General features: G+C 62.0%; 210 protein-coding genes and 1 riboswitch (2 of these 211 running past the window's edge). Of the genes, 105 read left to right on the top strand and 105 right to left on the bottom strand.

The window, feature by feature from the left end; genetic code table 11:
• The 6 genes from FHX11_RS11705 to ugpC (FHX11_RS11730) all read left to right on the top strand — a co-directional run.
• Positions 1–492 carry the 3' portion of a LacI family DNA-binding transcriptional regulator gene (locus tag FHX11_RS11705; protein ID WP_184358200.1) on the top strand. It extends 507 nt beyond the left edge of the window, so only the last 492 of its 999 coding nucleotides appear in the window; its start codon lies beyond the left edge, outside the window; the stop codon is at positions 490–492.
• Positions 493–560: 68 nt separating this feature from the next.
• Complete coding sequence (locus tag FHX11_RS11710; RefSeq protein ID WP_184357793.1) at positions 561–1799, top strand: sugar ABC transporter substrate-binding protein; 1239 nt, start codon at positions 561–563, stop codon at positions 1797–1799.
• Between the two features lie 69 nt (positions 1800–1868).
• Positions 1869–2783, top strand: a complete 915-nt coding sequence (locus FHX11_RS11715; protein WP_184357794.1) for a sugar ABC transporter permease — start codon at positions 1869–1871, stop codon at positions 2781–2783.
• Positions 2780–3643 carry a carbohydrate ABC transporter permease gene (locus FHX11_RS11720; protein ID WP_184357795.1) on the top strand — a complete coding sequence of 288 codons (864 nt, stop codon included), beginning with the start codon at positions 2780–2782 and terminating at the stop codon, positions 3641–3643. Before FHX11_RS11715 ends, FHX11_RS11720 begins: the two co-directional genes overlap by 4 nt.
• A 26-nt stretch (positions 3644–3669) precedes the next feature.
• Entirely contained in the window at positions 3670–5634 is a 1965-nt protein-coding gene (locus FHX11_RS11725) for a glycoside hydrolase family 127 protein (protein WP_184357796.1), read from the top strand.
• A gap of 1 nt (position 5635) precedes the next feature.
• A complete protein-coding gene (gene ugpC, locus FHX11_RS11730) occupies positions 5636–6709 on the top strand; it encodes a sn-glycerol-3-phosphate ABC transporter ATP-binding protein UgpC (protein ID WP_184357797.1) in 1074 nt (357 codons plus the stop codon).
• Between the two features lie 128 nt (positions 6710–6837).
• Here the strand turns inward: ugpC (FHX11_RS11730) and FHX11_RS11735 are convergent, their stop codons facing one another.
• The 6 genes from FHX11_RS11735 to FHX11_RS11760 all read right to left on the bottom strand — a co-directional run bounded on the left by FHX11_RS11735 (position 6838) and on the right by FHX11_RS11760 (position 10867).
• Positions 6838–7161: a type II toxin-antitoxin system RelE/ParE family toxin gene (locus FHX11_RS11735; RefSeq protein WP_184357798.1), complete on the bottom strand. Its 324-nt coding sequence runs from the start codon at positions 7159–7161 to the stop codon at positions 6838–6840.
• Positions 7158–7442 carry a type II toxin-antitoxin system ParD family antitoxin gene (locus FHX11_RS11740; protein ID WP_184357799.1) on the bottom strand — a complete coding sequence of 95 codons (285 nt, stop codon included), beginning with the start codon at positions 7440–7442 and terminating at the stop codon, positions 7158–7160. Before FHX11_RS11740 ends, FHX11_RS11735 begins: the two co-directional genes overlap by 4 nt.
• Before the next feature lie 79 nt (positions 7443–7521).
• Positions 7522–9321, bottom strand: coding sequence for an adenine deaminase C-terminal domain-containing protein (locus FHX11_RS11745; RefSeq protein WP_184357800.1), 1800 nt, complete (start codon positions 9319–9321; stop codon positions 7522–7524).
• Between the two features lie 18 nt (positions 9322–9339).
• On the bottom strand, positions 9340–9972 hold the full coding sequence (locus FHX11_RS11750) for a glutathione S-transferase family protein (protein WP_184357801.1): 633 nt from the start codon (positions 9970–9972) through the stop codon (positions 9340–9342).
• Positions 9972–10634 carry a Rieske (2Fe-2S) protein gene (locus FHX11_RS11755; RefSeq protein WP_184357802.1) on the bottom strand — a complete coding sequence of 221 codons (663 nt, stop codon included), beginning with the start codon at positions 10632–10634 and terminating at the stop codon, positions 9972–9974. Before FHX11_RS11755 ends, FHX11_RS11750 begins: the two co-directional genes overlap by 1 nt.
• Positions 10631–10867 (bottom strand): hypothetical protein, encoded by a 237-nt coding sequence (locus tag FHX11_RS11760; RefSeq protein ID WP_246780964.1) that lies wholly within the window; start codon positions 10865–10867, stop codon positions 10631–10633. Before FHX11_RS11760 ends, FHX11_RS11755 begins: the two co-directional genes overlap by 4 nt.
• 248 nt (positions 10868–11115) lie before the next feature.
• Here FHX11_RS11760 and FHX11_RS11765 point away from each other — a divergent pair, with 248 nt between their 5' ends.
• The 6 genes from FHX11_RS11765 to guaD all read left to right on the top strand — a co-directional run bounded on the left by FHX11_RS11765 (position 11116) and on the right by guaD (position 18163).
• A complete protein-coding gene (locus FHX11_RS11765) occupies positions 11116–12237 on the top strand; it encodes a BMP family ABC transporter substrate-binding protein (protein WP_184357803.1) in 1122 nt (373 codons plus the stop codon).
• A 79-nt stretch (positions 12238–12316) separates the two neighbouring features.
• Positions 12317–13891, top strand: a complete 1575-nt coding sequence (locus FHX11_RS11770; RefSeq protein ID WP_184357804.1) for an ABC transporter ATP-binding protein — start codon at positions 12317–12319, stop codon at positions 13889–13891.
• A 1-nt stretch (position 13892) separates the two neighbouring features.
• Complete coding sequence (locus tag FHX11_RS11775; RefSeq protein WP_184357805.1) at positions 13893–14936, top strand: ABC transporter permease; 1044 nt, start codon at positions 13893–13895, stop codon at positions 14934–14936.
• A gap of 13 nt (positions 14937–14949) precedes the next feature.
• Positions 14950–15885 (top strand): ABC transporter permease, encoded by a 936-nt coding sequence (locus tag FHX11_RS11780; RefSeq protein WP_184357806.1) that lies wholly within the window; start codon positions 14950–14952, stop codon positions 15883–15885.
• A gap of 33 nt (positions 15886–15918) precedes the next feature.
• Positions 15919–16791, top strand: a complete 873-nt coding sequence (locus tag FHX11_RS11785; RefSeq protein WP_184357807.1) for an aromatic ring-hydroxylating dioxygenase subunit alpha — start codon at positions 15919–15921, stop codon at positions 16789–16791.
• 13 nt (positions 16792–16804) lie between these two features.
• On the top strand, positions 16805–18163 hold the full coding sequence (gene guaD, locus FHX11_RS11790) for a guanine deaminase (RefSeq protein WP_184357808.1): 1359 nt from the start codon (positions 16805–16807) through the stop codon (positions 18161–18163).
• An 11-nt stretch (positions 18164–18174) separates the two neighbouring features.
• Here guaD and FHX11_RS11795 read toward each other — a convergent pair whose 3' ends face one another.
• The 13 genes from FHX11_RS11795 to murA all read right to left on the bottom strand — a co-directional run bounded on the left by FHX11_RS11795 (position 18175) and on the right by murA (position 33564).
• Entirely contained in the window at positions 18175–20445 is a 2271-nt protein-coding gene (locus FHX11_RS11795; RefSeq protein ID WP_184357809.1) for an FdhF/YdeP family oxidoreductase, read from the bottom strand.
• Between the two features lie 140 nt (positions 20446–20585).
• Positions 20586–21536 carry a lytic transglycosylase domain-containing protein gene (locus FHX11_RS11800; protein ID WP_184357810.1) on the bottom strand — a complete coding sequence of 317 codons (951 nt, stop codon included), beginning with the start codon at positions 21534–21536 and terminating at the stop codon, positions 20586–20588.
• A gap of 105 nt (positions 21537–21641) precedes the next feature.
• Positions 21642–22757 (bottom strand): anhydro-N-acetylmuramic acid kinase, encoded by a 1116-nt coding sequence (locus FHX11_RS11805; RefSeq protein WP_184357811.1) that lies wholly within the window; start codon positions 22755–22757, stop codon positions 21642–21644.
• 10 nt (positions 22758–22767) lie between these two features.
• Positions 22768–23787, bottom strand: coding sequence for a serine hydrolase (locus FHX11_RS11810; protein ID WP_184357812.1), 1020 nt, complete (start codon positions 23785–23787; stop codon positions 22768–22770).
• A gap of 21 nt (positions 23788–23808) precedes the next feature.
• Positions 23809–25551, bottom strand: coding sequence for an ABC transporter ATP-binding protein (locus FHX11_RS11815; protein ID WP_184357813.1), 1743 nt, complete (start codon positions 25549–25551; stop codon positions 23809–23811).
• Positions 25548–26387: an ABC transporter permease gene (locus FHX11_RS11820; protein ID WP_184357814.1), complete on the bottom strand. Its 840-nt coding sequence runs from the start codon at positions 26385–26387 to the stop codon at positions 25548–25550. Before FHX11_RS11820 ends, FHX11_RS11815 begins: the two co-directional genes overlap by 4 nt.
• Positions 26387–27346, bottom strand: coding sequence for an ABC transporter permease (locus FHX11_RS11825; RefSeq protein ID WP_184357815.1), 960 nt, complete (start codon positions 27344–27346; stop codon positions 26387–26389). The genes FHX11_RS11820 and FHX11_RS11825 overlap by 1 nt, the downstream gene beginning before the upstream one ends.
• 27 nt (positions 27347–27373) lie before the next feature.
• Positions 27374–28894 carry an ABC transporter substrate-binding protein gene (locus FHX11_RS11830; RefSeq protein WP_184357816.1) on the bottom strand — a complete coding sequence of 507 codons (1521 nt, stop codon included), beginning with the start codon at positions 28892–28894 and terminating at the stop codon, positions 27374–27376.
• 75 nt (positions 28895–28969) lie between these two features.
• On the bottom strand, positions 28970–29893 hold the full coding sequence (gene murQ / locus FHX11_RS11835; protein WP_184357817.1) for an N-acetylmuramic acid 6-phosphate etherase: 924 nt from the start codon (positions 29891–29893) through the stop codon (positions 28970–28972).
• Positions 29894–30280: 387 nt separating this feature from the next.
• Entirely contained in the window at positions 30281–30619 is a 339-nt protein-coding gene (locus FHX11_RS11840) for a gamma-glutamylcyclotransferase family protein (protein WP_184357818.1), read from the bottom strand.
• Complete coding sequence (locus FHX11_RS11845) at positions 30609–31319, bottom strand: alpha/beta fold hydrolase (RefSeq protein WP_184357819.1); 711 nt, start codon at positions 31317–31319, stop codon at positions 30609–30611. Before FHX11_RS11845 ends, FHX11_RS11840 begins: the two co-directional genes overlap by 11 nt.
• Before the next feature lie 101 nt (positions 31320–31420).
• Positions 31421–32311, bottom strand: a complete 891-nt coding sequence (locus FHX11_RS11850; protein WP_184357820.1) for an N-acetylglucosamine kinase — start codon at positions 32309–32311, stop codon at positions 31421–31423.
• The gene (gene murA, locus FHX11_RS11855; RefSeq protein ID WP_184357821.1) at positions 32308–33564 is read right to left on the bottom strand and encodes a UDP-N-acetylglucosamine 1-carboxyvinyltransferase; all 1257 of its coding nucleotides are present in this window, start codon (positions 33562–33564) and stop codon (positions 32308–32310) included. Before murA ends, FHX11_RS11850 begins: the two co-directional genes overlap by 4 nt.
• A 179-nt stretch (positions 33565–33743) precedes the next feature.
• On the opposite strand from murA, the gene FHX11_RS11860 reads away from it, so the two are divergent.
• Together FHX11_RS11860 and FHX11_RS11865 are read left to right on the top strand one after the other, a co-directional pair.
• Positions 33744–34604, top strand: a complete 861-nt coding sequence (locus FHX11_RS11860) for a MurR/RpiR family transcriptional regulator (protein WP_184357822.1) — start codon at positions 33744–33746, stop codon at positions 34602–34604.
• Between the two features lie 121 nt (positions 34605–34725).
• Positions 34726–35502: an SDR family oxidoreductase gene (locus FHX11_RS11865; RefSeq protein ID WP_184357823.1), complete on the top strand. Its 777-nt coding sequence runs from the start codon at positions 34726–34728 to the stop codon at positions 35500–35502.
• 14 nt (positions 35503–35516) lie between these two features.
• Here FHX11_RS11865 and nadC read toward each other — a convergent pair whose 3' ends face one another.
• The 5 genes from nadC to FHX11_RS11890 form a co-directional block, all read right to left on the bottom strand.
• Positions 35517–36374, bottom strand: coding sequence for a carboxylating nicotinate-nucleotide diphosphorylase (nadC, locus tag FHX11_RS11870; protein WP_184357824.1), 858 nt, complete (start codon positions 36372–36374; stop codon positions 35517–35519).
• A gap of 1 nt (position 36375) precedes the next feature.
• Positions 36376–37917: an L-aspartate oxidase gene (locus FHX11_RS11875; protein ID WP_184357825.1), complete on the bottom strand. Its 1542-nt coding sequence runs from the start codon at positions 37915–37917 to the stop codon at positions 36376–36378.
• Positions 37914–38885, bottom strand: coding sequence for a quinolinate synthase NadA (gene nadA / locus FHX11_RS11880; RefSeq protein ID WP_184357826.1), 972 nt, complete (start codon positions 38883–38885; stop codon positions 37914–37916). The genes FHX11_RS11875 and nadA overlap by 4 nt, the downstream gene beginning before the upstream one ends.
• 70 nt (positions 38886–38955) lie before the next feature.
• On the bottom strand, positions 38956–39858 hold the full coding sequence (locus tag FHX11_RS11885; RefSeq protein WP_184357827.1) for a hypothetical protein: 903 nt from the start codon (positions 39856–39858) through the stop codon (positions 38956–38958).
• 101 nt (positions 39859–39959) lie between these two features.
• Entirely contained in the window at positions 39960–40652 is a 693-nt protein-coding gene (locus tag FHX11_RS11890; RefSeq protein WP_184357828.1) for a GntR family transcriptional regulator, read from the bottom strand.
• 128 nt (positions 40653–40780) lie between these two features.
• On the opposite strand from FHX11_RS11890, the gene FHX11_RS11895 reads away from it, so the two are divergent.
• Genes FHX11_RS11895 through FHX11_RS11915 form a run of 5 tightly spaced genes read left to right on the top strand, consistent with a single transcriptional unit; the run spans position 40781 to position 46057 of the window.
• The gene (locus FHX11_RS11895; protein WP_184357829.1) at positions 40781–41785 is read left to right on the top strand and encodes an ABC transporter substrate-binding protein; all 1005 of its coding nucleotides are present in this window, start codon (positions 40781–40783) and stop codon (positions 41783–41785) included.
• Between the two features lie 53 nt (positions 41786–41838).
• Positions 41839–42654 (top strand): ABC transporter ATP-binding protein, encoded by an 816-nt coding sequence (locus FHX11_RS11900; protein WP_184357830.1) that lies wholly within the window; start codon positions 41839–41841, stop codon positions 42652–42654.
• A 3-nt stretch (positions 42655–42657) separates the two neighbouring features.
• Positions 42658–43521, top strand: a complete 864-nt coding sequence (locus FHX11_RS11905; protein WP_184357831.1) for an ABC transporter permease — start codon at positions 42658–42660, stop codon at positions 43519–43521.
• Between the two features lie 55 nt (positions 43522–43576).
• Positions 43577–45313 carry an L-arabinonate dehydratase gene (gene araD / locus FHX11_RS11910; RefSeq protein WP_184357832.1) on the top strand — a complete coding sequence of 579 codons (1737 nt, stop codon included), beginning with the start codon at positions 43577–43579 and terminating at the stop codon, positions 45311–45313.
• A gap of 18 nt (positions 45314–45331) precedes the next feature.
• Entirely contained in the window at positions 45332–46057 is a 726-nt protein-coding gene (locus FHX11_RS11915; protein WP_184357833.1) for a ribonuclease activity regulator RraA, read from the top strand.
• Positions 46058–46117: 60 nt separating this feature from the next.
• Here the strand turns inward: FHX11_RS11915 and FHX11_RS11920 are convergent, their stop codons facing one another.
• Together FHX11_RS11920 and recX are read right to left on the bottom strand one after the other, a co-directional pair.
• Positions 46118–46720, bottom strand: coding sequence for a DUF922 domain-containing protein (locus FHX11_RS11920; RefSeq protein WP_348649700.1), 603 nt, complete (start codon positions 46718–46720; stop codon positions 46118–46120).
• Positions 46721–46745: 25 nt separating this feature from the next.
• Positions 46746–47288 (bottom strand): recombination regulator RecX, encoded by a 543-nt coding sequence (gene recX, locus FHX11_RS11925; RefSeq protein ID WP_184357835.1) that lies wholly within the window; start codon positions 47286–47288, stop codon positions 46746–46748.
• A gap of 448 nt (positions 47289–47736) precedes the next feature.
• Here recX and FHX11_RS11930 point away from each other — a divergent pair, with 448 nt between their 5' ends.
• Together FHX11_RS11930 and FHX11_RS11935 are read left to right on the top strand one after the other, a co-directional pair.
• Positions 47737–48768: an aldo/keto reductase gene (locus FHX11_RS11930; RefSeq protein WP_184357836.1), complete on the top strand. Its 1032-nt coding sequence runs from the start codon at positions 47737–47739 to the stop codon at positions 48766–48768.
• 172 nt (positions 48769–48940) lie between these two features.
• A complete protein-coding gene (locus FHX11_RS11935) occupies positions 48941–49729 on the top strand; it encodes a gamma-glutamyl-gamma-aminobutyrate hydrolase family protein (RefSeq protein WP_184357837.1) in 789 nt (262 codons plus the stop codon).
• 44 nt (positions 49730–49773) lie between these two features.
• Here the strand turns inward: FHX11_RS11935 and FHX11_RS11940 are convergent, their stop codons facing one another.
• The gene (locus FHX11_RS11940; RefSeq protein ID WP_184357838.1) at positions 49774–50811 is read right to left on the bottom strand and encodes an aldo/keto reductase; all 1038 of its coding nucleotides are present in this window, start codon (positions 50809–50811) and stop codon (positions 49774–49776) included.
• A gap of 94 nt (positions 50812–50905) precedes the next feature.
• Here FHX11_RS11940 and FHX11_RS11945 point away from each other — a divergent pair, with 94 nt between their 5' ends.
• Entirely contained in the window at positions 50906–51808 is a 903-nt protein-coding gene (locus FHX11_RS11945) for a LysR family transcriptional regulator (protein WP_184357839.1), read from the top strand.
• 74 nt (positions 51809–51882) lie between these two features.
• On the opposite strand, the gene FHX11_RS11950 is transcribed toward FHX11_RS11945, so the two are convergent.
• The 4 genes from FHX11_RS11950 to msuE all read right to left on the bottom strand — a co-directional run bounded on the left by FHX11_RS11950 (position 51883) and on the right by msuE (position 54234).
• Positions 51883–52542, bottom strand: a complete 660-nt coding sequence (locus FHX11_RS11950) for a peroxiredoxin (protein WP_184357840.1) — start codon at positions 52540–52542, stop codon at positions 51883–51885.
• 113 nt (positions 52543–52655) lie between these two features.
• Complete coding sequence (locus FHX11_RS11955; RefSeq protein ID WP_184357841.1) at positions 52656–53240, bottom strand: alpha/beta hydrolase; 585 nt, start codon at positions 53238–53240, stop codon at positions 52656–52658.
• A gap of 200 nt (positions 53241–53440) precedes the next feature.
• On the bottom strand, positions 53441–53611 hold the full coding sequence (locus FHX11_RS11960; RefSeq protein WP_246780965.1) for a hypothetical protein: 171 nt from the start codon (positions 53609–53611) through the stop codon (positions 53441–53443).
• Positions 53612–53673: 62 nt separating this feature from the next.
• On the bottom strand, positions 53674–54234 hold the full coding sequence (gene msuE, locus FHX11_RS11965) for an FMN reductase (RefSeq protein WP_184357843.1): 561 nt from the start codon (positions 54232–54234) through the stop codon (positions 53674–53676).
• Between the two features lie 318 nt (positions 54235–54552).
• On the opposite strand from msuE, the gene FHX11_RS11970 reads away from it, so the two are divergent.
• Positions 54553–55980: a family 16 glycosylhydrolase gene (locus FHX11_RS11970; RefSeq protein ID WP_184357844.1), complete on the top strand. Its 1428-nt coding sequence runs from the start codon at positions 54553–54555 to the stop codon at positions 55978–55980.
• A gap of 30 nt (positions 55981–56010) precedes the next feature.
• On the opposite strand, the gene FHX11_RS11975 is transcribed toward FHX11_RS11970, so the two are convergent.
• The 5 genes from FHX11_RS11975 to minC form a co-directional block, all read right to left on the bottom strand.
• Positions 56011–57321, bottom strand: coding sequence for an HlyD family type I secretion periplasmic adaptor subunit (locus FHX11_RS11975; RefSeq protein WP_184357845.1), 1311 nt, complete (start codon positions 57319–57321; stop codon positions 56011–56013).
• A complete protein-coding gene (locus FHX11_RS11980) occupies positions 57318–59063 on the bottom strand; it encodes a type I secretion system permease/ATPase (protein WP_184357846.1) in 1746 nt (581 codons plus the stop codon). The genes FHX11_RS11975 and FHX11_RS11980 overlap by 4 nt, the downstream gene beginning before the upstream one ends.
• 420 nt (positions 59064–59483) lie before the next feature.
• Positions 59484–59744 (bottom strand): cell division topological specificity factor MinE, encoded by a 261-nt coding sequence (gene minE, locus FHX11_RS11985; protein ID WP_184357847.1) that lies wholly within the window; start codon positions 59742–59744, stop codon positions 59484–59486.
• Complete coding sequence (minD, locus tag FHX11_RS11990) at positions 59741–60556, bottom strand: septum site-determining protein MinD (protein WP_184357848.1); 816 nt, start codon at positions 60554–60556, stop codon at positions 59741–59743. The genes minE and minD overlap by 4 nt, the downstream gene beginning before the upstream one ends.
• A 31-nt stretch (positions 60557–60587) precedes the next feature.
• A complete protein-coding gene (gene minC, locus FHX11_RS11995) occupies positions 60588–61313 on the bottom strand; it encodes a septum site-determining protein MinC (RefSeq protein ID WP_184357849.1) in 726 nt (241 codons plus the stop codon).
• A 251-nt stretch (positions 61314–61564) separates the two neighbouring features.
• Between minC and FHX11_RS12000 the strand changes: the two genes are divergently transcribed.
• Positions 61565–62374, top strand: a complete 810-nt coding sequence (locus FHX11_RS12000) for a mechanosensitive ion channel domain-containing protein (protein WP_184357850.1) — start codon at positions 61565–61567, stop codon at positions 62372–62374.
• Between the two features lie 104 nt (positions 62375–62478).
• Positions 62479–63279 (top strand): arginine deiminase family protein, encoded by an 801-nt coding sequence (locus FHX11_RS12005; RefSeq protein ID WP_184357851.1) that lies wholly within the window; start codon positions 62479–62481, stop codon positions 63277–63279.
• 22 nt (positions 63280–63301) lie between these two features.
• Here FHX11_RS12005 and FHX11_RS12010 read toward each other — a convergent pair whose 3' ends face one another.
• Together FHX11_RS12010 and FHX11_RS12015 are read right to left on the bottom strand one after the other, a co-directional pair.
• A complete protein-coding gene (locus tag FHX11_RS12010) occupies positions 63302–64249 on the bottom strand; it encodes an asparaginase (RefSeq protein WP_184357852.1) in 948 nt (315 codons plus the stop codon).
• Positions 64246–65721: an amino acid permease gene (locus FHX11_RS12015; protein WP_184357853.1), complete on the bottom strand. Its 1476-nt coding sequence runs from the start codon at positions 65719–65721 to the stop codon at positions 64246–64248. The genes FHX11_RS12010 and FHX11_RS12015 overlap by 4 nt, the downstream gene beginning before the upstream one ends.
• A gap of 297 nt (positions 65722–66018) precedes the next feature.
• Here FHX11_RS12015 and FHX11_RS12020 point away from each other — a divergent pair, with 297 nt between their 5' ends.
• Complete coding sequence (locus FHX11_RS12020; RefSeq protein ID WP_184357854.1) at positions 66019–67440, top strand: aspartate ammonia-lyase; 1422 nt, start codon at positions 66019–66021, stop codon at positions 67438–67440.
• Here the strand turns inward: FHX11_RS12020 and FHX11_RS12025 are convergent.
• The 4 genes from FHX11_RS12025 to FHX11_RS12040 form a co-directional block, all read right to left on the bottom strand.
• The gene (locus FHX11_RS12025) at positions 67409–68125 is read right to left on the bottom strand and encodes a FadR/GntR family transcriptional regulator (RefSeq protein WP_184357855.1); all 717 of its coding nucleotides are present in this window, start codon (positions 68123–68125) and stop codon (positions 67409–67411) included. The genes FHX11_RS12020 and FHX11_RS12025 overlap by 32 nt on opposite strands.
• Before the next feature lie 159 nt (positions 68126–68284).
• Complete coding sequence (locus FHX11_RS12030; protein ID WP_184357856.1) at positions 68285–68689, bottom strand: type II toxin-antitoxin system VapC family toxin; 405 nt, start codon at positions 68687–68689, stop codon at positions 68285–68287.
• On the bottom strand, positions 68686–68952 hold the full coding sequence (locus FHX11_RS12035; RefSeq protein WP_184357857.1) for an antitoxin: 267 nt from the start codon (positions 68950–68952) through the stop codon (positions 68686–68688). Before FHX11_RS12035 ends, FHX11_RS12030 begins: the two co-directional genes overlap by 4 nt.
• 142 nt (positions 68953–69094) lie before the next feature.
• Positions 69095–69952: a DUF1989 domain-containing protein gene (locus tag FHX11_RS12040; RefSeq protein WP_184357858.1), complete on the bottom strand. Its 858-nt coding sequence runs from the start codon at positions 69950–69952 to the stop codon at positions 69095–69097.
• Between the two features lie 147 nt (positions 69953–70099).
• On the opposite strand from FHX11_RS12040, the gene FHX11_RS12045 reads away from it, so the two are divergent.
• Entirely contained in the window at positions 70100–70978 is an 879-nt protein-coding gene (locus tag FHX11_RS12045; protein ID WP_184357859.1) for a LysR family transcriptional regulator, read from the top strand.
• An 11-nt stretch (positions 70979–70989) separates the two neighbouring features.
• Here FHX11_RS12045 and FHX11_RS12050 read toward each other — a convergent pair whose 3' ends face one another.
• Positions 70990–71922, bottom strand: a complete 933-nt coding sequence (locus FHX11_RS12050; protein ID WP_184357860.1) for a LysR family transcriptional regulator — start codon at positions 71920–71922, stop codon at positions 70990–70992.
• A gap of 120 nt (positions 71923–72042) precedes the next feature.
• Between FHX11_RS12050 and FHX11_RS12055 the strand changes: the two genes are divergently transcribed.
• Genes FHX11_RS12055 through FHX11_RS12065 form a run of 3 tightly spaced genes read left to right on the top strand, consistent with a single transcriptional unit; the run spans position 72043 to position 73950 of the window.
• Positions 72043–72936: an MBL fold metallo-hydrolase gene (locus tag FHX11_RS12055; RefSeq protein ID WP_184357861.1), complete on the top strand. Its 894-nt coding sequence runs from the start codon at positions 72043–72045 to the stop codon at positions 72934–72936.
• 45 nt (positions 72937–72981) lie between these two features.
• Positions 72982–73593 (top strand): NAD(P)-dependent oxidoreductase, encoded by a 612-nt coding sequence (locus tag FHX11_RS12060; protein WP_184357862.1) that lies wholly within the window; start codon positions 72982–72984, stop codon positions 73591–73593.
• 33 nt (positions 73594–73626) lie between these two features.
• Positions 73627–73950, top strand: coding sequence for a MoaF N-terminal domain-containing protein (locus FHX11_RS12065; RefSeq protein ID WP_184357863.1), 324 nt, complete (start codon positions 73627–73629; stop codon positions 73948–73950).
• Between the two features lie 10 nt (positions 73951–73960).
• On the opposite strand, the gene FHX11_RS12070 is transcribed toward FHX11_RS12065, so the two are convergent.
• From FHX11_RS12070 to FHX11_RS12095, 6 genes are all read right to left on the bottom strand, one after another.
• Positions 73961–75457: an amidase family protein gene (locus FHX11_RS12070; RefSeq protein WP_184357864.1), complete on the bottom strand. Its 1497-nt coding sequence runs from the start codon at positions 75455–75457 to the stop codon at positions 73961–73963.
• Positions 75458–75494: 37 nt separating this feature from the next.
• A complete protein-coding gene (locus tag FHX11_RS12075) occupies positions 75495–76880 on the bottom strand; it encodes a M20 family metallopeptidase (protein ID WP_184357865.1) in 1386 nt (461 codons plus the stop codon).
• Positions 76881–76884: 4 nt separating this feature from the next.
• A complete protein-coding gene (locus tag FHX11_RS12080) occupies positions 76885–78540 on the bottom strand; it encodes an ABC transporter ATP-binding protein (RefSeq protein WP_184357866.1) in 1656 nt (551 codons plus the stop codon).
• Positions 78540–79439 carry an ABC transporter permease gene (locus FHX11_RS12085; RefSeq protein ID WP_184357867.1) on the bottom strand — a complete coding sequence of 300 codons (900 nt, stop codon included), beginning with the start codon at positions 79437–79439 and terminating at the stop codon, positions 78540–78542. Before FHX11_RS12085 ends, FHX11_RS12080 begins: the two co-directional genes overlap by 1 nt.
• A gap of 1 nt (position 79440) precedes the next feature.
• Positions 79441–80358, bottom strand: coding sequence for an ABC transporter permease (locus tag FHX11_RS12090; RefSeq protein WP_184357868.1), 918 nt, complete (start codon positions 80356–80358; stop codon positions 79441–79443).
• Positions 80359–80462: 104 nt separating this feature from the next.
• Positions 80463–81974 carry an ABC transporter substrate-binding protein gene (locus FHX11_RS12095; RefSeq protein ID WP_184357869.1) on the bottom strand — a complete coding sequence of 504 codons (1512 nt, stop codon included), beginning with the start codon at positions 81972–81974 and terminating at the stop codon, positions 80463–80465.
• Between the two features lie 172 nt (positions 81975–82146).
• On the opposite strand from FHX11_RS12095, the gene FHX11_RS12100 reads away from it, so the two are divergent.
• Positions 82147–82827 carry a GntR family transcriptional regulator gene (locus tag FHX11_RS12100; RefSeq protein WP_184357870.1) on the top strand — a complete coding sequence of 227 codons (681 nt, stop codon included), beginning with the start codon at positions 82147–82149 and terminating at the stop codon, positions 82825–82827.
• Between the two features lie 17 nt (positions 82828–82844).
• Here the strand turns inward: FHX11_RS12100 and FHX11_RS12105 are convergent, their stop codons facing one another.
• Together FHX11_RS12105 and FHX11_RS12110 are read right to left on the bottom strand one after the other, a co-directional pair.
• A complete protein-coding gene (locus FHX11_RS12105; protein ID WP_184358202.1) occupies positions 82845–85163 on the bottom strand; it encodes a transketolase in 2319 nt (772 codons plus the stop codon).
• Positions 85164–85360: 197 nt separating this feature from the next.
• Positions 85361–86374 carry a 1-aminocyclopropane-1-carboxylate deaminase gene (locus tag FHX11_RS12110; protein WP_184357871.1) on the bottom strand — a complete coding sequence of 338 codons (1014 nt, stop codon included), beginning with the start codon at positions 86372–86374 and terminating at the stop codon, positions 85361–85363.
• A gap of 159 nt (positions 86375–86533) precedes the next feature.
• Between FHX11_RS12110 and FHX11_RS12115 the strand changes: the two genes are divergently transcribed.
• Positions 86534–86998, top strand: a complete 465-nt coding sequence (locus FHX11_RS12115; protein WP_184357872.1) for an Lrp/AsnC ligand binding domain-containing protein — start codon at positions 86534–86536, stop codon at positions 86996–86998.
• 57 nt (positions 86999–87055) lie between these two features.
• Here the strand turns inward: FHX11_RS12115 and FHX11_RS12120 are convergent, their stop codons facing one another.
• The 3 genes from FHX11_RS12120 to FHX11_RS12130 form a co-directional block, all read right to left on the bottom strand.
• Positions 87056–88405: an SLC13 family permease gene (locus FHX11_RS12120; RefSeq protein ID WP_184357873.1), complete on the bottom strand. Its 1350-nt coding sequence runs from the start codon at positions 88403–88405 to the stop codon at positions 87056–87058.
• Between the two features lie 109 nt (positions 88406–88514).
• Positions 88515–90035: a malonyl-CoA synthase gene (locus FHX11_RS12125; RefSeq protein ID WP_184357874.1), complete on the bottom strand. Its 1521-nt coding sequence runs from the start codon at positions 90033–90035 to the stop codon at positions 88515–88517.
• Positions 90036–90055: 20 nt separating this feature from the next.
• Positions 90056–91447, bottom strand: a complete 1392-nt coding sequence (locus FHX11_RS12130; RefSeq protein WP_184357875.1) for a malonyl-CoA decarboxylase — start codon at positions 91445–91447, stop codon at positions 90056–90058.
• 169 nt (positions 91448–91616) lie between these two features.
• Here FHX11_RS12130 and FHX11_RS12135 point away from each other — a divergent pair, with 169 nt between their 5' ends.
• The gene (locus FHX11_RS12135) at positions 91617–92267 is read left to right on the top strand and encodes a GntR family transcriptional regulator (RefSeq protein WP_184357876.1); all 651 of its coding nucleotides are present in this window, start codon (positions 91617–91619) and stop codon (positions 92265–92267) included.
• A 146-nt stretch (positions 92268–92413) separates the two neighbouring features.
• On the top strand, positions 92414–93436 hold the full coding sequence (locus FHX11_RS12140) for an LLM class flavin-dependent oxidoreductase (RefSeq protein WP_184357877.1): 1023 nt from the start codon (positions 92414–92416) through the stop codon (positions 93434–93436).
• Positions 93437–93451: 15 nt separating this feature from the next.
• Here the strand turns inward: FHX11_RS12140 and FHX11_RS12145 are convergent, their stop codons facing one another.
• The 6 genes from FHX11_RS12145 to FHX11_RS12170 form a co-directional block, all read right to left on the bottom strand.
• The gene (locus FHX11_RS12145) at positions 93452–94237 is read right to left on the bottom strand and encodes a class I SAM-dependent methyltransferase (RefSeq protein WP_184357878.1); all 786 of its coding nucleotides are present in this window, start codon (positions 94235–94237) and stop codon (positions 93452–93454) included.
• A 2-nt stretch (positions 94238–94239) separates the two neighbouring features.
• On the bottom strand, positions 94240–95067 hold the full coding sequence (locus FHX11_RS12150) for an ABC transporter ATP-binding protein (protein ID WP_184357879.1): 828 nt from the start codon (positions 95065–95067) through the stop codon (positions 94240–94242).
• Entirely contained in the window at positions 95064–96092 is a 1029-nt protein-coding gene (locus tag FHX11_RS12155) for an iron ABC transporter permease (RefSeq protein WP_184357880.1), read from the bottom strand. The genes FHX11_RS12150 and FHX11_RS12155 overlap by 4 nt, the downstream gene beginning before the upstream one ends.
• Positions 96089–97075, bottom strand: a complete 987-nt coding sequence (locus tag FHX11_RS12160; protein WP_246780986.1) for an ABC transporter substrate-binding protein — start codon at positions 97073–97075, stop codon at positions 96089–96091. Before FHX11_RS12160 ends, FHX11_RS12155 begins: the two co-directional genes overlap by 4 nt.
• Before the next feature lie 230 nt (positions 97076–97305).
• Positions 97306–97541, bottom strand: a riboswitch (cobalamin riboswitch).
• A 212-nt stretch (positions 97542–97753) separates the two neighbouring features.
• On the bottom strand, positions 97754–99175 hold the full coding sequence (locus tag FHX11_RS12165) for an FAD-binding oxidoreductase (protein WP_184357882.1): 1422 nt from the start codon (positions 99173–99175) through the stop codon (positions 97754–97756).
• 10 nt (positions 99176–99185) lie between these two features.
• Positions 99186–100583 carry a VOC family protein gene (locus FHX11_RS12170; RefSeq protein ID WP_348649701.1) on the bottom strand — a complete coding sequence of 466 codons (1398 nt, stop codon included), beginning with the start codon at positions 100581–100583 and terminating at the stop codon, positions 99186–99188.
• 101 nt (positions 100584–100684) lie between these two features.
• Between FHX11_RS12170 and FHX11_RS12175 the strand changes: the two genes are divergently transcribed.
• Together FHX11_RS12175 and FHX11_RS12180 are read left to right on the top strand one after the other, a co-directional pair.
• Positions 100685–101596 (top strand): LysR family transcriptional regulator, encoded by a 912-nt coding sequence (locus tag FHX11_RS12175; protein WP_184357884.1) that lies wholly within the window; start codon positions 100685–100687, stop codon positions 101594–101596.
• Positions 101597–101852: 256 nt separating this feature from the next.
• Complete coding sequence (locus FHX11_RS12180; RefSeq protein ID WP_184357885.1) at positions 101853–106370, top strand: molybdopterin cofactor-binding domain-containing protein; 4518 nt, start codon at positions 101853–101855, stop codon at positions 106368–106370.
• Between the two features lie 47 nt (positions 106371–106417).
• On the opposite strand, the gene FHX11_RS12185 is transcribed toward FHX11_RS12180, so the two are convergent.
• The gene (locus FHX11_RS12185; protein ID WP_184357886.1) at positions 106418–107347 is read right to left on the bottom strand and encodes a LysR family transcriptional regulator; all 930 of its coding nucleotides are present in this window, start codon (positions 107345–107347) and stop codon (positions 106418–106420) included.
• Positions 107335–107625 carry a hypothetical protein gene (locus FHX11_RS12190; protein WP_184358218.1) on the bottom strand — a complete coding sequence of 97 codons (291 nt, stop codon included), beginning with the start codon at positions 107623–107625 and terminating at the stop codon, positions 107335–107337. The genes FHX11_RS12185 and FHX11_RS12190 overlap by 13 nt, the downstream gene beginning before the upstream one ends.
• Here FHX11_RS12190 and FHX11_RS12195 point away from each other — a divergent pair.
• Genes FHX11_RS12195 through FHX11_RS12215 form a run of 5 tightly spaced genes read left to right on the top strand, consistent with a single transcriptional unit; the run spans position 107624 to position 112027 of the window.
• Positions 107624–108358 carry an ABC transporter ATP-binding protein gene (locus FHX11_RS12195; protein WP_246780967.1) on the top strand — a complete coding sequence of 245 codons (735 nt, stop codon included), beginning with the start codon at positions 107624–107626 and terminating at the stop codon, positions 108356–108358. The two genes, FHX11_RS12190 and FHX11_RS12195, sit on opposite strands and share 2 nt — an antisense overlap.
• Positions 108348–109160 carry an ABC transporter permease gene (locus tag FHX11_RS12200; RefSeq protein WP_184357888.1) on the top strand — a complete coding sequence of 271 codons (813 nt, stop codon included), beginning with the start codon at positions 108348–108350 and terminating at the stop codon, positions 109158–109160. The genes FHX11_RS12195 and FHX11_RS12200 overlap by 11 nt, the downstream gene beginning before the upstream one ends.
• A 31-nt stretch (positions 109161–109191) precedes the next feature.
• Positions 109192–110166: an ABC transporter substrate-binding protein gene (locus tag FHX11_RS12205; RefSeq protein WP_184357889.1), complete on the top strand. Its 975-nt coding sequence runs from the start codon at positions 109192–109194 to the stop codon at positions 110164–110166.
• A gap of 23 nt (positions 110167–110189) precedes the next feature.
• Positions 110190–111023 carry a nucleoside phosphorylase gene (locus tag FHX11_RS12210; RefSeq protein ID WP_184357890.1) on the top strand — a complete coding sequence of 278 codons (834 nt, stop codon included), beginning with the start codon at positions 110190–110192 and terminating at the stop codon, positions 111021–111023.
• 5 nt (positions 111024–111028) lie between these two features.
• On the top strand, positions 111029–112027 hold the full coding sequence (locus tag FHX11_RS12215; RefSeq protein ID WP_184357891.1) for a nucleoside hydrolase: 999 nt from the start codon (positions 111029–111031) through the stop codon (positions 112025–112027).
• A gap of 9 nt (positions 112028–112036) precedes the next feature.
• On the opposite strand, the gene pdxA is transcribed toward FHX11_RS12215, so the two are convergent.
• From pdxA to FHX11_RS12235, 4 genes are all read right to left on the bottom strand, one after another.
• Positions 112037–113026 (bottom strand): 4-hydroxythreonine-4-phosphate dehydrogenase PdxA, encoded by a 990-nt coding sequence (gene pdxA, locus FHX11_RS12220; protein ID WP_184357892.1) that lies wholly within the window; start codon positions 113024–113026, stop codon positions 112037–112039.
• Positions 113027–113156: 130 nt separating this feature from the next.
• Positions 113157–114290, bottom strand: coding sequence for an iron-containing alcohol dehydrogenase (locus tag FHX11_RS12225; protein ID WP_184357893.1), 1134 nt, complete (start codon positions 114288–114290; stop codon positions 113157–113159).
• A 122-nt stretch (positions 114291–114412) separates the two neighbouring features.
• Positions 114413–115603: an exo-alpha-sialidase gene (locus FHX11_RS12230; protein ID WP_184357894.1), complete on the bottom strand. Its 1191-nt coding sequence runs from the start codon at positions 115601–115603 to the stop codon at positions 114413–114415.
• Between the two features lie 10 nt (positions 115604–115613).
• The gene (locus FHX11_RS12235) at positions 115614–116519 is read right to left on the bottom strand and encodes a dihydrodipicolinate synthase family protein (RefSeq protein WP_184357895.1); all 906 of its coding nucleotides are present in this window, start codon (positions 116517–116519) and stop codon (positions 115614–115616) included.
• A 291-nt stretch (positions 116520–116810) separates the two neighbouring features.
• On the opposite strand from FHX11_RS12235, the gene FHX11_RS12240 reads away from it, so the two are divergent.
• From FHX11_RS12240 to FHX11_RS12275, 8 genes are all read left to right on the top strand, one after another.
• The gene (locus tag FHX11_RS12240; protein WP_184357896.1) at positions 116811–118451 is read left to right on the top strand and encodes an ABC transporter substrate-binding protein; all 1641 of its coding nucleotides are present in this window, start codon (positions 116811–116813) and stop codon (positions 118449–118451) included.
• 46 nt (positions 118452–118497) lie between these two features.
• Positions 118498–119454: an ABC transporter permease gene (locus FHX11_RS12245; RefSeq protein WP_184357897.1), complete on the top strand. Its 957-nt coding sequence runs from the start codon at positions 118498–118500 to the stop codon at positions 119452–119454.
• Positions 119455–119457: 3 nt separating this feature from the next.
• Entirely contained in the window at positions 119458–120417 is a 960-nt protein-coding gene (locus FHX11_RS12250; RefSeq protein ID WP_184357898.1) for an ABC transporter permease, read from the top strand.
• Positions 120414–121424: an ABC transporter ATP-binding protein gene (locus FHX11_RS12255; RefSeq protein WP_184357899.1), complete on the top strand. Its 1011-nt coding sequence runs from the start codon at positions 120414–120416 to the stop codon at positions 121422–121424. The genes FHX11_RS12250 and FHX11_RS12255 overlap by 4 nt, the downstream gene beginning before the upstream one ends.
• Entirely contained in the window at positions 121424–122416 is a 993-nt protein-coding gene (locus tag FHX11_RS12260) for an oligopeptide/dipeptide ABC transporter ATP-binding protein (protein WP_184357900.1), read from the top strand. The genes FHX11_RS12255 and FHX11_RS12260 overlap by 1 nt, the downstream gene beginning before the upstream one ends.
• Positions 122413–123474, top strand: a complete 1062-nt coding sequence (locus FHX11_RS12265; protein ID WP_184357901.1) for a four-carbon acid sugar kinase family protein — start codon at positions 122413–122415, stop codon at positions 123472–123474. Before FHX11_RS12260 ends, FHX11_RS12265 begins: the two co-directional genes overlap by 4 nt.
• Before the next feature lie 25 nt (positions 123475–123499).
• A complete protein-coding gene (locus FHX11_RS12270; protein ID WP_184357902.1) occupies positions 123500–124264 on the top strand; it encodes a FadR/GntR family transcriptional regulator in 765 nt (254 codons plus the stop codon).
• Positions 124265–124429: 165 nt separating this feature from the next.
• Positions 124430–125155 (top strand): GntR family transcriptional regulator, encoded by a 726-nt coding sequence (locus FHX11_RS12275; RefSeq protein ID WP_184357903.1) that lies wholly within the window; start codon positions 124430–124432, stop codon positions 125153–125155.
• 32 nt (positions 125156–125187) lie between these two features.
• On the opposite strand, the gene FHX11_RS12280 is transcribed toward FHX11_RS12275, so the two are convergent.
• Complete coding sequence (locus FHX11_RS12280) at positions 125188–125652, bottom strand: hypothetical protein (protein ID WP_184357904.1); 465 nt, start codon at positions 125650–125652, stop codon at positions 125188–125190.
• A 251-nt stretch (positions 125653–125903) separates the two neighbouring features.
• Here FHX11_RS12280 and FHX11_RS12285 point away from each other — a divergent pair, with 251 nt between their 5' ends.
• Together FHX11_RS12285 and FHX11_RS12290 are read left to right on the top strand one after the other, a co-directional pair.
• Positions 125904–126503, top strand: a complete 600-nt coding sequence (locus FHX11_RS12285; RefSeq protein ID WP_184357905.1) for a TetR family transcriptional regulator — start codon at positions 125904–125906, stop codon at positions 126501–126503.
• Between the two features lie 282 nt (positions 126504–126785).
• Positions 126786–127880, top strand: a complete 1095-nt coding sequence (locus FHX11_RS12290; RefSeq protein ID WP_184357906.1) for a porin — start codon at positions 126786–126788, stop codon at positions 127878–127880.
• A gap of 101 nt (positions 127881–127981) precedes the next feature.
• On the opposite strand, the gene FHX11_RS12295 is transcribed toward FHX11_RS12290, so the two are convergent.
• Together FHX11_RS12295 and FHX11_RS12300 are read right to left on the bottom strand one after the other, a co-directional pair.
• Positions 127982–128485, bottom strand: a complete 504-nt coding sequence (locus tag FHX11_RS12295) for an Rrf2 family transcriptional regulator (RefSeq protein WP_184357907.1) — start codon at positions 128483–128485, stop codon at positions 127982–127984.
• Positions 128486–128706: 221 nt separating this feature from the next.
• Entirely contained in the window at positions 128707–129729 is a 1023-nt protein-coding gene (locus FHX11_RS12300; protein WP_184358203.1) for a LacI family DNA-binding transcriptional regulator, read from the bottom strand.
• A gap of 94 nt (positions 129730–129823) precedes the next feature.
• Between FHX11_RS12300 and FHX11_RS12305 the strand changes: the two genes are divergently transcribed.
• Positions 129824–131017 carry a phytanoyl-CoA dioxygenase family protein gene (locus tag FHX11_RS12305; protein ID WP_184357908.1) on the top strand — a complete coding sequence of 398 codons (1194 nt, stop codon included), beginning with the start codon at positions 129824–129826 and terminating at the stop codon, positions 131015–131017.
• A gap of 95 nt (positions 131018–131112) precedes the next feature.
• On the top strand, positions 131113–131934 hold the full coding sequence (locus tag FHX11_RS12310) for an SDR family oxidoreductase (protein WP_184357909.1): 822 nt from the start codon (positions 131113–131115) through the stop codon (positions 131932–131934).
• 93 nt (positions 131935–132027) lie between these two features.
• On the opposite strand, the gene lysA is transcribed toward FHX11_RS12310, so the two are convergent.
• From lysA to FHX11_RS12330, 4 genes are all read right to left on the bottom strand, one after another.
• A complete protein-coding gene (lysA, locus tag FHX11_RS12315; RefSeq protein WP_184357910.1) occupies positions 132028–133272 on the bottom strand; it encodes a diaminopimelate decarboxylase in 1245 nt (414 codons plus the stop codon).
• A gap of 103 nt (positions 133273–133375) precedes the next feature.
• Positions 133376–134557 (bottom strand): PLP-dependent transferase, encoded by a 1182-nt coding sequence (locus FHX11_RS12320; protein ID WP_184357911.1) that lies wholly within the window; start codon positions 134555–134557, stop codon positions 133376–133378.
• 15 nt (positions 134558–134572) lie between these two features.
• Positions 134573–135940 (bottom strand): MATE family efflux transporter, encoded by a 1368-nt coding sequence (locus FHX11_RS12325; protein ID WP_184357912.1) that lies wholly within the window; start codon positions 135938–135940, stop codon positions 134573–134575.
• The gene (locus FHX11_RS12330; protein ID WP_184357913.1) at positions 135937–137085 is read right to left on the bottom strand and encodes a GNAT family N-acetyltransferase; all 1149 of its coding nucleotides are present in this window, start codon (positions 137083–137085) and stop codon (positions 135937–135939) included. The genes FHX11_RS12325 and FHX11_RS12330 overlap by 4 nt, the downstream gene beginning before the upstream one ends.
• A gap of 385 nt (positions 137086–137470) precedes the next feature.
• On the opposite strand from FHX11_RS12330, the gene FHX11_RS12335 reads away from it, so the two are divergent.
• The 8 genes from FHX11_RS12335 (at position 137471) to FHX11_RS12370 (ending at position 148840) form a co-directional block, all read left to right on the top strand.
• Entirely contained in the window at positions 137471–141400 is a 3930-nt protein-coding gene (locus FHX11_RS12335) for an amino acid adenylation domain-containing protein (protein ID WP_246780968.1), read from the top strand.
• Between the two features lie 33 nt (positions 141401–141433).
• On the top strand, positions 141434–142753 hold the full coding sequence (locus FHX11_RS12340; protein WP_184357915.1) for a lysine N(6)-hydroxylase/L-ornithine N(5)-oxygenase family protein: 1320 nt from the start codon (positions 141434–141436) through the stop codon (positions 142751–142753).
• Between the two features lie 443 nt (positions 142754–143196).
• Entirely contained in the window at positions 143197–143787 is a 591-nt protein-coding gene (locus FHX11_RS12345) for a sigma-70 family RNA polymerase sigma factor (RefSeq protein ID WP_184357916.1), read from the top strand.
• Positions 143788–143849: 62 nt separating this feature from the next.
• Positions 143850–144323 (top strand): GNAT family N-acetyltransferase, encoded by a 474-nt coding sequence (locus tag FHX11_RS12350; protein WP_184357917.1) that lies wholly within the window; start codon positions 143850–143852, stop codon positions 144321–144323.
• Positions 144324–144352: 29 nt separating this feature from the next.
• The gene (locus FHX11_RS12355; RefSeq protein ID WP_184357918.1) at positions 144353–145165 is read left to right on the top strand and encodes an ATP-binding cassette domain-containing protein; all 813 of its coding nucleotides are present in this window, start codon (positions 144353–144355) and stop codon (positions 145163–145165) included.
• Positions 145155–146063 (top strand): iron-siderophore ABC transporter substrate-binding protein, encoded by a 909-nt coding sequence (locus FHX11_RS12360; RefSeq protein ID WP_184357919.1) that lies wholly within the window; start codon positions 145155–145157, stop codon positions 146061–146063. Before FHX11_RS12355 ends, FHX11_RS12360 begins: the two co-directional genes overlap by 11 nt.
• Positions 146063–148048 (top strand): Fe(3+)-hydroxamate ABC transporter permease FhuB, encoded by a 1986-nt coding sequence (gene fhuB / locus FHX11_RS12365; RefSeq protein ID WP_184357920.1) that lies wholly within the window; start codon positions 146063–146065, stop codon positions 148046–148048. The genes FHX11_RS12360 and fhuB overlap by 1 nt, the downstream gene beginning before the upstream one ends.
• A gap of 66 nt (positions 148049–148114) precedes the next feature.
• Positions 148115–148840 carry a beta-ketoacyl-ACP reductase gene (locus FHX11_RS12370; RefSeq protein WP_184357921.1) on the top strand — a complete coding sequence of 242 codons (726 nt, stop codon included), beginning with the start codon at positions 148115–148117 and terminating at the stop codon, positions 148838–148840.
• A gap of 97 nt (positions 148841–148937) precedes the next feature.
• Here FHX11_RS12370 and FHX11_RS12375 read toward each other — a convergent pair whose 3' ends face one another.
• The gene (locus tag FHX11_RS12375; RefSeq protein ID WP_348649702.1) at positions 148938–151061 is read right to left on the bottom strand and encodes a TonB-dependent siderophore receptor; all 2124 of its coding nucleotides are present in this window, start codon (positions 151059–151061) and stop codon (positions 148938–148940) included.
• Between the two features lie 376 nt (positions 151062–151437).
• Between FHX11_RS12375 and FHX11_RS12380 the strand changes: the two genes are divergently transcribed.
• Both FHX11_RS12380 and FHX11_RS12385 read left to right on the top strand, forming a co-directional pair.
• Positions 151438–152334 (top strand): alpha/beta hydrolase-fold protein, encoded by an 897-nt coding sequence (locus FHX11_RS12380; protein ID WP_184357923.1) that lies wholly within the window; start codon positions 151438–151440, stop codon positions 152332–152334.
• 361 nt (positions 152335–152695) lie between these two features.
• On the top strand, positions 152696–153661 hold the full coding sequence (locus FHX11_RS12385) for a hypothetical protein (protein ID WP_184357924.1): 966 nt from the start codon (positions 152696–152698) through the stop codon (positions 153659–153661).
• A gap of 78 nt (positions 153662–153739) precedes the next feature.
• On the opposite strand, the gene FHX11_RS12390 is transcribed toward FHX11_RS12385, so the two are convergent.
• Positions 153740–154444 carry an SDR family oxidoreductase gene (locus FHX11_RS12390; protein WP_184357925.1) on the bottom strand — a complete coding sequence of 235 codons (705 nt, stop codon included), beginning with the start codon at positions 154442–154444 and terminating at the stop codon, positions 153740–153742.
• Between the two features lie 129 nt (positions 154445–154573).
• Here FHX11_RS12390 and gcvA point away from each other — a divergent pair, with 129 nt between their 5' ends.
• The gene (gene gcvA / locus FHX11_RS12395) at positions 154574–155461 is read left to right on the top strand and encodes a transcriptional regulator GcvA (RefSeq protein ID WP_184357926.1); all 888 of its coding nucleotides are present in this window, start codon (positions 154574–154576) and stop codon (positions 155459–155461) included.
• Between the two features lie 15 nt (positions 155462–155476).
• Here gcvA and FHX11_RS12400 read toward each other — a convergent pair whose 3' ends face one another.
• The 5 genes from FHX11_RS12400 to FHX11_RS12420 all read right to left on the bottom strand — a co-directional run bounded on the left by FHX11_RS12400 (position 155477) and on the right by FHX11_RS12420 (position 161521).
• Entirely contained in the window at positions 155477–156376 is a 900-nt protein-coding gene (locus FHX11_RS12400; RefSeq protein WP_184357927.1) for a carbohydrate ABC transporter permease, read from the bottom strand.
• 16 nt (positions 156377–156392) lie between these two features.
• The gene (locus FHX11_RS12405; RefSeq protein WP_184357928.1) at positions 156393–157325 is read right to left on the bottom strand and encodes a sugar ABC transporter permease; all 933 of its coding nucleotides are present in this window, start codon (positions 157323–157325) and stop codon (positions 156393–156395) included.
• 69 nt (positions 157326–157394) lie between these two features.
• Positions 157395–158708 (bottom strand): ABC transporter substrate-binding protein, encoded by a 1314-nt coding sequence (locus FHX11_RS12410; protein WP_184357929.1) that lies wholly within the window; start codon positions 158706–158708, stop codon positions 157395–157397.
• A 148-nt stretch (positions 158709–158856) separates the two neighbouring features.
• Entirely contained in the window at positions 158857–159924 is a 1068-nt protein-coding gene (gene ugpC, locus FHX11_RS12415) for a sn-glycerol-3-phosphate ABC transporter ATP-binding protein UgpC (RefSeq protein WP_184357930.1), read from the bottom strand.
• Between the two features lie 583 nt (positions 159925–160507).
• Positions 160508–161521: a DUF2891 domain-containing protein gene (locus FHX11_RS12420; RefSeq protein ID WP_184357931.1), complete on the bottom strand. Its 1014-nt coding sequence runs from the start codon at positions 161519–161521 to the stop codon at positions 160508–160510.
• 179 nt (positions 161522–161700) lie between these two features.
• Here FHX11_RS12420 and FHX11_RS12425 point away from each other — a divergent pair, with 179 nt between their 5' ends.
• Together FHX11_RS12425 and FHX11_RS12430 are read left to right on the top strand one after the other, a co-directional pair.
• Positions 161701–162636: a cyclase family protein gene (locus tag FHX11_RS12425; protein WP_184357932.1), complete on the top strand. Its 936-nt coding sequence runs from the start codon at positions 161701–161703 to the stop codon at positions 162634–162636.
• Positions 162637–162885: 249 nt separating this feature from the next.
• Entirely contained in the window at positions 162886–164391 is a 1506-nt protein-coding gene (locus tag FHX11_RS12430; RefSeq protein ID WP_246780969.1) for an alginate lyase family protein, read from the top strand.
• A 57-nt stretch (positions 164392–164448) separates the two neighbouring features.
• On the opposite strand, the gene FHX11_RS12435 is transcribed toward FHX11_RS12430, so the two are convergent.
• Positions 164449–165537 carry a D-alanine--D-alanine ligase family protein gene (locus FHX11_RS12435; RefSeq protein ID WP_184357933.1) on the bottom strand — a complete coding sequence of 363 codons (1089 nt, stop codon included), beginning with the start codon at positions 165535–165537 and terminating at the stop codon, positions 164449–164451.
• A gap of 548 nt (positions 165538–166085) precedes the next feature.
• On the opposite strand from FHX11_RS12435, the gene FHX11_RS12440 reads away from it, so the two are divergent.
• Together FHX11_RS12440 and rpsU are read left to right on the top strand one after the other, a co-directional pair.
• Complete coding sequence (locus tag FHX11_RS12440; protein WP_184357934.1) at positions 166086–166238, top strand: hypothetical protein; 153 nt, start codon at positions 166086–166088, stop codon at positions 166236–166238.
• 41 nt (positions 166239–166279) lie between these two features.
• Positions 166280–166516 carry a 30S ribosomal protein S21 gene (gene rpsU, locus FHX11_RS12445; RefSeq protein WP_184357935.1) on the top strand — a complete coding sequence of 79 codons (237 nt, stop codon included), beginning with the start codon at positions 166280–166282 and terminating at the stop codon, positions 166514–166516.
• 65 nt (positions 166517–166581) lie between these two features.
• On the opposite strand, the gene FHX11_RS12450 is transcribed toward rpsU, so the two are convergent.
• Positions 166582–167223, bottom strand: a complete 642-nt coding sequence (locus FHX11_RS12450) for a hypothetical protein (RefSeq protein ID WP_184357936.1) — start codon at positions 167221–167223, stop codon at positions 166582–166584.
• Positions 167224–167652: 429 nt separating this feature from the next.
• Between FHX11_RS12450 and FHX11_RS12455 the strand changes: the two genes are divergently transcribed.
• The gene (locus FHX11_RS12455) at positions 167653–168777 is read left to right on the top strand and encodes a PAS domain S-box protein (RefSeq protein WP_246780971.1); all 1125 of its coding nucleotides are present in this window, start codon (positions 167653–167655) and stop codon (positions 168775–168777) included.
• 31 nt (positions 168778–168808) lie between these two features.
• On the opposite strand, the gene pqqE is transcribed toward FHX11_RS12455, so the two are convergent.
• From pqqE to htpG, 8 genes are all read right to left on the bottom strand, one after another.
• Positions 168809–169930, bottom strand: a complete 1122-nt coding sequence (gene pqqE, locus FHX11_RS12460) for a pyrroloquinoline quinone biosynthesis protein PqqE (protein WP_184357937.1) — start codon at positions 169928–169930, stop codon at positions 168809–168811.
• Positions 169927–170226, bottom strand: a complete 300-nt coding sequence (gene pqqD, locus FHX11_RS12465; protein WP_184357938.1) for a pyrroloquinoline quinone biosynthesis peptide chaperone PqqD — start codon at positions 170224–170226, stop codon at positions 169927–169929. Before pqqD ends, pqqE begins: the two co-directional genes overlap by 4 nt.
• Positions 170223–170981, bottom strand: coding sequence for a pyrroloquinoline-quinone synthase PqqC (gene pqqC, locus FHX11_RS12470; protein ID WP_184357939.1), 759 nt, complete (start codon positions 170979–170981; stop codon positions 170223–170225). Before pqqC ends, pqqD begins: the two co-directional genes overlap by 4 nt.
• The gene (gene pqqB / locus FHX11_RS12475) at positions 170962–171870 is read right to left on the bottom strand and encodes a pyrroloquinoline quinone biosynthesis protein PqqB (protein WP_184357940.1); all 909 of its coding nucleotides are present in this window, start codon (positions 171868–171870) and stop codon (positions 170962–170964) included. Before pqqB ends, pqqC begins: the two co-directional genes overlap by 20 nt.
• Positions 171871–171895: 25 nt before the next feature.
• A complete protein-coding gene (gene pqqA / locus FHX11_RS12480; RefSeq protein WP_007692844.1) occupies positions 171896–171991 on the bottom strand; it encodes a pyrroloquinoline quinone precursor peptide PqqA in 96 nt (31 codons plus the stop codon).
• Between the two features lie 195 nt (positions 171992–172186).
• Complete coding sequence (locus FHX11_RS12485; RefSeq protein WP_184357941.1) at positions 172187–172438, bottom strand: hypothetical protein; 252 nt, start codon at positions 172436–172438, stop codon at positions 172187–172189.
• A complete protein-coding gene (locus FHX11_RS12490) occupies positions 172410–172769 on the bottom strand; it encodes a hypothetical protein (RefSeq protein WP_184358219.1) in 360 nt (119 codons plus the stop codon). Before FHX11_RS12490 ends, FHX11_RS12485 begins: the two co-directional genes overlap by 29 nt.
• Positions 172770–172804: 35 nt before the next feature.
• Positions 172805–174697 (bottom strand): molecular chaperone HtpG, encoded by a 1893-nt coding sequence (gene htpG, locus FHX11_RS12495; RefSeq protein WP_184357942.1) that lies wholly within the window; start codon positions 174695–174697, stop codon positions 172805–172807.
• Positions 174698–174972: 275 nt separating this feature from the next.
• On the opposite strand from htpG, the gene FHX11_RS12500 reads away from it, so the two are divergent.
• The 6 genes from FHX11_RS12500 to FHX11_RS12525 all read left to right on the top strand — a co-directional run bounded on the left by FHX11_RS12500 (position 174973) and on the right by FHX11_RS12525 (position 185297).
• Positions 174973–175647 (top strand): ATP-dependent Clp protease proteolytic subunit, encoded by a 675-nt coding sequence (locus FHX11_RS12500; protein ID WP_184357943.1) that lies wholly within the window; start codon positions 174973–174975, stop codon positions 175645–175647.
• Positions 175648–176372: 725 nt separating this feature from the next.
• A complete protein-coding gene (locus FHX11_RS12505) occupies positions 176373–182609 on the top strand; it encodes a putative Ig domain-containing protein (RefSeq protein WP_184357944.1) in 6237 nt (2078 codons plus the stop codon).
• A 443-nt stretch (positions 182610–183052) separates the two neighbouring features.
• Positions 183053–183583 carry a tail fiber protein gene (locus tag FHX11_RS12510; RefSeq protein ID WP_184357945.1) on the top strand — a complete coding sequence of 177 codons (531 nt, stop codon included), beginning with the start codon at positions 183053–183055 and terminating at the stop codon, positions 183581–183583.
• Positions 183584–183619: 36 nt separating this feature from the next.
• On the top strand, positions 183620–184150 hold the full coding sequence (locus FHX11_RS12515; RefSeq protein WP_184357946.1) for a tail fiber protein: 531 nt from the start codon (positions 183620–183622) through the stop codon (positions 184148–184150).
• Between the two features lie 29 nt (positions 184151–184179).
• Positions 184180–184713, top strand: coding sequence for a tail fiber protein (locus FHX11_RS12520; RefSeq protein ID WP_184357947.1), 534 nt, complete (start codon positions 184180–184182; stop codon positions 184711–184713).
• The gene (locus FHX11_RS12525; RefSeq protein ID WP_184357948.1) at positions 184713–185297 is read left to right on the top strand and encodes an N-acetyltransferase; all 585 of its coding nucleotides are present in this window, start codon (positions 184713–184715) and stop codon (positions 185295–185297) included. Before FHX11_RS12520 ends, FHX11_RS12525 begins: the two co-directional genes overlap by 1 nt.
• Here the strand turns inward: FHX11_RS12525 and FHX11_RS12530 are convergent.
• The gene (locus FHX11_RS12530; protein ID WP_184357949.1) at positions 185290–185583 is read right to left on the bottom strand and encodes a hypothetical protein; all 294 of its coding nucleotides are present in this window, start codon (positions 185581–185583) and stop codon (positions 185290–185292) included. The two genes, FHX11_RS12525 and FHX11_RS12530, sit on opposite strands and share 8 nt — an antisense overlap.
• A 47-nt stretch (positions 185584–185630) precedes the next feature.
• Positions 185631–185849, bottom strand: a complete 219-nt coding sequence (locus FHX11_RS12535; protein WP_184357950.1) for a hypothetical protein — start codon at positions 185847–185849, stop codon at positions 185631–185633.
• A 9-nt stretch (positions 185850–185858) separates the two neighbouring features.
• Here FHX11_RS12535 and FHX11_RS12540 point away from each other — a divergent pair, with 9 nt between their 5' ends.
• From FHX11_RS12540 to FHX11_RS12565, 6 genes are all read left to right on the top strand, one after another.
• Positions 185859–186446, top strand: coding sequence for an ANTAR domain-containing response regulator (locus FHX11_RS12540; protein WP_184357951.1), 588 nt, complete (start codon positions 185859–185861; stop codon positions 186444–186446).
• A 40-nt stretch (positions 186447–186486) separates the two neighbouring features.
• The gene (locus FHX11_RS12545) at positions 186487–187767 is read left to right on the top strand and encodes a CmpA/NrtA family ABC transporter substrate-binding protein (protein WP_184357952.1); all 1281 of its coding nucleotides are present in this window, start codon (positions 186487–186489) and stop codon (positions 187765–187767) included.
• A gap of 366 nt (positions 187768–188133) precedes the next feature.
• On the top strand, positions 188134–189432 hold the full coding sequence (locus tag FHX11_RS12550; RefSeq protein ID WP_184357953.1) for a CmpA/NrtA family ABC transporter substrate-binding protein: 1299 nt from the start codon (positions 188134–188136) through the stop codon (positions 189430–189432).
• A gap of 65 nt (positions 189433–189497) precedes the next feature.
• Complete coding sequence (gene ntrB, locus FHX11_RS12555; RefSeq protein WP_184357954.1) at positions 189498–190391, top strand: nitrate ABC transporter permease; 894 nt, start codon at positions 189498–189500, stop codon at positions 190389–190391.
• Between the two features lie 10 nt (positions 190392–190401).
• Positions 190402–191199: an ABC transporter ATP-binding protein gene (locus tag FHX11_RS12560; RefSeq protein ID WP_184357955.1), complete on the top strand. Its 798-nt coding sequence runs from the start codon at positions 190402–190404 to the stop codon at positions 191197–191199.
• 123 nt (positions 191200–191322) lie between these two features.
• Entirely contained in the window at positions 191323–191496 is a 174-nt protein-coding gene (locus tag FHX11_RS12565; RefSeq protein WP_184357956.1) for a hypothetical protein, read from the top strand.
• A gap of 168 nt (positions 191497–191664) precedes the next feature.
• Here FHX11_RS12565 and FHX11_RS12570 read toward each other — a convergent pair whose 3' ends face one another.
• Positions 191665–192498 carry an alpha/beta hydrolase gene (locus tag FHX11_RS12570; protein ID WP_210292442.1) on the bottom strand — a complete coding sequence of 278 codons (834 nt, stop codon included), beginning with the start codon at positions 192496–192498 and terminating at the stop codon, positions 191665–191667.
• 287 nt (positions 192499–192785) lie between these two features.
• Between FHX11_RS12570 and FHX11_RS12575 the strand changes: the two genes are divergently transcribed.
• Positions 192786–193217 (top strand): MarR family transcriptional regulator, encoded by a 432-nt coding sequence (locus FHX11_RS12575; protein ID WP_184357958.1) that lies wholly within the window; start codon positions 192786–192788, stop codon positions 193215–193217.
• Positions 193218–193256: 39 nt separating this feature from the next.
• Here FHX11_RS12575 and FHX11_RS12580 read toward each other — a convergent pair whose 3' ends face one another.
• On the bottom strand, positions 193257–194222 hold the full coding sequence (locus tag FHX11_RS12580) for an alpha/beta hydrolase (RefSeq protein WP_246780972.1): 966 nt from the start codon (positions 194220–194222) through the stop codon (positions 193257–193259).
• Positions 194223–194416: 194 nt separating this feature from the next.
• Entirely contained in the window at positions 194417–195100 is a 684-nt protein-coding gene (locus tag FHX11_RS12585; protein ID WP_184357960.1) for a DJ-1/PfpI family protein, read from the bottom strand.
• Positions 195101–195185: 85 nt separating this feature from the next.
• Here FHX11_RS12585 and FHX11_RS12590 point away from each other — a divergent pair, with 85 nt between their 5' ends.
• Positions 195186–196136: a helix-turn-helix domain-containing protein gene (locus FHX11_RS12590; RefSeq protein WP_184357961.1), complete on the top strand. Its 951-nt coding sequence runs from the start codon at positions 195186–195188 to the stop codon at positions 196134–196136.
• A gap of 183 nt (positions 196137–196319) precedes the next feature.
• Complete coding sequence (locus FHX11_RS12595; RefSeq protein ID WP_184357962.1) at positions 196320–196757, top strand: hypothetical protein; 438 nt, start codon at positions 196320–196322, stop codon at positions 196755–196757.
• A 107-nt stretch (positions 196758–196864) separates the two neighbouring features.
• Here FHX11_RS12595 and FHX11_RS12600 read toward each other — a convergent pair whose 3' ends face one another.
• The 7 genes from FHX11_RS12600 to FHX11_RS12630 form a co-directional block, all read right to left on the bottom strand.
• Positions 196865–198526, bottom strand: a complete 1662-nt coding sequence (locus FHX11_RS12600; RefSeq protein WP_184357963.1) for an FAD-binding dehydrogenase — start codon at positions 198524–198526, stop codon at positions 196865–196867.
• Between the two features lie 30 nt (positions 198527–198556).
• A complete protein-coding gene (locus FHX11_RS12605; RefSeq protein ID WP_184357964.1) occupies positions 198557–198841 on the bottom strand; it encodes a hypothetical protein in 285 nt (94 codons plus the stop codon).
• Positions 198842–198862: 21 nt separating this feature from the next.
• On the bottom strand, positions 198863–199609 hold the full coding sequence (locus tag FHX11_RS12610) for an ATP-binding cassette domain-containing protein (RefSeq protein WP_184357965.1): 747 nt from the start codon (positions 199607–199609) through the stop codon (positions 198863–198865).
• Positions 199602–200666, bottom strand: coding sequence for a ribose ABC transporter (locus tag FHX11_RS12615; RefSeq protein ID WP_184357966.1), 1065 nt, complete (start codon positions 200664–200666; stop codon positions 199602–199604). The genes FHX11_RS12610 and FHX11_RS12615 overlap by 8 nt, the downstream gene beginning before the upstream one ends.
• Positions 200667–200773: 107 nt before the next feature.
• Positions 200774–201763 carry an ABC transporter substrate-binding protein gene (locus FHX11_RS12620; RefSeq protein ID WP_184357967.1) on the bottom strand — a complete coding sequence of 330 codons (990 nt, stop codon included), beginning with the start codon at positions 201761–201763 and terminating at the stop codon, positions 200774–200776.
• A gap of 232 nt (positions 201764–201995) precedes the next feature.
• Entirely contained in the window at positions 201996–203408 is a 1413-nt protein-coding gene (locus FHX11_RS12625; RefSeq protein ID WP_184357968.1) for an ROK family protein, read from the bottom strand.
• Positions 203401–204342, bottom strand: coding sequence for a tagatose-bisphosphate aldolase (locus FHX11_RS12630; RefSeq protein WP_184357969.1), 942 nt, complete (start codon positions 204340–204342; stop codon positions 203401–203403). Before FHX11_RS12630 ends, FHX11_RS12625 begins: the two co-directional genes overlap by 8 nt.
• A gap of 265 nt (positions 204343–204607) precedes the next feature.
• On the opposite strand from FHX11_RS12630, the gene FHX11_RS12635 reads away from it, so the two are divergent.
• The 3 genes from FHX11_RS12635 to FHX11_RS12645 all read left to right on the top strand — a co-directional run bounded on the left by FHX11_RS12635 (position 204608) and on the right by FHX11_RS12645 (position 207498).
• Entirely contained in the window at positions 204608–205483 is an 876-nt protein-coding gene (locus tag FHX11_RS12635; RefSeq protein ID WP_246780973.1) for a sugar-binding domain-containing protein, read from the top strand.
• 10 nt (positions 205484–205493) lie between these two features.
• The gene (locus FHX11_RS12640) at positions 205494–206165 is read left to right on the top strand and encodes an HAD-IA family hydrolase (protein ID WP_184357971.1); all 672 of its coding nucleotides are present in this window, start codon (positions 205494–205496) and stop codon (positions 206163–206165) included.
• A 298-nt stretch (positions 206166–206463) separates the two neighbouring features.
• Positions 206464–207498 carry a LacI family DNA-binding transcriptional regulator gene (locus tag FHX11_RS12645; protein ID WP_184357972.1) on the top strand — a complete coding sequence of 345 codons (1035 nt, stop codon included), beginning with the start codon at positions 206464–206466 and terminating at the stop codon, positions 207496–207498.
• 15 nt (positions 207499–207513) lie between these two features.
• On the opposite strand, the gene FHX11_RS12650 is transcribed toward FHX11_RS12645, so the two are convergent.
• Together FHX11_RS12650 and FHX11_RS12655 are read right to left on the bottom strand one after the other, a co-directional pair.
• Entirely contained in the window at positions 207514–208467 is a 954-nt protein-coding gene (locus FHX11_RS12650) for an alpha/beta hydrolase (protein ID WP_184357973.1), read from the bottom strand.
• Between the two features lie 19 nt (positions 208468–208486).
• Entirely contained in the window at positions 208487–209635 is a 1149-nt protein-coding gene (locus FHX11_RS12655) for a Gfo/Idh/MocA family oxidoreductase (protein WP_184357974.1), read from the bottom strand.
• A gap of 175 nt (positions 209636–209810) precedes the next feature.
• Here FHX11_RS12655 and FHX11_RS12660 point away from each other — a divergent pair, with 175 nt between their 5' ends.
• The 18 genes from FHX11_RS12660 to FHX11_RS12745 all read left to right on the top strand — a co-directional run bounded on the left by FHX11_RS12660 (position 209811) and on the right by FHX11_RS12745 (position 228932).
• Positions 209811–211145 (top strand): ABC transporter substrate-binding protein, encoded by a 1335-nt coding sequence (locus FHX11_RS12660; RefSeq protein WP_184357975.1) that lies wholly within the window; start codon positions 209811–209813, stop codon positions 211143–211145.
• A gap of 1 nt (position 211146) precedes the next feature.
• Positions 211147–212079 carry a sugar ABC transporter permease gene (locus FHX11_RS12665; RefSeq protein WP_184357976.1) on the top strand — a complete coding sequence of 311 codons (933 nt, stop codon included), beginning with the start codon at positions 211147–211149 and terminating at the stop codon, positions 212077–212079.
• Positions 212076–212912, top strand: coding sequence for a carbohydrate ABC transporter permease (locus tag FHX11_RS12670; RefSeq protein WP_184357977.1), 837 nt, complete (start codon positions 212076–212078; stop codon positions 212910–212912). The genes FHX11_RS12665 and FHX11_RS12670 overlap by 4 nt, the downstream gene beginning before the upstream one ends.
• A gap of 5 nt (positions 212913–212917) precedes the next feature.
• Entirely contained in the window at positions 212918–213736 is an 819-nt protein-coding gene (locus FHX11_RS12675) for a sugar phosphate isomerase/epimerase (RefSeq protein ID WP_184357978.1), read from the top strand.
• A 10-nt stretch (positions 213737–213746) separates the two neighbouring features.
• Complete coding sequence (locus FHX11_RS12680; RefSeq protein WP_184357979.1) at positions 213747–214823, top strand: Gfo/Idh/MocA family oxidoreductase; 1077 nt, start codon at positions 213747–213749, stop codon at positions 214821–214823.
• Complete coding sequence (locus tag FHX11_RS12685) at positions 214823–215641, top strand: sugar phosphate isomerase/epimerase (protein ID WP_184357980.1); 819 nt, start codon at positions 214823–214825, stop codon at positions 215639–215641. The genes FHX11_RS12680 and FHX11_RS12685 overlap by 1 nt, the downstream gene beginning before the upstream one ends.
• Positions 215641–216471 (top strand): alpha/beta hydrolase, encoded by an 831-nt coding sequence (locus FHX11_RS12690; RefSeq protein WP_184357981.1) that lies wholly within the window; start codon positions 215641–215643, stop codon positions 216469–216471. The genes FHX11_RS12685 and FHX11_RS12690 overlap by 1 nt, the downstream gene beginning before the upstream one ends.
• Positions 216468–217193, top strand: a complete 726-nt coding sequence (locus FHX11_RS12695) for a ribulose-phosphate 3-epimerase (RefSeq protein ID WP_184357982.1) — start codon at positions 216468–216470, stop codon at positions 217191–217193. The genes FHX11_RS12690 and FHX11_RS12695 overlap by 4 nt, the downstream gene beginning before the upstream one ends.
• Complete coding sequence (locus FHX11_RS12700) at positions 217190–218227, top strand: ROK family protein (RefSeq protein WP_184357983.1); 1038 nt, start codon at positions 217190–217192, stop codon at positions 218225–218227. Before FHX11_RS12695 ends, FHX11_RS12700 begins: the two co-directional genes overlap by 4 nt.
• Positions 218220–219305, top strand: a complete 1086-nt coding sequence (ugpC, locus tag FHX11_RS12705) for a sn-glycerol-3-phosphate ABC transporter ATP-binding protein UgpC (protein WP_184357984.1) — start codon at positions 218220–218222, stop codon at positions 219303–219305. The genes FHX11_RS12700 and ugpC (FHX11_RS12705) overlap by 8 nt, the downstream gene beginning before the upstream one ends.
• A gap of 118 nt (positions 219306–219423) precedes the next feature.
• Positions 219424–221070, top strand: a complete 1647-nt coding sequence (locus FHX11_RS12710) for an ABC transporter ATP-binding protein (protein WP_184357985.1) — start codon at positions 219424–219426, stop codon at positions 221068–221070.
• Positions 221071–221355: 285 nt separating this feature from the next.
• The gene (locus FHX11_RS12715; RefSeq protein WP_184357986.1) at positions 221356–221838 is read left to right on the top strand and encodes a MarR family transcriptional regulator; all 483 of its coding nucleotides are present in this window, start codon (positions 221356–221358) and stop codon (positions 221836–221838) included.
• Positions 221839–221869: 31 nt separating this feature from the next.
• Positions 221870–222568: an SDR family NAD(P)-dependent oxidoreductase gene (locus tag FHX11_RS12720; protein ID WP_184358206.1), complete on the top strand. Its 699-nt coding sequence runs from the start codon at positions 221870–221872 to the stop codon at positions 222566–222568.
• A 2-nt stretch (positions 222569–222570) separates the two neighbouring features.
• Positions 222571–223902 carry an FAD-binding oxidoreductase gene (locus FHX11_RS12725; RefSeq protein ID WP_184357987.1) on the top strand — a complete coding sequence of 444 codons (1332 nt, stop codon included), beginning with the start codon at positions 222571–222573 and terminating at the stop codon, positions 223900–223902.
• Positions 223903–223980: 78 nt separating this feature from the next.
• A complete protein-coding gene (locus FHX11_RS12730) occupies positions 223981–225654 on the top strand; it encodes a peptide ABC transporter substrate-binding protein (protein WP_184357988.1) in 1674 nt (557 codons plus the stop codon).
• 81 nt (positions 225655–225735) lie between these two features.
• Positions 225736–226686 carry an ABC transporter permease gene (locus FHX11_RS12735; RefSeq protein WP_184357989.1) on the top strand — a complete coding sequence of 317 codons (951 nt, stop codon included), beginning with the start codon at positions 225736–225738 and terminating at the stop codon, positions 226684–226686.
• 10 nt (positions 226687–226696) lie between these two features.
• A complete protein-coding gene (locus FHX11_RS12740) occupies positions 226697–227596 on the top strand; it encodes an ABC transporter permease (protein WP_184357990.1) in 900 nt (299 codons plus the stop codon).
• Positions 227597–227609: 13 nt separating this feature from the next.
• Positions 227610–228932: an FAD-binding oxidoreductase gene (locus FHX11_RS12745; RefSeq protein WP_184357991.1), complete on the top strand. Its 1323-nt coding sequence runs from the start codon at positions 227610–227612 to the stop codon at positions 228930–228932.
• Positions 228933–228980: 48 nt separating this feature from the next.
• On the opposite strand, the gene FHX11_RS12750 is transcribed toward FHX11_RS12745, so the two are convergent.
• A protein-coding gene (locus FHX11_RS12750) for an FGGY-family carbohydrate kinase (RefSeq protein ID WP_184357992.1) crosses the window boundary here: on the bottom strand, positions 228981–230072 show its 3' portion. The gene runs 540 nt beyond the window's last position; the window shows 1092 of its 1632 coding nt (coding positions 541–1632); the start codon falls outside the window, past its right edge — the gene reads right to left on this strand; the stop codon is at positions 228981–228983.

The following is a 230072-nucleotide window of genomic DNA, read 5'->3' on the forward strand; positions in this document are numbered from 1 at the left end:
CAGGGGGCGACGCTCGCCGTCGAGCGGCTGATCGGCCTCGGGCGGCAACGCATCGCGCATATCACCGGCCCGGACAGCTTCGTCTCGGTGCGCGAGCGCGCCAGAGCCTATCGGGATCTCGCCGGCGATGCATTGCCGGTGATGTACGGCGAATGGTCGGAGGCTTGGGGGCATGAGGCCGTCGCCAAGCTATGGAACATGCCCGGATCGAAGCCGGACGGCATCTTCTGCGGCAACGATCAGATCGCGCGCGCGGTCGTGGATGCCTTGCGCGAGCGCGGCGTGCGGGTGCCGGAGGATGTCTCCGTGGTTGGTTTCGACAATTGGGAGATTGTCGCTGCTCAAACCCGGCCGCCGTTGACGACGGTCGACATGAACCTCAAGGCGCTCGGACGGGAAGCCGGGCTGACGGTTCTGGCGCTGGCCGAAGGACGCGTCGTCGAGCCGGGGATCAGGACATTGCCGTGCGAACTGATCGTGCGGCAATCGTGAGGGAGAAACCTCGAGAATTGATTGGTTGAGGAAAAGGGGCGCAAGCAAGGCCCCGTGGGAGGAGAAACATGATGAAGCGACTTCTGGCCGCGACAGGCCTCATATCCCTGTGCCTGATGTCCGGCGCGTCTGCCGCCGAAAACATCTCGATGTGGGTGCGCACCGGCATCGGCGATGCCTTCAAAAAGGTCGTCGAGGCCTATAATGCCGGTCACGACGACAAGGTCACCCTCACCGAGGTGCCCTTCTCCGAACTCGTGCAGAAATACGCAACCGCGATCGCCGGCGGCCAGGCGCCCGACGCCTTGTCGATGGACCTGATCTACACCCCGGCCTTTGCCGCCGCCGGTCAGCTCGAAGATCTGACGGACTGGGCGAAATCCCTGCCCTATTTCAACTCGCTCTCACCGTCGCATGTAAAGCTCGGCACGTATCAGGACCATATCTATGGCCTGCCGCTCTCCGTCGAGACGTCGGTCTTCGCCTGGAACAAGGACCTTTACAAGAAAGCCGGCCTCGATCCCGACAAGGCGCCGACGACCTGGGATGAGATCGAGAAGAATGCCGAAAAGATCCGCGCGCTCGGCGGCGATACCTACGGCTTCTATTTTTCCGGTGGCGGCTGCGGCGGCTGCATGATCTTCACCTTCACCCCGCTCACCTGGGGCGCCGGAGCCGACATTCTTTCGGCCGACGGCAAGAAAGCGACGCTGGATACGCCGCAGATGCGCAAGGCGGTCGATATCTATCGCAGCATGGTCAAGAAGGATCTGGTCCCGGCGGGCGCCGCCAGCGACACCGGCGCCAATTTCCTCAGCATCAGCAACGGCAAGATCGGCCAGCAGAGCATCGGCGCCTTCTCGATCGGCACGCTGATCACGCAATATCCCGATATCCATTTCGGCGTCACCCTGATCCCCGGCGTCGACGGCAAGCCATCCTCCTTCGCCGGCGGCGACAATTTCGTCATCTCCAAGGGCACGAAGAAGCTCGAGGCGGTGAAGAAGTTCCTCGAATATACCTATTCGCTCGACGGTCAGAAGATCATGGCGAAGTATGGCAGCCTGCCGACGCGCGGCGATATCGCCGATCAGGTGCTCCAGGGTCTCGATCCGCGCATGCAGGTGGGCCTGAAGGCCATCGCGGTCGCCAAGACGCCCTACACGCTGCAGTTCAACGATCTGATCAACAGCGCCAACGGCCCCTGGGCGGGCTTCACCAACGCCGCAATCTTCGGCGACGATGTCGATGGCGCCTTTGCCAATGCCCAATCGGAAATGCAGTCGATCATCGACAACGCCCAATAGCGGCAGGCGCGTAGCAACCGGGAGGCGTCATGCCTCCCGGCCCTCCCCTTGGTGTATCAGGAGCATTCCATGGCTGGTCCCGGAGCTGCTGGAACGGTGCGGCGTCGCAAGCGACGGCGTGCCGGCTGGCACGGATTTCTCTACATCGCGCCTGCCATGGCGCTCGTCATCGTCTTTTTCGTATTGCCGGTCGTCTTCACCGGCTGGATGAGCCTGCACAACTGGCCGCTGCTCGGCAATCCCCGCTGGATCGGCTTCGGCAATTATACGCGCATGATGTCCGACGTCCGTTTCCTGTCGGCGCTGCGCTTCACAGCCTATTATACCGTCATCGTCACCATCGCGATTTTCGCCGTTGCCTTTCCGCTGGCCTTCTATGTCGAAAAGCAGCGGCGTCTCGTCGGCTTCTATCGCACCATCATCTTTCTGCCCGTCGTGGTCGGCCTGGCAACGGCTTCGCTGCTCTGGGTCTGGCTTGCCAATGTCGACAGCGGCTTTTTCGCTCCAGCGGCACTCGCTCTCGGCCTTGTCGACAAAAGACCGAACCTGCTTGCCGATTTCGACATGGCCTTCGCCACGATCATCGTCATGGTGGTCTGGAAGATCGCCGGCTTCACGATGATCATCCTGCTGACCGGCCTGCAGGCCATTCCCTCCGAACTGACGGAAGCCGCCCGCATCGATGGCGCCAGGCGCTGGCAGCGTTTCCGTTTCCTGACGCTGCCGCTGATGCGTCGCACGATCGCCCTTGCCCTGATCATCTCGATCACCGGCTCCGTGCTTGCCTTCGACCAGTTCTACATCATGACCAGTGGCGGCCCACAAAACCGGATGATCTCGGTGGTCTATTATATCTTCAACCAGTCCTTCGTTTCCTTCAATCTCGGCTATGGCGCGGCGCTGTCGATCGCCCTGCTCGTCATTCTCGTGCTGATCAGCATCGTCCAGCTCTGGCTGCTGCGCGTCGGGGAGGATCGCCCATGAGCGCGGCAAAAGAGCGCCGCGCGCGGCGTAAATTATTGGATGGCATCGGCTATCACAGTACCGGCGTCATTATCGTCATCGTCTTCTTCGCGCCCTTCGCGATCGCCTTGCTGTCCTCGTTCCGGCACGGCACGGAGGCGAGCCTGCCGCCATTGCCGCCCTGGCCGACCACCGGCTTCAGCTTCGACGCCTACCGCTCCCTCGATGGCTTCGGCGCCGGCGTCTTGCAGCACACGCTGAACTCGCTCTTCGTCTCGGTCGCGACCGTCATCCTGACGGTCATGGTCAGCCTGCTCGCCGGCTACGGCTTCTCGCGCTACCAGTTTCCATTCAAGGGCGTCTTCTTCATCCTGATCATCGCCACGCTGATGATCCCATTCCAGTCGATCCTGACGCCGCTCTTCATCATCCTGGCGAAGCTCGGCCTCAACAACTCGCTGATCGGACTGACGCTGGTCTATGTGACGCTTCAGCTCCCCTTCTCGGTCTTCATGATGCGCAATGCCTTCGACGCCGTGCCGAAGGAGATCGAGGAGGCGGCGCGCATCGACGGTGCCCGTGATCTGAAACTCTTGTTCCGTGTGCTGCTGCCGCTGGTCTTGCCGGGCGTGGCGACCGTCGCGATCTTTGCCTTCCTCAATGCCTGGAACGAGTTCCTGGCAGCACTGGTGCTGCTCTCCAGCAATGAGAAATTCACCCTGCCGGTGCTGATGATCGCCGTCAGGACCGGGCGGCTCGGCGCCGTCAACTGGGGCGCCGTTCAGGCCGGCATCACCGTGATGACCATCCCCTGCGTCATCGTTTTCCTGCTTCTGCAACGCTACTACATGCGCGGGCTCATGGCCGGCGCGGTTAAATGAACATTCCAACAAAACGGATCAACACCATGTCAGATAAGAATAATCGCCAGTTCCGCCCGCTGCCCGTTCCGAATGTCGAGCTGGCCGGTCTCTTCGGTGCCCGTCAGGACGCGATCTGCAACTCAACGGCGGCCACTCTGCTCGATCGCTGCGTCGAGGCCGGCATGCTGCAGGCGATCGATGTCAGCCAGCCAAGCCCCGGCATCGTCATTCCCCCGAAGAGCATGAGCCCCACCATGCCGGCGACGGAACAAAAGGCGATGGTGTCCACGCAGATGTTCTGGGACAGCGATCTCGGCAAGTCGATCGAAACCATCGCCTATTCACTTTATCGCCGCCCGAATCCCGCCTTGGAGGCGCGCGCGGACGCCATCATCGATATGTATGAAAAACTCCAGCAGGAGGATGGGTACCTGAACGCCTGGTTCCAGCGTGTACGACCGGATCGCCGTTGGACCAATCTACGCGATCACCACGAACTCTATTGTGCCGGGCATCTGATCGAGGGTGCGGTCGCGTATTACCAAGCGACAGGCAAACGCAAGCTACTGGATATTATGAGTCGCTTCGCCGACTACATGCTTACTGTCTTTGGGCACGGCGAAGGCCAGCTCCGCGGCTATTGCGGTCACGAAGAGGTGGAGCTGGCGCTCGTCAAGCTCGCCCGCGTCACCGGCGAGAGAAAGTATCTCGATCTCGCGAAATACTTTATCGATGAGCGTGGCACGCAGCCGCATTATTTCGACAACGAGGCCCGTCGCGATGGCCGGGATCCGAAGAATTTTCTATTCGGCACCTATGAATACAATCAGGCGCATCAGCCGGTCCGCGACCAGACGAAGGTCGTGGGACATGCGGTGCGCGCCATGTATCTCTATTCCGGCATGGCGGATATCGCGACCGAATACAATGACGACAGCCTGACCTCGGCTCTGGAAACGCTCTGGGACGATCTCACCACCAAGCAGATGTATGTCACCGGCGGCATCGGCCCGGCCGCCTCCAACGAGGGTTTCACCGACTATTACGACCTGCCGAATGAAAGCGCCTATGCCGAAACCTGCGCTTCCGTCGGCCTGGTTTTCTGGGCGAACCGCATGCTGGGGCGCGGCCCCAACCGGCGCTACGCAGACATCATGGAACAGGCGCTCTATAACGGCGCCATGGCTGGCCTTTCGCTCGACGGCAAGACGTTCTTCTACGAAAATCCTCTTGAGAGCAGTGGTAAGCATCATCGCTGGACCTGGCATCATTGCCCATGCTGCCCGCCCAACATCGCCCGCCTGCTCGCCTCGATCGGCTCCTACATGTATGCTGCTGCGGACGCGGAGATCGCCGTTCATCTCTATGGCGAAAGCAAAGCCCGTATTCCGCTTGCCTCCGGCGTCACCGTCAAGCTCACACAGCAGACGCGCTATCCATGGGACGGCGCCATCCATTTCGAGGTCAATCCGGATCGCAGCGCCAGCTTCGCGTTGTCGCTGCGCATTCCCGAATGGGCCGAGGGCGCAACACTTGCCGTCAACGGAGCACCGGTCGACCTTTCCGCCGTCACCATCGACGGCTACGCCCGTATCGAGCGGGAATGGAACAGCGGCGACAAGGTGGATCTGACCATTCCCCTCATCCCGCGCACCTTGTTCGCCAACCCGAAGGTGCGTCAGGATGCCGGACGCGCGGCGCTGTTGCGCGGGCCGCTGGTCTATTGCGTCGAGACCACCGACAATGGTGCCGATCTCAACGGCATTTCGCTCGCCGGCGACCCGGCATCGGCAAAGACGGCGGAGATTGCAGCGCTCGAAGACGCGGTCGCTCTCGACGTGGCGGTGACGCGCGACGAGGCGGATTGGGGGTCGGATCTTTACCGAACGACACCGCCGAAGAGCCGCCCCGCCACCGCGCGTTTCGTGCCCTATCATCTCTGGGACAATCGCGAGCCGGGCGAGATGCTGGTCTGGCTCCGTGCCGATCAGCTGCGGCGCGGAGCCTGACATGGCAAAAAACGGCATGAGGCTTAGCGGCGTCCGCAAGAGCTATGGCGCGCTCGACGTCATTCACGGCGTCGACCTGGAGGTCGAGGAAGGTGCCTTCGTCGTCTTCGTCGGCCCCTCCGGCTGCGGCAAGTCCACCCTGCTCCGGATGATCGCCGGGCTGGAGGAAGTCACCGACGGCGAGATCGCCATCAAGGGCCGCGATGTCACCGATCTCGACCCATCCGAGCGCGGCATCGCCATGGTCTTTCAGTCCTATGCGCTCTATCCGCATATGAGCGTGCGCGACAATCTCGGTTTCGGGCTGAAAATGGCCCGCACCGATGCGTCCGAGATCGAGGCTCGCGTCAAGGCGGCGTCCGCGATCCTCAAGATCGACCATCTGCTGGACCGCCGGCCGGGTCAGCTTTCCGGCGGCCAGCGCCAGCGCGTCGCCATCGGCCGGGCGATCGTGCGCAAGCCCGAGGTCTTCCTGTTCGACGAACCGCTCTCCAATCTGGATGCGGAGCTGCGCGTCTCCATGCGCATCGAGATAGCCCGGCTGCATCGCGAACTCGGCAACACGATGATCTATGTCACGCATGACCAGACCGAAGCCATGACGCTTGCCGACAAGATCGTCGTGCTCAAGGACGGCAGGATCGAGCAGGCGGGCAGCCCGCGCGAGGTCTATGAGGACCCCGCCAACAGCTTCGTCGCCGGCTTTATCGGTTCGCCGCGCATGAACATGATCGAGGCGGAATGGTCCGCGGATGGTGTTGCGAAGGTCGGCGACGGCCTGATCAAGGTCGATCTCGCGCAGGACAAGCTCGCCCCTGGCGACAAGGTGATATTGGGCATGCGCCCGGAGCATCTGATTGTCGTAGCCGGCGAAGATGACGCGCTGCGCGCGACGGTGGATGTCAGCGAATATCTTGGCGGCACGCGCTATCTCTATTGCCAGACGCAGGACGGCCAGACGCTGATCGCCGAATATCGGGAGGAAGCGGATATCCAGCGCGGCGATACGCTCTATCTGCGCTGCCCGCCCGAGCGGCGGCGCTATTTCGACAGGGAGGGAAACCGGCTACGGTGATGCGCCGGGGGTCTGTCATGACTGGGGCAAAATGACACCCTAAGTGTTGGCCAAAGCCCTGGCGTCGATTCCATTCCCAGCCGGAGCGGAACCCTTCATAGCCTTCACGATAGGAGCGAGGTCCGCACTTAGGTGTCGTGCTCGCCAAGAAGATAACCTTCGTAGTCCTGGCCGCCGTAGTAGATGCCGATGACGCTGACCATCAGGTTGGTGCGATCGACGGCGAAGGCGATTGCGACGCGTCGGCGGAAGCCAAGCACGCGCAGGCCGGGCAGCAAGTCGTCGCGCATGGCGCCACGTTCGGGGAAGGTTGCCAGCGCGTCGCAATACGCCACGATGTCATCGACATAGCGCTCGGCGGTTTCCGGCGAGTTTGCCTCGGCAATGTAGGCTTCGATGGCGTCGAGCTGATCAAACGCCTCAGGTGCATATTGGACGGTATAGCGGTTCACGATGTAGCGGTTTTTCTGCCGCCGCGTTTGACGGTCAGCTTCGCGCGCAGCTGCTCTGAACTAAGCGCTCGGCTCGGGTCGGCTTTAAGAGCGGCGGCGGCCGGAATCACCTCGTCGCGCAGCCAGGCATCTACGGCCTTGTCACGGGCGGCGAGTGTGCGCAGGCCGTCGCGGAACACCTCGCTTTCGGTGGCGTACTCACCGGCGGCGACCTTGGCCCTGACCATTTCAGCCATTTCGTTGGGTAGGGTAATACTGAATTGCTGAGTGGAACGGCGCATGATGGGAGCTCCTTTGTAGGATTAAATCCTACAACAATCGACCATGAGGCTCAAGAGCGCGGCAGCTCCGGCGCTGCTATCAAACCGGCTCAAACAACGGCGCGATCATCATCTCCGGCACCAGCACCAGCCCCTTGTCGGTGATGCGGATTTCGGGGATGACGGAGAGCGGGATGAGGTTGAAGCCCATATAGGGGATGGTGCAGCCGGCCTTTTCCCATTCGATCTTCAGCGCCTTCACCTCCTCGGCAACCTCGTGCACGCGCTTGTCGGAGAGCAGCCCAGCGATCGGCAAGGGCACCATCGCCGTCACCTTGCCGTCGATGACCACGCAGACGCCGCCCTGCTTCGCCTCGATCGCATCGAGCGCGATCTGCATATCCGCCTCGTTGGTGCCGGCGACGATGATGTTGTGGCTGTCGTGGCCGACGGAAGAGGCCACGGCCCCCGTCTTCAGCCCGAAACTGTTCAAAAGACCATGCGCGACATTGCCTGACGATTTGCCGTGACGCTCGACCACCGTGACGAAGCACAGGCCGTGACGATCGAAATGCGTCTGCCAGTCATTGGCCGGTTCGAGTTCGACGGTGACATGGCCAAGCATGATGCCCGGCAATTCGGTCTTGATCGTATGGGCGATGACCGGCCCGACCGGCAGCTCCGGGGTCAGTTTCAGGTTCTTTGGCAGCTTCACCGTATGGTATGCCGCATCCGGATAGCGATAGGGATTGGAGAGTGCTGCGTCGAGAACCGGCGTGATCTTGCGGTTGTCGACCACCAGTTCGCCGCCATACCAGGTGCTTACCGGCTTCAGATCGTCGGTCAGCAGCACGAGATCGGCGCGGCGCCCGCCGCCGAGACCGCCGATTTCGTTTTCCATGCCGAAGCGCGTGGCCCCGTGCAGCGAGCCCATGGCCCAGGCCTGCTCCGGCGTCATGCCGGCGACTATGGCCTGGCGCGTGACCCAGTCGAGGCCGAACAGCAGGAGATCGTCGGCGTCGCGGTCGTCGGTGCACACCGCAATGCGCTTATGGGACGCGCCGAGTTCGGTGATCGTCTTGATCGCATGCGGCAGGCTGTGCCAGGCCGTCGTCGGCGGACCGCCGCGCAGAAAGAGCCAGATACCGGCCTCCAGCAGGTCGTCGGCGATCTCACGGTCGATCGCCTCATGCGTGTCGGTCACGCCGGATGCGGCATAGGCCGCCACGAATTCCCGGCCGTAGACATGACCCGAGACCGGGCGCCCGCGCTCCAAGGCCGCCGCCAGGATAGCATGGCTGCGCTCGTCGCCCATCGCCACTTGTACGAAATCCATCTTCTCGCCGAGTGCCGCGGCCTCCGGCCATTTGTCGAACAGATCGGCGATCTTTTTCGGCGTCAAATCACCGCCGGCGGTCTCGAGTTCCGGCGATGTCGCGGGCACCGTGCTCGGCACGGTCAGGAAGATGGACAGCGGCGCATGGCGGGCGTCCTCCAGCATCGCCTCGATGCCGGCGACATCCATGACGTTGCCGATCTCGTGACTGTCGCAGAAGATCGTCGTCGTGCCGTTCAGAAGGGCCGCCTCGGCATAGGCGCAGGCGGTCACCATGCTGGATTCGATATGGATATGCGGATCGACGAGACCGGGCGCGATAATACCGCCCCTGGCGTCATAAAGCTTGGCGCCGCCGCTCCTGTAACTACCGGCCGGCTTCACCGCGGCGATGCGGCCGCCGGAAACCCAGACTTCCTTGTCGGCAAGAATCCGCTCGGAATAGGTCGAGAGCACGCGCGCGCCCTGGATGACCAGATCGGGCTCCCGTCTGGCGGAGGCGACATCGGCAAGCAAGCGTGTCATGGTCGAAAGCGGCTTGACGGAAAAACGTGTGAGCGTCATCGGGTATCCACCTCAAAATCAATGATAATCGGGAATGCCGGGCATGGTGCGGAAGCCCTCGATCGCACGGAAACGCCGCAGCCAGCGGCGCAAGGCCGGATAGTCGTCATGATCGACGCCATAATCCCGGCTGAGCGCGAAGGAAGGAAACAGCGTCAGATCGGCCAGTGTCGGGCCGTCGCCAACGAACCACTCCAGCCCGTCGAAATGACGCAGCGTCATGTGATCGTCCATGATGCGGAAAGCCATACGGGCGCCGGCACGCAAGGCGGCCTCGTCGCCTGATGTAGCAAAGAGCGATTGCAGGCGGGCGGCAACTGCCGGAGCAAGCGCGGTTGCGGAAAAATGCAGCCACATGGTCGTCAGGCCGAAGCTTGCCGCCTGTTCCGGCAGCCAGCGCCGCGCCGGGTCATAGGTCCTGGCCAGATAGGCGAGGATAGGTTCGCTGCCGCTCAACACGAGATCGCCATCGCTGAGCACCGGCATGCTGCCGAGCGGATTGAGCGCCAGCATGGCCGGCTTGGTCTCCTCCCGGCCGGGAAACATGTCGACGGCAATGAGCTTGTGGGAAAGCCCGAGCATGGAAAGCAGCAGGCGAACACGATAGCTCCCCTCGTCCATCTCGTAATTGTAGAGCGTGATTTCCCCCATCACGCGACCTCCGCCATCTGCTCGAGGTCGAACCGCAACCGTGCAGCCCATTGCGCATATTGTTTCCGCTTGCCGCCGCCATCGCTCACAGATTGGACGAGCAGAACGATATGAATAGCTGTTTTTGCTGTAGAAATTTCCTGAACGGCGAGCAGTAATTGATCCTCGCCAAGCGCCAGCAGACCGAGATTCCCGTTGAGATCGCCCATGCCGATCGTCTTCAGCGCGGCAATGACATCGCCTGCACCGCATTCGACATAAAGGCTGCGCACCGGAGCTACATCCGCTGCCGCGTTGATATCCGGCAGGGAGGCTTCCGTGCTGGCCGTCGCCCAGACAATTCCATATTTCTCTTCGGCGGAGCAGGTCGGCACCTTGATGGTCTGCGGCACCTCCAGCGTCGGATGCGCGGGGATGTAGCGGCATTGCCCGGCGGTATCGTACTGCCAGCCATGATAGAGACAGGCGATATGATCTCCCCGAACGAAGCCGAAACTCATGCGCATGCCGCGATGCGGACAGCGGTCCTCCCAGACATGCGCCTTGCCGCTATTGTCGCGCCAGACGACGATTTCCTTGCCATCGACAACGGCGCCCGCCGATGTTCCCGGCTCGATCGATGCCGACAGCGCGACCGGCACCCATCCCGCTTCCAATGTCATAGAGTACTCCGCTCGATATCCAGAATGATGCAATCATAGGGGCCAAGGCTGCAAGCCATTTCAAAGGCGTCGACCAGATCCCCCTGCCCCTTGACGGCAAGCGTCGCCGACAGCGCGTCACAGGACTCCAGCTCGATTGCCAGGTCCAGTCGACGGGCGCGATGCTGCGCGAACTCGATGAAACTGTCGCATACCATTTGCCCTCGAAAGATAAACCGCGCCGTTTCGGTCATCTCCCGGAATGTCCATCCGCCCTAGCCATGCCGCTCCTTGCGCATTAAAAATGCGCACAATGCATAAAAAACATACATGCTTTAGTTTTAGGCATTCTAGGCTGGCTGCCCTTGAAAATTCAAGAGGCTTCCGGAAATGAGAACAGCCGCACACAGCAAAGCATGCCGAACGAGACGGATGCAATTGGCATAATTGTTGCGTCGATTTTCGCCGGGCGCCGTTCGCGCGCAAACCAGAAGAGGGCTTCATGATCGACTTGCGTTCGCTTTCCCGTCGCGGATTTCTAAACATGAGCGCCGCCGGCGCAGCCGCATTGGTACTGCCTGCCGGCCTTGCTGGTCAGGCGCGTGCGGCATCATCCTTTCCGGCGATCAAGGAAGAGGATGCCGTGGTCGGCTTCGGTCATGTCGGCCCGATCTCGGACGAAGGCTGGACCTGGGCGCATCACCAGGGTCTGCTCGCCGTCAAGGCGGCCTATCCGAAGCTGAAGAAAATCCTCGAAGTTGAAAACATCCCCTATTCCGCCGACGCGACGCGTACCTATCGCCAGTTCGTCAGCGAAGGCGCCAACATCATCTTCGACACCTCGTCGAATGGCGACTTCCTGCACGCGGTCGTCAAGCAGGCTCCCGAGGTCGCCTTCCTCGAATGCGGCGGCCTTGTCGATATGGACAATCTCGGCTGGTATTATCTGGCGCACTGGTATCCGACCTATGTCATCGGCGTCGCCGCCGGTCATCTGTCGAAGACGGGCAAGCTCGGCTATGTCGCCTCCTTCCCGGTCTCGTCGGTCTTTGCCTCCACCAATGCCTTCCTGATGGGCGCCCGTTCGGTCAATCCGAATGCGACGCTGCAGACCATCGCCATCAATTCCTGGTTCGACCCGCAGGCCGCCACCCAGGCTGGCACGGCGCTTATCGACAATGGCTGCGACTTCCTGTTCGGCATCATGGACGAGGCCGGTTATCTGCAAGTCGCCGAAAAGCGCGGCGTCTGGGCCGCCATGTGGAACACCGACGTCCGCCGCTATGGCCCGAACTCCTATGTCTCCTCGGTCCTGATCGACTTCGGCAAATATTATGTCGATCAGGTCGGCAAGCGCCTCGCCGGCACCTGGGCGCCGAGCGACACGCTCTTTGCCATGGGCGCCGGCGTCGATCGCGACAAGTGGGGCGAAAAGGTTCCCGCCGATGTCGCCGCCGCTGCCGATGCGGTGCGCGACAAGATCATCGGCGGCTGGTCGCCCTTCGTCGGCGAGATCAAGGATTCGACCGGCAAGGTTCGCGTTGCCGCCGGCCAGGCGATGACCGACAACGATCTCTACCATTGGGATTGGTCGGTCGAAGGCGTCACCGGCCTGAGCGCCTGATCGATATCCACGCCATACATCGGAACCCGGCCGGCCTCTCGGCCGGGTTCACCGATCATGCTATTCTGGTGCCTTGCCGATGACTGAAACCGAGCCCTCCTTCTTTTCGCCTCCAGGCACGCCGCCGCTGGTGCAGCTCAAGGGCATCGCCAAATATTTCCCCGGCGTGGTTGCCAACCAGGACGTCGATCTCGAGGTGATGCCGGGAGAGATCCATGCGCTGCTCGGGGAGAATGGCGCCGGCAAGTCGACGCTGATGAATATCCTGACCGGGATCTATCAGCCCGACGCCGGCGAGATCATCATCGACGGCTATGCAAAACAATTTGCCACGCCGATGCAGGCGATCGCAGCCGGCATCGGCATGGTGCATCAGCATTTCAAGCTGGTGCAGGCTTTTACTGTTGCCGAAAACATTCATCTGGGCTGGTCGGACACCCCACGCCGAGCCTCCGCCCAGGTGCTGGAGGCGCGCACGGCGGCGTTGGCAGAGAAATTCAACCTCCAGACCCGCCCAGGCGCGCGCGTCAGCGATCTTTCGACCGGCGAGCAGCAGCGCGTCGAAATCCTGCGTGTTCTGGCCAGGCAGGCGCGGGTGCTGATCCTGGACGAGCCGACCGCCGTGCTGACGCCGGCTGAAGCACGCGAGCTCTTCAAGGCGCTGCGCGATTTCGTGGCGCAAGGACATGCCGTCATCTTTATCAGCCACAAACTCGATGAGGTGCTGGAGATTTCCGACCGTATCAGCATCCTGCGCGGCGGGCGCAAGATCGCCACGGAGAAGACGGCCGACTGCAATCCGCGCATGCTCGCCAAGCTGATGGTCGGGCGCGACATCGTGCTCGCCGACATGCGGCAGCGAGCGGCGGGCGCGGCACCGATCTCCCCCGCACCGGTCCTGCGTCTCGATCATGTTTCCGCGCTCAACGATGCCGGGGCCGAGGCCCTGCATGACATCTCGCTGCAGGTACATGCCGGCGAGATCCTCGGCATTGCCGGCGTGGCGGGCAATGGCCAGCGCGAACTCAGCCAGGTACTGGCGGGCATGCGCCCGGTCAGCGGCGGACGCATCTTCGTCGACGGCGCGCCCGTCGAGCGCAGCAACGCGGCGGCTTTCGTCGAGCTCGGAGTCGGTCACATTCCGGAGGACCGGCTTCACAGTGGCCTGGCGCCGGCGCTCAGCGTCACCGTCAATACCGTGATGCGCGAATACAAGAAGCCACCGGTTTCGACGGGCGGCCTGTATCGCCCCAGTGCGGCAACCACGCTCGCCAAGGACATCGCCGCTGTCGCCGACGTCACTATTCCTGATTTCGGCATGCCCATCCGCAATCTTTCGGGAGGCAACCAGCAGCGCCTCGTCGCACGCCGCGAAATGCGCATTGCCCACAAGGTCCTGATTGCCGCTTATCCAAGCCGCGGGCTCGATGTCGGTGCCATCAATACGATGCTGCGCTATATCGTTGAACTGCGCGATGCCGGCGCCGGTATTGTCCTCATTTCCGAAGAGCTGGAAGAACTGCTCAATCTCTCGGACCGCATTGCCGTCCTCTATGAAGGCCGGATCATGGGAACACTCGACAATGACAAGATCGACATCGATCAGATCGGCCTGCTGATGGGCGGCCGGGCTCAAGCGCGTGAGGTCGCCTGACATGGCCGCATCCTGGCGTTTCCAGCGCATGCCTTCGGCTTCCCCCGCCAATGCTCTCGCGGCGCGGCTTTCGGCCATTGTGCTGGCCTTGCTCATCGCCGGCGCGGTTCTGGCCTTCACCGGTGCCAATCCCATCGCGCTTGCCTTAGAGGTGATCCAGTCGAGCTTCGGCTCCAGCTTCGGCCTGCAGGATCTCGGCGTGCTCCTCATTCCCCTGATCCTGACCGGGCTGTCGGTCGCCGTCGGCCAGCAGATCGGCGTCTGGAATATCGGCGCAGAGGGGCAGTTCTATGCCGGCGCCTTCGCCGCCGCGACAATCGGCCTCTTCGTGCCGGGACCGCCGGTCGTCATTCTGCCGCTGATGTTCTTCGCCGGTCTCATCGGCGGCGCGATCTGGATACTCATCCCGACACTTGCCCGCGCCTATGCGAACGTCAGCGAACTCATCACGACGCTGCTGCTCAACTTCGTCGCCGTCCTCCTCGTCTTTTACGTGTCGACCGGCGCCTGGCGCGACCGCATGGCGAATTCCGCTACCCGGAGATTGTCGGCGGAAATTCCCGAATTGTGGGGTTCGGTCCATTGGGGCTTTGCGATCGCCATTCTGGCAGCCCTGATCGTCGCCGCGGTCCTGGCTTTCTCGCGCTGGGGCTATGAGGTGCGCCTAGTCGGCTCCAATCCGTCGGCCGCCCACTATGCCGGCATGCCGGCCCGGCGCCATCTCATCACCGTCATGCTGCTCTCCGGCGCGATTGCCGGCCTTGCCGGCATGCTGGAAATCGCCGGCACGGTGCATCGCTTGCAGGGCGGGATCTCCAACAATTACGGCTATCTCGGCATCATGGTCGCTGTCCTTGCCCGCAATTCCGCCATCGGCGTCATCTTTTCCGCGGCGCTGATGGCCTTCATCCTCAATTCCGGCATCATCCTGCAGACCCAGGGCCTGACGACATCGGCGGTGCTGGCGATCACCGGCCTCATCCTCTTCCTGACGGCGATCGGTGACGAACTCGCCCATTACCGCATCGCCCGCGACAAGGCTTGAAGGAGACGACACCATGGAGCTTCTGACAGGCCTGCTCACCACCGCCTTTCTCGCCGGCGGCGTTCTGGCGCTCGCGGCCCTCGGCGAAGTGCTGGCGGAGCGCGTCGGCGTCGTCAATCTCGGCGTCGAAGGGCTGATGGCCATGGGAGCGCTGACGGCGATCGCGGCAACGGCCTCCGTCCCTTCGCCCGTTTTCGGCTTCACGGCCGCCCTTCTGGTCGGCACCGTCTTCGGCATGATCTTCGCCGTCGCCACCGTTCTGCTGCGCGCCAACCAGGTGCTGTGCGGCCTGGCGCTGACGCTGATGGGCAACGGCCTCGCCTCCAGCATCGGCCGCGCCTATTCCGGCATGCCGGCGCGCGCCACTTTCGCCGGGGTGGAGATCCCGCTGTTGAGCGAGATTCCCATTCTCGGCAGGGCCTTCTTCTCGCAGAACATTCTGGTCTACCTCATCTATATCATCCTGCCGGTAACCTTGAGCTATATCATGTTCCGCACCCGCCACGGCCTCAACCTGCGCGCGGTCGGCGAAAACCCGGCCGCGGCGGACGCCGCCGGCATTCCGGTCAATCTCATCCGCTTTGCCTATGTCACGGCCGGATCGGCGCTGGCAGCCGGCGCCGGCGCTTACCTGACGCTTGCCTTTGTGCCCTCCTGGTCCGACGGCGTGGTGGCGGGGCGCGGCTGGATTGCGGTGGCGCTGGTGATCTTCGCCGGCTACCGGCCAATCCCCGCCGTGCTGTCGGGCCTGCTGTTCGGCCTCATCACCGCCATCGGCTTCGTCGGCCAGGCGCGAGGATGGCCGATCGCTCCGGCCTTCCTCTCCATGCTGCCCTATCTCGGCACCATGGCCTTCATCATCGTGCCAGTGCTAGCCTGGCAGCGGATGCGCCGCATCATGGCCGCACCGGCCTCAATCGGCCTCCCCTATTATCGCGATGTCCGCTAGAGTGCGTTACCGGACAAGGAAAAGGAGCGTCGCATGAGCCCATGTTCCGACAACGTATGTTCCGACAAGGCAGCTCTCGATCAATGGTATCCGCTCGACACGGAAAGCGAGATCCCCACAGGCACCTCGGCCAACCGTCTTCTCGGCACGGATCTGACGATCATACGAGGCAGCGACGGCACGCTGACCGTCAAGGCCGAAGGCCGGGGCGAGCCATTGCCGCTGATCAAGCGCTTCGGCCTCGTCTGGACGACGCTCGGCGCGCCGCCCGGCGGCCTCTTCGAGCTGCCGGAAGCCGATGAGCCGGATCGGCGCGTCGTCAATTGCGGCTCGGTGACGGTGCGCGCTTCAGGGCTGCGTATCGTCGAAAACTTCCTCGACCTCGCGCATTTCCCCTTCGTCCATACCGATATCCTCGGTGCCGAGCCGCATACCGAGGTGACGCAGTACAATGTCGAGATCCGCCGCGAGGTGGATGAAGTCTGGGCGACCAATTGCCAGTTCTTCCAGCCACAGGCGGCCCTTTCGGCCAGCGAAGGCATCATGACCGATTACATCTATCGGGTCATGACGCCGTTCACGACGCTGCTCTACAAAACCTGCCCGAACGCGGCCAACCGCTGGGATGTCATCTGCCTGTTCGTACAGCCGCTCGATCCCGACCGCTGCCGCGCCCATCCCGTGATGTTCCTGATCGATGACGTATCGACGACGACGGAACTGGTGCATTTCCAGCAGCTCATTTTCCTGCAGGACCGCATCATTCTGGAGAACCAGCGCCCCGTGCTGCTACCACTGGAGCCGCGCGCGGAAATTCCGACGCGGGCCGATGCCACCTCGATCGCCTATCGTCGCTGGCTGAAGGAAAAGGGCATCACCTACGGCACGACGATCATGGCCGCCTGAAGAGAGAATACAGATGGATTTACGCGGCAAGACGCTGAACGCGTCGGGATTTCATACGCCCGAACGTGGGACGATCGATGCTCTGGACGACGTGCTGATCGAAATCGATGCGGACGGCGCCATCGCCGCCCTTCATCGTCACGGCGATCCGAATTACCGCAGCATCCGGGACGCCCGCGAAGCGTCGGGTGAACTCGTGACGCTGCCGGCCGGCTCCTACATCCTGCCGGGCTTCGTCGACTTGCATGTGCACGCACCGCAATATCCGCAGCTCGGCGACGCGCTCGACGTGCCGCTGGAAGTCTGGCTGCAGAAATACACTTTTCCGCTGGAAGCGCGCTATCGGGATATCGCCTTTGCGCGGCATGTCTACGGCCTGCTGGTCGAAGACCTCATCGCCAACGGCACGACCACGGCCCTCTACTTCGCCACCATCCATCAGGATGCGACACGGGTGCTGGTGGATATCTGCCTGGAAAAGGGCCAGCGCGCCCTGATCGGCAAGGTGGCGATGGACAATGCCGACGAGTGCCCGGATTATTATCGCGATCGGTCGGCTCAGGAGGCTCTCGACGATACGAGAGCCTTGATCGACTATGTGCGCGGCCATCCGGACAATCGCGAAGCACGCGTGCTGCCCGTCGTCACCCCGCGTTTCATTCCGTCCTGCACCGACGCCACGCTGGAAGGGCTCGGAGAGATCGCCCGGGAATGCGGCTGCCATGTACAGACCCATTGTTCGGAGAGCGATTGGGCGCATGGCTATGTCCTTGCCCGGCATGGCATGACGGATACGGACAGCCTCGATCGCTTCGGCCTGCTTGGCCGAAAGACCGTGCTGGCGCATGCGAACTTCCTGACGGCAAAGGACATGGAGACCGTCCAGGCACGCGAGGCGGCGGTTGCCCATTGCCCGCTGTCGAACGCCTATTTCGCCAATGCCGTCTTTCCGCTGCGCGCCGCGCTGGAAAAAGGACTGCACGTCGGTCTCGGCACAGATATTTCCGGCGGCCCGAGTGCCTCGATGCTCGAAAATGCCCGTGGCGCGATCCTCGTCTCGCGGATGCTGCAAAGCGGCGTCGATCCGGCCTTGGCGCCTGCCGCCCGTTCCGGCTCAGGGGCAGCCCAGATCGATTTTCGCGATGCCTTCTACATCGCCACATCGGGAGGCGGTCTGGCGCTCGACCTGCCCGTCGGGCAATTCACGCCAAGCTATCAGTTCGACGCCGTGCTCATCGACGCCACGGCCGAGAAAGGCACCGTCCGGCTGTTCGACGATCGCGACGAGGGCGAAGGCATCCTGCAGAAAATCATCTATACCGCATCGAAACCGAATATCGCGGCCACCTGGATCGGCGGCCGCAAGGTCTAAGCCGCAAGAAGCTAGGCCACCTTGCTGATGCGCACCGGCAGCGACTTGTAGGACGGCGTGCCGCTCTGCTTGTCCTGATAATCGATCGGGATCAGGCAATTTGCCTCCGGATAGTAGGCGGCGACCGAGCCCTGCGCGATATCATAGGAAATCGCCGTCAATTTCAGCCGTCGTTTTGCGCCGGAAGGCAAAGCCGTCTCGACCTCCACGAGGTCTCCATGCTCCAGCCCGTTCGCGGACAGGTCGCCATCGTTCATGAACAGCACGTCGCGCCGCCCGAAGACGCCGCGGTAGCGATCATCGAGGCCGTAGATCGTCGTGTTGTACTGGTCGTGGCTGCGGATGGTCGCGAGCTTCAGCACGCCGGCATCGGCGAGCGCGGCATCCTCGTTGAGGCCTGGAAACAGCAGGAACTCCGCCTTGCCCGACGGCGTCTTCCACACGCGCTCGGTCGGTCCGATCGGCAGGCGGAAACCGCCGGGCACCCGGATACGCTCGTTATAGCGCTCGAAATCGGGGAAGACGATTTCGATCTTGTCGCGGATGCGGTCATAGTCTTCCACCAGATGCATCCATTCGACCTTGCTGTCGGGCAAGGTCGCCTGCGCCATGGCAGCCACGATCGCTGGCTCCGATCGTAACTGATCGGAAGCCGGCTTCAGCTTGCCGCGTGAGGCGTGGACCATCGACATCGAGTCCTCGATCGTCACCGATTGCGGACCTGTTGCCTGAACGTCCTCTTCCGTGCGCCCCAACACCGGCAGGATGATGGATTCCTTGCCGACCAGCAGGTTGGAGCGGTTGAGTTTGGTATTCATGTGAACGGCGAGATCGAGCTTGCGCATGGCTTCAGCGCAAAGATCGGGATCGGGAAGCGCGATGGCGAGATTGCCGCCGAGGCTCAGCAGCACCTTCGAGCGCCCCTCCGCCATCGCCTGCATGCCGGCCACAGCGTCATGCCCATGGTGGGCCGGCGGCTTGAAGCCGAAGGCGCGCTCGATGCCGGCCAGCAATGCAGCATTTGGCTTTTCGGTGATCCCGACCGTACGGTCGCCCTGAACGTTCGAGTGGCCGCGCAACGGGCAGATACCCGCACCGGGCTTGCCGAAATTGCCGCGCAACAGCAGGAGATTGGCGATCTGCTGCACGTTGTAGGTGCCCATGGCATGCTGGGTGATGCCCATGCCATAGGGGATGATCGTCGCGTTGGATTTGACATAGGCCGCGGCAACCCGTTCGAGATCGGCGCGCGTCAGGCCGGATACGCGCTCGATATCGGCCCATTCCGTCTGCTTGAGATCGGCGGCGAAGGCATCGAAGCCGTTGGTGTGCTCGGCGATGAAAGCATGGTCGATCGCATCCGGCGATATCTCCGCCAGCGCCAGGACCGCTTTCATGATGCCCTTGAGGGCTGCCGCGTCCCCGCCGATCTTGACCTGATAATAGGAGGACGCGATCCGTGTCGAACTGAAGGTGCCCATCTCGATCGGACTCTGCGGATCGGCGAAGCGCTCGAGCGCCCGCTCCTTCAGCGGATTGAAGACGATAATCGGCACGCCGCGCTTGGAACACTCATGCAGCGTCCCCATCATGCGCGGATGATTGGTGCCGGGATTGTGGCCCATGGAGATGATCAGGTCGCAATGATCGAAATCGTCGAGCGATACCGTGCCCTTGCCGATGCCGATCGAATTCGGCAGGCCGGTGCTGGTCGCCTCGTGGCACATGTTGGAGCAATCGGGGAAATTGTTGGTGCCGTACTCGCGCGCGTAGAGCTGGAACAGGAAGGCCGCTTCGTTGGAGGCGCGGCCGGAGGTGTAGAACTCCACCATATCCGGGTCCGGCATGCTGCGCATGACTTCACCGATGCGGGCAAAGGCGGCATCCCATTCGATCGGCTGGTAGGTGTCGGTGGCGCGGTCATAGGCCAGCGGATGCGTGAGGCGGCCGGCATTTTCCAGCTCGTAGTCGCTCCACTGAAGTAGCTCGGTTACGGTATGCCCGGCAAAGAATTCCGGCGTCACGCGCTTGTTCGTCGCCTCCCAGGTCACGGCCTTCGCGCCGTTTTCGCAGAACTGGAAGGTGGACGTATGCTCCTTGTCCGGCCAGGCACAGCCAGGGCAATCGAAACCGGTGGGCTTGTTAGTGCGCAGCAGCAGCATCGGCGCTTCGGTGACATCCATCTGCTCGCGAACCGCCTTGGCGGTGGCCTTCAGCGCGCCCCAGCCACCAGCGGGGCTGTTATAGGGACGGATGCCCGGGACTTGACGTTTCTGCGCCATTGCACGCTCCTTTGGTTGCCTGCCAGGACTCCCTCCCCGAGACTGGTCGATAGACGAATATTCTCAGGACGTTGGCGAGTAAAGAGCAATAAATGGATGTCCCGTCGACATCCCCGAATGGAGGCTCGGACGGTGGAAGATCAGTTCTTGAAAACCAGGCAGCTTCCGCCTTGTTGACGGATTTGGGCGCAAACCTGTTCCGCCTCGGCCCGCGTTTCCCGGCCGATGCGGGCGGCGTAGCGGATGCGGAAACCGAAGCTGCCGTTGCGCTGGCGCACGATCAGGGGCTTTTCCTTGTTGAGCGGCGCCGAAAGCTTGCCGATATCCTCCGAAAACAGGCGGCGGGCGGCAGCGGGCTGGAAATGCTCGGCAAGCTGCACGCCCCAGGGTGCCCAGGGACGCTCCTGCTGCAATGCGACCTGCTTCAGCCGGCGAGTCCCGGCAAGCGCCAGGCAGGCTTCCAGGAATGGTTTGCCTTTGTCGAGTTTGGGCGCGGCGATATCTGGCGGATCGTCCTTCCATTGCTCGACCGTATAGGCAGTGATCGCCGTCACATAGCTGCGCGTTTCATAGGGGAGGCTGCCGGAGTTGAGGAAATTCGCCAACCCGTTTTCGCCGGCATTGTAGGCGGCGGCCGCAAAGCCGAGATTGCCGAAACGGTCGCGCAATTCATCGAGATACGTGGCTGCCTTGCTCAAGGCTTCCAGCAGGTCGTAGCTGTCGCGAACACCGCGCAGCCGTGCCGTTCCCGGCATGAATTGCGCTATGCCCTGCGCGCCCTTCGGGCTGACGGCGTCGGGCCGAAAGGTGCTTTCGCGCCAGATCAGTCTCGCCAGATAGTCGGGCGGCAAGCGGTTGGCATGCGCGAAATACTCGATCGCCTGACAGAGATCGCGGTTGTAGCTGTCTTTGCGAATGCACAGCGTTTCGCCACTGTCGGTGGTCAATGGTCCCGATAGGCAGGATGGCGGCGCGCCACTCCATTCAGGTTGCGCGCTTGCGGGACAAACAGCCGATGTCAGGAAGCCGATGGCCACGGCATGTCCGATGATCTTGCCGGCCAATCGCGACCGAAACTGTCCAGCTGCCATGCGCGCGCAATCCGTGGATGCCATCAAATCGCTAGGTCAACGATCTCATAGCATCCTTGCGCAACGAGGAAAACCTGAAAGGCTGGAGCGGCGAACCGAGGTATCCTATCCAGCCAGGCGGCCACCGCACATCGGCGCCGGTACGCCCGTCGTGCCGGGGAAGCTGATCGGCAATCCCCTCAGTACGCGCACGGCCAGGAACGCAAAACATTCCGCCTCGACGGCATCGCCGCGCCAGCCGAGCGTTTCCGCGGAAATCGGCTCCGCACCCGCGCGCGTCCGCAGCATCGCCATGATCGTCGGATTGCGGCGGCCGCCGCCGCTGACCACCAGCTTCGTGGGGCGGCGCGGCAGCAGATCCAGCGCCTTGCCGACGGCGGACGCCGTAAAGGCCGAAAGCGTTGCCGCGCCATCTTCGGGGCCAAGACCATCGGCCATGGAGGCGCCGAAGTCGAAACGATCCAGCGATTTCGGATAGGGAGCGCTGAGATATGGGTGCTGCAGCAGCTTCGCGAGCCTTGCCTCATCCACCGTACCTGCTTGGCCGAGCGTGCCGTCCCTGTCCATTTCGCCAAGGCCGTGGGCTTTGACGAAATCATTGAGCGGTGCATTGGCCGGTCCGGTATCGAAGGCGACGAAATTGCCTTCGCCGTCCGACCAGGTGATATTGGCGACGCCGCCGAGGTTGAGGATAGCGGTGTCATCGCCGGTGCCCGCGCTGCGCAGCAAAGCGGTATGATAGGCCGCCGCCAGCGGCGCGCCCTGCCCCCCTGCCCTGACATCGGCGGAACGGAAATCATAGGCAACCTTCGTGCCGAGGATGGAATGCATCAGCTCGCCATCGCCGAGCTGGCGCGTATCGCCGAGACGACCCTTCTGCGGGGCACGATGCAGCACGGTCTGGCCGTGGAAGCCGACCGCGCCGATATCGGCCATAGTCAGGCCAAAGCTCTCGACCAGCTCCTTGACCGCAGCCGACTGGGCGCGCGTCAGTGCCTCCTCGGCCTCCTTGAAGATGGCCGGCTCCGGCCCGTTGAAATTCCAGACCCTCGCCTGCGCCAAGGTCTCCTCCAGCAGCCGCCTGATCCAGTCCGGATAGGGCGCCAGCGCATAGGGACCGAATTCCGCGATCCGCTCGCCGTCCGTCTTGATCAACGCGACATCGATATTGCCGTCGAGAACGGTCCCCGTCATCAGACCGACTGCCCAGATTGGTTCCATGATCAAGATCCTAAGCTTTGTTGACGAGATCGCCGACGCTCTGTCGGAGCGAAACGATCCCGCTGTCGAAATGGCGTGTCGGATGAATGCGGTTGGTGAGCAGGGTCCAGGCCCTGCCTCTGTCAAAATCGATCCAGAGGCCGGTGCCGGTAAAGCCGGTATGGCCGATCGTACCCGGCGAACACAGCCTGCCGCCGGACCAGTCGTCATAAGGACGTTCCCAGCCATGGGTGCGCGTCGCCGACAAGGACGTGCGCATCAGGGCGATGGAGCGTTCGGCAGCACCCGTCCCGTTCAATAGTCCCTCGGCGAAATCGAGGATCGAGGACACCGTACCGAACAGGCCGGCATGGCCGGCGCCCGCAAGTGCCGAGCAATTGTCGTCATGCACTTCGCCCGAGAGAACACGATGGCGCCAGGTGCAGTCTTCCGTGGCGGCGGCCCGATCCGGCGCGGCGGAGAAGGCAAAACCCGGTCCGGCATCCATGTCGCGGATCGTCTGCCCGGTCAGGCGCTCCAGCGCGAACCCAAGCAGTATGAAATTGATGTCGGAATAGACAGGCGGTCCGGCTCGCCATTCGCGCTGCAGGATGAAGGCGCGCAGCAGATCGGGGCTCTGGCCATAGGTATAGAGCGGCTCGACGGCGGGAAAGGGCGTCTGATGGCCGAGGCACTGGCGGAAAGTCACCTTCCGCTCCCAGGCCGAGGCATCATATTGGCGCAGATCCGGCAGCAGCGAGGTCAGCGGCGCGTCGAGATCGATCGTGCCGGCCTCCGCCAGGGCCAGGATGCGTGGCGTCGTGAAGATGACCTTGGTCAGCGACGCCAGATCGAACCATATGTCGGTCAGCATCGGCCTCGAAACCGGAGCCTTTTGCGCCGAGCCGAGCGCGCGGACCATGCGGCCGCCGTCGAGATCGACGATGCCGAGCACGCCACCCGGAATACGCCCGGCCGCAACGGCGGCTTCGACAGGCGCGAATGCCCGGTCGAAACGCCGTGCCAAGTCGGTATCCGCCACTGGCGTCATATCCTCTCCCGCCCTTCTTTCTCAGGCTTCCGCCTGAGCCATGTGATCCGCAGCAAACCGGCGCCATTCGGGTGCGACCGGTTCGAAACCGAGCGGGCGCACCAAGGAGGGAAGCTGGCGCGTATCCAGCGCAAAATTCTCCCGCCGGCGCTCGACCGTCGGAACGGCCGAGATCAGCCGCTTCGTATAGGAATGCTTCGGCTCCGACAGCACCGAAGCGGCATCGCCGATCTCGACGATCTGACCGGCATAGATCACGGCGATCCTGTGCGCAATCCGCTCGACCACCGCCATGTCATGCGAGATGAACAGATAGGCAAGACGATATTCGCGCTGCAATTCGATCAACAGATCCAGAACCTGCGCCTGCACCGAGACATCAAGCGCCGAGACGGCTTCGTCGAGCACCAGAACGGACGGGTTCAGCATCAGCGCCCGCGCAATGCATAGCCGCTGGCGCTGGCCGCCGGAAAATTCATGCGGATAGCGCTCGAGACTGTTTTCGGGCAGGCCGACGCGCTTCAGCAACATGACCATCCTGTCGCGTATCTCCCTGGTAGCGCGGCCACCAGCAGCGATGACGGGCTCGGCCAGAATACTGTCCACTCGCAGCCGGGGATTGAGCGAGGCATAGGGGTTCTGGAACACCATCTGCACCGTCTTTGCCCGATCCGCGAGCCTTGCGCCCTGCGCCTGGAACGTTCCGCGCGTCGACTTGACCAGCCCCAGAATGGCGCGCGCCGTGGTGGATTTGCCGGAACCGCTTTCGCCGACGATCGCCAGCGTTTCGCCCGGCATCAGATCGAAATCGACACCCTCGACCGCATGCACGGCGCCAGCCGCGCGATGAAAGAAACTGCCCGAGACTGGAAAACGAACCGTCAGCCCTTCGACCTTCAACGCCGGCGCAGGCTCAGCCACCTCGTTCCGGCTGAAATCCGATCTGGCCGCGCGGCCCGCCGAAAAATGCGGGACGGCGTGAAGGAGATGCTGCGTGTAGGGATGAGCGGGTCTGTCCAGGATCTGGTTCAGCTCTCCCCGCTCGACCGCCTGTCCCGCCTGCATCACCATGACCTTGTCGGCAATGCCGGCAACGAGGCCGATATCGTGGGTGATGAAGATCATCGCCATGCCGGTCTCGCGCTTCAATTCGGCCAGCAGGGCCATGATCTGCGCCTGCACCGTCACATCCAGCGCCGTGGTCGGCTCGTCGGCGATCAGCAGGCGCGGATTGCAGGCGAGCGCGGTCGCGATCATCACCCGCTGCAGCATGCCGCCGGAGAGCTGGTTCGGGCAATATCTCAGCCGTCGCGCGGCATCGGGGATGCGGACGCGGTCGAGTGCATCCTTGGCCGCCGCCCTCGCCTGTCTACCGGTCAAGCCACGATGCAGGCGGAAGGACTCTTCGATCTGCGTGCCGATGGTCAGCACCGGATTGAGCGATGTCATCGGCTCCTGGAAGATCATGCCAATCTCGGCGCCACGGATTTTCGTCAGCGCCGCTTCGCTCGCCGTCGTCAGGTCGAGAACGCTGTTGTCGGCGCGCTTCAGCCTGATCGAGCCTTCGACAATGCGGCCGCCGCCGAAATCGACGAGGCGATTGATCGACAAGGCCGTGACCGATTTCCCCGAACCGCTCTCGCCGACGATCGCCAGCGTCTCGCCGGCGGCAAGATCGAAACTCACGCCGCGGACGATCCTGTTGGCGCGCGGATCGCGCCCGAAACCCACATGCAGATCGGAAACGGACAGCAGCGGGCTCATAAGGTCGCCCTCCGCATCTTGGGGTCGAGAATATCGCGCAAGGCATCGCCGAGCAGGTTGAAGCCGAGAATACTGATCATGATGGTGACGGCGGGGAAGATCAGCAGCCAGGGCGCCGTTTCCATCAGGTTGCGGCTGTCGCTCAGCATCAATCCGAGCGAAGACGCCGGCGGCTGCGTGCCGAGGCCGAGGAAGCTCAACCCGGCCTCCGTCAGAAGCGACCATGCCAGCGCCAGCGTGATCTGTACCGTCAGCGGTGCAACGAGATTAAGCAGCAGATGCCGCGTCAGGATATAGCGCTTGCTGCTGCCGAAGGTGCGGGCGGCATCGACGAAATCGCGCGCCTTCAGCGACAGCGCCGGCCCCCGCACGACGCGGGTGAAGATCGGCGTATAGACGATGGCGATGGCGGCGACACTGGTCCATGTCCCGGGGCCGACGATGGCGATGATCAGCAGTGCGAGAAGGATGGCCGGGAATGCCAGCAGCACATCCATCATCCGCATGATCACCCCATCCCAGCGCTTTCCGAACCAGGCGGCAGTCAAGCCCAGCACGGTGCCGATCAGGCTTGCGAGCGCGACGGAGAGGAAAGCGACGGTGAAGGATTCGCCAATCCCGTTCATGAGCCGGCTTGCCACGTCACGGCCGAAGAGGTCGGTCCCCATCCAATAGACGGCGTTCGGCGCATGCAGGCGGTCGATCCTGTTCTGCGTCAGCGGATCATGCGGCGTCAGGCCCAGCATGCCGAGAATGGCGAGGACCAGATAGACGAGAACGATGGCGCCGCCGATCCGGCCGCTCGTGTGCCCGAAAATAGCCCTGACGATGCGCATCAACCCTCTCCCAGGCGGACGCGCGGATCGAGCGCGACATAGGCGAGATCGACGAGGAGGTTGACGATCATGAAGTTGAGGGCGATGAACAGCACACTGCCCTGCACCAGCGCATAATCCCTTTGCAGGATCGCATCGAGCACCATGCGTCCGAGACCCGGAAGAGCGTAGATCTGCTCGACCAGCACGGCCCCGCCCAGCAGATAGCCGAACTCGACGCCGCTCAGCGTCACCACCGGTATGAGGGCGTTCGGCAAGGCATGGCGCCAGATGACGCCGCGCGCCGGCACACCGCGGCTGCGTGCCGTGCGGACGTAATCGTCGCTCAGAACGTCGAGCATGGCGGAGCGCACGACGCGCGTGACGGAGGCCGCGAAGGCGAAGCCGAGCGTCAGCGCCGGCAGGATCATCTGACCAAGATTTCCAAGAGGGTCCTGCCAGAACGGCGTGAACGCGCCCATGGTCGGCAGCACGCCGAACCCGGCCGACAGCGCATAGATGATCAACAGACCCAGCACGAAATTCGGCGTGGATTGCCCGATCATGGCGACGACGCGGACCAGCAGATCGGACGGCCTCTCGTTGCGGGTCGCGGCGAAGACGCCGGCAGGCAGGCCGATCAGCAGCGCGATCGCCATGGACAGCAAGGCGAGCTCGAGCGTCAGCGGAAAGCGTTCGAGGATGATGTCGAGCACCGGTTTGCCATAGGTGACGGAAAGGCCGAGATTGCCCTGGAGGACCCCGAACAGCCAGTGCCAGTACTGCACGAACCAGGACTGGTCGATGCCGAAATAGGCGGCGAGCGCCTGCCGCTGTTCCGGCGTGAGCAGGCCGGCATTGGTTCCCAGCATCGCCGTGATCGCATCGCCCGGCACCAGCCGGATGGCGATGAAGACGAGGATCGACACGCCCAGCATGATCAGCGGGAACGTCATCAGCCGGCGTGCCAGATATCCCATGGAACGTCCTCTAGAACCCGCGATCCGCTACTGGACGGAGACCTTGCTCAGACCGAAGAGAGAGCCTGTCGGCGTCGGCACGAAGCCTTGGACATTCTTCTGCTCGGCCGTGTAGCCATAGGCGGTATAGAGCCAGATCCAGGGCGAGACTTCGGCAATATGTTTTTCGAAGTCGGCGAAGATCGCCTTGCGCTTGGCCGGATCGGTCTCGGCACGGCCCTTCTGCATCAGGCTATCGAGCGTATCGTCGATATAGTTTGCGACCTTCTGCAGGTTGCCGGTCTTGGTCCAGTAGCGATTGTACATCGTATAGGGATCGGCGCTGCCGCCATTGAGCGCGACCGCCATGTCGAAATTGCCCTTCAGCCAGGTATCGACATAGACATTGAGTTCCATCACCTTGATATCGAGCTTGATGCCGATTTCGGCGAGCTGCGACTGGATGACCTGCGCCTCGGCCGCCGCTGTCGGCGGCTCGCCTGTCGCCGCGATCACGGTCGCGGAGAAGCCGTCCGCATGGCCGGCGTCGGCCATCAGCTTCTTGGCCTTTTCGACATCGCGCTTGTAGCAGAAAAGCTGGTTCGGATCGGTCGCGTAGAGTGGCATGGTCAACGGTCCCGTCACCTTGCCCTCGCCGAGTGCCGCCGTATCCATCACATCCTTCCGGTCGATGGCGCAGGAGATCGCCTGGCGCACGGCAAGCTGATCCATCGGCTTGCGGGACGGGTTCAACTGCAGGACGTTGTAGGAGAGGACCGGCGTCCGGGTCAGCTGCAGCTTCGGCTCCTTGGGAACCAGCGTTGCCACCAGCGGGTCGTTCAACAATGCGAAGTCGATCTGACCGGTCCGCAGCGAGGCCAGGATCGCCGTCTCATCGGGAAGCACGCTGATATCGATGCCGTCGACGCCGACCTTGCCGCCGGCCCAATCCTTGTTGGCGCTCAGGACCTCCTTGGAGTTCGGCACCCAGTTGTCGAGCTTGAACGGGCCGGAGCCGATCGCCTTGGTGCCAATGGAGCCGGCGGTAATCTCACCGGCCGGCACGATGGCGGCATTGAGGCTGGTCATCGCCGTCAGGATCGGAACGTCCGGCTGCGACAGATGAAAGACGACGGTCGTCGCGTCAGGCGTATCGATGCTGGCGATCGACAGGAAATTGGCGCGGGCGACAGCGGCCGTCGCCTGATCGAGAATGCGCTGGAACGACGCTTTCACGTCGGCCGAAGTGACCGCGGCGCCGTTCTGGAACTTGGCGTTCTGATTGAGTTTGAAGGTCAGCTCCTTGCCATCGGCGGAAAACTGCCAGCTCTCGGCAATGGCCGGTACGATCTGCAGATTGCCGTCGAGACGGACCAGCGGCTCGTAGATCAGTTCCAGCAGGCGGATCGAGGAGAAGGCGGTCTGCTTGTGCGGATCGAGGCCGGTCGCATCCTGCGCCCATGCCATGCGCAGCGTCGCCGCCTGCGCCTGAGTCGACATAGCCGCCATCCCGAGACCCGCCGCCAATGCGACGCAGGCGATCAGCCTGCCCGAAAAATAGCTCTTCATTATTCTCTTCGCCCCCTGTTGATTGTTACCCCAGCCGATTTTGGCCATTTCTTTGAGATCAGTCGCAATATCAGTTCATGCGGTTCTGGTGCTGATGGCCTTGCGCAGGAATCCACCAGCGTTTTGCAATGCCGTGCGGGCTTCTTCAATGCCCATGCCGGTAATTTCCATGAGAATGGCGAGTTTGACGTCATTGCCCGTCTGATCGAGCGCGCGGCGCGCCTCCTCCAGCGAGCAGCCCGTCGCCTGCATCACGATCCGGGCGGCGCGCGCAACCAGCTTCTTGTTGCTCGCATTCACATCGACCATGAGGTTTTGATAGCTCTTACCGATCCGGATCATGCTGGCCGTGGTCAGCATGTTGAGAATGAGCTTCTGCGCCGTGCCGGATTTCAGCCGCGTCGATCCCGTCAGGATTTCCGGGCCGACGACGGGGGAGATCGCGAGATCCGCGATGCCGGCGATGGCGGAATTGGGATTGCAGGACAGAGCGATGGTGACGGCACCGACGCTCTTTGCATAGTTCAGACCGCCGATGACGTAAGGCGTCCGACCGCTGACGGCGATGCCGACGACGACGTCCAAAGCCGTGAGCTTGACGTCCTGCAAGGCCTGGCGGCCCTGTTCAGGGTCATCTTCGGCACCCTCGATGGAACGGCGCAGCGCCTCAGGACCGCCCGCAATCAGGCCGATGACCATATCCGCCGGCACACCGAAGGTCGGCGGGCATTCGGATGCGTCGAGAACGCCGAGCCGGCCACTGGTACCCGCACCCATATAGATCAGCCGGCCACCCTTCTGAAAGGCGGCGACGATCTGGTTGACGGCTGCGGCAATCGCCGGAATGACCTTTTCGACCGCCAACGGAACGGTCTGGTCCTCATAATTGATTTCACGCAGAATATCGAAGGTCGGCAAGAGATCGATATGCATCGTGTTCGGATTGCGGCCCTCGGAAACCAATTGCTCCAGTTCGGATATCAATGTCTGTTCTGTCATGGGACTGCTCACGAAATAGCGCCTCGACATCGATAGCCAGATTGGCGGACGCGCTCACTTAAACACCGGCACACCGATCGGTTTTCGGCAAGATGGACGATCAAAACCTGCGTGGATCAGAGGATGGCCTTTTCGGCTTCGTTCTCGACCCGCTCCCTATTTACCAAGGTTAACGCTATGCCCGTTTATTCCTTACGTCAATCCATAAAGGAATAAAATATTCCAATCCGGTTGCACGAAAATCGCCACCACCGTTAGGCGGCGCCAATATCCGGCGTGAGAAGGAAACCCTCGGGCGAATGCCTATTATTCGGCAAGATCATCGCCTGATGGCCGGGCGACCATAGCGCGATATACCGGCCACGCCGCCGTCCCCGAAATATCCGCTTAGCGTGCCTCCGCGAGCACATAGATATAGGCTTCGCGCTCGCCATCCTCGGTCCATACCGTCGCGACGACACGGCTGTAGCCCTCGCCTTCGAAAGCATCGAGCCGCTCCCAATGTGCCGGAAGATCGGTGGATTCGAGGAGAAAGACGTCGATCTCGGCGCCGTCGTCGCTCAATTCGAGACCGGGAAAGCCCAGCGCCGCGCCCCAACCGGATTGAAGCAGCCTGCCGCGAACGATCCCCCGGCTCCAGATGCCGTCAAGCCCTTCGAGATGGTGATGGTTCACGCGTCCGGGCGCGAGCGTGCCATAGGTGGCGAGGCGATTTTCAGGCGTCATGCATGACCCTCTTCAAAAGGCTTTTGAGCAATTCGGTGATTTCCTGTGGCTGCTCGATCGCGGGAAGATGCCCGCAATCGCGCATGAGGACGAATTGCGAGGTTCTGATACCGATATGGATCTCAAGCGAATCCGATGGCGGTGTCAGCACGTCGCTGTCACCGACAGCGACCAGTGTCGGCACGGAAATCGCAGGCAGCAATACTCGCGAATCCGGGCGATCGAGAATCGCCTGCTGCTGACGCAGGAATGCATCGCCGCCAACCCGCGCCGCCATAGCCTGAAGCTCGGTTGCGACCGGCCCATCCAGATGGCTTTTATGCACGAGCTCCGGCAGCAGCTTTCTCGTGACGCCGGCAAATCTGCCGACCTTCAGGGACTCCATTCCCACACGACGGCGCTCCGCTCGTGCCGGCGTATCCGGTGCGGCGCTGGTGTCGAACAGCGCCAGCGCCAGAATGCGTTCGGGCGCCCGCCGCATGATTTCGAAAGCCACATAGCCGCCCATGGAAATACCGGCAAGGACGAAGCGATCCGGAGCAGAGCTGAGCACTCGCGCCGCCATGGCGCCGACACTGTCGTCCAAGGTCAGATCGGCAATGGCGGGATCGGCCAACGGGGCGATGCATTGCGCCTGATACCGCCAGATGCGGGTATCGCAGAGAAGGCCGGGCAGGAAGATGATGGCTGGCTTGGGCATGAAGCCGTTCTACCCGTTGCCGATCTACCAGTCCAATATATGGAAGGTGCCTTCTCTATCTGTAAAACCTATGGCGGCGGCACCATGCGTCGCCCGCGCGATCAGCGCCGGCAAACGGCTCGTCTGGCCAGAATGATCGCACCGGACACCGCATCGCCGTCGATGGGTTTCAGGCGGCGACGGACATCCGGCGCGAGCCACGGCTCCAGCGGGCTTGCAAGGCCGCCCAGCAGCGAGACGCGCGGAGCGCCCTTGTCGAAAAGGGTGCGGACCAGCGTGTCTATATGCCCGGCGGCACCCTGGACGATGCGTCGTCCAGCGGCGTCGCCCTGATCGGCATGACGCATGACCATCGGCGCCAAAGCGGCATAGTCTGTGGCCGAGGCGCGGTCCATCCAGGCGACGGCGTCCATGGGATCGTTCTGGAAGCGCTGCATGATTTCCGTCAGCAGGGCCGTCATCTCCTGCCGTCCGTCATGCGCCCGCAGCGCAAGCTGCACGACCTTCAGCCCCAGATAGGCGCCGCTGCCCTCGTCGGAGATCGGAAAGCCATAGCCACCGACCCGAAGCCGGCGCCCCTCGACAAAGCCAAGGCCGATCGATCCGGTTCCGGCGATGACGATCGCGCCATCGCGGCCCGAATGCGCGCCGAGACAGGCTCCCTCGCCGTCGCTGACGAAATCGATGCTGGCAAAGGGATGCCCTATGGCCCGCAACGCCTCAAGAGCGCCCTTACGCCCGATCCCGGCCAGCCCGACCCCGGCATGAACGCGCGCGATTTCATCCGGCCCGAGCCCTGCCTCCTCGATTGCAGCGTCAAAAGCGCGCGCGATCGAAGCCCAGGCCTCCTCTATCCCGAGCCGCGTCGTCGCCGGGCCGGACAGGCCCTGACCCAATATGTTGCCCTCCTCGTCTTCGATCCTTGTGCGGCAACCGGTGCCGCCGCCGTCGATGCCGAGGAAATAATGGGAACTGTCCGTTTCGGCGCTCATGACGTCAGCCGCTCGATATCGGCGCCACACAGGCGGAGCTTGCGATCCAGTTGCTCATAGCCGCGGTCGAGATGATAGACGCGGTTGACGATGGTTTCGCCTTCCGACACCAGTGCCGCCAGCACCAGCGAAACCGAGGCGCGCAGATCGGTCGCCATTACCTGCGCGCCCCTCAGGGGCTTGCCGCCGCGCACCAGCGCCGTCGTGCCCTGCAATTTGATGTTCGCGCCGAGGCGCATCAGTTCTGGCACATGCATGAAGCGGTTTTCGAAGACCGTCTCGCGGATCAGCGACGCGCCCTCGGCGCAGCAGGCCAGCGCCATGAACTGGGCCTGCAGGTCGGTCGGGAAGCCGGGATAGGGTTCGGTGGTGATGTCGGTGCCCTTGAGCGGCCCATCCCTGGAAACCACCAGGCCGCGATCGCTCGGCCAGACACTGACGCCCATCGCCTCCAGCACCTGTACGACGGAGGCCAGATTTTCGAGCCGGGCATGGATCAGCTCGAGCTGCCCGCCGGTGATGGCGGCCGCAACCGCATAGGTGCCGGCCTCGATCCGATCGGGGATGCCGTGATGTCTGGCAGGCCGCCAACTCGTGTTGCCGTCGATCAGGATACGATGCGTGCCCGCGCCGTCGATCCGGGCTCCCATGGCCGCAAGGCAGGCGGCGAGATCGGCCACTTCCGGCTCTCGCGCCGCATTCAATATCTCGGTCTCGCCCTTGGCGGCACATGCCGCCATCATCGCCGTCTCCGTCGCACCGACCGAAGGTGAACTCAGCACGACGCGCGAGCCCCTCAAGCCCTTCGGAGCCGATGCGACGATCGATCCATTCTCCACATCGATATCGGCCCCGAGCGTTGCCAGCGCCTTGATGTGCATGTCGACAGGCCGTGCACCGATGGCGCAGCCGCCGGGAAGCGATACGCGGGCATGACCGAAGCGCGCCAGTAACGGCGCCAGCACCAGCACCGTCGCCCGCATGCGTCTGACGGTATCGTAGGAGGTCTCCACCGAGACAATGCCGGCGGGATCGATCGTCGTGCCATGCGCCGAGCGGGTCACCACGGCACCATGGAGCGAGACGACGCCGAGCATGTTCTCGACATCGCTGACCACAGGCAGGTTCGTCAGTTCCAGCGGATGGGGGCTCAGGAGTGCCGCCGCGATCTGCGGCAGGGCGGCATTCTTGGCGCCGGCGATTGTCACCGCGCCCTGCAACCGTCTACCGCCCGATATTCGCAATCTGTCCATGATACGAAACCCGCCAAGGAAGGGGCTCAAGGGCAGGCGTGAGTCCGCGTGCCTCGGAAAGAGACTATTCGGTCATTCCAATGTGTCAATGTAATTTGGAATTTTTTATTCCAATCGCCTGTGATAGGCTTGTTTGACCATAGCGGCATGTGAACCGGCCCCTTGGCCCGAAGGAGCGGATGTCTATTCTCAAGAAGATCAGTGCGCAGCTCGACGCCATGGCGCCGGCCGATCGCCAGATCGGGCAGTTCATCGTTCAAAATCCCGATCAGATGCTACGCCTTTCCTCCGCCGCCCTTGCCGCGGAAACCGGCCGCAGCCAGTCCAGCGTCGTCAAGTTCAGCCAGAAGCTCGGCTATGCCGGCTATCAGGAGCTGAAGCTCGCCGTCAGCGAGGCCAAGGCGCAGGAATGGCAGGCGCCGGCGGGCATGATCCACGGTACGATCGAGGTCGAAGACGGCTATCTCGTCATCCTGCAAAAACTGCTGGGCAGCAAATTGCAGGCCATGCAGCAGACCATTGCGGTCAATGGCGAGCTGGAAATCGACAAGGCCTTGAACGCGCTTCATGAGGCACGCCGTATTCATCTTGCCGGCGTCGGCGCCTCGTCGCTCGTCGCCCGTGATTTCTCCTACAAGCTGATGAAGCTCGGTCGCATCGTCCTGCATGACAGCGACAGCCATGTGCAGATGGCCAACGCCTCGACGCTCGGCCCCGACGATCTGCTGTTCGCCCTCTCCTATTCCGGCGCCAGCATCGAAACGCTGCGGATCGCCGAGCTTGCCAGCCAGCGGCAGGCGACCGTCATCGCCGTCACCGGCCTCCAGGACAATCCGCTGACCCGGGTCGCGGATATCCGGCTTTATACCGTCGGCGACGAGGACCGTGTCCGCTCCTCGGCCATCACGGCGCGCGATGCGCAGCTGATGCTGACCGATCTCCTCTTCATCCTTCTGATGCAACGACAGCCGGATGCCAATGACTACGTCCACAACAGCGAAGCGGCGGTGTCCGTGCTGAAGGCCAAGCGGCTATCGTAGGCCGATCGCTCGGTGGGGTAGCATCCGGTCAACAGGTCGTGACGAAGGCGGAAATGGCCTGTACGCAGCGCAAGCGAGACCATAGGTTCCGATCCGATTGCAATCCATTCGGAGACATCACATGGACCTGGGTCTTGCCAACAAAGTCGCGCTGGTCACCGGCGGCTCGAAGGGGATCGGCTATGCCTGCGCCCGCCTCTTCCTGTCCGAGGGTGCTCGCGTCGGCATCTGCTCGCGATCGCAAGCCAATATCGACAAGGCGCTGTCCGGCCTGCCCGGCGCCATCGGCCATGCCGCCGATCTGACATCCGACAGCTATGCCTTGGCGATGGTCGACAGGATCGAAAACGAGATCGGGCCGCTCGACATTCTCGTCAACAGCGCCGGCGCCGCCACCCGTACGCCGGCTTCGGATCTCACGCCGGCGGCATGGCGCGCGGCGATGGATGCGAAGTATTTCTCCTACATCAACGTCATCGATCCCGTCATCAAGCGCATGGCGGCGCGCGGCTCCGGCACCATCGTCAACATCATCGGCAATGGCGGCAAGGTTGCCTCTCCGGTCCATCTTGCCGGCGGCGCGGCCAACGCCGCGCTGATGCTGGCAAGCGTCGGGCTCGCCAATGCCTATGCCGGCCAGGGCGTGCGCGTCGTCGGCCTCAATCCCGGCCTCACCGAGACGGACCGGGTAGCCGAGGGGCTGAAGGCTTCCGCGAAACTGGCCGGCTCCACAGAAGAAGAAGCGCTAGCCGATGCCCTCAAGCGCATTCCGATCGGCCGCATGGCAGCTCCGGAAGACATCGCCAACGTGGTCGCTTTCCTGAGCTCCTCCAAGGCGAGCTATGTCACCGGCGTCGTCATCAGCATGGATGGCGCCCAGGTCCCGACCGTGATCTGAGCGCCGGCATCACCTCAGGCGAGCGATTGCCAATCCAAACCGATATCGAGCGTCGGCGCGCTGTGCGTCAGCCAACCGACGGAGATGAGATCGACGCCGGATGCGGCGACAGTGGCGGCGGTCGCCGGCGTGATGCGGCCCGACGCCTCGGTGATCGCCCGCTCGGCAACGATGCCGACCGCCTCGCGAAGCTGGTCCGGCGTCATGTTGTCGAGCAGCACGGCGTCGACGCCTTCCGCCATGGCCTCGCGAAGTTGGTCGAGCCTATCCACCTCGACCTCGATCTTGACCATATGGCCGACGCCCGCCTTGGCGCGGCGGATCGCTTCGGCGACGCCGCCGGCGATCGCCACATGATTGTCCTTGATCAGCACGGCATCATGCAGCGCAAACCGGTGGTTCATGCCGCCGCCGGCACGCACTGCATATTTCTCGAGCGCCCGTAGCCCCGGTGTCGTCTTGCGGGTGCAGACGATCGACGCCTTCGTGCCACTGATCGCCTCGACGATACCGGCCGTGACCGTGGCGATGCCGGAGAGATGGCCGAGGAAATTCAGCGCGGTGCGCTCCGCCGTCAGGAGCGCGCGCGACGAGCCCCTGATGGTCGCTATGATGTCGCCGGGGGCCACCTTCGCGCCGTCGGAAAGGTGGCGGGTCATGACGATGCCGGGGTCGACGAGCTGGAAGGCCAGATCCGAGGCATCGAGCCCGGCCACCACGCCCGGCTGACGCGCCACCATGGCGACGGCAGAGCGATGGTCCTCCGGAATGACGGCCGCCGAAGTAATATCTCCGGCAAGACCGAGATCTTCCGTCAGAGCATTGCGCACCAGCGGCTCGACGATGAGGCGCGGAAGAGGAACGAGGATCATGTCAGGCGCTCCTGGCGAAGGAATAGGGAATGACCGACCGCGCGATATCAAGCGCGTCGGCAAGACGCATCATGCGGCGCTGCGCATCATGCAGTTTCAGCGGAAAATCCGTTCGCGCATGCGCGCCGCGCGATTCCGTCCGCAGGCTGGCGAAGACGGCGATCAACAGCGCCACGATGGCCGGATCGGCCGCCGCGCCCTCCTCCTCGACCAGCGGCAGCAGCGCCGCGATCGCGCCATGGATGGCGCCGGCATTGCGGAGAACGCCGAGATGGCGCGACACGATCGGGCGAATAAGAGAGGCGTCGGGCGCTGCCGCCCTTATCTGTTGCGAAGGCAGCACTGCCGGCGCGGCGAAAATGTCGGCCATATCCCGAGCAGCGCGCATGCCTATGATGGCCGCTTCCAGCAGCGAGTTGCTGGCGAGCCGGTTGGCGCCGTGCAGGCCGGTGGAGGCCGCCTCTCCGGCCACCCAGAGCCCCGGAACGGAACTGCGACCGGCGGCATCTGTCGCTATCCCGCCCATGTGATAGTGAACGGCGGGGCGCACCGGTATGAAGTCGCACGCCGGATCGATGCCGGCTTCGCGGCAGAGGGCGTCGATTATCGGGAAACGGCTTGCGAACCGCTTGCCGAGCGCATGCCGGGCATCGAGGAAGACCCGGCCGCCGCGGGCGATCTCGGCGCTGATGGCGCGGGCGACGATATCGCGCGGCGCCAGTTCCGCACCGGGAACCTCGGCCATGAACCGCTCGCCCCTCTCGTTGACGAGCAAGGCGCCTTCTCCGCGCACGGCCTCGCTCACCAATGCCAACGGTCGGCGGCGGGAATCGAGCGCAGTCGGATGGAATTGTACGAATTCCATGTCGGCAAGCAGCGCGCCGGCCCTGGCCGCAAGCGCGATACCCTGCCCGAAATTGCCGACCGGATTGGTGGTCGCGTCGAAAAGACCGCCGATGCCGCCCGTCGCCAGCAGGATGCGCGAGGTCGGGAGGATCGCCATTCCCTGTCCCGTCGCGCAGAGAAGGCCGCTGATCCGTTCACCGTCCAGAAGCAATCTGCGCGCCTCATATCCTTCCAGCACCGTGATCGACGGTGTTTCGGCGACAGCCCGCACGAGCGCGCGGATGATTGCCGCCCCGGAACCGTCGCCTTCGGCATGGACGATGCGGCGCCGCGAATGGGCGGCCTCAAGGCCGAGCGACAGGGCTCCGGCGGAATCTCGATCAAAACGGACGCCGGCCCGCTCCAACGCGGCGATCGTCACCGGCGCTTCGGAAATGATGCTGGCTGCGGCCGCCGTATCGCAGAGCCCGTCACCAGCGGCAAGCGTATCGGCAAGATGCAGCTCGGCACTGTCATCCGCACCGATGCTTGCGGCAATGCCGCCCTGCGCCCAGGCGCTCGACGTCTCCGCGCCGAGGGCGGCACGGGTGACGATGACGGTCGGCTCGGGGGCGAGCGTTAGCGCCGCCATCAGCCCGGCAAGACCGCTGCCGACAATGACGACGCGGGCGGAAAGATCGTTAGGAATCTCGGTCATATCGCCAGCATCCTTTCCACAGCGCGGCGCGCGGGCTCGGCGATCGCCGGGTCGACGGTCACTTCATGCCGATTTTCCTCGAGCGCCTTGCGGATGTTGCCGAGCGTGATGCGCTTCATATGCGGGCAGAGATTACAGGGCCGGATGAACTCGACATTCGGGTGATGCACCGCGACGTTGTCGCTCATCGAGCATTCGGTGAGGAGCACCACGCGCGCCGGCCGCTTGTTGCCGACATAATCCGACATGACGGCCGTCGAGCCGGCGAAATCCGCCTCGCGGACGACGTCCGGCGGGCATTCGGGATGGGCAAGCACCGTCACGCCGGGATAGTTCTCACGAAGCTGGCGCACATCGTCGGCCGTGAAAAGCTCGTGAACCTCGCAATGGCCGCGCCAGGCAATGATCTCGACATCGGTTTCGCGCGCGACGTTCTGCGCCAGATATTCGTCGGGGATCATCAGCACCTTCGGCACGCCGAGCGACTCCACCACTTGGCGGGCATTGCCGGAGGTGCAGCAGATGTCGGATGCCGCTTTCACGGCGGCGGATGTATTGACATAGGTGATGACGGGAACGCCCGGATGGGCTTGACGCAGCAAGGCGATATCCTCCGGCGTGATCGAATCCGCCAGCGAACAGCCGGCCGCCATGTCGGGGATCAGTACCGTCTTCTCCGGATTGAGCAGTTTGGCGGTTTCAGCCATGAAATGCACGCCCGCCAAAACGATGATATCGGCGTCGACGTCGATCGCCTTGCGGGCAAGGGCAAGACTGTCGCCAACGATATCGGCGACGCCGTGGAAGATTTCCGGCGTCTGGTAATTATGCGCGAGGATGACGGCATTGCGGCGGCGCTTCAGCTCGAGGATCGCCTCGATATCATCCTGAAACGTCATCCATTCGGCTTTGGGAATGACGCGGCTGACGCGATCATAAAGGGAGGATGCAGATACGAGGTGGTTCATGATCGGCTCCTTATTTATACTCATTTTGAGTATATCATGAGCAAATAGATATTCTCGCAATGAGCATATGTCAATTGCGGGAGAGCGGTAATTTCGTGCCGGTGAGTTCGCGCTCTTCGAGCACGGCGCGACGGAAGCGGAAAAGCTTGGCCGGTCGGCCGCCGGTCTCGCTTTCGGTTTCGCTCGTCTCCTCCACCAGCTCCTGCTGCTCGACGAGGCGACGGAAATTCTGCTTGTGCAGCGTCAGGCCGGCGAGTGCCTCGACGGTGCGCTGCAACTGCAGCAGGGTGAAATGTTCAGACATCAGCTCGAAGACGACGGGGCGATATTTGATCTTGGCCCTTAGCCGCGCCATGCCGGTGGCGAGAATGCGCCTGTGGTCGGCGAACATCGAACGGCCGAAGCCGCCCGGCTGAGAGCATCCGGCCTCCTGAACGAGACCAGCCTCGTAAAGAAGCTCGTAGCGCTGCAAGACAAGATCTTCATTCCACGCTGTGCCATTGAGCCCAAAGGCATAATCGGCACGGCGGCGACGCGGATCGCGCTGAACGCTATCGCTGCCGATCCAACCATCGAGACGGGAGGCGATAGCGTCGAGGACGCCCGGCCGGCCGTTGCGATGATCTTCCCAGGGGAAATATTCGTACCAGCCATGCCAACCCGACAGGCCGGCACTCGGCGCGGCCTGCTCGCGCACAAGGCCGAGATAGCTGATCGAGATGGTCCGTCCGCCCAGAATCTCATTGTTCCGATCCCGGTCGGCGAAAGTATAGAGCTGCTCAAGATAACCGACCGGATGCGCCGTCTGCTCCTGCACCCATTCGCGAAGCCCGCTTTGCAGCGTCCGGTGTCCGAGTTCGAATGGGCCGGACGGCAGAGCCTCGCCGGAGCGCACCGTCATAACCCGCGGCTCATGGCCGGTAACGGCCGTCAGAACCGCGATCAGTTCGGCATGCGCAAGCCCGAGGGTCAAGGAATCTCCATATGTTGTTTGAACCTGCACTTTTGTCGCATGAAGAGCAGCCGATGCCAATGAGCGGAGGTGGCCCGGCGGGCGATATCAACATGACAGTCCTATCGGCGGACATAATCCGGATATTGCTCGCAAATCAGGTCGATGATCGACAGCGTTCCGGACAGGTGCTTGCGCAGCGCCGCAACCGCCAATTCCGCATTGCCTGAGCGAACGGCATCGACAACGGCGTGATGATCGGCGGCGACCTGTTGCAGCTTGCCGGGCATCGGCAGGTTCAGCCGGCGCAAGCGGTCGAGATGAACGCTCTGGCGGCGGACCGTCGCCCACAGGCCCAATATGCCGACACGCTCGAACAGGATGCGATGGAAATCCTTGTCGAGCGAATCGAACAGATCATATGTCTCCGGCGACATCACATGCTCCTGCCGCGCAAGGACCAGCGCCAGGGCATCGGCGGTCTCCTCGGGCGATTCGCTCGTCAGACGCCGGATGGCTTCCAGCTCGATCGACAGCCTCAGGAAGTGCGCCTCGCGCGCATTGCCGATATCGATGCGGGAGACGACGGTCGCGTATTGCGGATAGACCTCGACCAACCCCTCCTCCTCCAGGCGGATCAAGGCGTCGCGAACCGGCGTCTGGCTGACGTTGAACTCACTTTGCAGCGAAATGCGCGAGAGAACCGTCGTCGGCGGCAGGTCCATCGAAAGAATGCGCGAGCGCAGGATTTCCAGGATCTGCGGCGCGACCTGGCGCGAGCGGTCCAGGGCGAATTCTCTCGGATTTACTTTCATTGACCACCTTCCCGATCCAGCACATTCACCCATTAAGCACAATTTAGGGGTTGATGCACTGATACATTAGTGCTTTAGTCTGCGGATGCAAATGCGATTTCGCGTTTGACTCATTCTGGGAGGAAATGATGAGAGCTTTCATTCGCGGCCTGACCGCGGCCTGTCTCGTGCTTGCCGGCAGCTTGTCCGCCGGCGCCGCCGAGAAGACGGATATTTCGATCACCCGCCAGCCGGGCATTCTCTATCTCGTCAGCCATGTGATGGAGACGCAGAAGCTGATCGAAAAGCGCGCCGAGGCCGATGGCCTTCCGGGCGTCAAGGTCGAATGGCGGACCTTCAGCGGCGGCGGCGCGCAGACCGATGCGCTGCTCGCCGGCAATGTCGATATCGTCAATACCGGCACCGGCAATCTGCTGCTGCTTTGGGATCGCACCCGCGGCAAGGTCAAGGGCATCGTCACCAATTCCGCCCAGCCGGTCATCATGGTTTCGCGCGATCCGCGCATCAAATCGCTGAAGGACATCCAGCCGGGCGACAAGATCGCCGTGCCGACGGTCGGCGTTTCCACGCAGGCGATCCTGCTGCAGATGGCAGCCGCCCAGATGTATGGCGACGATCAAGTGAAAAAATTCGATGCGAACACGGTGCAACTCGGCCACCCCGATGCCATGGCGGCGCTCGCCAACCAGACACATGAGGTGAAGAACCATTTCTCCGCCCCGCCCTTCCAGTATCTGGAACTGAAGCAGCCGGGCGTCCATGAGGTGATCAATTCGCGCGACATCATCGGCGGCGACCTGACTCAGGGCACCTTCTTTACGACGACGCAGTTCGCCGAGGCCAATCCGACGATCATCAAGGCGGTGCGCGAAGCGACGGCCGATGCCATCGAGGTAATCAAGAAAGACCCGAAGACCGCCGTCGAGGCCTACAAGACGGTCAGCGGCGACAAAACGAGCGTAGACGACCTGGTCGCGATCCTGAACCAGCCGCACATGATGGAATTCCGCATGGACCCGCAGGGAACGATGAAGTTCGCCGCGCACCTCCACAAGATCGGCACGCTGAAGACGATGCCGAAGGCGTGGACCGACTACTATCTGCCCGAAGCGGCCGATCTGAACGGCAATTGATGTCTGGTGGCGGCGCGAATGCCGCCTCTCGCACTCATCTCGAAGGAGCCCCCATGCTTCAGGCAAAAATCGCAGACGACCCGACAAAAACCGAACTGGCGGCCACGACCCCGCTTCTCAACGTCGACAAGGTGACGCTTCGCTACAAGACGCCGAACCTTCTGATCACCGCCACCGAAGATGTCAGCTTTTCCGTCGCCCAGTCCGACCGTTTCGTGCTGCTCGGACCGTCCGGCTGTGGAAAGTCGACCTTGCTGAAGGCAATCGGCGGCTATCTGACGCCGACGAGCGGCCGGATCGAGATCAAGGGGCAGCCGGTGAAAAAGCCGGGCGCCGACCGCATGATGGTCTTTCAGGAGTTCGACCAGCTCCTGCCGTGGAAGACCGTCCTTGAAAACGTCATGTTTCCGCTGACGACCGCGCGCCGCCTGCCCCGCACGGAGGCCGAAGCCATTGCCCGCGACTATATCGACAAGGTGAAGCTGACGCGCGCCGTCGATACCTACCCTCATATGCTCTCGGGTGGCATGAAGCAGCGCGTGGCGATCGCGCGTGGCATGGCCATGCAGCCCGATATCCTGCTGATGGACGAACCCTTCGCCGCACTCGACGCACTGACCCGCCGGCAGATGCAGGACGAGCTTTTGCAGCTCTGGGAAGATACCCGTTTCACCGTCATCTTCGTCACCCATTCGATCGCCGAGGCGATCAAGATTTCCAACCGTATCCTGCTGCTGTCGCCGCATCCAGGCCGGGTCAAGGCCGAGGTCCGCAATGTCGAGGCCGTCCGCAACGATGCGGCCGCGGCTGCCAAGCTGGAGCAGGAAATCCATCACATGCTGTTTGCCGAAGCCGGACACAGGGAGTAGGCCATGAGCGCACCACAGATCATCCTTGCGGCCGAGAGGGCTGACGCCGCAGGCCATATCGCCGCCGTCGAGCAGAAACTCGGCGCCCTCGAGCTCCTCTGGCAGTCGAGCTTCTTCCGCAAATCGCTGCTGATCCTCGTCCTCGCCATCATCTGGGAGCTCTATGCGCGGCATCTCGACAATCCGCTGCTTTTCCCGACGCTCAGCGACACGCTGACCGCCCTCTATGACCGCTTCGCCGACGGCGTCTTGCCGGAACGTATCTGGACCACGCTGAAGATTCTGATCACCGGCTATGTGGCGGGCACCGTGCTCGCCGCCATCCTGACGGTCGTCGCCATCAATACCCGTATCGGCACCGACTTTCTGGAGACGATGACGGCGATGTTCAACCCGCTGCCGGCGATCTCGCTGCTGCCGCTCGCCCTTATCTGGTTTGGCCTCGGACCGGCGAGCCTGGTCTTCGTCCTGGTGCATTCGGTCCTCTGGGCCGTCGCGCTCAATACCCATGCCGGCTTTCTCGGCGTGTCGCGCACCTTGCGCATGGTTGGCGCCAATTACGGGCTGACCGGACTTTCCTACGTCTTCCGCATCCTCATTCCCGCCGCCTTCCCATCGATCCTGACCGGCCTGAAGATCGGCTGGGCCTTCTCCTGGCGCACACTGATCGCCGCCGAGCTTGTCTTCGGCGTCTCCTCCGGCCAGGGCGGCCTTGGATGGTTCATCTTCGAAAACCGCAACCTTCTCGACATACCCGCTGTTTTCGCCGGCCTGCTGACAGTCATCGTCATCGGCCTTATCGTCGAGAACCTCGTCTTCCAGACGATCGAACGCCGGACATTGCTGAAGTGGGGCATGAAGGAATGATGCGACGCATGGCCCCATCTCCTCGACCAATCTCTGAATACAAGGCGCGAACATTATGAGTAAAAACAAGAAACCAGCAGAGCTTCGCAGTGCCAGATGGTTTGCCCCCGATGATCTCAGAAGCTCGGGGCATCGCTCGCGTACCATGCAGATGGGCTATGCGCCAGAAGAATGGGCCGACAAGCCTGTTATCGCCATTCTCAACACCTGGTCGGACGCCAATCCCTGTCATGCGCATTTCAAGCACCGCGTCGAGGACGTGAAGCGCGGCATCCTGCAGGCCGGCGGTTTCCCGCTGGAGCTGCCTGCCTTGTCGCTGTCGGAAAGCTACGTGAAGCCGACGACCATGCTCTATCGCAACATGCTCGCCATGGAGGCCGAGGAGCTCTTGCGTTCGCATCCGGTCGACGGCGCCGTGCTGATGGGCGGCTGCGACAAGACCACGCCGGGCCTCGTCATGGGCGCGCTCTCCATGGGCCTGCCGATGATCTACCTGCCGGCCGGCCCGATGCTGCGCGGCAATTATCGCGGCGAATATCTGGGCTCCGGCTCGGACGGCTGGAAATTCTGGGACGAACGCCGCGCCGGCACCATCTCTGAGAAGGAATGGGTCGATGTCGAAGCCGGCATCGCCCGCTCCTACGGCCATTGCATGACCATGGGCACGGCGAGCACGATGACGGCGATCGCCGAAGCGCTGGGCCTTACCCTGCCCGGCGCAAGCTCGATCCCCGCGCCGGATGCCAATCATATCCGCATGTCGTCGGCCGTCGGCCGGCGCATCGTCGACATGGTGTGGGAGGATCTTGTTCCCTCGAAGATCGTCACCGCGGCCGCCTTCAACAATGCCGTCGCGGTGGCGATGGCGACGGGCTGTTCCACCAATGCCGTCGTGCACCTGATCGCCATGGCGCGGCGCGCCGGCGTCGACCTGACGCTGGACGATCTCGACAAGGCCGGGCGTACCACACCGGTGCTCGCCAATATCCGCCCGACCGGCAAGACCTACCTCATGGAGGATTTCTATTATGCCGGCGGCCTTCGAGCGCTGATGGTGAAGCTGTCCTCGAAACTCGACCTCTCCGCCCTCACCGTGTCGGGCGTCACCCTCGGCGAAACGCTGGAGGGCGCGAAATGCTACAATGACGATGTCATCCGCTCGCTGGACAATCCGGTCTACCACGAGGGATCGCTTGCCGTCGTGAAGGGCAATCTCGCCCCGACAGGCGCAGTCATCAAACCCGCCGCCTGCGATCCGCGCTTCCACAAGCATCAGGGACCGGCGTTGGTCTTCGACAGCTATCCGGAAATGAAGGCGGCGGTGGACGACGAGAACCTCGATATCACGCCAGATCACGTCATGGTGCTGCGTGGTGCCGGCCCACAGGGCGGACCGGGCATGCCGGAATGGGGCATGCTGCCGATCCCGAAGGCACTGCTGAAGCAGGGTCATCGCGACATGTTGCGCCTCTCCGACGCCCGCATGAGCGGCACCAGCTACGGCGCCTGCATCCTGCACGTTTCGCCGGAATCCCATGTCGGCGGTCCATTGGCGCTCTTGAAGAACGGCGACATCATTCGCCTCGATCTCGAAGCGCGGCGGATCGACATGCTGGTCGACGAGGAGGAATTGCAGCGGCGCCGCGACGCCTGGGTCAAGCCGGCGGAGAAATTCGGCCGCGGCTATGGCTGGATGTTCAATCGCCATGTCGCCCAGGCCGATACCGGCTGCGACTTCGATTTCCTGGAACCCGGTTTCGGCCCGACGCCGGGCGAACCCGACATCTACTGATCGCAAAGGATATATCGCATGAGCAATTATGTGCTGAGCAACGAGACGCGCAACAAGCTGATGGGGGTCGCCACCCCGACGATCGCCACCGCCCTCTTCAAGCGCGGCCTGCGCAACCAGTTCATCCAGGATGTCCGTCCGCTTTCGCCGAAGAAGGCGAACATGGTCGGCCAGGCCTTCACCCTGCGCTACATCCCGGCGCGCGAAGACCTGAACACGCTCGAAGTCTTCCGCAATCCGGAGCATCCGCAACGCGCCGCCGTCGAGCAATGCCCGCCGGGCTTCGTTCTCGTCATGGATAGCCGCAAGGATGCCCGCGCCGCCTCCGCCGGATCGATCCTGATTTCCCGACTGCAGGTGCGTGGCGTCGCCGGCGTCGTCACCGATGGCGGTTTTCGCGACAGCCCGGAAATCGCCGCTCTCGATATCCCCTCCTACCATCACCGCCCCTCTGCGCCGACGAACCTGACGCTGCATCAGGCGATCGAAATCAACGGCCCGATTGGCTGCGGCGATGTCGCGGTCTTCCCCGGCGACGTGCTTGTCGGCGACAATGAAGGCGTCATCGTCATCCCCGCCCATCTGGCCGACGAGATCGCCGACGAGACGGTGGAAATGACGGCTTACGAGGATTTCGTCACCGAGGAAGTGCTGAACGGCGCGACCATCATCGGTCTCTATCCGGCAACCAGCGATGCCCCCAAGATCAAGTTCGCCGAATGGCGGAAGCAGAAGGGCCGCTGATCGCGCCTCGGCATCGACATGGCCGGGGCAAATGCAAGTCCCGGCCACGCCTTTTGCAGCCTATTCTTCCCGCACCAATTTGAGGACGAGCTGCTGGAGATTGCCGCCGTCGCTGAATTCGACCTTGTCGAAATCGCTGTTGCGCTGGCGCTCCCTTTTGGAAATCTCCCCGAGCCGCTTCGTCAGCTCCACCCGGATCTTGCTGCATTTCGGATCGTCCGGCACGGAGAAGCCGACACTCATGGCTTCGATTTCCTTGACCATGTCCTTGATGTACCCGCCATGCACGCGCTCATGCGCTTCGACGCCGGCAATGAAACGCTGCCAGCTCCCGCGGGTCGCGCCAGTCAGCTGCACGGAGGGCTTCGGCAATGTGTAGGTGATGATCAGCTTCGGTATGTTGACGGTGATGGTGCAGGCGCCGTCCGGCTGCGGCTCGTATTTCCGCGTCCAAGTCAGCTTGAAATCGGTATGGGCGATCGCCCTCATTTTGGGTCCGAGCAACGGGCCGCGCTCGCCGATCGAGTCATAGAGCTCTGCCCCGGACGTTCCCGCGACCGCATAGGTCTTGACCGTTTCGACCGCCTGCCAATCCGCATGCGCCGCTATGGGCCAGAAGGCGATGCAGAGCGCCAGTGCATGCCATCGAATATTTGATCTCACAAACGTCGCCATCCCCATGCTCATATTAGAACATCGAGGAGGGTTGCAGCACCTCCTCCGCGTCCTGCCGCTCCATCTCGAACACCGTCCTGCCGATCGCGAAGCTGAAGCCGTTGCGGGCAAATGCCGACAGCTCTTTTGCCTTGCGCTTCTCGTCGAGATCGCCGCGGCGGAAAGGTCCGAAACCACGCTTGCGGGCAAAGACGACGGCGGCATAGAGATCATCCGCGCCATCCAGCGCCGCCACGACCGTATCGCCATCGATCCCTTTCGACGCAAGCTTAAATGCGATTGCCTTCTTCGACTTGCCGGAGCGCGCACCGGACCGCGCGCTGATTTCGGCGTAGGCCACGTCGTTGAGGGCATTTTGATCATAGGCGAATTTGACCGCGAAATCGGCGACGGCCCTGATCTGGGCATCGCTGATATCCTCGAATTTCTGTTTCGCCTTTTTGGTGATCGCGTCGAACAACTGCTTCTCGGTCATCATCTTGCGTTCAAGACGATAGATCGTCGAATTGCGCGCCCAGCTGAGCATTCGCGGTGTGGGTGTCGGCGTTTCGTCCATGGCGGAAGGATATTCGGAGATCGATGAAGGCAGGATTCGCTGGTCGATCGATTGTTACGTCACGGCTGCCACTTGCGCAATCCGCGCCGCTTTCGCCGGCTTGTGCCTGCCTCCTGACATATGGATCTCATTCCACGAAGAATCTTGACCATGACCGAAAGGGAGCTTGCCCTGATGCTCGGCGTCAGCCGCACGCTGGTCCCAGAGGCTCTGGAAGTCTCCTGATCGATAGCGCGACAATTGCGACACTGCTTCAGCCGGAAATCCGCTTGGTCACGGCCACGGGATTGGCTATGCTTGTCATACGGTCCCCGCGCGGAGGCGTGAGCGCCGTAGATCATTCGGCGGCGGAGGCCGTCTCAAGCACGACATCGCTATAGATCACGGGGCTCCGGCTCTGCCGGCCGCTTTGCGGGTCGGAGGCGGGCCTTCGTCAGAGGAGGCAGGAATGGACTATCGCAAGCTCGGTCCCAGCGGGGCCGTCGTGACGGCGTATTGCCTTGGCACCATGACTTTCGGCGCGGAGGCCGACGAAGCGGCATCGCACAGATTGCTGGATGACTATTTCGCCTGGGGCGGCAATTTCATCGATACCGCCGACGTCTACAGTGCTGGTAAGTCCGAGGAAATCATCGGACGCTGGCTGAAGGCGCGGCCGACCGAAGCGCGGCAAGCGGTCATCGCCACCAAGGGCCGCTTCCCGATGGGCAATGGCCCGAACGATATCGGCCTGTCGCGCCGACATCTCAATCAGGCCCTGAACGACTCGCTGCACCGGCTCGGCGTCGACCATATCGACCTCTACCAGATGCATGCCTGGGACGCGCTGACGCCGATCGAGGAAACCCTGCGCTTTCTCGACGACGCCGTCTCCGCCGGCAAGATCGGCTATTACGGCTTCTCCAACTATGTCGGCTGGCACATCGCCAAGGCCGTCGAGATCGCCAAGGCGCGCGGCTACACGCGGCCGGTGACGCTCCAGCCGCAATATAACCTGCTGGTCCGCGACATCGAGCTGGAGATCGTCGCGGCCTGCCAGGATGCGGGCATGGGATTGCTGCCATGGTCGCCGCTCGGCGGCGGCTGGCTGACAGGCAAATACAAGCGCGACCTGACGCCCACAGGGGCAACCCGTCTTGGCGAAAATCCCAATCGCGGCAGCGAATCCTATGCGGCCCGCAACGCGCAGGATCGGACCTGGGCGATCATCGGCGCTGTCGAGGAGATCGCCAGGGCCCACGGTGTGAGCATGGCGCAAGTGGCGCTCGCCTGGACCGCGGCCCGCCCGGCTGTCACCTCCGTCATTCTCGGCGCCCGCACCCCGGAGCAGCTCGCCGACAATCTCGGTGCCGCAAAGCTCGTATTGTCGCAGGAGGAAACCGACCGGCTGAACGAGATCAGCGCGCCGCAGCCGGCGGACTATCCCTACGGCAAGGGCGGCATCAATCAGCGGCACCGCAAGATCGAAGGCGGCCGGTAAGCAAGCCCGGCAACCAAAGACTTATGAGGAAAGGGCGCCATATCGGCGCCCTTTCCTCGACAGAGACGGGTAAACTCTTGCACCCGCGATCCGAGAGGCGCTATCCATTATGTGGCGATCGGCGCCCGTTCACGTGGCCGCCACCGTGCGCTTTGAAGGTGGGAAGCGGAGCATGACAAAACCCGTGATCGGCGTCATCGGCAATGGGCGCCTGGTGGAAAGCCGCTTTGCCGCCCAGATCGTTGGCGACAACAATCTTCGCGCCATTGCGGAGGTTGCAGGGGCATTGCCGCTGATGTTTGCCGGCAGTCCAGCGCTTACGGATATTGCAGACCTGCTGGAAACGGTCGATGGCATTTTGCTGACGGGTGCCAGGGCCAACGTTCATCCCAGCCATTTCAATACGGAGCCGCATCCGAAGCACGAGCCCTATGACGAGGACCGGGATTCGGTGGCGCTGCCATTGATCAAGGCCTGCGTCGCGCGTGGCCTGCCCGTTTTCGGCATCTGCCGGGGCTTTCAGGAGATGAACGTCGCGGCCGGCGGCTCGCTGCATCCGGAAATCCGCGAATTGCCGGGACGGATGAACCACCGGATGCCGCGCTTGGAGAATGGCGAGATCCATCCCGATCTGGAGGTGGTCTTCGCCGATCGTCACGACGTCCAGCTCATTCCCGACGGTGTTTTCGCGCGCATCTTCGGGCGGGACGTGATCCGCGTGAACTCCCTGCATGGGCAAGGCGTGCTCGAACTTGGCGAACAGGTGGTTGCCGAAGGCATTGCCGAGGATGGCACTATCGAGGCCATCCGCTTCAAGGATGCCCAGGGATTTGCGCTCGGTGTGCAATGGCATGCCGAGTACGATCCGCAGACCAATCCGGTAAATCGGGCCCTGTTCAAGGCATTTGGCGACGCGGTTTCCCGATATCGGGAAACCCGTCAGAACCGGACTTCCCAATAGTAAGGATGCGGCAACGTGACCGATTGCCGTCATTAACTTTAAAATTATGGAATAAGCGGCGGATTTAATTTCGCAAAACCTTCCTGCCGCCTGTAAGGAAAATACGGATAGGGAGGCGTCAGCGAACTTGCTTCGTCCAATCTGGCAATCTCATCCTTCGTCAGCGACCAGCCGACCGCGCCTAGATTTTGCCGGAGTTGCTCCTCGTTGCGCGCGCCGATGATGACGCTTGCGACCGTCGGGCGGTTGATCAGCCAGTTGATGGCGATCTGTGGCACGGTCCTGCCGGTTTCCAAAGCGATGCTATCCAGCACATCGACGATGTCGAAGAGTTTTTCGTCATCGACCGGCGGGCCATAGGCGGCCGTCTCGTGCAGGCGGCTGTTTGCCGGCAGAGGCTGGCCGCGACGGATCTTGCCGGTCAAGCGACCCCAGGCAAGCGGGCTCCAGACGAGCGCGCCGACCTTCTGATCGGCGGCAAGCGGCATGAGTTCCCACTCATAGTCCCTGCCCGCGAGCGAATAATAGACCTGATGCGCGACATAGCGGGAATAGCCGCGGCTGTCGGCGATGGCCAATGACTTCATCAACTCCCAGCCCGCGAAATTGGAGGCGCCGACATAACGGAGCTTGCCGGCCCTGACGAGCCCGTCCAGCGTGGAGAGCGTTTCCTCGAGGGGCGTCGAGGCATCGAAGGCGTGCAATTGCAAGAGGTCGATATAATCCGTGCCGAGACGGCGTAGGGCATCGTCGACGGATTTGATGAGCCGGGAGCGCGACGCGCCCCAATCTTGCGGCCCGTCTCCGGTCGGGAGTGCCGTCTTGGTCGAGATCAGGACGGCGTCGCGCCGGCCACGGATCGCTTGCCCGAGCACCTCTTCGGATGCGCCGGCGGAATAGACATCGGCCGTATCGAAGAGATTGACGCCCGCCTCCAGGCAAATATCGACGAGGCGCCGCGCTTCCACCGCGTCTGTCGTGCCCCAGGCGCCGAATAGCGGCCCGCTCCCGCCAAAGGTGCCTGCCCCGAAGCTCAATACCGGCACCTTCAGGCCCGATGCGCCGAGATTTCTGTATTCCATGGGTTCATCTCCTGTCGTTTTCATAAGAGATAGACGCTCGCATTATCGTGATATAGATTGCCGCAATGAAATTCATTTATGACTTGAAGTCATCATGAGCCGCCAGGAGATCAATCGCTCCGGTGAAATGGAGGTCTTTGTGCGCGCCGTGGAGCTGGGCGGTTTTACCGCCGCGGCAACGGCTTGCCGTATGACGCCGTCGGCCGTCAGCAAACTGGTCGCCCGTCTGGAAACGCGGCTCGGCACGCGCCTGATCAATCGCTCGACGCGGCGCCTGCAGCTGACGCCGGAAGGTTGCGCCTTCTATGAGCGCAGCGTGGCGATCCTTGCCGATATCGCAGAGGCGGAGCGTTACGCATCCGCCGGCGAACAGGCAACCGGACGCATTCGCGTCAATACCAGCGGCTCCTTCGGCAACCATATCCTGGCGCCGCTCGTGCCTGCCTTCATGGCGCTGCACCCCGCCGTCTCGCTCGACATCCTTCATACCGACAGGATCGTGGACCTGATGGAGGATCGGGCCGATGTCGCGATCCGGACCGGCCCGCTCAAAAACTCCAGCCTGACCGCCCGCAAACTCGGCGCTACTCGCAGGATCATCGTTGCCTCGCCTAGTTATCTCCAACGCCACGGCGTGCCGACATCGATCGACGCGCTAGCAAACCATTGCCGCATCGGTTTTGCCTATGCGCGTGCCGTGGAGGATTGGCCGATGCTCAGCGATGGCCAAATCATACCAGTTCCCGTTACGCCGGGCCTGCAGGTCAGCGATGGCGAAGCCATGCGTCATCTCGCGATCTCAGGCGCCGGTCTGGCACGGCTTCCGGCGTTTACGGTGAAGGCGGACATCGCGGCCGGCCGGCTGGCGGCCGTGCTTGAAGAGCTCAATCCGGGCGATATGGAGGAATTCTATGCCGTCCACATAGGCCAGGGTGGCCCGTTGCCGGCGCGCGTGCGGGCGCTGCTGGACTTCCTGCGGGACAATGTCAGGCTCTGAAAAGAGAGACATCACAATCGGACAGGGGCAGGCCGGGACCGCGGCAAGGCATGGTCCCGACCCGCATTCTTCGCTCAAGCGGTCGGCTGCTTGGTCTTGCGCAGATAAGGCAGCACGGTATCGAACGAGCCGAACCGGCTGATGGCATCCTCATTCGATACCGCCGCGGTGATGATGACATCTTCGCCCTGTTGCCAGTTCGCCGGCGTCGCGACCTGATGCTTTGCCGTCAGCTGGATGGAATCGATCGCCCGCAGGATCTCATGGAAATTGCGGCCGGTGGTCATCGGGTAGGTGAGGATCAGCTTGATCTTCTTGTCAGGCCCGACGATGAAGACGGAACGCACGGTGGCGTTGTCGGCGGGCGTGCGGCCTTCCGAGCTTTCGCCCGCAGCGGCGGGTAGCATGTCGTAGAGTTTCGCGACCTTCAGATCCTTGTCGCCGATCAATGGATATTCGACATCGAAACCCGTGGCGGTCTTGATGTCGCCCTTCCATTTGCTGTGGCTTTCAACCGGATCGACGGAAATGCCGATGATCTTGACGCCGCGCTTGGCGAATTCCGCCTCAAGCTCGGCCACGGCGCCAAGCTCGGTGGTGCAGACCGGCGTGAAATTCTTCGGGTGCGAGAACAGCACAGCCCAACCGTTGCCGATCCAGTCGTGGAACCGAACAGGGCCTTGCGTGGTGTCGGCGGTGAAGTCAGGTGCGATATCGTTGATACGCAGGCTCATGATCGATCCTCCAATGATAGTTCGTCATATCCCGCGCAAGCGTGGACGACGACTGTTGTGCCAGGGAACTTGCCATAGAATGGCGCCGAATAGTGTCAAAGAAAAGCCTCCTCTCAATGGGCCGTGGCGCTCGAAGAGGCGGAAGCATGCGGTCTGCGATGCCTGGTGCGCGCTTTAAGCGTCTCCAGCAAGCTATAGCTGCTGGGCCAGCGTCCGAAACCGCTCGCGACATTGATATGGCCGGCGAGACCAATATTCTTGATGTCGGAATTCCAAAGGCGCCCGAACATGGTGAGACGATCGAGCGTCATATAGATATCATTGAGGCTGCCGATCGTCATGCTGGGAAAAGGCAGGGTTTCCGTCGGCATGGTTCCGAATGAAATATGACCCGCATGCAGCGTCTCCGTCGTCGGCAGGTCACAGGGCGCGACTAGCAGGGCACCCTTCACCCGCTTCGCCGCCGGTCGGCCCGCGAGGCTGGCGGCCAGCAGGCAACCGAGACTATGGGCGACGATATAGGCTTCGCCCGCCTCCTCCAGCGCGACTTCGAGCCTGGCCATCCAGTCGCGCAGGTTGGGACGATCCCAATCATCCTGCTCGACCACGCGACCTTCCGGCTGGTCCAGCAGCCAGTAGCGCTGCCAATGCCCTTCTCCCGATCCGAACAGACCCGGTAAGATCAGTACCCTGCTCATCGCGACCCCGGTTTCGGCCGACGGTCATCCCTAGCGGCGGCCATCAAAAGACCCCCGCCACCAGAGCGAATAGAAATACGAAGGAAAAAACGACGGAGCCAACCTCGATAGCGCGCGAAAGGCCCGATCGAAGGTTGATAGAGGTGCGTCTCGCGATCGGACGCCGCAGGTCGAAAGCCAGTGCCATGCTGCCGCCCTTTTCAATACCAGGCCGCGGGAGTTGAGCACCAATAATAGAGCTCGTAATCCCGCGCCGATGGCTCCCGACCGCTGTCATCCTCTCTGTCGATCAACTGAATGGGTTCGTCCGTCCAATGACGCCACAGGCGGCTGAAGGCTATCGTCAAGTGGGTGATGACATCGATTTTCATGCTATCCTCCATCTCGTTGATCCAGTTCTCTCATACAAAGGATTAGGTTGCTGGCGAGCGCTTCACTCGGCCGCGGCAAGCAGCGCGGTCGCGCCGGGAAAGAAGGTTGCAAGCTCGCCGATCACCTCGTCGATGCGCTTGGAAAGCGGCTCGGAGGAGACTTTGTAGTCGGTGAAATCACGATCGGACGCATAGACCGCCGTCGGCAGCGTATGGCTCATGAAGAAGCCGAACAGTGGCCGCAGCTGATGCTCCACCATCAAGGCATGCCGGTCCCCGCCGCCGGTCGCCGTGATGATGATCGGCTTGGCACGGAGTTCATGCGGATCGATGAGATCGATCAGATGTTTGAAAAGGCCCGGATAGGACCCTTTGTAGGTCGGCGAGCCAATGATCAGAGCGTCGGCGGAAACGATATCGTCGATCACCCGCCTTGCCTGATCGTCCAGATCCTTGCGCCACAAGGAAGTTCCAAGCGAGGGCCCGACATCGTGCAGGTCGTAGATCTTGCTCTCGAAGGCATAGTGGCTGCTCGCCAGCTCAGCGACGTGCTGCACCAGTGCGTAGGTTTTCGACGGACGATTGAAGCTGCCGGCAATGCCGACCAATTTGGGGGCGACCATTCTCATTCCTTTCCGAGCTTCAGCGAGCTCTCCGATGAGCGAATATTGTCCATAAGATTAGTAGATTAAAAGAAATGACCATCTCTCCTTGCCCGGAAAACGGGAAATCTGTTCCGTCTTCGCAAGGTCTCCCGCCACCGCCAGCACGGCGAATGGAAGTTTGGTGCGCGGTTAAGCCGGCCAAATCGCGGATGGTGGTCAACTAATTATGCCGCAGGGGCTGGGCAAATGCGTGTAGCACCCTATTTCGTCACCCTAGGCGCGAAAAACAGTTGGCTTTGTGGAGGAGACAACCTAACGCAACAGAAGAGGTTGCCGATGACCGATAGTGTTCTCAATGCCCTGGGTCAGCCGCTCTATTATAGCGGAACATCGACGGGTTTCTTTTCCGCTACGGGTTCCGGCCCCACCCTCTATGGCACGGCCGGGAACGATTCCATGTGGGGTGACAGTTCCGTCAACGTCACGATGATGGGCGGCACCGGAGACGATATCTACTATCTCTATTCGGGCATCAATCGCGCCTACGAGGCGTCGGATTCCGGCGTGGACACCATCGTCACATGGATGGACTACACCCTGCCCGACAATTTCGAGAATCTGAAGGTGACCGGCGACAACCGCCACGCCTATGGCAACAGCGCCGACAACATCATCACCGGCGGCACTGGCAGCCAGACCATCGACGGCGGCGCCGGCAACGACGTGCTGATCGGCGGCGGCGGGGCCGACACCTTCATCATATCCAAAGGCAACGGCAGCGACCTGATCACCGACTTCGGCGATGACGACAAGATCCGTCTGAACCAGTACGGCCTGACCTCCTTCGACCAGGTTGTCAGCCATTCCACCCAGGAAGGCACCAATCTGCGGCTGGATCTGGGCAATGGCGAAAGCCTGGTGCTCGCCAACAAGACTGTCGCCGATCTCCATGAGGATCAGTTCCAGCTGGGCCTGGACCGCTCCTCCCTCACCCAGACGTTTGGGGACGAGTTCAACGCGCTTTCCCTCAGCGATGGCACGCAGGGCACCTGGGAGGCGAAATTCCATTGGGCGCCGGAAAAGGGCAGCAGTCTCAACGATGAACTGCAATGGTACGTCAATCCGTCCTACGCGCCGACATCATCGGCCAATCCGTTTTCCGTTTCGAATGGCGTTCTGACGATCAGCGCCAAGCCGACACCCGAAGCGCTGAAAGCGGAAGTCGAAAACCACGACTATACGTCCGGCATCCTGACCACCTATTCCTCCTTCTCTCAGACCTACGGCTATTTCGAAATGCGCGCGGAGATGCCGCATGATCAAGGTGCCTGGCCGGCATTCTGGCTGTTGCCCGAGGACGGTTCCTGGCCTCCGGAACTCGATGTGGTAGAAATGCGCGGGCAGGATCCGAATACGGTCCATGTGACGGCGCATTCCAATGCCACCGGCGAGCACACGAAGGTATCCTTCCCTGTGGAGGTGCCGAGCACCGACGGTTTCCACACCTACGGCGTGTTGTGGGATGAAGACCAGATCGTCTGGTATTTCGACGATGTCGCCGTCGCGCATGCGGATACGCCGAGCGATATGCACGGGCCGATGTATATGCTGGTCAATCTTGCTGTCGGCGGCACCGCCGGCACGCCGGGCGAAACCCTGAAGGAAGATGGGTCGGAGATGAAGATCGACTACATCAGGGCCTATTCGCTGGACGACCACACCACGCAGACTGCCGCCGCCCATACCTCGGATTGGCACATATAGAAAGAACGCGAACCACGGCCGGGGGCGGCTTCATTCGCCCCTGAACGCCCGCTTTATCTGATCCGCCATGGGCTTGGTCAGATAGGCGAGCACGCTTCTCGCGCCGGTCTGCATGAAAGCTTCCACCGGCATGCCCGGCACGGGCGTCAGCTCACCCAGGCGATCCCACTCCTGCTTCGGCATCCTGGCGCGAACGACATAATAGGTCTGACCCGAGCGCTGGTCGGTCGTCAGGTCTGCCGAGACGGTATCGACGTGGCCGTTCAATTCCGGCGTGATACGCTGGTTGAAGGCGGAAAACCGCACGGCGATCCCCTGCCCGACAGCGACCTGATCGATATCCTGCGGCGAAAGCTTCAACTCCGCGAGCAGCGCGTCCTTGTCCGGCACGATCTGCATGATCGTTTCCGCCGGCCCGATTACCGCCCCGGCGGCGTGCACATGCAGCTGATCGACGATTCCGGTTTGTGGCGCGCGGATATCGATCCGTTTCAGATCGTCCTCGACGGCGATCAGCCGTTCCGAAAGCTGGCCGGTATCGCTTTCGGCCTGCCGAAGCTGATCGGACACTTCCGAACTGCGGTCATTGTCGACCTGGAGGATCTGAAGTTCCGTTTCCGTGATCTTGCCGTTGGTCTGGGCGATCGATGAGACGAGATTGCCGAGCTCTCCCGTCAGCCGCGCGCTATCCCTTTGCAGCGAATAGACCTTCGTCGCGGAAATGATGCCTTGAGCGAGCAATTGCTGAAGGCTTCCAAGCTCCTTGGCGACGAGTTCGATCTCGACCCGCTTGCCCTTCTCCTGCGCGACGAGCCCTTCCACCTCCTGCTTCAACTGCTGGATTCGCTCGCGCAGCTGGGATTTCTGGCCCTGCCGAGATGCCATGCGGTCGTTGAAGAGCTGCCGCTCTCCCGCCAGGATGCTCTTCACGTCGTCATTATCGGCATTAGCGAGCAGATCCGCCGGAAAGGCGATCGCGTCCCTGCCGTCGCGCTCCGCCGCCAGTCGCGCCGTCCTGGCGGCAAGTTCGTTCAGGCGCTTTGTGAGAATGGCAATATTGGCCCTGGTTTGCGTCTCGTCCAGGCGAATCAGGATTTGACCGGCCTCGACGCGATCGCCGTTCTTGACGTCGATCGTGCTGACGATCCCGCCCTTCAGATGCTGCACCGGTTTCACATAGCTGTCGACCACAAGCGTACCGGATGCAATGACCGCACCCGATATCTTCGTCGCGGCCGCAAACCCACCCATGACGCCGAACAGGAGAAGGATCGTCACCAGCACGAACAGGGAAAGGCGACGGATCGAACGTTCGGTGGCTGTCAGATTCATGTTCGTCATCCGCTGATATCCTCGCCGGCAACCATCAATCGAACAGACCCGCTTCCGGCGTGCTTTGGCGACGTGCCCAATATCTCATCCTTGGGGCCGAAGGCCTGAAGCTGGCCATTGGCGATGATCAGAACCTTGTCGGCCGCCGCCAATGCGCTCGGCCTGTGCGCGACGACGACAGCGATGCCGCCCCGCGCCCGTACACCCGCCAAGGCCTTGGTCAGGGATGCCTCCCCTTCGGAGTCCAGATTGGAATTCGGCTCGTCCAACACCACCAGGAAAGGATCCCCGTAGAGCGCCCGCGCCAAGGCGATGCGCTGTCTTTGACCCGCCGACAGGCGCGAGCCGCCTTCGCCGATTACGGTGTCGAAACCATCGGGCAACTTGACGATCATGTCGTATACGCCGGCCGCCTTCGCGGCGGCGATGACCGGCTCCGGCTGCATGTCCCTGGCAAAACGGGAGATATTGTCGGCGATCGAGCCATCGAACAGCCCGACATCCTGCGGGAGATAACCGATATGCCGTCCAAGCTCATCCGGCTCCCATTGCGACAAGGCCGCCTGATCGAGCCGGATCGAGCCGATCGTGACCGGCCATAGGCCGGTGATCGCCCGCGCGAGCGAGGATTTGCCCGCAGCGCTCGGGCCGACGACGCCGAGCACCGTTCCCGCCGAAACCTTGAACGAGATATTGCGCAGGATGAAGTCGCGGCTGCCCGGAGATGTCAGACCTATGTTCTCGACGGTCAGCTCCTTTTGCGGCGCCGGCAGGCGGACCGCCCATTCCGCACTCGGGATCTTGTCCAGAAGCTTGGTAAGCCTCTCCCAGCTCTGGCGCGCGGTCACGAAACCCTTCCATTGGCCGATCGCGAGCTCGACGGGCGCAAGCGCGCGGGTGACCATGATCGAACTGGCGATGATGATGCCGCCCGTCGCCTGCTGCTCGATGACGAGGATGGCGCCGACGGCCAGGACGCCGGATTGAAGCATCATGCGCGCGATCTTCGCGATCGTGGTCAGCACGCCGGAAATGGCACCGGCGGCCAGCTGATTTGCGAGATAGTCCTCGTTCATGGCGGCCCATCTGTCGGTCAGGCGACCGCTGAAGCCCATGGCGACCACCGCTTCCCAATTTCGCCGGGCCGCCTGGGCGAAGCTCAGACGGGCCGCGGACGATTTGGCCGCCTCGCGCGCCGGCCGTTGCGACAGCACCTCCGCCAGCAGGGTCAGGACGATGAGCAGGACGGCGCCGCACAATGCGGTGATGCCGATCCAGACATGAAAGAGGAAACAAAGGAGGAGATAGAAAGGCATCCAGGGCAAATCGAAAAGCGCGGTCGATCCGGGTCCCGACAGGAAGGAGCGGACCTGCTCCAGATCGCGAACCGATTGCAATCCGTCGTCGGCGGTCTGCGCCTTGGTCGGCAGAAGCACGAGCGAGCCGAAGACTTTCCGATTGATCCGCTCGTCGAGAGCTGCACCGACGCGGGCGAGCAGCATCGAGCGCAGCAGTTCCAGCGTCCCCTGAAATATGAACAGCGTCGCTGCGATCAGCGCCAGTCCTGCCAGCGTCGGCAGGCTGCGGCCGGGAATGACCCGATCGTAGACCTGCAGCATGAAAAAGGAGCCCGTGAGCGCCAAGAGATTGATGGCCGCGCTGGCGAGCCCGATGCTGAGGAATGCCTTCCGAAGCGACGAAAGCATCAGCGAGAAAAACGTTTGCGGTGGTTCTTTCGAAGCAGCAAGCACGTAGGGAAAAATCCTTGAACTAGCATCGGACGGCATTCCAACGATGGCGATGAAATCCGCCTGCCGTCCCATACTGATCCACAGCCGAGAAGCTGGCTGCGCCATGCTCAAGTTTCTAATATTATTTGCATTTTATGAAGTCGAAATTTACGTCGCATCCAATTTCGGTGAACCCGATCTTAGGATTTCGGACTTTTTCCCATCATGGCACATTGTCTGGTTGCGACACGAAAACAGCCAAACATGCCTGAGTGGAAATGGCGACCGTCGGATTGCGACCGAGTCGATTTTCAGACGCCCGTGCCGTCTTCGATCCCTCGATGTCATCGCACAAAAATCCTCCGGCCTGTGGCCGGAGGATCGAACAGTCTAGCGTGGAGACACGCGGCAAGCATGCGCCGGGCGCCATCGGGCCTTGCGTCAAGCAGCCCGCATGGTTGCGCTCAACGGAATCTCGACGTCGATTTCGAGCGTCGAAACATGCTCGTTGCAATCCATCTTCACTTGCACCTTGTCCCGATCGAGCTGTACGTGCTTTTCGATCACCGCAAGGATTTCTTCGCGGAGCACGAAGACCAGATCCGATCCCACGGAGGAGCGCTCATGCGCCAGAAGCAGTTGCAACCGTTCGCGCGCTGCCGGCGCGGTCTTTTGCCTTCCAAAGAGACGAAAAATGTTCATGCGGCCCTCCGTCCGAAGATCTTGCCGAAGATGTTCCGCTTTTCACCCGGGATGGTGATCGGCAGAACCTCGCCGGACAGCCGGCGAGCAGCATCGAAATAAGCCATGGCAGGCGCGCTGCGGCTGTCGGCCAAAGTGACCGGAGCACCGATATTGGACGCGCGCAGGACATCAGAGCTTTCCGGAATGATGCCGAGAAGCGGAATGGACAGGATTTCCAGAACGTCATCGACCTTCAGCATATCGCCACGTTCGGCGCGATTGGCGTCGTAGCGGGTGAGCAGCAGATGCTTTTCCATGCGCTCGCCGCGCTCGGCCTTGAGCGTCTTGGAATCGAGCAACCCGATGATGCGATCCGAATCGCGCACCGAAGAGACTTCCGGGTTGGTGACGACCACCGCCGTATCCGCATGGCGCATGGCGAGTGTGGCGCCGCGCTCGATCCCGGCGGGGCTGTCGCAGATGATCCAGTCGAAATGCTGCTTCAACTCGTTGATGACGCGCTCGACGCCTTCGGGCGTCAGATTGTCCTTGTCGCGGGTCTGCGATGCCGGCAGCAGAAACAACGTCTCGAGCCGCTTGTCGCGGATCAGCGCCTGCGGCAGCTTGGCATCGCCCTGAATGACGTTGACGAGATCATAGACGACCCTGCGCTCAGCGCCCATCACCAGATCGAGATTGCGCAGCCCGACGTCGAAATCGACGACGACCACCTTCTCGTTCCTTTGCGCCAGGGCCGCTCCGAGCGCGGCGGTCGAGGTCGTCTTGCCAACCCCGCCCTTGCCTGACGTGACTACGATGACTTTCCCCATCTTGCTCTCCTGTTTCCCGGCCGATTCCGGCTCAGATAAGTTTCTCTGCTTTGATGGCATCGCCTTCCAGCCAGAGCTGGACCGACTGCCCGCGAAGGTTGGCGGGCATGTCTTCCGCCATCTTGTAGATACCGTCGATGGCAACAAGCTCGGCCTCGAGCTTGCGGCAGAAGATGCGCGCGGATGCCTTGCCCAGCGATCCCGCCATGGCCCGGCCACGCAGGGTTCCGTAGATATGAACCGAGCCGCCCGCGATGATTTCAGCGCCGGAGGCAACCGATCCGATGACGGTGACGTCGCCCTCCGGGAAAATGACCGACTGTCCCGAACGCACCGGCTCCCGGATGATGATGGATTGCGCCGCCGGACGCGCTTCGGCTACCACGGGCGCGCTTTGCTGCGGCTCCATCACTGGCTCGCGGTCCGGAATCTCGAAATCGGAGACAGGCTTTCCACCTTTCAGAGCCGGTGGCATGCCCTGTCCCAGGATCGACGGGCGTGCGCCCTCTATCCCCATGATGCTGACGTTGCGCTGACCGAGCTCCGCGATAAGCTCCTTCAGCTGCGAACGGTCGATCGGCAGGTCCGTGACGTCGAGAACGACCGGCCGCCCGAGAAAGAACCCGGCCGAGCGCGCCGCAAGATCATCCAGTCTTATCAACCAGTTATCAAGCGGAAGATCCGGAGAGAGCATGACCGCCAGAAAGGAACGGCCCTTGATGCGAATGGAGCGAGCGTCTGTTAGCACTTTGGTCATCTGTGTAAATAATTCGTTGATGTTTGTGTATCGTTGCGATGGTTAACAAATGGTTAATTTTGCCCCGCAAACAGTAAATTGCCGCGTCCCGACAGTTATGGAATCCCGGCTTTGACCGAGGCTGACCTTGGTGATTTCGCGCCGTTTTTCGTCGCCTCTGGCATCGAGAAAATACACCGGGTAGGAACCAGTCCGGCTCGGGCGTATTGTCTCGTCGCAATTGCCAAATAGTCCGAAAGGGTATGTACGGAATGGAAACTCAAGCCACCAACGCGATCGTCGCCACGCAAACCGCGCTCAATCAGGCGAGTGCCCTGGTCGTTCACTATGGTTTCTCGACGCTGGGCGCGATCGTGCTGCTCATTTGCGGATGGGTTCTCGCGAGCCTCGTAAGCGGATGGGCGTACAAGGGCATATCGAAAGTGCACGGCATAGACGAAACGCTGGCCCGATTCTTTGAAAAGGCGCTTCACTACGGGCTGCTGATTCTCGTTTTCATAACCGTGCTCGGCCAATTCGGCGTCCAGACCACGTCGATCGTCGCAACATTGGGTGCGGCCGGCCTGGCCATCGGACTTGCGCTGCAGGGCACGCTGCAGAATATCGCCGCGGGAATCATGCTTCTCGTGCTGCGTCCTTTCCGGGTCGGCGAGTATATCGAGACCCCGACCGTTACGGGCAGAATCGTCGAGGTCGGATTGTTCGCGACCGAATTGCGCACCGCCGATGGCCTCTATCTGCTCGCACCGAACTCGACCCTGTGGAACACGCCGATCGTCAACCATACCCGCCAACCGGTTCGCCGGCAGCAGCTCTCCGTTCCCGTCGGCGACGACGTCGACCTGCACTCGGTCACCCGCACCCTTCTCGATGTGGTCACAGCCGATCAACGCGTAAAGAACAGTCCCGCCGCGCGCGTCTATTCCGACGAATTGACGCCGGAGAAGACCACCTTGACGGTCGAATATTGGGTCAAGCCCGGCGACTGGGCGGAGACCCGCCATGCCTTGGTCGAACGATTGAGAACCGCCCTCGCCGACAAGGGCATCGCGATCAAATAGGCGCGGCGGCTTGCAACTATCCCGGCGGGCAAAATCCGCTTAGATGCATGGTGCCGGTTGAGTCGGGAGAGGCCAACCGGAATGGAAGGAAAGGTATTCGGAAAATGTCGCAAGCCAGATCAGTCTATGACTTCAACTCCGCCATCGTCCGCCAGCCATCGCGCTCCGTCGTCGACGGCCTGCGCGCCGGAGAGCGTGGCAGCCCGACCTATGCGGGCGTGCAGGCCGAACACGAGGCCTATGTCGCCGCGCTGCGCGATGCCGGAGTTCAGGTCACGGTCCTGCCGGCACTCGAATCCTTTCCCGACTCGATCTTCGTCGAGGACCCGGCGCTCGTCTTCACCGAGGGCGCCATCCTCCTGCGCCCCGGCGCGGCAAGCCGCTCCGGCGAAGCGGCCGAAATCGCCCCCACCTTGCGCGGCATGTTCGAAACCGTCCTTGATTTGCCGGCCGGATTTGCGGATGGCGGCGATATTCTCGTGACGCCGGACAGCGTCATGATCGGCCTCTCGGCGCGAACCGACCGCGCCGGTGCCGAAGCGCTGGCCTCTTGCCTCGACAGGCTCGGCCGCAAGGCGCAACTGGTGGCCACGCCGGAAGGCGTGCTCCACTTCAAGACCGCCAGCTCGTTGCTCGATGACGAGACCATGCTCTCGACTGCCCGTCTCGCCCGGTCGGGCGTGTTCAAGGATTTCAGGGAGATCATCGTCCCCGAGGGCGAGGAGCCGGCGGCGAACGCGCTGCGCATCAACGAGATCCTCATGGTGCCGTCCGAATATCCGCGCACCATCGAGCTTCTCGACAAGCACGGCTACAAGATCGTGCCGGTCACGACCACGCAGATCGAGATGATCGACGCCGGTCTCTCCTGCATGTCGTTGCGCTGGTATCGTAACGGCAAATAACGCTGTGGCGGCGCGCCGGGCGTCAGAAACGATCGTTGAAGGCCCGGCGGATATCCTGAACCGGGCTTTCGGCGGCAATCAGCGCCGCAAGCAGGATACGCGCCTGGCTCGGCCGGAGCGTCTGCGAGTGAATGGCGCCGGCCGCGGCAAGATCGTGGCCGCCGCCACCGCCGCCATAGCTCGCGACAAGAAGCCCGTCGGGAACCCTGCTGGAAACGATGACGGGAACGCCGCCGTCCGTGCAGCGCTTTACCGCCGCGACGAGCTCGCGATTGGCATTGCCGGAACCGAGAGCGGCAAGCACGATCCCGTCCGCCTTCGCCTCAAGACTGGCGCGGATATGAATGGCGTCGCAGCCAGGATAGATGGCGACGATATCGACGCGCACATCCGAGACCGGCTTCGACAATCCGGGACTTTCCGTCACCGCGACCGGCCGCGCCGAGCGGAACGCGTCGGCTTCGTCGGCGCTGCGCTTGTAGACGCCCCATGCGGGCAGCAGCCGGCCACCGAAACAGACGAGAACACCTCGACCGGCATTGCTTCCGTCGATGGCGGCTTCGATCGCCAAGGCGAGGTTGGCCGGGCCGTCAGCATGCGGATGATCCGCGGTGAATTGCGCGCCGGTAAAGATCACCGGCTTGCTGGCCGCGTGCTGCAGCTGCACCAGCAATGCGGTCTCCTCCATCGCATCGGTGCCGTGCAGGACGACGACGCCGGCAATGGTGGGATCGGCGAGTTGCCGTCCCACCGCATCGCTGATGTGCTGCATATTGGCCAGCGTAAGGCTGGCGGAATCTTTCGCCATCAGATCAATGGGTTGAAGCCGGGCATTGATATCCGGAAGGAGCGAGAGCAGATCTTCTCCCGTCAGACTTGGCGTACTTGCGCCATCGGCACCGCGCTTGCTCGCAATGGTGCCACCGGTGGCGATAATTGCCACCGATGGGATGATTTTCTCCAAGCTCAAGGCTGCGCTCCCGCAGCGGCGGCTTCCGCACCGAGGGCGCGCTCGGCGGCGAGACGGTTGATGCGATCGCGCAGCAGATACCAGCCGATGACCAGTGCCGGAACGATGACGATCAGCGATGCGATCGTCCAGGAGCCGACGGGATAGTCGAATGCCATGAGCACCAGCACGCCGAAGAGGAAGATGAGCGTGAGAATGCCGGTATAGGGCGCGCCGAACATGCGGAACTCCGGCCGGCTTATTTCGCCGCGGCGCGACAGATGCCACAGCTTGAGCTGGCAAAGCACGATGACGCCCCATGCGCAGATAATGCCGAGAGCAGACAGGCTGAGCGCAATCTCGAAGGCCTCAGCGGGCACGACCGCATTCAGCGCCACGCCGAGAACCGTCACGGCGGCGGTCACCGCGATGCCGCCATAGGGTACGCCTGCCTTGTTCATCTTCGCGAGTGCCGCGGGGGCCGAGCCCGACACAGCCATCGAGTGAAGAATACGGCCGGTCGAATAGAGACCAGCATTCAGCGAGGAGAGCACGGCGGTCAGGACCACCAGGTTCATGATGATGTCGGCACCTTCGACGCCAATGGAGCCGAAGAAGGTCACGAAGGGGCTCTCACCGGCCTTATAGGCCGAGTAAGGCAGGAGGAGCGAAAGCAGCAGCACCGAGCCGACGTAGAAAATGAGGAGACGAGCGACAACGGTGCGGATGGCGCCGGGGATGACCTTGCGCGGATCGGCGGTTTCACCCGCCGTGGTGCCGATCAGCTCGACCGAGGCATAGGCGAACACGACGCCCTGAATGATGACGAAAGCCGGCAGGATACCGTTGGGGAAGAAGCCGCCATTGTCGGTGATGATGCTCAAACCGACGGTATGCCCCTCGAGAGGAGTGCCGAACACGACAAAGTAGATGCCAACGACCAGGAAGGTTACGAGCGCCAGAACCTTGATCAGGCTGAACCAGAATTCAAGCTCGCCGAACACCTTGACCGACAGCATGTTCATCACCAAGACGACCAGAAGCGCCGTCAACGCGAACACCCATTGGTCGATCCCGGCCAGCCAGGGGACGTAATGCTTGAAGAAATTCATGTAGAGGGCGACGGCCGTGACATCGGCGACCGAGGTCATCGCCCAGTTCAGCCAGTACATCCAGCCGGCGGCGAATGCCATCTTCTCTCCGTAGAACTCACGGGCGTAGGAGACGAAGGAGCCGGAGCTCGGACGGTGCATGATCAGTTCGCCGAGCGCGCGCAGAACCAGGAATGCGAAGAAGCCGCAGAGCGCATAGACGAAGACGAGCGCGGGGCCGGCCTGAGCAAGCCGCCCACCCGCGCCGAGGAACAGGCCGGTGCCGATCGCGCCGCCGATGGCGATCATCTGGATCTGCCGCGGCTTGAGGGCCTTGTGGTATCCAAGGTCCTCTTCGATGAAGACCTCGCGTTCGGCTTCGGCGATATTGTCAGATTTCATGGATGTTACTCCTCCCTATGAAATTCGCTATTCGGTCGGCGGCTTCCTAGGCATCGCGACATCGCGCCAGGGAATAGCCGACCGCTGAAGAATGGCAGCGGGTGCGTCGCATGCCAAGCGATCGCTGTAAAGCTGCATGACAGATTTCGCACTCTCATAATCGTTCGGAAAGTCGGACGTCAAGAGGCATCCGCCCGCATTGACCAAGGCGTGGGGATTGACTAGGGTCGAGATTATCTGTCAGACAGCTTGACAGATATTAGCGTCGTCTCGAACCATCAGGAGGATAATGTGGTCATGACTCGCAGGGAGCGCGATCTGCTGGGCACGAAGGAAATTCCAGCGGATGTCTATTGGGGAGTGCATACCGCAAGGGCGGTCGAGAACTTCCAGGTCACCGGAAACACCATCGGGCGCTATCCTCATCTCATCCGGGGTCTGGCCTTTGTGAAAGAGGCGGCGGCGATCGCAAACCACGAACTCGGCCTGCTCGATCAGGAACGGCTGGACGCCATCGTCCGGGCTTGCCGCGAGATCCGCGCCGGCGCACTTCACGACCAGTTCGTCGTGGACGTCATTCAGGGAGGCGCCGGCACCTCGACCAACATGAATGCCAACGAGGTGATCGCCAATCGCGCCCTCGAATTGCTCGGCCATACCAAGGGCAACTATGCCCGTCTTCATCCGAACGACCACGTCAATCTCAGCCAGTCGACCAACGATGCCTATCCGACGGCGATCAATGTCGCCTTGATCGAGGCGATCGACGATCTCTCTGCATCCATGGGGATTTTGAAGACCGCTTTCGAAAGGAAAGCCAAGGAGTTCGATGGCTTCGTTAAAGTCGGGCGGACACAGCTGCAGGATGCCGTTCCGATGACACTCGGCCAGGAATTCCGGACTTTTGCGGTGATGCTCGGCGAAGACCAGTCACGGCTGATCGAATCCGCCGCGCTGCTGCACGAAATCAATCTCGGCGCCACGGCGATCGGCACCGGACTGAACGCGCCGGCCGGCTATGCGGCTTTGGCATGCGCGCACTTGTCGCGGTTGACCGGGCGTCCGCTCGTCACGGCAAGCGACCTCATCGAGGCCACGCAGGACCCCGGCGCATTCGTGCATCTGTCGGGCGTGCTGAAGCGCGTCGCCGTCAAGCTGTCGAAGACATGCAACGATCTGCGCCTGCTGTCCTCCGGTCCGCGGGCCGGTATCGGCGAGATCACGCTGCCGGCCGTCCAGGCGGGATCGAGCATCATGCCGGGCAAGGTCAATCCGGTCATTCCGGAAATGGTCAACCAGGTCGCCTATGCGGTCATCGGCAACGACATCACCATCACCATGGCGGCCGAGGCCGGCCAGCTCCAGCTCAACGCTTTCGAGCCGATCATCGTGCTGGCGCTCTCCCAGAGCATCAGCCAGCTCAGCAATGCCTGCCGTATCCTCGCCGAACGCTGCGTCGACGGCATCCAGGCCAATCCGGCCGTCATGGCGCGCCGCGTTGAGGAATCGATCGGGCTCGCCACCGCGCTCAATCCGCTGATCGGCTATTACGCCGCGACCGAAGTCGCACAGGAAGCGCTCGCAAGCGGCCGCACCGTACCTCAGGTCGTCCTCGACCGTGGACACTTGACCGCGGCGCAGCTGCAGCAGGCGCTCAGCCCCGAGCATCTCGCCAACCTGCCGCCGCTTACGCCTGCTGAGGCCGATCTTCCCCGATGATCGTGGTGACGGCCTGCTTCACCTGGCCCAGGTGAGCCTCCATGGCCTCGCGCGCCTCCTGCCCCGAGCCCGCCTTGATCGCCTCGACGATCCGGCGGTGCTCGATGTTGGAGGCCGCGCGCCGGCCAGCCATCAAGTTGACCATCTCCGATTGCAGCGATATCGCCTCACGGGCATCGGAGACGATCTTGGCAAACAGCGCGTTCTCCGAGGATTCGGCGATCAGACAATGAAACTGCGAGTCGAGCTGTACCCACAGGTGCGGCTCTTCCTCGATCTCCATCTTGTCACAGAGCTCCAGCAAACCCGCCAGTTGGCGTTCCGTGCGGCGCAACGCCGCCCAGCTGGCGGCGGGAACCTCGATGAAGGGGCGGGCCTCGAAGAGATCGCGCGCGGAATATCCGCCGTAATTCAGCTCCGGACTGGTTTTCGCGGTCACGACATAGGTGCCGCTGCCGGTCCGCGTCTGCGTCAAACCAAGCGTCTGAAGGGAGCGCAGGGCCTCGCGGACGATCGGCCGGCTGACGCCGTATCTCTCGGCCAATTGCGCCTCGGACGGAAGGCGGATGCCGACGGCGAGCTGACCCGATATGATGGCCGACCGAATATCGTCGAACACCGCCTCGGCGGCATTCTTGCGGCTGATCGGCCTTGTTTCGGATAACCAATCAGCCACGTCGTTCATGCTCCATTTCTACAGATGCCACGGATCTGTCACACAGCTAAGCCGAATTTCCTTCGGCTTCAAGCATGGCGCGGTGCGGAACGTCATGATCCATCCGCGATAGTCTGATCCACTTATCGATGTACTGGTGACACCATAAATTGCACGATGCCGTGCCCGCTATCTCTCCAGCCAGTTTTCCACACGGAGACCGCGGATGCGATTAAACTCGCGCGTGTTGTCGGTAACAAGTGTCATGTCAAGCGCATGGGCATGCGCGGCGAGCAGCAGATCGTTGAGCCCGATGGTCTGCCCGGCTGCCTCCAATTCCGCGCGGATGCCGCCATATTCGGCATCAGCCGGAACATCCAGCGGCAGAACCGGGATCGTTTGCAGGACGCTTTCGACCCTTGCAGATAATTTTGCCGATCCCTTCTTTACGCAACCATAGCGCAGCTCGGCCGCGACGACGATGCTGGTGCAAATCTCTTTGGGTCCCACCTGTTCGATGCGGCGCGCAGCCAGCCCAAGCGGGTTGCGGATGATGTCGCTGATAATGTTTGTATCAAGCATGTACCCGCTCAAAAGATGTCCTCCGGCGCGGCAGGCATATCCTCGATATCCGGGAACAGGTCTTCCGGCCCAAGCGGCGCTTCCTTCCGCCATTCGGCCAGTAGCTCCACGATGTTGGTCGGCCCGGTTACGGGCTCGATGATGAGCTTTTCTCCTTCGCGACGGATCAATACACGATCCCCTGGTAACTCGAATTCGACAGGAATGCGTACCGCCTGACTGCGATTGTTGCGAAACAGCTTGGCTTCTCGGGCTTTTGACGACGGAACAGGCATGGCGGCAGCCCCCTTGTATATGCCATATTGTATATGGCTGCACGCACCATATCAAGCAATGGCTCGGACCATCGCGCGCAACTATATAACTATATATTGGCACAAAGCGTGAGTACGGCGGTCCGCTTACAAGCACATATCCCTATCGATGCGTTCGCGGATAGGGATTGCGTTCCGGCGGCGTCCAGCCGGCCAGGCTGTCGGGGGCGGCTTTCCAGACTTCGACTTTCAGCGGATAGCACGCGGCCGTATCGCTCGAATGGCTGGAGCCGCAATCGCCGCCGGGGCATGCGGACAGCGCACCCAGAAGATCGATCTCGGCGAAGAATTCGATGAAATCGCCGGGCCTGACCGGGCTTGCCTTCATGAAATACTGATGGGTGTCATGCGTAAAACCGGTGCACATGAAGACATTCAGCACGTCATGCACATGCGCTTCCGCCTCTTCCAGAGACAGGTTCCGGTCGGTGGCGAGCGCCCGAACAAGGTTCGAATGGCAGCAATGATGGTAGTCGTTCCCCTTCAGCAGACGGTTGGTATAGGGATCGCAGCGGGTGCCGATGACATCGTGGACACCGGCTCCGTCGGCATCCCAGCCGTACCAGCCGAGCGTGTCGTGGGTGATCGTCGCCATCGGCCTGAGATGGGGCAGGCTGCTCCACAACCGGTCGCCGACGCCGACATGCGTGCCATGCAGGGCGCGCGTCTTGCCGCTGAAGAAGCGCTCGGACAGATCCTCGGCGTTCCAGAGATTGAGGTCGCCGACCTGCGAGCCTTCCATGCTGACGATGCGGAAGAAATGCCCGGCGGGAACATGAAAGCTCCGCGCATCGCGCGGCGGAACGATGGTCTCGCTGACCTTCGTCAGGCTTTGCCTTGCCGCATCCAGGAGCTTGAGATCGGCCGGCGGAAGCGTTTCGACCGGATAGACCACGACCGGCGGCTGGCTGCGGCGCTGCTCGGCATCGGAAGGGACTGGAGGCACGGATGACATCTGCATTTCTTTCAGGCCCTTCTACCGGCTTGCTTCAGGTGGTTTGCGCCTTGGCGGAGCGCGTGAGTTCAGACGGCACACTAGCAAGGATGCACGAAGGGACAACGCAGTTTGTTCTTGCCCTTTGACTAAGTATTACTTAGTCATATCGATATGAGCACCCTCCCCCTCGCCTCATTGCGCGCCTTCGAAGCCGCCGCCCGCCACGAGAGCTTCGTCAAGGCGGCGGCCGAGCTCAATTTGACGGCGGCCGGCATTAGCCAGCATGTGCGCACGGTGGAGGGCTGGCTGAACGTTCCGCTGTTCGTGCGTCAGACACGCGGCGTCGCCTTGACGGCGGCGGGCCGTGAGTTCGGTGCCGCCGTGACATATGGGCTTGGCCATATCGAAATAGCCGCCCGGCAATTGCAGCTGGAATCCACCGGCCGCCCGGTCAGCGTTGCATGCATTGCCTCGGTGGCAACGCGATGGCTTATCCCGCGCCTGCCGCAATTCAAGGCGATCTATCCGAACATGCGCATCAATATCGTCTACGCGCTCGAGGCGAAGACGCCGGAAGCAGCCGATGCCGACCTGCTGATCCGCCATGGATCGCGCCCCGCCTCGAATGCCCACAAGCTCCTGAGCGCTGAAACCCGCCCCACCTGCTCGGCGGAATTCCACGCTCGCCACGGCGGGCTCGCAACGCCGTACGATCTCACACGCGCCGAGCTTCTTCACGATGAGACGACAGATGCCTGGACGCGCTGGTTTACGCTTGCCGGACGTCACGAGGCGCCGAGGGCAGGCCCGGTCTTCGGCGATTTCAGCCTGATGATCGGGTCGGTCATCGGTGGGCAAGGCATCGGACTTTGTCCCACGGCCCTGATCGCCGAAGAGCTGGCGCGGGGCTCGTTGGTGACGCTGTTCGACCTGCCCTCCGATACGGAGAAGGCCTATTGGCTTATCGAGGCCAGAAACCTGTCGCATGAGGCCGGCATATTCAGGGATTGGCTGACGGCGATCAGCCGGGAACCACAGCCGTCGCCATAGGCGATCGCCGTCTAGACCCACTCCGAAGCCATGGTCATTTTAGCCGCCCGATGGCGCTCCGCGGCCTTCAGCAGGTCGACGAAGGCGCGGACCTTGGCGGGACGAAACCGCGCCGGCGGGAAGACGGCATGGATGCCACCGGCAGGCAGGCTCCAGTCCGGCAAAATGCGAACCAGCCGGCCCGCCTCGATATCCCGCGCCACGACATAGTCAGGGAATACGGAAACCCCTACTCCCGCGAGAGCACAGACATAGGCCGCCGGCGTCTTGTCGGTCGTGACGGCGCTATTGACGTCGATGGTCACCGTCTGGCCCTCCTGTCCCGAAAATGTCCAACGCAGCGGATTTTTGAGTGCCGAATTGGCAATCCATGGCAAGCCGGCGGCATCTCCCGGCGACGAAACGGCAGCCATGGCGCGGATGAGGGCGGGAGCGGCAACCAGATATTGCTGAAAGGCCGCGAGACGGCGGGCCTGATTGCTGGAGTCCGTCAGCCAGCCGACGCGGATGGCCAGATCGACCTGACCGGCCGCCAGATCGATGACATCGTCGTCGAAGATGACGTTGACATGCATCTGCGGGAACCGCTGGCGATAGAGAGCAATCGCGGGCGCCACTACCGCCGCGCCATAGTCGAGCGGCGCCGTCAGCGTCAGCGTTCCCGATGGCTCGCTCGCCCTTTGCGACATCTCGCCATAGGCCGCTTCCGCCTCGCGCAGGATCACGACGCAGCGATCATAGAAGCGGCGGCCCTCGTCCGTCGCGTGCAGCCGGCGCGTGGTGCGCGTCAGCAAAGTCACGCCCAGCTCCTGCTCCAGCCTGGCGACCTGATGACTGACGACAGCCTTCGCGACATCCAGCCGCTCCGCCGCCGATGTGAAGGAGCCGCTCTCCACGACCGTGGTGAAGAAGATCAACCTGTTGAGATTGAGGAGATCGTTCATGATCGATTGTCTTTCTGGATCATACAGTCTGTACGATTGCTTGATATTTATCTCCCAATCAAGGCCTGCGATAGCAGGTCTCTATCTTCAGGCCACCGCCACCCGATTGGGAGACAAGACATGATCACACGCCGCGATACTCTCAAGCTTGCCGCTGCCGCCGGCATGGCAATCACCCCGCTCACCCTGGCGCACGCCGCAGGCGGCAAGCTCGAATGGACATTTTTCCAGGCGGACGAAACGGGCTTCCGCCGCACGCCCGTCCTCCTCACCGGCAAAAAGGAGGCCATCCTCCTCGACGGCGGCTTCACGCTGTCCGACGGACGCGCCGTGGCCGAGGCGATCAAAGCGACCGGCAAGCGCCTGACGACGATTTTCGTGAGCTGCAACGATCCGGACTATTATTTCAGCCTCCGGCCGATCGTGGAGGCCTTCCCGAAGGCGAAGGTCATCGCCAAGCCGGTCACCGTCGAGGCGATCAAGGCGAATGTCCAGAGCAAGCTCGAGGCCTGGGGGCCGCAGCTCAAGGACAATGGCCCGCAAAAACTCACTGATGTCGTCATTCCCACGCCCTCGAAGGCGACGTCCCTGGAACTCGAAGGCGCCCGCATCGAGATCGTCGAAGTGCCGGGCATGCATGATCGGCGCTATCTCTGGGTGCCGTCGCTCAAGGCCGTCTTCGGCGGCGTTCTCATCGATTCCGGCATTCACGTCTGGGTCGCCGACACGGCGACGCCGGAGCTGCGCGCCGCCTGGGTCAAGGCACTCGATGCCATTGCCGCCCGCAAGCCGAAGATCGTCGTTCCCGGCCATCAGGCGGAGGGAGCCGAACAGGGCATCGCCGCGATCACCTTCACGCGCGATTACCTCCTCGCCTTCGAGGAGGAGATGGGACGGACGAAGGACAGCGCCGAGCTGATTGCCGCGATGACCAAGCGCTATCCCGATCTCAAGGATGCCGGCACGCTGGCGCTCGGCGCCAAGGTCGCCAAGGGTGAAATGAAGTGGGGCTGACAAAGGCCTCTCACAGCATCACGACATCGAGAAGGAATGGATAATATGGCAAAGATCGCCCTTATCGGCGCCTCCGGCAATGCCGGCTCGCGAATATTGAAGGAACTTTCCGATCGCGGTCATAAGGTGACCGCGATCGCCCGCAATCCGGAGAAGATCGCGACCCTTCCGGGTGTCGTCGCCGTTCGAGGCGATGTTTTCGACAAGGACGGCCTGGCCGCGCTGCTGGCTGGACATGACGCCGTCATCAGCGCCGTGCACTTCACCGCCAGCGATCCGCAGCGTCTCATCGATGCGGTCAGACAATCCGGCGTGAAGCGCTATCTGGTCGTCGGCGGTGCCGGCAGTCTGGAAGTGGCGCCTGGCATCCGGCTCGTCACCACGCCCGAATTCCCCGCCATCTACAAGGCGGAGGCCTCCAAGGGCGCCGATTTCCTCGACCTCCTGAAGACGGTCGACGATCTCGACTGGACCTTCCTTTCGCCCTCCGCGCTCTTCGTCCCCGGCGAGCGCACCGGGAACTTCAGGCTCGGCAAGGATCAACTCCTCAGCAACGCCAATGGCAGCAGCATCTCCTTCGAGGACTATGCCATCGCCCTCGTCGACGAGATCGAAAAGCCGGCACATATCCGCCAGCGTTTCACCGTCGGATATTAAGCCTCTGCTTCGGCAAATTTGGAGATGAACCTCATGAGCGACGTCGTATTTCCCGCAATCGGCCATATCTACCGGGCCGACTATGGCGAGCTCGCCTACAGGGTTGCCTTCGCGGATGACGGCAGTACGTTGCGTTGGGCCGAGGACAAGGCGGCGGATTTCGATGCCGCCGCCAAGACCGAGACCTATCAGGCCATTCCGGTCCGTCCCGGCGTCTTCATGGTGACCTGGCGGGAGGCGGATGGCACCACCGTCACCCATGTCGAAGACTTCGAGAACGGCATCCTTCATGCCGCCATCACGCTCCCCGACCATACGTTCCTGACACTACCGGGGAAATGGACACGCCTCGACTGAGGCCGGCAAGCTAAAAGCCCATGAAGCCCGGCTGATCGGCAAGCCTCGGCGCCTTTTCCAAGGCCGCTAGATCGACCTTTGGCACTCCGAACTCGGTATCATCGGCGAGGATCGCCTCGATCTCGGCCGCCACTTGCAGCACTCCGGCATCGTCATGCCGCCGGCCGACGATCTGTAGGCCAAAGGGCATGCCGAGCGTATCGCGGCCAACCGGAATGGTGATCGAGGGATGCCCCGCAAGCGTCGAGGCATAGGCCATGGCCAGCCAATGGTAATAGTTCTTGGTCGGCTTGCCGTCGATGTCCTCGGGGTAAAGCTCATGCCAGTCGCGCGGGCTGATCGTCACCGCCGGGCAGAGCACATAGTCGTGAGTCTCGAAGAACCGCTGCCAGTCCTGATAATAGCGGCCCTGCCTGACCAGCGCGTCGGCAATATCGAGCGGACCGTAGCTCAATCCTTCCTCGACATTGGCGCGGACATTGGGACCGATCTTGTCGGGATGGGCCAATAGCAATTCATGATGCTTGCCGAGGAACATCACGCCGCGCAGAACCGAGAAGATGCGATCGGCGTCGGCGCAATCCGGATGCGTCTCCTCGACTACGCCGAGATGACTGGATAGCCGTCTTGCGACACGCCGGAAGCTGTCGCGAATGACCTGTTCTGTCGGTGCGAATCCGAAATCCTCGGTGATGGCGATGCGCAGCGACGCCAGATCCGGGCAGTGCCCGCTCATGAAACGATCCGCATCCCAGGCGGTCTTCCCGTCGACCACGATCGTATAGGGATCGAGCCTGTCCGGCCGCGCCAGGACGGACAGCATCAGCGCCGTATCAGCGACAGTGCGGGCCATCGGCCCGCTGGTCGGCAGATGCATCAGCCCCATGGCGCGCGTGTCACCCGGCACCACGCCCGGCGAGGGCCGGAAGCCGACGACGCCGCAGAAGGCGGCCGGATTACGCAGGCTGCCGCCGGTATCCGATCCGGTCGCAAGCGGCGCCATCCGGCAGGCAAGCAGCACAGCCGAGCCGCCGGAGGAACCGGCGGCGCTCTTCGTCGTGTCATGCGGATTGGCGGTCGCGCCATAGACGGCGTTGCGGGTATTGCCGCCAGCGCTCCATTCCGGATTGTTGGTCTTGCCGAGCGGGATGCCCCCCGCCCCGCGCATGGCCGCGACGATCGCATCGTCCTTGACCGCGATATTGTCGCGATAGATTTCCGACCCGAAGGTGGTCGGCAGGCCCGTGACATCGATCATGTCCTTGACCCCGAACGGCAGGCCATGCAGCGGACCGAGCGCCTCGTTGCGCATCACCTTCGCTTCCGCCGATCTGGCTTCGTCCAGAACCCTGTCGAAATCCCGCGCCACCAGCGCGTTCACCGCCGGATCGAGCGTCTCGACCCGCTCGATACAGGCTTTCGCCAGCTCGACCGGAGAAAGGCTCTTGCATCCGATCAGCCGGCGTGCCTCCAAGGCTCCAAGGTCTGCGGGATTGGACTTGCTCATGACCATGCCTTTCCAGAGGCCGATTGAAATTGAGTGCCTATCGGGCTTCCGCCTTCAGGCTGACCGCGTTTTCGGCGATGTCTTGGAACAGCGCCGTCATCAGCTGCATGCCCTCGCGGGCGATCGGCACCAAGGCGTGTTCGTTCGGCCCGTGCTGGCCACATTCCGCGTGGGAATGCGGAACCCAGATCGTCGGCAGCCCGAGAATGTCGGTGAAGGCGTCATTCGGCAGCGAGCCGGCAAGATTGGGTAGGACATGCGGAGGACGGCCGGCGCTGCGGGTCAGGGATGCCTCGACGAAGCGCACCCAGGGATGATCCGGCGAGAAGCGGGTCGCCTGGAAGGCCTCGCCCCGCGCCGCCCGCACCTCGACCATCGGAAAGCCGTTCTTATCCAGATGGCGGCGAAGAGCCGGAAGGATCTCGTTTATGTCGGTGCCGACCACGAAGCGCAGCTGGCAGGTGGCTCGCGCCGACCCCGATATGGCATTCTGCGGCGCATCGATGTTGCCGGAGGACAGCGCAAGGACGGCAAAGGAATTCCAGCCGAAAACCCTTTCGCTCGGCGTCAGATCGCTCTCGCCCCAATCGGCATCATGACGGCGCGGCGGCAGGTCGCGGAGCACGGCGCGGATATCGGGCGTGAGGCTGGTCGGGCGCCATTCGGGAATCTGGATCTGGCCGCGCGCGTCGGTGATGGTCGCGATCGCCTGGGCAAGGAGGATGGCCGGGTCGGCCAGCAACCCGCCGAAATTGCCGGAATGATGATCGCCATCGCGCAGATTGACGATCAGGTTGAAGGACAGCCCCCCGCGCGAACCCATGAACATGGTGGGTGTGTCGATTGCCAGCCGTGGACCGTCCGAGGCGATCAGCACATCGGCGGCAAGCCTCTCACGATTGGCGACGAAGAACTCGCGCAGGCCGAAGGAGCCGGTTTCCTCCGCCATTTCCAGAATGATCTTGGCATTGAAGCCGAGACGGCCATTTTCGCGGATCAGCAGTTCCAGCGCCTTGATGTTGATGAGATGCTGGATCTTGTTGTCGGCCGTTCCCCGGCCATAGAGCTTGTCGCCCTCTTGCGTCAGCGTGAAGGGCTCCAGACCTTCGCGCCAGCGATGCGCCTCGCCGTTGCAGACGTCGCCATGGCCGTAGACCAGCACGGTCGGCAGGTCAGCGGCCTCGATGCGCGTGGCGATCAGCAGCGGCGCACCACCTTCGCGCGGATTGTCGAAAAGCTCGACATCGAAGCCCATGGACAACAACAGCGGCTGCATGTCCTCCTGCAGATAGGCGTAAAGATCCTCGCGCCGGCCCTCGGACTGGCTGATCGAGCGACGCGCCACGAGCTTGCCCAGATCGGCCGCCAGCCCACCGCTGTCGACATAATTGCGGGCGGCTTCGATCAATTGCACTCTGTCCATGGATTTACCTCGCAGCATCGACAGCGGCCAGCGCCGTCATATCAGGCGCTTCCCAGCCGCGGCCGGGCATGGCCGCGAGCAACTGGCGCGTATAGGGATGACGGGGATTGCCGAAAATATCGTCGACGGTCCCGTATTCCACGACCTCCCCCTTCGACATGACCAGAATATGGTCTGAAATCTCGGCGGCAACCCTCAAATCATGGGTGATGAAAACCACCGTCAGACCGACGCTCTTGCGGATGTCGGCCAGCAGTTTCAGCACATCCTTCTGCACGGAGACGTCGAGGGCGGAGACCGCCTCGTCGGCAATCAGGATTTTCGGCTCGACCATCAGCGCGCGTGCAATGGAAATACGCTGGCGCTGGCCGCCGGAAAATTGCGCGGGATAGCGCTCCAGCGCGTCCTCTTCCAAGCGGACAAGACGCAGGAGCTCCCTCGCCTTTTCCATCGCCTGCTTGCGCGGCACACCGAAATTGACAGGCCCTTCGACCAGAAGGTCGCCGATGGTCCGCCTAGGGTTGAGCGAACCATAGGGGTCCTGGAAGACGATCTGGATGAGCTTGCGGAAATCGCGCCGTCCGGTTGCCGATTTCGTATCAAGACGGGCATTGCCGACCCAGACGGAGCCCTCGTCCGGCTCGACGAGACCCATCAGGCAGCGCACCAGCGTCGTCTTGCCGGATCCCGATTCGCCGACGATGCCGAGCGTCTGGCCTTCGAGAACGGTGAAATCCGTCGACTTGACCGCATGCACCTTGCGGGCCGGACGGAAGAGCGTGCGAGCGCTCGCATAGGTCTTTTCGATGCCGGCGACGCGCAGCGCGATGGGCATGGTCCCATCGGGTTTACCCTTGCCGCTGTGCCGCTTCGGCACCGCATCGATCAGCATCCGCGTATAGGGATGGCGGGGATTGTTGAGCACCTCATCCACTGTCCCCTGCTCGACCACCACGCCCTTCTGCATGACGACGACGCGGTCGGCGATCTCCGCCACCACATCGAAATCATGGGTGACGAACAGGATGCCGGCCTTGCGGCTTTCCTTCAGCGCCTTGAACATGTCGAGGATCTGCGCCTGCGTGGTGACGTCGAGCGCCGTTGTGGGCTCATCGGCAATCAGCAGACGCGGCTCCATGGCAAGCGCCATGGCGATGACGATGCGCTGGCGCTGACCGCCGGACAATTGATGCGGATAGGCATGATAGAGCCGCTCCGGTTCCGGAAGCCGTACCTCCTTGAGCAGCGCCAGCGTGCGTTGCCGCCGCTCGGCCCTCGGCAGGCTGGTATGCGCCTTGAAGACCTCCTCGATCTGGTCTCCGACCGTATAGCAGGGATTGAGCGCGCTCATCGGTTCCTGGAAGATCATGCCCATGCGGTTGCCGCGCAAGCCGGAATGCTCGGCTTCGGACAGGGTGAGCACATCGCGCCCCTCGAAGAGGATTTCACCGCCCGAAGGCTTCAGAGCCTTCGGCAGGAGACCCATGGCGGCAAAGGAGGTGATCGACTTGCCGGAGCCGGATTCACCGACGATGCAGAGGATCTCCTTCTCGCGGATATCGAGCGACAGGTTGCTCACGGCATGCGGGCGGTCGCCTCCCGACGGCAGGTCGATGGTCAGGTTGCGGATCGAAAGAACGGTTTCGACGGGCTTCGTCATCAGTTTCTGCCCTCCGGCGCGGTGATATCGCGGATGCCATCACCCAGCATGTTGATGGCAAAGACCAGCAGGAACAGGGCGATGCCCGGAATGGTGATCAGCCAGCTTTCGAACAGCAGCATTTCCTTGCCCTCGGAAATCATCAGCCCCCAGGAGGGGGTTGGCGGCTGCACGCCGAGGCCCAAGAAGGACAGAGCCGCCTCCAGAATGATGGCATGCGCCATTTCCAGCGTGACGATGACGATCAGCGCATTCATCACGTTCGGCAGCACATCCTTGAAGAGGATGCGCGGCAGGCTGGCGCCCAGCACCTCGGCGGCTGCGATATAGTCCGCCTGGCGCACCTGCATGGTGGCGCTTCTGAGCACCACGGCGAAACGGTCCCAGAGCAAGAGGCCGAGGATCAGCACGACCACGGTCAGCGATCCCCCGAATATCGCCACGACCGCAAGCGCCACCAGCGTCGCCGGAAGGGCGAGGCGCACGGAAAGGATGAACATGACGACGGCATCCACCTTGCCGCCGAAATAGCCGCCGAGAACGCCGAGCGTGGTGCCGATCAGCGCGGAGATGATTGCCGCGGTGAAACCGATCAGTAGGGAAACGCGAGCGCCGTAGATCAGCCGGGAGAGATAATCACGGCCGAGCGCATCGGTGCCCAGCACATGGTTCCAGTCGCCGCCGAGGAAGACCGGCGGAACCAGTCGTGCCAGCAGATCCTGTTTGTAGGGATCGTGAGGGGCAATCAGCGGCGCAAACAGCGCGATCAGGCCGACGGCCAGGAGGATGACGAAGCCGATCATGAAGCCACGATGCCGCAGGATTTTGCGGACGAGCGCCCTGGATGGCGCCGCGGCGGCGGGAAGAATGGCATCGGCGGCTTGTGAAGTGTCGCTCATCTCAGGCAGTCCTCAGACGGGGATCGAGCCATGCGTTCAGGACGTCGGCCAGGAAGGTGAAGGCGATGTAGAACATCGAGAAGATCAGGATCAGCGCCTGCATGGTCGGCAGATCGTTGCGCGAAATCGATTCCCAGGCGAGGAACCCTGCCCCATGCAGCGCGAAGATCGTCTCGACCACCACCGAGCCGCTGAACATGAAGCCCAGCTGCACGGCCGCCAGGCTGACCACCGGGATGATGGCGTTGCGCAGCGCATGCTTGAACAGCACCTGCCGTGGCTTCAGCCCCTTGGCCTTGGCGGTGCGGATATAATCGGATGACAGAACCTCCAGCATGCCGGCGCGGGTCAGCCGCATGATGGCCGGCGTCGCATAATAGCCGAGCACGACGGTCGGCAGGATATAGCCGGTCCAATCAGCAGTTCCGGAAGCCGGCACCAGGCCGAGATTGACGGAAAAGATCACGATGAGGATCAGGCCGAACCAGAAACTCGGGATCGCCTGCCCGACGACCGCGACGCCAAGCGCCAGACGATCGATGATGGTGTTCGGAAAGGCTGCCGCAAGAACTCCCATCGGGATTGCGACCAGCAGCGCGAAACCCATGCCGAGACAGCCGATCGTCATGGTCACGGGCAATCGCTCGATGATCATGCCGGAAACCGGGGTCTTGAAATAGTAACTCACGCCGAAATCGCCGGTCAGCGCCCGCATCAACCAATCGAAATACTGCACCATCAGCGGTTGATCGAAGCCATATTGGCTGCGGATCGCCGCAATCACGTCGGCTGGCGCGCTGTCGCCGGCAATTGCGATGGCCGGATCGCCTGCCATGAACAGGAGAATGAAACTGATGAAGGACACTGTCAGCGCCACCAGCGCCGCCATGCCGATTTTGGTCAGGACGAATTTCAGCATCGTATTCCCTCAAGCAAGAGGCGCGACGCGGCCATAGCCTCGTCACACTGGAACACGTCGGTCGATCCGCCGGCCTGTGGCGGACCGACCGACCCATGCGCATGTCATTTCCAACCGATCTCGTTGAAACGAACCAACTCATCCGGCGTGGGCGTAAAGGAGACGTCCTTGTTCATGACGTAGTTGGTGGAATAGTTCCAAAGCGGCACCCAGTAGGCCTTGCCGGCGATCTCTGAAAGCGCCTGCTTGTAGAGGGTCTTGCGCTCGGCGGTGTCGATGGAGGCGTCGGCCTTCTCCAGCAGCTCGGCGAGACTCTTGTCGCGGGCATCGTCTTCACCGCCCAGGGTGAAGAATTCGCTGGTAATGGCCGAGGCATCGGCGATCGAATTGGAACCCCATGTCAGGAAGGACATCGGCACGCCTTCCTTGATGCGCTTTTCGCGCAGCGCCGCATATTGCAGATATTTGAGATTGGCCTTGATGCCGACATCGGCGAGCATGCCGATCATCGCCTCCGCCAGCGGACGATCACGATAGGCGTAGAGATCGATCTCGAAGCCGTTCGGATAGCCTGCTTCCGCCAGCAGTGCCTTGGCCTTTGCCGGATCATAGGCATAGGTGGCGACATCGGTCGCGCAGCCGAACTGACTGGGCGAGCAGGCGCTGTTGATGACTTCAGTCGTGCCCTTCATGAGCGCCTTGACGATCCCTTCGCGGTTGATCGCATGGTAGACCGCCTGTCGGACCCGCACATCTGTCATCGGGTTCTTGGCCCCGCTGCGTCCGGCGGCATCGAGCGAAAGATAGCCGACCCGCATCGTCGGCGCGTTGATCACCTGGAAATTGCCGCGGCTGGCCAGCTTGTCGGCCTGGTCGGAAGGCACCTGCCAGACGAGATCGATCGTGCCGTTGAAGAGTTCCGCCATCTGCGTGTTGATGTCGGGGATCGTGCGGATATCGATGGTCTCGACCTTGGCCTTCGGCTTGGCGGCGGCGAAATAATCATCGTTGCGCTTCAGGACGTAATGCTTGCCGGGCTCGACGCTGACGACCTTGTAGGGGCCGGTTCCGATCGGCTTGGTCGCAACGCCGTCCGGGCCGACCGCCGCATAATATTCGTTCGGATGAATGATGACAGGACCGGCGAGATATTCGAGTGCGGCCGGGAACGGCCCGTTGGTGAGGATGCGGACCTTGAACTGGTCGATCTTCTCGACATGCTTGATCCAGCCGGTGGCGACCTTGTTCTTGGCGCCGTTCTTCGGATCGACCATGTAATTCAGCGTATAGACGACGTCATCCGCATCGAAGGGCTCGCCATTATGGAACTTCACGCCCTGGCGCAGCGTCAGCTCCAGCGTGGTCGGGTCCACCCAGGACCAGCTGGTCGCGAGATTGCCGACATATTCGCCGGTTTGCGGATTACGGTAAAGCAAGCCGTCCCAGACGGCATTTCCGAGCAGCACGCCCTCGCGCGCCGTATTGAAGTAAGGATCGATATGCTCGAGCTCCTTTGAAAAGGCGATCGAGATCGTATCGTCCGCCTTGCCGGCATAAGCGGCAGTACCGACGAGACATGGCAAAAACAACGCAGCAGCGATGGCGGCTAACTTCATAGGAATCCCCTGTTTTGCCTATTTATTAGGCATTTTTATATGATGCCTACAGTATACCCCGTCTTTCAATATTGTATACAAAAATTTGAGATTGAGCGCATAAAACTATTTATGCATACAAAATCTTGCTATGCGCGATCTTAAGACCCATAATGTGATCGGAGAGATCACCGTGACCCAAATCAGGCCGTCCGCGGCGGACATGCTTTACGAGCGCATCGAAACCCTGATCGCCGAGGGTTTTTTCAAGGATGGCGAGCGCCTGGACGAGGTTCGCCTTGCCGGCGATTTCGGCGTGTCGCGTACACCGCTTCGCGAGGCGCTGCGCCTGCTGTCGGCGAGTGGGCTGGTCGAGCTCATCCCCAACCGCGGCGCCTTCGTGCGCCAGCCGGATTTCACGCGCCTCGTGGAGATGTTCGAAGTCATGGCGGAGGTCGAGGCCTGGTGCGCGCGGCTTGCGGCGGGACGCATCACCAAGGCGCAGATTCTGATGCTGCGCCAGAAGGCGTCCGCCTGCGAGGCAGCGCTGCAGCTGCAGGATTACGGACGCTATTACGCGGAGAATGCCGCGTTTCACAACATGATCTACGATGCCTCGGGCAACGGCTTCCTGGCTGAAGAGGCGCGCAATCTGCAACGGCGCCTGAAGCCGTTTCGCAAGGCTCAGCTTTCCTTCGGCGACCGCCTCTCCCAATCGATGAGCGAGCACCGCGAGATCCTGCTGGCGCTCGAGGCCGCCGATGTCGCGCGGGCGGAAAGCGTGATGCGCGAGCATATCCGGGTACAGGGCGACATCTACGAGGAATACCGCCTGTCGATCAACGCGACGGCAGGTTCCCGCGCCGATGCTTAGCGCCCCACGCCGCGCCCTCATGGCAGAAGCAGCAGCTCGGATATCGCCGCTCCCCTGGTCAGGCCCGAAACTGTCTTGACGATACCCGCCTTGTCGATCCCGTAGTGGCGATAGAGATCCTGGATCGTGCCGGTCTGGCCGAAATGCTCGACCCCGAGCGGAATGGTTCTGTGGCCATGCACCGCGCCAAGCCAGGCGAGACTTGCCGGATGCCCGTCGGTCACGGTGACCAGGGTACAATGCGGCGGCAGGCCGGACAGCAGGGTCTCGACATGGCCGGCGGCGCGGTCGAGGCCGCTACGTCGGGCGCGCTGTGCGGCCGTCCAGCCGGCATTCAGCCGGTCGGCGGAGGTCACGGCCAGGACGCCGATATCCCGCCGGCTCTCTCCGAGAATACCGGCCGCGGCGATGACCTCGGGCGCGATGCATCCCTGATAGGCAATGACGACATCGGCGTTGGGACCGGGCTTCTTCAGCCAGTAACCGCCGTCGATGACGCCTTGCCGGAATTGCGGATCGTGGCGCGGCAGCGGCTGCTCGATCGGCCGCGTCGTCAGCCGCAGATAGACCGACCCGCCGGTCGCATCCCGCAGCCATGTCCGCTCATCCGGCTGGCGGTCGCCGTCGCGCTGCATATAGTCGAACGACCAATCCATGACGACCGACAGTTCATCGAGAAAGGCGGGCTCGAAGCTCGCCAATCCATCCTGGCTGATGCCGATCAGCGGCGTCGCGATCGATTGATGCGCCCCACCCTCCGGCGCGAGCGTCACGCCCGACGGCGTGCCGACGATCATGAAGCGGGCATCCTGATAGCAGGCATAGTTGAGCGCATCGAGACCGCGGGAAATGAAGGGATCGTAGACCGTGCCGATCGGCAGCAGCCGCTCGCCGAACAGCGAATGCGACAGGCCGGCGGCGGACAGCAGCAGGAAGAGGTTCATCTCGGCAATGCCGAGCTCGATATGCTGACCCTCCGGCGAAAACCGCCATTTCTGCGCCGATGGCACCCGCTCGTCGCGGAAGGTGTCGGCCTGCATATCCCGCGCGAACAGGCCCCGGCGATTGACCCAGGGGCCGAGATTGGTCGAGACTGTGACGTCCGGCGCCGTGGTGACGATGCGGGCCGCCAGCTCGGTCTGCGATTTCGCCATCAGATCGAGGATCTTGCCGAAGCCCGCCTGGGTCGAAAGCACCCGGTCCTCGAGCATGACGGGACCGTCCGTGGCGATCCGGGCCGCCGGATAGCGACGCGGGCCATTTTGGAAAAACGGCACCTGCGCCAGAAAATCCCGAATGCCTTTCGGGTCCGCGATGGTCGAATAAGGGTCCCATTCCGTGGACGGCCTGACCTTCATCGCCGCCTGGAATTCTTCCATCTGCGCCGATGTCATCAACCCGGCATGATTGTCCTTGTGGCCGGCGAGCGGCGTACCCCAGCCCTTGATCGTATAGGCCAGGAAAACGGTCGGACGATCATGATCGACGGCGTCGAAGGCCTGAGTCAGCGTTTCCAGGCAATGGCCGCCGAGATTGTTCATCAGCTCCGCCAGCTCCTGGTCCGAGCGCCGCTCGATCAGGGCCGTCACATCGCCCTGATCGCCGATCTCATCGAGAAGACGGCGCCGCCAGGCACCACCACCCTGATAGGTGAGCGCGGCATAGAGCTGGTTCGGGCAGGTATCGATCCAGTCCCGCAACCTCGTCCCGCCCGGCTCGGCGAAAGCCGCCCGCTGCAATGCGCCATGCTTGACGATGACCACATCCCAGCGGAATGCCGTGAAGATCGCCTCGATGCGCTGCCACAGCCCCTCGCGCACCACGCCGTCGAGGCTCTGCCTGTTATAGTCGATGACCCACCAGGTGTTGCGCAGGTCGTGCTTCCAGCCTTCCTGCAGGCATTCGTAGATATTGCCTTCGTCCAGCTCCGCATCGCCGACCAGCGCGATCATCCGGCCTTCGGGACGCTTCTGCGCCCAGGGCTTGGCGGCAAGATAATCCTGGACGATGGAGGCGAAGGCCGTAACCGCAACGCCGAGGCCGACGGAACCGGTGGAGAAATCGACGTCATCGACATCCTTGGTCCGGCTCGGATAGGACTGCGCGCCGCCGAAGCCACGGAAATTTTCGAGCTTCTCGCGGCTCTGGTTGCCCATGAGATACTGGATCGCATGGAACACCGGCGAGGCATGCGGCTTGACCGCGATACGGTCTTCCGGCCGCAGGACATGGAAATAAAGCGCCGTCATGATCGAGGCCATGGAGGCGGAGGAGGCCTGATGGCCGCCCACCTTCACCTCGCCTTTCGGCCGCAGATGATTGGCGTTGTGGATCATCCAGCAGGATAGCCAGAGGATCTGCCGTTCGATGGATTTCAGCTGTCCGATATCAGTGCTTGCCACGACCGTCCCCCAGTCTTGCGCTTGCGTTCGCCCGAACTCCCCGGCTGCTTATCGCTTTGCTCTGGGGACCTTCCGTCATGCCCGCGCTTTCCGGCCGGCCCTTGCCGGCCGGAAAGACGAATGCCGCCGCCCTAGCCGTTGCGGAAGGTATAGGCGTAACCGTTGATCGCCGGCGCGCCGCCGAGATGTGCGTAGAGCACCTTCGATCCCTCCGGGAAGTAACCCTTCTTCACCAGGTCGATCATGCCCTGCATGGATTTCCCCTCATAGACCGGATCGGTGATCATGCCTTCGAGGCGCGCGCAAAGCCGGATGGCCTCCTTGGTCTCGTCCGACGGCACACCGTAGACGGGATAGGCGTAATCCTCGATCAGCACGATATCGTCGGATGAGAGCTCCCGGCCGAGCTCGACCAGCTCGGCGGTGCGCCGCGCGATCTCCAGCACCTGCGCCTTGGTCTGGGCGGGCGTAAAGGAGGCGTCGATGCCGATGACCTGGCGTTCGCGGCCGTCCTTGGCGAAGCCGACGGTCATGCCGGCATGGGTGGACCCGGTCACCGTGCAGACGACGATATAGTCGAACTTGAAGCCAAGCTCCTCTTCCTGGGCGCGGACCTCTTCGGCGAAACCGACATAACCGAGCCCACCATATTTATGCACCGAAGCACCGGCCGGGATCGGATAGGGCTTGCCACCCTTGGCCTTCACATCCTCGATCGCGTCTTCCCAGCTCTGGCGGATGCCGATGTCGAAGCCTTCGTCGACCATCTGCACATCCGCGCCCATGATGCGGCTCAAGAGAATGTTGCCGACGCGGTCATAGACGGCATCCTCGTGCGGAACCCAGCTTTCCTGCACCAGCCGGCACTTGAAGCCGATCTTGGCGGCGACGGCCGCGATCATGCGCGTATGGTTGGACTGGACCCCGCCGATCGACACCAGCGTATCGGCGTTGGAAGCGATCGCATCGGGAATGATATATTCCAGCTTGCGCAGCTTGTTGCCCCCGAAGGCCAGCCCGGAATTGCAGTCCTCGCGCTTGGCGTAAAGCTCGACCTTGCCGCCGAGATGATCGGAAAGCCGCTCCAGCTTCTCGATATGAGTCGGACCGAATGTGAGCGGATAGCGCTCGAATTTCTCCAGCATGAATTCCCCTTCAGCTTGTCGTGATACCGGGAAGACGCTAACATCACTTGGATGAAAGGTGCTCTCAAAGATGAAGCGTGAATTATTTTATTTTGGCGCATTATCGTAGAATATAGATGCTTTCATCCGCCATTATCTCTCCTTTCGGAAGATTCTTTCATGCAGAGTGAATTGGACCGTATCGACCTGAAAATGCTGCGTCTGCTGCAGAAGAACGGCCGGCTGAGCAATGCCGAACTCGCCCAGCTCGTCGATGTCAGCCCGGCGACCTGCCATCGCCGCACGCAGCGTCTGTTCGAGGAAGGCTATATCAAAACGGTGCGGGCGATGATCGAGCCGCAGAAGGTCGGGCGCGGCGCGCTCGTCATGGTCGGCGTGGTGCTCGACCGTTCGACGCCGGAAAGTTTCGCGACATTCGAGAAAGCGGTCGCCAAGCTGAACTTCGTTCTCGACTGCAACCTCGTCGCCGGCGATTTCGATTATTTCCTGAAGATCCGCGTCGGCGACATGGCCGATTTCAACCGCATTCACGGCACGCAGCTCATTGCCCTGCCCGGCGTGCGGCAAACCCGCACCTTCTTCGTGATGAAGGAAGTCGTCGACAACGCGCTGCTGGATTTCTAGCAAAGCGGCGCCGGCCGCGCATTCGCGCGACCGGCTTTCTCATTCTATTCCCGTCGCTCAGACGAGGCCGGGAACGATCAGGACAAGCCAGGCGACGACGGGTCCGATAAGCGCGATCAGGGCGCTGTAGATCAGGAGGATTTTCAGCACGCTGTCGCGCTCGCTCTCCTGCGCATTGGCGACGACGAGCGCGCCGTTGGTCGAGAACGGGCTTGTATCGACGATGGTGGTCGAGATGGCGATGGCCGCGACCACGCCGACGGCGCTGATATGCCCCTGCAGCAGGAACGGCACCGCCAAGGGAATGATGGCGCCGAGAAGCGCGGTCGACGAGGCGAAGGCGGAGACGATGGCGCCGGTGAAGCAGAGAAGCAGCGCCACCAGCAGCGGCATTCCAAGGCTTGAAATGCCATGCGCGACGTAATCGATCGTGCCGATCTTCTCCATGACGCCGACATAGGTGATGATGCCGGCGATCAGCAGCACGGTCGACCAGCTCACCTTGTCGATCGCCGCCTTCTGCGTCTTCGGCGACAGCAGCGCCAGCGCAACGGCCACGGTGATCGCCACCAGGCCGACATTGAACTTGAAGACCAAGGCTCCCACCGCCAGAGCCGTCAGACCGACCAGCGTCATCAGGCGCTCCGCCGAAAGACCGGCGAGCGCCGGCTCCTCCTCGGCTTCCGCCTCGAAGACATGATGGCTGATGGGGGCTGCGCGCGTGCCGCCATGGCCGACAATGGCTCGCGTCACGCCTTCGGGATGCAATTCCGGCAGCGGACCGGAAACCGCAGCCTGCTTACGCATGATCTTCGATCCGCCGAAGATGAAGAAGACCAGAACGGCGATGGCGAGGTTGAAGAAGAAGCTCGACAGGAACAGCGAGGTCGGCGCGAAGGGCAGCCCCGCTTTCTGAACGATCTGGTTGGTGATGCCGCCATAGACGCTGATCGGCGAGAAGCCGCCCGCCTGTGCGCCATGGATGACCATCAATCCCATCATGACGGGACTGATGCGATACTGGAACGCGAAGCCGAGGGCGACAGGCGCGAGAATGGCGACGGCCGCCGGCCCCAGCGCGCCGAAACCGGTGATGATGGCCGCGACGAGGAAAATGACCCAGGGAATCCAGGCGACGTGTCCCCTCACCAGCTTCACCGCGCCCTCGACCAGCCAATCGATAGTGCCGTTGATCTGGGCGATCGCGAAAAGATAAGTGACGCCCACCAGCGTCAGGAAGAGGTCGCTTGGAAAGCCCGCGAAAATATCGGCGGCCTTCATGCTCATAACGAGTGAGCCGATCAGGAAGGCGCAGGCAAAGGCGAGCGCACCCATGTTGATCGGCTGGATCGTGGCGATGACGAACATGCCGGCAAGCAGCACGATCGACAGGATCTGAATATTCATAAAATCCTCCCTCCGGAAACGCCCTCAGGGCGCCGGTCCTCAATTCCACCCATGTTCGGTCAATCCGCGCCGCTCTCTCCCAAGCTCGAGCGCGGAACGTATCAGCCTCTCAGGAGGCGTTCTTGTAGAGATCCTTGAATTGATCGCGCAGCAGGTTCTTCTGCACCTTGCCCATCGTGTTGCGCGGCAATTCCTCGGTGAAAATCACCCGTTTCGGCTGCTTGTAGCGGGCAAGTCTGCTCTGCAGCGCGTCGAGCACGGCCTTTTCGTCCAGAGAAGCGCCGCGCGCCAGGACGACCACCGCCGTCACACCCTCGCCGAAATCGGGATGGGCGACGCCGATCACCGCGCTTTCGACCACGCCCTCCAGCAGGTCGATCTCGTTTTCGACCTCCTTGGGATAGATGTTGTAGCCGCCGGAAATCACGAGATCCTTGCCGCGGCCGACGATGTGGACGTAGCCATCAGCATCGATCTTGCCGAGATCGCCGCTGATGAAATAGCCGTCCTGCGTGAATTCGGCGGCCGTCTTTTCCGGCATGCGCCAATAGCCCTTGAAGACATTCGGACCCTTGATCTCGATCATGCCGGTCTCGCCGGCCGCAAGCGGTGTGCCGGTGGCGGGATCGGCGATCCGCACGGTGACGCCCGGAAGCGGGAAACCGACCGTGCCGGCCCTGCGCTCGCCATCATAGGGATTGGAGGTGTTCATATTGGTCTCGGTCATGCCGTAGCGCTCGAGAATGGCATGGCCGGTGCGCTGCCGGAACGAGACATGCGTTTCCGTCAAAAGCGGCGCCGAGCCGGAGATGAACAGCCGCATATTGGCGACGGTCTCGCGGCTCAAGCCCGGGTGCTGCAGCAGACGCACATAGAAGGTCGGCACCCCCATCATCAGCGTCGCACGCGGCATCAGGGACAGGATCTCGTCGGGATCGAACTTCGGCAGCAGGAACATCGATGCGCCGGCGACCAGCGTGACGTTCGTCGCCACGAAGAGGCCGTGCGTATGAAAGATCGGCAAAGCATGGATCAGCCGGTCGGCCGACGTCACCCGCCAGTATTCGCGCAGCGAAAGCGCATTCGAGAGGAGATTGTCATGCGTGAGCATGGCGCCCTTGGAGCGCCCGGTGGTACCGGACGTATAGAGGATCGCGGCGAGATCGTCAGGGGCGCGGGCGGCGTCGATGAAATCGGCCTCCTCCTCCCGCGCAAGATCCGTCAGCGATCCCTCGCCGTTCGCATCGAGCGTTTCGACGATCGCGCCGTAGCGCTCGGCGATCGTCTGCACATCTGCGCGCATTTTCGGCGAAACGACCACCAGTTTCGGCTCGGCATCGCCGATGAAATAATCGAGTTCGGCCAGCGTATAGGCCGTATTCAGCGGCAGATAGACCGCGCCGCAGCGCAGGCAGGCGAGATAGAGCATCAGGGCCTGCGGGCTCTTCTCGACCTGAACGGCGACACGGTCCCCGGGGCGAACGCCCAGCGCATCGATCGCGCTGGCGAGCTGCCCGGACAGACGCAGCGCATCCTGATAGGTCAGACGCTGACCGCCGGCCGTCTCGATGAATGTCGCGTCGCCGGATGGCGCGGATGCGCGAATGGCGTCGAACAGGTGATTGCTCATAGTCCCTCCCAAATGGCTGCTCAGCTCTTTTGCATTTCGGCCTGGCGGCGACGGACCGCGGGCGCGGCACCGGTATCGACCGTACCGATCTCGGCCAGCTTGCGCACCTCCGGCGATGCCGCGACTTCGCCGTGCTGCGCAAGCGCTTCGTGGTTTTTCTCGATATCGTCAAGCTTGTAGAGATAGTTGACCATCAGGCCGTGGGACTGGCGCATCGCCTTGCGGGAGCGGTCGGCCAGGAAGTTCAGCTGTTCCAGACGGGCGCCATTGCCCAGATGGAAACGGGCCACCGGATCGATCGGCCGCTTGCCGTCGCCCTGTTCACGGACGAAATAGCGCGCGGCAAGCGGCAGCAGCACGGCCTTGACCGCCTGCGATCGTTCCGGATCGTCGGCCCAGTCCGGTTCGTCAAGCAAAGCCAGGGTTTGCCGCGTCTCTTCGCTAAGGCCGGCATCGGCCTTACGCAGCTTCGACAGCCAGGCGGCGAAGCCCGGAACCGGCGACAGGGTGACGAATGATTTCAGACCCGGCTGGTCGCGGCGCAAATCCTCGACCACCTGCTTGATCAGGAAGTTTCCGAAGGAAATGCCGCGCAGTCCCTCCTGGCAATTGGAGATGGAATAGAAGACCGCCGTCGTCGCATCCTTGGCGGCGATGGGAGAGCGGCTTTCATCCAGCACGTCGGTGATGGCGGACGGAATGGCCGTGGTCAGCGCGACCTCCACAAAGATCAGCGGCTCATCGGCAAGACGCGGATGGAAGAAGGCGAAGCAACGCCGATCCGGCGGCACCAGCCTGCGCCGCAGTTCCTCCCAGCCGGCGATTTCATGCACCGCCTCGTATTTGATGATCTTCTCGAGGATATCGGCTGGCGTTGACCAATCGATCGGACGCAGCGTCAGGAAACCGCGATTGAACCAGGAGCCGAAAAGATGGGAGAAATCGGCATCGACGGCGCGGAACTGGTCCGTTCCGTCCTTCATCGCGAGCAGGCGCTCGCGCATCTCGACCAGCCTGGATGTTCCCTTGGGGGCGAGATTGAGCCTGCGAATAAGTTCCTGCCGGCGTGGCTCGGCCGCCTGATGCAACGCAATGACCGCGTCGGCACCCTTGTCATTGCGATAGCGCTCGATTGCCTTGTCGAGCTTTGCGATATCGGGACCGAATTGCTCATGCAGCATGCGCATGAAATCTTTCTGACCAGCCGCATCGAGTTCCGTCCAGCGCTGGAGAATTTCGGCGGCCAGAGCCATGCCGGATGCTTCGCCGCGGCTGGACAGCAGCATGTTGCAGAGCGTTTCGATCGTCGTTTCGGCCGCGACCGGCGCGCTGCGTGTTCCCGCCGCGAGCAGCCGGCGACCACGATCGGTGATGCTTTGCATCATATCGCTGAAGAAGGAGATGCCTGCCATGTCAGTATCCTCCTGGCGGACGGCCTCAGACCTTTTCCGGAACAACCTTAGCACACCTCCCAATTGTGTGCGGGACATCCGCTATGATAGTGTTCTTAGGTCATCTTGTGCGCAAAGTAAATATTCTTGCATACAAGAAATCAATTTTTGTATTGGGAAATGCGAAAACATGACCGAAAACGTCGTTCAGCGCCTGCGGGATCAAATCGAAAACGGCATTATTTCCAACGACTTCGCCCCCGGCGAACGGTTGGATGAAGTGCAGCTTGCCACGCGCTTTGGTGTATCGCGGACGCCAGTGCGCGAGGCGCTGATGCAGCTCAACGCCATTGGCCTGGTCGAGATCCGCCCCCGGCGCGGCGCGATCGTCATCGATCCGGGTCCGCACCGCATTTTCGAGATGTTCGAAGTCATGGCCGAAATCGAGGGCATGGCCGGCTCGCTGGCCGCACGACGGCTGACGGAGACCGATCGCGCCGCCATCCTGTCAGCACATGCCGATTGCGAGCGCTCGTCATCCGCCGGCGACAGCGACGCCTATTATTATGACAATGAGCGCTTTCACCGGGCGATCTACACGGCAAGCCACAACGAGTTCCTGACGGAACAGTGCATCGCGCTGCATCGCCGCCTGCAGCCCTACCGTCGCCTTCAATTGCGAGTGCGCAACCGGGTGGCGACATCCTTTTCCGAGCATGGCTCCATCGTGGAGGCGCTGCTCGCCGGCGATGCGGAGCGCGCGCGCACCCTGTTGCGCCAGCATGTCAGCATTCAGGGCGAGCGTTTCAGCGATCTCGTGGCGACCATGTCGCACCGGTAAGGGGGCTCGCGCCAAGACCGGGCCGTCCGCCGGTTCGCGAGAGGCAACGCGACTATCCTCGGCAACCGGACATCGCGACTATATGTTGATCTGAAATTGTGCCATGAAGGCATGACCTTTGGACCAACGTTTTGCGGTGTATGACCATGAAAAAGATCGGTTTCCTCTCGTTCGGGCACTGGACGCCCTCGCCGCAGTCGCAGACACGCTCTGCGGCCGACGCGCTTCTGCAATCCATCGATCTTGCCGTGGCCGCCGAAGAGCTCGGCGCCGACGGCGCCTATTTCCGCATACATCATTTCGCTCGTCAGCTTGCCTCGCCGTTTCCGCTGCTGGCCGCCGTCGGCGCCAAGACCAGCCGCATCGAGATCGGCACGGCGGTCATCGACATGCGCTACGAAAACCCGCTCTACATGGCGGAAGATGCGGGTGCGGCCGATCTCATCGCCGGCGGGCGCCTGCAGCTTGGCATCAGCCGGGGCTCGCCGGAACAGGTGATCGATGGATGGCGTCATTTCGGCTATGCGCCGGCCGAAGGCGAAACCGATGCCGACATGGGGAGACGGCACGCCGAGGTCCTGCTCGACGTCTTGCGCGGAGAAGGCTTCGCGCAACCGAACCCGCGGCCGATGTTTCCCAATCCTCCGGGTCTATTGCGTCTCGAACCGCATTCGGAGAGCCTGCGCGGGCGGATCTGGTGGGGCGCAGGTTCGAACGCGACGGCCGCCTGGGCCGCCAAACTCGGCATGAACCTGCAAAGCTCGACGCTCAAGGATGATGAGAGCGGGCTTCCGTTCCATGTCCAGCAGGCCGACCAGATCAGGGTCTTCCGCGAAGCATGGAAGGCGGCCGGCCACAAACGCGAGCCGCGAGTCTCCGTCAGCCGCAGCATCTTCGCGCTGGTCGACGATCGCGACCGCGCCTATTTCGGACATGGCAACCAGGGCGAGGACAAGATCGGCTTCATCGATGACAAGACGCGGGCAATTTTCGGCCGCAGCTATGCCGCCGAGCCGGATGCGCTCATCAAGGAACTGGCGCAGGACGAAGCCGTCGCCGAAGCCGATACGCTGCTCCTGACCGTTCCGAACCAGCTCGGCGTGGACTACAATGCCCATGTCATCGAAGCGATCCTGACTCATATCGCCCCGGCCCTCGGCTGGCGGTGACACCGGCCTCGGAGATCAGCCCGGCCGGCTGCAGGACAGGATGAAGCGCCGGTAGAGCAAGGTGCGCAAGCGGTTTCTGAGATCGGCCGTCCTTCGCTGGGCCGCCGCGATCGGGCGATGAGAGGCGACCTCCACTCCCTCGAAACCCGCAGCCTCGAGCAGCGGTGCGAGTTTTTCCGCGGTGAGGCCGTCGCCGAATGGCAGCCGCTCCATGATGCTCTGGTGCCGGTCGCTCATCGCTCCGTCATAATGGGGATCGATCCCGGCTATTCGATCGATCAGGCCGATGGAGAGCGAGGCAAAGCGTCCGACGAATGTCGGCTTTGCCCAGTCGCCGTCGAAGATCAGAAGCTTGCCGCCCGGCTTCAGAACCCGATGCCAATCCGAGAGCGCCTGTTCCGGTTCCGTCAATGTCCAGACGAGGTGACGGCAGACGACGGCATCATAGGCAGCGTCCGGCTCCATCGTCCGCATCGTCCGCTCGGCATCGGCGAGGATGAAACGTACGCGCTGCCGCTTCCGATGCTTGCGCCGCGCGACCGTCAGCATGACCTCGGAAAAATCCAGCGCGGTAACGTCATGCCCAAGCGAAAGCAGCACATTGGTCACCTCCCCCGTGCCGCAGGCAAGTTCCAATATCTTCAAAGGCTTGTCACCAAGACTTGTCGTAATGGCAGAGACCCAGGCATTGAGCTCCGGCCCCGGCGGAATGCGATGACCGAAGGCAAGATCGAAGGTTTCCGAGCGTTTCGACCAATAATCGCGAATGTCTTCCTTGAGGTGATGGTTGCGGCCAAGCATGCTTAGGATACTCCGGCCCGGATCGCCTTCGGGGTCTCATCCGTCATCCACGATGAGCCGCGTCCCATGGTCGTCGCCCGATAGCGGATGAAGCAATCGCCACCGCCCCCATGTTCCACCTCGACCTCGACGCCGAACACATCACGGATACACTCGGCCGTCAGCACCTCGCGCGGCGTGCCAAGCGCTACCAAACGCCCACCCTTCATGACGGCGATGCGGTCGCAGAACATGGCGGCGTGGTTGAGATCGTGCAGGGCCGCGACCACCGTCAGGCGCTGGCGGCGGACGAGATCCAGAAGGCCGATCTGATGGGCGATGTCGAGATGGTTCGTCGGCTCGTCGAGGAGCAAGATTTCCGGCTGCTGGGCAAGCGCGCGGCCGATATGCAGCCGCTGGCGCTCGCCGCCGGACAGCGTATGCCACAACCTGCCGGCAAGGTGAGTCATATCGACATTGGCGAGCGCCGCATCGACGATCGCGTCATCCGCGGATGACCAGGGCGTGAACGCCCCGAGATAAGGCGTACGCCCAAGCTCGACGGCCTGCCGGGCCGTGATCCGTTCGCCGGTCTCCGCCTGTTGCTCCACCAGCGCCACGCTTTTAGAAAGCGCACGCCGGTCGAGCGAACGGATCGGCCTGTCGCCCATAAAAATTTCTCCGGCTTTCGGCTTGCGGATGCCTGATAGCATCATCATCAGGCTCGTCTTGCCAGAACCGTTGGGTCCGATGATCCCGAGAAATTCGCCGCTGCGGACGTCGAGCGACACATCGCGCACAATCGCTTCGCCGCCGGCATTCCAGCATGCATTCCGTGCCGACAGTGTCATGCGCGTCCCCCTCTCCGTCCGAGAATGAAAGCGAAGGCTGGCGCGCCGACAAGGGCGGTGATCACCCCGATCGGCAGAACCTGGCCGTGGATCAGGGTGCGCGACAGGATATCGGCCGCAATCATGAAGATGGCACCGATCAATGCCGCCGCCGGCAGAAGCACGCCATGGCGCACGCCCACCAGCATCCGGGCCGCATGCGGTATCACCAGCCCGACAAAGCCGATCGAACCGACGATGGACACCATGACGGCGGTCATCATCGCCGAGGTGCCGACAAGCACGAGATAGATGCGGCGCACGGAAATGCCGAGCGAGGCCGCCGATTCCGCCCCGAAGGTGAAGGCATCCAGCGACCGGGCATGCCAGAGGCAGACCAGCAGGCCGCAAAGCGCCGCCGGAATTGCCAGCCAGGCATCCGGCCAGCGTACGCCGGAGAGATTACCGAGCAGCCAGAACATGATGCCGCGCGCCTGTTCGGCGGTTGCCGATTTGGTGACGATGAAGGAGGTGAGAGCGTTGAAAAGCTGTGATCCGACCACGCCCGCCAGAATGACCGCCGCCGTCCCGCGCCCCGCCTTGACCGCCAGCAGTGCAACAAGCGCAAAGGCGATGAGCGCGCCGAGGAATGCGCCCATCGGCATCGTCAGAAAACCTGCCCCGAAGCCAAGGATCGCTACGCCGACGGCGCCAGTGGAGGCACCGGCGGAAATGCCGAGAATATAGGGATCGGCCAGCGGATTGCGCAGCAACGACTGTAGCACGACCCCGGACAGGGCAAGCGCCGCCCCGCAACAGGCGGCCACCACGGCGCGGCTCAGCCGATAGCTCCACACGATGCCCTCGTCGATCGGCTCGAGCGGGTAGCCGGCATGCCAGAGCCGGTTGGCGACGGTCCTGGCAACGGTCTCGAACGGGATCGACGTCTCGCCGATCGCCGCGCCCAGCCAGAGCGCGGCGACGAGGAGGACGAGGGCGAGGAAAACCGCGCCTGTTCGCCCGATCGAGGAGATTGCGCGGTTCACTTGCTAAGGCCGGCAGCTTCGATGGCGTCGGCAAGAGCCTCAATGCCGTCGATGGTACGGATGGTCGGGTTCATCGCCTGGGCATCCATCTCGAAGACATGGGCCTCCTTGACGGCCGGCATGAGGCTCGCGACAGGGTCCTTCTTCAGAAAGGCGCGCTTGGCCTCGACGCTATCGAGCGGATAACGGCGGCGCTCCATGGCGCCTGCGACGATCATCGTCGGATTGGCCTTGGCAATGGTCTCCCAACCGACGGTCGGCCATTCGTCATCGGTATCGATGATATTTTTGATGCCGAGCGCCGTCATGATGTAGCCCGGCGCGCCATTGCGGCCGGCCACATAGGGGTCGGCGTTCTGCGCGCTGGAGAACCAGAAGACGGCGGAGAGTTTGCCCTGTGCGGAGGCAACCTTGGCCCGCGCCGCCGCCTCGCGCCGCTTCAGATCAGCGACGACATCCTCGCCTCTGTCCTGCACATTGTAGATTTTCGCGAGATCGCGGATCTCCTGATAGACGAGATCCATGGTGAAGACCTGATGGCGGACGCCGTCGCTGGATGCGGAGTTCTCCTTGCCGACGCAATCCGACGGCGAGGTGTAGACCGGAATACCCAGCTCCTCGAATTGTTCGGGCTTGGCAACCACGCCTTCCGGTCCCACCTGCCACTGAAACTGGACGGTGACGATATCCGGCTTCTTGCCGAGGACGCTTTCGAAGCTCGGATCGTTGTCCGCGAGGCGCTCGATGCCGGCATTGACCGTCTTATAGCCCTTGAGAACCGGTCCGACCCAGAGCGCCGTGCCGACGACCTTGTCGGCGAGCCCGAGAAGATAGAGGATTTCCGTGCTGCTCTGGCCGATCGAGACCGTGCGCGACGGCGCCTTTTCGAAGCTGATCTTCCGGCCGCAATTTTCCAGCGTCAGAGGGTAGCTGGTTTCCGCCGCCTTGGCCTGGCCCGACAGGCCGGACACGATCAATGACATGGCGCACAGGCCGGCATAGAGCGGCCACTTGATGATGGTCTTCAACATGAATTCCCCGAATGTGATGTGAATGCCGTCCCGACAAAGCGGTGGCGAATATCAGAATGCCCTATAGGCATTCCGGACGGTCGAATGATCGGCGGGAACCGGGGAATATGGCGCATCGATGCGCGGCCAAGCGTTAGGGATTGTCATGTCCTGCTCCTGTGTCGGGCTTCCCCGCCCGTGACGATGGATCGATATTCGACGGCAGGTCTCCTGGCTCGCGGATATCTGTCGCCCATCTGCCTTCCCGCACCGACCGGCACAGTGGCATGGCGCCTTCCGGCGCCACGAGGATGGACGGCAATCCGCTTACAGTTGCGGGGGCAGCCACGGTCTCGGTCCCTTTTTGGGTCGTCCTCACCGTGTTCCCTATTAATCCCCTCGGAGTCATCGTCGGGGAACCGTCACACTCAGTTATGACGAGCGCCATCGCCACGTCAAGCCGCGAAAATCGCTGCCGGCTGGCCGAGCCAATTCCTATTGAAATGAAACCTGACAATCCCCCTTGGATCGACATACACGGACCACCTCATGAAATGTAATAACATTACATTTCCTATCAGCGACAAATGCAATTGTCCATACGGTCGGAAAGAACACTATCCAAAGCCCCGAACAAGCCCACTGTCGGACTTATCCAAATCGTGCGGCACCCAGCGCGCCGGGCGACAGGAGCGCCTTCAGGCCCGCGGCAAGATCGCGGATGTTTCGGGCCGTATAGAGATCGTAATAGGGCTGATTCTTCCGGCCGATGGCATGTTCGGCGCTGAAGCTGCCATTAAAATCTTCCACGGCGACCTTGAAGACGAAGTCCCGAAGCCGACGCTCGAAATCCGCATCTCCGGCAACAATATCGTCCTTCGGGACGACCAGATTGAAATGCACGCCGCCGTCGCCGACATGGCCGAAATCGCAGATCCTGACGGTGGGAAAAAGCGCCGGCAATTCGGCCCGCATGCGGGCGCAAAACCCCATGATATCACCTCGGCGGAAGGAGAGATCGAAGGCGATCAACCTGCCGGAGTGCTTGACCCCTTCCGAAAGCGCGTGCCGAAGCGCCCACATTTCATGGGCCGGGCCGACAAAGGCGTCGGCAAGTGGTGCCGCCTCGCTCTCCCATATTTCCGCGAGCACGGCCTCCAACACCTGATCAAGCGATTGCTCGCCCTCGCGCGGCGCCCAGCTGCGGCTCACTTCGGCCAGAATGACATAGGCCGGCACTTCCCCGCGCTCGAAGGGATTGCGAAGCGAGGGAACATGGTTAAGGGCGGCGGATATCGCATTGGCCGACATGCCTTCGAAGGCGGAGAGATAGCTGCCCAGCCGCTCTTCCATGGCCCGCAGAAGCGGCATCACCTCCGCGTCGCCGCGCGGCACCAGATAGGCTGTTGCCACCTGGCGCGGCAGCGGCTCGAGATTGAGCACGCATTCGGTGATGATGCCGAAGGCACCCGATGTGCCGATGAAGATCTGCTTCCAGTCGACGCCGGTGTTGTTCTTGCGCAGATCGCTTGCCAGATGCAGGATCGTTCCCGCTTCGTCGGCCAGCACCACGGTCAAGCCGAGCGTGTTGCGGCGGACATCACCATATTTCAGGAAACGCGAGCCGCCGGTATTGGTCGCGAGCATGCCGCCGAGCCGCGGGTCGGCGCCGAGGTCGATCGGAAAGAACAGGCCATGCTCCTCCAGCCTGCGGTTGACGTCGGAAAGCCGCCAGCCTGCCCCCGCACGCAAGGACCGATTGTCGATATCGAGCGCAAAACCATCCGTCATGCGATCAAGGCTCAGCACCACCTCTCGACCCGACATGTCCGGCGTGGAACCGGAAACGAGGCCGGTATTGCCGGATTGCGGGATGAGCGGGATGCCATGGCGGACGCAATAGGCAACGACGGCGGAAACCTCTTCGGTGCTGCCAGGCCGCAGGACCGCGGCTGCCTGGCCCCGATCGTAACGCGCGCCAGTCTCATAGGATGCCAGATCCGGAGCGGCCGTCAGAATACCCTTTTCGCCGAGAAGCAACCGCAGCGCTTCGACATGCCTGCTTTCGAGCATCAAGATTCCCTTATTCCGCAGCATCCGCCATCGTCAGCACCCGGCGGCACGCATCGATCGAGGCCTGTTCGATACCGGCATAGTGATCGAATTCGTTGAGCACGCCTGCCCCGAGATCGGCCTCGAAATGCCTTTGATTAGGGCTGGCGGCGAATTCATGCTGGGCATTGTCGCCGAGATTCGACTGGAAGATGCCAGCCGCGCTCACAGGCAGAAAATCCTCATAGACGATGGGATCGAACTGAACGAGACCATCGGCGATCCAGGTGTCGATATCCCCACTGATTTCACCATGCGCCGCTCTCCCCTTTGCCGTCAGCGAATAGCTGAAATAACCAAGGCCCTCGGCGCGGATCGCTTCCCAGTCATCCGGGAAAGTCTCGAACGCCTTGGCGAGGGCCAACTCGTAGTCCGCCGCATTCGAGCCGTCCGCCGCCGGACGCACGATGGCGCGCGACGCGTCGAGAAGCATATCGTAAAGCGCGCGGCCCTTGGGCGTCAGAGCAATGCCGCGCTGTTCGATCTCGCCGAAACGCGCGGTGTGCGAGCCGGGCTGCCAGGAACCATCGGCGCCAAGGAAGGACACCGGCTCCTCCAGGGCCTTGAACGAGGTCTGGCGCAGCAGGATCGGGCATTTACGGGTCGGGGGCCCCTCGACAACCGCCTTCGGCACGATACCGCGTTCCGGCATACGAGCCTGAACGAGATCGATGTCGAGGGTGCGTGGCGTCAGGTGATTGATATGCGGCCCCTTGAAGGAGACCACATCCGCGATCAGGCGATGGGCATCGTGCAGGCGATGATAGAGATCCGCGCCGACATTGGCGCGATCATGCCAGCGGAAGGTTTCGAGCACCTCCGAAACGAACCGATCGGCATCGTCCTGTGCGAGGCCGCCATCCCGCTCGGCCTTTTCGGTGAGAGCGACGGCGCTGTCCGTGAAGATCTGCCGCTTGGCGAGGACGGCCTCCGCTTCGGCGCGCAATGTCTCGTCCGCAATGAGGTCGAGCCGCAGGAGCGATGTGAAGACGCGGAAGGGATTGCGCTTGAGTGCCGCCTCGCCGACGGGCCGGAACGCGGTCGAATGCACCGGCACGCCCGCCGTCGACAGATCGTAATAGCCGACCGGGTACATGCCCATGACCGCGAAGATCCGTCGCATCGTCGCAAGTTCCGCGGCGGTGCCGAGACGGATGGCCCCATGCCGTTCTTCCGAAATGCGCGCCAGCGAATCCGTCTCATCGAGGCGTTCATGCAGCGACGGGTCGGCGGCAAGCGTTTCGGCATTGATATCCGAGACCAGCTCCATGAGCGTGCCATAGGCCGGCACCTCCGTGCGGTACATGTCCGACATGGCGGCGGAAAATGCGTGACGGATGTCATCGGGAGAAACATGCGGCGCAGTCACGATAGCTCTTCCTTGAAACAAGTTCATTCCTTTTTCGCACAATAATGCTTGTTCCAAGGCTTGTCTCATGACATCCTCGGCTTAGTTGATGCTTATCAAGAATGAATATGCGCCGCAGCCTCACTCCGGATTTCGCCAATCTCCAGACCTTCGAATGCGCGGCGCGGCACGGCAACTTCACCCGTGCCGCCGAGGAACTGAACCTGACACAGAGCGCGGTGAGCCGGCAGATCCTGGCGCTCGAACAGCAAACCGGTCTGCTGCTCTTCGAACGCGTGCGACGGCGCGTCATCCTGTCGGAGGCCGGCAAGCGGCTGCTGTCCGACGTGCAGCGCCTGCTCGCCCAGTCGGAACAATTGATGTTGCGCGCCGTCGCCGCCGCCGACACGGATGAGACGCTCAACATCGCAACGCTTCCGACCTTCGGCTCGCGCTGGCTGATGCCGCGGCTGCCTGATTTTCTTGCCCGCCATCCCTCGCTCGCCCTAACGATGGAGTCGCGCTCCGAACCTTTCGATTTCGATCAGGAGGATTTCGATCTCGCCATCCATTACGGTCAGCCGACCTGGGCCAAGGCGAGCTCCACCTTTCTGTGCAGCGAATTCGTATTGCCGGTCGCAAGCCGCAAGGTATTCGAGACGCTTGGCGCAAGCAGCCCGACCGACCTTGCCCAGGCTCCCCTCCTTCATCTCACCACGCGCCCCCGCCTCTGGTCACAATGGTTCGAAGCCAATGGCGGCGCGCCCGGCGATGGTTTTCGCGGCAATCGCTTCGATCAGTTTTCCATGATCATCGGTGCGGCCTGCGCCGGCATGGGGGTGGCACTTCTGCCCTCCTATCTCATCGAGGAGGAGGTTCGCACGGGTGTCCTGGTGCCCATCTTCAATCTGCCTATGGCGACCGAATTCGGCTACTATGCCGTCCTGCCCGAAGGCCGCCAGAGCAATGAGGTGGCCAACGCCTTCAAGGACTGGCTGATCAGCCAGGTCGAACGTCAAACGACGGCTGGATGATGGCGGCGGGGTGACGGCGGCTCGCCGCCAAAAGTCCGTGTGAACCCACGCATAGCCAGCGTGCGAATAATTCGATCATAGCGCTGATGAGATTGTGCTAGTCGTTCCCGTTTCTCTGGCAAATAATCCCGAACAGACAACCGAAACGCGTCTTTGAGTAGATCGTTCATCGAATCTCGGATTCGATCGGGGACCGACACAGTTCTTTTCCCGAAAGAATCCTCATCACGGATTTTCTTTGGATCGGGAGCGTGGGATGACAGCGACAACGCAACTACAGTTTCTGTTGAACGGGAAGTCCATCGTCGTCGACGATCCCTCTCCGGAGACATTGCTGGTCGACTATCTGCGATCCGCGGATGTCCATCTGACGGGAACCAAGAAACCTTGCGGCCAGGGCGGTTGTGGCGGTTGCACGGTCATCCTTTCCGATTGGCCGGATGGTAAGGTGCGTCACCGGGCGATCAACTCCTGCCTGCGGCGCCTTTGCTCGCTGCAGGGAATGGCCGTCACCACGATCGAGGGGACGGGCAACCTGCCGCCGCCAGTGCCCGAATATCTGACCCACCGCCTGATGGGCGGCCGTGCCGGCGCCCAGATCGGCGCAGCACTGCCGGAGGCATTCCTCGATGTCTCCGACGAGGTGCAGCTGCTGCAAGCATCTCCGGAAGGCGACGGCAAATCCGCTCGGGAATCCCAGGAGGATTCGACGATCAATCCAGTCGCGCACCGGCTGGCGATCAACAATGGCAGCCAATGCGGATATTGCAGCGTCGGCTTCGTGATGAACATGTCGGAATTCATCACCAACAATCCGGCAGCGACGCAGCAGGAGATCGAAGACGCCTTCGACGGCAATCTCTGCCGCTGCACGGGTTACCGGCCGATCCTGACCGGCATGAAGACCTTTGCGAGCAATTGGACGCCGGCGGATCAGGCGGGCATCATGCACTGTCTGGAGGACCCGGACATTCATCTGCCGCACGACGCGGTGGTCAATATTCCCGTTCCGACGACCGCCCCTGCCGTTTCCGGCAATCTGCGGATCACGGACGGGCCTGTCGAATGGTTCACGCCGGCCAGCAAGGCTGAGCTTGCCGCCTGCATCGCCGATCTCTCCTCGCGTGGAAAGAGCTTCAAGCTCATCGCCGGAGGAACCTCGTACGGCATATACAAGGAAGAGTTCGAGACGGTCGACGCCTTCGTCAGCCTCGGCAGCGTCGCCGAACTCGCTGGCACCATCGCGTTCAGCGACAGCAATCTTTTCATCAATTTCCCGGCATCGGCGACCTATGAGGAGCTGATCGCCTTCTTCGAGACGGCGCAGCAGAAACTTCCGGCCTCCGACAGCGTCGCCGCTTTCCTTTATATGTTGCGCCGGACCGCCGGCCGGATCGTGCGCAATGCGGCCACCGTCGGCGGCAATCTCATGCTGGTACTCCACCACATCGCCAAGGGAACCGGCGAGCCCTTTCCCTCCGACATCTTCACCGTCATGCTTGGATCGCAGGTGCTGATTTCCTATTGGGAAATTGGGCCAGATGGCGGCTTTGCCTCGACGGATCAACCTGTGGCGATCGGGAACCTGATGGAAGCGGTGACCAGGGACCCGTCGCTTGCCGACCGTATCGTCCTTCGATCCGTCCAGATGATGGCGCGGAATTTCAATGATTTCGGCCTGGTGGCCGAAAAGGTTGCCTTGCGCGAAGTGAACTCCCATACGATCGTCAATGCCTGTATCCGGATCACCCGGTCGCAGGGCGGCATCGCATCGCCGCTCTTTGTGTTCGGCGGCCTTGGCGCCGCACCCTGGCAGGTACCCGCTGACATCACCCAGCCATTGGTGGGCAAGGAGCTTACCTTCGCGTTGATTTGCGGCTTCTGCGACACGATAGAGCAAGCGGCCCGCCAGTTCATCGAGGAGTCGGCCGAGCGCATGCGGGGCTTGCCGTCGGAGGGCTTCACCACCGAATACAAGGTCCAGCTCACCGTCGGCCTCTTCTTCAAGGCGATGGTCAATATCCTCACCAAATGGGGCGGAAGCGTTCCGGAACCGGTCCGGTCGGCAGGCGCGATCACCTGGGGCACCTGGGGCGTCAGCGGCGGCAAGCAGGATTACGTGCCGCAAGCCTATAAGGCGCCGGTCGCCCAGCCCTATATCAAGAGCACGGCGCTCGCCCAATGTTCGGGCCGAATTCATTACACGCACGAACTCGCCTATCCGCACGGGACCTTGCATGCCGCCTTCGTGCAGAGCAAGCGCGCCTTGGCGCGATTCTCCTACCAATGGCCGGGAAAAGGCTCCGTATCGATAGCCGAGCTTGGCGAGCGTCTCTCCAATAAGTTTCCGGCTTTCCGACGCCTGATCTCGGTCGACGATGTCCCCCCCAGCGGCCTCAATCTTCAGGGGATGGCCTTCGATCAACCGCTGTTTGCCGACGGCTCGGTGCTTTACATCGGCCAGTCGATCGCCCTGGTGCTGGCGGACGCCGAACAGGCGGCCAACGGGATCGCGCAATTCGTCTCGCAGAACTGTCTTGTCTATGCGCCGATCGACTGGCAGCCGGCATGGCAGGAGCCCATTCTGTCGCTCGAAAGCGCCGTCGCCAAAAACAGCGTCTACCCGGATACGCCCTCGACAGCCTCCTTCCTGTGCCACATCTGGAAGATCACCAGGCCCCGCAGTCGGTTCGATTGGCTGGCAGAGACAGCCCAACCACCGAAATTCGATCAACCGCCTGCCGTCTACGAGAACGTTCCGCTCGATGGCATCTCCTGCACGCGCGTCGTCAACAACCAGCGCACCGGCGGCCAGGCTCATTTCTATCTCGAAACCCAATCCTGCCTCGCGCTCCCGGCCGACGACGGCCGCATCGTCGTCAATTCCTCGACGCAGAGCCCGATGGAAATGCAGCAGACCGTCGCCATGGTGCTCGGGCGGCAATACAACAAGGTCAAGCTGCAAACCCGTCTGCTCGGCGGTGCCTTCGGCGGCAAGACCGAACAGGCACGCTTCACGACCGGTCCGACGGCGCTTGCGGCAAGCGTGACGAACAAGCCCGTGCGCCTCGCCATGGCGCGCGATCAGGACACGGCGATGATCGGCAAGCGCCATGCTCTGATCGGCGAGGGCCAGATCGCCGTGGACGACGGATCACTGCGGCCGGAAGACCGCGGGATCATCCGCGGCATGCATCTGCAGCTCTGGGCGGATGGCGGCGCCTATTACGACTGCTCCTTCGTCGTCACCAATTGCATCCAGACGCGCATCGACAACGCCTATATGATCGAGAATTTCGAGAGCGCGATCGATGTCTGCCGGACGAACACCGCGCCAAGCACGGCGATGCGCGGCTTTGGCGATATTCAGGCGAAGAACATCCAGGAAAACCTGATCGACGACGCGGCGGAAGCGCTCGGCATGCGGCCGGAGGAACTGCGCGAGAAGAACTTCTATCTTCGCGGCGATGTCACGCCCTACGGCCAGACGCTGACCGCCTGCTACATCGCGCAGGTCTGGGCCTATCTGAAGCAGAAATGCAACTTCGCCATGAAGCTCGAGGCGGTGCAGAGTTTCAACGCCGCCAACAAATGGCGCAAGCAGGGCATCTCGCTGATACCGGTGAAGTACGGCTCGGGCTATAATTTCGAACAGTTGAAGCAATCCTCGGCAATCGTCGTCGTCAATCAGGCCGACGGCTCGATCATCATCCATCAGGGCGGCGTCGACATGGGCCAGGGGCTCCTGACGCAGGTGCAGCAGGTTGCGGCCTATGTGCTTGGCATCCCGATGACGCTCATCCATGTCGAGAGCCCGCAAACCGACACGACGCCCAACACGAGCAGCAGCGGCGCCTCCACGGGCACGCCCTACAGTGCCGAAGCCGTCAAACGCACATGCGAGCAGCTGCGCAAGCGGCTCATCGAATTCGCCTATGAACTGCTCAAGGACAATGGCAACGACTGGTGCAGAGCCAACGGCATCGACTTCTGGAACTATGGGCTCGCAGGGTGGTCAGCCGAGGTGGAAATCGGCGGCCGCAAGTCCCTGATCTGGCAGAACCTCGTCCATCTCGCCTATGTCAAGCGCTTGAGCCTGACGGCGAGCTTCAACGTCGACATCGAACACGGCGATTTCGACATGCCGGTGCTGACCTTCAAGCAGCCGGCCGACCAGCCGGTCATACCGGGCATCACCAGGGCCGACGTCGACAAGGTAACGGATGTCCAGAACCAGTTCACCGGCTTCACCTATTCCGCCGCCTGCGCCGTGGTCGAGGTGGATATTCTGACCGGCGAAACGAAGATCCTGAGCGCCGACGTCGTCTATGATGTCGGCTGGTCCTTGAATCCGGCACTCGATATCGGCCAGGTCGAAGGCGCGTTCATCCAGGGCGTCGGGTTCCTGATGACCGAGGATCTGGTGTTCGAACCGGATGGGGACGAAAAGGGCCGCCTGAACGCCGTTAACACCTGGCGCTACAAGATTCCGGCCCATGTCACGATCCCGCTGCAGTTCAACGTATCGCTCTTTCCGCGCAACGACCCTTCGGTGGTCGATATCCCCCCGGATGACGAAGGGATTTTCTCGGCGAAGGAGGTCGGAGAACCGCCGCTCATCCTCGCCAATTCCGTATTCTTCGCCATCAAGGACGCAGTGCGGGAATCAAGGCGAGAGCGCGGATTGGACACCCTTTTCACCATGCGGGCACCCGCGACGGTGCAGGAGGTCAGCAAGGCCTGCGCCGTCAGTATCGGACAGTTGGCGTCGTGATCCGGCGGTGTCTACAGCGGACGTGCCGCCGTCCACCCCTCATAGGATCAGGCCACCGCGCTGCCGCGATTGACGGTCTGGTATTCGCTGAGTTCGCGTTTCACGATCTCGATGAATTCCATCATGTAGACGGGCTGGACACGGCCGCGCGGCACGAGAAGCGAAATGCGGGCCGGCTCCATGATGTCGTCGGCCAGCGGTATCCAGGCAAGCTTGCCCTCCGATACCTCCTTCTCCACCCCGAGCAGGGAAAGAAAAGCGATGCCCAATCCTGCGCGAACGAGCGCCTTGAGGATGCCGGGCCGTTCCGCCCGCGCAACGATGCGGCCGGGCCCCTGCTCTCCCTCGAACACATGCTTCAACCCGCTATGACGCAACCAGTCGTCACCCGGCGCGATCAGCGCCCATTCGGCGATATCGGCCCGGGTCGCCATCTCCTTGCGGGAAAGCGGATGGTCCGGCGCGGTGATGATGCCGACGGGATCGGTGATGGAAAGAACTCGCTCGGCCCGCACATGCTCGCTGACGTCATAGGCCAGCACGAGGTCGGCCTCCTTCGCCAGCAACTCGTTGGTGATGCGCTGGTTGTCGCCGGAAATCAGCGTGTAGTTCACATGCGGAAAGGCCACCTGCAGCCGCGTCATCGCGGTGGGCAGCAGATCCTCGGTGAAGGTTTCGGCCGCCGCTATGCGGATCGTGCCGCGCACGCCGCCGCTCAGCCCGCCGATCTCCTGCTTCACCAGCGCCGCTTCCCGGTTCCAGCGGCGAATATAGGACAGGAGCACGCCGCCTGCCGCCGTCGGTTGAATACCACGCGGCAGACGCTCGAAAAGCTGAGCACCTATTTCCTGTTCGAGCTGAAGAAGCTGACGATTCATGGCAGACGAAGCGACGTTCAGGCTCTCCGCCGCCTTTCTGATCGAGCCATGTCGTATGGCGGCATCGAAATGAATGAGCGACGTCTTCAGAAGGGCCAAGCATCTCTCCCAAGTGCGCGAATTATTCGCGCATCAAGCGCCAATAAATCTTCTAGTACAAGCCCTTTTGACAAGTCTATCATCGGTTTCAGCAAGGGGAATGCTGAAATGGTGAACTTGGCAATACCAAGGAGTGGAAAAGACGGGCCAACGCCCGTCGAAGCGTAGGGGAAAGACATGTTGACCAGGCCGGCGGGGAGTTTTGCGTCCCCTTTTGAATTGCCCATGTTCCGGGCGGACCCGGTGCCTCCGGCGATCGATATCAGGAACGTGTCCATGTCCTTCGCCGGCAAGAAGGCAGCCGTCGACGCGCTGGTCGACGTCAATCTGACCATCCCGGAAAATTGCTTCATCTCGATCATCGGGCGCAGCGGCTGCGGCAAGTCGACATTGCTGCGCATCATCAGCAATCTCATCCCGCCCACCAAGGGTGAGGTCCACATTCATGGCCTTCCCTCCGCCGCGTATCAGCGCCGCAAGCGGTTCGGTTTCGTGTTCCAGGAGGCCAGCCTCTTTGCCTGGAAGACCGTCTACCAGAATGTCGAGCTTCCACTTGAGATCATGGGCCTCGGCTCTGCGGCGCAGCGGCGCGAAAAGGTTCTCGATCTCCTTCATCTCGTCCGGCTGGACGGCTTTGCCGACCATTATCCGGCCCAGCTTTCCGGCGGCATGCGCCAACGCGTCGCGATCGCGCGCGCCTTGTCCTACGAGCCGGATATCCTGCTGATGGACGAGCCGTTCGGCGCGCTCGACGATTTCACCCGGCGCGAGATGCATGACGAGCTGATCCGCATCTGGAACGCCCGCGGCCTGACGGTGGTCTTCGTCACCCATTCGCTGAGCGAGGCGCTCTATCTATCGGACCGCATCGTGGTCATGGCGCCGCGGCCGGGCCGGGTGAAATCCATCGTTCCGGTCCTGCGTCCGCGCATCAGCGACCCGACATTGCGCGCCACCCCCGACTATATCCACCAGCTGCAGGAACTGGAGGCATTGATCCATGAGCAATGACGCCACCGCATCGTCCGGGCAGATCGCAGTTGCCCGGTTCGTCTCCCGCCTCATCGACCTCGCCCCGGCCATCGGCCTCTTTGTCGCCATCGGCCTCGCCTGGGAGATCGGCGTAAGAACCTTTTCCGTGCCGGCCTATTTGCTGCCGGCCCCGAGCACCATCGGCGCGAAAATCTGGGAAGCGCGAGACATGCTGCTGCAGAATCTCGCCTGGACCATGGCCGCCGCCGTGCTGGGCTTCATCATCGGCACCACCTTCGCTATCCTGCTGGCGGTTCTTTTCCTGTATTCGCGGGCGGCCGAACGCGCGCTCTTTCCATGGGCGATCACGCTGAAGGCGATTCCCATCCTCGCCATCGCTCCGCTATTGACGATCTGGCTCGGCTTCGGCCTGCCGCCCAAGGTCGCCATCGCCGCCATCGCCTGCTTTTTCCCGACATTGGTCAATGCGGTGAAGGGGTTGCGCACCGTCGACCGGCAAAGCCTGGAATTCCTGTCGGTCATCGGCGCGACCAAGGCGCAGACCTTCCGCCATGCGCGCTTCTATGCCGCCCTGCCCTATATTTTCGCGGCGGCAAAAGTGAGCTCCAGCACAGCCGTCATCGGCGCGATCGTGGCGGAATTCACCGGCGCCAATTTCGGGATCGGCACCGTCATCGTTACGGCGGGCTATCAGCAGGATGCAGCCATGCTTTTTGCAGCGATCGCCGCCTCGTCGCTCGCCACCATCCTGATGTTCTATCTCGTGATCGTCATCGAAAAAATCAGTCTTTTCTGGCCTGAAGCCAGCATGGATGCCTGAAATATTTTCAATATTTTTTGGAGAGATTGGAATGAGACTAACGATAAAATCCTTTTCGGCTGCTCTGGCCCTGTCGGCCGCCCTTGCTCTTGCTGCACCTGCCTTCGCCGCCGACAAGATTTCCCTGCGGCTGCCATGGCTCCTCAATGTGCAATCGGCCGGCTATGTCATGGCCAAGGATAAAGGCTTCTATGCGGATGCCGGCCTCGATGTCGATATCATGCCGGGCGGTCCAAACCTCAATTCCACCGCGCTCGTCGCGTCCGGCGCCAACACCTTCGGAACGAACGATGTCAGCCAGATCCTGCTCGGCGACGCGAACGGCATGGATCTCGTCATGGTCGGCGCCTGCTTCCAGCGCCATCCGGCCGGCGTCGTGTCGCTGGCGAAAAGCGGCATCCAGAAACCCGCCGATCTGATCGGCAAGACCCTCGCCTATAATGAAGGCGGCCCCTGGACGCTGACAAAGGCGATGCTCGCCAAGGCCGGCGTGCCACTCGACAAGATCAAGCTTGTGGTGTCGCCGAGCGATCAGCTCCTCGTCAACGGTTCCGTCGACGCCAAGACCGGTTTCGTCATCAACGAAGCCGTGGCGCTGGACCTGCAGGGTCATAAGACATCCTCGCTGCTGCCGTCGGATTTCGGCGTCGGCACCTATGCCGAGGTGATTTTCGCAGCCCGCAAGACCGTCGAAGCCAATCCCGATCTCGTCAAGCGCTTCGTCGCCGCGACGCAGAAGGGCTACGATTATGCCTATGCCCATAAGGACGAGACGGTGAAGGCCATCACCGGCCTCAACAACCAGCTCGATCCGGTACAGCAGGCCAAGCAGCTCGAACTGCAGGAAAGCTACGTCTACACCGATTTCTCCCGCGCCAAGGGCGCCTGCGCCTTCGACGGCACGGTGATCGGCGAGACCGAGAAGACGCTTCGCGAATTCGGCGACCTGAAGACCGATGTCGATGTCTCGAAGGTCTATTCGACCGCTTTCATTCCTTCGAAATAACGGCGCATGCAAGGAAACGACCCATGACGATACAGCACACTCCCATCCACCCCGGCGGCCTGCAGATGCACCTGAAGATCAAGCCGGGCGAGGTTTCCCGCTATGTCCTGACGCCCGGCGACCCCGGCCGTGTGCCGCTGGTGGGCAGCTCCTGGGACACCTATGACGAAGTGGCTTATTTCCGCGAATTCCGTACGGCGCGCGGCACGCTCGATGGGGTCGATATCACCGCCTGCTCGCATGGCGTCGGCGGCCCTTCGACGGATATCGCCGTCGTGGAACTGTCGAATTGCGGCGCCGATACCTTCATCCGCGTCGGCTCCTGCGCGGCGCTTCAGCCGGAGATCGAACCCGGCGACCTCGTCATTTCCACGGGCGCGCTTCGCTTGACGGGCACGGTCGATGCCTATGTCGACAAATCCTATCCGGCGGTCGCCGATCATGAGGTGCTGATGGCGCTGATCCAGGCCGCCGAGGACATGGGTGAGCGTTACCATGTCGGGCTCGCCGCCAGCGTCGACAGCTTCTATGCCGGCGAGGTCAATCCGATGCCGGGCGGTTTCCGGCAATCGAAGATGGATCATGTCATCGAGGATCTGCAGAGGGCCAAGGTCGCCAATTTCGAGATGGAGGCGGCGACCATCTTCACGCTGGCGCAGCTCTTCGGCTTTCGTGGCGGCATGATCTGTTCGGTCGGCGCCAATCGCATCACACGCAAGCGCGAGGATTCGGCGGACTCCATCAAGAGATGCTGCGCCGTCGCCAGCCGCGCCGTCGTCATCCTGGCCGGCTGGGATGCCAGGAAGGCCAAGGCCGGCAAGAAGCACTTCTTTCCGGCGTTGTTGAAGAAGGCCTGAGGCGCATGCAGCCGCGCGAGGAACCTACGGGAAGCGGGGGGCGAAAGGTCATTTTCGATACCGATCCCGGTGTCGACGATGCCGCCGCCCTGTTGTTTCTCAATGCCAACCCGAGTGTGAGCCTGCTCGGCATCACCACGGTCTTCGGCAATGGCGACATCGACACGGTGACGCGCAATGCGCTTTATCTCAAAAAGCGCTTTGGCATTCAGGCGCCGGTTGCGCGCGGCGCTGCCGCGTCTCTCAACGGCGACGCCGGCGACCCTCCGGTCCATATCCACGGCCAGAACGGCCTCGGAGACATACCGGTCGATTGGGAGGGATTGCCGGATCTCGATCCGCGCCCGGCACATCGCTTCATCATCGACACGGTGCTGGCCAATCCCGGCGAGATCACTCTCTTGGCCGTCGGACGGATGACCAACCTGGCACTTGCCCTCAGGGAAGCGCCGGAGATCGTCTCCCTCGTGAAGGAAGTGGTGATCATGGGCGGCGCCTTCGCGCTGTCCGGCCTGAACGGCAATGCAACCCCCGTTGCCGAGGCCAACATCCTTGGCGATCCGCTGGCCGCGGACGAGATATTCGGTGCGGGCTGGCTGGTGACGGCAATCGGCCTCGACGTCACACGGCAAGTCGTCATGGGGCCAAGGGAGCTTGCGCGCCTGGCCACGCATGGTGGCGAGGCCGGGCGCTTTATCGTCGAGACATCCACCGGCTACCGCGCCTTTCACGCCCAGTTCGGGATCGACGGCTACTATGTGCACGACTCCACCGCCGTCGCCTATGTCATAGACCCCACCCTGTTCGAAGTGCGTTCCGGCCCCGTCCGCGTCGCGACCGAAGGCGTGGCGATCGGGCAGACCATTCAGCGGGACTGGAATACACTCCATCCACCGGGAGAATGGGATATGGCGCCGGACCAGCAGGTCGCCGTCAGCGTGGATGCCCGCCGCGTCCTCAACATGCTGGTCGGCGTGCATATTCCAAGCCTTAAGGCGTCCTGACGCCGCTCCTCAGGCGGCCTTTCGGCGCGGCGAGCGAGCCATCAGCCGCGCATAGGCGATGGCGGACAGCATGTTCACATGATTGGCCTTGCCGGTTCCGGCAATATCGAACGCCGTGCCATGATCGACGGAGACGCGATCGATCGGCAGCCCCAGCGACACGTTGACGGCGGTTTCGAAGGCGACGAGCTTGATCGGGATGTGCCCCTGATCGTGATATTGCGCGATAACGAGGTCGAAGGCGCCATTATAGGCGCGGGCGAACACGGTATCGGCCGAAATCGGACCGACCACGTCGATCCCCTTTGCCTGCGCCAGCTCGACGGCCGGCGCCAGGAACTCCATGTCCTCCGTACCGAACAACCCGTTCTCGCCGCAATGCGGATTGAGGCCGGCGACGGCGATGCGCGCCTTTTTGCCCAGACGCAGCAAATGATTGTGCCCGGCCTCTATGGTCGCCAGCACCCGCTCCGTTCTGGCGCGCTCGATCGCCCCCTTGAGAGAGACGTGCGTCGACACATGAATGGTATTCAGCCGCTCGGAGGCCAACAGCATGAAGGAACTCCTGGACCCCGTCAGATGCGCCAGCAGTCCGGTGTGACCGTCAAAGTGATGGCCGGCAAGGTTCATCGCTTCCTTGTTGATCGGCGCCGTGACGATGACGTCGGCGGCGCCGGACATGGCGAGCTCCACCGCGCGGCTGATATAGCGCACCGAGGCGTCCCCCGCGACCGGGCTGACCTTGCCGATCTCGGGCAAAGCCGCGCCCAGCTCCACTTCGTCGACGGCGATACGTCCACCACCGGCATTCTCCGCGGGCGCGAATGTCAGACCGGTGGCGGCGATACGATTGGCGCGCTCAAGCGCTTCGGCATTGCCCACGATCACGAAATCGCGGCGCTCGGCCTCCGGCATCGCCGCCAGTGCCTTGACGATCACTTCCGGCCCGACGCCGGCGGGATCGCCCAGCGTCACCGCGACTTTCGCATTCCTGTCCATCGGTCACATTCCTTTCAGGCGCGCAGGTCTAGAGCAATTCCAGGAAAAGTGCGTAGCGGTTTTCCGTTCGGAATTGCGTTAAAACGATAGGCTAGAGCGGTTCAGCGATACCGTGAAACGCTGAACCGCTCTAGAAGGCAGCTTCATAGATCGCGCGAATATCGGCGCGCGTGAGATCACGGGGATTATTGTCGAGGAGGCGCCGGATGGCAAAAGCGTCCTCCGTCATGGCGTCGAGATCGCTTCTCTCGACACCGAGGCCGGAAAGCGTCATCTCGATGCCAAGGCCGGCGCAGAAAGCATGGGCGGTATCGAAGACCGATCGAATATCCCGCGCCCGCCCATGACCGAGGGCATCCATGATAATCACGGTCTTTTCCGGAACGGACGGGGTGTTGAAGGCCAGGACATGCGGGAAGATGAGGGCGTTGGCCGCTCCATGCGCGACATGCCAGCGTGTACCGAGCGGATAGGCAAGCGCATGGCCGCCGGCGGTATTGACCGGGCCCAGACAGAAGCCGCCATAAAGCGACGCCAGCGACAGGCCAGCGCGCGCCTCCGCATCGAAACCATCCGCGACCGCCCGCGCCAGATATCGGCCGACAAGCCGGATGCCCTCGATCGCATAAAGATCGATCATCGGATGCGCCTTGCGGTTGGTGAAGGCCTCGACGCAATGGGCCATGGCGTCGACACCGGTCGCGGCTGTCGTGCCTGCCGGGACGGTGAAGGTCAAAGCCGGGTCGATGACCGCGATATCGGCAAGCATGTGCAGGCTCTCGACCGCGAGCTTGGCCCTTGTGCCGGGATCGGTGACCAGCGCGCGAATGCCGGCTTCGCTGCCGGTGCCCGATGTCGTCGGCACCTGCGCCAGCGCAACGCGGCGCGGACCCCGAACCTTGTTCGGACCGACAACCTCCTGCAAAGTCTGCGGGGAGCCGGCAAGAACCGCAGCGAGCTTGGCAAGATCCATGGCGCTTCCGCCACCAAACCCCACCACAAGCTCGGCATCCGCTGCGTTTGCGACGGCAAGCACCCGGTCGAGATCGTCCGTATCCGGTTCGGGCCTGACCTCTCCAAAGACCGTCAGCTCGCCTTTCAAAGCAAGCGCATCGACACGCCTGGCATTGAAGGCATCGGAAATGACGAGAACGCGACGATAGCCTCTTTCATCCGCCCATCTGCCGAGCCGCTCCGCCGTACCCACCCCGAACTCGATCGCATGCGGCCGGACGATTGAAATAGGCGAATCCAGATTGACCACCGCACCTCTCCTTGCCTCGAATGCCGCGATATCCTCAATCGCCGCTTAGATGTAAATTTGTTATACAACGCACTTCCGCTTGGCAAGTCGCGACCCAATCTGCTTGCCAAAGCAAAAGGTGGTTACAAGATCGCCTCCGGCGAGAGCCGCACATATTTGATGGCGCGGCGATAATAGGTGTAGGCGATATGCAGCGCCCCATCCGGCCCCTGTACGATCGACGGATAGGAGAATTCGCGATTGAGCGAATCCTTCGAATTGTTGCTGAGGCAATATCCATCGCCGGTATCGAGATCGATGCGGCGCGGAAAGCTCACGCCGCCATCGTTTGAAAAGGCAAGGCTGAGCGGTGCGCGCGGCACGCCCCAGACAGCCTTTGGCCGCGATGTCGAGGCCTGCACTTGCGTATCGCCCACCTCATCGTCACCGTCGATTTCATCATAGAGCGACTGCCGCCTGGCATCGGACATCAGCGCGTTCGAATGATTATAAACCATTGCGATCACGCTATTTTTTTGCCGGATAGCCTGGATGGAGGAGTTATTGTTCGGCAAATCCAGCGGCTGCGGCGCACTCCAGTTCAGGCCACCATCCGTCGAACGGCTGGAAAGCACGGACTGCGCGAAGCGGTTGCGGTAGAAGGCGACAAGATTATCGCCGTCCAACGGCACAATGTTCATGTGGACGGCGCCGAGACTGTCCGGCACCGCCGTCATTCTCCAGCTTCTACCGTGATCGCTGGACACCAGCACCCCGGCCGTATCGGCATCGCCCGTCCAGCGCTCGCCGGGCAGCCCGATGCAACGGAAGACCGGAAGCAGCCATGCACCGTCATTGTTGACGACGATCGGCTGACGCACGAATGTGCCGGGAAGATCGCAGAGTACGCGGACGTCGCCAAACGTTCTGCCGCCATCAATCGAGATTCGGCATTTGACAACCGCGCCGTCCTGATCTCCCGATCTCTGCGACGTATAAAGAAGCCAGATATCTCCGTCAGGAGCCTTGAAAATCAGGGGATTCTGCTCCGATTTCGTCGGATCGTCGGACATTTTTTCTGGTTGCGACCAGCCTGTTGCGCCACGCGCGAGCCGTGACATGTAAATGGAAATATCGCCCATGCCCTCCATCGTGCCACCGAACCAGACGCAGGTCAGCGTTCCATCGGGAAGAAAGGCGAGATTGGCGGCATGGTTTTGAATGCAGGGAGACGGGAGATAGGCATCCGCGCGTCCCGTTTCTGCGGGATTGGCGAGGATCTCGCCCGTCATCAGCGCCGGCACGGCGTCCGGCCGCAGGCCCGTGAACGTCATGATCCCTCTCCTATGGCAACTTGGCGTAGGCGTCGGAAAGAGCGGCATGATCCGCATCGCCGACCGGCATCAGCGGCGGGCGTGTTCGCCTCCATGCCGCATTGCCCGTCTTCAACCCGATCATCGCCTTGATCGTCGGTATCTGCACATAGGAATTGGATAGGGTGCGATAGGCATTGATGCGCAATTGCGCCTGCTCCACCTCGCCGCTGTGTGTCGCGTCATGAACCTTGTCGTAGACGGTGCGCAGCGAATCCGCCACCAGATTGGACGTGGCGGTAATGCAGCCGGCGCCGCCGATCTTCAGCAGAGGCAGCAGCAGCGGATCGGCGCCAGCAAGCACGGAAAAGCCGGGATAGGCCTCGACAAGCGCCTGCATGTTGTTGAAATCGCCGGATGATTCCTTGATGCCGACGACGGTGTCAGGAAAAGCTTCGATCAATCGGCCGATCAACGATATGGAAAGCGGGACGCCGGAAACCTGGGGGATATGATAGAGGACGACCCGCAGCCGATGGTCCGCCACCCTTTCAAGCACTTCGGCATAGGCCGCGAACAGGCCGTCGTCGGAGACGCCCTTGTAGTAGAAAGGCGGCAGCATCACCACCTTGGTGACACCGAGCGAGAGCGCGTGCCTGGTCAGTTCCACCGTTTCCGAAATGGCCGACACGCCGGTGCCGGGAAGCAGCCTGTCAGCCGCAATCCCCGCCTCCACAGCGGCTTCGAGAATTGCCCGACGCTCGCTGGAGGAAAAGGAATTCGCCTCGCCCGTCGTGCCGAGGAGCGCGACGCCATGACAGCCTCCATCAAGGAGGCGCCGGCAATGATCGACGAACAGGTTCATATCCGGACTGCCATCGGCATTCAGCGGCGTCGCCGCCGCGCTGAAAACGCCCGCAATCTTGTGATCGGTCATATCCTTCCTCCTCGGATAGAGGCCGCACGACGGTACGAACTCGGTCCGCCCTACCGCTTTTTCTTCACGCCATTGACTATGTTGTCAATATGACAATTTTGATGAGCATCATTGCTGGCCAACAACATAATGAAAAATATCGATAAATTATTTGCCGTCACCGAAGTTGTCGTTTTAGAATTAATTTTTATTGACATATTTACATTATCGAGTGACTGTTTGCCGCCGCCCTGGAGCCCTTCGGGAGAGAGCGAAGGTGGGGCACTGCGGATCTAGTCACGGGAGGAACGGATGGCTGACCGGAATGCTGCGCACAAGACGCAGATGTCGCGTCGCGATGCACTCAAGCTTGGTCTCGCGGCCGGCGTCGGGCTGACGCTGTTCGGGATGAACGCGCGCATCGTGCTCGCCGACGAAGGCCAGGTACTGAAGGTTGCCAATCCCGCTTTCGATCAGGACTGGTCGCCGCTGCGCGGCGGCGGCAGAACCTTCCGCTGGAACTCGTTCTGGTGGGCCTCGCCGATGTATTTCGACAGCGAAGGCAAGATCAAGCCCTACGTCTTCACCAGTTGGGAAACCACCGACAACAAGGTCTGGACCTTCAAGATCGACCCGAAGGCGATCTTCTCCGACGGCAGCAAGATCACCTCCGCCGACATCAAGGGCTCCTGGGAAGTCGCCTCCATGCCGAACACCAAGAGCCAGCGCGCCGATCAGGTGCTCAGCAAGGTTCAGGGTTACAAGGAGATCAGCGGCGGAGCCAGCACCGAATTGGCGGGGGTTGCCACGCCCGACGAGGGCACCGTCATCGTCACGTTGACGGATGTCGATCCGATCTTCTTCATGCGTCTGGCCAACCATATCGCGCCGATCACCAAGGCTTCGCAATCACGCGGCAGCGATGGCGAAGAAATCATCGACTGGTACAAGCCTGAGAACAAGCCCGTCTTCTCCGGCCCCTTCAAACTGACCAGCATCGACATCGATGCCGGCAAGCTGGTGTTCGAGCCGAACGAGAATTTCTTCGGTCCGAAGCCGAAACTGGCGCGCATCGAAATCTCCTCGATCGAGGACAATGTCACCGCGACGTCCCTCATCAAGTCGGGCGAATTCAATGCGCATACCGAACTGATCACCTCGACGATCATCCAGGATCTCGGGCCGGAATTCTCCGCCGGCCCGCTCATCCCGACCAGTCAGCATTTCTGGTTCAACATTTCGCGCGCGCCGATGAACGACCCCAAGGTTCGCCAGGCGCTGATCATGGCGGTCGACCGCGAGGGCCTCTTCAAGGCTTCCTATCCGGACGGGCCGCACAAGAAGACCGACCAGATCCTGAACTCCGTGCCTGGCGCCGAAAATTCCGGTTTCGAGCCCTACCCTTACGATCCGGAAGGAGCCAGGAAGCTATTGGCCGAATCCAGCTATGGCGGCCCAGAGCGCCTGCCGAAGATCCTCTTCGTCGGCATTTCCGCGCCGGCCATCCAGGCGGCGGCGCAGTTCATCGCCGAGCAGTGGCGTCAGAATCTCGGCATCACCGCCGTCGACATGAAGCCGCAGCAGGACTCCTATGCCGGCCCGGACCAGAATTCGGTGCAGATCTTCCGCGACGACGTCGGCACCCGCGTGCCGGACGCCGTCTCCTATCTCGCCGGCTGCATCGCCTCGACCTCGTCGAATGCGCAGAACAAGCTTGGCGGATACAAGAACGACAAGGTCGATGCGGCGCTGACCGAAGCCGCGACCAAGGCGGCTGACGATCCGCAGCGCATCAAGCTCGCGCAGGATGCCCAGAAGATCTTCCGCGACGATTGGGCCTTCATTCCGTGGTACTCTCAGGCCATGTCGCGCTGGGCCACCAAGGAGGTCAAAGGCATGGACAAGAATCTGGATTGGCAGGTCGTGGCGCCCTGGGAGGTTTCCATCGGCTAGGCCGACCTGACGCAACCCCGCGCCGACCAACAACTGGGAGATGACCTTGTTACGCTACGTGCTGGCCCGGTTCGTCATCTGGATTCCGTCCGTCCTCATCGTGATGCTGGCCGTCTATGCGCTGGCCTTCTACGGGGCCGGAGATCCGATCAAGCTGATCTTTCTGCGCGCGCCCGGCGATGTCGCCTACAATCCGCAGCGCATCGAGGCCATTCGCGAGAGTGCCGGGCTGAACAAGCCTTTCATCGTCCAGTTCGGCCTCTACATCTGGAACCTGCTGCACGGCCAGTTCGGCAATTCCCTGACCTCCGGCCGCTCGGTCTGGGCGATGGTCTCGGCCGCGGCCCCCGTCTCCTTCCAGCTTGCGCTCTGTTCCATCATCCTGACGACGATCATCGCCATCCCGCTCGGGATGATCGCCGCCATGAACCAGAACTCACGCGCAGACTATGCGATCCTCGGTTCGGCGCTGTTTCTTTGGGCGATTCCCGCCTATGTGGCCGGCCCGTTGCTGATGGTCGGGCTGATCGTCCTTCTGCCGGGCGTCAAGGTGCCCTACGGCTGGGGCGGCGTTTTCGACCTGCGCATTCTGCTGCCGCTGATCGTGCTCTCCTTTCAGCCGATCGCGCTCATCGTGCGCCAGACGCGCGCCGCCGTGATCGAAATTCTTTCGGAGGATTTCGTCCGCACCGCCCGTGCCAAGGGCGTTCCGGAGATCATCGTCGCGCTGCGCCATATACTGCGGCCGGTCCTGACGCCCATCGTCACGCAGCTTGGGCTCATCATGATCATCATCGTCAACGGCGCGATCTTCGTCGAGCTCGTCTTCGGCCTGCCTGGTCTCGGCCGGCTGACGGTGCAAGCGCTGATCAACTCGGATTATCCCGTCATTCTGGCGATCACGCTCATCGGCTCGTTCCTGGTCATGCTCTCGAACCTTCTGGTCGACGTGCTTTACCCGCTGCTTGATCCGCGCGCCAACGACGCAAGAAGGAGCCGCTGACCCATGTCCGCCGTCCCCCTTTCCCCGATCGTCAGCGAGGAAGAGCAGCCGGTCAGCCTGTGGCGCGACGCCTGGTTTCGCCTGAAGCGCAACAAGCTCGCCCTCTTCGGCCTGTTCGTGGTGGCGCTCCTCGCCTTCGCCGCGATCTTCGGTCCGTATCTGACGCCCTATGACTATCTGAGCCAGAATCTGCAGGCGCGAAATGCGTCCCCTTCCCTGCACAATCTCTTCGGCACCGATGACCTCGGCCGCGACGTTTTCAGCCGCGTCGTCTTCGGCACGCGCACCGCCTTCCTGGTGGCAGTCGTCGTCACCTTCATCGCCTTGCTGATCGGCCTCGTGCTCGGCACTATCGCCGGCTTCTTCGGCAATCCCTTCGACCGCGCCATCATGTGGCTGACGGATATGACCATGTCGGTCCCGAACCTGCTGCTGGTCGTCGTCATCAACGCCTCGCTGAAGTCGCCGATCTCCAAATGGATGGAGGCGCGCTACATGGCGACGCTCAATCCCTTCTATCGCGAAACCATATGGGTCGACTTCATGCTGGTCTTCGGCTCGATGGCGCTGATTTCCTGGCCACCCTATGCGCGGCTTGTCCGCGCCCAGGTCCTGTCGATCCGCGGCCGGCCCTATGTCACGGCGGCCCAGGCGCTCGGCCTTTCCAACTGGATCATCATGAAGCGCTATGTCGTTCCCAATGCGCTCGGGCCGCTGATCGTCTCCGTCAGCGCCGGGCTCGGAACCGCCATGGTGCTGGAAAGCGCCTTCAGCTTCCTCGGCATCGGCGTCAATCCGCCGACGCCGAGCTGGGGCAACATGATTTCCGACGGCCTGCGCGTCTGGCAGCATTATCCCCATCTGCTTGCCGCGCCGGCGGCCGTCCTAGGCCTTGCTTCGATCGCCTTCAGCTTCCTCGGCGACGGCCTCAACGACGCCCTTAATCCGCGAGGCAGCAAATGACCGGCGCGAACGGAACCAATGAACGCCTGCTCGATGTCCGCGGCCTGACCGTCGAAATCGCCGGTCGCAACGGCCCCGCCGTCGTCGTCGACGGCATCGATCTCCATGTCGACAAGGGCGAAACGCTTGGCGTCGTCGGCGAGTCCGGCTGCGGCAAGAGCCTGACGATGCTGAGCCTGATGCGGCTCCTGCCGAACAAGATCAGGGTGACGAAGGGAAGCGCGCATTTCGATGGCCGCGATCTGCAAACCATGTCGAACCGTGAGCTGCGCAAGGTGCGCGGCGGCGATATCGGTTTCGTCTTTCAGGACCCGATGACCTCGCTCAACCCGGTGATGCGGATCGGCGATCAGATCTGCGAACCGCTGGTCTATCATCGCGGAATCGGCAAGGCCGAGGCCCGTGTCCGCGCCATCGAGCTGCTTCGCCTCGTCGGTATCCCCGGCCCGGAGGAGCGTCTGCAATCCTATCCGCATGAGCTGTCCGGCGGCATGCGCCAGCGTGTGATGATCGCGATCGGTCTTGCCTGCAATCCGAAGCTGCTGATCGCCGACGAGCCGACGACGGCACTCGATGTCACGATCCAGGCGCAGATCGTCGATCTGGTGAAGGATCTGCGCGCGCGGCTCGGCATGTCCGTCGTCTGGATCACCCACGATCTGGCGCTGATCGCCGGTCTCGTCGATCGTGTCGCCGTGCTCTACGCCGGCACCGTCGTCGAGGATGCGCCCGTCGACGAGCTCTATGCCCGTCCGAGCCACCCCTATACGCGCGGCCTGCTCGCCTCGATCCCGAAACTGTCGCATGCGCCGGCAACCCGGTTGAGCTCGATCGGCGGAACGCCGCCCGAACCCGGCCGCCGTCCCAAGGGCTGCCCATTTGCGCCGCGCTGTCCCGTTGCGGAGGCCATCTGCCATGAACAGGTGCCGAAGCTGGAGCCGCTGAGCGGAGCTGGAAGCCACCGCATCGCCTGCTTCGTCGTGCAAAAGATGCAGGAGGCTGCATAATGCCTGCTCAGCCCTTGCTCAAGATCGAGAACCTGGTGAAGCATTTCCATGTCAGGCTCGGCGCTTTCGGCGAGCGCGCCGCCACCGTCCATGCCCTCGACAATATCGACCTCAACATCATGGAGGGCGAGACGCTGAGCCTTGTCGGCGAATCCGGCTGCGGCAAGTCGACCACCGGTTTCACCATCCTGAACCTCTACAAGGCGACCAGCGGCAAGGTCCTCTACAAAGGGCGGGATCTGGCGACCCTGACCGAAAAGCAGATGCGCCCCTTCCGCCGCGACCTGCAAATCGTCTTCCAGGACCCCTATTCGACGCTCAATCCGCGCATGACCATCGGCGAGGCGATCGGCGAGCCGATCCTCTTCCACAAGCTTTGCAACAGGGCCGAGCTGAAGGACAGGATCACAACGCTGCTCGGCGACGTCGGCCTGCCGCCGCGCTTCGCGCAGCGCTATCCGCACGAGCTTTCCGGCGGCCAGCGCCAGCGCGTCGTCATCGCCCGCGCGCTCGCCTGCCAGCCGAAATTCATCGTCTGCGACGAGGCGATTTCGGCGCTCGACGTCTCGATCCAGGCGCAGATCATCAATTTGCTGCTCGATCTGCAGGAAAAATACGGCCTGACCTATCTTTTCATCGCCCATGATCTGGCAGTGGTGCGTCACATCAGCACCCGCGTCGGCGTCATGTATCTGGGGCGGCTGGCGGAGCTTGCGTCGCGCGACGCGCTCTTTGGCAATCCGCTGCACCCCTATACGAAAGCGCTGCTGTCGGCGGTTCCCGACACCGATCCGGAGCTGGAGCGCAGCCGCAACCGACAGATCCTGCAGGGCGATGTACCCAGTCCGCTGAACCCGCCGAGTGGCTGCCGCTTCCACACGCGCTGCCCGATTGCAATGGATGTCTGCGGCAAACTCGTTCCAGAATGGAAGGAAGCGGCTCCCGGTCATCTCGTCGCATGCCATGCCGTCGGTAAAGGGGCGCATGTATGAAACCAAGAATTGCGATCATTGCCGACGATCTGACTGGCGCGCTCGACACCGGCACACCCTTCGTCGATGCCGGCCTTTCGGTCATCGTCGCTGTCGATATCGACGCCATGGAAGAGGCGCTCGCGAGCGGCGCGGAAGTGGTCGTGATCAATACCGCTTCACGGGCATTGCCAGAGAATGAGGCGACAGCGCGGATCGGCCTTGCCGCCCTCGCCCTCCTTGCGGCGGCGCCCGATATCGTCCTGAAGAAGATCGATTCCCGGCTCAAAGGGCATGTGGCGGCGGAAAGCACCGCTCTTGCCGCCCATTTCGGCCATCGCAAAATCGTGCTCGCGCCGGCCATTCCCGATCAAGAGCGCTTCACCCGCAACGGCGAAGTCGTCGGCCGCGGCGTCGAGCGTCCCTTGGCGATCGCCGGTCTTTTCCATGGGCGCGAGCAAGATCTCCTTATCGCCGACGCCGAAAGCGACGACGATCTGGATCGGCTGGTGGCGGCACATGACTGGAAAACGGTGCTCGCTGTCGGCGCGCGCGGCATCGGCAGCGCATTTGCGCGACGCATTGGCCGTCCGAATACCGGCCGCAGCGAGTTCATGCCATCCGCCAGGACGCTTCTGGCCTTCGGTTCGCGCGATCCGATCACAGCGGCTCAGATGGCAAAGCTCGAGGCTTCCGGATGCCTGCGCGGAACGATCGACGCACCGATGGGCGCAATGGTGTACAATGGGGACCACGCTCTGCCGCTCCTGCTGCGCTGCAGCGGCGCGATCGTCGATGAAGCGACAGCGGTTGCCGAGCGCTTTGCGAGAGGCGTGAAATCGGTGATAGAGGATACGCATCCCGATATGCTGATGGTCGGCGGCGGAGATACGGCCATCGCCGTTTTCCGCGAGCTCGGCATTCGCGTGTTGAGGCCGAAGGGCGAAATAGAAGCGGGTATTCCATGGTTCGACGTGACGACGGCCGATGGCGGCCGCCTTCGCTGTGCTGTGAAATCGGGAGGCTTTGGGAATTCCGATAGTTTGCTAAGACTGATTCCGCAGAATCAGACGGCATGAGACGATGCCGGCGGGGAGAATGAATTTGGACGACGCAAATGGGGCATCGGCAAATGCACAGGCGGCTTCGGCGGCCAAGCCCGAGCGTGGCAAGGCCGTGAAGCTGGTCGATCGTGTTTTCGACCAGCTCCTGGAGCGCATCCGGTCGGGAAACTATCCGCCGGATTCGCGCCTGCCGGGCGAGCATGAGCTTGCCTCCCTGCTCGGCGTCTCTCGCCCGGTCATCCGCGATGCGCTGGCGCGATTGCGTGACCAGGGCATGGTCTATGCGCGCCAAGGCGCCGGCACTTTCGTCAGCGCCCATGGCTCGCCCACCGCGCAGCTTGCCTACTCTCCGGTCAAGACCATCGCCGACATCCAGCGCTGCTATGAGTTCCGCCTGACCATCGAGCCCGCCGCCGCCTATTTCGCCGCCAAGAGGCGCGATGAGGCGGCTGTCCGGAAAATAGCCGCCGCCCTTGCCGATCTTCGCGAGGCGACCAGCCATCAGCTTCATCGAACCGATGCCGATTTCAATTTCCATCGCGCCGTGACGGAAGCAGCGAACAATCATTACTACACCGCATCCATGGACGCCCTGAAGGCGCATATCGCCGTGGGCATGCATCTGCATGGCCTGTCACTGCTCGGTCCAAGGCAAGGTCTGGAACAGGTGTTTCAGGAGCATGATGCAATTTACAAGGCCATTGCCGAAGGCAAGGCCGAGGAAGCACGCGACCTGATGCAGGCTCATCTTGAGGGCTCCAGGGACCGGCTTTTTGAGGGGCGGGTGCTCGACCTGTCATTCTAACGGCCCAGCGGTTGCCGTCCCATTTTTTTCCTCATTTCCGCAATATGGGCGATCGCGCGCTTCTTTCTCCATATGAGCTTGAAAGCCAATCAGGAATAGATCAAACTTCCACTATCGCCAACCAGACGTTGCCGGAAGTTGCGAGATTCAAGCGGATTGATTGCCATGCCGAAGCCCACAGCCAAACCCTTGAAAGGTCTTGCTGTCACGATTGCGGACCGGATTCGCACCGCGATCGTCGACGCCGAGTTTGAATTCGGCGAAAGCCTGTCCGAAGATACATTGGCGGCCGCCTTCGACGTCAGCCGCACGCCTGTGCGCGAAGCCCTGAACATCCTGCAGATGGAGGGCCTGGTGATGATCGTCCCGAAGTCCGGGACCTATGTCTTCACACCGACGATGGACGACATCGCCGAACTGTGCGACTTTCGGATTTGCCTGGAACAACAAGCCGTTACGCTAACACCAGTCGAAGCGACAGGAAGTACGGTCGTCGAATTAAAGCGGCAGCTGGCAGCGATGGATCAAGCAATCACCACCGGTGACATGCAGCTCTATGGTCGGGCCGACACGGCCTTTCATCTGGCTTTCTTCCAAAATTGCGGCAACAGATATCTCCAGAACGCCTATAGTCGCATCCTCGGCCGGGTCGCGTCCTTGCGCACCCATCTGGCCATCCGTGCAGAGGGGGAGCCGGAGAGATCCTACCGTGACCATGCCGATATGATCATGCTCCTTGCGAACGGAGAACGGGCCTCTCTTCTGGTGATATTGGCGGCGCATATCCTGCGGACCAAGGACAACTACCTCAATGCGTTCCGGCAGCTCTCGGTCAAGGTCGGCACCGGGCGAACCATGCGCCTTCGCCGCCGCTTCGCGCTTACCGATTGACGCATGGAAGATCGGTGACGGCAATGCCGGACCTACCGATAATCTCCCTGCAATCGCCGCGCATTGCCGTTGGGTGTCATGACGGTCCGAACGGCAGGCGCGGCGATGGGAGTCAGCGATGTGCCCTGCCGCTTCTGCAACTCCGGCAGCACCACGGAAAGAGCATTCGCCAGCGCCGAGTGCAGGTTCTTCAGTACCCTGTACCCAGCAGGCGAAAGCTCCACCCGGTCATCGTCCGACACCACGAAGCCGCTATCCAACAGGGACCAGATGGCCTCCTCCAGCACCGTCGGCGCGATACCGGTCGACCGCGAAAGCTGCTCCTCTGAAACAGCCCCGGCATTGGACAGGTGATAAAGGACGTTCAATTCGGCGAAGGTAAACATCTTGTCGTCGAACGTGCTGGCGATCGTCGCCAGCATGATCTTCGCTGCCGATACCGCCGCGGGGTCCAGCCTCAGACCCTCGTCATCGAATATGCGATGCGGTTCATCCATTGCGGCGCCCCCCCTGAAACGAATGCTGCCCGAACTCGTCCGGCAGCGGCCAGCAGGCAGTCATGCCGGCAATGATGAAGCGTACGTCATGGCGCATGGAAAACTCCGCGAGATATGGCCGTCAATATATATACATGCTAGACGTATGTAAATGTTCAACCCGACGCTATCGGACTGGAACCGAGAAAATATAAGCATGCGCGGCCGCTTCGCAGCTGCTATGGAAAGATGACACTGGTTCAAGGGCCCCCATGAGACGCACGAAAGAACAAGCAGCGGAAACGCGCCGACAAATCCTTAGATCGGCAGAGGAAGAGTTTCTTGCAAGGGGCTACGAGAACGCAAAGTTGGAAGATATTGCCGCAGCCGCCGGCGTGACGCGTGGCGCGGTGCACTGGCACTTCAAAAGCAAGCAAGGACTTCTTTTCGCGCTGCGCGATGAATCAAAGCAGGTATTCATCGAATTGGCCGAGCATCTGGCCAAGGAGGATGCCGGCCAACCGCTCGACGCGCTGGGGGATCTTATATGCGGCGAATTTGCAAAGTGGAGCGCTGACCCGCGGCATCGGGGCATGATGCGGGTGATGTTCTATCTCGATTTGACGACGATCTGCACCAAGGAACACGATCCCTTCAGGGAAGCGTTGCTGGGCGCGATCGGTAAGGTGCTCGAATTGGCGGAGCAACGGCATGGCCTTCCCCACCCCTGGACGGTGCAATCCGCCACCTCGGTCATGTACGGTCTCATCGAGGGGCTGCTCATGGGTTGGTGCCGCGAGGACGTCACGTTCGATTTAGCGCAGCATGGAGCGGCCGTCATCCGGGCGCTGCTGGCAAGCTGGAAGCGCTAAGCCGCATGCCGGCGGCAAGGAGCGATGTCATGCCAGACGCCATCCCAACACGCGCAATGAGCGTCGGCGCGATAGTGACATTCTCGCAACATTCTTGACTGCTGTGCTCAACGAGCCGTCATTTTATTGTATCAATCATTGTTGCAGAATCAAAAAGCTGTATATTTAGGGCTGCGGTTAGGGACCGCTACCCGAAAGGGTTTTACGAAACGGGACCGGGATGGGGACGTCGATTTTTCGGCGCGATTACCTGTGCCCAATCGAGACAAGATTGGAGTTATTATGAACATCAAGAGCCTTCTTCTCGGCTCCGCTGCTGCGCTTGCAGCAGTTTCCGGTGCGCACGCGGCTGACGCTGTTGTTGCCGCTGAGCCGGAGCCGCTCGAATACGTCCGCATCTGCGACGCATACGGCGCTGGCTACTTCTTCATTCCAGGCACCGAAACCTGCCTCAAGATCGGTGGCAAGGTCCGTACCGAAGGTCAGTGGTACGATGCCTACAGCCCGACCAACAAGACCGGCACGCTGTGGCACACCCGCGCCGAACTGAATCTCAACACCGCGACCGATACCGAGTACGGCCCGCTGAAGACCGAAACGGTCATTCGTTGGGACTGGCAGGAAGGTAATGCCACATCCACGAAGCTCCTGTTCGCCAACATCAGCCTTGGCGGCTTCCTGGTTGGTAAGGCAGACTCTCAGTTCAACGCCTTCGCCGGTTACGCTGGCGACGTCATCAACGACGACGTTGTCTATGACGGCCCGTATGAACTGAACCAGATCACCTACAACTACGACGCTGGCAATGGCTTCACGGCCGTGATCTCGGTCGAAGACTCCAATTCTTCCGGCAACGGCAATTCCTACGGCTCCGGCTGGTGGACCACGGAAGACGAAGCTAACCACTACGCGCCGGACGCTGTCGCTGGTGTTGGCTACAAGGTTGGTAACTTCGGCTTCAAGGTCGTCGGCGGCTACGACTCGATCGTTGAAGAAGGCGCCATCAAGGCTCGCGTCGACGCCGACTTCGGCACGTTCTCGGCCTTCTTGATGGGCGGCTGGAACACGGACGGCGACAAGCTCAACAAGTATGCCGGCACGAACCTCGATCGTTCTGCTTGCCCGGTTGACGACGAGTCGAAGTGCGGCTGGGGTGATTGGGCCGTCTGGGGCGGCGTAGCCGTTCCGATCAACGAAAAGCTGAAGTGGAACCTGCAGCTCGCCTACACCGACTCGAAGATCTTCGCAGCGACCACGAACGTCAAGTTCAACCCGGTCAAGAACCTGCTGATCCAGCCGGAAGTTTCCTACACCAACTGGGATTCGGTCAACGAAGATCAGTGGGCTGGTATCCTCCGCTTCGAGCGTAACTTCTAATCCAGCGGATTAGTTTCTGATCCGATTGACCTCCGATCAGCAAACGGGGATTGGTCCGGTTTTCCCTGCCGGACCTTTCCTTGCCTTGACGAAGGGAAATTTCAGTTCTGTAGCGTTTCGAGCTTTTCGGCCGCTGCGCCCTGTGGGCAACTCTCGGGATTGCCCGCTTGCAGCTCTTGTTGCTGCAACTCCTGCAACTGATGAAGCATATCCGCGATGGTCACCTGGCTCAGCGCCGCCTCGACGGCGGCTTCGGCCTGGCGTTCCACGCAATCGAACAATGTCGGAATATGCTTGCTGACGGGACATTCGCACCGCACGTCGCCGCGCGCAGCCCAGAGCTTCTTGTCGGAAATGACCGTGCTATAGATATCGTGAAGACTGATTTCACTGGCTCGCCGGCCAAGACGGATACCGCCGTTCTTGCCGATCGACGAAATCAATATTCCGCTCTGGCTCAGCGGCGCCAGCAGTTTACGAACGAAACTGGGATTGGCTCCGAGACCAGCGGCCAAATCAAAACTCGTGCACCGCGAGCCATCCTGGTTGCGCACGGCCACGGTCAATACAATCTGAAATGCCGTCGGAAACCGCGTATCGATCATGAATTCCCTATAGCTCAGCTTAACACAACAATCCAGTGCTGCAGCATAGCGACTCAATCGCGGCCAAAAGAAGAATGAAAACCCCGCCCGAAGGCATGACATGAAGCAGTAGACGCCGCGACCTAGTCTATAATCTTCTTCTCAAGAGGGGGTGAAAGCCGGCGGTTGGCGCGCTTCTTTCGTTCAGGCATTGGCTCGAATGAGACTATCTGCATAACGTGTCAGAGCGTAGGCGGCATATTGTAAGGGGTAATAATCTCCACCGCCGACGACACCGCCGAGGCGATATGACCCTTCATCTGGCCGCTCATGATGGCGCGAAATGCGGAGCGGGCATCGGTTCGCAGATCATGATGCAGCACGAACCCGATCTTGCCCGCACCCAGCAGGGCACGATTGTCGGCATCGAGATCATGCGCGACAAAAATCCGGATCGGCCTTCCCGCCTCTTCGAAGGCGGCGCAGACCGCCCGATTGCCGCCGCCGATGGAATAGACCGCATTGATCGTCGCATCCGCTGCGATCGCACGGGCCGCAAGTGTTCCCGTCGCCGCATCCGTGCCGTGCCCTTCACTGATTTCGGCAATGCTCAGTTGACGATAGCGTTCTCGCAAGAGGCGGCGAAAGCCGATCTCCCTTTCCTCCTCGCCACGAAAACGGCCGCTCGACAGGGTCACCAGCACTTTCCCGGCGGCGCCATCCAAATGCGTACCGATCAGGTAGGCCGCCGTTTCGCCGGCGGCGCGATTGTCGGCGCCGGCATAAGCGGCACGGAGAGAGTTCGGCAGATCCGTCACCAAGGTGACCACCGTGATGCCGGCCTTCGCCACCCGCTCGACGGCAGCGACGATCTCGGGAATATCCGGTGCTTTCAAAACGATGCCATGCGTGCCCCGCAGCCGGATGCGGTCGAGCAATTGCACGAGTTCCGCCGGCCTCATCACTTCGGCGAAATGAAAGCGGCAGCGAAAAACCGTCGGCAGGCAGGTTGCCACCTCCGCTTCGAAGGCGGCCCGGACGGCATCGGAAAACCGCTCCGGCGCCTCCATGACGATATCGATCGCCAGCGTCCGCCCGCCGACGGCGATGCCTGCCTGCTGCTTTTCCAGTTCGGCGATCGCCGCCTTGACCCGCAACTCGGTCTGCCGGCGCACGCCCGGCCGACCGTTCAGCACCCGGTCGACGGTGGCGGTGCTCAACCCCGCCTGAAAGGCGATATCCTTGACGAGAAACGGATGTGACATGGCGCTCATTTTGATGGTTTTTTGATGGATTCGTGATCTATAACACAGTCGCACCTTGCGTATAGTGCCTTCATCAGCGATGGAGGAACACCTGATGAAAACCGACAATCCACAAAAGTTGCGCGCCGACCGCGTCTGGCTGACCGAGGACGCCTGCGACCTCGACGATTTCCGTGCCCTGGCTGAAAAAGCCACAGTGCTGGCAGACTATCCAACCACCGATCGCGTCGAGAAGAACATCCTGATCTACGATAGCCGCAAGGTGCTGTCAGCCATTGCCGATCCTCAAGGGCGCCGCGCCGTGCTTGCCGAAATCTGCGAGGCTTTCGGCGAAGGGCCGGGCGTCGTCGTCTTCAAGCACGCCTATGACGATCTCTCCGTGATCGATCGTGCCAGCGCCATCTTCGGCGACATCATCGAGGAGCAGCACCGCACCGCCACCGGCGGCGGCGACCATTTCGCCAAGCCCGGCGCCAATGACCGCATCTGGAATTCATTGGAGAAGCATTGCCTTGCCGATCCGGAGAATTTCGCCCGATATTACGGCAACGCCATTGTCGCCATCGCCAGCGAAGCCTGGCTCGGACCGAGCTACCAGATGACGGCGCAGGTCAATCGCGTCAATCCCGGCGGCGCGGCCCAATCCGCCCATCGCGACTATCATCTCGGTTTCCAGACCTCGAAAGTCATCGAGCGGTTTCCGGCCCATGTCCACAGGCTCTCGCCGGTGCTGACGCTGCAAGGCGCGGTTGCCCATTGCGACATGCCGCTCGAAAGCGGGCCGACGCTGTTTTTGCCGCACAGCCAGACCTACGTGCCCGGTTATCTCGCCCTGAAGCGCCAGGAATTCCGCGATTATTTCGATCGCAACCATGTTCAGCTTCCGCTCGAAAAGGGTGATGTCGTCTTCTTCAATCCCGCCCTTTTCCACGCGGCCGGCACCAACCGCTCGGCCGATATCAAGCGCGTGGCAAACCTGCTGCAGGTTTCCTCCGCTTTCGGCCGCGCCATGGAAACGGTCAATCGCGAACGCATGAGCGCCCGCCTGTTCCCGGCACTGAAGACGTTGAGATCGGCAGCCAAGCTCTCCGAGGCGGAGGTATCGAACGCCGTCGCCGCCTGCGCCGAGGGCTATTCCTTCCCCACCAATCTCGACCGCGACCCGCCCGTCGGCGGTCTTGCCCCGAAGACGCAGGCACAGTTGATGCACGAGGCGCTGCAGGACAATTGGAGCGATGAGGCGTTCACCAAGGCGCTCGCTGAGCAGGCCGAAAAGAAGCTGACCTAGCGGCGACCGGCGACACCTCTTGCTTATTCAACCAGGCCTCTCGCATTGCGAGGGGCTTTCCGCATACCCATCGAACCATTTCCGGGAGGAACCCTATGAGCACGGACCACAGCCGCCTCGACGGCAAGATCGCCATCGTCACCGGCGGCACGCAGGGACTGGGCGCCATCATCGCCCGCCTGTTCGCCGAGCGCGGCGCCAAAGGCATCGTCATCTGCGGCCGCAACGAGGCGAAGGGCAAGGCCAAGGCGGATGAAATCGCCGCGGCGACGGGCGCGAAGGTCGTCTACGTCAAGGCCGATCTCGGCAATGTCGAGGATGCCCGCAATGTCGTCCATGCCTGCGACCGGACCTTCGGCCGTGTCGACGCGCTGGCGAATGCCGCGGCGATCACCGATCGCGGCACCATCCTCGACACCAGCCCGGAACTCTTCGACACGATGTTCGCCGTCAATGTCCGCGCACCGTTCTTCCTGATGCAGGAGACCGTCAAGATCATGCGGCGCGAGGCGATCGAAGGCACGATCGTCAATATCGGCTCGATGTCCGCCAAGGCGGGCCAGCCCTTCATCGCCGCCTATTGCGCCTCCAAGGGCGCGCTGGAAACATTGACGAAGAACACGGCCTATTCGCTCCTGCGCAACCGCATCCGCGTCAATGGCCTCAATATTGGCTGGATGGCCTCCGAAGGCGAGGACCGGATTCAAAGGGAATATCACGACGCGCCATCCGACTGGCTGGAAAAGGCAGCGGCGAGCCAGCCCTTCGGCCGTCTCGTCGATCCGCAGGAGGTGGCGCGCGCCTGCGCCTATCTCTCATCGGCCGAATCCGGCCTGATGACCGGCTCCGTCATCTGCTTTGATCAATCGATCTGGGGCGCCTATGACGGATCACCGCATCCGGCCGCACCGCTCTGACAAGCTGGAAATCGCGGCGGTTTTCCACACCGGAAGGACTCCCGGAGCCATCCGAGCCCGTATAGCGCGGCCTCGGCAACTCGGATCGACCGTCTAGAGATCCTCGAGCTCGAGCAGCTCGTCCAATGTCTGGCGCCGGCGGATCAGCCGGTGCTTTCCCTGGTCCAGAAGCACTTCAGGAGCATAAAGCCGGCTATTGTAGTTCGACGACATGGTCGCGCCATAGGCGCCGGTCCCGTGAAAGACGAGATAATCGCCGACATGCGTTTCGGGCAGATCCCGGCGCTCCACCGTGCCAAATTCCGTCTGCGTGAAGACGTCTCCGGATTCACACAAGGGGCCGGCAACGACGGTCGGCAGCGTGGCCGTGGACCGTTCGCGCGGTTCCGCATTGGGAATGACGGATATATGGTGATAGCTGCCATACATGGCGGGTCTGGCAAGATCGCTGAAACCGGCATCGACCAGCGTGAACCTGTTGCTGCCCATGATCTTGACCGCACGTACCTCCGCCAGGAGCACGCCGGAATCGGCCGTCAGGAAACGTCCGGGCTCGATCTCCAGCCGGACCGGGTGCCCGACATGCGCCTCGACCTGCCGGCGCGCCTCGTCCCACAGCGAGAAATAGTGAGCGGGATCGATCTCCTCCTCCCCTTGCTTATAGGGCACGGAAAGCCCGCCGCCGGCGGAAATCGCTTCAAGATCGATATCGAGATCGCGGCAGAAGCCGACCATCGCGCCGCAAACGCGCTGCAGATGCCCATAATCGACGCCCGAGCCGATATGCATGTGCAGGCCGACGAGCGTCAGGGAGTGCTCGCGCACGGCCGCGACCGCCTCGTGCAGCTGTTCGAACCAGATGCCGTGCTTGCTGTTTTCGCCGCCGGTATTGGTCTTGTTGCTGTGGCCATGGCCGAAGCCGGGGTTGACGCGCAGCCAGACCCGGTGCCCCGGCGAGCGCGGACCGAGCTGATGCAGCATGTCGATCGAGCCAATATTGACCTCGATGCCGTCGGCCACAACACGATCAAGGGTCGGACGATCGAAGACATCCGCGGTGAAAACGATCTCGGCCGCGCCGTCAGCGCCATGGGCGGCAAAGCCCGCGCGCACGGCCCGCTCGATCTCGCCGAGGCTGACGGCATCGACGTGGACGCCCTGGTTGCGCATCTCCCGCAGGATATGAATGTTCGAACAGGCCTTCTGGGCAAAGCGGATGACATCGAAAGCGGATAACTGCGCAACGCGGCGGCGGATGGCTTCGGCATCATAGACCCATAGCGGCGTACCATATTCGGCGGCGAGCGTGGTCAGGGTATCGTTGGAAGGGATGGTCATTGTCTCTCGGTCGGTTTGGAGGATGCGGCGCGACAGTAATACGGGCGGAATGCAGTTGCCACTCCGCCCGTCTCGCATTTTTTTGTCAAAGCTTCGGAAAGCTTTACTTCGCAGCGGCAGCCAATGCCTGCTCCAGATCGGCGATGACGTTCTTGGCATCGTGAAGACCGACATTCAGGCGGATCGTCCGCTCGCTGACGCCGAAGCGCGCAAAGACATTCGTCTCCGGCGAAATGCTCAGAGCGGCCTTGGCCGGCACGACGAGGCTTTCCGGCCCGCCCCAGCTGACGCCGATCCGCACGAGCCGCAGGGCGTCGACGAAAGTGGCGACATCGATATTCTCGGCCACCTCGAAGGAGAAGAGCCCGCCAAACCCGCTGAAGGTCTTCTTGCCGGCATGGTCCGCAAAAGCCGGATGCATGACATTCCCCACCGCGCTGGAGGATTTCAGCCAGTTGGCCACCTCAAGGCCCGCTTCATGATGATGGCGTATGCGGAACGGCAGGGTTTCGAGATTGCGCAGCACGAGCCAGGCTTCGAATGGCGCGAGTTTGGCCCCGGTATAGGGATAGATCTCGCTGTTGATCTTGGCGATCAGCTCGCGCGATCCGGCAACGAGGCCGGCAACCGTATCGCTCTGGCCGCCCAGATATTTCGATGCCGCATGGATCACCAGATCGATGCCGACGGCAAGCGGGTTCTGGTAGAGCGGCGTCGCCCAGGAATTATCGACGATGGTGATGACCCCATGGCGGCGGGCCGCCTCGGCGATGGCGGTCAGATCCTGCAGCTCGAACACCATCGAGGTCGGATTTTCCAGATAGGCGAGCTTGGCGCCGGGCAACGCCGCCAGCATCGCCTCGGTGTCGGTGCCGTCGACATAATCGACAATGACGCCGAAGCGTTTCAGCACCTTCTCGAAGAAGCGGAAGGCGTCGCTATAGACATGCCGGACGGTGACGATCCGGTCGCCGGGTCCGACGAAGGCAAGCACGGACGCGGCGATGGCGCCCATGCCGCTCGCAAAGGCGCGGGCTTCCTCGGCCCCTTCCATCTCGGCGATCCGGCGCTCCAGCAGCATCACCGTCGGATTGTCGCCGCGTGAATAGATCGGCTTCTTCGAGCGGCCGGCAAAGACGTCCTCAAGCTCCTTGTAGCTGTCGAACAGGAACAGCGACGTCTGGTAGATCGGCGGTACGGCCGCATCGAACGGATCGTCCCGTACAGGCAGGAGCTGTTCCGGGATGGCTCTTTGATAGGCATCAAACCTGGGGGTCTCGTTCATGGCGTTCCTCGTTTTTCAGGGATTGAGTGTCGGTTGGCCGACCAGTCGGCCTGGGCTTGTCGGAAGGATGGCCAGCCATTCGCGCCGGGCAACGACGAGGCCGATCATGGCGGCGAGAATCGCGGCCGCCGCCGGGGCAAGGGCTACGCCGGCAAAACCCATCCAGAGCGGCAGCAGCAGCAGGAACGGGATCAGCACGTAGCCCTGCGGTGCGAGCCCAACCAGGGCGGAAAGACCCGCCCTGCCCCGCGACTGCAGCATGACCAGCAGAACCGACTGGAACGCCGCCAGCGGAAAGATCGGAAACAGCGCCCGCAGGCAATCGGCCGCCTGGGCGGCTACTGCTGGACTATCGGTGAACAGACGGGCGATGGGTTCGGCCGCAAGGAACAGCAGCACGGCGTAAAGCGTCGCAACCGGGATCGTCACCGCCAGCATCAGGCGCACGATGGCCTTGACGCGGGTGTGATCGCCGGCCCCAAAGGCATGACTGACGACGCTTTGCGCGCCGAGGCAGAAGCCGAAGACGGGAAGCTGGCCGAGGGTCATGAGGCGGATGGCGATCGCGGTGGCGGCAACGCCGGCGTCGCCGCCATGAACGGCCGCCTCGCGCAGAAAGGCAACGAAACCGAGGCCGGTAACGATGCTGGTTGCGGCCGCGGGAACACCGATCCGCGCAATCGGCCGCAGCAGCCCGACATGCAGCAATTGCGCCCTAACCCTGACCATGCCCCAGCCGCGCAGGAAATAGACGGCATAGCAGACAAGAGCGGCGACAGCCGAAAGGATCGTCGCGAAAGCGGCTCCCGCCTCGCGGAAATCGAAGAGGAAGATGAAGACCGGATCGAGAATGGCGTTGAGCGCGAAGCTCGAAATCAGCACGATCATCGAGAAGCGCGAATTTCCCTCGGCGATCGCGATGAAATCGCAGACCGTCTGCAGCAGCCCGAGCGTGACGCCGATCGCCACCAGCCGCCCATAGGTGAGACCGGGAGCGAGTAGCTCGTCACCGGCACCCAATACGCCGACGAAACTGGGTAGCCCGAGATAGATGAGCACCGACAGGACGATACCGATCGGCACCGTTGCCGCCAATGCCGTCACCGCCACCGAGGAGGCTCCGCTCACATCGCCCTCGCCGAGACGCCGCGCCAGCAGCGTGGCAAGCCCGATGCCCAGCCCCTGGCCGGTTGCCGCAACCAGCAGGAACAAGGGCATGACCAGGCTGATGCCGGCCAGCACCTCCGGCCCGAGCGCACCCAGAAAAATCGCGTTGACGGCATGATGGCCGGCGCTTGCCGCCAATCCGGCCACCGCCGGCAGCGCGACCGTCAGAACGAGCCGCATCAGACGCGGATCGTTCATATCGACGGCAGCTTTCATCGTGCCGCTTCCCGGATGAGCGAGCCGAGCGCCGGCAAGCCGTCTTCCCCGGTCAGGCCGGAAAGATCGGGCGACAGCAGCCGGTCCATGAAGAACCGCTCGCGCAGGAGCATCACCAGCAAGGCCTTCTTGTGCGGGAACTGGATGTGCTTAACCTTGGCGAAACCGGATCGGTCGAGATTGCGGATCTGCTGGTGATGATGGTGGATCGGCTCGCCGACGATGCGGCGCGTGCGCGGATCGGCCAGGAACATGTAATGCATCAGCGACGGCAGCCAGGCGCTGACGAAGGCCTTGCCACGGAAGGCATCCTCGCCGATCGCCACATGCCAGCCGCGATCATGGCCATCCGCCTCGTAATGCGGGCCGATGCGGTCCTCCTTGGCCCAGTAGAGTTCGAAATAGCCGAAGGGTACGCCGCCGAAGGTCCCGATCAGCGGCAACGTGCGGGGATCGGCCAGCCGGCTGGCGATGAAATCGCGATGATAGGAAAGCTCGCCATTGTCCTCCCAGATCGCCGCCACGCGCGGATCGTTCATCCAGCGGTGAAAATGCGGAAGATCCGCCTCGATATCGGCGACATGAAAGCCAAGCGGCGTGTTCAGCCAGGGAATGAACCGGTTATAGACAGAGCCGACCGGCTTCGGCGGCCGCCGGGGATGCAGGACGCCATTCGTCAGGACCGGTGTGTCGGGATAGACGGCGGGATTGCCTCCCAGCCAAGGCTTCGCCTGCTGGAAGAAGGCTTCCGGACGCACGACAAGGCGCTCGTCGCAACGCTCGACCGCACCCGATGCCGGCAAGCGTCCCAAAACAACCTCATCTCCAATGGCAAGCTCGACATGGCCCGGCTCCGGATTGCAGGCCAGGACTGCATCCAGCACGGCATTGACGATGTCCTCGGCAGCAAGCTCCGTGGTCTGCGACACTGTGTCGAATGTCAGCCGCGGGTTCAAAGCGCCTGAAAAACGCCCTGAAGCAACCTCGCGCCCCTGATGCTTGACGCGGAAACCATCGGGCACCGGCAGAACCACGACCGGCAGGCCGAGCGCGAGCGCATGGCTGGCAAAGCCCTCGGGCGGCAGGCGCGGCCCCAATGATCGGCCAGCCGCGGTTTCACGCGGTGTTGCAACAAAAGCATCCATTTTCAGTCTCCAAATCCTGGCTCGTGCCAGCCAGCGCCCGCAAGATCGGGCGCAGCGTTGATCCCGCAGAGACGAATGGCGGAAGCTGGAATTCAAAATATTTCTCAAATTTATTTTTCAAATTTTTTCTGAATTTCGGATCTTCCCGTTCGTCTTACAGCCGCATCGAATTTAGAAACGAAAACATCCAATACAAAACTGAATAATCATAAGTATTATTAATATAAATACTTATGAACACTCACCATGCGCGAAATTATAAATGACATGATTTCGCGATTTCGATTGCTGCTTCAATTGCAACTCGGAGACCTGCAAAGAGATGACAATTCACGATAGAAAAGCCACGGCGGCAAACAGCTCGGATCATGTCGCGATATGCCCGTTGTCGGCGACGCAATCGCGAATCTGGCTTCTGTCCGAGACCGGTAACGAAGCCGTCTTCGGACGGCAGATGCTGGGAGTTGCTTTCGCCGCAACGGAACCCTCGGCGGCACGCGAGGCGCTGGCCGGCCTGTCGGATCGTCATCCCTTGATCGCCCGCAATTTCGAAGCACGTCCCGGCGGCGCTGTCTATCAAAGCCTTGGCGATGCGCGGCGCATCGAGATTATCGAACGGAGCCTCTCCGACGATGACAGCATCGATGAAGTTCTGCCCACCGTCGCCGAAGAGGAGAGACGGCGTCTGCTAGACCTGCAGACGGGACAGCCGGTGCGCTTCACCCTGTTTATCCAGCGACAACAAGCAGTCGGCGTACTGTTTTCGCTGCATGCCGTCATCGGCGATACGGTGGCGCTCGACCGGCTCGTAACCGATTTCCTCCAGACGATCACCGGTGCCGGCGGCGAAGAGAGCACCGCGCGCGCCGATGCCGGAGCATGGATGATAGACCATGCCGCGCCCTGCAATCCCTCCGCCGAGCGGGTGGATTTCTGGTTCCGGCAACTGACGGCGCAGGACAATATCGCCGCGCTTACACCGCATGCATCCACCGCCAAGGATATCGAGGACACCGCCTGGTGCGAGCATATCCTCCAGACCCCGGCACTGAATTATGCAACAAGCGATACCATCACCGCGGACCTCTCCCGCGACATGCTGGCCGCTCTCGCCATCGCCCTGCGCCGCTTTTCCGGATATGGCACGCAGCGGATCGGCCTGGTCACGCGACCGGACAAGGCCACGGTTACGGCCCGCATGGAAGACGTCCTTGTGGTGACCTCGGACATCGCCGGCGGACTTACGCTTCAGGAGACCCGCAACGCGCTCGCCGCAAGCGCGAAGGCCGCCGCCGCGCAAGCCCTTCCTTTCGAGGGACTGGCGGAAGCGCTGCTGCGGCGGGACGAGCTTTTCGACACCACCAGCCTCGTCAAAACGCTTCTCGACGTCAGGCCCGCCTTCCGCTTCGAGACGGCCGGGCAGGAAACCGCGGCACGCACGCTTGTCGAACCACCGGCCCGCCGCGATGCCGAGCTCGTTATCACGGTATCCGGCATCTCCCCGGACGGCGCCAAGATCGGCTTCGGCTTCGACCCGCAGAAATACGATCGCGATCACATCACCCGCTTCGCCAATGATCTGATCACGGCCCTCACCCAGCTTCAGACCAGCCCGGAAGCGAGGATCAGGGACATCCCCTTCGTTTCGCGCGAGGAACTCGACCGGCTTTCCGCCCCCTATCCCGACCAGCCGGAAGCGGATGACGGCGTGCCGGTCCATGAGGTGATTTCGGCGCAAGCCCGCCGGCGCCCCAACGCCTTCGCCGTTGCGCAGGGCGAAAAAACCATCACCCATGGCGATCTCGAAACCGCCGCCAATCGACTGGCCAACCGGCTGGTCGCGATGGGCCTCGGCCCGGAAAAGCGCGTTGCGATCGCGCTCGACAAATCGATCGATGCGATCATTGCCATTCTCGCTGTGCTGAAATCGGGCGGCGCCTTCACGCCGGTCGAGCCGGATCATCCCGAAGCCCGTAACCGGCATATTCTGAGCGCGCCCGGCCTCTCGCTGGTCATCTCCCGCAAGCGCTTCATCGCCAATCTGCCGAACGACATCACAACGCCGATGCTCAATCTCGACGATGTCGATCTGTCCTGCGAAAGTGCGGAGCCTCCCTCTTCCACGATCGCTGCCAACCAGCTCGCCTACGTGATCTACACCTCAGGCTCCACGGGCGTGCCAAAGGGTGTCGCGGTCGAGCATGGGCCACTTGCCCATCATTGCAAGGCGACCTTGCGCATCTACGAGATGAGCGAGGAATCCTGCGAGTATCCCGTTCTGCCCTTCACCTCCGACGGCGGCCATGAGCGCTGGATGGTTCCGCTGATGGCAGGCGGCGGTGTCGTGCTGACACAGGACAAACTGGCGACCCCGGAAGACGCCTTTGCGATGATGCGCAAACATGGCGTCAACAATGCCAGCCTGCCCACGAGCTACGTGCGCGGCCTTGCCGAGTATGGCGGCGAAAACAAGGACATACCGCGTCTGCGGCTCTATTCGTTCGGCGGCGAGGCACTGTCGCAAGCCGTCTTCGACATGATCACCGAGAACCTGCAGGCGCAGCTGCTGATCAACGGCTACGGCCCGACCGAAACGATCATGACCCCGATGATCTGGAAAATCCCGGCGGGCACCCGTTTCGAGGGGACCGTCGCGCCGATCGGCCGGGGCGTCGGCGACAGGCGCATCTATGTGCTCGACGCCGATCTCGCACCGGTACCGGTCGGTGTGATCGGCGAAATCCATATCGGCGGCAGTGGTCTGGCGCGCGGCTATCTCGGTCTGCCGGAGCTGACCGAGGAACGCTTCATCCCCGATCCTTTCTCGGAAACCGGCGGGCGGCTCTACAAGTCCGGCGATCTCGGCCGCTGGCGCGAGGACGGCATCGTGGAATTTGCCGGCCGCGTCGATCACCAGATCAAGCTGCGCGGCTATCGCATCGAGCCGGGCGAGATCGAGGCGGTGCTGCGGTCCAATCCGAACGTGGCCGAGGTGGTGGTGCTGCTGCATCATGAAGGCGGGCGCAGCTCGCTGGTCGCCTATGTCGTGCCGCGCGAGGGCGAGACGCTGAGCGTCACGGACCTGCGCCGCGCCGCCGTGGCCGCCCTTCCCGATTACATGGTGCCGCAGACCATCATGCTGCTGGACGCGCTTCCGATGGGGCCGAACAGCAAGCTCGATCGCGGCGCCCTTCCCGCGCCCCGGATGGAAAGAGAGATGCTTCCGCCGGAAAACGACAAGGAAAAGGTCATCCTCGAGGCCTGGAAGGACATTCTCGACATCCCGGACATCGGCGTCACCGAGAACTTCTTCGACATCGGCGGCCAGTCGCTGGCGGCGGTGCGCATCGTCTCCCGGATCAAGAGCCGGCACCCGGAATGGCCGCTGACCATCGCCGACATGTTCAACCATCCGACCATCCGCGATCTGGCGCTGGCCATCGACGGCACGCGCGACGAGACCGGCGTCGACATGGTCTATCTGCGCCGCAGCGGCGACCGGCCGCTCCTCTATTGCTTCCCCGGTCTGCTGGTCAGCACCCGCGAATATATGCGGCTCGTCGACTATCTCGGCCCGGAACAGCCGGCAACCGGCTTCATCTGCTACTCGCTCACCGAAACCAAGGCATTGAGCACGCGTGTCGAGGATATCACCGCACGCTATGCCGAAGCCGTCCGCAAGCAGGCGAAGGGACGCCCCTGCGCTTTCCTCGGCTGGTCCTGGGGCGGGCTGTTGGCCTATGAGGCCGCCCAGCAGCTCGGCAAGGACATCGATCTACGCATGATCGGCATGGTCGATGTCTGCGACATGGACGAGGAATTCACCCTCGGCATCATGCCGCGCTTCGAAGACGGTGTGCGGGACCGAACTCATGAAAAGGTCCAGCGTTGGCTTGCGGCGACGCCGATGCGCGACGACTGGCTGCGCCTGTTCGCCGCCATGAATGAAGAGGTCTACGAACAGTTCCTGCATCACATCGTCAAGCATGACGTCAAGTTGCCGTCGGATGGTCCGGATATCGGCTCGGAGGAGCATACGTTCTGGATCTTGATCGACAATGCGATGATCTTCCGGAACTATCGCCTGCAGCCGGCGGATTTCCGCATTCATGCCTTTGCGGCCGAAGATTCGCTGACGCGTTCGCTGAACGTCATCGACTGGCGCCGCTATTCGCCCAACGCCACCGCCTCCGAGATCGTCAACGGCACGAACCATCTGACCATCATCGGCAAGACGCCGTTCCATCAGCGCTTTGCCCGCCGGCTCGACCAGGCCTTCGAGGTATCGGCCCTTTCGCGCGGCCGGGCCAAGTAATCCGCTTTTTCGACATCATTCTGGAGTTGCATCATGACATCTCAAGTGCTCGACCTCGCCGGGGCCGGAATTGGTCCGTTCAACCTCAGCCTCGCCGCTCAGCTTGACTCCATCCCCGCCCTGTCGGTCCGCTTCTTCGAAAAGCGGCCGAGCTTTGCCTGGCATCCGGGAATGCTGCTGCCCGGCGCCGAAATGCAGACATCCATTCTCAAGGATCTGGTGACCGCCACCAATCCCACCAGCCCCTGGAGTTTCCTGTCCTATCTGGTGAAGCACAAGCGCTTCTATCAGTTCCTCAATGCCGAATATGAGGCCGTGCCGCGCCGCGAATTTGCCGATTATCTCGGCTGGGTCGCGCGGGGCGTGACGTCGCTGCGTTTCGGGACCAGCATGCGCGAGGTGTGCGCCGCTGACGGCCTGTTTTCCGTCGATACCGATAGCGAGCGCGTTCAGGCCCGCAATCTCTCGGTCGGCGTCGGCAAGCTGCCATCGCGGCCCGCCTGGGCGGAAACGCTGCCCAAATCCATGGCATTCCACAACAGCGAAGCAGCTGCGCGCCTCGGCGACGTCAAGGCCCCGCGCGTCGCGGTGATCGGCGGCGGCCAGAGCGGGGCGGAAATGGTCGACGCCCTCTTGGACCTGGACACGGTCAGCTCGATCTACTGGGTCAGCCGCCGGCCCAATTTCGAGCCGCTCGACGCCACCCCGTTCACCAACGAACTCTTCACCCCGAGCTATATGGAAAAATTCCACGGCCTGTCGGAGGATCTGCGGATCACCCATACACGCCGCCAGGTGCTCGCCAGCGACGGCGTCTCCGCCTCGACCCTGAAGAAGCTCTATCGGCGCCTCTACGAGCGGCGGTTCGATACGCCCTCCGCCGTCGATGCAGGCCTGTTCCTGCGGCCCTATCGCGACGTGGTGGAAGCCGTCCGCAACGGGCCCGAGATCGAGCTGACCATGCGCAACGGTTTCGACGACAGCATCGAGACGATCGAAGTAGACCTGGTCATACTTGCCACCGGCTACCGCTTCGTGCTTCCGGAATTCCTGCATTCGCTCAAGGAGCGCATGTCCTACAATTCCATCGGCGAGCCCGTTCTGGCGAGTGATTTCTCCGTGGTATGGGATGGTCCGAGCGAGAATCGCATCTTCGTTCTCAACGCCGGTCGACACAGCCACGGCATTGCCGAACCGCAACTCAGCCTTGCCGCATGGCGCAGTGCCGTGATCGCCAACTCGCTGCTCGGCCACGCGCATTTCGACCTCGGCCAGCTCGATCCCTTCGTTCAATGGGAGTCCCAAGGACGAGAATCCCTCTTCTCCTCGCATATGGGACAGGCCGCGGAATAGCCTGCGTTCGTCGGCAGCTACAACGAACATCGCGCGGATCGAGCTGCACAGCTTGCATCTGCGCGGTGCTCATTCTTTCCGACCGATCTCAGAAGCTTGACATTCGATACGGAAAATACAACCAGAAATATAGTTTCCCTTCCCTCAAGCAGCCGGGTGTTCGTCTGTTCGGGCGAAGATCGGCTGCGCGAGGATCACAGCTTTTTTGGGCACTCGCAAGCTGCTGCCCCATCGCCGATCCGATTTGGCGGCATCGGGTTTTCTCCCCGGAATTCAGCTTTAACCGGCTAAAAACCCAATGAAATAAATGGGATATAAGAAAATACGAAAGGAAGCGTCTGCTTTCTCGATTTTATGTTGACTATTATTATCATGTTTTTTAGGGTGCGGCAAAACAGAGGGGCAGATCGAAATGCAACTTTTGATTTTAGAAAGAGCCCGATATGATCGCCAATTCTTCGCAGTCGATATCGAATGAGCAACTTCAAACAGCGCTTCTCGCCTACCCCAAGCTCCTGGCCACGGCCCGCCGGATCACCGGCTGCATGACCATCGCCGAAGACGTGGTCCAGGAAGTTCTCCTGCAGCTGGTCTCCAAACCACTCAAAACCGACATAGCCGCCCCCACCTCCTACGTGATGCGCATGGTGCGCAACCTTGCGACCGATCACATGCGACGATTGCAATATGAAAGAGGTCTGTTCGTCGAGGAGCAGGTCGGCGGCTCGACCTCGTCCTATGGAAGCCCCGAGGAGCATCTGCGTGAAGCCGAGGGCTACAGGGCCTTTCGGTGCACGGTCGAGGCTATGCCCGCCCGGACCCGGAAATTCTATGAGGAACATTATTTCGACGATGTGCCGCAAAACATCATCGCCAAGGAGGCCGGCGTCTCCTGCGCGCTCGTGTGCGGACTGCTGCGGGAAGCCCACTCCCGTTGCCTTGCCGCAATCGCGCTCGACGCCGATCAGGCGACGGAACCGAGACATGGCGGCCGACGCACGCCCCCGGCGCGATTCCGGGAGATGAGGGTATGACGATACAAGCGACAAGATATGACAGAGGCGGATTGGCCTCTTCGATGACGGACGACCCACAGATGCAAGACGCGATAGAGATCACCGAAAACAAGGGTGCCATTTGCCGCGACATCATGTCGGAACTCTCTGACTGGTTCACGGAGCCGGACGTGATCGAAGCCTGCGCGCAGGCCATCGAATCCTTGCCGATGTTCGGCTGCGTCAGCGGCAACAGCGTCGCCGGCTTCGTCGCCATGCAATCCCACCCGCCCGACGCCATGGAAATTCTGGTCATCGCCACCAGGCGCGAACATCACCGCAGCGGCGTCGGCAAGCGCTTGCTGACTGCCGCCGAACGCTTCGCCCGCGCATCCGGCTGCCGGCTTCTGACCGTGAAGACGCTGGCGCCGCGCGGCAAGGACGAGCCACAATATGACGCGACCCGCGCCTTCTACGACAGGAACGGCTTTATCCGCGCCGAGATCTTTCCGACCCTTTGGCATGAGGACCACCCATGCCTGTTTTTCGTCAAACCGCTTGAGGCCGTCAATTGACCACTTCGTCATCTCCAGCAAGAGCGCCCGTGCCGGACGAGACGGCACTCCCGCCCCCCGATGGCCGCTCCGCCGTCTTTGCAACGGAAAAGTTGCATTTCCAAGCGGAGGGAAGAACGATCCTCCATCCGCTCGATCTGAGCTTCAAAGCCGGGGAGATTTCGGGGCTGATCGGCCATAACGGTTCGGGAAAATCGACGCTGATCAAGCTGTTGGCCCGGCAAATTCAACCAAGCGGCGGGCACCTTCTCTTCGAGGGTGCGGCCGCCGCTTCCTATGATGCGCGCGCCTTCGCTCGCGCCGTCGCCTATCTGCCGCAGGACACGTCCTCGGCCGCCGGCATGACCGTGCGGGAGCTGGTCGCTTGCGGCCGCTATCCCTGGCACGGCGCGCTCGGCCGCTTCAGCGACCTCGACCGGGAGAAAGTCGAAACCGCGATGCGGCTCACCCATGTCGATGACTTCGCCAACCGCACGGTCGATACGCTCTCCGGCGGCGAGCGCCAGCGGGTATGGATTGCCATGCTGGTGGCGCAGGACAGCCGCTGTCTTTTGCTCGACGAGCCGACCTCCGCGCTCGACATCGCCCATCAGATGGAAGTTCTCGGCCTGGTGCGCGACCTCTGCCGCACGAAAAGCCTGAGCGCCATTCTCGTCCTGCACGACATCAACATGGCATCGCATTTTTGCGATCATCTTTATGCCTTGAAGGCTGGCCGGCTGATCGCCACCGGTCCCTCGGCGAGCCTCATGAAAGCGGAAACCCTTCGAACCATCTATGGCGCGGAGATGGGCGTCACCGCCCATCCCGTACACGGAACGCCGCTAGCCTATGTCATCTGACGGATATTTCCACGCGCTCAAACTGTCGCGCCGCCATACGCTGATCGCGGCGGCGGCCATGATCGCGATGCCTGGTTTTTCACGCGCCGCCCCGCCTATCAGCGGGCCTATCGTCTCGCTCGACTACGGCCTTGCCTCGACGCTTCTGGCGCTCGGTGTCACGCCGGCGGCCATCGCCTCGCTTGCCGATTGGGACAAATGGGTGGTGGAACCGAAGATGCCGGCCGGTGTCGTCGATCTCGGCACCACGACAGAGATCAATCTTGAGATTCTGGCAAGCCTCAAGCCGGCGCTGATCCTGACAACGCCCTATCTCGCCCCGCTGAAGCCCCGCCTGGAGCCGATCGCTCCCACCATGGAACTGACGATCTATGCCGAAGGCGGAAACGCGCTGCCCCGCGCCATCGAGGCAACGAGGACGCTCGCCGCCGCCATTGGACGGGAGCGGGAAGCGAAGGATTTCCTGGCGCGCTCGGACCAATTCTTCGACGACTGCGCCCGGCGCGTGCAGCGGCTGGCGCCACCGCCGCTGGCGCTCGTCAATTTCGTCGACCAGCGGCATGCGCGCATCTATGCCGGCGCCGGCCTCTACCAGAATGTCATGACCCGGATCGGGCTCCGGAATGCCTGGACGGGTTCCGGCAATTTCTGGGGTTTCGAGACCATAGGGATCGAACAGCTGGCGACGCTCGACCAGAGCTTGCGGCTCATCGCGTTCGAACCGCTCATTCCGCCCGATATCCTCTCCAGTCTGGAAGAGAGCCCCCTCTGGACCAGCCTGCCCTTCGTGCAGGCGGGGCGCGTCTCGGTCCTTCCCGGCGCGCTGATGTTCGGCATGGTGCAGGAGGCCGAGCGTTTCGCCCGCATTCTGCTCGACCATCTCGAAAAGGTGGCCTGATGTCCCTTCCCTTGCACCAGAGCCGCGGCGCTCCGGCCGTGGCCGCCGGCCTTTTCGTCCTGGCTGCACTCCTCGTCTGGCATCAGGTCGCCCCTGACCTCTTTCGGCTGACGCGATCGAGCGAGAGCTACGATCCGCTGCGCATCCTGCTCCTCTATTCGACATTGCCGAGGATCGCCACCGCGCTTCTGGCCGGCGCGGCATTGGCATTGGCGGGAAGCCTGCTGCAACAGGTGCTGCGCAATCCGCTCGCCTCGCCGACCACGCTCGGCATTTCCGCCGGCGCCAACCTGGCGCTCGTCGTCGCCATGCTGGCCGTTCCGACGCTCGGCGGCCTGAGCCGGGATGCGGTCGCCCTTGTCGGCAGCGCCGCCGCGGCAGCCGTCGTCTTCGCGATCGGCGCAAGGCGCGGCTTCTCGCCCTTCGCCCTCGTGCTCGCCGGGCTGATCGTCAGCGTCTGGAGCGGCGCGCTCGCCGCCATTCTCGTCCTGATGAACGACCGCTACCTGTCGGGCCTCTTCATCTGGGGCGCGGGGTCGCTGGCGCAGCAGAGCTGGGCGATCCCGCTGTCGCTGTTGCCCAAGACCGCAGTGCTTGCGGCCCTCGCCATTCTGATGGCGCGACCATTGTCGCTGATGGAACTCGGCGATGGCGGGGCAACAGGGCTCGGCCTCTCGGTGAAGCGAACGCGCATCCTGGCCGTATGTCTCGCCATCGCACTGGCGGCCATCGTCACCAGCGCCGTCGGCGTCATCGGCTTCGTCGGCCTCATCGCGCCCGCCATCGCCCGCCTTGCCGGCGCGCGGCACATGCGCAGCCAGCTCCTCTGGTCGCCGCTGATCGGCGCTGGAATGCTGCTGCTGACCGATCAGGCACTGACGCTGATGGTCGGAACCTCGTCCACCTTCCTGCCGACCGGCGCGGTCACGGCGCTGTTGGGTGCGCCCCTGCTGCTGCTCATGCTGCCCCGCCTGAGAGCCGCCCATCGCAACATGTCCGCCGCCTCTACGGCAACCAGCCGGGTCGAGCATGCATCTCCCATCCTCATTGCGGTTGCAGGCCTGCTCCTGTTGCTCCTTCTCGCCGGCGCGCTCTTCCTGGGACGGGCGCCGGACGGAACATGGAACATCCTCGCCTATCTGCACTGGCCTGACGTCCTACCCTATCGTCTTCCGCGCGTGACCGCCGCCTTCGCGGCCGGGATGATGCTGGCGGCGGTCGGTTCCATTCTCCAACGCCTGACCGGAAACGAGATGGCAAGCCCGGAAGTGCTGGGCATTTCGGCGGGCGCGACGATCGGCGTCACCGCCGCCCTCTTCCTGCTGCCGGCGCCCGGCATGGCCGCACAGCTCGGCTCCGGCGGCGTCGGCGCGCTGGCGGTCCTGATCGCCATTTTCATCTTCGGCATGCGCTCTGGTTTCGCACCGGAACGCGTGCTTCTGACCGGCATCGCGCTCGGGGCGATGCTGGATGCCTCGATCAGCGTTCTCGCCGCAAGCGGCGACCCGCGCACCATGATCGTCATGCAATGGATGGGAGGCTCGACCTATCTCGTCGATACCCCCAGAGCCATTGCCGCCGGGATCGCCGCTGCCGTCGGCCTGACGCTCTGCTTCCTTGGCCGCCGCTGGCTCGACCTTTTGCCGCTCGGGCCGCAGGCGGCGCAGGCGATCGGCATCCGCGTCAATCTCGCGCGCGGCTGCCTCTTCTCGCTCGCCGCCGCCATGACCGCCGCCGCGACGCTCGTCGTCGGCCCCTTGAGCTTCATCGGCCTGATGGGACCACATCTGGCGCGCGAGCTGGGCTTGAGGCGGGCCATGCCGCAGCTTCTCGCGGCCGCGCTGGCGGGCGGCGGGCTGATGGTCCTGGCCGACTGGTTCGGCAGGATGATCGCCTTTCCCTATCAAATTCCGGCGGGCCTCGTGTCGGCCCTGGTCGGTGCGCCGCTGCTCCTGATCCTGCTGCTGCAGAGAAGGCGCGGATGATGACGAAACACGTCCTCTGTCCCGGTTGATAACGAACCGGAATCACACGAACCACAGGAAGACAAGATGACACGGGTCGCTTTGGTAACAGGAGGCACGCGCGGGATAGGCGCGGCCATTTCGATCGCTCTCGATCAGGCGGGTTACAGGGTCGCGGCCACCTATGTCGGCAACGAGACGGAAGCCCGCTCTTTCCAGGACAGGACCGGCATTCCCACCTACAGATGGGATATTCGCGACTATCAGGCCTGCAAGGACGGCATCGCGCGGGTCGAGGCCGACGTCGGGCCGATCGACGTGCTCGTCAACAATGCCGGCATCACCCGCGACGGCATGTTCCACAGGATCACGCCTGAGGACTGGAATATGGTCATCGGCACCAATCTGAACGGCCTGTTCAACATGACCCATCCGGTCTGGCCGGGCATGCGCGAGCGCAGTTTCGGCCGCATCATCAACATTTCCTCGATCAACGGCCAGAAGGGCCAGCTGGGGCAAGCCAACTACTCCGCCGCGAAAGCCGGCGATATCGGCTTCACCAAGGCGCTGGCGCAGGAAGGCGCGGCGAAGGGGATCACGGTCAACGCCGTATGCCCCGGCTATATCGGCACGGAAATGGTCCGCGCAATTCCGGAAAAAGTGCTGAAGGAGCATATCCTGCCGCAGATACCCGTCGGGCGTCTCGGGGAGCCCGAGGAAATCGCCCGATGCGTCGTCTTCCTCGCTTCCGATGAGGCCGGTTTCATCACCGGCTCGACGCTGACCGCCAATGGCGGCCAATATCTCGCATAAACAAACAAAAGAAGGCGGGCTGCATCCGGAACGCAGCCCGCCTTTCCCAATCGATTTCGGTCGCCCCGCTATTGCGAGCGCGGCGCCGACATCGCGATCACCAGCGATATTTCAGCGAAGCGGTGATGTTGCGGCCCTGGCCGAGATAGCAATAGCCTTCATTGCAGACCGTCAGGCGACGATTGGCGATGTTGCGGACGTCGAGCGATGCCGTCAAACCTTTGTATTTCTTGTCGACTGCACCGAAATCATAAGAAAGCGCCGCATCCAGATAGAAGCTTGCATCATTCTTGGCGGTATTGGCCGTGCTGGTGTAAGTCTTGCCCGTATAGCGGATGCCGCCGCCGACCGTGAGGCCATTTGCAACCGAATCGTCCTGGAAAGTATAATTCGACCATAGGCTTACGATATTCTTCGGCGTCACAGCGGGCGCGTTACCTTCGTCGTCGCCGGCTGTGATTTCGGAATGATTGTAGGCATAAGCCGCAATCACGTCCCAACCGTCCGTAACGCTCGCCTTGGCCTCCAGCTCGATACCGCGGTTGGTAACCTCGCCAAGCGAGGCATAGACAAGTGTCAGCGGATCGACCAGAACGGGCTTGTTCTTCTCGACAAGGTTATAGGCGACGGCGGATAGCAGAATGTCGGTGCCCGGCGGCTGATATTTCACACCCAGCTCGTATTGTTCACCCTTCGTGGGGTCCAGGACTTCGCCGGAGGCGGATCGCTGCGTGACCGGATCGAAGGATGTCGAATAGCTGACGAAGGGTGCAACGCCGTTGTCGAACAGATACAGTGCCCCGGTTTGGACTGTGAAGGCGTGCTTGCTGAGGCTGTCGTCCGTGCTCGTTCCGGAAGAGACATAAGTCGTATCCGACGACTGCTTGACCCAGGTCTGGCGCCCGCCGAGCGTGAAGCGCCATCTGTCGAGTTCGATCTGATCCAGGGCATAGGCGCCGACCTGCTGCATGCTGGCGGCGACCCGGCTGTAATTATAATCCGGCGTCGAGCCGGATACCCCATAGGTCGGATTGTCGATATCGAAGTCGTAGGCCGCGCTGGCGGTCGAATCGAACCCATATGCGAAGGAATCGTTCATATGGGTGTAGTCCAAGCCGAACAGCACGGTATGCGCGGCCGGACCGGTATCGAACTTGGATTCGAGCTGGTTGTCGACCTGGAAGACATTCACCTTGTCGCTGATTGCACTTGCGCCGCGATGAGCAACATTGCCGGTCCAGCTGTAGACGCCGAGATAGCGCGCCTTCAGATCCAGATGGGAGTAGCGAAGATTCTGACGGAAGGTGAAGCCGCCGTCGAACTCGTGCTCGAACTGGTAGCCGACCTGCTGCTGGCGGGTCTTCTGATAGTCGTAGTCCGGATCGCTCGCGCGCAATTTGAGGACGTTGCCGTCGGGGCCGGTCAGCGCACCAACATTGGCATCGCCTTCAGTCGACTGTGCCGAGCCGTAAACCGTGAATTTCGTGGCTTCGTCCGGCTTCCAGGTGAAGGACGGCTGGATGAAATAGCGGTCGTCGGCAATATCGAAATTGGTGTCGCCCTTTCGCGCGAGACCGACGATCCGATACAGCATGCTGTCATCGTCCTGATTGACCCGGCCGCCGAAGTCGAACATCGTCTGGGCGCGGTCCGATGTTCCATAGACGGCCCCGACCTCCCGGATCGTCTCGTCCGTCGGCAGCTTCGAGATCTTGTTGACGATGCCGCCCGGCGAGCCGGGGCCGTAAAGCACGGATGTCGGTCCCTTGATCACTTCGACGCGGTCGAGCGAATAAGGATCGGTGCGGAACATCCCGTAATTCATATAGGGTTGGCGCAGGCCATCGCGGAAATCACCCGTGGTCGTAACGTCATTGCCGCGGATATAGACCTGATCGAAACGTGGATCGAAACCATAGGAGCCGGTCTGGACGCCGGCCGAATAGCGCACCGCCTCGATGATGTCCTGCGCGCCGCGCTGCTCCAGCTCCTTCTTGGTGACGACGGAGACGGAACGGGGTGTCTCGACGAGCGGCGTATCGATCTTGGTCGCGCCTCTGCTCTTCTTGGCGGCGATCTTGGAATTGTCAGCCGCGTCACTCGTCTCGCCGCTGACGACGATCGGAGCGAGCTGGGTTGCGTTGCCGCTATTCTGGTTGCTCGAAGCGTCCTGAGCAAAGGCGTTGCCACTCAGCATGAACAATGTGGCAAGCGCTGTCATCGTGTGTGCAACGCAGAATCTGTTATTCAATAAGATATTGATATTGTTATATGATCTAAACATCATAACGAGCTCTACCCACCCTCTTGGAAAAAGATGGCGCAAACTAGATCGCCATATGGGTTCTCGTCAATAATATATGAGTATAACAGTCATCTTTTTTGTTTCTATTGTTTTCTGGCAATACCGTCACCTGTGAAAAATCATTGAAAAACATCACTTATCGGCAATGCGGCAGGTCGGCGATCGCACTTTAGGAACTCGATCGCGACTTGTCATGGCCCTGCCTGCATAATATGAGGAAATTCATCATATTTCGAGCCGATCGCTCCTCTGCCATGTGATCGATTCCATATTCCGACCACCCGGAGAGAGCATGTCCAATCCTCAATTTCGCGATGCAACGCCTGCGCCCGTGACGATGGCCGATACGGTTTTCGCTGACCTCCAATTCGACGGAGCCGACCAGCCTCATCGCATCTTCCTCTATCGCCCCGCCAAAGCACCGCCACCGGAAGGCTGGCCGGTGCTGTATCTGACCGACGGCAATGCCTGCTTCGCAACGGCGGTCGATGCCCTGAAAGTGCAATCCTCCTACCCCAACGGCACGAATGTCGGCGAAGGCGTCATCGTCGCCATCGGCTACCCCTCGGATCAGCCCTATGATCCGCTTCGGCGCTCATGGGATCTGAGCCCGCCCCCCGGCCGCATTTATCCACCCTTCTTTCCCGACAGTCCGGACGTGAAGACCGGCGGTGGTGAGCTTTTCCTCACCGCCATCGAGGGACAGTTGAAGCCTTGGATCGAAGAACAGGTTGCCATCGACAGCACACGCCAGAGCTTGTTCGGCCATTCCTTCGGCGGCTTGTTCACTCTCTATGCCCTGTTTTCGCGACCGAACGCCTTCAACCGATGGATCGCGGCGAGCCCGGCCATATTCTGGGAGGATGCGGCGATCCTTTCGGCGGAAAAAGCATTCCTCGAGACGCACCCCGCTGCCCTCGACATCGAAGTGCATCTTTCCGCCGGACAGTATGAGGGCGATATACTGGCCCCGTTTCACAAGGGAACCGCCGAAGAACAGAAGAGACAGGAACGCGCCCGCGAAACCCGGACGATCGGCTATGCACGGGAGATGACAGAACGGCTGACAGCTTCCGCAGCGCTGGAAGACCGCGCCGTCTTTGAGGAATATCCCGGCGAAAACCATATGTCGGTGCTTCCAGTCGCCTTGAACCGGGCGGTGCAAATCGCGTTTCGAAGAGCGAAGTGACGTAAGAATGACGTCCCCTTATCCGAGCTAAGCTGAGCCGATCCAGTTCGGCTTGAATCGGTTGGCCCTCCGGAGGCGCGGCCGCAACCCACAATGCGCAATGCCGAAAAATGCCCGCGCAAGGTCTCCAAAATCATGAAATTCGCCGATGCGCATCTCGAAACCTCATCGTTATATCCCGAAATAATGAACGAAAAAATCTTTCAGAATCAAAATATTATAGCACAAACTCCACAAGCAAGTTGTTATGTTGAGTAAAGAAAACAACTTTCATGTTGCATTGCAACACGATCGATATGGGCATAGTTTGCCCGCGATCTGAGGGGTGCGGGTCGTACGATAATCATGCTGAGGATATCAGATGCTCGATACGTCCAAGTCCAAGCCGAAAGACCTCGAAGCCATTGCGCGCAGTGGCGGACCTCTTCGCCGGATGGCGGCACGCGTCCCGACCTATCTTACCGACCTGCGCGAAAACCCTGCCTGGCTGCCGATGTTCCTGTTGGCCCGCACGATGCCTTTTCGCCGGGCGCATTGGCTGACCGCCAAACCCGTTTCGCCCGCATCAGGCGTGACAAAATCGATGTTCGGCGACATCAAGCCGGAAGATGCCGCTGCGGAACTGAAACGGTCGGGCATCTTTACCGGCCTGACATTGCCGCCCGAAATCCACGCGGAGCTTACCCGGTTTGGGCATGAAACCCCATGCTTCGGCAATTTCGAGCGCAAGCTGGAATTTCTGGCCGACGACCACGCCGATGCCGAGCGCCGCTTCGGCCGGACCATATTGAGCGGCCATCATTTCGAACGGGTTCTGCAATGCGACGCGGCCATCGCCGTGCAGCAGGACCCGCTTCTCATCGCCATCGCGAAGCACTACCTTGGTGGCGAAGCGAAGCTGATCACCACGCGGACATGGTGGAGCTTCCCGACGAAATCGGCATCCGAAGCCGATCTCAGCCGCGCCTCCTTCAAGTTTCACTTCGACCTCGACGATTGGCGGATGCTGAAATTCTTCTTCTATCTCTCCGACGTCGATGCCGATGCCGGTCCGCACGTCTATGTTCGCGGCAGCCATAACCGCCGGCGCCTGAAGCACCAGCTGACCCTGCTCGTCGGACATTCCGCCGAGGACGTCTTGAGCTATTACGGCGAAGAGAATGCCATGACCCTGACCGGCAAAGCCGGCTCCGGCTTCGTCGAGGACCCCTTCGGCTTCCATATGGGAACGCTGGCGAAACATACGCCGCGCCTGATGATGGAAATCGGATTTGGCGTATCGAAACCCTCGAAGCGCCGCTATCACGGCGAGCCCGTCATCCGATAGGCGAATGGGCTCTCCAGGACAAGCGTTCGGGGGAGCCCATTGCGATTGGCGCGGACGTGCCCGTCTTCTTGGTGGCGCTCAAACCGCCCTAGTCAGGCCGCCATCAACACGAATATTCTGCCCTGTAATATAGCCGGCGCCTTCGGAGGCCAGGAATGAGACGGTCGCGGCGATCTCCTCGCTGGTGCCGTAGCGCTTCATCGGCACCCCGGTACGGCGCTCCTCGGTCGCCGGCAGGCTGTCGATCCAGCCGGGCAGGATATTGTTCATGCGGATATTTTCGCCGGCATAGGTGTCAGCGAAAATCTTGGTGAACGAGGCAAGACCCGCACGGAACACCGCCGAGGTGGGAAACATCGCGCTCGGCTCGAAAGTCCAGGCGGTGGAGATATTGATGATCGCGCCCGATTTTTGCGCACGCATATGCGGTGTCACCAGGCGCGTCGAGCGAATGACATTCATGAGATAAACGTCCAGCCCCCGATGCCAGTCCTCATCGGTGATGTCGAGGATCGGAGCGCGCGGGCCATGACCGGCGCTGTTGACGAGGACGTCTATGCGACCCCAGGCGGACACGGCAAGATCGACAAGCTTGCCGATGTCGTCGTTCGATTGGTTGCTGCCTGTCACGCCGATGCCGCCGAGCCCCTTCGCAAGCTCCTCGCCCTTGCCGGAGGAGGACAGGATCGCGACTTTGAAACCGTCCGCGGCCAGACGCTTTGCCGCAGCAGCTCCCATGCCGCTGCCACCCGCCGTGATAAGTGCCACCTTTTCTACTGACATGATCTGTTCCAATCCTTCGATAATGCAGCCATGATTGGCGCCTAGGCCTCAGTTTGGCATAGGTTTATCATTCAGGTAACATCAATTCGAACCAGTTCTCCTCTCTTCATCCAGTAGAAAAACTATCGAATGGTCAAAACGATCCGCCGTCTTCCGCCACTCAATGGCCTGCGCGTCTTCGAAGTCGTCGCCCGTCATCTGAATTTTCGGCTGGCCGGCGAAGAGCTTGGAGTGACCCAGGGCGCCGTCGCCCAGCAGATCAGAGGTCTGGAGACCGAGCTCGGCCTGAAGCTGTTCGAACGACACCCAAGAACCCTGGCCCTGACGGATGCAGGCCGGAGCTATGTTGCCAATATCCGCCGGGCCTTCGAACTCATTTCCGATGCGACCGAAACCCTGAAACCCGAACCTCGCCATCTCACCATTAGCGTCACGCCGAGTTTCGCCTCGAAATGGCTCATTCCGCGCCTGCCGGATTTCACCGCGGCGCATCCGGATATCGATCTTCGTATCCTGGCCAGCGACCGCATTTCCGACTTCCAGACCGATGCGGTCGATCTCGCCGTCCGTCTCGGTCGCCCACCCTTCGGGCCGGGCCTGAATGCGGAATTGCTCTTCGACCAGATCGTCATCGCGGTGGGAAGCCCACTCCTTGTCGAGAAGCTCGGCTCGCCTCGGGATCGCGACTATTTCAGCCGCTATCCGCTACTGCATGACGGCCATGATTTCTGGCCGCAGTTCCTCGATCTGGCCTTTCCGGAAGGTCTGCCGCCGGCGCCGAAGAACATCCGCTTCAACCAGACCTCGCTTGCCATCGAAGCCGCCATCGCGGGCCAGGGACTGGCACTGACCAGCAGGTTCTTCGTGGACGACGACATCGCCGCCGGGCGTCTCATCCGCGTGCTGCCAACGGAGCTGCGCGCCGGTTCGGACTTCTATGTCGTCTCGCCCCGCAAGCCGCGGCATCCGGCCTCGGTCGCCGCGGTGCGAAACTGGCTGATCAGCACGGCAGGCTGACGACCGGGCCCTGCATCATTCCTTCACCGCGCCCGTCATCGACGAAACGTAGTAGTCGACGAAGAAGGAATAGAGGATCACGACCGGCAGGGAGCCGAACAGCGCTCCAGCCATCAGCGATCCCCATTCGAAGACGTCGCCGCGCACCAGTTCCGTCAGGACACCGACGGGGATCGTCTTGTTTTCCGACGACTGGATGAATGTCAGCGCGTAGATGAATTCGTTCCACGACAGGGTGAAGGCGAAGATGCCGGCGGAGATCAATCCGGGAACGGCAAGCGGCAGGATGATCTTCACCAGGATCTGCCAGCGGTTTGCCCCATCGACAAGCGCGCTTTCCTCCAGCTCGAAGGGAATGGAGCGGAAATAGCCCATCAGCAGCCATGTGCAGAACGGGATGAGGAAAGTGGGATAGGTGAAGATCAGCGCCAGCCTGGAATCATAGATGCCGAGCTTGAAGACGATGAAGGCCAGCGGAATGAACAGGATCGACGGCGGCACGAGATAGGCAAGAAAGATCAGCAGCCCAACCGAGCGCGAGCCCGTGAACCGCACGCGCTCGATGGCATAGGCGCCAAGAACGGAGGCGACGAGCGAGAGCACGGTCGAGCCGACCGCCACCAGCATCGTGTTCCACAGCCAACCCGGATAGGAGGTTTCGAAGAACAGATATTTGATGTGGTCGAGCGTCGGCCCGACCACCCAGAAGGGGCTGTAATTGTCGTAGTCGGTGAGCTGCGCATTGGGCTTTATCGCCGTAATGGCCATCCAGTAGAACGGAAAGAGCAGCACGAAGACGAAGACCGCCATCGGCAGATACAGCATGACGATGCGGCGCGGCAGGCGGTTGAGATAGCCCATGCCCTCGACATTGTCGGTCAGGACCTCTTTGGCGGAATTGGCTGTGGTGTTCATAGGCATTCCCCCAATCCTAATCCTGGCCGCCCTGCTGCCATTTGCGGCGTTGCAGACCGAAGAAGCTGAACATGATGGCGGCGAGCAGGAAGGGGATCATCGCCACCGCGATCGCCGCACCCTCGCCGAGCTGGCCGCCGGGGATGCCGCGCTGGAAGGACAGCGTCGCCATCAGATGCGTGGCGTTGACCGGTCCGCCCTTGGTCAGCACGTAGATGAGCTGGAAGTCGGTGAAGGTGAACAGCACCGAGAAGGTCATGACCACGGCGATGATCGGCGTCAGCATCGGCAGCGTGACGTAGCGGAAACGCTGCCAGCTCGACGCGCCATCGAGCGATGCCGCTTCCTGTAGCGACGCGGGAATGGTCTGCAACCCCGCAAGCAGCGAGATCGCCACGAAGGGAATACCGCGCCAGACATTGGCGGCGATGACGGAGATGCGCGCATTGATGGGATCGCCGAGGAAGTTGATCGGCCCGCTGATCAGCCCGAGCTTCATCAGCGACCAGGAAACGATCGAAAACTGCGAATCGTAGATCCACCAGAAGGCCAATGCCGACAGCACGGTCGGGACCACCCAGGGAAGCAGCACGATCGCCCGGAAGAAGGACTTGAACGGCAGATGCTGGTTCAAGAGCAGTGCCAGCCAGAGGCCGAGCACGAATTTCAGGACCGAGGCGACGAAGGTATAGAGCAGGGTATTGAAGACCGACATCCAGAATACGGAGTCGCTGACGAGATATTCATAATTTTCCAACCCGATGAAAACGCCGTCGCGGCCGATGCGGGTATCGGTGAAGCCGAGCCAGACGCCGAGCCCGAGCGGATAGGTCAAGAAGCAGACCAGAAAGATCGCCGCCGGCAACATGAAGAGGAAGCCGAGCACGTTGTTGTTCTGCAAGAGCGAAGGGCGCGCGCTGCGCGTCTGCCCGGAAGTCACGGTCGACATCATTCATCTCCTGATTGGCCATTGCGGCATGCCGGAAACCGGCATGCCGTCCGTCTCGACGCTTCTGGCTCAGACGCGGTAGTAGCGGTTCGCCCGGCGCTCGGCCTCCTTCATGGCGTCTTCCGGAGACGCTTGTCCGGTGACCGCGGTGGCGAACATGTCGACCAGCACATAATCCGCCATCACGCCCGCGGAGGCATAGCCCAGCGGACCGGCATAGCCGTTCGGCCGCAGCGTTTCCGAAGCGCGGGAGTAAGGCGCGTGCACCGGATCCGCCGTCCAAACCGGATTGCTGGCGAAAGCCTTCAGGGGCTGGCAGCAATAGGCGCTGGAGCCCTGAATCCAGGCGTTCATCTGATCGCCTTCCATCATGAACTTGATATAGGCCTTGGCAGCTTCCGGATATTTCGTGTGCTTGAAGAGCAGCAGCGAACTCGTCTGGTGCAGCTCCACGCTCTTGCCGACCGGGCCGATCGGGAAGTTGGTCGTGCGGATATCGGCAGCGATCTCCGCCAGCTTCGGATCCTTCTTCGCCGCGTAATAGACGGAGACGCCGTTGGCAATGAGCGAGACCTGACCCGCCAGGAAAGCGCGGTTGTTGTTGATGTCGAGCCAGCTTTCCGTGCCCGGAATGAAGGTGGCATACAGCGCCTTGGCATAGTTGATGGCCGCGAGCGTCTCCGGGCTGTTGATGGTCACCTTGCCGGCCTCGTCGACCATCTTGCCGCCATGGCTCCACAGCAGCCAGTGGGCATAGTTGTTGCCATCGCCGACAGCCTTGCCGTGCGGGAAGCCCGCGGGCGTGCCCTTGGCCTTCAAAGCCTTGCACAGTTCGAGGAAGCCGGCCGTATCCTTCGGGAATTCGCTGAAACCGGCAGCCTTCATATGGCTGTCGCGATAGACGACGGCATTGCCGATGGCCGTCAGCGGCATGGCGATGAAGTTGTCGCCGCGCGTCGCATAGCCGCGAACGCCGTCATACCAGCCGCCATATTTGTTGCCGAGATAGTTGGCGAGTTCCGTCAGGTCGACGAGCTTGTCCGGATATTGATGCGCATCGTCGAACCAGCACATCACCAGATCCGGACCGGAGCCGACATTGGCGGCAACCGCCGCCTTGGGACGGATATCTTCCCAGCTTTCCTTGTCGATGCGGACTTCGACGCCGGTCGCCTCGGTAAATTTCTTGGTGTTGGCGAGCCAGGCATCCTCGTCGCCCTTGACGAAGGGCGTCCAGCGCAGGAGCCGCAGGCTGGCGCCCTGCTCCGGCTTGTAGCTGGGTTCTGCGGCCTGGGCCTCAGCTGACCGGATGCCGAGCGGCGAAAATCCTGCGAGGCCGGCCGCAGCCGTCGCGGCGAGAAAGTCACGTCTGTTGATCGTCATTCTATCTCCTCCAAAATGCGGGATCGCATTCCCCAGCCTTCACCTTCCCGCTTGATGAACGCTGCCATGGCATCCGCAGGTTTCGGACGCTTCCGCACCGGCGGACGAGTGAGAGGCTCCTCTTCCCTCCGCTCTCCGCCGGCCGGCATCAGGCAATCAATCTCCTGCCGCTTACGGCATCGAAGAGATGGATATTCGACGCGTCGATGGAAACGCGCAGCGTGTCGCCCGGCTGAGCGTTGATACGCTCCCGGAAGATGCAGCTTGCCTCGCTGCCGCCGAGCCGTACGGTGACGTGAGTCTCGTAGCCGGTCGGCTCGATGACGACGATCTGGGCCGGTAGGCCATCGGCGCCGAGGCCGATAAATTCAGGACGCAGGCCATAGACGAGTTCACGTCCCCTGGCGCTTGCCGGCGCATTGGCGACCGGAAGGATGGTGCCGTCGGAGGCAATAAACTGGCTGGCATTCTCCGGATTGAGCCTGCCCTTGATCATGTTCATCGCCGGCGAGCCGATGAAGCCCGCCACGAACAGATTGGCCGGATTGTCGTAGAGATCGAGGGGCGAGCCCACCTGCTCGACGATGCCGTCATGCATGACGACAATCTTGTCTGCCATGGTCATGGCCTCGATTTGATCGTGCGTGACATAGACGGTTGTCGTGTTCAGCCGCTGATGCAATTCCTTGATTTCGGCACGCATGGCAACGCGCAATTTCGCATCGAGATTGGACAGCGGCTCGTCGAAGAGAAACACCTGCGGATCGCGCACGATGGCGCGCCCCATGGCGACGCGCTGGCGCTGGCCGCCGGAAAGCTGGCGCGGATAGCGATCGAGCAGCTTCGTCAGGCCGAGAATGTCTGCCGCCTTTTCGACGCGCTTGTCCATGTCCGCCTTGGGCGAGCGCTTGAGCATCAGCGAAAAGGCCATGTTCTGCGCCACCGTCATATGCGGATAGAGCGCATAGTTCTGGAACACCATCGCAATGTCGCGGTCGCCGGGCGCCAGCGTATTCACGACGCGATTGCCGATGCGGATTTCGCCGGCGGAAATGTTCTCGAGCCCCGCGAGCATCCGCAAAAGCGTGGATTTGCCGCAGCCGGAAGGCCCCACCAGGATCACGAACTCGCCATCCGCGATATCGATATTAACGCCTTTGATGACGGGGTGCGCCCCGAACGATTTCCTGACGTCGACGAACTCGACACCTGCCATATATAAGCTCCTCCCAGAACTCGTCTCTGCTTTCGATCCCACGCCGCCGATCATCCCCTCCTCCGGGATATCGACCGACAGCATCAACGCTTGTTCAATTTCGTTGCCGTTGCATTCCTCGCCGCCCTTTCAGGACCATGACCATTGCAGCGTCTCGACAATACGATCAACACACCGGCGCAAATCGCCGGCGTTCGTTCGCTTGAAACACGCTGGAACTTATCCACAAGGCACCGCCCCTCTTTCGGCACCTTGCTCAAAATCGGACCATTGTCCCAAATCCCCCTCCGCCGGTTGGAACAGCGGATCAGTCATTATTAAGGGTTGTTATTAAAATCCGTCAAGGCAACATTGTTGTCACGAGACACTTCCGGCCCCGACCGACGCTCATGTGACGACGATCCGGCACGACCGGTAGACAGCAAGCGTTGCGGGTATTGCCAAACGGCGGGTCCGCTGGAAATCGGACCAACGTTCAATTATAAATTTTGGCCATACAGAAAGAGGCCTATCGGCATATCCCGATGATCGCCAATATCGCTTCGTTACCGACCGTTTGCGGACAGCATTGTTCCCCAGCACCTTAGACCTCGTTTTCCAGGGCAAGCACGGCGAAAGTGGCAAGCCAGTGTTCGCCCATATAGTCGGAAGCAATATGCGGCAGGCCCTCGGTCAGATGATGACGAGCGGCCTTCACCATCACCGCATAGCGCGGATCGTCCGCCGGCAATGCCCCGGCCAGGGAACGCCAGCACCAGGCCCGGCTGAGGTTCAGCCCGTCGAGATGCGCAATCTTGCCGTCGGTGCGATCGGTGACCGTCGCCGGTCGGAATAGGGTCGCAGGCTCCTCCTCGGCGATTCGCGGCAGGAAACGGTCAAACCACGGCTGAAAATCCTGCCGGGGTAACAGGCGGCGCATGCATTCCGCCTCGATCAGGGCCGAAGACTGGAATTCATCGCCGCTCGGCTCGCCCCAGGCCGGGCAATCGACGTCGGCGCCATACCAGCGCCACCCGGTCTGCACGAGCAATGCCACCAGGGCCGTGTCCTCCGTAACGGCGGCGTAGTCGGCAGCCATCCTCAAACCGAATGCCGTATTGAAATGCGTGCCGACCCGCACAGGATAGGTCGCAAGCGGCAGGAAGTCCCGGAAGCGCTGGGCGATGACTTCAGCCAGCGGCGCAAGTGCCCGCGACCAACGCGGATCGTCCTGCAGCGCCAGTTCCGCCGCCAGCTTCAGCAGCCAAGCCCAGCCATAAGGACGCTTGAAGCCGCGCGCCGTCGGCGTTGCGAAATAGGCGCATTCGCCCGCCACTTTTTCGGCCACGAACTGTTCATCGAACAGCGCGCGAATTTCGGGGGCAAAGGAAAGCTCGGGGAAACGGCGCAGCAGGCGCGCCAGCAGCCAGTAACTGTGAACGCAGGAATGCCAATCATAACTGCCATAGAAGATCGGATGCAGATCGCGCGGCGTGCGGGCATCTTCCGGTCGCGACAGCGCATGATCGAGATTGTTGGGGTATTCCCGCCGGACATGTCCGAGCGCGATTCCGGCGAATTGCTTGGCCAGATCGGGTGTAAGAGCTGCCAGCGTCATGCCCAGTCCTTTGCGGCGTGAAAATGGATGAACGAACCGGCCGGACGACCGGTATCACGACACTTCCTGCTGCCACAACGCTTGTCAACTTTCTTGACTTCATCGCATTTCGAGAAAACCATCCGGCGGCGGTGCGGGGGCATCGCCGTCAACACAGCAAGGCGCAAGGGGGATTAGCAATGAAGCGATTCTTGACACGTTCCGCCATGGCTTTCAGCCTGGCATTCTTCTCGACAATTGCCGCTGCCCGAGCGGATGAGCCTGGGCTCTGGAAGGTCTATAACGAGGCTTTCAAGGGCGCGAAATATGTTGACCTGACCCATACGATCACACCGAAAATCCCGGTTTGGGCCGGATTCGGCAATTCGACCTTCGCACCGTCAAAGGCCGGTTCCGATCTTGAGGGGTTCGCCAAGAAAGGTGACGTCTACACCTATGAGAAGCATGGCTTCGAAGCAACGAGCTACCTGCTGACGACCGATCAACTCGGCACGCAACTCGACCCGCCGGCACATTGGGCGCCGGAATATGCGGCAATCGACGAACTGCCCGCCACCTTCGCGGTGCGGCCGCTGGTGGTCATCTCCATCGAGGACAAGGTCAAGACCGATCCCGGCTATCACTTGCAGGTCGCCGATATCAGGGAATTCGAGGCGAAGCATGGGACCATCCCGGAAGGTTCGGTGGTGTTCGTTCGTTCAGGATGGTCGAAGAAGTGGCCTGACCCGGCGCTCTCCACCACCACACCCTTTCCCGGTGTCAGCCTCGACGCGCTGAAATTCCTGCATCTCGAACGCAAGATCCTGTTCCACGGTCACGAACCGCTCGATACCGACACCACACCCAATCTCGAGGGTGAGCATTGGCTGATGCACAATGGCTACGCGCAAGCCGAGGGCGTCGCCAATCTCGATCAGGTTCCGGAAACCGGGGCGCTGGTGGCCATCGGCTATCCGAAATTCGGCGGCGGTCTCGGTGGCTACGCGCGCTACATCGCCATTTGCCCTCCCGATTGGCCGCACGGCGTTGCCATCGGCTCGGTCCCGGAAGCGCCGCTCACGAAATTCGACAAGCCGCTTCACTACGATGAGGCTGCCGGCATGCGCGTTCGATGAGGCGAGAACGCCGCGGCGCTGCCTGACCGGCGCCGTGGCGATCGATTTATCCGTATTGCGGAGCCAATGTCCTCAACGCGCGCCTTTCGCATCTCATGATGCATCGCGAATAAAAGCGTTAACGTCTATGCTGCCAAAGCTTTGGCGACGGCCAGCCATGAGCGCTTTTCCCCTTTCCAACCGACATTCAGGATGCTCTCAACGGCATGCTCCCGCGGCAAGCCGTAAATGCAGACGTCAGGAGATGAAATGCGACCAGGACACTCCGGTGCATCGGTTCGAAAAATGTGGCGCGTTGCGGTGGCATTGACGAGCCTGTCGATCATGATGGCGGGCTGTGATGGCGGCGGCAATCCGTTCACCGTGCTTTTCAATATACCTGCCAGGGCGCTTCATGCGGCGCTTAACGAGGGAACCGATACATCCTCCCAGCAACAAGCCGCGACCGGCAGTACTCAATCCGCAGCCACGGGCGAGGCGAACGCGACATCGGTTGACGTGAGCCAAACCACCTCCCCTCAGGTTGACGGCGCATCCTCCAGTGCCTCAGACAATGCCGGCGCAACGGAAAATACCACGCAGGCGAATGCCACGCAGACCGCGGCCAAAACGGATGACGGCGGGACGAATTCACAGACCACGGTCGCGCAATCGACCGGCTTCATCCATCCGGGCCTGCTGCACACCAAGGACGATTTCGACCGCATGAAGACGAAGGTTGCGACTTCGGAAGAGCCCTGGGCATCCGGCTGGGCCATATTGACCGCAAACAGGCATGCTTCCCTGCAATGGCAGCCGCGACCCGCCAACATCATCTATCGCGGCTATGACGGCACCCATTCCCAGAATTACGCGCAGCTGTTCAACGATGCGGCGGCCGCTTACGCGCTGGCACTCCGCTGGAAGATCTCCGGCGACGATCAATATGCCGAAAGAGCTGTCGCGGTGCTCGATGCCTGGGCGTCGAACCTCACCGGCATCGAGGGCACCTCGGACAGGTTCCTGGCATCCGGAATCTACGGCTATGAAATGGCGAATGCGGCCGAGATCATGCGCGGCTACACAGGCTGGCCGCAGGCGAGCTTCGAAAAATTCCTGCAGATGATGCTCACCGTCTTCTATCCGATGAACCATGATTTCCTGGTCCGCCACAACGGCGCGAAAATCGATCACTACTGGGCGAACTGGGATTTGGCGAACATGGCCTCGATGCTGGCCATCGGCGTCCTTGCCGATCGGCGCGACATCTACCAGGAGGCAGTCGACTATTTCTACAAGGGCGGCGGCAACGGCTCTGTCGATCACCTCGTCTGGAAGATCTACGACGGCGGCCTGGGGCAAATTCAGGAAAGTGGGCGCGATCAGGGCCATTCGGCGCTCGACATCGCGCTGGTCGGCGCCTTCTGCCAGATGGCCTGGTCGCAGGGAGACGATCTCTTCGGCTATGAGAACAATCGCGTTCTGGCCGGCGCCGAATATGTGGCGCGCTATAATCTCGGCAATGACGTTCCCTATACGACCTATACCAATAGCGATGTCACGCAGACGGAGATCTCGGCGAGCGGCAGGGGCGATGAAAGACCAATCTGGGAATTGCTCTACAATCACTACGTCGTCTTGAAAGGGCAAACAGCGCCGAGCGTGACCGCCTTCGCGAGCAAGCTGCGTCCCGAAGGCGGCGGCGGCGATTACGGCCCCAACAGTGGCGGATATGATCAGCTCGGCTACGGGACGCTGACCTTCACCCTGCCGTAGGGCTCGCCAACCCGGCAAATGCGCCCGCGTCCCGTATTCGGCGGTACGGCCGCAGCCCTATTGAGCAGCGGAATACCTGGCCCTCGCCAGCCCGTGCTCCACCAATCGGTCGATGATCTCGGCATAGCCGACGCCGCTTGCGGCCATCGCCTTGGAATACATGCTGATGTTGGTGAAGCCCGGAATGGTGTTGACCTCGTTGACCACGAAACGCATGTCCGCCGTCAGGAAGAAATCGACGCGCGCCATGCCGTCGCAACCGATCGCCCTGAAGGCATTGCCGGCCATGTCGCGCATGCGGTTCTCGATCTCGGGCGGCAGCTCGGCCGGCACCATCAGTGCCGCGCCATTCTCGTCGATGTATTTCGCATCATAGCTGTAGAAACCGTGGCTCTCCGCCGGCGCGATCTCGCCCGGACGGGACACGAAGAGCCCGCCGGCAGTATCTTCCAGAACACTGTATTCGATCTCCCGGCCGCGAATGAACTCCTCGGCCAGCAGCTTGCTGTCGTGCTTGAACCCCTCGGCAAGCGCGGCCTTCAATTCCGCAGCGGTCGCAACCTTGCTCACACCGACCGAGGAACCCTGCCGCGCAGGCTTGATGAACAGCGGCAAGCCCAGCTGACGCTGCAGATCGTCGAAGGAGGCTGCGTCCTCTGCATGAATCGTCACCGAACGCGCGACCAGCAGCCCGGCCTCCTTGAGCAGGCGCTTGGCGATATCCTTGTCGAGTGCTGCGGCGGAGCCGAGAATACCGCAGCCCGCCAGCGGCACTCTTGCCACCTCGGCCAGTCCCTGCACCGATCCATCCTCGCCGTATGGACCATGCAGCACCGGGAAGAGAATATCGATCTTGGGCAGTTCCTGAATGGCGCCCGCCGTCGGAATTGCAATCAGGCGGCCTCGCCCGCCCGGTACCAGGCAAAGCTCGCTTCCGCTTTCGGGCTTCGACAGCGCCCCATTGTCGAAGGAACTCAGGAACCACCGCCCGTCACGGGTCACGAAGATCGGAACGGCATCATATCTGGCAGGCTCCAGCGCCCGCATCACATTCGTCGCGGATAGCACCGAAACGTCATGTTCGGCGGAGCGGCCGCCGAAGAGAACGGCGATGCGCAGCTTTTTTGAATGGGGGGCATCGATCATGAAGGTTACTCCGCACCGCTTGGACGTTTGTAAGGCTTGGGCGCTCGGGATGAACGCACAATTCGTGACGAGGTGAAACGCATCCGATCCGGTCCAGAGACAGGCACGCGCGGCCGGCCGACCCGATCCGTGAAGTGCGCCGGCGAACGCCGACCGTTCCACGGATGGAGCAGAACCGAAGAAGCTGCCGAATTGTCACTGATCCCCCGACCGGTGAAGACATCACATCGTGAAATTCGCCGAGCAAAACGGTCGTTTTACGGCGGCAAAAAGGCGGCCGGCAAATATTGTCGGGCCAGTCTCGATCATGGAACCCACGCCGTTGCCGCGCCGCATGCATGGCTCACCTTGCAACGCCGCCATGCCGTCCCCATCTTATGCTGCAAGAACTGCGAGCCGGCGATCGATATCGCCCGAAGCCGCAGATCGGATTTTCCGCTCCGCTTTACCGTATCGTAGTTCCCCTGCCCCGCGTTCGACAACGCGACGGGCATTCCCACTATCCATTGTCAATGACGCTGGCCGAACGGCCGGCGGAGGAATTTTTATTGAACAAATCGAACATCATTGCCGCACCCGCGGCGGTCAAACCGCGCGAGCACGATGAGGCCGACAGCCGGCCGGACAAGAACTGGAAGCCCTATCCCTGCCTTCTGACCCGCAGGGAACTTCAGGAACTGGTCGCCAAACAACTCGGCTGACCGCCAGTGCATTCACCAACAGCAACAAGAAGGAGAGCAAGATGCAGGTTCTGGTACGAGACAATAATGTCGAACAGGCGCTCAGGGTGCTGAAAAAGAAGATGCAGCGCGAGGGCTTGTTCCGCGAAATGAAGGCGCGACGGGCCTACGAAAAGCCCTCCGAACGCCGCAACCGGGAAAAGGCGCAAGCCATCAGCCGGCATCGCAAGGCCGTGCGCAAGAGAATGCAGCGCGAAGGCCTGATCGCCGGTTCCAAATCAAGATCGTCCGCTCGCTGACGAAACCGCCGGGTGCCATGTTTCAAGCCGGTGCCCATCGGCGATCATCCCGGAGACGATCCACTCTACCACCTGATGCGATAATTCATATTCACCGCACCCGCCGGCGTCGCCGTCAGCGGGTCGGTGAGCGAAGCATTGAAATTGAGATTGGGCGCGATTGGCTGATTGACGGCCAGGCTGCTGGAAAGACCGCCTTTGAAATCCGTCAGGGTCCCGCTCGCCGAAACCGATGTCCCCGTCCAGGGGAAGATCATCGTCACCGCCTGCTCGGTGGTGACGGAAGCCGACGCGCTCTGCGCCACCATGTAGTTCACGTTCAGGGAACGCGATGTCTGGAGATCGATATCCTTCGAGAAGATCCAGTTTCGCGAACGGCCGAGATAGAGCGTTCCGTTGCCCCTTAACGTATCCACGCGCACCGTGACCTCACGCCGCGATCTGCCGGCGAAATTGCTCCTGTCATCCACCGCCCGTCCCCAGAGTGTCGCAAGTTCGGAGCCGCTCAAAACCCTGCCACCCGGCGCGCCGCCGAGACCCAAGTCCGCGCCGGCGCTCATTTCCCAAGCCATCGGCAGGCGAAATCCGATCGTTGTCTGATAGACGCGAGGGGCGATCTTGACCGGCTTCCAGATCAACAGGTCGCCGGCATGGGCCGCCAGCGGGAACAAGGCCGTGCCGGCCGAGAGACAAAGAAAGATACGCACTGAAACGGATATCATCGCAAAACCGAGTTGTGTCTTCATCGGTCCGGCACGCCGGAGCGCTGCATGAACAGCCGAACACGATGGGAAACCGCGCTCAGCCTCGGACAATTGGATGGCAAGGGCCGATTCAGCGATACATGTCGCCCGCAGACTCACACGTCGCCTGCGCGACGCAAAATCGCGCACATCAGCCCATTCTCAAACAGAAGACTCTCATCCAGGATACGGCTTGTAAACCCTTTGCCCGGAAGTTTCTTGCTGCGGTGCACATTTGCCGCACCACCGCGGGCAGCCTGCCGCGTCAGCCGCAACGGATGGATGGATGCCAAAGGTTGAACTATCGGGCGAAACTGAGATTTGATATGGCTATCCTGCTTCGGGCGAGTGGATAATTCTGTTGGCGGCAACCTGCCCCTCCGGGAGACGGCAATGACGAAAGAAAAGGCGATGACTGACGGCGAAACTCAATCTTCGCCTTCGGTTTCGTCGATATCCGCCGAGACAGCGGGCAAAGAACCATCTCCCTCGGACACAAGCCTTGGCGACAATCTCACGGTACAATTCGGGGCATTCGCACCGTCGGCGGATGCCTGGCTGGCGGCGATCGTCGAAAGCTCCGATGACGCGATCATCAGCAAGACCCTGGAAGGCGTTATCACCAGCTGGAACCGGAGCGCGGAGCGTCTTTTCGGATTTACCGCGGCGGAAACGATCGGCAAGCCGATCACCATCCTGATCCCCGATGACCGGCTGCACGAAGAAACAACCATCATAGAGCGCGTCCGTCGTGGCGAACGAACCGAGCGTTATGAAACGGTACGCCGACGCAGGGATGGCAGCCTTGTGGATGTCTCCCTTACGGTATCACCGGTGCGCGACGGTCGCGGTTCGATCATCGGCGCGTCGAAAATCGCGCGGGATATCTCCGAGCGCAAACGCGAGCGCGAGCGCCAGATGCTGCTGCTGCGGGAGATGAATCACCGCATCAAGAACCTGTTCTCGATCACCAATGCACTGATCACCATGAGCCAGCGCTCAGCCGTCAGCACGAAGGATCTTGCCGAAAAGCTGCGCGGGCGGATCGTTTCCCTCGCACGCGTTCATGATCTGACATTGCCGAATATCTCCGCGGACATGACCGCTCACTCGTCGACCACGCTGCTCGCCCTTCTGGACGCCGTCCTCGCCGTCCATCGGGAAGACGGCCGGCAGCGGATAGAGATCAAGGGCGTGGATGTTCCCGTTGGCGGCTCCGCCCTTACCTCACTGGCGCTGCTGCTGCATGAATTCGCCACCAACGCCATGAAATACGGCGCACTTTCAGTGGCGGAGGGGAAGGTCGATATCAAGGTTGCCGCAGACGGCGAACTCAGCCTGATCTGGACCGAAAGCGGCGGCCCGCCCGTCACCCCGCCCGGAGAGAGCAAGGGCTTTGGAACCCAATTGGAACGGGTGACTGTCGAAGGCTCTCTGGGGGGATCGGTCGTCCGCGACTGGAGGCCGGAAGGTCTCAGAATCCATCTGCGCGTTCCGCTGGAAAAACTGATCCGCTGACATCGCCGGTATCAGCGTCACGTCGCAACGATCAAGGCCGCCCGCGATAGACAAAGGCGGGCGGCACGGCGATACCATCCTCTTCCGCACGAGCCGCGATGCCATCATGCAGCGGCGAATGCGTGCAGATGGGATCGGTCGCATCGGCACGCCCCGCCAGCGCCATCGCCTGACAGCGACAGCCGCCATAATCGATATGTTTGCGGGCGCAACTGCGACAGGGCTCCAGCATCCAGTCCTCGCCGCGATAGGCGTTGAAGGCGCTGCCGTGATGCCAGATGTCGGCCAGCGGCCTGTCGCGCACGTTGTCGAAAACGAGCAACGGAATGGTTTCGGCGGCATGGCAGGGCAGCACCCGTCCCGACGGCGCGATATTGAGCCCGGTGCGGCCCCAGCCTCCCATGCAGGCCTTCGGATAGCGTGAGTGGTGATCGGCGGGCACGTAGTCGATGACGAGAATTCCGTCGAGCGTCTTGCGCGCCGCCTCGACCAGCGCCGTCGCCCTTTTGACCTGCTCTCGCGTCGGCATCAGCGCCATGCGGTTCTTTTCAGCCCAGCCATGGAATTGCACGGTCGCGACCTCGATGCGGCGCGCGCCAAGCTCGACGGCGGTCGCGATCATGTCGCCGATCTGATCCATGTTCTGCTTGTGGCAAACGGCATTGACGGTCAGCGGGATTCCGGTCTCACGGACCCAGCCGGCGACCGCCAGCTTGCGCGCGTAACCGCCCTTGTAGTCGCCGACATGATCGGCCATTTCCGGCGTGGAGCCCTGGATCGAAAGCTGGATGTGATCCAATCCGGCATCGGCCAGTTCCACGATGCGCGGCTGCGTCAGCCCGATACCCGATGTGATGAGATTGGTATAGAGGCCGAGGGAGGCTGCCGCCTCGGTCAGTGCGGCAAGATCACGCCGCGCGGCCGGTTCGCCGCCGGACAGATGCAGATGCAGGACGCCGAGCGCGGCGGCTTGCCGAAACGCATCGATCCACTCCTCCGTCGCCAGCTCGTCATGGCTCTGCGTCAGTTCCAGCGGATTGGAACAATAGGGACAGGCCAGCGGGCAGCGATGCGTCAGTTCCGCCAACATGGCAATCGGCGGCGGCGCAAGGCTACGCTTCCCGGCAATGCCAGTGTCGGCCCGCTCGCTCATCGGCTCAGTTCCAGCATCCGCCGGCTTGCGAATTCGCGGATGAAAGCGATGATGTCCTTGAGGATCTCATCCTTCGGCGCCTCGAACTGTCGGGCGAAGTCGGAGGCGATCTCATCCAGCGTTTTCACCCCATCGAGGGCGTTGACGATCGCCACGGCAATCTCGTCAAGCGCCAGCGCGCGCTCCGGCGCGAGGAGCACCATCTGCCCGCGTGCGGTATCCTCGCGCAGCCGAACCCCGCGCGCAAGCTTGGCAATGGTCTGTCCGTCGATCCCAAGGGCGTCCTCCCCGCTCATGACGATACCTCCTCTGCGGTTACGCCTTCCCGTCCGTCCCAGCCCCCCGGAGGAACAAGCCCAGGATCGACATAGGCGTGGGAGAGCGCATCGAGCTGCGCCCACAGAACATCGGTCTTGAAGGTCAGGGCCGCGACCGCGGCGTCCTGCTTTTCCAGCGTGTCGGCATGATCGAGAACATAGTTCAGGCCGAACGCCACCTCCTTCGGTGCTTCGTCGAGACGCTGGCGGAAATAGGCGAGAGCGCCGTCATTGGCGAAGGCATAGTGCTCGATGAGGCCGGCGATGCGATTGGCGTGAATGGCCGGAGCGAACATCTCGGTCAAGGACGAAGCGACGGCCTCCAGCATCGGCTTTTCCCGGACGAAATACACGTAGGCCTCCACCGCAAATCGCGTGCCGGCAAGCACGCCGCGCGTCGAGGCGACATAATCCGGATCGAGGCCTACGGCCTCGGCAAGTTTCAGCCAGCGGCGAATTCCGCCGCCCTCGTCAATGCCGCCGTCATGATCCTCGATACGGTTGCGCCATGCCCGCCGCAATTGCGGATCCTCGCAGCGCGACAGGAAGGCAGCATCCTTCATCGGAATGCGGCTTTGATAATAATAGCGGTTGATGACCCAGGCCCGCACCTGCGTCATGCTGCACCGGCCGGAATGCAATTGCTGGTGAAACGGGTGCTTGTCGTGATAGCGGGCCTCGCCGACCCCACGCAGACGCGCCTCGAAGCTTTCCCTATCGGCTGCCTGTTGCAAGCGCGACCTCCATGCCGTCATAACCCACTGCGAAGCCTTTGCGCTCGATCTGTTCGCGCACCGGTCCGATGTGCCAGATCGGATTGGTATTGTTGATATGGATATAGATGCTCCGCCTGATCGACAGGCGAGTCAATGCTTCCAGGCTGCCATCGGGACCGCTGATCGGCATGTGTCCCATCCGCCTGCCGGTTTTCCGGCCCGTGCCGGTGCTGATCATCTCGTCGTCGGTGAACAGTGTGCCATCGAAGAACAGCAGATCCGCACCCGCTATTCTCTCGGCCAGCGCCGCACCGATCGCGCCGCAGCCGGGAATGTAAAAGACGCGCCTGGCGCCGACGCGGAATTCGACGCCGACGGTCTGTTCAGTTTCGAGCCCGAGCTCCGGCTCGCCGGTTTCGAGATAAAGCGGCACCTTGCCGGAAACGGCAAAGAGGCGCGTCTCAAGCCCCTCCAATGGAAAGAACGGCGTTTCGAGCGCGATCGGCTCCTGCCGGACATGAGCGGGATCGAGCACGCGGAAAACAGGACTGTCCGCCAAAGTCTCCAAGAGAGCCTGCGTGGCGAGCAACTGGAAAGGCTGCTTTTCCCTCAGTGTCAGAAGGCCGGCCACGTGATCGATATCGCCATTGGTGAGCAGGACGCTCTTGATCGGGCTGTCGCGCAGCTGCGTCGGCCAGAGTTCGCGGCGATCCCGCAACTGCTGGCGGATATCCGGAGAAGCGTTGATCACCAGCCAGGAGCGGCCATCGAGGCTGACCGCCAGGGACGATTGCGTCTGGGGAACAAGGCTACCTTGCCGCGCCGCCGTGCAGTTCCGGCACCCACAATTCCACTGCGGCAAACCACCGCCCGCGGCGGCGCCGAGCACGAGAAATCGAATCGTCAAGCCGCTGCTTTCGAACGATCAGCGATCAGAACAGGATCGGCTCGGAGCCATCGGCCGGCGCATACCGATTGATTTCCATGCCGCAGCTTACTTCCACGAATTTCGGAGCGTGCCATTTCATAAGTCGGTCCTTTCATGGGTGTTGCGTTGAAAGATTAGCCTCGATCGCTCTTGCGGGCAATTGATTGATCATCGACTCCTAATGTTGTTTACGCCACCCCATTCCTGCCTGTCACGATCACAATTAGTTGCTCCGCATCCGTCATCCACGCATCGCCACCCCGAAGACCACGCGCATGAGTGCAAAAGCAGCAGGCTATGCCGGCTCGCCCTCATCCCTGCATGGCCGCGCCTTTGCGCCGGTCTCGCTCGCCAGGATGGCAAGCTGCCGCTCGTCGTGGATGCCTTGCCGATACAGCTCGATGATCATCGCCGCTGCGCGCGCCGCCGCCGCGCTATCCTTGCGAATATTCAACGCAACCAGAAGGGCATCAAAAGCGCGCTGACAAACATCCAGATCCAGTGAATCCAAGGGACGGTCATGCTTGCTGAGATATCTCCGGATCATCGCGTTTCCTCTCCTTCCGCAGCGCGATTGGCATATTATAATGATAAGATATTTGGTGCCGGACGAGACAGCGCAAGGGCACCGGAACGGTCGATATATCGAAAACGATATCAGCGCCGTTTTTTCTGGTATTTTTCGCGGCGGAAGATCGATCGGCTGATCGAACCTCACGGCGACCCTTGAAAAACCGGAAGCGAGCCATCGGAAAATCGAGGTATCTTTGGCCGAAGGCCGCATCGACATCAGGCAGGAGAGGATGTCTATCAGCCGGTTTGGAATAGATATTCGGGATCGGCGCCGCCGCAATGATGTCGCGACGGCGCCGATCCATTGATATTCAATCGGTTGCGCTTGGAAACCAACCCGTTACTGCAATGCCTTTTCCATCAGCCTTGCCAGCCGCTCGGCAAAGGCGCGCGGATCGGCCGGCTTGTCGCCATCCAGAACACGCGCCTGATCGAGCAGCAGAAATGCCGCATCATCGCGCAGCGCCGGCTGATCGCCCCTGGCCGCAATCGCCTTGACCACCGGATGGTCGCCGTTGATCTCCAGGATCGGCTTTGCGCCCGCCTCGAGGCGGCCGGCGCCCTGCAGGATCTTTTCGAGCTGACGGTCATAGCCCTGCTCCGGCGCGACGAGGCAGACGGCGCTTTCGATCAGGCGATCGGATGCGCGCACGTCGGAAACCTGATCCGCAAGCTTTTCCCTGGCGAAGTCGATGAAAGCCTGAACCTCGGCGGGCGCCTTCTCGTCCGTGGCCTCCTTGTCCTTCTCCGGCTTGGCAAACTGGGCGAGATCCGCGGAACCCTGGGTGATCGACTTCAGGGCCTTGCCCTCGAATTCCGGGGCGTTGGTCACCCAGAAGCTATCGACGGAATCGGTGAGCAACAGAACCTCGATGCCGCGGGCGCGAAATCCTTCGAGCTGCGGCGAGGCGTTCAGCTGCTCCAGGCTGTTGCCGGCGAGATAGTAGATCGATTGCTGGCCTTCCTTCATGTCCTTGACGTAGTCGGAAAGGGATCGGTAGCCGTCGCCGGATACGGTCGTGCGGAAGCGCGACAGCGCCATCAGCTGGCTGCGCCGCTCGAAATCCTCGTAAATGCCTTCCTTGATCAGGCTGCCGAAGTTTTCCCAGAGCTTGAGGAAGGCATCCTTGTCACTCTCGGCCAGCTTCTCGATGGCGGTGATGATCCTGTTGGTGACACCCTTGCGGATCGCCGAAAGGATCGGGCTTTCCTGGATCATCTCGCGCGAGACGTTCAGCGGCAGATCGGCGGTGTCGACGAGGCCGCGCACGAAACGGAGATAGCGCGGCAGCAACTCCGCCTCGTCAGTGATGAAGACGCGCTTCACGTAGAGCTTCATGCGGCCTTTTCGATCCGGATCGAAGAGATCGAACGGCTGCGAACCGGGCACGAAGGCCAGCGCGGAATATTCGTGACGGCCCTCGGCGCGGAAATGCACCGTCAGCGCCGGCTCGTCGTATTGGCCCGAAATACCTCGATAGAAATCGGTATATTCCTCGCTGCTGATATCGTTCTTCGATTTGGTCCAGAGCGCGCTGCCATCGGTCAGTTGCACCGCTTCAGCGCCGAGTTTCTCGGCGATCCTGATCGGCACCGGAACATGGCCCGACTGCTCCTTGACGATGCGCTCGACGCTCCAGCGCGATGCGTAGCTCTTGGCATCCTCCATCAGATGCAGCGTGATGCGCGTGCCGCGCGCCGGAGCCTCGCTGACATCGATGGGCGCGATGCTGTATCCGCCCTTGCCGTCGGAGGACCAGAGCCAGGCATCCTCTGCGCCGGCGCGGCGGGAGACGACATCCACCCTGTCGGCAACCATGAAGCAGGAATAGAAGCCGACGCCGAACTGGCCGATGAGCTGCGCGCCCTCGCCCTGTTTGTTGGCCTCGACGCGCTCCATGAAGGCGCGGGTGCCGGAACGCGCGATCGTTCCGAGAGCTTCGATCATCTCGTCGCGGCTCATGCCGATGCCGTTGTCCTCGACGATAAGCCGGTTGCCCTCCTCGTCGAGCGTCAGCAGGATACGGCTGTCGGGATCGTTCGCCAGAAGGGCCGGCGTGGCGATGGCCTCGTATCGCAGCTTTTCGCAGGCATCGGCGGCGTTCGAAATCAGCTCTCTTAGGAAAACATCCTTATCCGAATAAACCGAATGAACCATCATATGCAGAAGGCGGGCGACGTCGGCCTCGAAGACGTGGCTTTCGGCGGAGTTCTCTGCGGTGGTGGTCGTCATAGGCGTCTAGTCTCCTGGGAATGTTGAAAGTCGCGCCGAAGAGGTGGCGGATGAAGATCGAAATTTCAAGCCGAGATTGCTCTCAAGCAACGCTGTTTTTCGCGTGAGGCTGATGGTCGCTCCGTCATTGCGGAGAAGATTTTTCAAGTCGGGCGACGGGTTTCGTTCGCTCTCCCGTTCAAGCAGCAAAATCGGAAATGAGACCCGAGGGGCAAGGCTCACCAAGGCTGAGCGGCCTCCTGTCGCAATGATCACCCATTCAAGGAGCGCCTGAGATGCCGACAATAGTGAAGCGCCGCGATGTCTGCCTGGGTTTGTCTGCATTGGCGACCGGCATGTTCAAGCCCAAATTCGCTGCTGCTCAGGAGAAGGAAAACCCGACAAGCAACTCGACGGCCTATCTGTATTTCTCACAGCAGATTAACGACAAATCCACACTCGAACTTACCGGCGGATTGATAAACTTACGATCCAGGGGATACAAGACGATATACTTGATGATCAACTCGATAGGCGGCGATATTGCATCGGCCATTTCCTTGTATCACATGCTGCGCGACATGGATGTAACGATTAACACCTATGCCATTTCCAATGTTGAATCGGCAGCAATTCTTCTGTTCCTCGCCGGAAAGGAACGGGTGGCGAACAAAGAATCCCTTTTTGCATTTCACTCCGGCGAAGAGAGCTTCAGCACTGAAAAGCTTACCTCCAATCAAATCAACGAGAGATATAGCGCCCTTACAATCGATGATGATCGGATGAAGGACATATTCAAAGAGCGGCTTTCTATCAGCGACAAGCAATATGACGAGCTATTGGGTTCTCAACTTCGATTTGTAAAGGCGCCGGAAGCGTTGAGCATCGGCCTGGCGACACGGATCGATGAGGTCAGCATGCAACCGCATGACGGCCTTTATTTCGTTCAGTCCCCCAACAACAGCAAGTAGGTCGCGCCCGCCGGCCGCGTTCAGCGACACCTGGTTCGGTCGCCGAGCGAATGCGACCAGTTCGGCCACTTCGGACGGCTCGACCATTTCGCCGATCGGGATGTCTGCAACCATGATTGCCGCCATTGGCATATCCCTCTCTCAGCCGATTTTTATCGACGTTCCTGCCATTGAGGGCTTGAGGGTCGCGTGAGATTTTCGACGTGTCGGTCTCGCGGCTGATCAAGTTTGCGATGAGATCGCGCACGTCCTTGCTCGGACTGATTCCACCCGGCAGGCCTGTCCCTTTGTCAAAGACCTCGCCTGCCGAAGCATATGCAATCCGCATTGTTGCTAATCTACAACATATAATTGAAATAGTGATTGCGAATGCATCAATCCTGAGAATTCTCACGAATAGAAAATTGCCTTTCGAGGTTCTTCCGATAGTAGTGTTATCGAGTTGAGGGGCGCCGGCCATAAAGCGGCGGACAAGTGCGAGAGCAACCTCCCGCTGTATGGCAGTGGGGCGAGCTCGGTCTTTTCTTTGAGTTGGGCAAATGAAGAGCGACACGCAACCGGACACCGGATCTGCCGGAAGAGAGCCTTTGCTTGGGGGCGAAGGTTTTATCTCGCGAAATCACCTATCCGGAATTCGGACGCGTTGTATAACGCGGATGGCGGGAGCGGCATTTAAAGTAACCACAAGATCAATGGCCGCCGTCGCGCGTGCTCCGACGTTCCTGTTGAAGATAGCGCTCCTTGTTACGCTATTCTGCATCGGCCTTTCGCTGGCAACCCCGGGCACGGCTTATGCTGCCTGCACGACCTTCAACTTCCCCGATTCCCATACGGTGCCGTCGACAAGCCCGATGACATCCGGCGGGTCACTGAATGTCACCATCGGCACTGAATGCGATCCTGTTGGCCTTAATCCGCTTAATGATCCAAACGCGACCTCTCCCCAGCATGGCTCGATAACGAACTACAACTCCGCTGCCGGAACGTTCACCTATACGAACAATGGCGACGGAGCCACCAGCGACAGTTTCACCCTGGTGGATGCGAGCGCAAATCCTTTCACCGTCAACATTGCCATTGCGTCAGCCGTGGCGGCACCCGTGGCCGGTTCGGTCAGTGCAATGGTTGGCTATGGCAGCAGTTCAAATGCGATCACGCTGAATCTGTCGGGGGGAGCGGCGACCTCGGTAGCTGTTGGGACCCAAGCCTCTCACGGAACCGCCACGGCGAGCGGTACTTCCATCACCTATACGCCGAACGCAAGCTATGCCGGTCCGGACAGTTTCACCTATACCGCGACCAATGCCGGGGGCACCTCCGCACCGGCGACAGTCACCATAACCGTCAGCGCGCCGACGATCTCGCTCAGCCCATCGACACTGGCATCCGGCGCTATCGCGACCGCCTATAGCGATACCGTCAGCGCCACCGGCGGCAGTAGCCCCTACACCTATGCGATCGCCGCCGGCTCTCTTCCCCCTGGCTTGAGCCTGTCGACGACGACCGGCGCGATTTCCGGTACGCCGACGGGGGCAGGCACGTACAACTTTACCATCACCGCAACCGACAGCTCGACGGGTACTGGGCCATTTACCAGTTCAAGGGCATACAGCATAACGGTTGCCGCGCCGACGATCTCGGTGAGCCCGTCCTCCTTGTCGGCGGGCGTGGTCGGAACCGCTTACAGCCAGACCATCACGGCATCGGGCGGCACCAGTTCCTATAGTTTCGCGGTCACCGCCGGCGCTCTTCCCGCGGGCTTGACGCTTTCATCGGGAGGCGCGCTTTCCGGTACGCCGACGGCGGGTGGTAACTTCAACTTCACCGTCACCGCGACGGATAGTTCGACAGGAACCGGTGCGCCATTCTCCGGGTCCAGATCCTACGCGCTGACCATTACGGCACCGACGATCACGGTAGCGCCGACGACACTTCCGTCGGCGACCGTTGCCGCCGCCTACAGCCAGACCGTGACGGCATCCGGCGGCACCAGTTCCTATAGTTTTGCGGTCACCGCCGGCGCCCTCCCCGCCGGCCTTACGCTGTCTTCGAGCGGCGCTCTGACGGGTACGCCGACGGCAGGAGGCACATTCAATTTCACCGTCACCGCAACCGACAGTTCGACCGGAACCGGACCATTCACCGGTTCGCGGGCTTACAGTTTGAGCGTTTCCGCACCGACGATCGCGCTTGCCCCTTCCTCTCTGCCGTCCGGAACGGCGGGGACGGCCTATAGCCAGACCATCACGGCTTCGGGCGGCATCGCTTCCTACACCTATGCGCTTGCGGCCGGCACCCTACCAACCGGCCTGGCGTTTTCCTCAAGCGGTATTCTGTCCGGGACACCGACGGCCGCCGGCACGTTCAACTTCACGATCACCGCGACAGACAGCTCGACGGGTTCGGGACCGTTCACCGGCTCGCAGGCCTACAGTGTCACGATTTCCGCGCCGACGATCACCGTCGCACCCGCAACGCTGCCGTCCGGCACGGCCGGAACAGCCTATAGCCAGACCATCACGGCTTCGGGCGGCACCAGTCCCTATAGCTATAGCCTGTCGGCTGGCTCCCTTCCGGTCGGCGTCTCCTTTTCCTCCGCCGGCGTGCTTTCCGGGACACCGACCACGGCCGGAACCTTTAATTTCACGGTCACCGCGACGGACGGTAACTCCTTTACCGGCTCCAGAGCCTATAGCCTGACCATCGACGCGCCGACGATCACCGTCGCGCCTGCAACGCTGCCGGCGGGCACGGCCGGAACCGCCTATAGCCAGACCATCACGGCTTCGGGCGGCACCGGCTCCTATAGCTATAGCCTGTCGGCTGGCTCCCTTCCGGTCGGCGTCTCCTTTTCCTCCGCCGGCGTGCTTTCCGGGACACCGACCACAGCCGGAACCTTCAATTTCACGGTCACCGCGACGGACGGTAACTCCTTTACCGGCTCCAGGGCCTATAGCCTGACTATCGGGGCACCGACGATCACGATCGCGCCGACTTCGATCGCCTCCGGTACAGCCGGCGCCGCCTATAGCGAGACCCTCACGGCCTCGGGCGGCACGGGCTCCTACAGCTATTCGCTGACGGCGGGCGCCCTTCCGCCTGGCGTCGCGCTTTCCTCCACCGGGGTACTCTCCGGGACGCCGACTGCGGGCGGAACCTTCAATTTCACCGTCACGGCGACGGACAGTCTCTCGTTTACTGGCTCTCAGGCCTACGCACTGGCGATTGCGGCATCGACGATCACCATCGCGCCGACCACGCTGCCGGCTGGGACCGTTGCCGCCGCCTATAGCCAGACGATCACCGCGTCCGGCGGCACCAGCACCTATTCCTATGCAATCACCGCAGGCGCTCTTCCGCCCGGCCTCGCCCTGTCGTCGGCCGGCGCGCTCTCCGGCACGCCGACGGCGTCCGGCACATTCAACTTCACCATCACCGCCACCGACAGCTCGACCGGAACCGGACCATACACGGGATCGCGCGCTTATAGCGTGGCGGTCGGCACCCAGCCGCCCATCGCGGGCAATGTCGCAGCAACCGTCGCCGCCAGCTCGTCGAACAATCCCATCACCCTCAACATTACCGGCGGAACTCCGACCTCGGTTGCAGTCGGCACGCAAGCAAGCCACGGGACGGCCACCGCATCGGGATTGTCCATCACCTATACGCCAACGGCAGGCTATAGCGGGCCGGACAGTTTCACCTATACCGCCACCAACGCCTCCGGCACCTCCGCACCAGCGACGGTCAGCGTAACGGTTTCCGCCTCGACGATCTCGATTGCGCCGGCAACCCTTCCCTCCGTCGCGCTGAACAGTTCCTACAGCCAGAGCATTACGGCCTCCGGGGGCACGGCACCTTACAATTTCTCTATTACCGCAGGCGCCCTCCCGGCCGGTCTGGCGCTATCGCCGGCCGGCATCCTCGCGGGCACGCCGACGGCGTCCGGCACATTCAACTTTACCGTCACCGCGACGGACAGCTCGACGGGGACGGGACCATTCAGCGGCTCCAGAGCCTATAGTCTGACCGTGATTGCCAACCCGCCGGTCGCGGGAAATGTCACGGCGACGGTTGCGGCCAACTCGTCGAACAATCCCATCACCCTCAACATCACCGGCGGGGCCGCTACCTCGGTCGCGGTCGGCACGCCGGCAAGCCACGGGACGGCAAGCGCGGCAGGCACGTCGATCACCTATACGCCGACCCCCGGTTATAGCGGTGCGGACAGTTTCACCTATACCGCCACCAATGCCGACGGCACATCGGCGCCAGCGACGGTCAGCCTTACGGTTTCCGCGCCGACGATCTCTCTCAGCCCGTCCTCTCTGCCGGCCGGCACGACCGGAGCCGCCTATAGCCAGACCGTTACGGCTTCGGGTGGCACCAGCCCCTATAGCTACGCGATCACGGCGGGCGCACTCCCTGCCGGTCTCACCCTGTCATCCTCAGGCACGCTTTCGGGGACGCCGATCTCGGGCGGAACCTTCAATTTCACCGTCACGGCAACGGATAGCTCGACCGGAACGGGCGCCCCGTTCACCGCTTCCAGGGCCTACGCACTGGCGATTGCGGCACCGACGATCACCATCGCGCCGACCACGCTGCCGGCTGGGACCGTTGCCGCCGCCTATAGCCAGACGATCACCGCGTCCGGCGGCACCAGCACCTATTCCTATGCAATCACCGCAGGCGCTCTTCCGCCCGGCCTCGCCCTGTCGTCGGCCGGCGCGCTCTCCGGCACGCCGACGGCATCCGGCACATTCAACTTCACCGTCACCGCCACCGACAGCTCGACCGGAACCGGGCCATACACGGGATCGCGCGCCTATAGCGTGGCGGTCGGCGCCCAGCCTCCCATCGCGGGCAATGTCGCGGCAACCGTCGCCGCCAGCTCGTCGAACAATCCCATCACCCTCAACATCACCGGCGGAACACCGACCTCGATCGCAGTCGGCACGCAAGCAAGCCACGGGACGGCCACCGCATCGGGATTGTCGATCACCTATACACCGACGGCAGGCTACAGCGGACCGGACAGCTTCACCTATACCGCCACCAACGCCTCCGGCACCTCCACACCTGCGACCGTGGCCATTACGATCAGTCCGCCGACGCTGTCGTTCTCGCCGGCAAGCGGCGCCTTGCCGGCCGGCATGGTCAATACGGCCTATAATCGGACCGTGACCGCTTCGGGCGGCACCGGCCCCTATAATTACGGCATCACCGGCACGCTGCCACCAGGGCTGGCACTCAACCACTCGACGGGCGCGATCACAGGAACGCCCACGACGGCGGGCAATTACAGCTTCTCCATCACCGCGACCGACGCCAACGGCGCCAGCAACTCGGCCGCCTATACGATCGCGATCGCGCCGCCGCCGACCACCTTCGTGTTCACGCCTGCCGGCGGCGCCTTGCCCGAGGCGATGGCGGGCGAAGCCTACAGCCAGCAAATCTCCGCAACCGGCGGCACCGGCACGAAGATCTATAGCCTCGCCTCCGGCAGCCTGCCGGGCGGCCTTGTGCTCAATATTTCGACCGGCCAGCTGACCGGCCCGCTGTCGGCGGGCACGGAAGGCAGCTACAGCTTTACGATCGAGGTGCGCGACGGCAACGGCGCAACCGGAACCGCGTCCTATACGCTGCAGGTCAAGAACCGCTCCATCACCGTCCAGGATCAGGTCGTCAACGTGCCGGCGGGATCGGCGCCCGTCGACGTCTACCTCAATCGCGGCGCGACGGGCGGTCCGTTTACCTCTGCCATCCTTGCATTTGTGGAGCCCGCCAATGCCGGCACCGCGACGATCATCAGGGGCCAACTGGCTCAGGCAGGCCCTGCCACGGCCCCGGCCGGCTGGTATCTGCACTATACGCTGAACCCGGCCTATTCCGGCCAGGTGCGTGTCGGCTTCAGGCTCGTCAGCGCGCTCGGAACCTCGAACATCGGCACGATCACCTATAATGTCAGCTATGACGCCGGCAAGGTCGCCGAGGATATCGACAGGCTGGTGCATGACTTCGTGCAGTCCCGGCAGAACATGATCGCCAATACGATCGAGGTGCCGGGACTTCTGCAACGCCGGCAGATGCAGAAGGCGACCGATCCCATCACGGCACGCATGATGCCGTCGGAACAGGGAATGACGCTCGGCTTCTCCACCAGCCTTTCGCAAATGCGCGCGGCCGGCGGCGATCCGGACGCAGCTTCGGCTCCTTTCAACGTCTGGATCGACGGCGCGTTCCTCGCCCATAACGACAAGAACAGGGACGACGGCACCCGCAAGTGGGGTAGCTTCGCCATGATCAGCATGGGCGCGGATTATCTGCTCACGGACAAGGCGCTGGTCGGTCTTTCCTTCCATTATGACCGCATGACCGATCCGACCGACGAAGATGCGGAGCTGACCGGCAATGGCTGGCTTGCCGGGCCCTATGCCTCCCTGGAGATCGGCAAGGGCGTGTTCTGGAACGGCAGCCTGCGCTACGGCGGCTCGAACAACACCATCGACACCCAGTTCTGGGATGGCACGTTCAAGACGACGCGCTGGATGGCGGATACCTCGATCGAGGGAGAATGGTATCTCGATGAGGTAACGACGCTCTCGCCCAAACTGCGCGCGATCTATTTCTCGGAAAAGGTCGACGATTACACTGTCAAGAATAGCTCCGGCGATGCGATCGCTATCGACGGGTTCGACGAGGACCAGTTCCGCGTCAGCCTGGGTGCGGAAATCGCCCGCTCCTTCGTGCTGGAGAACGGCACCAAGCTGACGCCGAAGCTCGGGCTTACCGGCGGCTTTTCCGGGATCGACGGATCGGGCGCTTTCGGTGCGGTCAAAGCCGGGCTGAGCATGCAGACCACGAACTTCTGGATGCTCGACACCAGCATCCTCTTCAACATCGAAGGTGACGGCGAGAAATCCGTCGGCGCCAAGGTCGCCGCGTCGAAGAAGTTTTAGACGATGCCCCGGAGCATCGCCGGACCGTGCGAGAACTGTAAATCGAAGTGTGCACGTACGTAGAGATTTTCCAGTTTGATCACAGTGGAGTATTGCGCCGAAGAAGCAATGGGCAGGCCCTCGTTGAACACACTATCCTCCCGCAGGCGGGCAATCAGCCGATCTGCGGGAGGGGTGGTTTCTTTTGGCCGTACAACCTGATCATGCCGAAGAGACGTGGAGAATTTTCGTCTCTGAACTTAAATTGCCGCTGTAATTTAAGTAATTGATAATTATTAGTTTTTCCATTCTCATTCCTCAATTTCCAACTCTTGGGTTTTTAAAAAATTGCGAGAATTTTCTCCAAATTTTTATACCTGAGATGGGCACTTTTGTTCTTGCGTTTAACGTCATGATTGAGTGATGATGATATTCAATATCAGTGAAATATGCAGGGGTATCGTATGTCGGAATTCTTTCTCGGCCAGATCATGCTTGCAGGTTTTTCGTTTGCACCCAAGGGCTTTGCCCTGTGCAACGGTCAGATCCTTCCCATTAGCCAGTACCAGGCCTTGTTCTCATTATTGGGCACTGTTTACGGTGGAAATGGACAGACGACGTTCGTCTTGCCCAATATGCAGAGCCGCACACCGGTGGGATTTGGACCGTCCAACGATCCCGCGTGGCAGCCTACGCCTTACGAGATTGGTGAAACTGGCGGCGTTGAAAACGTGACCTTGCTCGCGCAAGAATTGCCTCAGCACACCCATCTGGCCAACGGAACGACGAGCAACGGCACTGTGCGCAGCCCGAGCAATGCGCTCTATGGAACCAACAGCGCCAATATCTACGGCGCGTCCAGCGGCGAGCAGGTGGTGCTGTCGAGCCAGACTGTAACACCAGCCGGCAATGGCCAGCCCCATTACAATATGCAGCCTTACGACGTGATCAATTTTTGCATTGCGCTGACGGGAATCTATCCCTCCCGCGGCTGATCATCTGTTATCAACCTGTTGCTCGGAGGATCGACGATGAGCGCTCCCTTTGTCGGAGAAATCCGGCTTTTTGGCTTCTCCCGAGTGCCCTACGGGTGGTTGCCCTGTAACAATTCCCTGCAGCCCATTTCCCAATATGTCGAGTTGTTCACGCTGATCGGGACGACCTATGGCGGCGATGGGGAAAACACTTTCGCGACCCCCAATCTTTCCGGACGCGTGCCGATACATCAGGGCACCGGACAGGGCTTGTCGACCTATATCATCGGTCAATCCGCCGGCAGCGAGAACATCACGCTTCTGCCCACGCAAATGCCATCACACACGCACCCGTATCTTGTCACCAGCGGCACCGCGGACACCCCATCCGTAAGCGCGTCGGTCGAGCTCGCCGCGCTGACCGGAGATACGATGTATGCCACGGATATAACCGGCGCCACCCCGATCGGAACATCGCAGACGGCGACGCAGGTAACCGGATCGACGGTGATGCATGACAATACGATGCCGACACAGACGGTGCAGTATTGCATTGCATATGCCGGTATCTTTCCCACACAGAGCTGAACAGCGCCTCATTCATCAGGGATATTGCTATGACAGAACCTTTTCTCGGCGAGATCCAACTCTTCGCTTTCAATTTTGCTCCCGTTGGCTGGGCGTCGTGCAGCGGCACAATGCTCCCGATCCAGCAGAGCTCAGCGCTTTTTTCCCTGCTTGGCATCCAGTATGGCGGCAACGGTACGACCAACTTCCAGCTGCCCAACTTTGTCAACCGTGCGGGCTGCAACCAGGGACAGGGTGTAGGTCTGACGCCGCGCACCATCGGCGCAACCTTCGGCAGCAACGACATTACGCTGACGCAGGCGGAAATGCCGGCGCACACGCATTCCCTAACCATCTATAATCAAGGCGATACATCCAAGCGCGCCGCCTCGCCCAGTACCGGCGATGCATTGAGCCTGCCGAATTCGAGCACACCGTTTCTTCCCAATGCCCAGCCGAACGCCCAGTTTGCACCGAACGTCATCGGCATCGGCGGCGGAAGCCAACCACATGAAAACCGCCAGCCTTATCTAGCCGTCAACTTCTGCATCGCGTTGAGCGGCGCATATCCAGCATTCGGTTGATGACCGGCGTGATCGCAGATCCGCTACCCGAATTCCCCGGAGGAACCGGCCATAGCCGGCTTGATGTCTCCCCGTGCATCCTTCGTCCCGCAAGGTTGGACGACCTGTCGTTTCTGCGCGAACTTTATCGTTCGTTCCGCGAGGATGAACTGGTCCTGATACCGTGGTCGCGAGAAGACAAGCAGGCATTTCTGGACCAGCAATTCAACCTTCAGCATCGCTATTACATTGCCGCCTTCCCACGGACAGACTTCCTGATCATCGAGAAGGACCGCACCCCCATCGGCCGCCTTTACATCAATCTCAGCGCGGACATCTGGCATATTATCGATATCGGCCTTCTGACCGAATGGCGTGGTCAGGGCCTGGGCTCCGCGATACTGGAAGCCATTCAAGATGCGGCAATGACAGAAAAGAGCCTGGGCGTCATCCTGCATGTCGACCGAAACAACCGGCGTGCCTACGAGCTTTATCGGGCCTTGGGATTCACGGTGGTTGAAACCGGCGATACTCACATACGCATGGAATGGCGCACGCGCGCGCTCCTGCCGAAACCGACGCGCGAACCGTCAAATATCAATTGAAGACCGCCTGATAGATGATCCCGCCCTTGTCCCTGGCGACGGGCACGAGGAAAATGTCGAGAATTCCCAATGTGGCGTTCTTCAGCCTGTAAATCTGCTGCGGCAACAGAACTTTCGTCTCGCTCCGAAACAGCAATGAAAACGGCGCCCGCATCATTCCCTTGAAGCCCCGTTCCGGCAGGGGGCGCGCCTCGGTCAGCGTAAAGACAAGGGATCCGGCCCCCATGTCGATTTCGAACCCCTCCCCGACACAGCGGGCGAAATGATCCAGCGTTACAATCGACATGCCAACCCCATTGTTTGTTCACGTCCTGATTGAAGTCTATCAAGAGTTTAGAGAGAAACAAGCAGTTCTCCTTCGGAAGCCTCGCCTTCCGTTGGGCTGCGCCGGCGAAGCACGGGGATATGCCCGTATTCCACCGCGTGAACAGGCGACCGATGATCGTCGAAAGAGCGAGGATATCCGATGGTCGATTTGAGCACTTTTTGGGCAAAACCATGTCCGCCTAAAATTTTGGCGAACGACTTGCCCGTTTTGCTGCGTTGCGTCATAAAGACGGCATGAGCCGTCTGGATCTGACCATTCTTGTGATCGACGAAAACACGATCCGCGCCTCGATCATCGAAGAGGGGCTGCGGGACGCGGGCCATACGCGCGTGACCGTCATCCACGAGGTTCACGGCGTGGCGCGCACCATCGAAACGCTGCGGCCGGACGTCATCATCATCGATATCGAAAACCCGAATCGCGACATGATGGAACACTTGTTTCAACTGACGCGCACGGTCGGGCGCCCCATCGCCATGTTCGTCGACCGCTCGGATACCGCCTCGATCGAGGCCGCAGTCGAAGCCGGCGTTTCGGCCTATATCGTCGATGGCCTGAAGAAGGAGCGAGTGAAGCCGATCCTGGATATGGCCGTCAGCCGCTTCAACGCCTTCAGCCGGCTGCAGCAGGAATTGGCCGAGGCCAAATCGGCGCTGGAGCAGCGCAAGATCATCGATCGCGCCAAAGGCATTCTCATGAAAATGCGCGGCCTGTCGGAGGAGGAGGCTTTCGCCCTGCTCCGGCAGACGGCGATGAACGAAAAGAAGAAGATTTCCGAAATCGCACAAAGCGTGGTGACCGCCGCGGGCCTGCTGATGTGAGGCCATCGCGCAACGAGGAAGATGTCCGGAGGAAACCGGAGTGGATATGATGATGAGCAGCAGTTTCGGCAGCAATCTGGCGTCGCCATCCCGCTTGAGCAGCGAGGGGCCACGGGTGCTGCGTGCGGGCTTCATCCCGCTTGTCGATGCCTCGGTCCTGATCGCGGCGGCGGAATTCGGTTTCGCGCAAAAGGAAGGCATCACGCTCGATCTCGTCAAGGATGTCTCCTGGGCCAATGTCCGCGACCGCCTCGCCTTCCGCCAGTTCGACATCGCCCACATGCTCTCGCCGATGCCGGTTGCCTCGATGCTGGGGCTGGGCTCGAACCCCTCGCCCACCATCACGCCCTTCTCGCTCGGCAGCGGCGGCAATGCCATCACCCTGTCGACGCGGCTTTTCGACCGGATGCGGACCGAAACGGGGCTTTCGGATCAGGCAAGCGCGCTGGAAAACGCCCAGGCGCTGGCGGCGGCGGTCAAACGGATGAAAGCCAGCGGCGAACCCTCGCCGACACTGGGCATGACCTATCCCTTCTCCTCCCACAATTACGAATTCCGCTATTGGCTCGCCGCCGGCGGCATCGACCCGGACCACGATGTCAAGCTGGTGGTCGTGCCGCCGCCGCTGACATCCGATGCGCTCGCTGCCGGCGCCATCGATGGTTTCTGCGTCGGCGCGCCGTGGAACATGGTGGCCTCGGAGCGAGGCGTCGGCCGCATCGTCGCCGCCAAGCAGGATATTTGGCCCTCGGCACCGGAAAAAGTCATCGGCATGCGGCCTGACTGGGCGGAAAGCCACCCTGAGACGGTCTCGCGCCTGATCGTCGCGCTCGATGCCGCCGCGCGCTGGTGCGACCGGGCGGACAACCACGATGCGCTTGCCGAGGCCCTGGCCGATCAGCGCTATATCGCCGCCCCAGTCAACATCATCCGTCATGTTCTGTCCGGCGAATTCAGCCTCGACGCGAAGGGCCATCGGCGGGTGATCGACCGCTATTTCAGCTTCCATGCCGGCTTCGCCAACTACCCGCGTCCCAGCCAGGCGCTCTGGATCTTCAGCCAGATGGTCCGCTGGGGGCAGAGCGCCTTGTCCGAGCAGAATGCTCAACTCGCCATGTCCGCCTATCGGCCCGACCTCTATCGGCTGGCGCTCGGCAACGATGCGGCACCCACCGATGCCGATATTCGCGTCGAAGGCGCTGGCGAAGACGACCGCTTCATGGATGGCCACATTTTCGATCCGGCTGACATGCCGGCCTATATCGCCGGATTTGCGGTCAAGGCGGAGATGTCGGCGACATCCGCAAGTGAGGATTTTTAGGAGCGTCGATGCGTGCGCTGCACAAAATCGACGCAGCACATAGCATCCAGACCCTCAAGCGCGCTCAAAATAGTTGCACAAAATGACAGAGCTCAAAAACTGAGCAGGCGCAAAAATCTGGAAATTATACCAGCAACTTCAATCACCTAGAAACAGCCAGAAGAACTGGCATGCTGTTTGCTTGGTACTAGCCGCCGCGATCAACGAAGATTGAGGCAAGTCGAGCGCGAGATATGCGCTCGCAAAAGACACCGACGTCGCAAGGTTTTTGCCCCGGAGAGATTTCCTCAATTCCGGGCCGCAGCAACCGAGCGGCGTTTTTTATTTCAAAAAATCCGTCACGCATCAGCAGAGGGGAACCTGCGCATGAACAAGATTTTGTCGGGTGGCGTTACGCGCCGCAGCCTATTGAAGACCTCAGCCACGGCAGCGCTTGTCGCCGCGGTCAAAACGGCTTTCCCCTCCGGTGCCTTCGCGGCCACGGCCGGACCGGAAGTATCCGGTGCCAAGCTCGGCTTCATCGCGCTCACCGATTCCGCGCCGCTGGTCATTGCCAAGGAAAAGGGCCTGTTTGCCAAACACGGCCTGCCCGATGTCGATGTCGCCAAGCAGGCCTCCTGGGGCGCGACGCGCGACAATCTCGTGCTCGGAGGTGCTGCCAACGGCATCGACGGCGCCCATATCCTGTCGCCGCTTCCCTACCTGATGCACACCGGCAAGGTTACCCAGAACAACCAGCCGGTGCCGATGGCGATCCTTGCGCGCCTCAATTACGACAGCCAGGCCATCTCGGTCGCCAAGGAATATGCCGAAACCGGCGTGCAACTGGACGCCTCGAAGCTGAAGGCCGCCTTCGATGCCAAGCGCGCGGCCGGCAAGGAGATCAAGGCCGCCATGACCTTCCCCGGCGGCACGCACGACCTCTGGATTCGCTATTGGCTCGCCGCCGGCGGCATCGACCCCGACAAGGATGTCTCCACCATCGTCGTTCCGCCGCCGCAGATGGTGGCGAACATGAAGGTCGGCAATATGGACGTCTTCTGTGTCGGCGAGCCCTGGAACGAGCAGCTCGTCAATCAGGGCATCGGCTTCACAGCCTGTACCACCGGCGAAATCTGGAAGGGCCATCCGGAAAAGGCACTCGGCATGCGCGCCGACTGGATCGAGAAGAACCCCAACGCCGCCAAGGCGCTGCTGATGGCCGTCATGGAAGCCCAGCAATGGTGCGACAGCATGGACAACAAGGAGGAGATGGCCACCATTCTCGGCAAGCGCCAATGGTTCAACGTGCCGCCCAAGGATATTCTCGGCCGCCTCAAGGGCGACATCAACTATGGCAACGGCCGTGAGGTCAAGGGAACCGATCTCTACATGAAATTCTGGAAGGGCGGGGTTTCCTATCCCTATCCGAGCCATGATGCCTGGTTCATCACCGAGAACATCCGCTGGGGCAAGTTCGCGCCGAATACCGACGTCAAGGCGCTGGTCGGCCAGGTGAACCGCCAGGATATCTGGCGCGAGGCCGCCAAGGATCTCGGCGTTGCCGCCGCCGACATCCCGGCTTCGACCTCGCGCGGCAAGGAAACCTTCTTCGACGGCAAGGTCTTCGACCCTGAAAACCCCTCGGCCTATCTCGCAAGTCTGTCGATCAAGGTGGCATCGTGAGCATGGCCGCCATGCCGGAAGCATCGTTCGACATCCGCGCCGCACAAGTCTTAAGGATCTGATTCATGTCTGCAGCAGCCCGCAAACAGGACATCACCGCCACAGCCGCGCCGCAAAACGAAAGTCGTGTCGTGACACTCACCACCCGCCCGGCCCGCCGCATCGATCTTCGCCGCGTCGCAGTGACGATCCTGCGCAGCGTGCTGCCGCCCCTCGTCGTGCTCGCAATCCTGCTTGGCGTCTGGCAGCTCCTCTGTGAGCAGCCGGGCGCCAGCCTGCCGCCGCCGTCGCAGGTCTGGCAGGAAAGCTATGACCTCATCGCCTATCCCTTCTTCGACAACGGTCCGCAGGATATCGGCCTTGCCTGGCGCGTGCTGGTCTCGCTCCAGCGCGTCGCCTACGGTTTCGGGCTTGCCGCCGTCATCGGCGTACTGATCGGCGCGGTCATCGGGCAATCGGTCTGGGCGATGCGCGGTCTCGACCCGATCTTCCAGGTGCTGCGCACCGTGCCGCCGCTCGCCTGGCTGCCCTTGTCGCTCGCCGCCTTCCAGAATTCCAATCCCTCGGCGATCTTCGTGATCTTCATCACCTCGATCTGGCCGGTCATCATCAACACCGCCGTCGGCGTGCGCAATATCCCGCAGGATTACCGCAACGTCGCTAAGGTGCTGCGGCTGAACCAGATCGAATTCTTCTTCCGCATCATGGTGCCGGCCGCCGCACCCTACATCTTTACGGGCCTGCGGATCGGTGCTGGCCTCTCCTGGCTCGCCATCGTCGCGGCGGAAATGCTGACCGGCGGCGTCGGCATTGGTTTCTTCATCTGGGATGCGTGGAACTCGTCGCGCCTGCCCGACATCATCGTGGCGCTGGCCTATATTGGCATCACCGGCTTCGTCCTCGACCGGCTGGTGGCAGCCATCGGCGCCTTCGTCACCCGCGGCACGGCCGGCAACTGAGGAGAGCATCATGAGCGCTTATCTGAAGCTCGATCACATCGACAAGCATTTCGATCGCGGCGGCCAACGGGCCGAGGTGCTGAAAGGCGTCGATCTCGCCATCAACAAGGGCGAGTTCGTCTCGATCATCGGCCATTCCGGCTGCGGCAAGTCCACCCTGCTCAACCTGATCGCCGGCCTGACGCCGGTCTCGGCTGGCGCGGTGCTTCTGGAAAACCGGGAGGTCAACGCGCCCGGCCCCGAGCGCGCCGTCGTCTTCCAGAACCACAGCCTGCTGCCCTGGCTGACGGTCTACGAGAACGTCAATCTCGCCGTCTCGAAGCTGTTCCGCGGCACGAAGACCAAGGCGGAGCGCCACGACTGGGTGATGCGCAATCTCGACCTCGTGCAGATGGCGCATGCCAAGGACAAGCGCCCCTCCGAGATATCCGGCGGCATGAAACAGCGCGTCGGCATTGCCCGGGCGCTCGCCATGGAGCCGAAGATCCTGCTGCTCGACGAGCCATTCGGCGCGCTTGATGCCCTGACGCGTGCGCATTTGCAGGACGCGGTCATGGAGATCCACGCCCGCCTCGGCAGCACCATGGTGATGATCACCCACGATGTCGACGAGGCCGTGCTTCTGTCCGACCGCATCGTGATGATGACCAACGGACCGGCCGCCTATATCGGCGACGTGCTGGAAGTTCCGATCGCCCGGCCGCGCAGCCGCCTGGAGCTCGCCTCCGACCGCACCTACCTCAAGTGTCGCGAAGCCGTGCTGAAGTTCCTCTACGAACGCCATCGCTTCGTCGAGGCAGCGGAGTAGGTCATCGCAACAGCTTATGAGCATCGGCAAGGCGCCGCGCGGGACTAGGTTCGCACGGCGCCGTCCTCGGCTTGACTATTCGCGTTCATTATGAGAACATATAGTGAACAAATGGAGGTATCCATGACGAATACGCAACAAGTCATCGAGCGTGCCATGACCTTTGTCGCAGTCTCCAAAGCCCTGCGGGAGCGCGAACAGCAACGGCTTGCCGCCTGGAAACGCCGCGTCGATATCAGCCGGCCGCTGCCGCCACTGCCTCGCGCCGTACAGCTCTCCCTCAAGCTCGATCGATGATTTCATCGCGATGCAAGCTGGCATGGCTATCTGGATGGACGGAAGATCAGAAGCAATGACAAGCCGCCGAACTGCGCCTCGACAGGCTGGTGCCGCCGACTGGATGTGTGGCGAGCGATAAAAGAGAACGCCTACCCGAAAGCAGGCGTTCCGATGTAACAAAATGCCTTATGCCTTTATAAATTCAAGGAGATCGGCGTTGATCACATCCGCATGGGTCGTCGCCATGCCATGCGGAAGACCCTTATAGACCTTCAGTGTGCCCTTCTTGAGCAGCTTGGCCGAAAGAAGCGCAGAATCCGCGATCGGCACGATCTGGTCGTCGTCGCCATGCATCACCAGCACCGGCACGTCGATCTTCTTCAGATCCTCGGTGAAGTCCGTTTCGGAAAAGGCCTTGATGCAATCATAATGCGCCTTGGCGCCACCCATCATGCCCTGGCGCCACCAATTGTCGATGACACCTTCCGAGACCGCGGCACCCGGACGATTGAAGCCGTAGAACGGACCAGCCGGAATATCGTGGAAGAATTGGGCGCGATTGGCGACCAGCGCCGTGCGGAAGCCGTCGAACACCTCGATCGGCAGACCCCCCGGATTCTTCTCGGACTTGACCATGATCGGCGGCACCGCACCGATCAGCACCGCCTTGGCGACGCGTCCATGACCGCCATATTGCGCGACATAGCGAGCGACTTCGCCGCCGCCGGTGGAGTGTCCGACGTGAATGGCATTCTTGAGATCGAGGTGCTCGGCCAAGGCCGCGACGTCGGCGGCATAGGTGTCCATCTCGTTGCCGGTCGCCGTCTGGCTCGAGCGGCCATGACCGCGGCGATCGTGTGCGATGACGCGGAAGCCCTTATGGAGGAAGAAAAGCATCTGCGCATCCCAGTCGTCGGAGCTCAGCGGCCAGCCGTGATGGAAAACGATCGGCTGTCCGGTGCCCCAATCCTTGTAGAAGATCTGGGTTCCGTCCTTGGTGGTAATCGTGCTGCTGCTCATGGTCGTATCCCTACCTTTCGAAGATTGCTTGGCGGAAGCTTGTGCAGGTTGAGTGAAGGGCATGACAGCCGCCGTGGCGGCCAGACCCAGTCCGGCCGTCATGACGCCCCGGCGGGTAGCTTGCTTGATCGGGTTACTCATTTCAATCTCCAATCATCTTATATCGCACGATTTATTATCGCGATATCTATATGCATAGGACCATTCCGATTGCCTGTCCATAAAAAACTTATCGCGATATCATTTTTTGTGATAAAAAGGCGCAGACAATAATTGGAAGGCAATTCATGCCGCTGCCCTTGGATAACCAGCTTTGTTTTTCGCTCTATGCGACAAGCATCGCCATCAACCGCGCCTACAAACCCATGCTGGACGCCATGGGCATTACCTATCCGCAATATCTGGTGCTATGCGCGTTGGGCGAAAGTGATGGGCTCACGATCGGCGCGATCGCGGAACGCCTGGCGCTTGAATCGAGCACGATTACGCCGCCGGCAAAACGCCTCGAGCAGGCCGGGCTCGTCGAGCGCCGGCGCGGCACCGTTGACGAGCGTCAAGTCCATGTCCGGCTCACGCCCGCCGGTCGCGCGCTGCTGGACGAGAGCAACTGTCTCGGCGAAACCCTGACGAAGCGGTCCGGCATGCCGCCGGAGCAGCTGCAAGCATTGAACCATCAGGTGCAGGCGCTTCGTGATGCCCTTGATATGGAAGAGATTTAGCCGGCTGTCTTGCCGGCCGGAAATGTCCGACGGAGATGGTTACTGTTGCGCGGGCTTATCGGCAAAATGCGAAATGGCAAATTCGGCCACCTTTGCATTCGATTTCCTCGCATCGTCGATCCAGAATGGAAATATCTGCCACTGATGAATCATGCCGGGCCAAACCTCGACACTAACGTCAACACCGGCGCGGCGCGCCTTGTCTTGCAGACGCAACGTATCGTCGAGCAGAGTTTCGCGCGCGCCGACCTGCATCAGCAGCGGCGGAAAGCCGGTCATATCGGCGTAAAGAGGCGATAGTGCCGGATCGACCGCCGACTTGCCGCCGGCATAGGCCTTGCGTATCAACTCTAGCTCCGCCTTGCCCATGAAAGGATCGCTCCCGGCATTGGCGATCACGGAGGGGCCTGTCGCGGAGAAGTCGGTCACTGGACTCATGGCGACAACCGCCGTCGGCAAGGGACCTTTCAGCCGCATCTGCCTGAGGACGACCTCGATCGCCAAGGTGCCGCCCACGGACTCTCCGGCGACCACCACATTCTCCGGCCGATATCCGGAGGCGAGCAGCCAGCGATATGCGGCCACGGCATCGTCGATCTGGGCCGGAAATCCATGTTCCGGCAGCAGACGATAGTCGATCAGCAAGACATCGGCCGATGCCGCCTTTGCGAGCGAGCCGGCGATATTGCGATGGGTCCTGAGCGAGCCGCTATAAAAGCCGCCGCCATGCAGATAAAGGATTGCCCGCTTGCCGATCGGATGGTGCAGCCGCGCCGGCCAGATCAGATCGGCCTCAACCCCATTCGCCGCGACATGGCGGATCTGGACGCGCGTCGGATCCGGCGTCGACGCCATCAACCTTTCGAAGGCGGCGCGTCGCTGACGCAGGTCCTGAACGCCATCGAAGGCTTGATGCAGCCTGCCGATCAGCGTCTCGGTCTGATCGTCCGGGGCCTTCGCCGGCGATGGGGGATCGAGTGCCTGCGCCGCCGATACCGACGGCATCAGAAAAACACCCACGGCAAACATTGCCACCAACAGTGTCGGGACGGAAAGAACGAAGCGAAATGACCGGCGCTCACGCACGCAATTTGCCTTTCTGCCGTGGAGACCGCCCGCAGTATTGCCGCGTTCGGTTGCAACTGCCAACAGCCTCCTGCGCCTTTAGGCCGGAATTATCACGCCAGTGGCAGCCGGCCTCACTCACTGCGACCCGCAACAAGACGCGCGATGATCGCCTCCCGTGCCGCGCGCGAACCGGAAAGGCGTTGCCTTGTTCTTGCAAGCACCTCCGCTGTCGCCTCCTGCGGCGTACCCGAGTGGAACGGCGGCGCGGGCGCGTATTCGAGCGACAGCTGAACCGTCTCCGCTTCCTCCTGCCCGATAAGGGCCGCAACCACGGCGAGGCCGAAATCGATGCCGGCGGTCACGCCGCCGGCCGTGATGAGATTGCCGTCGCGCACGATGCGGCCAGCAGTCGGAATGGCGCCGAAGCTCGCGAGAAAATCATGCGCATTCCAGTGCGTCGTCGCCTGTTTGTCTTTCAGCAGGCCGGCGGCGCCGAGAACGAGGGAGCCCGTGCAGACCGAGGTGACGAAGCGTGCTTGTACCGCCTGCCTGCGGACGAAGGACAATACGGTCTCATCCTCCAGCAATGCATTGACGCCGGCACCGCCCGGCACGCAGATGACGTCGAGCTCAGGGCAATCGTCAAAGGTGGTTGTCGGCTGCAGCATCAATTTCGTTGCCGAAACGATCGGCGCCTTGTCTTTCCAGATCAGATGAACCTCCGCGCCTTCCGTCGAGGCGAATATCTCGTAAGGGCCTGTGAGGTCGAGCTGCTGAACGCCGGGGAAGGTAAGAAGGCCGAAGCGGATCGTCATTTTGCGTCTCCCATGATTGACTTCGACAAGCTTACGCGATCACTCTCTGGCACATTTGCCAAAGTCCCCTCAATTTGAGCCAATCATGCGCCGCATCGAGATCCTCGCCTTCGAAAATGCCCAGCTGCTGGATGTGACAGGGCCGCTACAGGTCTTCACCAGCGCCAACGAGGCCGCGCTGGCGGCCGGCCTGCCGAAGCCCTATGAGGCGATCGTCGTTGCGGCGAGCGCGCAGACGAAAACCAACTCCGGCTTGGCACTCGCAACCACGCCGCTCCCCGAATGCGACGCTCCGGTCGATACGCTGATCGTTGCGGGCGGCTGGGGCGTCAACAAGGCATGCGACGATGCGTTCCTTGTCGACTGGGTGAGTCGGCGCGCGGCAAAGGCGCGGCGGACCGCTTCCGTCTGCAGCGGCGCCTTCCTGCTGGCCGAAGCCGGTCTCCTGACGGGAAAGCGCGCGGTGACGCACTGGCATCGCTGCGGCGAGTTCGCCAAACGCTTTCCGGATGTAAGGCTGGAGCCTGATCCAATTTTCGTTCGCGACGGCAACATTTGGAGTTCGGCCGGTGTGACCGCCGGTATCGATCTGACACTGGCGCTTGTCGAGGAGGATCTCGGCCGAAAACTGGCGCTCGCGGTTGCCCGCGAACTTGTGGTCTTTCTCAAGCGGCCGGGCGGGCAGGCCCAGTTCAGCACGATGCTGACCCTGCAGGAGGGCAGTGACCGCTTCGACCGCCTGCATGGCTGGATCATGGATAATCTGGGCGCGGATTTGTCACTGCCGGCCCTGGCCGATAAGGCGAACATGAGCATACGCAGCTTCTCGCGGCATTATCGCGAGGCTACCGGCCGCACGCCAGCCAGGGCCGTGGAGGATATTCGCATCGAGGCGGCGCGGCGCTTGCTCGAACAGGGCCTTTCGGTGAGCCAGGCGCGTATCCGCTGCGGTTTCGGCTCGGAAGAAACGCTCAGACGCAGCTTCCTCAAGACATTCGGCACGACGCCCCAGGCCTTTCGCGATCATTTCGCTTGAGACGCAAGGGCTCTCGCCCGCCGGAACGCGCAAAAGAGAAGACCGTTTCGCGGAGCGAGTTTTTTCTCCGCAACCGGGTTTGCGGACCAACGTGATTGGACATCCGAGCACTTTCGGATCACGATCATGCCGGGCTAGCATTGCATCGGAGGGGACCAACTATTGTCCAAATAGGAGGCCGAGATGAAGCAGCATGCACGCGATGATCTGCACAAAATTGCAAAAATCGACGAGAACTTCCTCGCTCCGACGATGTCGAGGCGTCAGCGGCTTGAGCGCTGGATAGAGCTTCTGGAGCGGGAGCCCCGACAGATTCTTTGCACTCTGCGTGAGACGGAGTTTCAAACGAGCAGAAGACGAGCGGCGATGCGCATGGACGGTTCGCCGATGTCCGTCGCCTATGCCGATCCGGTTCTGCGCGCCGCCGGCCTGGAGGACGACAGCTATGGCGCCGCCAAACGCTTCTTCGAACTGACGGACCACGAGCTGCACGGCGTCGTCTGCTACTGCCACTTCGGCGAAACGGTGAGCGCGGCCGCGGTGGCGCGATCCGTTCAGCCGCTGCTGGCGGAAAAGCCGCGAAGCCTATTGGCCCGCCTGCGCGGCCTGCTATCGGTATAATCGGCATCCGTGCCGCCGGTCCTTACCGAGGCGAAAGGTAGATCATCAACGGCACAAGGCAGTCCTTGGCTGCCTTGTCGCTTGAATGCGCCGTATCGCGGCAGGGATCAGCCTGCCTGCCGAGCCGCTGAACGACCCGCCGCACGTCCGGAAAAGAGGCAACCGCCCAGGAAAGTCCCCTCCAGGGCACGATAGCCATGCATGCCGCCGCCGCCGAACCCGGCCGCCTCTCCCGCCGCGTAAAGACCGGGAATGAGATTGCCCCGGCCGTCGAAAACCCGGGACTCCAGATCGGTTTCCAAGCCGCCCAGGGTCTTGCGGGTGAGGATATTCAGGCGCACCGCGATCAGAGGCCCGTGCTCTGGGTCCAGGATCGGATGCGGCTTGGCGGTACGCCCGATCCTGTCGCCCAGATAGCTGCGCGAGTTGTGAATACCCATGATCTGCGCATCCTTGGAAAAACGGTTGCCGATCTCGCGGTCACGGGCACTGATCTCCCGCTCTATCTTCTCAAGCGGCAAACGCTCCGATCCGGCAAGGCGGTTCATGCCGGCCACCAGATCCGGCAAGGTCTTCGCAACGACGAAATCCTCGCCATGCGCCTTGAAGGCCTCGACAGGACCGGGCGCGGTCTTGCCGAGAGCGCGGCGCACCACAAGCTTCCAGCTCTTGCCGGTGAAGTCCGGATTCTGCTCGGACCCGGAAAGGGCGAATTCCTTGCGGATGATGGCCTGGTTCAGGATGAACCAGCTATAGTCGTAGCCCGTGGCCATGATGTGCTGCAGGCTGGTGAGCGTATCGTAGCCGGGATAGTTGGGCTGCGGCAGCCTGTTGCCCTCAGCATCGAACCACATCGGTGATGGACCTGGAAGAATCCTGATCCCATGATTCGGCCAGATCGGCGACCAGTTCTTGAGGCCCTCGGTGTAATGCCACATGCGATCGCGGTTGATCAGCCGCGCGCCAGCCCGTTCGGAAATCTCGATCATCCTGCCATCGACGTGTTTGGGAACACCAGACACCATCGTCTTCGGCGGCGTGCCCAGCCTCTCCGGCCAGTTCCGGCGCACGAGGTCGAGATCACCGCCGATACCGCCCGAAGTGACGATGACAGCACTGGCGGATAGCTCAAATTCACCGACGACAGTACGGGAGGTTTCAACGCCCCTGCTCGCATCGCTCCACTCCAGAATGGCGCCGGCAACGCCCGTGACCGCGCCGTTGGTGACCTGGAGCCTGTCGACTCGATGCCGCCACAGAAAACGGATCAGGCCACGTGCCTCTGCCGCGCGAGCCCGCCGCTCGAAGGGCTCCACGACCCCCGGCCCGGTTCCCCATGTGATGTGAAAACGCGGGACGGAATTGCCGTGGGAGGTGGCGGACGCACCGCCACGCTCCGCCCATCCGACGATCGGAAAGAGACGATGCCCCATGGCGCGCAGCCAGCTTCGTTTTTCCCCGGCGGCGAAATCAACATAGGCTTCCGCCCAGCGCCGCGGCCAGAAATCCTCGGGGCGGTCGAAGCCCGCCGTGCCCTGCCAATCCTGCCAGGCGAGATCGCGCGAATCCTTGATGCCGAGCCGGCGCTGTTCGGGCGAATCGACCAGGAACAGGCCACCCAGCGACCAGAAGGCCTGCGCCCCGAGATTTTGCTCGGGCTCCTGATCCACGACAATGACCTTGCGGCCCGCATCCGCCAGCTCCGTCGCGGCAACGAGCCCCGACAGACCGGCACCGACGACGATGACATCGGCAGACAATTTCCCCATCGCTTCCTCCCAGAACGCAAGTGTCTCTTACTACACTTCCCTTGGAGGAAGAACCTCGCGCCAAGCCTGCGCGAGGGAATTGCAGAGTAACCCACGACTTCCTTCGCCATGGTCTCCGGCGACCTGGATAAGAAGGTCAATCCGCGACGAGTTCGAAGCGGATATCTGCAAGCCTTCCCAGATCGTTAGATGGCCAAGCTCTAACAGCTTGTCGAGATTGCAGGCCATGATGATGAAGTGACTGCCGGCACGCTGACCCATTTTCACGAAGAAACCGACGCCATCATAGGCCACCAGGACTTCGGTCTTGCGCATCCGGCACAGCGATGCGACCAGCTATCCGCCGATCATCAGCTTCACGACTTCCTCATGCGTGGTCTCGCTGATCTTGCGCTCGCCGGCAACAATGCCGCGGCGCAGGACGACGATACGGTCGGAGACGGCGAAAATATCCTGCAGATTATGCGAGATGAAGATCACGCCGCGCCCTTGCGCCTTCAGCGATTTGATGAGGGCGACGACCTTACGCTGTTCCGGCACCCCAAGTGCTGCGGTCGGCTCGTCCATGATGAGGATGCGGGCGTTCCAATAGACCGCCCGTCCGATCGCCACCGCCTGGCGCTGGCCGCCGGAGAAATTGCTGACCGGCGCGTCAAGCCGTTTCACATGGAAGTCGAGCTGCGCCATCGTCGAGCGCGCCGCCTCCGCCATCGCTTTCCGATCGATGACCGGAAGAAAGCCGAAGAGCTTCTTCATCGGCTCGCGGCCGAGGAAAATATTCGAGCCGATCGTCAGATTATCGGCCAGCGCCAGATCCTGATAGATGGTCTCGATCCCCTTTTCCCGCGCGTCCTGCGGCGAAGAGAAGGTGACCGGCGTTCCCTCGATCAGGATCTCGCCCGATGTCGGCGGATAGACACCGGAGATCGCCTTGATCATCGTTGTCTTGCCGGCGCCATTGTCCCCGGCCAGAGCCACGACCTCGCCGGGATGGACGACCATGGAGCAATTGTCGAGAGCGTGGACGGCACCGAAATAGCGCGAGAGATTGCGGACTTCGAGAAGAGGTGTAGCGCTATTCATCCTGCTTTGCTCCGCTGAACCGGCGCTGCGCCTGATCGATGAGCACCGAAATGATGATGACGATGCCGACGGCGATGAACTGCCAGAAAGGTTCGACATTCATGAAAACCAGGCCGTATTGAATGACGGCGATGACGAGCGCCCCGGCAATGGTGCCGATGATCGTGCCCGAGCCGCCGAACAGGCTGGCGCCGCCGATGACGACCGCCGCCACGCTGTCGAGCAGCAAGGGTTCGCCCGCCTGGGCGGCGCCCGCCGTGAAACGGGCGGCATAGAGCGCGCCGCCGAGACCCGCGCAGACCGCGGACAGTATGTAGAGCCGCAGCAGGTGTGACTTGATGTCGATACCGGCCCGCCGCGCCGCCTGCGCATTGGCGCCGATCGCGTAATTGTGCTGGCCGAAGCGTGTCTGGCTCAGCAGGTAATGCATGATGATCACGAAGACGATGGTGACAATGACGAGATAGGGCACGCCGTAGAAGCGGCCATTGCCGAGCTCGGCGAAATAGGAATTTTTCACCGGCACCGTCGTGCCGCCAGCCAGCAGAAAGGCCGTGCCACGAGCAACGCCGAACATGCCGAGCGTGCCGATGAAGGGCGGGACCTTGAGGCGGGAAATCAAAAGCCCATTGATGAAGCCCGGCACGGTGGCGGCGAGCATCGCAACGAGGATGCCGGCAAGCATTGCCAGCGGCAGCGGCATATAGAGACCGGCGACATTGGTGACATGGGCGGCGACGACCGCCGCCAGCCCCATGATGAAGCCAGTCGAAAGGTCGATGCCGCCGGAGATAATGACGAAGGTCTGACCGATCGCCAGCAACAGCGGTGCCACGGCGAAGATCGCGACCGATTGCCAGTTGAAGGACGAGCCGATGAAGGTGCCGCCGAAATCGATGCGCGCCCAGATCTCGAACGTGACGATCAGCGCGGCAAGAAACAGCCATGCGCGCAGTTGCGCGATATAATTGACGATGGTTTTCGCCTGATCGCCGTGGTCCGCCTGTGGCGCCACATGCTGGTCCGCCTTGCGGGCCTCGGAATCTTCGATGGTCATGGATGAATCCAAACTCGAGCGAGGACGTACAGAAGTCGTCACGCCATTCCCTCCATTATGATCAGAGACGTGCCCCGCCCCTCGGACGAGGCACAGATTTCATCCGATTAGTCGGAGTAGATGAACTTCGCGACGTTCTTGTCGGCGACGTTCGACTTGTCGATGACCGTGAAGCCGGTGCCGATGGCCGTCGGGATCGAATTGCCCGTCAGATGGGCATAGGCCGCCATCACGCCGAAATAGCCGATCTCGGCCGGATGCTGGGCAATCGCCAGATCGACAAGGCCGGAATTGATATTGTCGACGATCGTGGTCGGCGCATCGAAGGCGACGACGCGGATCTTGCCCGTTTGGCCCGCCTGCTGGACGCCGTTGGCAGCACCGAGAGCGGAAAACAGATTGGCGCCGAAAACACCATCGAGATCCGAGTTGCGGGCATAGACGGCCTGCAGCTGCGACGCCGCCTTGTTGGCATCGTCGTCATTATACTGCGTGTCGAGAACGGTGATGTTCGGATATTTCTTCATCTCGTCCTTGAAACCCTGCTCGCGCTGGTCGGTGGTCGAGATGCCGGGCTTGACGTTCGAAACATAGACCTTGCCCTTTTCGCCCACTGCCTTTGCCAGCGCGCGCGCCGCAATGGCGCCCCCGAGCAGATTGTCGGAGGCGATGTAGGCCAGCGGGAAATCGGCATCGCCGCTACCCGTCTGATAGTGGCCGTTGCCGATGAAGGTATCGACGGTGATGACCGGAATGCCGGCATCGGCGGCCTTCTTCAGCGGCTGGATCAGCTGATCCTTGTCGGTCGGCGCGATCAGGATCGCATCGGGCTTCTTGGCGATGATCGCATCGAGAACCGGAACCTGCGTGACCGGGTTGAAATCCGGGGCCCCCTGGAAGACGAGATCGGCACCGACCGCCTTGGCGGCGGCTTCGGCGCCCTTGCGCATGGTGATGTAGAAGGCATCGGTGGTCAGGCCCGGAATCAGCGCAATGGTGAACTTCTTGTCCTGCGCCTTCGCACCGCCGGCAACGGCCGCCACGCCAGTGGCAAGCGTGGCCACGGCACTGGCCTTGAGAAATGAACGTCGCTCCATAATTTCCTCCCTTGAAAGCCGAACATCTCCCTTGTCCGGCAGAACGGATAATCAGTGGCTTACAGCGGGCCGTCAAGTAATTTTTTTCTGCAAGGAATTCCAATCATCATCTTGATATAATTGGACAATCCTGGACAGAGAAAGCACAATCAGGCAGCGCCGGCGCAAGCGTTGCGCAGCGGTTTGAAGGCAGGTCGAGGCATGTCGTCAGCCGCGTGCAGTGCAGCGTTTCTTACGCCTGTGCGAACACGTCCGAAATCCAGGCGGCAATATCGTCCATGTTCGGTTCCTTGGTTTGATCGACCGTCATCAGCGCGCCGCATCCCATCGGTTCGGCGCGGTCGGCGAGCACGATCAGCTCGCCGACATATTCGGCGCCGGGATGCCCCGGCAGCCGGTCTTTCAAGCGTGTGGCATAGCGTTCGCCGGCGACAGCGCCGGGCACCTTGCACCAAAGCTCGGCGACGCGATCGACACCGGCATCCTTGATATAGGTCTCGAGCAACGCTTTCGGCTGGAAACCGAACCAGGCGTCGACGATGAAGGTCGAGCCGGCCGGCGCCTCGCGAATAAACGACCAGATCGCCTGATAGCTTGCCTTGCCCAGGGTGCGGTTGAAATCCCGATCCACGCCGCCAATGTGTTCCAGGAAAGGGTTCTTGATGCCGTCGAGCGACAGGACCGGCCATCCGGTGCGCTGCGACAGCGATTTCGCCAGACTGCTTTTTCCCGAGGCCGGCACGCCGTTGACGAGCACCACGCGCTTTTCGGCCGAGCCGGCGGCACATGCGAATGCCGAAAGGGCCGCGCCGATCACGCCGGCATCGTCACCAAGCCCGGCCGGCACGATCGTCGGCCGGAACCATGGTGCGATCGAAGGCAGATCGGCAAGCGCACGGGCCGCGTCGGCGCCGAGACCGCCTCCCAGCACAATGACGTCGGGGTCCATCGTCGCCGCGATGTTGTCGAGCGCGATGCGCAGGGGGGATGCCCATTTGTGCAGCACCGCCCTTGCGGCGGCATCCCCGGCGCTGGCCATGGCAAAGACGTCGCTGACGGATGTCGCGGCCAGCCCCGCCTCGTTCATATGCCGGCGCAGCGCCGTTCCCGAGCTGAAGGTCTCTACGCAGCCGCGCCGACCGCAGGCACATAGAGGACCATCCTGAAACACCGAAATATGGCCGAGCTGCCCCGCCGTCATATGCCCATGATAGATACGGCCATCATGCGCAACGGCACCGCCTATGCCGGTACCGATGGTCAGCATGGCAACGTTCCGGTAGCCCCTGGCGGCACCGATGCGCATCTCGGCGATGAGTGCCATGTTGCAATCATTCTCGATCACGACCCTGCGGCCGAGAGCGCTCTCCAGCCGGTCGGCAAAGTCGATGCCGGCCAGATTGAGGATGCCGCCGGACAGGATCGCCCGGTGCGAGACATCGACGCGCCCGGGAATGCCGACGCCGATGCCAGCCGCCTCCGCCGCGCCGAGCTGACCGACCATTGCCTCGATGCGTTCGACCACCGCCAGGGGATCGGCGGGGGTGCGCTCCGACAGTTTCCGCAAAATCTCGCCTCGACCGGAGACGAGGGCGGCGCGAATGTTCGTGCCGCCAATGTCCACGCCGATGGCTATGTCAGGCATCTGCTTTCTGCCCCTGCCCGGCAGCGGCGGATCGCGCACCCTTGAAATGAGCAGCAATTACCGCCTGGATCTCGCGCAACCGCGGAACCGCGACGGACTGGAGCCTATCCCTGGTGATGGATCGGTCGAGCGAAATGCAGTCCTTCCAAAGCGAGCGGCCGGCGATGACGCCCGAGGCCCCGTTGCGCATGGCGTCCTCGACCTGCTGCAGGAATGTCGTGTGATCGACACCGGCCGACAGGACAGCCCAGGGAACATCGCCCGCAAGTCTCGTGACCTCGGCACAGGCTTGTGCACTTCCCGGATAGGGAATCTTCAGCACCTTTGCCCCGCAATCCAGGCAAATCCGGCTTCCGCCGACGACCAGCGACGACAGCTTGGCTTTATAGTCCGCCTCATCCTCGTCATCGAACCTGTAGGTCAGGAATTCGACGACCAGCAGCAGGTCCTCGCGGGCGAAATCCTCGATGCACTGACGCAGGATCGCGATATTGTGGACATTGGCCTCGTCGCGATCCGAACGCAGATAGACCATGATCTTGCCGCCGGTGGCGCCGAGCTGGCGCACACGGCGAGCCGTGATGCCGGGGACCAGCTTCGACAGTCGGTAGCCTTCCGGCGACGTATCCCAGCCGGAAGCATCGAGGCCGATCAGCAGCGCGGTATCGCGCTGGATGATGCGATCGTCCACCAAGGCAGGCACGGCGCAGATCGGATCGACAAGCACGCAGGAGGCCTTGCTCGCGAGAAACTTCGCGATGTCGGCCTTGGTATCGCCGAGCGTCTTGTCTGAAATCGCCGCCTGTTCCGCCGGGTCCTTGGCAAGCAGGCTTCGCATACCGCCGCGCTGATCGCAGGCAATTACCATCATCGCCCCGTCGCTACCGCAAATCTGCTGGTAGCCGCGCATTTCGGCCGTCGTCAATCTGGACATCTGATCCTCCGTTGCCCCGCTCCCACAGGGTGATGAATGCCCACCTCACTCCCGAACCCGGCAGGAGATGGCCAGCAATGATCGAGAGTGTCGCCCACCGCATAATCGTTGCGAAATCGCCGGTTTTGAGCGATAACTCCCTCACATGCCGGATATGTAACACATTGCAGAAAGGAATTTCAATCTGAATTCGTCTCAATCGCAGGAGGCTGCGACAAATCGTGCATTGCTGCACACCGTCGCGAAATTGCACTACCAATCCGACATGTCGCAGGTCGACATCGCCAAGAAACTGGGACTGTCGACCGCGACGGTCTCGCGGCTGCTTCAGAAGGCCCGATTGGCCGGGATCGTCCGGATCGAGGTGCTCGACCTTTCGTCATCGGAGGATCTGAGCGACGCCCTGATCGACGGCCTAAAGCTGCGCAACGCCGCCGTCATCGACACGCCGTCGTCGAACGTCTTGAGCGCGCTCGCCGCGCCCGTCGGCTCACTGCTGCAGCAGGCTGGCCTTCGCTCCGGCTCGACGCTCGGCATCGGCTGGGGGCGCGCGGTGCGCGAAGTCACGCTTGCGGGGCTGCCGCAACTGCCGGGCATCGCCACCATCGCCCTCAACGGCGGCATGCAGCAGGCAGCGCCGCATTTCCAGATCAACGAATTCGTACGCCAGGCAGCCGAGCAGATGGGCGGCACGCCGCATTTCCTGCACGCCCCGTATATTTCCTCATCGGAACTGCGCGATGCCTTCCTCGCCGATCCCACCGTGCAGCAGGTAACCTCCCTCTGGAACCAGTTGGATGCGGCGATCGTCGGCGTCGGCCTCACGCATCAGGCCAGCCCATCGGAGGCGACGGCGGCCCTGCCGGGGGAAAGAGCGCTCAGCCATGCCGCCGGCGACGTTCTGCGCCACTATGTCACCGAGGCTGGCGAGATCCTGCATTGGGACGGCGAGGAGCGGATGATGGCCGCCTCCCCCGAACAGCTGCAGCGGATTCCGCTGTGCATCGCGGTTGCCGCGACCCCGGCCAAGGCGCCCGGCATCATCGGCGCCGCGCGATCCGGGATGATCAATGCGCTGGTGACCGATGCCAATACCGCGCAGGCGATCCTCGACCGCCTGTCCGCTACCCAGAAGAATTGAGAGCCCGACGATGACCCTGCCTGCTTATTCCGACCGGCCTTTCGGCGCCTTCCTGTTCGATATGGATGGAACCGTGCTGAACTCGATCGCCGTCGGCGAGCGGGTCTGGACGGCCTGGGCCTTGCGGCACAATGTCGATGTCGAGGGCCTGCTGGCAATTGTGCATGGACGCAAAGCGAGCGAAACGATCACACGGCTTGGCCTTTCCGGGCTCGATCCCGCGGAAGAGGCGCGGCTTCTGACCCTGGCCGAAATCGCCGATGTCGAAGGCGTCGACCCGATCGCGGGCGCCGTTAATTTCCTCAATGCCCTCCCCAGGGATCGCTGGGCAATCGTCACATCCGCGCCACGGGATCTGGCGGCTGTCCGCCTCAAGGCTGCCGGCATTCCCTGGCCGCCGCTGCTGATCACCGGCGAGGATGTGCAAAAGGGAAAGCCCGCGCCGGATTGCTTCCGCCTCGCTGCCGAGCGGCTGGGCCAACCCATCGAGCAATGCCTCGTCTTCGAAGACGCGCCGGCCGGTATCGAGGCGGCTCAGGCCGCCGGTGCGGCCGTGCTGGTGATCAGCGCCACGCACCGGACCCAGCTGGAAACGCCGCATCCAAGCATTGCCGGCTATGACGGCCTTATCACGGACGTGTTGTCCGACGGGTCTCTTCGCCTGACTTGCAAGCAGGCGTGAAGCTCCGGGTCAAGGCATTGCCAGAACAGCTAGTTCGGTGATGCGGAAATGATGATATTCGCATGGGCTATCGACCCGCGCCCGGAGCTTTTCCTGTTCAATCGACGGCAAGCTTCAAGGAGCTGTTTCGCAAATCATATTTTATGCGAAAATCGATAAATTGACGCGTGCAATGTTTTTCCGCAACATGCTGATGGGAAAAACTTAGCGGAACCTTTCCGCCCCGTTGCGCTTCCCTTCCCGCAGACGCATAACAATCTGAAGTGGGCGGATCGATTCGAAATTTGGTCGACTTCTGATGGAAAAAATGACGCACAAGACGATGGAGGATTTCGCGAAATCCTGTGGCGTCTCCCGACCGACCCTTTCCAAATATTTCGACGATCCGACGAGCGTCAAGCCGTCGACGCGCGCGCTCATCGAGCATGCGCTCCGCTCCTCGGACTACCAGCCCAATATTTACGCGCGAAACCTCAATCGAAAGAGAACCCGGAATATCGGCATTCTGGTTCCTGCCCTGACCGACCCGTTCTACGCCGAGATGGTCAACCGGCTGGAGCTGCGGCTGCGAAACGAAGGCTATTGGCCGATCGTCTTTTCCTCCCATGGCCTGCCGGAGCTGGAGGCTGAAGCCGTCAGCACCATGCTGTCTCTGAAGGTGGCCGGGGCGCTCGCCGCGCCGCTGGGACAGACATCCGACCCGCGAGCCTTCGACAAGCTGGCCCAGAACGTGCCGCTCGTCTATTTCGACACCTATATCGAAGGCAACACGCCCTTCATCGGCAACAACAATTTCCAGAGTGTGGCGACCATCGTCGAATATCTCTGTCGCTCCGGCGACGTGCCGGCCTATTTCGACATCCCGCATGTCAATCACAACTCGCCGGAAAGGCTGGCGAGCTACATCGCCACTATGGAAACCTCCGGCTACGATCCCATCGTTATCAAGACCAATGCCGCCTACACATGGGAATTCGAGCGCATCGGATACCAGCAGATGGACGAGATGCTCGACGCAAAGGCTTTACCGCGCAAGACCATCCTGTGCGCCAACGACCGCCTCGCCTTCGGTGTCATGGCCGCAGCCTTCGCGCATCGCTTGAAGGTCGGGCGGAAAAAGGGGGACGACCTGCGCGTGGCGGCTCACGACGACCATCCGCTCAGCCGCTACACTTGTCCGCCGCTGACGACGATGGCGCAGGACTTCGCCGCAATGACGGCAAGCAGCGTCGACACGCTGCTCGCCCTCCTCGGCGAAACGGACAACGCCACCCAGACGATCGCCGGCAAGGTCAGCCTGGATGGAACGCTGGTCATGCGGCAATCGGCCTGAACGGCGCCGCACGCCTCATTCGCTTCCCGCCTCAAAGCTCTGCCATGCCGCAACCGCCTCTTCCACGGCCTGCCTTGCCACGGGGATGTATTTTCCCATCGAGACGAAGCCGTGAATCTGCCCTGGCCATGAGCGCAACACGGTACGCACACCCTCCTGCTCGAGCCGTCGCGCATAGGCCAATCCTTCATCCGCGAGGATGTCGTATCCGGCGAGGATCACGAAAGCCGGCGCCACTCCCGCAAGACGTTCGGCGTGCAAGGGCGAAACCCGCCAATCGGCGATATCGGCCTCATTACGGATATAGTGATCGCGAAACCACCGCATCGCCGACGCGGTCAGGCCGAAGCCCTCCCCATAGCGGCGGTAGCTGTCGGCCGTCTGTGCCGCATCCGTATTCGGATAGATCAAGAGCTGCGCGGCGAGCCGGGGCACCTCGCCGGAACGCGACATCAGCGCCAGCACGGCGGCAAGATTGCCGCCGGCGCTGTCGCCGGCAACGGCGATCCGTCCGGGATCGATGCCGAGATCGTCGGACGACTGCACCATGAAGGTGAGCGTTGCCGCGCAGTCCGTCAGCCCGGCGGGAAACTTGTGTTCCGGCGCCAGACGATAATCCGGGCAGACGACGGTGCATTGCGCCAAATTGGCGAACCACCGGCAGATCTCGTCGTGCGAGTCGAGATTGCCGATCACCCAGCCGCCGCCGTGGAGATAGAGCAGGCCAGGCCCTCCCTTCGCCGGTACGCAGGCCCCACGATAGACGCGCAGCGGGATGGGGCCGTTCGGACCGTTGATCTCAAAATCCACCACGGAAGCAACCGCCTCCCGGACGTCCTGAACGGTCGGGAAGCCCGTATTGTAGTCGATGCGGGCCTCCAGCGGCGTGCCGGTCTCGATCGGCCGGGCATGCGATTGATTGCTCAAGTCGAGAAGGCGCCGCGCGCTATCGTCGAGCCGTTCCGTCATATCCCCCTCCCATGCCCGATCAGGCCAAGAAACTGCGCGCCTCGTCCTCGCCGAGAAGCGGCGGCCGCACGAGGTCGCCACCGATGCTGACGGACCGGCCGCTTTCGCCGGACGCAAGAATGGCCTCCATGATTTCGAGGACGTGCAGGGCCAGCTCCCCCGACGCGCGCGGCTTCCTGTTCTCCTGAAGCGCGCGCGCAAGATCGGCGACGCCGAGCATGCGGTAATTCGCCCGGTCGGGCGCGGCGAACGGCCAGTTCCTCTTGCCGTAGAGTTCGCCGTCGCTGTCGAAATCATGCCAGTCCGCGCCGCCCTCCGACAGAGAAACCGTACCGCCAAACGTATCGGGATCGGGCAGCCGTAGGGAACCCTCCGTGCCGTGCAGTTCGATCGGATGATTGGAATGGCGGAAGACATCCCAGGAGGCGCCGAAATTGACGGTCGCGCCGCATTCGAACTCCAGGAGCGACAGGATATTGGTCGGCGTACCGACTTTGAAGCTCGTATTCTTGAACGGGCCGTCCGCCGTGATGAGGCGCTCCTCCTGGCCCTTGGTCGCCATGGCCATGACGCGCACGACCGGACCAAGCAGGTTCACCATCATGGTCAGATAGTAGGGACCCATATCGAAGACCGGGCCGCCGCCCGGCTGGTAGTAGAATTGCGGATTCGGATGCCAGTGCTCCATGCCGCGTCCCATCATGAAGGCCGTACCGCTGACGGGCCGGCCGATGGCGCCCTCCTCCATCAGGCGGCGCGCCCGGCGGCCGGCGGCCCCCAGAAAGGTATCCGGCGCCGAGCCAAGCAGCAGGCCACGACGCTTAGCTTCCGCAACCAAGACCCGGCCATCCGCCGCAGAGGTCGCCAGTGGCTTTTCGGTAAAGACATGCTTGCCGGCCGAAAGCGCTGACATGGTGACATCGAAGTGCACGACGGGAATGGTGAGATTGAGCACGAGGTCGACCTCAGAATCAGCCAGCAATTGATCGACGCCCAACGCACGAATGCCGTATTCGCGAGCCCGCAAAGCCGCCGCATCGGCTGAAATATCGGCGCAGGCCCGCAGCTCGACCCCGGCAAACAGCGCGGCGTTGCGCAAATAGGTCATCGAGATATTGCCGCATCCGATGACGCCGATCCCGAGCTTCGCCTTTGTTTTCTCAGTCATATCTCCCAATCCTCCCTACATTCGACAAGGCATGCGTCGTGGACGGCAGATTCGCCGGACGCCTCCCGACCTGATTTAAAGCATCTTATTTCTTGACGCGCGACAATTTTTTAGGAAACATACGATAATACTGGCGCGGAGGTTTGGAGGTCGCCAGTCTTCCTGGGAGGGAAACATGAGTGATTTCAAGAAGGCGCCGGCCGCCTCGAATCTTGCCGAAAATTCCATGATGCTCGAGCGCCGGCAGTTTCTGCTGGGCGCGGCAGGCGCGGCGACGCTTGCTGCCGCTTCGGGCCTTGGCGTGCGCACGGCGCGCGCCGCCGATCGCACGGAGATCAGCTTTGCCAGCGCGAGCTTCTTCGGCAAGGAAGGCCTCGGCGATCTCGTCAAGGCCTTCAATGAATCGCAGGACCGGATTCTCGTCAAATTCATCGAGCTGCCGCCACCGAGTTCGTCGACCGAGGTCTATCAGGGCCTCATCCAGCAGCTGGCGCGGCGCAACGGAACGCCTGACGTCTTCAGCCAGGATGTCGTCTGGATCGCCGGCTTCGCCGCCGCCGGCTGGGCACTGCCGCTGGACGAATATTTCCCGAAGGAAAAGCGCGCCGACTATTTCCCCGGCACCGTCGCGGCCTGCACCTATGGCGGCAAGCTCACCGCGCTTCCGTGGTTCGTCGATTCCGGCATGTTCTACTACCGCAAGGATATACTCGAGAAGCATGGCGCCAAGGTTCCCGAAACATGGGACGACATGGCGACGATCGCCGCCGCCGCGCAGAAGGCCGGTGACATCAAGTTCGGCTATCTCTGGCAAGGCAAGCAGGCCGAGGTCCTGATCTGCGATGCGGTGGAAGTCATCGCGTCGAATGGCGGTTCCATCCTGGCCGCCGACGGCAAGTCGTCCACCATCGGCGAGAAAGCCGCCGTCGAGGCGATCCAGTTTCTGCACGACACGATCAGCAAGACCAAGATCAGCCCGCAGAATGTCCTGTCCTGGGATGAAGAACCATCGCGCCAGCCCTTTACGGCGGGCGACGCCATGTTCATGCGCAACTGGTCCTATGTCTATCCGATCGCGCAGGACCCGAAGGCCTCGCATGTCGTCGACAAGGTGGCCGTCGCGCCGCTGCCGCATTTCGCGGGCGGGAAAAGTGCCGCCTGTCTCGGCGGCTACCAGCTTGGGGTCAACGCCAACTCGAAGAAGCGGGAAGCGGCGATCGAGTTCCTGACGTGGATGTCATCTCCGGAAACACAGACGCGTCTCGCCCTGAACTTCGGCCTCGCGCCGTCGCGTCCGGCGATCTTCCAGGATGCGAAGCTGAAGGCCGAGCAGCCCTTCATGGCCAGCCTGCAAAACGTCTTTACCGGCGCCACGCCGCGGCCGATCACGCCGCAATATGCCAAGGTGACGCTGGCGCTGCAGTCGAGCATTTCCAAAGCGCTGGTCAGCGGCAATGTGGAAGCCGAGCTCAAGGCCGCCGCCGAACAGATCAACAAGATCGTTGCCTGACATGGCGGCCGCAGGCACGGTCGCCATATCCGACCGAACTCCGAAAACCGGGAGGGCGCTGCCAAGCGCCCTCTGGCCCTGGCTGCTGTTGCTGCCGGCCTTCATGTCTCTTGCCTCCGTTTCCTTCTATCCGATCGTCAACGGCGTCTACCTGTCCTTCACCAACAGGTCGCTGATCACGCAGGACAATGATTTCGTCGGCTTTGCCAATTACCTGCAGCTACTGGCCGATCCACCGTTCTGGAACGCCTGGTGGCATACGATCTGGTTCACCGTCGCCTCGACGGGACTGGAGACCCTGATCGGCCTCGCCATGGCGCTGATCCTCTGCGAGACCTTCGTGGGTCGTGGCATCATCCGCGCGGCGATGCTGGTTCCCTGGGCGATGCCGACGGTCGTCACCTCGAAAATGTTCGGATGGCTGTTCGACGGGCAGCATGGCATCATCAATTTCATCCTGCTTCACCTCGGGCTGATCGATCAGAACGTCAACTGGTACGGCTCGCCCGATACGGCGCTGACGACGATCATTCTCGCCGATGTCTGGAAGACGACCCCCTTCATGGCGCTGCTGTTGCTGACCGGGCTTCAGACCGTTCCGAAATCGCTGATCGAGGCGGCGCGCATGGACGGCGCCAGGGCCTGGACGATCTTCTGGAATATCCGCCTGCCGCTGCTGCTGCCGACCCTACTGATCGCCGGTCTTTTCCGAGCGCTGGATGCATTTCGCGTCTTCGATCTGGTCTATGTTCTGACCGGCGGCGGCCCGGCCGATTCCACGGAAACACTGTCGACGCTGTCCTACAAGGTTCTCTTCTCGACCTTGCAGTTCGGCTACGGCTCGGCGGTCTCGACCGCCATGTTCATCACCGAGGGGCTGATCGCCGTGGTGTTCTGCCTCTTCCTCATCCGCCAGATCAGGAAGACGACATGAACGACAGCCGCTCCACGCTACAAAGCGTCATGATCTATCTTGGCGCCCTCCTCATTCTCGTCTGGTCGGCCGGCCCGTTCCTCTGGCAGTTCTCGACGTCGTTCCAGCTTGACAAGGCGCTGACGGAGGGGACGCCGTCTCTCATCCCCAACCCCTTTACGCTGGAGCACTATTACAATGCCTTCGTGGAAAAGGGTCTGCACCACTATGTCTGGAATTCGCTGGTCGTATCGCTGGCGACGACGGCACTCTGCCTGATCGTCGGCTCGCTGGCCGCCTTCGCGCTGTCGCGCCTCGATGTGAAGGGCCGTTTCGGCATATTGACGGTGATCCTGTCGGTCTCGATGTTCCCGCAGATCGCCCTCGTCGGGCCGCTCTATCTCATCGCCTCAGACCTCGGCCTTCTGGATACCTACACCGCCCTCGTCATCACCTATCTGGCGCTTGGGCTGCCGCTCGTGACCTGGGTGCTGTTCGGCTATTTCGAGACGCTGCCGCGCGAGATCGACGAAGCCGCGCGCATGGACGGCGTCGGCGTCGTCGGCCTGCTCTGGCACATCATCCTGCCGATGTCGCTGCCGAGCCTGGTGACCACGGGCCTGCTCGCCTTCATCACCGCCTGGAACGAATTCCTGTTCGCGCTGGCCTTCACGTCGGACAGCAGCAGCCAGACCATTCCGGTGGGCATCGCCAATTTCACCAATCAATACTACGTGCCCTGGGGAGACATCGCCGCCGCCTCGGCTGTCGTCACCGTGCCGCTGATTGTTTTGGTCCTCTTCTTCCAACGCCACATCATCGAAGGCCTGACACAGGGCGGAATCAAGGAATGACAACAATGACCAAAGCCATAAAGGTCGGCTGCCAGACATTTACATGGGAGATGCTCGGCAAGGCCTGGACCGGAACGCCCGACGACCTCATCTCGGCCATTGCCGCCGGCGGCTATTCCGGCATCGAGATCACCGACACGATGATCGGCCGCTATGCCGACCAGCCCGGCGAGTTCGCAAAAGCACTGAAGGATAGCGGCTTGCAGCTCGTCTCCTTCGCCTTTGGCTCCAAAAGCGGCTTCACCGTTGCCGACGCCATGAAGGACGATCTGACCGCCGCGCAGCGCTGGATCGACTATGCCGCGCAGTTTCCCGGCGCGCTCGTCTCGATCGGCTCGGCGACCGTCGTCTCCGAAGGGCCGCGCGACGACAAGTTTGCCATCGCCGCCGAGTTCTACAATCGTGCCGGCGCGCTCGGCAAGGCGTCCGGCGTCGATGTCGCCGTCCATCCGAGTTCACACCACAATACGCTCCTCTTCAACCGCGCCGACTACGACCGTATCTTCGCGCTGCTCGATCCGGAGCTGGTCGGCTGGGTGCCCGATACCGGCCATATATTGCGCGGACACGAGGACATGCTCGACACCATGCGCACCTATCGGGACCGCATCCGCTACCTGCACCTCAAGGACGTCGATGCCAATGATCGCTGGGCGATGCTCGGCAAGGGTGTCCTCGATACGCCGGCGGTGATCGAGCTCGTCGCGAGCGCGCCGCTCTTCAACGGCTGGCTGGTGCTCGAGGAGGAATCGGAGACGGCCGGAGCCGATCCCGCCGCGGCAGTGAAGGTCAATCGCGAAACCATGCGCGGCTACGGAGCTTGAGGAAGAAGAGATGATCGAGAAGGAAAATCGCCGTCTTCGCGTGGGCGTTCTCGGCTGCGGACCGATCGCCCAGTTCGCGCATCTGGAATCCTGCGTCAAAGCCAGGAATGCCGATCTCTACGCCATCTGCGACGCGGCTCCCGACCTGTTGGCGAGGATGGGCGCGACATACGAACCGCAAAAGACCTTCGAAGATTACGACGCCATGCTGGCGGACCCCGAGCTGGAGGCGGTGATCGTCGCCACCTCCGATGCCTATCATGTGCCGATGTCGATCAAGGCGCTTGAAGCCGGCAAGCATGTGCTCTGCGAAAAGCCGATCGGCGTGTCCGTCGAGGAAGGCCAGCAGCTTGCGCATGCCGTGAAGCGCTCGGGCAAGATCCTGCAGGTCGGGCACATGAAGCGCTTCGATCCGGCGTTGGAAGCCGCCCGCGATTTCGTGCGCGACGATATCGGCCAGATCTTCGCGCTGAAGGCCTGGTATTGCGATTCCACCCACCGCTACACCAACACCGATGCCGTGCAGCCGCTGCCGATCACCAGCAAGCTTGCCCGCAAGCCGGCCGGCAATCCCAAGGCCGATCTCCGGCAATATTTCATGCTGGCGCATGGGTCGCACCTGGTCGATACCGCCCGCTTCTTCTGCGGCGAGATCGTCGCCGTCCGCGCCCGCCTGCTGGAACGCGCCGGCGCCTATTGCTGGTTCGTCGAGACCGAATTCGCCAACGGCGCGCTCGGCCATCTCGACCTGACGGTCGCCGTGCGCATGGATTGGCACGAAGGCTTCCAGCTCTATGGCGAAAACGGCTCCGTTCTCGCCAAGACCTTCAACCCCTGGTATTTCCGCTCCAGCGAAGTCGAAATCTTCCACGAGAAGGATGCGACGAGCCGCAAGCCGCTCGGCGCCGACGGACACTTCTTCCGCCGCCAGCTCGAAGGCCTCGCCGATACGGCCCTGAAAGGGGTGCCGCAGCGCGGCGCCGATGTCGAGGACGGCATCGCCTCCATCCGGGCCATGGTGGCGATCGCTCGCTCCGTCGAGACGGGCGAGCGCGTCGAACTGGCATCGGTGACGGGGGCCGTCTGATGCAGGTCGGGATCTTCGCCAAGACCTTTGCCGGAACCGATCCGCTCGGCGTGCTCGGCGCCGTTCGCGACAGCGGCTATGCCGCCACCCAGTTCAATCTCGCCTGCTGCGGACTGCCTTCCATGCCGGATGCCGTGCCGGATGCCACCGTGGCGGCGACCCGCGCTGCGTCGAAGGCAACGGGCATCTCTCTCGTCGCCCTGTCCGGCACCTACAACATGGCTCATCCCGACATATCGGTGCGGCAAACGGGCTTCCGCCAGCTCGCCGTTGTCATCAGGACCGCCGCGGAGCTCGCTATTCCGCTCGTGACGCTTTGCACCGGCACCCGCCATGCCAGCGATCAATGGGCGCATCATCCCGACAATGCCGACCCTTCCGCATGGGCCGACATGGCGGAAGAGATGTCGAAGGCGCTGGCGCTGGCGGAAGAGCATGGCGTCAATCTCGGCATCGAGCCGGAACAGGCCAATATCGTCACCTCGGCTGCCGATGCCAGGCGGCTGATCGAAGAGATGGGATCGAAGAGGCTGCGCATCGTCCTCGATCCCGCCAATCTCTTCGAAAGCGCAACGCCGGCGGAAGCGCGCATCATCGTCGCGCAAGCCGTGGACACCGCCGCCGGGCATATCGCCATGGCCCATGCCAAGGATCGTCATGCCGATGGGCGCTTCGCGACCGCCGGAACCGGCGTTGTCGACTTCCGCGATTTCATCGCCCGGCTGACATCGACAGGCTTCGACGGACCGCTCGTCACCCATGGCCTTTCGGTAGCGGAAGCGCCTGACGTTGCCGCCTTCCTCAAGGGGCTGCTCTGATGGGAACGGTGACGGCTTTCATGCGCGGCGACGCCAGCCTTGCCATCTTCGACGGCGGACAAGGGCTTCCGGTTGTCTTCCAGCATGGTTTGGGGGGCGACGAGACACAGGTCGCGCAAACCTTTCCGGCCGGCGCGGGCGCCCGCCGCATCACCGTCGAGTGCCGCGGGCACGGCGCGTCCTCGCTCGGCAGCACGCGCCCCTTCTCGCTCAGCATGTTTGCCGAGGATGTGCTGGCGGCGGCAAGCGAGCGCGGTTTCGATCGCCTCATTGTGGGCGGTATCTCCATGGGCGCCGCACTGGCGCTGCATCTGGCGCATCATCATGCCGAACGGGTCGCCGGGCTCATTCTCGTGCGCCCGGCCTGGAGCTTTGCCGCCTCCCCGGACAATCTGGAGCCGATCCGCACCGCCGCCGCGCTGATCCGCTCCCATCCCGCCCCGGAGGCAAAAGAGCGCTTCATCGCCTCCGAGACCGGCCGGCGCATCGAGGCAAACGCACCCGATAATTTTGCCTCGCTGCTCGGCTATTTCGACCGCCCCGACGCCGCCGCCTTTGCATCCGTGCTGGCCGATATCGCGGCTGATGGACCGGGCGTGTCGCGGGCAGCGGCCGCCGCGCTTGCGATCCCGACCCTTGTCATCGGCAATGAGCAGGACGCGATCCATCCTCTTGCCTGCGCGCACATGCTCGCCGGCACCATTCCCGGCGCGAGCTTTGTCGAAGTCACCCCCAAGGCAGCCGACAAACAACGGCATTTTGCCGAAGTCCAGGACGCCGTCACCCGTTTCCTCGCATCCAAGACAATCCGGAGCCTTGCCCTATCATGACATCCAAACCCCTTTCAGGCCCGGCGGCCATCGCAGCACTCCCCCGCAACCGGCTGCTCGGCGAGTTCTCGCTCTGGTCCGCCGACCTCGCCAACATGGAGGCAGACCTCAAGCGCATCGAGCCCTATGTCGACCTGCATCATATCGATGTCGCGGACGCGCGCTTCACACCGGGCTTCCTGTTCTTCCCCGATTTCGTCGCCCGCATCGCCAAATCGACCGCCAAACCGATCCATGTCCATCTGATGGTCGAGGCCGAAATCGTGGAGGAGCAGACGCGCCAGTTCATCGATGCCGGCGCCGATCTTATCAGCGTTCACGCCGAGAACGGCGAAGCGGGCCTGCGGGCCGTGGCGCTTGCAAAGGAGCTCGGCGCGGGGGCGGGCGTCGTGTTGCGGCTGGAAACGCCCGTCTCGGCGATCAGGCCTTTCATCGATCATGTCGCCTTCGTCACCCTGCTCGGCACCTCGATCGGCGTCAAAGGCCAGAGCCTTTCCGAAAAAGCCTGCGACCGGCTGATCGAGGCACGTACCCTCCTGAGACAGTCTGGCCGGGAGGATCGGGTGATCCTGGCGGCCGATGGCGGCATTCGCGAGCAGACGGTGCCGGAGCTCAGGGCCGCCGGGGCGCAGACCGTCGTTCTCGGGTCGCTCGCCTTCGGCGACAAGGATCTCGGCAAGCGGATCGAATGGCTGCATGGGCTGGAGCGCCGCATTCCGTGAAAAAGGTCGCCCTCGCCTTCGATCTTGGTGGAACGGAACTTCGCGCCGCATTGGTGGACGAGGACGGAAACCTTCTGTCGTTTTCCGCCGTGCCGACGCAAGCGGCCGGAGGGCCGGACGCCGTGATCCGGCAGATCGAGCTGCTGGCGGCGGCGGTGGCGGCCGAAACGCCCGATCTTGTCCCTGTCGGCATCGGGATCGGCGCTCCCGGCCCCCTCGATCCGGAAGCCGGCGTCGTCATTGCGGCGCCGACCCTGACCGGATGGCACGAGGTTCCACTGGCCGACATTCTCTCCAACCGTTTCCAACTGCCGGTGCGGCTCGAAAACGATGCGAACGCGGCGGCGGTCGGCGAATGGCGTTATGGCGCCGGCCGCGGCGCCAGATCGATCGTATTCGTCACCGTCTCCACCGGCATCGGCGGCGGCGTCATCGCCGATGGCCGAATCTTGCACGGCAGGCGGGGTCTTGCCGCCGAAATCGGCCATATGACGATCACCAACGAGGGCGAGCGGTGCTTTTGCGGCGCCATCGGCTGTTTCGAAGCCGTCGCCTCCGGCACCGCGCTTGGCCGCCGCGCCACGGCACACACGCAGCCATTCGACGGATCGATGCTGCGTGCGCTTTCGGCCGAGGCCGACGTGACGGGCCGCAACGTGGTCGATGCCGCGCGCAGGGGCGATGCACAGGCGTTGGAGTTGCTGGAAGCGGAGGCGCGATGGTTGGGGATCGGCTTCACCAACCTGCTGCATCTCTATTCCCCGGACCTGCTGGTGATGGGCGGCGGCATATCCCATGGCTTCGATCTTCTGCACGACCTTATCACGGCGACGATCCGTGACCGCGCCATGCCGGCCTATCGCGATGTGCCGATCGTTCCCGCCCTGCTCGGCCGCCATGCCGGCCTGATCGGCGCGGCAAGCCTCGTTCTGGAGAGTGATGCAGCGACCCATTCCGAAACGCCGGGCCTAACAGATCCGGCTGATTCCGACGCGGCTTCGTCCGCGGCTAGAAAGGAGGCCAGCAATGGCTAATCTCAGGCTCCGCGACGCCCGCAAGACCTATGGCGCGCTCGAAGTGATCAAGGGCATCGATCTCGACGTGGACGACCGCGAATTCGTGGTCTTCGTCGGCCCTTCCGGCTGCGGCAAGTCCACGCTCCTGCGCATGATCGCCGGGCTGGAAAAGATCACCGGCGGCGATCTGGTAATCGACGGCACGCGTTCCAACGACATCGATCCGTCGCAGCGCGGCCTCGCCATGGTCTTCCAGTCCTACGCCCTCTATCCGCATATGACGGTTGCCGAGAACATGGGATTCGCGCTCCGCATCGCCGGCGTCACTCCGTCCGAGCGCGACCGCAAGGTCAGGGAGGCCGCCCAGATCCTGGAGCTTGCGCATCTGCTTGACCGCCGGCCGAAGGATCTGTCGGGCGGCCAGCGCCAGCGTGTCGCGATCGGCCGCGCCATCGTGCGCAATCCGAAGATCTTCCTGTTCGACGAACCCTTGTCCAATCTCGACGCGGCGCTGCGCGTCAACATGCGGCTGGAGCTCATGCGCCTGCACGAACGACTGGCGGCGACCATGATTTATGTCACCCACGACCAAATCGAAGCCATGACCATGGCCGACAAGATCGTGGTGCTAAATAGCGGCCGCATCGAGCAGGTCGGCTCGCCGCTCGAGCTTTACAACCACCCGGCAAACATCTTCGTCGCCGGCTTCATCGGCTCGCCGAAGATGAACCTGCTGCCGGTCACCTTCGAAAGCAGCAGCCCCGACGGCGTCACCGTCACGCTGCCGAATGGCGGCGCCGTTACCATTCCAGTCGCTGCCGGGGCGACAAAAGCCGGGTCGAAGCTGACGCTCGGAATTCGGCCCGAGCACATTCGCATCGGGCGGAAGGGCCAGTTTGCGGGCGAGGCAATCCTTGCCGAGCGCCTCGGCGGCCTGACGGTCTTGCATGTCGACATCGTGTCCGGCCAATCCCTCGTCGTACAGACGGAAGGCGCCGACACGACGCCGCTCCATACGCCGATTTCCCTTCAATTCGATCCAGCCAACGGCCATCTCTTCGATGCGGAGGGTAGATCGCTTGCCAGATTGAACTGATCGGTTAATCCTACGCCCGCGCAGACCGGCATGCTTCTTGCTCCTTAGTCACCACTCGCGATCCATCGGCCAGCCGGCCGGGATCACAGGCGGACGTCTCACCCAAAGGAAGGCACTCATGACGCAAACCGATGTCGTTCAATCCTCGCAGATCGGCGAACCCGTTCTTTCGGTCAGGAACCTGACCGTCAGCCTGCCGATCGCCATGGAGCGCACGCATGCGGTGCAGGATATCTCCTTCGACCTGATGCATGGCGAAATCCTTTGCATCATCGGCGAATCCGGTTCGGGCAAATCGGTGACGGCCAATGCGATCATGGGCCTGCTGCCCTCCATCATCAAAGTGACGGCGGGCACGATCCACTTCAAGGGCACCGATCTTGTGAGCGCCGACGACGCGACGCTCAGAAGCCTTAGGGGGCGCGCCGTTTCGATCATTTTCCAGGACCCGCTCTCGGCGCTCAATCCGCTGATGACGATCGGCGACCAAATCGCCGAGGTTCTCGATGCCCATAAGATCGGCACGCCGGAAAGCCGGCGGCAGAAGGTGAAGGAGCTGCTCGGCGAAGTCGGCCTGCCCGATCCTGATCTTCTCCAGCATCAGTACCCCTTCCGGCTATCTGGCGGACAGCGGCAGCGCGTGATGATCGCCATGGCGCTGGCGCTCGATCCGGACGTGCTGATCGCGGACGAACCGACCACGGCGTTGGATGTGACGACGCAGGCCCAGATCCTCGACTTGATCCGCAAGATACAGGCGCGCAAGAAGATGAGCGTCATGTTCATCACCCACGATTTTGGCGTGGTCGCCGAGATTGCCGACCGGGTGATCGTCATGGAAAAGGGTCACCTCGTCGAACAGGGCGCGGCGGCGCAGGTGCTGAACACGCCGGTTCATCCCTACACGCAGCGCCTCATCGCGGCCGTTCCCCGCATGACGACCGCCGACCGCGAAGCCATTGCCGAAACGCCCGTGGTGCTGGAGGTCGACAAGCTCAACAAGACCTATCGGTCCGGTGGCGGATTCCTGTCGAAATCGCGAACGGTGCAGGCGGTGAACGGCGTCAGCTTCTCGATCCGCAAGGGACGCACATTGGGCGTGGTCGGTGAATCCGGCTCCGGCAAATCTTCCCTTGGCCGCGTGCTGCTGAAGCTCCTGAGTTCCGACAGCGGCCGGATCCTCTTCGACGGCCGCGATATCGCCGGGCTGTCGGATGAGGAGTTCCGGCCGCTGCGTCCCTATATCCAGATGATCTTTCAGGACCCGTTCGCCTCGCTGAACCCGCGCCATACGATTGGCCGCATTCTCACCGTCGGACCGATGGCGCATGGTCTGCCGATGCATGAGGCCAAGGCCAAGGCACTGCGCCTTCTCAAGCGCGTCGGCCTCGACGAGGGCGCTTTCGACCGCTTTCCGCATGAATTCTCCGGCGGCCAGCGCCAGCGCGTCGGCATTGCCAGGGCCTTGATGTTCGACCCCGTGCTGCTGGTTGCCGACGAGGCGGTGTCCGCGCTCGATGTCTCGATCCAGGCGCAGATCCTCAAGCTTCTTGCGGAAATCCAGCAGGACACCAAGGTGGCGATGATCTTCATCACCCACGACCTGCGCGTCGCCAGCCAGATCTGTGACGAGGTCGCCGTCATGTACAAGGGCGAGATCGTCGAGTGTGGCCCGCCTTCGCAGATCTTCCGCGCGCCGGCCCATGCCTATACCCAGCGCCTGCTCGCCGCCATTCCCGGTAGCGACTGGGAGGCGGCCGGCTGAGACCACCTCGGCAAATCGAGGTCACAGGCCGGCCCATGCGGCCCGCTTTTGCTCAATTATCACCGTTCGTGCACGCCACGGCGACTGCGCATGCCTGAGAAACAGGCAGCCTTCCGCGCTGATTAATTTTTATCTGGTTGGGCGAAAAAATAGTTGCATTTGTCCACTATCCGTCCTTTCATGAGAATGAAAATTCCAGCGACGATCCGCCGCCGACGATCATGAACCTGCCGCACATGAGGGTGGCAGGAACGGTGTTTCCTTGCCTTTCGAAGGTTCCGAACCATGCCGCCGACCAAGGCCCCGCCGACTTCCGTGAAGGACATCGATATCGACGTCCTGGAGGATACGCTGAGCTTCTATATCCGCAGCATCAACCTCGCCGTTTCGCGCGATCTGGACGAGAAGCTGGAAGGACTCGATGTCGCCCGTGGAACGGGAAAGATCACCACCCTGTTTCTGGTCGACGACAATCCGGGAATCCGGCCCTCCACCATCGCGCAGCTCATCCTGAAAGACCGTTCGGCGACGGGCCGGCTGATCGAACAAATGGAAGCGCATGGGATTCTCTCGCGCGAGACGTCGGCGGACGACAGCCGGGCGCAGGAACTCTACATCACGGAAAAGGGTCACGAGCTGGCGAAACGCGTGCGCGCCATCGTCACCAAGCAATCACGCGAGTTCTTCTCCGACATCACCGACGAAGAACACAGGCTGCTGATCGACATCCTGCGCCGAACCTACCGGCGCATCGTCGCACAATCATGAGCCGGCCAACCATGGGAGAGCGGGCATGAGCATGGGTGAGGAACGGGTCGTCATGATATCCGGCGCCAGCCGGGGGATCGGCGCCGCGCTCGCCGCGGAACTCGCCACCAGGGGCTGGCGGCTGTCGCTCGGCATGCGCAAGCCGGTTATGCCCGCCTGGGCCGACCCCGCGCGCGTCGCCGTCTTTGCCTATGACGCCATGGACGCTGATGCTTCGGTATCATGGACCGGAGAGACGCTCCGCACCTTCGGCCGCATCGACGCCGTTGTCGCCAATGCCGGCATTGGCATCGCGAAGACCGTGATCGAAGCCGATGATGCCGACCTCGACAATTTGCTCGAAGTGAACGTCAAGGCACCGCGAAGACTTGCCAAATCCGCATGGAGCGCCCTTGCTTCAAGCGGTCGCGGCCGGGTCATCATCGTCGCTTCGCTTTCGGGAAAACGGGTGAAATCCGCGAAGTCCGGCCTTTATGCCGTCTCCAAATTCGCGGCCGTCGCGCTGGCCCATGCCATACGCCACACCGGCTTTGACCTTGGCATCCGCGCCACCGCCATCTGCCCCGGCTTCGTCGCGACCGACATGGCGCGCGGCCTTACGAGCAAGCCTGATAGCGAAATGACCGATCCGCGCGACCTCGCCCGCATCATTGCCATGCTGATCGACCTGCCGAACGAGGCAAGCGTCGCCGAATTCACCATCAATTGCCAGCTAGAGGAGTCTTTCTGACCATGCCCGGCCCCTATGTGGTCCCCGTTCACGGGGATGCGGAACTGCCCAAGGAAGTCGACGTCGTCGTCATCGGCGGCGGCATCATCGGCACCTCGACCACGCTGGAACTGGCCGAGCGTGGCCTGCGGGTCGCGCTGTGCGAGAAAGGCGGCATCGGCCAGGAGCAGTCGAGCCGCAACTGGGGCTGGGTGCGCATTTCCAGACGCGACCCGCGCGAAGTACCTCTCATGGCGGAAGCCCTGCGCATCTGGAGCACGCTCGACAAGCGTACCGGCCGCGACACGGGCTACAAGCGCGCCGGCATCATCTTCACCTGCGCCGACGACAAGCAATATGCCGACCACGAGCGCTGGAACCGCAATCTCGAAGGCTATCAGCTCGACAGCCGCATGATCAGCGGTGCCGAATTCAAGAACCTTTTCCCCGGTTCGCGGATGGACCTCAAAGGCGCGCTCTTTACCGCCGCCGACGGCCGTGCAGAGCCGCAGCGGGCCGCCCCCGCCATTGCCGAGGCCGCCCGCGACAAAGGGGCTTCCGTCCTGACCGAATGCGCCGTGCGCGGCATCGAGACGGCCGGCGGCCGGATCTCGGGCGTCATCACCGAGCGAGGCCCGATCGCCTGCAAGGCTGTTGTGCTTGCCGGCGGCGCCTGGTCCAGCCTGTTTGCCGGCATGTTCGGGCTCGATCTGCCGCAATTGAAGGTGATGAATTCCGTGCTGCGCACCAAGCCGCTGGAAGGCGGCCCCGAACAGGCGATCTGGGCCAGCGGCTTCGCCCTGCGCAAGCGTCAGGATGGCGGCTACACCATCGCCTCCGGCCACGAAAACATCGTCGACATCGTACCGAAATCCTTCCGCTATGCCGGCAAGTTCCTGCCGGCGCTGAAGAAGGAATGGCGCTCGCTGAATTTCCGCCTCTCCGGCCGCTTCTTCGACGAAGTGCGCATTCCCGATCGCTGGGCGATGGATGAGGCAAGCCCCTTCGAATATTGCCGCGTTCTCGATCCGAAGCCCTCCACCAAGCTTTCGAACACCGCACTCGCCAACCTCAAGAAGGCATTCCCGATTTTCGAAAAAGCCGAGATCGCGCAGCGCTGGGCCGGCTATATCGATGTCACGCCGGACGCCGTGCCGGTGATCGATGCGATCGACAGCATTCCGGGCTTCCATATCGCCACCGGCTTTTCCGGCCACGGCTTCGGCATCGGTCCGGCAGCCGGCCGGCTCATGGCCGACATCGTCACCGGCAAGCCGCCGGTGGTCGATCGCAAGAACTTCCGCTTTTCCCGCTTCCACGATGGTTCGAAGATCGAACTGATCAGTGGTTTCTGACCTGCCCGAGCAAAGAAGGCAGCACAACGACGAAAGAGAAGAACAGCCGAAATCCTACCAACAAAAAGGGGAACGAACATGTCCGGTAACGATCACGATATGCTGTTGAAACCAACCCGACGCCAAGCATTGACCATGATGGCACTCGGCGCCTCCGGGTTGATCATGCCCAATATCCTCGGTCGCGGCGAAGCTTTCGCGGCGCCGCCCGCCAAACCGACGGGCCAGCTCGTCATCGGCTTCTCGCAGGAGCCGACCGTCTTCAATCCGCACCTGATCCACATCGAAGTCGATGAGGGTATCCATTTCAGCGTCTTCGATCCGCTCTTCGTCGTCACCCCGGAGGGCAAGTTCTCGCCTTCTCTTGCAACGGAAGTCCCGACCGTCGAAAACGGCGGCATCTCGGCCGACGGCCTTCAGTGGAAGATCAAGCTGCGCGACGGCGTGAAGTGGCATGACGGCACGCCGTTCACCGCCGAAGACGTCAAGTTCACCCTCGAACTCATGGTCGATCCAAATTTCCGCAGCTGGCGCAAGACCGGCCATGAACTGGTGCGCGACCTGACTGTCGTCTCGCCGACGGAAATCACCTGGAGGATGGAGAAGCCGTTTGCGCCCTACCCCTCGATCCTCGCCATGACCTTCATCGTGCCAAAGCATATCCTCGGCGCGGAGAAGGACAAGAACACCGCCCCCTTCAACAATGCGCCCATCGGCACCGGCCCGTTCAAATGGGTCGAGCGTATCCCCGGCGATCACATCACGCTTGCGGCCAATACCGACTATTTCGGCGATGGCCCCTATCTCGAAACCCTGGTCTACAAATATGTTCCCGACCTGACGGTGCTTTATACGCAGTTCAAGACCGGCGACATCGACGTCGTCGGCCTGCAATGGATCACTCCGGATCACTATGACGAGGCCAAGGGGCTGGATGGCAAGGCCGTTGCCATCGTGCCGGCCGCCACGGTCGAATCCGTCGGCTTCAACATGGAGCGGCCGCAGTTCAAGGACCCGGCGGTACGCGAGGCGCTCTACTACGCGATCGACAAGCAGACGATCATCGACGCGCTCTACTACGGCCTGCCGACACCGACCGAGAGCTACATTCCGCAGCAATCCTTCTATTACAACCCGGACCTGCCGAAGCAGGAGTTCAGCCCCGACAAGGCCAAGAAAATCCTCGACGACGCCGGCTGGAAGCCCGGACCAGACGGCATTCGCGTGAAGGACGGGGTCAAGCTTTCCTTCACCAACTCCACCACTGCCGGCAACCATATCCGCGAGCAGGTGCAGCAGTTCATGCAGCAGACCTTCAAGGATATCGGCGTGGAGCTCACCATCTCCAACCTGCCGCCGGCGGTCATGTGGGGTGACTATTGGACGATGTCGAAGTTCGATTCCGTCATCGTCGGCATCAACTTCCAGACCGGTTCCGATCCCGACACCTCGGATTATTTCCGCTCCACGGCGATCAATGCCAAGGGTGGAGCCGGGCAGAACTCCTGGCAATATGCCAATCCCGAGGTCGACAAGCTTCTGGCGGAAGGCGGCCAGATCTTCGTGCCGGAGGAGCGCAAGAAGGTCTACCAGAAGATCCAGGAGATCATGCGCCACGACCTGCCCTTCCTGCCGCTCTTCCAATACGCGACCGTGCGCGGCCACAAGGTCGGGGTCGAAAACGTCACCCCCAATATCAACGTGCGTATCGACACATGGAACGTCGGCACCTGGTATTGGGCCAAGGCCTGATCGTCCCGTTCCAGCCCTTCGACCCGTGAAGGGTCGAAGGGCTGGCTGCTTCCCGCCTCGCAACCATCGGAGACGAATGCCATGCTGCGCTATCTCCTCAGTCGCCTGTGGCAGAGCCTGATACTGCTGCTGCTCGTATCGATGATCGGCTTTGCCGTCCTCACCCTCGCCCCTGGTGGACCGTTGTCGCAATATACGCTGACGCCGGGCATGACCAAGGAAGCGCTCGACCGGATCGCGGCGCAGATGGGCCTCGACCGGCCGCTGCCGATCCAATATCTCGACTGGCTGCGACATCTGCTGATGGGCGATTGGGGTCATTCCTATCGCGACAACCAGCCGGTGCTGTCGATCATTCTCGGCCACCTCTTCGCGACGTTGCTGCTGATGGGCACGTCGATGGTGATCGCCATCGCGGTCGGCACCTGGATCGGCATCAAGGGCGCCACCAAGCGCTATTCGATCTTTGACTATAGCGCCACGATCGGCGCCATGGTGGCGCTATCGATCCCGACCTTCTGGTTCGGTCTCGTCGCCATCTACATTTTCTCACTGAAGCTGAAGTGGCTGCCGGCCGGCAACATGTACACGGTCGGCAACGGCTCGTTCAGTGACTATGCGATCCATCTGATCATGCCGAGCCTGGTGCTCGCGCTCGTCAACATCGCGGTCTGGAGCCGCTACATGCGCACCGCCACGCTCGAGGTCATCAACCAGGATTTCGTGCGCACCGCCAAGGCCAAGGGTCTCTCGCCCCGGCGCGTCCTGATGCGCCATGTCGTCGGCAATGCCCTGTTGCCGATGATCACGCTCGCCGGCCTGCAACTGCCGACGATCCTCGGCGGCGCGCTGGTGGCCGAGACGGTCTTCACCTGGCCGGGAATGGGGCGTCTCTTCCTCGACAGCCTCGGCTATAGCGACTACCCGGTCGTCATGGGCCTATTGATGTTCTCGGCAATCTTCGTGCTGATCGGCAATCTGCTCGCCGATCTGCTCATTGCCTTCGTCGATCCACGCGTCCGGCTAGGTTAGGAGAAACGCCATGTCTTCCTCCTCCCCCGCAACTCTTTCCCAATCCGTCTTCGCCCATTCGCGCTGGTGGCAAAATCGCACGCTGCGTCGCTTCATGCGCCACAGGCTCGCGCTGCTCGGCGTCGCGATGATCACGCTCATCGTGCTTGCCTGCCTGTTCGGACCGTCGCTGCTCCCCTATGACGAACTCTATATCGACCTACGTGCCCGTTTCGCGCCGCCCTTTACCGCCGGCTACCATATTTTCGGCACCGATCCGCTCGGTCGCGACGTTGCCGTGCGCCTGTTCATGGCGGGCCGGATTTCGCTTCTGGTCGGCTTCTTCGCGATGGTGCTCAGCACGTTGATCGGAACGGTAATCGGCGTGGTCGCCGGCTATTACGGCGGACGCATCGGGACAGTGCTGATGCGCTTCGTCGATGCCTTCCTGTCGTTTCCGGGCATCTTTCTGCTGCTGGCGCTGGCCGCCTTCATCAAGCCGAGCCCCTTCATGATCACCGTCATCATCGCGGTCACGAGCTGGATGGAGACGGCGCGCATCGTCGAGGCAGAGGTGCGGTCGCTGCGCGAACGCGACTTCGTGCTGGCCGCCCGCATGCTCGGCCTCTCCAACAGATGGATCATGTTTCGCGAGCTGCTGCCGAACGCCATCGGCCCGATCATCGTCGCCGCCACGCTGACGGTCGCCCGCGCCATCCTGCTGGAAGCCTATGTCAGCTTCCTCGGCTACGGTATCCAACCGCCGCTTCCGAGCTGGGGCAATATGCTGAACGGCGCCCAGCAATATCTGGCAAGCGCCCCCTGGCTCGCCATCGTTCCCGGCGTCGCCATCACGCTGGCGGTCACCAGTTTCAACTTCATCGGCGACGGCCTGCGCGACGCGCTCGACGCGCGCAGCGATCTCCACTGAGAAGGGCTAGACGGTGACGGTCTTTTCTCCCTTTGCCACCACGCTCTGGTATGCGACCGCCACTCCCGCTCCGGCCACGACGCCGCTCGAGGGCCGCGTGGATGCCGATGTCTGCGTGGTCGGCGGCGGCTATACCGGTTTGACGACCGCGCTTGCGCTCGCCAAGGATGGCGTGCGCGTCGTGTTGCTGGAGGCGCAGGAGGTCGGCTTCGGCGGCTCGGGCCGCAATGCCGGTCATTGCACGCCGACCTTCACGCATTACAGCTTGCCGGAACTGCGTCACATGCTCGGCGAACCCTGGGCCGAGCGCCTGATCGCCCGCCAGACCCGTGCCAACGATCAGGTCTCGACCATGATCCGGCATTATCAGATCGAATGCGAATGGCAGCAAAACGGCTATGTGATGGGTGCGCAGACACCGAAAGCGGTCGAGACGCTTGAGGCGAAAGCCCGCGACTACAATGCCGTCGGCGCCCGCACCCGGGTTCTCGATAAAAGCGAAGTGGAAGCGATCACCGGCAGCCCCCGCTTCTTCGGCGGCTGGCTGCATGAGGAAGGCGGGCACCTCAATCCGCTCGGCTATGCGCGTGGCCTGGCGCGCGCCGTCCTGCAGGAAGGCGGCCACGTCTACACGCGCTCGCCGGTGACGGGCTGCGAGCGCGAAGGCAGCGGCTGGGTCGTGAAGACCGAAAAAGGCTCCGTAGTTGCTGACAAGGTCATCTTCGCCACCGGCGCCTATACGGTCGGCGGCTGGCCCAGGCTCGACCGCACCTTCAAGATCCAGAGGGTCTTCGTGGCGGCGACCCAGCCTCTCTCCGAGGACGAGCGAATGAGCGTCCTGCCGCAAAACACCACGATCCATGACGGCCGCGGCGATATCTATGTCTACAAATACAATGCCGAGGGCCGCATCGTCGCCTCGATGTTCCCGATGGGACGGCGCGGACGCGATCTCGCCTATACGCATCGGGTGATGTCGGACCGGCTGCGCTGGCTGCACCCGCAGATCAGGCAGGATATCCGTTGGGACTTTCTCTGGTTCGGCGAACTCGACATGCAATACCGGACCGTGCCGCGGCTCTACGATCTCGCGCCCGGCGTCGTTGCGCTAACAGGGCTGTCCGGCCGTGGCGTGCCGACAGGCAGCATGCTGGGCGGCATCCTGTCCGAATGGGCCAAGGGCGTGCCGGACAAGGATCTGGCGCTGAAGATCGAACCGCTTTCGGCCGCGCCCTTCTATATGGGATTCGCGCCGCAGATGACGCTGCGCTATTACCGCGTCGCCGACTGGGTCAGGGCGAAGCTTTCGGGCGCGCCCTTGCCACCACACGCCTGACCGTCGCTCGTGACGCCTAGCCCATGCATCGTGGACTATGGCACATGGTCAGGTCCCGGAAAATAATGCACGGACGTCCCTTTCAGCGCGCTGCAGCCGCTCGAACGCCACATAGCGCTTCTCATGAAGGGCAGCGACCTGACCGCCTGCGGGGGCGAAGACCTCGGAAAACCGCGACATCGCATGCATAGCCGCATCCAGCGACGGATAGCGGCCGGAGGCGAGCGCCCCCAGCATGGCCGCCCCCAGAAGCACCGGCTCCTCGGTGTCGGTCACGGCGACGGGGACATTGGTCGTGTCGGCGAGGATCTGGCGCACCAGATTGCTTTGCGCCGCCCCGCCGCTCGCAACGATCGTATCGATGCGCATGCCATTGGCGGCAAGCGTTTCGATGAGCTGGCGCAGGCCGTAGCCGATCCCGCAAAGACCGGCGATGTAGAGGGACACGAGGTCGGAAATGTCGTTTTCAAGGCCGAGCCCGGCGATGACAGCCCTTGCCTCGGGATCGGCATGGGGAGACCGATTGCCGAGAAACTCCGGCACGACATGGATCGACCGCGCAAGCGCTACGGCCTCTTTCGGATCAGGGCTCAGTTCGGTCGCCTGCCGCTCCAGCCAGCCGACCAGTGACAGGCCCGCGGCTTTGGCCTTGGAGGCAGCTTCGGCGGCGGCCGGATGCATGGTGACGAGATGATCGATCGCCGCACCCGCTGCGGACTGGCCTCCCTCCGTCAGCCACAGTCCCGGCACCATGGCCGAATAATACGGTCCCCAGACACCATCGACGAAGACCGGCGCCTCATTGGACGCCATGGAGCAGGCGGAGGTTCCGAAGATATAGGCGAGACGGCTTTCGAGATGGACCTTGCCATCCGTCCCCGCAGCACCGAGCGTCCCGATCCCGCCGGCATGGGCATCGATCAGCGATGCGGCCACCGGCGTGCCGGCCGCAAGGCCGAGATCGTGAGCGGCATTTTCGAGCAAGCCGCCGCCTAGGGCGGAGCCGGGATCGACGATATCGGTTCCGATCCTTGCAAAATCCTCATCGGCCAGCTCGGCCAGACCGATATCCCGGAAATAGGCCGCATCCCAGCGCTTCTCATGCGCGAGATAGGTCCATTTGCAGGTGACGGTGCAAAC

It is taken from the genome of Rhizobium sp. BK602, from assembly GCF_014195095.1.
In the GTDB taxonomy this organism is placed as follows: Bacteria; Pseudomonadota; Alphaproteobacteria; order Rhizobiales; family Rhizobiaceae; genus Rhizobium.

Bases quoted from the DNA above. Each gene is read 5' to 3' on its own strand.
- FHX11_RS12115 (WP_184357872.1), top strand. From the start codon at position 86,534: ATGCAGAGTGAATTGGACCGTATCGACCTGAAAATGCTGCGTCTGCTG.
- FHX11_RS11745 (WP_184357800.1), bottom strand. From the start codon at position 9,321: ATGACGCTCACACGTTTTTCCGTCAAGCCGCTTTCGACCATGACACGC.
- FHX11_RS12510 (WP_184357945.1), top strand. From the start codon at position 183,053: ATGTCGGAATTCTTTCTCGGCCAGATCATGCTTGCAGGTTTTTCGTTT.
- FHX11_RS11905 (WP_184357831.1), top strand. From the start codon at position 42,658: ATGAGCGCACCACAGATCATCCTTGCGGCCGAGAGGGCTGACGCCGCA.
- FHX11_RS12160 (WP_246780986.1), bottom strand. From the start codon at position 97,075: ATGTCATTGATCGTGTCCGGCCTGTCGGGCCAGGCCAAGGCGGCGGAA.
- FHX11_RS11780 (WP_184357806.1), top strand. From the start codon at position 14,950: ATGGAGCTTCTGACAGGCCTGCTCACCACCGCCTTTCTCGCCGGCGGC.
- FHX11_RS12740 (WP_184357990.1), top strand. From the start codon at position 226,697: ATGTCTTCCTCCTCCCCCGCAACTCTTTCCCAATCCGTCTTCGCCCAT.
- FHX11_RS12240 (WP_184357896.1), top strand. From the start codon at position 116,811: ATGGCTGACCGGAATGCTGCGCACAAGACGCAGATGTCGCGTCGCGAT.
- FHX11_RS12000 (WP_184357850.1), top strand. From the start codon at position 61,565: ATGGAAACTCAAGCCACCAACGCGATCGTCGCCACGCAAACCGCGCTC.
- FHX11_RS11940 (WP_184357838.1), bottom strand. From the start codon at position 50,811: ATGGAATACAGAAATCTCGGCGCATCGGGCCTGAAGGTGCCGGTATTG.
- FHX11_RS12310 (WP_184357909.1), top strand. From the start codon at position 131,113: ATGAGCACGGACCACAGCCGCCTCGACGGCAAGATCGCCATCGTCACC.
- FHX11_RS12020 (WP_184357854.1), top strand. From the start codon at position 66,019: ATGACTCGCAGGGAGCGCGATCTGCTGGGCACGAAGGAAATTCCAGCG.
- murA (WP_184357821.1), bottom strand. From the start codon at position 33,564: ATGGACAGATTGCGAATATCGGGCGGTAGACGGTTGCAGGGCGCGGTG.
- minE (WP_184357847.1), bottom strand. From the start codon at position 59,744: ATGAACATTTTTCGTCTCTTTGGAAGGCAAAAGACCGCGCCGGCAGCG.
- FHX11_RS12075 (WP_184357865.1), bottom strand. From the start codon at position 76,880: ATGGACAGAGTGCAATTGATCGAAGCCGCCCGCAATTATGTCGACAGC.
- rpsU (WP_184357935.1), top strand. From the start codon at position 166,280: ATGCAGGTTCTGGTACGAGACAATAATGTCGAACAGGCGCTCAGGGTG.
- FHX11_RS12340 (WP_184357915.1), top strand. From the start codon at position 141,434: ATGACATCTCAAGTGCTCGACCTCGCCGGGGCCGGAATTGGTCCGTTC.
- FHX11_RS12425 (WP_184357932.1), top strand. From the start codon at position 161,701: ATGAAGCGATTCTTGACACGTTCCGCCATGGCTTTCAGCCTGGCATTC.
- FHX11_RS12360 (WP_184357919.1), top strand. From the start codon at position 145,155: ATGTCATCTGACGGATATTTCCACGCGCTCAAACTGTCGCGCCGCCAT.
- FHX11_RS12640 (WP_184357971.1), top strand. From the start codon at position 205,494: ATGACCCTGCCTGCTTATTCCGACCGGCCTTTCGGCGCCTTCCTGTTC.
- FHX11_RS11945 (WP_184357839.1), top strand. From the start codon at position 50,906: ATGAGCCGCCAGGAGATCAATCGCTCCGGTGAAATGGAGGTCTTTGTG.
- FHX11_RS12140 (WP_184357877.1), top strand. From the start codon at position 92,414: ATGAAAAAGATCGGTTTCCTCTCGTTCGGGCACTGGACGCCCTCGCCG.
- FHX11_RS12655 (WP_184357974.1), bottom strand. From the start codon at position 209,635: ATGACTGAGAAAACAAAGGCGAAGCTCGGGATCGGCGTCATCGGATGC.
- FHX11_RS12595 (WP_184357962.1), top strand. From the start codon at position 196,320: ATGAAGCAGCATGCACGCGATGATCTGCACAAAATTGCAAAAATCGAC.
- FHX11_RS12660 (WP_184357975.1), top strand. From the start codon at position 209,811: ATGAGTGATTTCAAGAAGGCGCCGGCCGCCTCGAATCTTGCCGAAAAT.
- FHX11_RS11725 (WP_184357796.1), top strand. From the start codon at position 3,670: ATGTCAGATAAGAATAATCGCCAGTTCCGCCCGCTGCCCGTTCCGAAT.
- gcvA (WP_184357926.1), top strand. From the start codon at position 154,574: ATGGTCAAAACGATCCGCCGTCTTCCGCCACTCAATGGCCTGCGCGTC.
- araD (WP_184357832.1), top strand. From the start codon at position 43,577: ATGAGTAAAAACAAGAAACCAGCAGAGCTTCGCAGTGCCAGATGGTTT.
- FHX11_RS12715 (WP_184357986.1), top strand. From the start codon at position 221,356: ATGCCGCCGACCAAGGCCCCGCCGACTTCCGTGAAGGACATCGATATC.
- nadA (WP_184357826.1), bottom strand. From the start codon at position 38,885: ATGAACCACCTCGTATCTGCATCCTCCCTTTATGATCGCGTCAGCCGC.
- FHX11_RS12665 (WP_184357976.1), top strand. From the start codon at position 211,147: ATGGCGGCCGCAGGCACGGTCGCCATATCCGACCGAACTCCGAAAACC.
- FHX11_RS12690 (WP_184357981.1), top strand. From the start codon at position 215,641: ATGGGAACGGTGACGGCTTTCATGCGCGGCGACGCCAGCCTTGCCATC.
- FHX11_RS11800 (WP_184357810.1), bottom strand. From the start codon at position 21,536: ATGGCAGCTGGACAGTTTCGGTCGCGATTGGCCGGCAAGATCATCGGA.
- FHX11_RS11865 (WP_184357823.1), top strand. From the start codon at position 34,726: ATGGACCTGGGTCTTGCCAACAAAGTCGCGCTGGTCACCGGCGGCTCG.
- FHX11_RS12265 (WP_184357901.1), top strand. From the start codon at position 122,413: ATGAAACCAAGAATTGCGATCATTGCCGACGATCTGACTGGCGCGCTC.
- FHX11_RS12320 (WP_184357911.1), bottom strand. From the start codon at position 134,557: ATGAACGAGACCCCCAGGTTTGATGCCTATCAAAGAGCCATCCCGGAA.
- FHX11_RS12725 (WP_184357987.1), top strand. From the start codon at position 222,571: ATGCCCGGCCCCTATGTGGTCCCCGTTCACGGGGATGCGGAACTGCCC.
- FHX11_RS11900 (WP_184357830.1), top strand. From the start codon at position 41,839: ATGCTTCAGGCAAAAATCGCAGACGACCCGACAAAAACCGAACTGGCG.
- FHX11_RS12205 (WP_184357889.1), top strand. From the start codon at position 109,192: ATGAGACTAACGATAAAATCCTTTTCGGCTGCTCTGGCCCTGTCGGCC.
- ntrB (WP_184357954.1), top strand. From the start codon at position 189,498: ATGTCTGCAGCAGCCCGCAAACAGGACATCACCGCCACAGCCGCGCCG.
- FHX11_RS12325 (WP_184357912.1), bottom strand. From the start codon at position 135,940: ATGAAAGCTGCCGTCGATATGAACGATCCGCGTCTGATGCGGCTCGTT.
- FHX11_RS11755 (WP_184357802.1), bottom strand. From the start codon at position 10,634: ATGACATTGGAAGCGGGATGGGTGCCGGTCGCGCTGTCGGCATCGATC.
- FHX11_RS12585 (WP_184357960.1), bottom strand. From the start codon at position 195,100: ATGACGATCCGCTTCGGCCTTCTTACCTTCCCCGGCGTTCAGCAGCTC.
- FHX11_RS12530 (WP_184357949.1), bottom strand. From the start codon at position 185,583: ATGTCGATTGTAACGCTGGATCATTTCGCCCGCTGTGTCGGGGAGGGG.
- FHX11_RS12135 (WP_184357876.1), top strand. From the start codon at position 91,617: ATGACCGAAAACGTCGTTCAGCGCCTGCGGGATCAAATCGAAAACGGC.
- FHX11_RS11765 (WP_184357803.1), top strand. From the start codon at position 11,116: ATGATCGACTTGCGTTCGCTTTCCCGTCGCGGATTTCTAAACATGAGC.
- FHX11_RS12635 (WP_246780973.1), top strand. From the start codon at position 204,608: ATGTCGCAGGTCGACATCGCCAAGAAACTGGGACTGTCGACCGCGACG.
- FHX11_RS11930 (WP_184357836.1), top strand. From the start codon at position 47,737: ATGGACTATCGCAAGCTCGGTCCCAGCGGGGCCGTCGTGACGGCGTAT.
- FHX11_RS12455 (WP_246780971.1), top strand. From the start codon at position 167,653: ATGACGAAAGAAAAGGCGATGACTGACGGCGAAACTCAATCTTCGCCT.
- FHX11_RS12305 (WP_184357908.1), top strand. From the start codon at position 129,824: ATGAAAACCGACAATCCACAAAAGTTGCGCGCCGACCGCGTCTGGCTG.
- ugpC (WP_184357984.1), top strand. From the start codon at position 218,220: ATGGCTAATCTCAGGCTCCGCGACGCCCGCAAGACCTATGGCGCGCTC.
- FHX11_RS12540 (WP_184357951.1), top strand. From the start codon at position 185,859: ATGAGCCGTCTGGATCTGACCATTCTTGTGATCGACGAAAACACGATC.
- FHX11_RS12520 (WP_184357947.1), top strand. From the start codon at position 184,180: ATGACAGAACCTTTTCTCGGCGAGATCCAACTCTTCGCTTTCAATTTT.
- FHX11_RS12090 (WP_184357868.1), bottom strand. From the start codon at position 80,358: ATGCTGAAATTCGTCCTGACCAAAATCGGCATGGCGGCGCTGGTGGCG.
- FHX11_RS11845 (WP_184357819.1), bottom strand. From the start codon at position 31,319: ATGCCCAAGCCAGCCATCATCTTCCTGCCCGGCCTTCTCTGCGATACC.
- nadC (WP_184357824.1), bottom strand. From the start codon at position 36,374: ATGATCCTCGTTCCTCTTCCGCGCCTCATCGTCGAGCCGCTGGTGCGC.
- pqqE (WP_184357937.1), bottom strand. From the start codon at position 169,930: ATGAGCGAGCGGGCCGACACTGGCATTGCCGGGAAGCGTAGCCTTGCG.
- FHX11_RS12290 (WP_184357906.1), top strand. From the start codon at position 126,786: ATGAACATCAAGAGCCTTCTTCTCGGCTCCGCTGCTGCGCTTGCAGCA.
- pqqA (WP_007692844.1), bottom strand. From the start codon at position 171,991: ATGAAATGGCACGCTCCGAAATTCGTGGAAGTAAGCTGCGGCATGGAA.
- FHX11_RS11795 (WP_184357809.1), bottom strand. From the start codon at position 20,445: ATGGCGCAGAAACGTCAAGTCCCGGGCATCCGTCCCTATAACAGCCCC.
- FHX11_RS12035 (WP_184357857.1), bottom strand. From the start codon at position 68,952: ATGCCTGTTCCGTCGTCAAAAGCCCGAGAAGCCAAGCTGTTTCGCAAC.
- FHX11_RS12565 (WP_184357956.1), top strand. From the start codon at position 191,323: ATGACGAATACGCAACAAGTCATCGAGCGTGCCATGACCTTTGTCGCA.
- FHX11_RS12390 (WP_184357925.1), bottom strand. From the start codon at position 154,444: ATGTCAGTAGAAAAGGTGGCACTTATCACGGCGGGTGGCAGCGGCATG.
- FHX11_RS11850 (WP_184357820.1), bottom strand. From the start codon at position 32,311: ATGAGCGCCGAAACGGACAGTTCCCATTATTTCCTCGGCATCGACGGC.
- FHX11_RS12130 (WP_184357875.1), bottom strand. From the start codon at position 91,447: ATGGCAGGCATCTCCTTCTTCAGCGATATGATGCAAAGCATCACCGAT.
- FHX11_RS11955 (WP_184357841.1), bottom strand. From the start codon at position 53,240: ATGAGCAGGGTACTGATCTTACCGGGTCTGTTCGGATCGGGAGAAGGG.
- minD (WP_184357848.1), bottom strand. From the start codon at position 60,556: ATGGGGAAAGTCATCGTAGTCACGTCAGGCAAGGGCGGGGTTGGCAAG.
- FHX11_RS12260 (WP_184357900.1), top strand. From the start codon at position 121,424: ATGCCTGCTCAGCCCTTGCTCAAGATCGAGAACCTGGTGAAGCATTTC.
- FHX11_RS11950 (WP_184357840.1), bottom strand. From the start codon at position 52,542: ATGAGCCTGCGTATCAACGATATCGCACCTGACTTCACCGCCGACACC.
- FHX11_RS11830 (WP_184357816.1), bottom strand. From the start codon at position 28,894: ATGAAGAGCTATTTTTCGGGCAGGCTGATCGCCTGCGTCGCATTGGCG.
- FHX11_RS12080 (WP_184357866.1), bottom strand. From the start codon at position 78,540: ATGACGAAGCCCGTCGAAACCGTTCTTTCGATCCGCAACCTGACCATC.
- FHX11_RS11815 (WP_184357813.1), bottom strand. From the start codon at position 25,551: ATGAGCCCGCTGCTGTCCGTTTCCGATCTGCATGTGGGTTTCGGGCGC.
- FHX11_RS12230 (WP_184357894.1), bottom strand. From the start codon at position 115,603: ATGACGTTCACGGGCCTGCGGCCGGACGCCGTGCCGGCGCTGATGACG.
- FHX11_RS12050 (WP_184357860.1), bottom strand. From the start codon at position 71,922: ATGAACGATCTCCTCAATCTCAACAGGTTGATCTTCTTCACCACGGTC.
- FHX11_RS12405 (WP_184357928.1), bottom strand. From the start codon at position 157,325: ATGTCGACCGTGACTTCCGGGCAGACGCGCAGCGCGCGCCCTTCGCTC.
- FHX11_RS11895 (WP_184357829.1), top strand. From the start codon at position 40,781: ATGAGAGCTTTCATTCGCGGCCTGACCGCGGCCTGTCTCGTGCTTGCC.
- FHX11_RS12255 (WP_184357899.1), top strand. From the start codon at position 120,414: ATGACCGGCGCGAACGGAACCAATGAACGCCTGCTCGATGTCCGCGGC.
- FHX11_RS11715 (WP_184357794.1), top strand. From the start codon at position 1,869: ATGGCTGGTCCCGGAGCTGCTGGAACGGTGCGGCGTCGCAAGCGACGG.
- FHX11_RS12060 (WP_184357862.1), top strand. From the start codon at position 72,982: ATGGCAAAGATCGCCCTTATCGGCGCCTCCGGCAATGCCGGCTCGCGA.
- FHX11_RS12215 (WP_184357891.1), top strand. From the start codon at position 111,029: ATGCAGCCGCGCGAGGAACCTACGGGAAGCGGGGGGCGAAAGGTCATT.
- FHX11_RS12650 (WP_184357973.1), bottom strand. From the start codon at position 208,467: ATGACGGAACGGCTCGACGATAGCGCGCGGCGCCTTCTCGACTTGAGC.
- FHX11_RS11740 (WP_184357799.1), bottom strand. From the start codon at position 7,442: ATGCGCCGTTCCACTCAGCAATTCAGTATTACCCTACCCAACGAAATG.
- FHX11_RS11860 (WP_184357822.1), top strand. From the start codon at position 33,744: ATGTCTATTCTCAAGAAGATCAGTGCGCAGCTCGACGCCATGGCGCCG.
- FHX11_RS12105 (WP_184358202.1), bottom strand. From the start codon at position 85,163: ATGATCCACAACGCCAATCATCTGCGGCCGAAAGGCGAGGTGAAGGTG.
- FHX11_RS12730 (WP_184357988.1), top strand. From the start codon at position 223,981: ATGTCCGGTAACGATCACGATATGCTGTTGAAACCAACCCGACGCCAA.
- fhuB (WP_184357920.1), top strand. From the start codon at position 146,063: ATGTCCCTTCCCTTGCACCAGAGCCGCGGCGCTCCGGCCGTGGCCGCC.
- FHX11_RS11810 (WP_184357812.1), bottom strand. From the start codon at position 23,787: ATGACGCCAGTGGCGGATACCGACTTGGCACGGCGTTTCGACCGGGCA.
- FHX11_RS11770 (WP_184357804.1), top strand. From the start codon at position 12,317: ATGACTGAAACCGAGCCCTCCTTCTTTTCGCCTCCAGGCACGCCGCCG.
- minC (WP_184357849.1), bottom strand. From the start codon at position 61,313: ATGACCAAAGTGCTAACAGACGCTCGCTCCATTCGCATCAAGGGCCGT.
- guaD (WP_184357808.1), top strand. From the start codon at position 16,805: ATGGATTTACGCGGCAAGACGCTGAACGCGTCGGGATTTCATACGCCC.
- FHX11_RS12280 (WP_184357904.1), bottom strand. From the start codon at position 125,652: ATGGATGAACCGCATCGCATATTCGATGACGAGGGTCTGAGGCTGGAC.
- FHX11_RS11825 (WP_184357815.1), bottom strand. From the start codon at position 27,346: ATGGGATATCTGGCACGCCGGCTGATGACGTTCCCGCTGATCATGCTG.
- FHX11_RS12180 (WP_184357885.1), top strand. From the start codon at position 101,853: ATGACAGCGACAACGCAACTACAGTTTCTGTTGAACGGGAAGTCCATC.
- FHX11_RS12600 (WP_184357963.1), bottom strand. From the start codon at position 198,526: ATGGGGAAATTGTCTGCCGATGTCATCGTCGTCGGTGCCGGTCTGTCG.
- FHX11_RS12015 (WP_184357853.1), bottom strand. From the start codon at position 65,721: ATGAAATCTGACAATATCGCCGAAGCCGAACGCGAGGTCTTCATCGAA.
- FHX11_RS12490 (WP_184358219.1), bottom strand. From the start codon at position 172,769: ATGGATCGGCGCCGTCGCGACATCATTGCGGCGGCGCCGATCCCGAAT.
- FHX11_RS11915 (WP_184357833.1), top strand. From the start codon at position 45,332: ATGAGCAATTATGTGCTGAGCAACGAGACGCGCAACAAGCTGATGGGG.
- FHX11_RS12735 (WP_184357989.1), top strand. From the start codon at position 225,736: ATGCTGCGCTATCTCCTCAGTCGCCTGTGGCAGAGCCTGATACTGCTG.
- FHX11_RS12610 (WP_184357965.1), bottom strand. From the start codon at position 199,609: ATGAATAGCGCTACACCTCTTCTCGAAGTCCGCAATCTCTCGCGCTAT.
- FHX11_RS12300 (WP_184358203.1), bottom strand. From the start codon at position 129,729: ATGTCACATCCGTTTCTCGTCAAGGATATCGCCTTTCAGGCGGGGTTG.
- FHX11_RS12675 (WP_184357978.1), top strand. From the start codon at position 212,918: ATGACCAAAGCCATAAAGGTCGGCTGCCAGACATTTACATGGGAGATG.
- FHX11_RS12590 (WP_184357961.1), top strand. From the start codon at position 195,186: ATGCGCCGCATCGAGATCCTCGCCTTCGAAAATGCCCAGCTGCTGGAT.
- FHX11_RS12095 (WP_184357869.1), bottom strand. From the start codon at position 81,974: ATGAAGTTAGCCGCCATCGCTGCTGCGTTGTTTTTGCCATGTCTCGTC.
- FHX11_RS11970 (WP_184357844.1), top strand. From the start codon at position 54,553: ATGACCGATAGTGTTCTCAATGCCCTGGGTCAGCCGCTCTATTATAGC.
- FHX11_RS11720 (WP_184357795.1), top strand. From the start codon at position 2,780: ATGAGCGCGGCAAAAGAGCGCCGCGCGCGGCGTAAATTATTGGATGGC.
- FHX11_RS12025 (WP_184357855.1), bottom strand. From the start codon at position 68,125: ATGAACGACGTGGCTGATTGGTTATCCGAAACAAGGCCGATCAGCCGC.
- FHX11_RS12085 (WP_184357867.1), bottom strand. From the start codon at position 79,439: ATGAGCGACACTTCACAAGCCGCCGATGCCATTCTTCCCGCCGCCGCG.
- FHX11_RS12350 (WP_184357917.1), top strand. From the start codon at position 143,850: ATGCAAGACGCGATAGAGATCACCGAAAACAAGGGTGCCATTTGCCGC.
- FHX11_RS12345 (WP_184357916.1), top strand. From the start codon at position 143,197: ATGATCGCCAATTCTTCGCAGTCGATATCGAATGAGCAACTTCAAACA.
- FHX11_RS12570 (WP_210292442.1), bottom strand. From the start codon at position 192,498: ATGAGCAGCAGCACGATTACCACCAAGGACGGAACCCAGATCTTCTAC.
- FHX11_RS11750 (WP_184357801.1), bottom strand. From the start codon at position 9,972: ATGGGGGAAATCACGCTCTACAATTACGAGATGGACGAGGGGAGCTAT.
- FHX11_RS12515 (WP_184357946.1), top strand. From the start codon at position 183,620: ATGAGCGCTCCCTTTGTCGGAGAAATCCGGCTTTTTGGCTTCTCCCGA.
- FHX11_RS12210 (WP_184357890.1), top strand. From the start codon at position 110,190: ATGACGATACAGCACACTCCCATCCACCCCGGCGGCCTGCAGATGCAC.
- FHX11_RS12055 (WP_184357861.1), top strand. From the start codon at position 72,043: ATGATCACACGCCGCGATACTCTCAAGCTTGCCGCTGCCGCCGGCATG.
- FHX11_RS12645 (WP_184357972.1), top strand. From the start codon at position 206,464: ATGGAAAAAATGACGCACAAGACGATGGAGGATTTCGCGAAATCCTGT.
- murQ (WP_184357817.1), bottom strand. From the start codon at position 29,893: ATGACAGAACAGACATTGATATCCGAACTGGAGCAATTGGTTTCCGAG.
- FHX11_RS12125 (WP_184357874.1), bottom strand. From the start codon at position 90,035: ATGAGCAATCACCTGTTCGACGCCATTCGCGCATCCGCGCCATCCGGC.
- FHX11_RS12605 (WP_184357964.1), bottom strand. From the start codon at position 198,841: ATGCGCAAGACCGAAGTCCTGGTGGCCTATGATGGCGTCGGTTTCTTC.
- FHX11_RS12575 (WP_184357958.1), top strand. From the start codon at position 192,786: ATGCCGCTGCCCTTGGATAACCAGCTTTGTTTTTCGCTCTATGCGACA.
- FHX11_RS12410 (WP_184357929.1), bottom strand. From the start codon at position 158,708: ATGACGATCAACAGACGTGACTTTCTCGCCGCGACGGCTGCGGCCGGC.
- FHX11_RS12150 (WP_184357879.1), bottom strand. From the start codon at position 95,067: ATGACACTGTCGGCACGGAATGCATGCTGGAATGCCGGCGGCGAAGCG.
- FHX11_RS12670 (WP_184357977.1), top strand. From the start codon at position 212,076: ATGAACGACAGCCGCTCCACGCTACAAAGCGTCATGATCTATCTTGGC.
- FHX11_RS12330 (WP_184357913.1), bottom strand. From the start codon at position 137,085: ATGGATGCTTTTGTTGCAACACCGCGTGAAACCGCGGCTGGCCGATCA.
- FHX11_RS12370 (WP_184357921.1), top strand. From the start codon at position 148,115: ATGACACGGGTCGCTTTGGTAACAGGAGGCACGCGCGGGATAGGCGCG.
- msuE (WP_184357843.1), bottom strand. From the start codon at position 54,234: ATGGTCGCCCCCAAATTGGTCGGCATTGCCGGCAGCTTCAATCGTCCG.
- FHX11_RS12250 (WP_184357898.1), top strand. From the start codon at position 119,458: ATGTCCGCCGTCCCCCTTTCCCCGATCGTCAGCGAGGAAGAGCAGCCG.
- FHX11_RS11805 (WP_184357811.1), bottom strand. From the start codon at position 22,757: ATGGAACCAATCTGGGCAGTCGGTCTGATGACGGGGACCGTTCTCGAC.
- FHX11_RS11935 (WP_184357837.1), top strand. From the start codon at position 48,941: ATGACAAAACCCGTGATCGGCGTCATCGGCAATGGGCGCCTGGTGGAA.
- FHX11_RS12285 (WP_184357905.1), top strand. From the start codon at position 125,904: ATGAGACGCACGAAAGAACAAGCAGCGGAAACGCGCCGACAAATCCTT.
- FHX11_RS12560 (WP_184357955.1), top strand. From the start codon at position 190,402: ATGAGCGCTTATCTGAAGCTCGATCACATCGACAAGCATTTCGATCGC.
- FHX11_RS12040 (WP_184357858.1), bottom strand. From the start codon at position 69,952: ATGCAGATGTCATCCGTGCCTCCAGTCCCTTCCGATGCCGAGCAGCGC.
- FHX11_RS12070 (WP_184357864.1), bottom strand. From the start codon at position 75,457: ATGAGCAAGTCCAATCCCGCAGACCTTGGAGCCTTGGAGGCACGCCGG.
- FHX11_RS12385 (WP_184357924.1), top strand. From the start codon at position 152,696: ATGCTCGATACGTCCAAGTCCAAGCCGAAAGACCTCGAAGCCATTGCG.
- htpG (WP_184357942.1), bottom strand. From the start codon at position 174,697: ATGACGACCACCACCGCAGAGAACTCCGCCGAAAGCCACGTCTTCGAG.
- FHX11_RS12720 (WP_184358206.1), top strand. From the start codon at position 221,870: ATGGGTGAGGAACGGGTCGTCATGATATCCGGCGCCAGCCGGGGGATC.
- recX (WP_184357835.1), bottom strand. From the start codon at position 47,288: ATGGACGAAACGCCGACACCCACACCGCGAATGCTCAGCTGGGCGCGC.
- FHX11_RS11785 (WP_184357807.1), top strand. From the start codon at position 15,919: ATGAGCCCATGTTCCGACAACGTATGTTCCGACAAGGCAGCTCTCGAT.
- FHX11_RS12380 (WP_184357923.1), top strand. From the start codon at position 151,438: ATGTCCAATCCTCAATTTCGCGATGCAACGCCTGCGCCCGTGACGATG.
- FHX11_RS12110 (WP_184357871.1), bottom strand. From the start codon at position 86,374: ATGCTGGAGAAATTCGAGCGCTATCCGCTCACATTCGGTCCGACTCAT.
- FHX11_RS12165 (WP_184357882.1), bottom strand. From the start codon at position 99,175: ATGCTCGAAAGCAGGCATGTCGAAGCGCTGCGGTTGCTTCTCGGCGAA.
- FHX11_RS11960 (WP_246780965.1), bottom strand. From the start codon at position 53,611: ATGAAAATCGATGTCATCACCCACTTGACGATAGCCTTCAGCCGCCTG.
- FHX11_RS12525 (WP_184357948.1), top strand. From the start codon at position 184,713: ATGACCGGCGTGATCGCAGATCCGCTACCCGAATTCCCCGGAGGAACC.
- FHX11_RS12275 (WP_184357903.1), top strand. From the start codon at position 124,430: ATGCCGAAGCCCACAGCCAAACCCTTGAAAGGTCTTGCTGTCACGATT.
- FHX11_RS12615 (WP_184357966.1), bottom strand. From the start codon at position 200,666: ATGACCATCGAAGATTCCGAGGCCCGCAAGGCGGACCAGCATGTGGCG.
- FHX11_RS12485 (WP_184357941.1), bottom strand. From the start codon at position 172,438: ATGATCCGGAGATATCTCAGCAAGCATGACCGTCCCTTGGATTCACTG.
- FHX11_RS12535 (WP_184357950.1), bottom strand. From the start codon at position 185,849: ATGACGCAACGCAGCAAAACGGGCAAGTCGTTCGCCAAAATTTTAGGC.
- FHX11_RS11975 (WP_184357845.1), bottom strand. From the start codon at position 57,321: ATGACGAACATGAATCTGACAGCCACCGAACGTTCGATCCGTCGCCTT.
- FHX11_RS11890 (WP_184357828.1), bottom strand. From the start codon at position 40,652: ATGAAAGTAAATCCGAGAGAATTCGCCCTGGACCGCTCGCGCCAGGTC.
- FHX11_RS12045 (WP_184357859.1), top strand. From the start codon at position 70,100: ATGAGCACCCTCCCCCTCGCCTCATTGCGCGCCTTCGAAGCCGCCGCC.
- FHX11_RS12065 (WP_184357863.1), top strand. From the start codon at position 73,627: ATGAGCGACGTCGTATTTCCCGCAATCGGCCATATCTACCGGGCCGAC.
- pqqD (WP_184357938.1), bottom strand. From the start codon at position 170,226: ATGAGCGGGGAGGACGCCCTTGGGATCGACGGACAGACCATTGCCAAG.
- FHX11_RS12295 (WP_184357907.1), bottom strand. From the start codon at position 128,485: ATGATCGATACGCGGTTTCCGACGGCATTTCAGATTGTATTGACCGTG.
- FHX11_RS12630 (WP_184357969.1), bottom strand. From the start codon at position 204,342: ATGTCCAGATTGACGACGGCCGAAATGCGCGGCTACCAGCAGATTTGC.
- FHX11_RS12120 (WP_184357873.1), bottom strand. From the start codon at position 88,405: ATGAATATTCAGATCCTGTCGATCGTGCTGCTTGCCGGCATGTTCGTC.
- lysA (WP_184357910.1), bottom strand. From the start codon at position 133,272: ATGACCATCCCTTCCAACGATACCCTGACCACGCTCGCCGCCGAATAT.
- FHX11_RS12685 (WP_184357980.1), top strand. From the start codon at position 214,823: ATGCAGGTCGGGATCTTCGCCAAGACCTTTGCCGGAACCGATCCGCTC.
- FHX11_RS11840 (WP_184357818.1), bottom strand. From the start codon at position 30,619: ATGACGCCTGAAAATCGCCTCGCCACCTATGGCACGCTCGCGCCCGGA.
- FHX11_RS12680 (WP_184357979.1), top strand. From the start codon at position 213,747: ATGATCGAGAAGGAAAATCGCCGTCTTCGCGTGGGCGTTCTCGGCTGC.
- FHX11_RS12550 (WP_184357953.1), top strand. From the start codon at position 188,134: ATGAACAAGATTTTGTCGGGTGGCGTTACGCGCCGCAGCCTATTGAAG.
- FHX11_RS12235 (WP_184357895.1), bottom strand. From the start codon at position 116,519: ATGACCGATCACAAGATTGCGGGCGTTTTCAGCGCGGCGGCGACGCCG.
- FHX11_RS12190 (WP_184358218.1), bottom strand. From the start codon at position 107,625: ATGGACACGTTCCTGATATCGATCGCCGGAGGCACCGGGTCCGCCCGG.
- FHX11_RS12420 (WP_184357931.1), bottom strand. From the start codon at position 161,521: ATGACGCTGGCAGCTCTTACACCCGATCTGGCCAAGCAATTCGCCGGA.
- FHX11_RS12695 (WP_184357982.1), top strand. From the start codon at position 216,468: ATGACATCCAAACCCCTTTCAGGCCCGGCGGCCATCGCAGCACTCCCC.
- FHX11_RS12175 (WP_184357884.1), top strand. From the start codon at position 100,685: ATGAATATGCGCCGCAGCCTCACTCCGGATTTCGCCAATCTCCAGACC.
- FHX11_RS12400 (WP_184357927.1), bottom strand. From the start codon at position 156,376: ATGAACACCACAGCCAATTCCGCCAAAGAGGTCCTGACCGACAATGTC.
- FHX11_RS12430 (WP_246780969.1), top strand. From the start codon at position 162,886: ATGCGACCAGGACACTCCGGTGCATCGGTTCGAAAAATGTGGCGCGTT.
- FHX11_RS12710 (WP_184357985.1), top strand. From the start codon at position 219,424: ATGACGCAAACCGATGTCGTTCAATCCTCGCAGATCGGCGAACCCGTT.
- FHX11_RS12005 (WP_184357851.1), top strand. From the start codon at position 62,479: ATGTCGCAAGCCAGATCAGTCTATGACTTCAACTCCGCCATCGTCCGC.
- FHX11_RS11760 (WP_246780964.1), bottom strand. From the start codon at position 10,867: ATGACCGAAACGGCGCGGTTTATCTTTCGAGGGCAAATGGTATGCGAC.
- pdxA (WP_184357892.1), bottom strand. From the start codon at position 113,026: ATGGACAGGAATGCGAAAGTCGCGGTGACGCTGGGCGATCCCGCCGGC.
- FHX11_RS11875 (WP_184357825.1), bottom strand. From the start codon at position 37,917: ATGACCGAGATTCCTAACGATCTTTCCGCCCGCGTCGTCATTGTCGGC.
- FHX11_RS12580 (WP_246780972.1), bottom strand. From the start codon at position 194,222: ATGCCGTCGGTATCGGCGGCGCAGGCACTCGATCCCCCATCGCCGGCG.
- FHX11_RS12500 (WP_184357943.1), top strand. From the start codon at position 174,973: ATGCCGACAATAGTGAAGCGCCGCGATGTCTGCCTGGGTTTGTCTGCA.
- FHX11_RS12435 (WP_184357933.1), bottom strand. From the start codon at position 165,537: ATGATCGATGCCCCCCATTCAAAAAAGCTGCGCATCGCCGTTCTCTTC.
- ugpC (WP_184357930.1), bottom strand. From the start codon at position 159,924: ATGGCAGGTGTCGAGTTCGTCGACGTCAGGAAATCGTTCGGGGCGCAC.
- FHX11_RS12625 (WP_184357968.1), bottom strand. From the start codon at position 203,408: ATGCCTGACATAGCCATCGGCGTGGACATTGGCGGCACGAACATTCGC.
- FHX11_RS12195 (WP_246780967.1), top strand. From the start codon at position 107,624: ATGTCCTTCGCCGGCAAGAAGGCAGCCGTCGACGCGCTGGTCGACGTC.
- FHX11_RS12200 (WP_184357888.1), top strand. From the start codon at position 108,348: ATGAGCAATGACGCCACCGCATCGTCCGGGCAGATCGCAGTTGCCCGG.
- FHX11_RS12375 (WP_348649702.1), bottom strand. From the start codon at position 151,061: ATGACAGCGCTTGCCACATTGTTCATGCTGAGTGGCAACGCCTTTGCT.
- FHX11_RS11775 (WP_184357805.1), top strand. From the start codon at position 13,893: ATGGCCGCATCCTGGCGTTTCCAGCGCATGCCTTCGGCTTCCCCCGCC.
- FHX11_RS11820 (WP_184357814.1), bottom strand. From the start codon at position 26,387: ATGCGCATCGTCAGGGCTATTTTCGGGCACACGAGCGGCCGGATCGGC.
- ugpC (WP_184357797.1), top strand. From the start codon at position 5,636: ATGGCAAAAAACGGCATGAGGCTTAGCGGCGTCCGCAAGAGCTATGGC.
- FHX11_RS11710 (WP_184357793.1), top strand. From the start codon at position 561: ATGATGAAGCGACTTCTGGCCGCGACAGGCCTCATATCCCTGTGCCTG.
- FHX11_RS12145 (WP_184357878.1), bottom strand. From the start codon at position 94,237: ATGCTTGGCCGCAACCATCACCTCAAGGAAGACATTCGCGATTATTGG.
- FHX11_RS12620 (WP_184357967.1), bottom strand. From the start codon at position 201,763: ATGGAGCGACGTTCATTTCTCAAGGCCAGTGCCGTGGCCACGCTTGCC.